Source organism: Candidatus Acidiferrales bacterium (genome assembly GCA_035515795.1).
Taxonomy (GTDB): Bacteria; Bacteroidota; Ignavibacteria; order Kryptoniales; family JAKASW01; genus JAKASW01.
Window position 1 is genome coordinate 115,343 of sequence record DATJAY010000012.1, and the last position, 210,413, is coordinate 325,755.

193 protein-coding genes and 4 tRNA genes (1 of these 197 cut by a window edge) are annotated in these 210,413 nt (G+C 47.6%); 147 read left to right on the forward strand and 50 right to left on the reverse strand.

The features are described 5' to 3' along the window. The 14 genes from metG to VLX91_06575 form a co-directional block, all read left to right on the forward strand. Positions 1-1,781 carry the 3' portion of a methionine--tRNA ligase gene (gene metG / locus VLX91_06510; GenBank protein ID HUI29851.1) on the forward strand. 292 nt of this gene lie to the left of the window's left edge, so only the last 1,781 of its 2,073 coding nucleotides appear in the window; the start codon falls outside the window, past its left edge; the stop codon is at positions 1,779-1,781. Between the two features lie 47 nt (positions 1,782-1,828). Then, positions 1,829-2,797, forward strand: coding sequence for a D-glycerate dehydrogenase (locus tag VLX91_06515; GenBank protein ID HUI29852.1), 969 nt, complete (start codon positions 1,829-1,831; stop codon positions 2,795-2,797). Between the two features lie 204 nt (positions 2,798-3,001). Beyond that, the gene (locus VLX91_06520) at positions 3,002-5,149 is read left to right on the forward strand and encodes an adenylate/guanylate cyclase domain-containing protein (protein HUI29853.1); all 2,148 of its coding nucleotides are present in this window, start codon (positions 3,002-3,004) and stop codon (positions 5,147-5,149) included. A gap of 24 nt (positions 5,150-5,173) precedes the next feature. Beyond that, positions 5,174-6,397 carry a M48 family metalloprotease gene (locus VLX91_06525; protein ID HUI29854.1) on the forward strand — a complete coding sequence of 408 codons (1,224 nt, stop codon included), beginning with the start codon at positions 5,174-5,176 and terminating at the stop codon, positions 6,395-6,397. A 78-nt stretch (positions 6,398-6,475) separates the two neighbouring features. Then, a complete protein-coding gene (locus VLX91_06530) occupies positions 6,476-7,084 on the forward strand; it encodes a hypothetical protein (GenBank protein ID HUI29855.1) in 609 nt (202 codons plus the stop codon). A gap of 132 nt (positions 7,085-7,216) precedes the next feature. After that, complete coding sequence (locus VLX91_06535) at positions 7,217-7,951, forward strand: hypothetical protein (protein HUI29856.1); 735 nt, start codon at positions 7,217-7,219, stop codon at positions 7,949-7,951. A gap of 91 nt (positions 7,952-8,042) precedes the next feature. Beyond that, positions 8,043-9,290 (forward strand): caspase family protein, encoded by a 1,248-nt coding sequence (locus VLX91_06540; GenBank protein ID HUI29857.1) that lies wholly within the window; start codon positions 8,043-8,045, stop codon positions 9,288-9,290. A gap of 108 nt (positions 9,291-9,398) precedes the next feature. Then, on the forward strand, positions 9,399-10,313 hold the full coding sequence (locus VLX91_06545) for a DUF4384 domain-containing protein (GenBank protein ID HUI29858.1): 915 nt from the start codon (positions 9,399-9,401) through the stop codon (positions 10,311-10,313). Then, positions 10,310-10,813, forward strand: coding sequence for a hypothetical protein (locus tag VLX91_06550; protein HUI29859.1), 504 nt, complete (start codon positions 10,310-10,312; stop codon positions 10,811-10,813). Before VLX91_06545 ends, VLX91_06550 begins: the two co-directional genes overlap by 4 nt. An 18-nt stretch (positions 10,814-10,831) precedes the next feature. Then, positions 10,832-12,619 (forward strand): caspase family protein, encoded by a 1,788-nt coding sequence (locus VLX91_06555; protein HUI29860.1) that lies wholly within the window; start codon positions 10,832-10,834, stop codon positions 12,617-12,619. An 86-nt stretch (positions 12,620-12,705) separates the two neighbouring features. Beyond that, positions 12,706-16,197, forward strand: coding sequence for a fibronectin type III domain-containing protein (locus tag VLX91_06560; GenBank protein ID HUI29861.1), 3,492 nt, complete (start codon positions 12,706-12,708; stop codon positions 16,195-16,197). 240 nt (positions 16,198-16,437) lie between these two features. Then, positions 16,438-17,034, forward strand: coding sequence for a penicillin-binding protein activator LpoB (gene lpoB, locus VLX91_06565; protein ID HUI29862.1), 597 nt, complete (start codon positions 16,438-16,440; stop codon positions 17,032-17,034). Between the two features lie 239 nt (positions 17,035-17,273). Then, on the forward strand, positions 17,274-18,590 hold the full coding sequence (locus VLX91_06570; protein HUI29863.1) for a hypothetical protein: 1,317 nt from the start codon (positions 17,274-17,276) through the stop codon (positions 18,588-18,590). 17 nt (positions 18,591-18,607) lie between these two features. Continuing rightward, positions 18,608-19,621: an LPP20 family lipoprotein gene (locus VLX91_06575; GenBank protein ID HUI29864.1), complete on the forward strand. Its 1,014-nt coding sequence runs from the start codon at positions 18,608-18,610 to the stop codon at positions 19,619-19,621. A gap of 31 nt (positions 19,622-19,652) precedes the next feature. On the opposite strand, the gene VLX91_06580 is transcribed toward VLX91_06575, so the two are convergent. The 3 genes from VLX91_06580 to lexA all read right to left on the reverse strand — a co-directional run bounded on the left by VLX91_06580 (position 19,653) and on the right by lexA (position 22,617). Then, on the reverse strand, positions 19,653-20,540 hold the full coding sequence (locus VLX91_06580) for an NHL repeat-containing protein (GenBank protein ID HUI29865.1): 888 nt from the start codon (positions 20,538-20,540) through the stop codon (positions 19,653-19,655). Between the two features lie 69 nt (positions 20,541-20,609). Further along, a complete protein-coding gene (locus VLX91_06585) occupies positions 20,610-21,953 on the reverse strand; it encodes a DNA polymerase IV (GenBank protein HUI29866.1) in 1,344 nt (447 codons plus the stop codon). A gap of 34 nt (positions 21,954-21,987) precedes the next feature. Further along, on the reverse strand, positions 21,988-22,617 hold the full coding sequence (gene lexA, locus VLX91_06590) for a transcriptional repressor LexA (GenBank protein HUI29867.1): 630 nt from the start codon (positions 22,615-22,617) through the stop codon (positions 21,988-21,990). Between the two features lie 195 nt (positions 22,618-22,812). Here lexA and VLX91_06595 point away from each other — a divergent pair, with 195 nt between their 5' ends. From VLX91_06595 to VLX91_06640, 10 genes are all read left to right on the forward strand, one after another. Next, complete coding sequence (locus VLX91_06595) at positions 22,813-23,562, forward strand: helix-turn-helix domain-containing protein (GenBank protein HUI29868.1); 750 nt, start codon at positions 22,813-22,815, stop codon at positions 23,560-23,562. Further along, a complete protein-coding gene (ligA, locus tag VLX91_06600) occupies positions 23,559-25,898 on the forward strand; it encodes an NAD-dependent DNA ligase LigA (protein ID HUI29869.1) in 2,340 nt (779 codons plus the stop codon). The genes VLX91_06595 and ligA overlap by 4 nt, the downstream gene beginning before the upstream one ends. Then, complete coding sequence (locus VLX91_06605) at positions 25,898-26,428, forward strand: hypothetical protein (GenBank protein ID HUI29870.1); 531 nt, start codon at positions 25,898-25,900, stop codon at positions 26,426-26,428. Before ligA ends, VLX91_06605 begins: the two co-directional genes overlap by 1 nt. Beyond that, positions 26,425-26,760 (forward strand): STAS domain-containing protein, encoded by a 336-nt coding sequence (locus VLX91_06610; GenBank protein HUI29871.1) that lies wholly within the window; start codon positions 26,425-26,427, stop codon positions 26,758-26,760. Before VLX91_06605 ends, VLX91_06610 begins: the two co-directional genes overlap by 4 nt. A 28-nt stretch (positions 26,761-26,788) precedes the next feature. Then, positions 26,789-28,264: a sodium:solute symporter gene (locus tag VLX91_06615; protein ID HUI29872.1), complete on the forward strand. Its 1,476-nt coding sequence runs from the start codon at positions 26,789-26,791 to the stop codon at positions 28,262-28,264. Continuing rightward, entirely contained in the window at positions 28,261-29,460 is a 1,200-nt protein-coding gene (locus VLX91_06620) for a PQQ-binding-like beta-propeller repeat protein (GenBank protein ID HUI29873.1), read from the forward strand. The genes VLX91_06615 and VLX91_06620 overlap by 4 nt, the downstream gene beginning before the upstream one ends. Beyond that, complete coding sequence (locus VLX91_06625) at positions 29,457-30,380, forward strand: lysophospholipid acyltransferase family protein (GenBank protein HUI29874.1); 924 nt, start codon at positions 29,457-29,459, stop codon at positions 30,378-30,380. The genes VLX91_06620 and VLX91_06625 overlap by 4 nt, the downstream gene beginning before the upstream one ends. Then, positions 30,377-31,411, forward strand: a complete 1,035-nt coding sequence (locus VLX91_06630) for a glycosyltransferase family 9 protein (protein ID HUI29875.1) — start codon at positions 30,377-30,379, stop codon at positions 31,409-31,411. Before VLX91_06625 ends, VLX91_06630 begins: the two co-directional genes overlap by 4 nt. Positions 31,412-31,472: 61 nt before the next feature. Then, positions 31,473-32,087: an L-threonylcarbamoyladenylate synthase gene (locus VLX91_06635; GenBank protein ID HUI29876.1), complete on the forward strand. Its 615-nt coding sequence runs from the start codon at positions 31,473-31,475 to the stop codon at positions 32,085-32,087. Positions 32,088-32,533: 446 nt separating this feature from the next. Beyond that, positions 32,534-32,893: a hypothetical protein gene (locus tag VLX91_06640; GenBank protein ID HUI29877.1), complete on the forward strand. Its 360-nt coding sequence runs from the start codon at positions 32,534-32,536 to the stop codon at positions 32,891-32,893. A 102-nt stretch (positions 32,894-32,995) separates the two neighbouring features. Here VLX91_06640 and VLX91_06645 read toward each other — a convergent pair whose 3' ends face one another. From VLX91_06645 to VLX91_06670, 6 genes are all read right to left on the reverse strand, one after another. Beyond that, positions 32,996-34,048, reverse strand: coding sequence for a DNA methyltransferase (locus tag VLX91_06645; protein HUI29878.1), 1,053 nt, complete (start codon positions 34,046-34,048; stop codon positions 32,996-32,998). Positions 34,049-34,097: 49 nt separating this feature from the next. Beyond that, the gene (locus VLX91_06650; GenBank protein HUI29879.1) at positions 34,098-34,496 is read right to left on the reverse strand and encodes a cobalamin B12-binding domain-containing protein; all 399 of its coding nucleotides are present in this window, start codon (positions 34,494-34,496) and stop codon (positions 34,098-34,100) included. 20 nt (positions 34,497-34,516) lie between these two features. Further along, positions 34,517-35,521 carry a lysylphosphatidylglycerol synthase transmembrane domain-containing protein gene (locus tag VLX91_06655; protein HUI29880.1) on the reverse strand — a complete coding sequence of 335 codons (1,005 nt, stop codon included), beginning with the start codon at positions 35,519-35,521 and terminating at the stop codon, positions 34,517-34,519. Further along, on the reverse strand, positions 35,499-36,092 hold the full coding sequence (locus VLX91_06660; GenBank protein HUI29881.1) for a Maf family protein: 594 nt from the start codon (positions 36,090-36,092) through the stop codon (positions 35,499-35,501). The genes VLX91_06655 and VLX91_06660 overlap by 23 nt, the downstream gene beginning before the upstream one ends. Positions 36,093-36,175: 83 nt before the next feature. Next, positions 36,176-37,510, reverse strand: coding sequence for a SpoIID/LytB domain-containing protein (locus tag VLX91_06665; protein ID HUI29882.1), 1,335 nt, complete (start codon positions 37,508-37,510; stop codon positions 36,176-36,178). Further along, positions 37,507-37,935, reverse strand: coding sequence for a hypothetical protein (locus VLX91_06670; protein HUI29883.1), 429 nt, complete (start codon positions 37,933-37,935; stop codon positions 37,507-37,509). Before VLX91_06670 ends, VLX91_06665 begins: the two co-directional genes overlap by 4 nt. A 186-nt stretch (positions 37,936-38,121) precedes the next feature. Between VLX91_06670 and VLX91_06675 the strand changes: the two genes are divergently transcribed. Then, positions 38,122-38,844: a ZIP family metal transporter gene (locus VLX91_06675; protein HUI29884.1), complete on the forward strand. Its 723-nt coding sequence runs from the start codon at positions 38,122-38,124 to the stop codon at positions 38,842-38,844. 63 nt (positions 38,845-38,907) lie between these two features. Here the strand turns inward: VLX91_06675 and queC are convergent, their stop codons facing one another. Continuing rightward, positions 38,908-39,564 carry a 7-cyano-7-deazaguanine synthase QueC gene (gene queC / locus VLX91_06680; GenBank protein HUI29885.1) on the reverse strand — a complete coding sequence of 219 codons (657 nt, stop codon included), beginning with the start codon at positions 39,562-39,564 and terminating at the stop codon, positions 38,908-38,910. A 140-nt stretch (positions 39,565-39,704) separates the two neighbouring features. Between queC and VLX91_06685 the strand changes: the two genes are divergently transcribed. Next, positions 39,705-40,802 carry a HoxN/HupN/NixA family nickel/cobalt transporter gene (locus VLX91_06685; GenBank protein ID HUI29886.1) on the forward strand — a complete coding sequence of 366 codons (1,098 nt, stop codon included), beginning with the start codon at positions 39,705-39,707 and terminating at the stop codon, positions 40,800-40,802. Positions 40,803-40,843: 41 nt separating this feature from the next. On the opposite strand, the gene arsB is transcribed toward VLX91_06685, so the two are convergent. The 5 genes from arsB to VLX91_06710 form a co-directional block, all read right to left on the reverse strand. Then, entirely contained in the window at positions 40,844-41,890 is a 1,047-nt protein-coding gene (gene arsB, locus VLX91_06690) for an ACR3 family arsenite efflux transporter (GenBank protein ID HUI29887.1), read from the reverse strand. After that, positions 41,887-42,336, reverse strand: a complete 450-nt coding sequence (locus VLX91_06695) for an arsenate reductase ArsC (protein HUI29888.1) — start codon at positions 42,334-42,336, stop codon at positions 41,887-41,889. Before VLX91_06695 ends, arsB begins: the two co-directional genes overlap by 4 nt. Before the next feature lie 13 nt (positions 42,337-42,349). Next, positions 42,350-43,075 carry an arsenite methyltransferase gene (arsM, locus tag VLX91_06700; GenBank protein HUI29889.1) on the reverse strand — a complete coding sequence of 242 codons (726 nt, stop codon included), beginning with the start codon at positions 43,073-43,075 and terminating at the stop codon, positions 42,350-42,352. Positions 43,076-43,136: 61 nt separating this feature from the next. Beyond that, entirely contained in the window at positions 43,137-43,577 is a 441-nt protein-coding gene (gene arsN2, locus VLX91_06705; protein HUI29890.1) for an arsenic resistance N-acetyltransferase ArsN2, read from the reverse strand. Beyond that, complete coding sequence (locus VLX91_06710) at positions 43,574-43,930, reverse strand: metalloregulator ArsR/SmtB family transcription factor (protein ID HUI29891.1); 357 nt, start codon at positions 43,928-43,930, stop codon at positions 43,574-43,576. Before VLX91_06710 ends, arsN2 begins: the two co-directional genes overlap by 4 nt. Before the next feature lie 105 nt (positions 43,931-44,035). Here VLX91_06710 and VLX91_06715 point away from each other — a divergent pair, with 105 nt between their 5' ends. The 11 genes from VLX91_06715 (at position 44,036) to hemL (ending at position 55,706) form a co-directional block, all read left to right on the forward strand. Next, a complete protein-coding gene (locus tag VLX91_06715) occupies positions 44,036-44,983 on the forward strand; it encodes a VIT1/CCC1 transporter family protein (protein ID HUI29892.1) in 948 nt (315 codons plus the stop codon). An 89-nt stretch (positions 44,984-45,072) separates the two neighbouring features. Next, positions 45,073-45,897, forward strand: coding sequence for a cytochrome c biogenesis protein CcsA (ccsA, locus tag VLX91_06720; protein ID HUI29893.1), 825 nt, complete (start codon positions 45,073-45,075; stop codon positions 45,895-45,897). A gap of 6 nt (positions 45,898-45,903) precedes the next feature. Beyond that, positions 45,904-47,196: a glutamyl-tRNA reductase gene (hemA, locus tag VLX91_06725; GenBank protein ID HUI29894.1), complete on the forward strand. Its 1,293-nt coding sequence runs from the start codon at positions 45,904-45,906 to the stop codon at positions 47,194-47,196. Then, complete coding sequence (hemC, locus tag VLX91_06730) at positions 47,177-48,124, forward strand: hydroxymethylbilane synthase (GenBank protein ID HUI29895.1); 948 nt, start codon at positions 47,177-47,179, stop codon at positions 48,122-48,124. The genes hemA and hemC overlap by 20 nt, the downstream gene beginning before the upstream one ends. Before the next feature lie 24 nt (positions 48,125-48,148). Continuing rightward, entirely contained in the window at positions 48,149-48,919 is a 771-nt protein-coding gene (locus VLX91_06735; protein HUI29896.1) for a uroporphyrinogen-III synthase, read from the forward strand. Then, positions 48,906-49,934, forward strand: coding sequence for a uroporphyrinogen decarboxylase (hemE, locus tag VLX91_06740; GenBank protein ID HUI29897.1), 1,029 nt, complete (start codon positions 48,906-48,908; stop codon positions 49,932-49,934). The genes VLX91_06735 and hemE overlap by 14 nt, the downstream gene beginning before the upstream one ends. Next, complete coding sequence (hemH, locus tag VLX91_06745) at positions 49,934-50,935, forward strand: ferrochelatase (GenBank protein ID HUI29898.1); 1,002 nt, start codon at positions 49,934-49,936, stop codon at positions 50,933-50,935. The genes hemE and hemH overlap by 1 nt, the downstream gene beginning before the upstream one ends. Next, positions 50,932-52,293, forward strand: coding sequence for a protoporphyrinogen oxidase (gene hemG / locus VLX91_06750; protein ID HUI29899.1), 1,362 nt, complete (start codon positions 50,932-50,934; stop codon positions 52,291-52,293). The genes hemH and hemG overlap by 4 nt, the downstream gene beginning before the upstream one ends. A 1-nt stretch (position 52,294) precedes the next feature. After that, the gene (gene hemB / locus VLX91_06755; GenBank protein HUI29900.1) at positions 52,295-53,314 is read left to right on the forward strand and encodes a porphobilinogen synthase; all 1,020 of its coding nucleotides are present in this window, start codon (positions 52,295-52,297) and stop codon (positions 53,312-53,314) included. 48 nt (positions 53,315-53,362) lie between these two features. Continuing rightward, positions 53,363-54,346 carry an NAD-dependent epimerase/dehydratase family protein gene (locus VLX91_06760; GenBank protein HUI29901.1) on the forward strand — a complete coding sequence of 328 codons (984 nt, stop codon included), beginning with the start codon at positions 53,363-53,365 and terminating at the stop codon, positions 54,344-54,346. 61 nt (positions 54,347-54,407) lie between these two features. Further along, a complete protein-coding gene (gene hemL / locus VLX91_06765; GenBank protein HUI29902.1) occupies positions 54,408-55,706 on the forward strand; it encodes a glutamate-1-semialdehyde 2,1-aminomutase in 1,299 nt (432 codons plus the stop codon). A 20-nt stretch (positions 55,707-55,726) separates the two neighbouring features. On the opposite strand, the gene VLX91_06770 is transcribed toward hemL, so the two are convergent. After that, on the reverse strand, positions 55,727-56,035 hold the full coding sequence (locus VLX91_06770) for a hypothetical protein (GenBank protein ID HUI29903.1): 309 nt from the start codon (positions 56,033-56,035) through the stop codon (positions 55,727-55,729). A gap of 246 nt (positions 56,036-56,281) precedes the next feature. On the opposite strand from VLX91_06770, the gene VLX91_06775 reads away from it, so the two are divergent. Both VLX91_06775 and VLX91_06780 read left to right on the forward strand, forming a co-directional pair. After that, the gene (locus VLX91_06775; protein HUI29904.1) at positions 56,282-57,889 is read left to right on the forward strand and encodes an ATP-binding protein; all 1,608 of its coding nucleotides are present in this window, start codon (positions 56,282-56,284) and stop codon (positions 57,887-57,889) included. A 56-nt stretch (positions 57,890-57,945) separates the two neighbouring features. Further along, entirely contained in the window at positions 57,946-59,304 is a 1,359-nt protein-coding gene (locus VLX91_06780) for a sigma-54 dependent transcriptional regulator (protein ID HUI29905.1), read from the forward strand. Positions 59,305-59,329: 25 nt separating this feature from the next. On the opposite strand, the gene VLX91_06785 is transcribed toward VLX91_06780, so the two are convergent. The 10 genes from VLX91_06785 to VLX91_06830 form a co-directional block, all read right to left on the reverse strand. Then, complete coding sequence (locus tag VLX91_06785; GenBank protein ID HUI29906.1) at positions 59,330-59,791, reverse strand: YhcH/YjgK/YiaL family protein; 462 nt, start codon at positions 59,789-59,791, stop codon at positions 59,330-59,332. A gap of 99 nt (positions 59,792-59,890) precedes the next feature. Next, positions 59,891-61,309 (reverse strand): PP2C family protein-serine/threonine phosphatase, encoded by a 1,419-nt coding sequence (locus VLX91_06790; GenBank protein ID HUI29907.1) that lies wholly within the window; start codon positions 61,307-61,309, stop codon positions 59,891-59,893. 235 nt (positions 61,310-61,544) lie between these two features. Further along, positions 61,545-62,384 (reverse strand): glycine cleavage system protein H, encoded by an 840-nt coding sequence (locus tag VLX91_06795; protein ID HUI29908.1) that lies wholly within the window; start codon positions 62,382-62,384, stop codon positions 61,545-61,547. Between the two features lie 94 nt (positions 62,385-62,478). After that, on the reverse strand, positions 62,479-63,711 hold the full coding sequence (gene nrfD / locus VLX91_06800; GenBank protein ID HUI29909.1) for an NrfD/PsrC family molybdoenzyme membrane anchor subunit: 1,233 nt from the start codon (positions 63,709-63,711) through the stop codon (positions 62,479-62,481). Continuing rightward, entirely contained in the window at positions 63,704-64,528 is an 825-nt protein-coding gene (locus VLX91_06805) for a 4Fe-4S dicluster domain-containing protein (protein ID HUI29910.1), read from the reverse strand. The genes nrfD and VLX91_06805 overlap by 8 nt, the downstream gene beginning before the upstream one ends. Continuing rightward, a complete protein-coding gene (locus VLX91_06810) occupies positions 64,492-66,609 on the reverse strand; it encodes a molybdopterin dinucleotide binding domain-containing protein (protein HUI29911.1) in 2,118 nt (705 codons plus the stop codon). Before VLX91_06810 ends, VLX91_06805 begins: the two co-directional genes overlap by 37 nt. Before the next feature lie 8 nt (positions 66,610-66,617). After that, positions 66,618-67,205, reverse strand: coding sequence for a menaquinone reductase multiheme cytochrome c subunit QrcA (gene qrcA / locus VLX91_06815; GenBank protein HUI29912.1), 588 nt, complete (start codon positions 67,203-67,205; stop codon positions 66,618-66,620). A gap of 26 nt (positions 67,206-67,231) precedes the next feature. Then, positions 67,232-68,185 (reverse strand): hypothetical protein, encoded by a 954-nt coding sequence (locus VLX91_06820; protein HUI29913.1) that lies wholly within the window; start codon positions 68,183-68,185, stop codon positions 67,232-67,234. Continuing rightward, a complete protein-coding gene (locus VLX91_06825; GenBank protein HUI29914.1) occupies positions 68,185-68,475 on the reverse strand; it encodes a hypothetical protein in 291 nt (96 codons plus the stop codon). The genes VLX91_06820 and VLX91_06825 overlap by 1 nt, the downstream gene beginning before the upstream one ends. 148 nt (positions 68,476-68,623) lie before the next feature. Then, positions 68,624-68,815, reverse strand: a complete 192-nt coding sequence (locus VLX91_06830) for a hypothetical protein (protein HUI29915.1) — start codon at positions 68,813-68,815, stop codon at positions 68,624-68,626. A gap of 13 nt (positions 68,816-68,828) precedes the next feature. Here VLX91_06830 and VLX91_06835 point away from each other — a divergent pair, with 13 nt between their 5' ends. The 23 genes from VLX91_06835 to VLX91_06945 all read left to right on the forward strand — a co-directional run bounded on the left by VLX91_06835 (position 68,829) and on the right by VLX91_06945 (position 91,452). After that, positions 68,829-69,428, forward strand: a complete 600-nt coding sequence (locus VLX91_06835) for a hypothetical protein (GenBank protein HUI29916.1) — start codon at positions 68,829-68,831, stop codon at positions 69,426-69,428. 82 nt (positions 69,429-69,510) lie between these two features. Continuing rightward, complete coding sequence (locus VLX91_06840) at positions 69,511-70,623, forward strand: aminomethyltransferase family protein (protein ID HUI29917.1); 1,113 nt, start codon at positions 69,511-69,513, stop codon at positions 70,621-70,623. A gap of 7 nt (positions 70,624-70,630) precedes the next feature. Next, positions 70,631-71,134 carry a GAF domain-containing protein gene (locus VLX91_06845; protein ID HUI29918.1) on the forward strand — a complete coding sequence of 168 codons (504 nt, stop codon included), beginning with the start codon at positions 70,631-70,633 and terminating at the stop codon, positions 71,132-71,134. Beyond that, positions 71,131-71,880 (forward strand): SDR family oxidoreductase, encoded by a 750-nt coding sequence (locus VLX91_06850; GenBank protein HUI29919.1) that lies wholly within the window; start codon positions 71,131-71,133, stop codon positions 71,878-71,880. The genes VLX91_06845 and VLX91_06850 overlap by 4 nt, the downstream gene beginning before the upstream one ends. A gap of 85 nt (positions 71,881-71,965) precedes the next feature. Further along, positions 71,966-72,802, forward strand: coding sequence for a TIGR00730 family Rossman fold protein (locus VLX91_06855; GenBank protein HUI29920.1), 837 nt, complete (start codon positions 71,966-71,968; stop codon positions 72,800-72,802). 73 nt (positions 72,803-72,875) lie between these two features. Continuing rightward, the gene (locus VLX91_06860; GenBank protein HUI29921.1) at positions 72,876-73,736 is read left to right on the forward strand and encodes a transglutaminase-like domain-containing protein; all 861 of its coding nucleotides are present in this window, start codon (positions 72,876-72,878) and stop codon (positions 73,734-73,736) included. Further along, positions 73,733-74,299: a cob(I)yrinic acid a,c-diamide adenosyltransferase gene (locus VLX91_06865; GenBank protein ID HUI29922.1), complete on the forward strand. Its 567-nt coding sequence runs from the start codon at positions 73,733-73,735 to the stop codon at positions 74,297-74,299. The genes VLX91_06860 and VLX91_06865 overlap by 4 nt, the downstream gene beginning before the upstream one ends. Then, positions 74,296-76,410, forward strand: a complete 2,115-nt coding sequence (locus tag VLX91_06870) for a BatA domain-containing protein (GenBank protein ID HUI29923.1) — start codon at positions 74,296-74,298, stop codon at positions 76,408-76,410. Before VLX91_06865 ends, VLX91_06870 begins: the two co-directional genes overlap by 4 nt. Before the next feature lie 96 nt (positions 76,411-76,506). After that, positions 76,507-77,790 (forward strand): GTPase HflX, encoded by a 1,284-nt coding sequence (hflX, locus tag VLX91_06875; GenBank protein HUI29924.1) that lies wholly within the window; start codon positions 76,507-76,509, stop codon positions 77,788-77,790. Between the two features lie 42 nt (positions 77,791-77,832). Continuing rightward, positions 77,833-78,240, forward strand: coding sequence for a hypothetical protein (locus tag VLX91_06880; protein HUI29925.1), 408 nt, complete (start codon positions 77,833-77,835; stop codon positions 78,238-78,240). Positions 78,241-78,432: 192 nt separating this feature from the next. Beyond that, positions 78,433-79,914, forward strand: a complete 1,482-nt coding sequence (locus VLX91_06885) for an aminotransferase class V-fold PLP-dependent enzyme (protein ID HUI29926.1) — start codon at positions 78,433-78,435, stop codon at positions 79,912-79,914. Between the two features lie 50 nt (positions 79,915-79,964). Continuing rightward, positions 79,965-80,594 (forward strand): carbonate dehydratase, encoded by a 630-nt coding sequence (gene can / locus VLX91_06890; protein ID HUI29927.1) that lies wholly within the window; start codon positions 79,965-79,967, stop codon positions 80,592-80,594. 80 nt (positions 80,595-80,674) lie between these two features. Continuing rightward, positions 80,675-81,589 (forward strand): carbon-nitrogen hydrolase, encoded by a 915-nt coding sequence (locus VLX91_06895; GenBank protein HUI29928.1) that lies wholly within the window; start codon positions 80,675-80,677, stop codon positions 81,587-81,589. Positions 81,590-81,686: 97 nt separating this feature from the next. Continuing rightward, positions 81,687-82,055, forward strand: coding sequence for a carboxymuconolactone decarboxylase family protein (locus VLX91_06900; protein ID HUI29929.1), 369 nt, complete (start codon positions 81,687-81,689; stop codon positions 82,053-82,055). Positions 82,056-82,141: 86 nt separating this feature from the next. Next, entirely contained in the window at positions 82,142-83,212 is a 1,071-nt protein-coding gene (locus VLX91_06905) for an agmatine deiminase family protein (GenBank protein HUI29930.1), read from the forward strand. A 280-nt stretch (positions 83,213-83,492) separates the two neighbouring features. Continuing rightward, positions 83,493-86,003, forward strand: coding sequence for a TonB-dependent receptor (locus tag VLX91_06910; protein ID HUI29931.1), 2,511 nt, complete (start codon positions 83,493-83,495; stop codon positions 86,001-86,003). A 97-nt stretch (positions 86,004-86,100) separates the two neighbouring features. After that, positions 86,101-86,274, forward strand: coding sequence for a hypothetical protein (locus VLX91_06915; protein ID HUI29932.1), 174 nt, complete (start codon positions 86,101-86,103; stop codon positions 86,272-86,274). A 76-nt stretch (positions 86,275-86,350) separates the two neighbouring features. Beyond that, complete coding sequence (locus tag VLX91_06920; GenBank protein HUI29933.1) at positions 86,351-86,845, forward strand: hemerythrin domain-containing protein; 495 nt, start codon at positions 86,351-86,353, stop codon at positions 86,843-86,845. A 670-nt stretch (positions 86,846-87,515) separates the two neighbouring features. Further along, entirely contained in the window at positions 87,516-88,703 is a 1,188-nt protein-coding gene (locus VLX91_06925; protein HUI29934.1) for a hypothetical protein, read from the forward strand. Between the two features lie 33 nt (positions 88,704-88,736). Further along, positions 88,737-89,156, forward strand: a complete 420-nt coding sequence (locus VLX91_06930) for a hypothetical protein (protein HUI29935.1) — start codon at positions 88,737-88,739, stop codon at positions 89,154-89,156. A gap of 84 nt (positions 89,157-89,240) precedes the next feature. Next, complete coding sequence (locus tag VLX91_06935) at positions 89,241-91,106, forward strand: methyl-accepting chemotaxis protein (GenBank protein ID HUI29936.1); 1,866 nt, start codon at positions 89,241-89,243, stop codon at positions 91,104-91,106. Between the two features lie 117 nt (positions 91,107-91,223). Then, positions 91,224-91,296, forward strand: a tRNA-Gln gene (locus VLX91_06940). Positions 91,297-91,379: 83 nt separating this feature from the next. Continuing rightward, positions 91,380-91,452: transfer RNA gene (locus VLX91_06945), tRNA-Glu, on the forward strand. Between the two features lie 154 nt (positions 91,453-91,606). Here the strand turns inward: VLX91_06945 and VLX91_06950 are convergent. The 3 genes from VLX91_06950 to VLX91_06960 are packed head-to-tail and all read right to left on the reverse strand — an operon-like array spanning position 91,607 to position 93,655. Then, positions 91,607-92,182 (reverse strand): TlpA disulfide reductase family protein, encoded by a 576-nt coding sequence (locus tag VLX91_06950; GenBank protein ID HUI29937.1) that lies wholly within the window; start codon positions 92,180-92,182, stop codon positions 91,607-91,609. Next, positions 92,179-93,051 (reverse strand): zf-HC2 domain-containing protein, encoded by an 873-nt coding sequence (locus VLX91_06955; protein ID HUI29938.1) that lies wholly within the window; start codon positions 93,049-93,051, stop codon positions 92,179-92,181. Before VLX91_06955 ends, VLX91_06950 begins: the two co-directional genes overlap by 4 nt. 34 nt (positions 93,052-93,085) lie before the next feature. Then, a complete protein-coding gene (locus VLX91_06960; GenBank protein ID HUI29939.1) occupies positions 93,086-93,655 on the reverse strand; it encodes a sigma-70 family RNA polymerase sigma factor in 570 nt (189 codons plus the stop codon). Between the two features lie 387 nt (positions 93,656-94,042). On the opposite strand from VLX91_06960, the gene VLX91_06965 reads away from it, so the two are divergent. From VLX91_06965 to VLX91_07035, 15 genes are all read left to right on the forward strand, one after another. Further along, a complete protein-coding gene (locus VLX91_06965) occupies positions 94,043-94,513 on the forward strand; it encodes an Hsp20/alpha crystallin family protein (protein ID HUI29940.1) in 471 nt (156 codons plus the stop codon). Positions 94,514-94,627: 114 nt separating this feature from the next. Next, a complete protein-coding gene (locus VLX91_06970; GenBank protein HUI29941.1) occupies positions 94,628-95,155 on the forward strand; it encodes a hypothetical protein in 528 nt (175 codons plus the stop codon). A gap of 10 nt (positions 95,156-95,165) precedes the next feature. Further along, a complete protein-coding gene (lon, locus tag VLX91_06975) occupies positions 95,166-97,601 on the forward strand; it encodes an endopeptidase La (GenBank protein ID HUI29942.1) in 2,436 nt (811 codons plus the stop codon). A 253-nt stretch (positions 97,602-97,854) separates the two neighbouring features. Continuing rightward, the gene (gene purF, locus VLX91_06980) at positions 97,855-99,381 is read left to right on the forward strand and encodes an amidophosphoribosyltransferase (GenBank protein HUI29943.1); all 1,527 of its coding nucleotides are present in this window, start codon (positions 97,855-97,857) and stop codon (positions 99,379-99,381) included. A gap of 31 nt (positions 99,382-99,412) precedes the next feature. After that, positions 99,413-100,048: a CDP-alcohol phosphatidyltransferase family protein gene (locus tag VLX91_06985; protein ID HUI29944.1), complete on the forward strand. Its 636-nt coding sequence runs from the start codon at positions 99,413-99,415 to the stop codon at positions 100,046-100,048. Positions 100,049-100,059: 11 nt separating this feature from the next. Continuing rightward, positions 100,060-100,980, forward strand: a complete 921-nt coding sequence (ftsY, locus tag VLX91_06990) for a signal recognition particle-docking protein FtsY (GenBank protein ID HUI29945.1) — start codon at positions 100,060-100,062, stop codon at positions 100,978-100,980. Between the two features lie 9 nt (positions 100,981-100,989). Further along, positions 100,990-102,795 carry a DNA mismatch repair endonuclease MutL gene (gene mutL, locus VLX91_06995; GenBank protein HUI29946.1) on the forward strand — a complete coding sequence of 602 codons (1,806 nt, stop codon included), beginning with the start codon at positions 100,990-100,992 and terminating at the stop codon, positions 102,793-102,795. 154 nt (positions 102,796-102,949) lie between these two features. After that, the gene (aspS, locus tag VLX91_07000; GenBank protein ID HUI29947.1) at positions 102,950-104,779 is read left to right on the forward strand and encodes an aspartate--tRNA ligase; all 1,830 of its coding nucleotides are present in this window, start codon (positions 102,950-102,952) and stop codon (positions 104,777-104,779) included. 100 nt (positions 104,780-104,879) lie between these two features. Then, positions 104,880-107,339, forward strand: coding sequence for a TIM-barrel domain-containing protein (locus tag VLX91_07005; protein ID HUI29948.1), 2,460 nt, complete (start codon positions 104,880-104,882; stop codon positions 107,337-107,339). 396 nt (positions 107,340-107,735) lie between these two features. Beyond that, on the forward strand, positions 107,736-108,233 hold the full coding sequence (locus VLX91_07010; protein ID HUI29949.1) for a DUF4402 domain-containing protein: 498 nt from the start codon (positions 107,736-107,738) through the stop codon (positions 108,231-108,233). A gap of 161 nt (positions 108,234-108,394) precedes the next feature. After that, positions 108,395-109,297, forward strand: coding sequence for a DUF4402 domain-containing protein (locus VLX91_07015; protein ID HUI29950.1), 903 nt, complete (start codon positions 108,395-108,397; stop codon positions 109,295-109,297). Between the two features lie 44 nt (positions 109,298-109,341). Further along, positions 109,342-110,163 (forward strand): hypothetical protein, encoded by an 822-nt coding sequence (locus VLX91_07020; protein ID HUI29951.1) that lies wholly within the window; start codon positions 109,342-109,344, stop codon positions 110,161-110,163. 222 nt (positions 110,164-110,385) lie between these two features. Continuing rightward, positions 110,386-113,256, forward strand: coding sequence for an SPOR domain-containing protein (locus VLX91_07025; GenBank protein HUI29952.1), 2,871 nt, complete (start codon positions 110,386-110,388; stop codon positions 113,254-113,256). Between the two features lie 151 nt (positions 113,257-113,407). Further along, on the forward strand, positions 113,408-113,767 hold the full coding sequence (locus tag VLX91_07030) for a hypothetical protein (protein ID HUI29953.1): 360 nt from the start codon (positions 113,408-113,410) through the stop codon (positions 113,765-113,767). Between the two features lie 295 nt (positions 113,768-114,062). Next, a complete protein-coding gene (locus VLX91_07035; GenBank protein HUI29954.1) occupies positions 114,063-114,536 on the forward strand; it encodes a hypothetical protein in 474 nt (157 codons plus the stop codon). A 47-nt stretch (positions 114,537-114,583) separates the two neighbouring features. Here the strand turns inward: VLX91_07035 and VLX91_07040 are convergent, their stop codons facing one another. The 6 genes from VLX91_07040 to VLX91_07065 form a co-directional block, all read right to left on the reverse strand. Beyond that, positions 114,584-115,447, reverse strand: coding sequence for a hemerythrin domain-containing protein (locus VLX91_07040; protein ID HUI29955.1), 864 nt, complete (start codon positions 115,445-115,447; stop codon positions 114,584-114,586). 19 nt (positions 115,448-115,466) lie between these two features. Continuing rightward, on the reverse strand, positions 115,467-116,138 hold the full coding sequence (locus VLX91_07045) for an SCO family protein (GenBank protein HUI29956.1): 672 nt from the start codon (positions 116,136-116,138) through the stop codon (positions 115,467-115,469). Continuing rightward, the gene (locus VLX91_07050; protein HUI29957.1) at positions 116,135-116,905 is read right to left on the reverse strand and encodes a formylglycine-generating enzyme family protein; all 771 of its coding nucleotides are present in this window, start codon (positions 116,903-116,905) and stop codon (positions 116,135-116,137) included. The genes VLX91_07045 and VLX91_07050 overlap by 4 nt, the downstream gene beginning before the upstream one ends. Next, entirely contained in the window at positions 116,905-118,380 is a 1,476-nt protein-coding gene (gene nirK, locus VLX91_07055) for a copper-containing nitrite reductase (protein ID HUI29958.1), read from the reverse strand. The genes VLX91_07050 and nirK overlap by 1 nt, the downstream gene beginning before the upstream one ends. A 293-nt stretch (positions 118,381-118,673) precedes the next feature. After that, entirely contained in the window at positions 118,674-120,242 is a 1,569-nt protein-coding gene (locus VLX91_07060) for a M28 family peptidase (GenBank protein HUI29959.1), read from the reverse strand. A 50-nt stretch (positions 120,243-120,292) separates the two neighbouring features. Further along, complete coding sequence (locus tag VLX91_07065; GenBank protein HUI29960.1) at positions 120,293-122,566, reverse strand: NADP-dependent malic enzyme; 2,274 nt, start codon at positions 122,564-122,566, stop codon at positions 120,293-120,295. A gap of 271 nt (positions 122,567-122,837) precedes the next feature. On the opposite strand from VLX91_07065, the gene lon (VLX91_07070) reads away from it, so the two are divergent. The 5 genes from lon (VLX91_07070) to VLX91_07090 all read left to right on the forward strand — a co-directional run bounded on the left by lon (VLX91_07070) (position 122,838) and on the right by VLX91_07090 (position 129,949). After that, positions 122,838-125,255 (forward strand): endopeptidase La, encoded by a 2,418-nt coding sequence (gene lon, locus VLX91_07070; GenBank protein ID HUI29961.1) that lies wholly within the window; start codon positions 122,838-122,840, stop codon positions 125,253-125,255. Continuing rightward, complete coding sequence (dnaX, locus tag VLX91_07075) at positions 125,252-126,925, forward strand: DNA polymerase III subunit gamma/tau (protein HUI29962.1); 1,674 nt, start codon at positions 125,252-125,254, stop codon at positions 126,923-126,925. Before lon (VLX91_07070) ends, dnaX begins: the two co-directional genes overlap by 4 nt. A gap of 144 nt (positions 126,926-127,069) precedes the next feature. Next, positions 127,070-128,149 (forward strand): PorV/PorQ family protein, encoded by a 1,080-nt coding sequence (locus VLX91_07080; GenBank protein HUI29963.1) that lies wholly within the window; start codon positions 127,070-127,072, stop codon positions 128,147-128,149. 136 nt (positions 128,150-128,285) lie between these two features. Next, entirely contained in the window at positions 128,286-128,834 is a 549-nt protein-coding gene (locus VLX91_07085) for a DUF1684 domain-containing protein (GenBank protein ID HUI29964.1), read from the forward strand. Between the two features lie 227 nt (positions 128,835-129,061). Beyond that, positions 129,062-129,949 carry a hypothetical protein gene (locus VLX91_07090; protein HUI29965.1) on the forward strand — a complete coding sequence of 296 codons (888 nt, stop codon included), beginning with the start codon at positions 129,062-129,064 and terminating at the stop codon, positions 129,947-129,949. A gap of 164 nt (positions 129,950-130,113) precedes the next feature. Here VLX91_07090 and VLX91_07095 read toward each other — a convergent pair whose 3' ends face one another. Next, positions 130,114-130,275, reverse strand: a complete 162-nt coding sequence (locus VLX91_07095; GenBank protein ID HUI29966.1) for a hypothetical protein — start codon at positions 130,273-130,275, stop codon at positions 130,114-130,116. 153 nt (positions 130,276-130,428) lie between these two features. On the opposite strand from VLX91_07095, the gene VLX91_07100 reads away from it, so the two are divergent. The 11 genes from VLX91_07100 (at position 130,429) to VLX91_07150 (ending at position 143,631) form a co-directional block, all read left to right on the forward strand. Then, the gene (locus VLX91_07100) at positions 130,429-132,555 is read left to right on the forward strand and encodes a SpoIIE family protein phosphatase (protein ID HUI29967.1); all 2,127 of its coding nucleotides are present in this window, start codon (positions 130,429-130,431) and stop codon (positions 132,553-132,555) included. 42 nt (positions 132,556-132,597) lie between these two features. Next, positions 132,598-132,948 (forward strand): STAS domain-containing protein, encoded by a 351-nt coding sequence (locus tag VLX91_07105; GenBank protein ID HUI29968.1) that lies wholly within the window; start codon positions 132,598-132,600, stop codon positions 132,946-132,948. 30 nt (positions 132,949-132,978) lie between these two features. Then, a complete protein-coding gene (locus VLX91_07110; protein ID HUI29969.1) occupies positions 132,979-133,434 on the forward strand; it encodes an ATP-binding protein in 456 nt (151 codons plus the stop codon). Between the two features lie 51 nt (positions 133,435-133,485). Beyond that, positions 133,486-134,742, forward strand: coding sequence for a SpoIIE family protein phosphatase (locus tag VLX91_07115; GenBank protein HUI29970.1), 1,257 nt, complete (start codon positions 133,486-133,488; stop codon positions 134,740-134,742). A 328-nt stretch (positions 134,743-135,070) separates the two neighbouring features. Next, the gene (locus VLX91_07120; GenBank protein HUI29971.1) at positions 135,071-136,393 is read left to right on the forward strand and encodes a glycosyltransferase family 9 protein; all 1,323 of its coding nucleotides are present in this window, start codon (positions 135,071-135,073) and stop codon (positions 136,391-136,393) included. Between the two features lie 158 nt (positions 136,394-136,551). Further along, positions 136,552-137,199 carry a LysE family transporter gene (locus tag VLX91_07125; protein ID HUI29972.1) on the forward strand — a complete coding sequence of 216 codons (648 nt, stop codon included), beginning with the start codon at positions 136,552-136,554 and terminating at the stop codon, positions 137,197-137,199. 262 nt (positions 137,200-137,461) lie between these two features. Further along, the gene (locus tag VLX91_07130; GenBank protein ID HUI29973.1) at positions 137,462-138,055 is read left to right on the forward strand and encodes an RNA polymerase sigma factor; all 594 of its coding nucleotides are present in this window, start codon (positions 137,462-137,464) and stop codon (positions 138,053-138,055) included. A 12-nt stretch (positions 138,056-138,067) separates the two neighbouring features. Continuing rightward, complete coding sequence (locus tag VLX91_07135; GenBank protein HUI29974.1) at positions 138,068-139,036, forward strand: HEAT repeat domain-containing protein; 969 nt, start codon at positions 138,068-138,070, stop codon at positions 139,034-139,036. Position 139,037: 1 nt separating this feature from the next. After that, entirely contained in the window at positions 139,038-140,165 is a 1,128-nt protein-coding gene (locus tag VLX91_07140) for a DUF4097 family beta strand repeat-containing protein (protein ID HUI29975.1), read from the forward strand. A 23-nt stretch (positions 140,166-140,188) separates the two neighbouring features. Further along, the gene (locus VLX91_07145; protein ID HUI29976.1) at positions 140,189-140,986 is read left to right on the forward strand and encodes a DUF4097 family beta strand repeat-containing protein; all 798 of its coding nucleotides are present in this window, start codon (positions 140,189-140,191) and stop codon (positions 140,984-140,986) included. Then, positions 140,983-143,631, forward strand: coding sequence for a DUF5916 domain-containing protein (locus tag VLX91_07150; protein ID HUI29977.1), 2,649 nt, complete (start codon positions 140,983-140,985; stop codon positions 143,629-143,631). Before VLX91_07145 ends, VLX91_07150 begins: the two co-directional genes overlap by 4 nt. Positions 143,632-143,652: 21 nt before the next feature. Here VLX91_07150 and VLX91_07155 read toward each other — a convergent pair whose 3' ends face one another. Then, positions 143,653-144,051 carry an SRPBCC family protein gene (locus VLX91_07155; GenBank protein ID HUI29978.1) on the reverse strand — a complete coding sequence of 133 codons (399 nt, stop codon included), beginning with the start codon at positions 144,049-144,051 and terminating at the stop codon, positions 143,653-143,655. 156 nt (positions 144,052-144,207) lie between these two features. On the opposite strand from VLX91_07155, the gene VLX91_07160 reads away from it, so the two are divergent. The 19 genes from VLX91_07160 (at position 144,208) to VLX91_07250 (ending at position 157,486) form a co-directional block, all read left to right on the forward strand. Then, positions 144,208-144,501: a helix-hairpin-helix domain-containing protein gene (locus VLX91_07160; protein HUI29979.1), complete on the forward strand. Its 294-nt coding sequence runs from the start codon at positions 144,208-144,210 to the stop codon at positions 144,499-144,501. A 257-nt stretch (positions 144,502-144,758) separates the two neighbouring features. Then, positions 144,759-144,830 (forward strand) — tRNA-Gln (locus VLX91_07165). A 5-nt stretch (positions 144,831-144,835) separates the two neighbouring features. Then, positions 144,836-145,090: a GIY-YIG nuclease family protein gene (locus VLX91_07170; protein HUI29980.1), complete on the forward strand. Its 255-nt coding sequence runs from the start codon at positions 144,836-144,838 to the stop codon at positions 145,088-145,090. Continuing rightward, positions 145,070-145,152: transfer RNA gene (locus VLX91_07175), tRNA-OTHER, on the forward strand. The genes VLX91_07170 and VLX91_07175 overlap by 21 nt, the downstream gene beginning before the upstream one ends. Positions 145,153-145,297: 145 nt before the next feature. Continuing rightward, on the forward strand, positions 145,298-146,221 hold the full coding sequence (locus tag VLX91_07180; GenBank protein HUI29981.1) for a ribose-phosphate pyrophosphokinase: 924 nt from the start codon (positions 145,298-145,300) through the stop codon (positions 146,219-146,221). Between the two features lie 11 nt (positions 146,222-146,232). After that, positions 146,233-146,949: a 50S ribosomal protein L25 gene (locus VLX91_07185; protein ID HUI29982.1), complete on the forward strand. Its 717-nt coding sequence runs from the start codon at positions 146,233-146,235 to the stop codon at positions 146,947-146,949. A 63-nt stretch (positions 146,950-147,012) separates the two neighbouring features. After that, positions 147,013-147,570 (forward strand): aminoacyl-tRNA hydrolase, encoded by a 558-nt coding sequence (gene pth / locus VLX91_07190; GenBank protein ID HUI29983.1) that lies wholly within the window; start codon positions 147,013-147,015, stop codon positions 147,568-147,570. 37 nt (positions 147,571-147,607) lie between these two features. After that, positions 147,608-148,006 carry a 30S ribosomal protein S6 gene (rpsF, locus tag VLX91_07195; GenBank protein HUI29984.1) on the forward strand — a complete coding sequence of 133 codons (399 nt, stop codon included), beginning with the start codon at positions 147,608-147,610 and terminating at the stop codon, positions 148,004-148,006. 85 nt (positions 148,007-148,091) lie between these two features. Next, entirely contained in the window at positions 148,092-148,604 is a 513-nt protein-coding gene (locus VLX91_07200) for a single-stranded DNA-binding protein (GenBank protein ID HUI29985.1), read from the forward strand. A 1-nt stretch (position 148,605) separates the two neighbouring features. Then, a complete protein-coding gene (rpsR, locus tag VLX91_07205; protein ID HUI29986.1) occupies positions 148,606-148,842 on the forward strand; it encodes a 30S ribosomal protein S18 in 237 nt (78 codons plus the stop codon). An 81-nt stretch (positions 148,843-148,923) separates the two neighbouring features. After that, positions 148,924-149,373, forward strand: coding sequence for a 50S ribosomal protein L9 (gene rplI, locus VLX91_07210; protein ID HUI29987.1), 450 nt, complete (start codon positions 148,924-148,926; stop codon positions 149,371-149,373). A 156-nt stretch (positions 149,374-149,529) separates the two neighbouring features. Beyond that, complete coding sequence (locus VLX91_07215) at positions 149,530-150,252, forward strand: cytochrome c biogenesis protein CcdA (protein HUI29988.1); 723 nt, start codon at positions 149,530-149,532, stop codon at positions 150,250-150,252. A 25-nt stretch (positions 150,253-150,277) separates the two neighbouring features. Then, positions 150,278-152,113: a 2-oxoacid:acceptor oxidoreductase subunit alpha gene (locus tag VLX91_07220; GenBank protein ID HUI29989.1), complete on the forward strand. Its 1,836-nt coding sequence runs from the start codon at positions 150,278-150,280 to the stop codon at positions 152,111-152,113. Beyond that, entirely contained in the window at positions 152,113-153,156 is a 1,044-nt protein-coding gene (locus VLX91_07225; GenBank protein HUI29990.1) for a 2-oxoacid:ferredoxin oxidoreductase subunit beta, read from the forward strand. Before VLX91_07220 ends, VLX91_07225 begins: the two co-directional genes overlap by 1 nt. 209 nt (positions 153,157-153,365) lie before the next feature. After that, positions 153,366-154,400, forward strand: coding sequence for a bifunctional oligoribonuclease/PAP phosphatase NrnA (locus VLX91_07230; GenBank protein HUI29991.1), 1,035 nt, complete (start codon positions 153,366-153,368; stop codon positions 154,398-154,400). Beyond that, positions 154,397-155,908, forward strand: a complete 1,512-nt coding sequence (locus tag VLX91_07235) for a leucyl aminopeptidase (protein ID HUI29992.1) — start codon at positions 154,397-154,399, stop codon at positions 155,906-155,908. Before VLX91_07230 ends, VLX91_07235 begins: the two co-directional genes overlap by 4 nt. A gap of 178 nt (positions 155,909-156,086) precedes the next feature. Then, entirely contained in the window at positions 156,087-156,419 is a 333-nt protein-coding gene (trxA, locus tag VLX91_07240) for a thioredoxin (protein HUI29993.1), read from the forward strand. Positions 156,420-156,470: 51 nt separating this feature from the next. Then, the gene (locus VLX91_07245; GenBank protein HUI29994.1) at positions 156,471-157,079 is read left to right on the forward strand and encodes a TlpA disulfide reductase family protein; all 609 of its coding nucleotides are present in this window, start codon (positions 156,471-156,473) and stop codon (positions 157,077-157,079) included. Then, positions 157,076-157,486, forward strand: coding sequence for an OsmC family protein (locus tag VLX91_07250; protein ID HUI29995.1), 411 nt, complete (start codon positions 157,076-157,078; stop codon positions 157,484-157,486). The genes VLX91_07245 and VLX91_07250 overlap by 4 nt, the downstream gene beginning before the upstream one ends. A gap of 87 nt (positions 157,487-157,573) precedes the next feature. Here the strand turns inward: VLX91_07250 and surE are convergent, their stop codons facing one another. After that, the gene (gene surE / locus VLX91_07255) at positions 157,574-158,359 is read right to left on the reverse strand and encodes a 5'/3'-nucleotidase SurE (protein HUI29996.1); all 786 of its coding nucleotides are present in this window, start codon (positions 158,357-158,359) and stop codon (positions 157,574-157,576) included. Between the two features lie 203 nt (positions 158,360-158,562). Here surE and VLX91_07260 point away from each other — a divergent pair, with 203 nt between their 5' ends. Beyond that, entirely contained in the window at positions 158,563-158,892 is a 330-nt protein-coding gene (locus tag VLX91_07260) for a hypothetical protein (GenBank protein ID HUI29997.1), read from the forward strand. Positions 158,893-159,004: 112 nt separating this feature from the next. Here VLX91_07260 and VLX91_07265 read toward each other — a convergent pair whose 3' ends face one another. Genes VLX91_07265 through VLX91_07275 form a run of 3 tightly spaced genes read right to left on the reverse strand, consistent with a single transcriptional unit; the run spans position 159,005 to position 161,905 of the window. After that, positions 159,005-159,802: a hypothetical protein gene (locus tag VLX91_07265; GenBank protein HUI29998.1), complete on the reverse strand. Its 798-nt coding sequence runs from the start codon at positions 159,800-159,802 to the stop codon at positions 159,005-159,007. Next, entirely contained in the window at positions 159,799-160,356 is a 558-nt protein-coding gene (locus VLX91_07270; GenBank protein HUI29999.1) for a hypothetical protein, read from the reverse strand. Before VLX91_07270 ends, VLX91_07265 begins: the two co-directional genes overlap by 4 nt. Beyond that, positions 160,343-161,905, reverse strand: coding sequence for a hypothetical protein (locus VLX91_07275; GenBank protein HUI30000.1), 1,563 nt, complete (start codon positions 161,903-161,905; stop codon positions 160,343-160,345). The genes VLX91_07270 and VLX91_07275 overlap by 14 nt, the downstream gene beginning before the upstream one ends. A gap of 351 nt (positions 161,906-162,256) precedes the next feature. Here VLX91_07275 and secD point away from each other — a divergent pair, with 351 nt between their 5' ends. The 5 genes from secD (at position 162,257) to VLX91_07300 (ending at position 167,657) form a co-directional block, all read left to right on the forward strand. Next, positions 162,257-164,170, forward strand: coding sequence for a protein translocase subunit SecD (gene secD / locus VLX91_07280; protein HUI30001.1), 1,914 nt, complete (start codon positions 162,257-162,259; stop codon positions 164,168-164,170). A 67-nt stretch (positions 164,171-164,237) separates the two neighbouring features. Continuing rightward, positions 164,238-165,221, forward strand: coding sequence for a protein translocase subunit SecF (gene secF, locus VLX91_07285; protein HUI30002.1), 984 nt, complete (start codon positions 164,238-164,240; stop codon positions 165,219-165,221). Continuing rightward, on the forward strand, positions 165,196-165,537 hold the full coding sequence (locus VLX91_07290) for an STAS domain-containing protein (GenBank protein HUI30003.1): 342 nt from the start codon (positions 165,196-165,198) through the stop codon (positions 165,535-165,537). The genes secF and VLX91_07290 overlap by 26 nt, the downstream gene beginning before the upstream one ends. Before the next feature lie 99 nt (positions 165,538-165,636). After that, entirely contained in the window at positions 165,637-166,905 is a 1,269-nt protein-coding gene (locus tag VLX91_07295) for an adenylosuccinate synthase (GenBank protein ID HUI30004.1), read from the forward strand. 350 nt (positions 166,906-167,255) lie between these two features. Continuing rightward, positions 167,256-167,657 (forward strand): hypothetical protein, encoded by a 402-nt coding sequence (locus VLX91_07300; protein HUI30005.1) that lies wholly within the window; start codon positions 167,256-167,258, stop codon positions 167,655-167,657. 279 nt (positions 167,658-167,936) lie between these two features. Here VLX91_07300 and VLX91_07305 read toward each other — a convergent pair whose 3' ends face one another. From VLX91_07305 to VLX91_07320, 4 genes are all read right to left on the reverse strand, one after another. After that, positions 167,937-170,336 (reverse strand): hypothetical protein, encoded by a 2,400-nt coding sequence (locus VLX91_07305; protein HUI30006.1) that lies wholly within the window; start codon positions 170,334-170,336, stop codon positions 167,937-167,939. A gap of 143 nt (positions 170,337-170,479) precedes the next feature. Then, positions 170,480-171,139 (reverse strand): hypothetical protein, encoded by a 660-nt coding sequence (locus tag VLX91_07310; protein ID HUI30007.1) that lies wholly within the window; start codon positions 171,137-171,139, stop codon positions 170,480-170,482. A 558-nt stretch (positions 171,140-171,697) separates the two neighbouring features. Next, positions 171,698-172,489, reverse strand: a complete 792-nt coding sequence (locus VLX91_07315; protein ID HUI30008.1) for a hypothetical protein — start codon at positions 172,487-172,489, stop codon at positions 171,698-171,700. Next, a complete protein-coding gene (locus VLX91_07320; protein HUI30009.1) occupies positions 172,489-174,609 on the reverse strand; it encodes a peptidylprolyl isomerase in 2,121 nt (706 codons plus the stop codon). Before VLX91_07320 ends, VLX91_07315 begins: the two co-directional genes overlap by 1 nt. A 345-nt stretch (positions 174,610-174,954) precedes the next feature. Here VLX91_07320 and VLX91_07325 point away from each other — a divergent pair, with 345 nt between their 5' ends. The 4 genes from VLX91_07325 to VLX91_07340 all read left to right on the forward strand — a co-directional run bounded on the left by VLX91_07325 (position 174,955) and on the right by VLX91_07340 (position 179,042). Continuing rightward, positions 174,955-175,200: a thioredoxin family protein gene (locus VLX91_07325; GenBank protein ID HUI30010.1), complete on the forward strand. Its 246-nt coding sequence runs from the start codon at positions 174,955-174,957 to the stop codon at positions 175,198-175,200. A gap of 168 nt (positions 175,201-175,368) precedes the next feature. After that, on the forward strand, positions 175,369-176,205 hold the full coding sequence (locus VLX91_07330) for an SDR family oxidoreductase (protein HUI30011.1): 837 nt from the start codon (positions 175,369-175,371) through the stop codon (positions 176,203-176,205). A 230-nt stretch (positions 176,206-176,435) separates the two neighbouring features. Then, complete coding sequence (locus tag VLX91_07335; GenBank protein HUI30012.1) at positions 176,436-177,578, forward strand: acyl-CoA dehydrogenase family protein; 1,143 nt, start codon at positions 176,436-176,438, stop codon at positions 177,576-177,578. Positions 177,579-177,635: 57 nt separating this feature from the next. Next, a complete protein-coding gene (locus VLX91_07340; protein HUI30013.1) occupies positions 177,636-179,042 on the forward strand; it encodes a GWxTD domain-containing protein in 1,407 nt (468 codons plus the stop codon). A 155-nt stretch (positions 179,043-179,197) separates the two neighbouring features. On the opposite strand, the gene VLX91_07345 is transcribed toward VLX91_07340, so the two are convergent. Further along, a complete protein-coding gene (locus VLX91_07345; GenBank protein HUI30014.1) occupies positions 179,198-179,884 on the reverse strand; it encodes a DUF1573 domain-containing protein in 687 nt (228 codons plus the stop codon). A gap of 184 nt (positions 179,885-180,068) precedes the next feature. Between VLX91_07345 and VLX91_07350 the strand changes: the two genes are divergently transcribed. The 15 genes from VLX91_07350 to VLX91_07420 all read left to right on the forward strand — a co-directional run bounded on the left by VLX91_07350 (position 180,069) and on the right by VLX91_07420 (position 199,493). After that, entirely contained in the window at positions 180,069-181,139 is a 1,071-nt protein-coding gene (locus VLX91_07350) for a PA0069 family radical SAM protein (GenBank protein ID HUI30015.1), read from the forward strand. 219 nt (positions 181,140-181,358) lie between these two features. After that, complete coding sequence (locus VLX91_07355) at positions 181,359-182,390, forward strand: hypothetical protein (protein ID HUI30016.1); 1,032 nt, start codon at positions 181,359-181,361, stop codon at positions 182,388-182,390. A 136-nt stretch (positions 182,391-182,526) separates the two neighbouring features. Then, complete coding sequence (locus VLX91_07360; protein HUI30017.1) at positions 182,527-183,396, forward strand: sugar phosphate nucleotidyltransferase; 870 nt, start codon at positions 182,527-182,529, stop codon at positions 183,394-183,396. Next, positions 183,393-186,710: a UTP--glucose-1-phosphate uridylyltransferase gene (locus VLX91_07365; protein HUI30018.1), complete on the forward strand. Its 3,318-nt coding sequence runs from the start codon at positions 183,393-183,395 to the stop codon at positions 186,708-186,710. The genes VLX91_07360 and VLX91_07365 overlap by 4 nt, the downstream gene beginning before the upstream one ends. 301 nt (positions 186,711-187,011) lie before the next feature. Then, entirely contained in the window at positions 187,012-190,152 is a 3,141-nt protein-coding gene (locus VLX91_07370; GenBank protein HUI30019.1) for a M4 family metallopeptidase, read from the forward strand. A gap of 223 nt (positions 190,153-190,375) precedes the next feature. After that, entirely contained in the window at positions 190,376-190,909 is a 534-nt protein-coding gene (locus tag VLX91_07375) for a DivIVA domain-containing protein (protein HUI30020.1), read from the forward strand. 20 nt (positions 190,910-190,929) lie between these two features. Next, the gene (locus VLX91_07380; GenBank protein ID HUI30021.1) at positions 190,930-191,751 is read left to right on the forward strand and encodes a purine-nucleoside phosphorylase; all 822 of its coding nucleotides are present in this window, start codon (positions 190,930-190,932) and stop codon (positions 191,749-191,751) included. Between the two features lie 44 nt (positions 191,752-191,795). After that, a complete protein-coding gene (locus VLX91_07385; protein ID HUI30022.1) occupies positions 191,796-192,035 on the forward strand; it encodes a DUF2905 domain-containing protein in 240 nt (79 codons plus the stop codon). Positions 192,036-192,040: 5 nt separating this feature from the next. Further along, on the forward strand, positions 192,041-195,226 hold the full coding sequence (gene ileS, locus VLX91_07390; protein HUI30023.1) for an isoleucine--tRNA ligase: 3,186 nt from the start codon (positions 192,041-192,043) through the stop codon (positions 195,224-195,226). Between the two features lie 33 nt (positions 195,227-195,259). Then, positions 195,260-195,772, forward strand: coding sequence for a TraR/DksA family transcriptional regulator (locus tag VLX91_07395; protein HUI30024.1), 513 nt, complete (start codon positions 195,260-195,262; stop codon positions 195,770-195,772). Between the two features lie 59 nt (positions 195,773-195,831). Beyond that, positions 195,832-196,485 carry a signal peptidase II gene (gene lspA, locus VLX91_07400; protein ID HUI30025.1) on the forward strand — a complete coding sequence of 218 codons (654 nt, stop codon included), beginning with the start codon at positions 195,832-195,834 and terminating at the stop codon, positions 196,483-196,485. Between the two features lie 72 nt (positions 196,486-196,557). Then, entirely contained in the window at positions 196,558-197,565 is a 1,008-nt protein-coding gene (locus VLX91_07405; protein ID HUI30026.1) for an RluA family pseudouridine synthase, read from the forward strand. A gap of 183 nt (positions 197,566-197,748) precedes the next feature. Continuing rightward, entirely contained in the window at positions 197,749-198,120 is a 372-nt protein-coding gene (locus VLX91_07410) for a VOC family protein (protein ID HUI30027.1), read from the forward strand. Positions 198,121-198,138: 18 nt separating this feature from the next. Next, complete coding sequence (locus VLX91_07415) at positions 198,139-198,615, forward strand: DUF6252 family protein (protein HUI30028.1); 477 nt, start codon at positions 198,139-198,141, stop codon at positions 198,613-198,615. Further along, positions 198,612-199,493, forward strand: a complete 882-nt coding sequence (locus tag VLX91_07420) for a MauE/DoxX family redox-associated membrane protein (protein HUI30029.1) — start codon at positions 198,612-198,614, stop codon at positions 199,491-199,493. Before VLX91_07415 ends, VLX91_07420 begins: the two co-directional genes overlap by 4 nt. 154 nt (positions 199,494-199,647) lie before the next feature. On the opposite strand, the gene VLX91_07425 is transcribed toward VLX91_07420, so the two are convergent. Both VLX91_07425 and VLX91_07430 read right to left on the reverse strand, forming a co-directional pair. Further along, positions 199,648-200,376 carry a hypothetical protein gene (locus tag VLX91_07425; protein HUI30030.1) on the reverse strand — a complete coding sequence of 243 codons (729 nt, stop codon included), beginning with the start codon at positions 200,374-200,376 and terminating at the stop codon, positions 199,648-199,650. A gap of 242 nt (positions 200,377-200,618) precedes the next feature. After that, positions 200,619-200,972 (reverse strand): hypothetical protein, encoded by a 354-nt coding sequence (locus VLX91_07430; GenBank protein HUI30031.1) that lies wholly within the window; start codon positions 200,970-200,972, stop codon positions 200,619-200,621. 327 nt (positions 200,973-201,299) lie between these two features. On the opposite strand from VLX91_07430, the gene VLX91_07435 reads away from it, so the two are divergent. Together VLX91_07435 and msrB are read left to right on the forward strand one after the other, a co-directional pair. After that, positions 201,300-201,746 carry a heme-binding protein gene (locus tag VLX91_07435; protein HUI30032.1) on the forward strand — a complete coding sequence of 149 codons (447 nt, stop codon included), beginning with the start codon at positions 201,300-201,302 and terminating at the stop codon, positions 201,744-201,746. A 146-nt stretch (positions 201,747-201,892) separates the two neighbouring features. Next, entirely contained in the window at positions 201,893-202,312 is a 420-nt protein-coding gene (gene msrB / locus VLX91_07440) for a peptide-methionine (R)-S-oxide reductase MsrB (protein HUI30033.1), read from the forward strand. Between the two features lie 41 nt (positions 202,313-202,353). On the opposite strand, the gene galK is transcribed toward msrB, so the two are convergent. Further along, positions 202,354-203,592 (reverse strand): galactokinase, encoded by a 1,239-nt coding sequence (gene galK / locus VLX91_07445; GenBank protein HUI30034.1) that lies wholly within the window; start codon positions 203,590-203,592, stop codon positions 202,354-202,356. Between the two features lie 86 nt (positions 203,593-203,678). Beyond that, on the reverse strand, positions 203,679-205,085 hold the full coding sequence (locus VLX91_07450; protein ID HUI30035.1) for a hypothetical protein: 1,407 nt from the start codon (positions 205,083-205,085) through the stop codon (positions 203,679-203,681). Positions 205,086-205,192: 107 nt separating this feature from the next. Between VLX91_07450 and VLX91_07455 the strand changes: the two genes are divergently transcribed. From VLX91_07455 to VLX91_07490, 8 genes are all read left to right on the forward strand, one after another. Next, on the forward strand, positions 205,193-205,666 hold the full coding sequence (locus VLX91_07455; GenBank protein HUI30036.1) for a response regulator: 474 nt from the start codon (positions 205,193-205,195) through the stop codon (positions 205,664-205,666). Between the two features lie 12 nt (positions 205,667-205,678). Next, positions 205,679-206,035, forward strand: a complete 357-nt coding sequence (locus VLX91_07460) for an STAS domain-containing protein (protein ID HUI30037.1) — start codon at positions 205,679-205,681, stop codon at positions 206,033-206,035. A gap of 54 nt (positions 206,036-206,089) precedes the next feature. Then, positions 206,090-206,818, forward strand: a complete 729-nt coding sequence (locus VLX91_07465) for a MotA/TolQ/ExbB proton channel family protein (GenBank protein ID HUI30038.1) — start codon at positions 206,090-206,092, stop codon at positions 206,816-206,818. A gap of 23 nt (positions 206,819-206,841) precedes the next feature. After that, positions 206,842-207,363 (forward strand): biopolymer transporter ExbD, encoded by a 522-nt coding sequence (locus VLX91_07470; GenBank protein ID HUI30039.1) that lies wholly within the window; start codon positions 206,842-206,844, stop codon positions 207,361-207,363. Then, positions 207,356-207,853 (forward strand): biopolymer transporter ExbD, encoded by a 498-nt coding sequence (locus VLX91_07475; GenBank protein ID HUI30040.1) that lies wholly within the window; start codon positions 207,356-207,358, stop codon positions 207,851-207,853. The genes VLX91_07470 and VLX91_07475 overlap by 8 nt, the downstream gene beginning before the upstream one ends. Before the next feature lie 16 nt (positions 207,854-207,869). Beyond that, a complete protein-coding gene (locus tag VLX91_07480) occupies positions 207,870-208,625 on the forward strand; it encodes an energy transducer TonB (protein ID HUI30041.1) in 756 nt (251 codons plus the stop codon). Between the two features lies 1 nt (position 208,626). Beyond that, entirely contained in the window at positions 208,627-209,349 is a 723-nt protein-coding gene (locus VLX91_07485) for a TonB family protein (GenBank protein HUI30042.1), read from the forward strand. Positions 209,350-209,601: 252 nt separating this feature from the next. Continuing rightward, a partial coding sequence (locus VLX91_07490) for a substrate-binding domain-containing protein (protein HUI30043.1) occupies positions 209,602-210,413 on the forward strand: 812 nt, incomplete at its 3' end.

Sequence of the window (210,413 nt, forward strand, 5' to 3'; positions counted from 1 at the left end):
GGACGACTCTTCCTGCACATCATCAGACAGGCCAGGAGTTCTTTCTCGAGTTTTATCGGCAGAAAATATTGGTTGAGAAAAGCGAGAAGCAGCTCTATTGCGAAAAAGATAGAATGTTTCTTGCCGATCGATATGTTGAGGGAACCTGTCCGGTCTGCGGAAATCCGGAGGCCCGAGGCGATCAGTGCGAAAAATGCGGAACGTGGCTTGAACAAACGCAGCTTATAAATCCCAAGTGTAAGATATGTGGTTCGACCCCGGTCGTTCGAGAGACCAAGCATTGGTATTTTCCGCTTGGCAGGTTTCAGAAGCGGCTTGAAGAATATGTCGATTCAAGAATCTGGAAAGACAATGTCCGCAGCTACATTGACAGCTGGCTCAAGAAGGGCCTGGAAGACCGTGCAATAACGAGAGATCTGCACTGGGGAATACCTGTGCCGTTGCAGGGCTATGAGAATAAAGTCATTTACGTTTGGTTCGAGGCAGTTCTGGGATATATCTCTGCAACAAAGGAACTTTCTCAAAAAAGGAATGAGCCCAATCTCTGGAAAAAATATTGGATGGATGATGCCACGAGGTATGTCGCATTTATAGGCAAGGACAATATCGTTTTCCATACGATAATTTTCCCCGCTTTCTTGATGGCCTGGAACGACGGGGGAAAGTCTCATTACTTACTTCCCGACACGGTACCTGCCAATGAATTTTTGAATTTCGAAGGGAAGAAATTTTCGAAAAGCCGCGGTTGGGGGATTGATCTCAAAGATTTCTTGGATGTCTTTCCCCCCGACACGTTGCGTTATGCACTTGCCCTGAATCTTCCCGAGTCTCGCGACAGCGATTTTTATTGGAAAGATTTTCAGGCGCGCGTGAACGGCGAGCTTGCCGACACGCTCGGCAACTTTGTGAATCGGACATTGCAATTTGTCCAGAGATATTATGACGGCAAAGTCCCGGCCGCGGGAAAACTTAGCAGCCTCGACAAATGGATCGTGGAACAGATGACCGAAGCGCCGAAGAAAATCGGAAAATTTCATGAAGACTTCAGGTTTCGCGATGGGGTAATCGAAACAATGTCGTTGGCCCGTTCCGCGAACAAGTTCTTCAACGATTCGGAGCCGTGGAAAACTCGCAGCGAGAATCCCGAGCAGTGTGCCACGACGATAAATATCTGTGTCCAGCTCACCCGCTCGCTCGCTGTCCTCCTGTCTCCTGTAATTCCATTCTCATCCGAGGATATCTGGAAGATGCTGAACGTTGATGCGGCGGCCGAAAATGCAAAATGGGATTCTGCAGCCGAATTGAAAATCAACACCGGCCATAAAATCGGCGGATTGAAAATACTATTCAACAAGATTGAAGACTCGGTAATCGAGGATGAAATTCGAAAGACTGCAAATGAAAGTGCGATTGACGAATCGCCTGCGGTGAAAAGTACCGTTGCTGCCATTAAGCCGCAAATTTCAATAGATGATTTCAGGAGAATAGATCTCCGCGTCGGTAAGGTCCTGATCTGTGAAAAAGTGGAGAAGTCGGATAAGCTTTTGCGCATCGAAGTGGAACTCGGCGGAGAGAAGCGGCAAATTGTTGCGGGCATTTCAAAACATTATAAACCCGAAGATTTGATCGGAAAGAACGTAATCATCGTAGCGAATCTTGCCCCTGCGAAGCTGATGGGACTCGAATCGAACGGGATGCTGCTCGCGGCGTCTTCAGAAGATGGAAGACTTTCGATTCTTACGACCATGGCGGACATTGGGAGCGGCAACATCGTAAGATAATCAGAATCTTAGAATTCAAGATTAAAAAAAGCCAGAGACGCCGGAAGATTTTAGTAACAAGACGAATCCCCGAAAATGGAATCGCGTTACTGAAGAGTCATTTTATCGTTGACGTGAATGAGCGAGAGCGTGATTTGTTGCGGGGGGAGCTTCGGCAAAAGTTGTCGGACGTCTTTGGTGTCGTGGCGGTAATGGCGAATAAGTTCGACAGGAAATTGATTTCGGAGCTTGATTCGCTTCGCGTCATTTCGAATTTCGCGGTCGGTTATGATAACGTGGATGTCGGAGCGGCCACGGAAAAAGGTATAGCGGTGACAAACACCCCGGGAGTTTTGACTGATGCGTCGGCTGATCTTGCCTTCGGCCTGCTGCTCGCAGTTTCAAGAAGAATCGCCGAAGGTGACAGGCTCGTTCGCGCCGAAAAATTCACCGGATGGACGCCGATGATGATGCTCGGCAGTGATGTTTCGGGAAAAGCGATCGGAATAATCGGGGCCGGGAGAATAGGAACTGCAGTTGCAAAACGTGCTTATGGTTTTGGTATGAAGGTTTTCTATTTTTCGCACAGAAGAAACGATGAGATCGACAAGAGCGGCGGTGAGTTTGTCGGTTTGGAAGAACTGTTAAGGCATGCAGATTTTATTTCCTTGAACGTTCCGTTGAACGAAGAGACGCGCGGATTGATCGGGAGAAAAGAAATTTCAATGATGAAGGATAATGCGATCTTGATTAACACTGCTCGCGGAGAGATCGTTGATGAAGATGCGCTGATCGTGGCTCTCAAAAAAGGTAAAGTTGCCGGAGCCGGGCTCGATGTTTATAAGAACGAGCCGAAAGTGAATCGTAAGCTTTTAAAATTGAACAACGTCGTCCTCGCTCCTCACCTCGGGAGTGCGACGTTAGAGACTCGCGCGAAGATGGCGGAGATGGCGGCACTGAACGCTATCGCTGTTCTGAAATGTGAGAAACCGCCCTCAATAGTTAACCCGGAAGTTATGCGGGGTTTTGCCGCCTGATTGCTACCCTCTAATTTAGTCCTTTTTGAAGCTTCCATTCTTCCATCATGAGTCTTGCCGCTTAGTGGTGGGAGTCACATCCTGATGTAACTTTATTACTTCGCTATTTGACTTTTCCACCCATTATGGTAAATTCTTTGAGCAAGACCGAGTGCATTTACAAGAAATCATAGTGGGACAGAACCAAGGAGGATGTTAAAATAGGTGCGTGATCTTCTAAAGAGCGAATCTAAGTTTTCGCTGTCGTTAGGTGTAGGTGCTGTTGCGGCCCTGGTAGTCTTTTTCTTCATCGCGACAAACTTAGTTTCATTGATAGACAGACCCGCCCTCGACAATATGTTTCGGCTAGCCTCCCATCCTCAACATGCCGACACTTCTGTTGTCATTGCCGCAATTGACCAAAAGAGTCTAAATTTTTTCGATAGGCAGCAGCTTGTCGGCTGGCCGTGGCCAAGGGAATTCTACGCTATCTTGGTTGATTACTTCAAGAAGGGCGGAGCCAAAGCCGTCATTTTTGACATGGATTTCTCTAACAGGTTAAACATCCAGGACACCGAATCCGACGACAGGTTTGCCAATTCTATTGAATCATCCGCCAACGTCGTGCTGGCTTCGGTCTTGATCGGCGGTGATTCAGGTGGAACGAGAACTCCTATATCTCGAATAAGTCTTACACGGCAAAGCGGGTACGGCAGGCTCGACATTCCTGATTTGACCTCGGCCGTCCTTCCTGCAGGCCGGTTTATGCAGAATTGTCGGCAGCTGGGGGTCGCCAATTACATAGTGGACGTTGACGGAGTCACGAGAAGGATCCCGCTCCTGTTTCAGTATCATGGTACGGTCCTCCCGCAGTTGGCGCTTGCCGGTTTTGCGGTCGGCGAAAATTATTCCGCGGCCGATATGAACAATTTTCTTCATGCAATTCCGACGGACAGGAACGGCGATTATTTGATAAACTGGTACGGCAAGGGAGGTCCTGACGGAGTTTTTAAATATTACTCCATCGGTGCCTTGATAGTTTCTGCCGCCCAGATTATGGAAGGAAGGCCGCCCGAAGTTTCTCCTGCGGCTTTCAAGGATAAATATGTGATTGTCGGCGGAAGCGCCGTCGGTCTGATGGATTTCAAAGCAACCCCGTTCACGATCTACGAACCCTATCCTGGAATGGAGATCCACGCGACTGTTCTCAGCAATTTTTTACAGGGAGATTTTATGCGCGAGGCACCATTATGGATCTCCTATGCTCTCGCTGCAATTTTCGCCCTTGTTATTTCTTGGGCGTTCTTCAAGATCGGAAAGATAACTCCTTCCTCTCTCGTAGTTGTCGCCTCAATTGCCGGTTATATCGTGGCTGTATTTATTGCGTTCTACAATTACAGTCTTTGGCTTCCCTTCGGTGCTCCGATCCTATCAATCATCCTCGGATTTTCTTTTTCCGGTGCAGTTAGTTACGTAACTGAAGGGAGACGCCGCAGAGAGTTGCGGAGAGTCTTCAACCGGTACATGAGCCCCCGGGTTGTGGACGAGATTCTGACACATCCAAACGAGCTGGAACTCGGCGGGAAGGAAATGGAGGCAACAGTTTTCTTTTCCGACATAAAAAATTTCACGGGTTTATCGGAAAAAATGTCTCCCAGGGAAGTGGTTGCGAACTTAAACAATTATTTTACTCTAACATGCGACATTGTTTTAGACCATGGCGGAATGTTGGATAAGTACATTGGTGATGCTATAATGGCGGTCTTCGGGGCGCCTCTTCAGTCGGACAAGCACGCTATAAATGCCTGTTTAGCCGCGATTGAGGTGCAAGATCAGCTCAAGAAGTATTATTCGCTCGACGAAAATAAAAAAGGACCGGTGTTTGAGACTCGAATTGGACTGAACAGCGGCAAAATGGTTATCGGCAACATCGGTTCCTTGAAACGATTGGATTACACCGCGATCGGTGACAACGTGAACCTTGCATCAAGGCTCGAAGGAGTGAATAAAGAATTTGGCACGAAGATCATCGTGAGTGAATCCACTTATGAACAGGTGAAAGATTCAATTGAAGCGAGAGAACTCGACTTGATCAAGGTAAAGGGTAAACAAATTCCCATTCGCATTTACGAACTGATTTGTGAAAAAGGGAAATTACCGGTTTCTCAGGCATATCTCATCGGGATGTTTCATGAAGCACTTTACCATTACCGATTAAGAAAGTGGAAAAAGGCATCGGAAATTTTCCGCGAAATCCTGAGAATTTCTCCCGATGACGGCCCGTCCAAGACCTACGCCGCGCGATGCAAAATGCTCGAGAAAACCGGAGTGCCTAAAGGTTGGGACAGAGTCTTTGTAATGACAACAAAATAAGATGAAAGGGAGGCATTACATTATATGAGCAAGCTGGTGATGGCATTGTGCGCATGTGCCGTCTCATTTTATCTAATGTCCACTCTTTTTGTGAAACGAGATAACGCCTATCTGAGAGAAGGAGCCGGTTCTTTCTACCCGCTTGTGACCGTATTGCAGCGCGGCGACAAACTTGAACAAATCGAGACGGACGGGAACTGGTATAAGGTTCGCACCCAAAATCAGCAGGAAGGCTGGATTGCGGCGAATTGTCTGGCTGATAAACAGCCCGAAGGCGAGGTCGTTGAGAAGATTAGCAAAAGCTGGAGTTCAGCGAAAGCATCCCAAAGCGGATTGGCGGCTGCTATAAAAGGATTTGCCAAGAAGTATGGGAAAGCTAACCCTGGAAACGTGGACGATGTTTATGAACACTTGCAGAAGAATTTTACCGGAAGCGACGTGGCACGGTTCAACATGCCTCTTGCAGACTATCATTCTCGCAACCGAGGAAGGCTCGACATTGATGATCTCGATCTTGATCAGCCTGAGTATGATCCGTCGTTCGAGGAGCAGGGGATCGGAGTCGGTATCGCCGCGCGGTTAATATCGAAAGGAATTGTAACCGATCCTGAATTGGTAAGATATGTAAATTTAATTGCCGCAGTGGTGGCCCAGAATTCCAAAGTATATGATTGGGATTTCACCGTTTTCATTTTAAATGATCCCACCATCAACGGATTCGCATGCCCTGGCGGATATGTATTTGTTACGCTCGGCGCGGTCAAGGCTTGCGAAGATGAATCGATGCTTGCCGCGATAATTGCCCACGAGATGGCACACGTGATAAGAAGACATGGTCTGCAGGAGATGACGAAACGCCTGGTCGACATAAAAGCGGACCAGGCGTACAATGAACTTGAAGAAGAGACCGGAGAATCTGATGTCGACTCGGAACTTGAATCGATGGCCGAAAGCAGTTATGATATCGTCGTACACAAGCGGCTGATGGATTACGAAACGGAGGCTGACAAAATTTCAGCTATCTTATGCGCCAATGCAGGCTACGATCCAACTGGTATTGTTAGGATGGACGCCAAAGTGGCTTCGATGGCGGACACCAACCCCGATATTTTTGGCGACGATTTTTCTCTGCAGAACAATCCGGCGGAGCGCTACAACTCCATCAAGAAGTTTGTGGATAATAAATTTACTGGGACCGATCCGGGCGCCCAGATGAAAGACAGATTTGAATCCGAGATCCGGAAATAGTCATAGAGACCATGGTGACACAGATCAAGAATTTTTTCGTAAATAAATCGTAACATTTAACAAAAAATGGAGGCAAATATGCGTTATGTTGTATCCGTATTATCGAGCTTATTGGTCGTAATTCTAATCGGCTGCGGCGGGTCGAAGTCCATGCAGTCCGCTAACACAGGAGATATTCCTGATTGGTTCACGAATGTGCCGCAGGATCCGAACTTCCTTTACGCCGCAAACACACAGGCGTCTCAAGATCTTCAACTCGCAATCGACAAGGCGGTTACCGGTGCACGGTCGGAGATCGGCAGACAGCTCGAAGTTAAGCTGGAAGGTTTGCAGAAGAAATTTTCAGAGGAGACCGGGACAGGGAGCGATGCACAGTTGCTGCAGATGTTCACTCAGGCAGAAAAGACGGTGGTTTCGACGACTCTCAACGGCAGCCGCGTGAAGTACCAGAAGCAGGTAAAGGACGGCGAACTTTGGAGATCTTATGTGCTGGTGGAGTATCCTATCGGCGCAGCGAACACAGCATTGATGGAGCAGATTAAAAACAACAATCAGATGTACACGAGATTTAGAGCTTCTGAAAGTTTCAAAGAGCTCCAGGATGAAGTTGACAAGTACGATAAGTATAAACAAGAGCAATCGCAGCCGCAGACTCAGCCGCAGCCGCAGCAGCAACAACAGCAGTAACGTTAAGGTCTGAAAGCTTAAAGTTTTCCGAAGGACAAAACTGTCATTCAAAAAGAGTCCCGCCGATGGCGGGACTCGGAATGACAAATTGCTTTTTATCATTCTTAAGTTTCTCTGAAGGTTTTCTTAATCTTGCGTAAGATTGAATTATTGCTTTTGGTTCTATTCGCGCTAATCGCAGCGAGCGTCAGCTCCAACGCTCAAGTCTATCCGCGGTGGTTTCTTGAGCCGCTCAAATTGAAAGGTACAGCGTCGGGATACACACAGAATTTCTTTCTCCAGAGTTCATCCGACTCCGCGGCATTTGTGAAAGCCTCCGAAAACCTGACGTCGCAGCATTATACTGAATTTTCCGGCGGCGAAGCCTATTGGGAAACAGAAGCAGGCGTTTACTGGATGGGAGACAATTTCGCTGAGAAGGTTGACACCTCGTATCTCAAGGATGTATTGTCACATGCTAAAAAAGTTGCGGAATATTCCAACAAGAGCATGACCTTCGTGCTCGTGTCCATGAGTGATTCGACGATCTCCGATTCGATGCGCACTATGATGAAGTGTTCCGTGAAAGAGCCTGATTGGGTCGAGGCAATACCTCAAGGCGGCGGCTACATCTATGCGGAAGGAGTTTCGCCTCAATATTTTTATGAATCGAGTTCGTGGGGAGTTGCAGAAAGGAAAGCGCGCTTTAATCTTGCACGGAATATTAAAGTGACCCTGGAAACGATGCAGAAAGTGGAAGACCGTTCAGGCCAAGAAATCAGGGACGAAGAAGTCTCCGAATCGATCTGCAACATCGAAGTCGTATATCGATGGCGGGACGCCGGGCGAGGACTTTATTACGTCCTGATGCGAATGCAGTACAAGTGAAAATGGATGATAAAATATTGGATTATTTCAGAATCGACCGTTTTGTGCCGATATTTCTAAGGGAAGATAACCAAACAAAAGGACGCATGCTTTGCAGCATAGATGTTTCGAAAGATTTGATGTTGGGTTGATTGGGCGGAGCAAGTTAAGCGGGTCATTTTTCATAACCATCGCGGTACTGTCACTTGTGCTGGTCGGGTGCAGTTCTTCAGTGGAAATCTCGAGTGATCCTCCCGGCGCCGATGTGGATATTAATGGTGAGTCGTACGGCACAACTCCTGTGGACATATCTCTCAGCGATTTTGATTTTAACGTCTATCATCTGGCTCTCACAAAATTGGGATACAGGGATAAAACGATAACGCTTCAGGGTGAAATAAAAGTCGGTCCGTTCGTAGGAGGTTTTGTCTTTTGGCCGTTCTGGCTGTGGTGTTACGGTCCGCAAGACACCTATGTCTTCAAGCTGGAGCCTAAAGGAGGAAATGTCGAACCGACGCCGAAAGAAAATGTACAGCCCGTCATGACCTCTCCCTCTGACAGTGACATCGAGAATAATGTTCCCGTGCTTGACAGGAAAAATCCCGATGCAGTTGCGGTGGTGATCGGCATATCTCATTACAAGAGCAGCGATATCCCGGAAGTTTCATACGCCGTCAAAGGAGCAAATCTTGTAAGAAATTATTTTGAGAAGACTTTCGGCGTCGACGAGCGGAAGATTATTTTTGCAGCGGACGAAAACGCTTCGCTTTCAGATTTCAGGAAAATCTTTGAAGAAAAACTGAGAGATTACATCACGCCGGGGAAGAGCGACGTTTACGTTTATTACCAGGGCCATGGTGTGCCGGATCCCGAGACGAAAGAAGCGTACTTCGTTCCTTATGACTGCGATCCATCTTATGCTAAATCGACGGGTTATTCATTGAAGGAGTTTTACGACAGACTCGCCGCGCTTCCGGCGAAGAGCGTAACCGTAATTCTAGATGCATGCTTCAGCGGGGCAAGCGCCGGCGGAACACTCGTCAAAAATATCAGCCCGCTATATATGAAAGTGAAGACTCCCGTCGTCTCGATGAATAACGGCGTCGTGTTCAGTTCGTCGACGGGAGAACAGGTCTCATGCTGGTATCCTGAGAAAAAGGAGAGTCTGTTCACATATTATTTTCTAAAAGGTTTGACAGGAAGTGCTGATTTGGACAATGATGGCACGATAACTAATGCGGAAATGCAGACGTATCTTGAACAAAATGTTCCCGTCGAGGCAAGGTACTTGAGCAATCGCGAGCAGACTCCGCAGATGATGACGAAAGACCCCGACGGACTGCTGCTGAAGTATAAATGATTTTCGCGCGCAAGCTTTCCGAAAGCTTTTCCGCGCCCTCGGTTCGTGACTCAATAACGCCGGCTCCTTTGATTTGCCGAGGTGAATTAAATATAGAGGCTAGAAAGTATGCGAGTTGAAAAATCGTCGTTGCATGCCCGTGTGGTGAACGTCGGAATTGTCGTATCCCTTTGCCTATTTCTCTTTTCCTCCAAGTGCTGGTCTCAGTCCGACAGCCTTTCGGTTGAATCGACAGGGCATTGTTACAGCTCGGAGGTAACACCCGAAGACGGGTGGCGGCGCGCGCTACAGGACGCCGAAGCAAATGCAATTAGAACGGCTCTCGGAATAACTGTGAGCGGACATACTTTTCAGATGACCTCCGAGTCCATGAAGGGAGATAAGCCTACGGATTACCTCAGTACTTTTTCGGAACTGAATACTACAACGACTTCGGGAAGGGTCATTGCGGAACACATTATGGATTCTACCCTTGGTACGGAAGGAAATCTTCCCGTTTACACCATCAAAATACAGGCCACGGTCGCGAAAGATAAAGGCGAGCCCGACCCGGGTTTTCAAGTGGAAATCCATTTGGATAAAGACGTATTCTATGATCGCGGCGGCATTGACCGTAACGACGCCGTTGATTTTTCGATTTCTGCCACCATGGATTGCTATCTGTACATTTTCGATATCATGGCAAACGATTCCGTGATGCTTCTTATGCCGAACGCTTACTTTACCGACAACTTTTACTCCGCCGCAGAAGGCGCGAAAGGCTTTCAACGGAAACTTGCAAAGCTGCCGTATGATCTACGGGTTGGATTGCCTCCGAAGAAAGACTTGACGACCGAGATGATTTATGTCGTGGCATTAAAGAAGAAAATTGATTTTCACTCATCGAGTATGACACAAGAATCATCGGGAATCTTGCCGACATACCAGAGCGCAATTCTTGATTTACAAAAATGGCTCGTAAGGATCCCGCAGGATTTGAGAACAACGGCGTCGGGGCCGTTCACGATAAAGAGGTTAAAATGAAGCGAAAAATATTTTTCATGTTTTGTGTCTGGGGCATCCCTTTCTTGCTGTCTGACGGCAACTTTGCATTTTCACAGGAGGTCACCGTCTCGAATGTCTCATTCTCGATGAGGGACAGTGACGTCGTGGTTCATTACGATCTCAATGGACCGGCAGATGGGAACTACCAGGTGAGACTGATTCTGAGAAGGGAGTCTCAGTCTTTTTTCAAAATGTTTCCCAAAGACATCGAGGGTGATGTTGGAACCGGCGCATTTTCTGGAAGGAATCGGGAGATCGTGTGGCGTCTCTATGAAGATGTCCCTCATGGACTGGATGGAGACGACTATTATTTCGAAGTAAACGCCGCACTGCAGCGAGTGGAAAAAGGTGGAGGAGCGTCATGGCTATACTATGTGGGCGGCGCGTTGGTCGCGGGAGGTGCCGTAGTCTATTTCGGTACTGATTTATTCAAAAAGTCCGGCGGGAGTCAGTTACCGACTCCGCCATTGAGACCTTAAGAGAACGGAGATGATTCAATGAATAAAATTTCCTTTATATGCCTGTTGTTCTTCACCGGCCTTGCCTATGGTCAAACGGTTAGCGGGAAGAGCCAAACGGGATCTCTAAAACCTGTTTCGCCGACTATCCCGCCCGCGGAAAACCAAGGGACCAGCGTGAACGTGAAAAACCAGATAAACGCATACAGTCCATTTCTGACCGCAGAAATTACTTTTAAAGATTCATCAGCCGATAATATCCTGGGTGCGGACGAAAGTGCTCAGGTTCTCGTGTCGCTTCGGAACATCGGGGGAAAACCTGCCGAGTCGTGCGAAGTGGAGCTTGTGCCGTCGGTGGAAAACTCCGGTATTGATGTCATAAATCCTCCGACCATCCTGCACCTTGCACCCAATGAGGAAATGTCGACGCGCGTACTTCTGAGAGGCTCTCATGCCATTTCGACGGGCAATGTCGAGTTTGTGCTGAAGGTTCTGGAGAAAGACGGATTTGACCTCGATCCCGAAAAGATTCTTGTCGTGCCCACCTTGGCATTCCAGCCGCCAAGCGTGGATCTGGTCGACTATGGTGTTCAAGATCCCAGCCGGACGGGAAAGATCCAGAAACGCGAAAACGTATCCGTGACATTGAGGCTGCAAAACAGAGGTGGCACCACGAGCCATGGTACAGTCGCTTCGCTTACCCTGGGAGACAACGTCATCTCTCTCGATTCATCAGCGGTGGAGGAGAGCGGCATCTTTCATTCGACATTTAACCTTGGTGACTTGAAACCCGGAGACTACAAGGATGTGACCACAAATTTGATCACCAACAACCGTGCAACGGATGTTCGTATAGACATTGTGGTGACCGAGAGAAGCGGAGAACACTCTACAGACACAACCCTTGAACTTCCATTCAACATTCCAACAAAGAAAACAGAAGAGATAGTAGTTGCCGCCAGGAAGGCAGAAGACGTGAATATTCCGAATGTGGCAAACTTGAAACTTGACATTGTCGACAATCTGCCCGTCGCTTCCCAGACGAAACCTGATGCCTTTGCTGTAGTTATTGGGAACAAGGATTACACCAATGCTCCCGGAGTGGAATTTGCGTTGAATGATGCAGCAATCATGAAGCGCTATCTGACTACCACCATGGGATTTCAAGCTGAGAATATCATATATCTTGAGAACGCTTCGCAATCTGACATGACCCGTGTTTTTGGAAACGAATCGAACTACAAAGGACAATTGTACGATTATGTTAGAAAAGGGAGTGAGATTTTTGTCTATTACAGCGGCCATGGCGCGCCGGATACCGACTCGAAAGAAGGATACATTGTCCCGGTTGACTGCGATCCGGCTCATGTTGCCTTAAACGGATATTCGCTTAAGCTGCTTTATTCAAATCTTGACAAAATCGATGCAGAGAAAGAGTTGAAGCACATAACGGTTGTCTTAGACGCGTGCTTTTCGGGCAGTTCGGTCAAAGGCTCTCTTCTTGCCAACGTTAGTCCCATCTATATTGCAGTGAGCAAAGATGCGATGGCTTCTCCGAATGCTACTATCGTAACAAGCGCAAGCGGGGACCAGGTGAGCGGCTGGTACAGAGACAAGCAGCAGAGTCTCTTCACTTACTTCTTCTTAAAGGGACTGCAGGGCTCGGCAGATTATGAACATAATAAAACCATCACCGCGAAAGAGCTGTATGAGTTTACCGCAGACGAAGTCAATGGTGTCCCATATTGGTCAAGACGTCTGAACAGCAAAACACAAACGCCGACATTTTATGGAAGTGATTGGGTGATTTATGAAGGCGCAAAGTAAAATGCAAGAGCTACGACCGATGCTTCTTGTCTTGACTCTGCTGAAATGAGATGTTTGATTCTATCAAATTTTTTTGGAGAATATACATGCGCAAGATTTTAATTCTGTCTATGGTGATTGTGTTGGCACAAACTTACGCCGCCGAAAGCCCTTCCCGGCACGGAAAAGGGAAAAAGGTTCTGGGATATACTATCATTGTCAAACCGTCGTCGGAGAAAAAGGCTTTTCAAAGCGTGGTCAGTGCCGAGAAGCAATATAAACCTGGAGATGCAGCCGGCCTAGTTAACCACCTTCCTCCATCAGGCGGATCGGGAAAAATTTTTAACATGCAGTCGGTTGAGTCTGGAGTAAACCTTACTCCTTATCAACCAGCGGGGTGGAGTGACAAGATAGTAATCTATAAGAACCGGACTAATATTACCGGTTCTATCCCGACCAGTCTCACCGATGCTTCCGTAATTTATCCCACGGACAGTGTCTTTGTGGCTTGGGCAATTACGAATAACGGTACAGATAACATTTCGACGGGGTTTTATACGGATGTTTATGTTGACAACGTTGAAATTTATAATGAATACCTTGCTTCGCTCAGCGGCGGTTATTACTGGGCATGGTGGGACGGCAATATTGGTAAACTAAGCCCCGGGGTGCATACGTTTGAAGTGTATGTTGATCCCACAAGCGCTATCGCAGAAACGAACGAATCTGATAACATATACACCCGGCAGTATACCATCTCTCCCGGTCTTCCGAATGCTCCGACCAATTTGAAGGCCGTTGCGGTGTCTTCGGGACAGATCGACTTAACCTGGACGGCGAGTACCGGCAGTCCAGCTTACTATAGAGTTCTTCGCTCTACGTCATCACCGTCCGCTTTCAGTTCGATTGATACTCTCCGAGATTCGTCAGCCACGGAATGTTTCAGTGTTTTCCTCAATCCCAATACAACTTATTACTACGAAGTCATTGCGGGAAACAGTACGGGTGAATCTTCGCCGAGTGCAACGGTGTCTGCAACGACACCGGGATATTCTTCCAATTGGACAATCCAAAACAAAGATAGTGTTTCATGGTGGGCTATTAAGGCGGTTGATACGAGTACGGTATGGGCGTGCGGCTACAGTGCGGTGACAGGTGCAGGTAATGCTTACATTGAGCGCTCAACGGACGGCGGCACAACCTGGGTGAATTGCAGCGGCAGCCTCGCGTCCATAAAGGCAGCAATTTCAACTATAGAAGCGACGAGTCGAACTCAGGCATGGGCTGGCGATCAATTTGGAAATATTTATTATACGAGCAACGGCGGAAGTACATGGGTGACTCAAAGCAGCGGCACTGCAAATTTCATTAACGCGATAAAATATGTATCCTCAAACACCTTGGTCGCGGTTGCAGATCCGATTAACCAGGGAGATCCCTTTTTGATTTTACGAACAACGGACAACGGTTCAACGTGGGCAGTTGTTACCGGTACACCAAGTTCACGTTCGGATGTCCACGAATTCTGCATTGCCAACTCAGTCTGTATGGTGGGAGACACCATATTCGCGGGAACACAGTATTATGGCGAAAGCGACGGCAGGGCGATTGCCTCCATCGATGGGGGAATAACCTGGTACATTCCTTCGTGGCATGGTCTGCCATGGTATTTTCAATACTCTCCCACGAGCATCTCGTTCAGAAATGGATTGACGGGAATTGTAACAGGAGATTCGGGGTTCGCAGAATATTGCAACGATGCTCCCTGGACGAGCATTAGTAAATTTGTTCCGGATTGGATTAATGCTTCGCAGGCAATTTCAGGAACTCTGACATACTGGGCCGCTGGAGAGGACGGAGTATTCCACTCTACCGACGACGGCTCGACATGGAGCATTGAAAGCGTTCCGTTCCAGAAGTCAATCGGCGCGATCGCATTCCCAACCGCGACTAAAGGTTGGGTGGCATCCGGAGAAGGAATGATTGCACGATATTCAGCTACCACTTCATCACCGTCATCTCCAGCGCTTGTTGGTCCTACGAACAGCTCAACCGGAGCGCCGACCAATCCCACACTGTCATGGAATGCTTCCGCCGGAGCAACAAGTTACAGGCTGCAGGTGTCAACGTCTGCGGCTTTTGTGCCGATTTTTTTCGACAGGTCCAACATCCTGACTACCTCGCAAAGCGTAAGCGGTTTGTCTAGGAGCACGACGTACTATTGGCGTGTCGATGCGTCTAACGTGGTCGGCCCGAGCAGCTGGTCTCCTACATGGAGCTTCACCACGTTTGCCTATCCGTCTTCCATACAGGTGTCGACGCAGTTTATGCCGCCGGGCACGCTGGACCAAACGAGCTATAGGATTTTCGGTTTGCCGGGAGATATCGATATCGCGTTGTCCGGCGTTGTTTCCGGTACGCAGGGGAAGGACTGGGATGCGTATTGGGATAATGGCGACGATCAAAACTATTATGTAGAGTACGATGGAAGCGGGAGATTTTATTTCATGCCCGGAACGGCATTCTGGATACTTAGCAAGAATCCGTTTTCCGTTTCACAATTTGCATCGACCGTGCCTCTGGATACGAGCGCCTGCTTTTCGATTACTCTCCATAGCGGTTGGAATCTCATCTCCAATCCTTTTGAAAAAAGCGTTTCATGGTCTGCAATTCAAACTCTGAACGGTGTCGCTCAGCCAATCTACTCCTTCAATGGGAGTTACAGTACGCAAGTCTCGTTCGATCCTTATGTCGGGTACTATTTCTACAACAACCAAAACCTCGTGTCGCTCAAGGTTCCTTACATAACGACGGTCCAGAACAAGAAAGAAGAACGACCGTGGAAAGTGAGTTCGGATCAGAAAAACGAGGTCAAGCTTTCCCTTTTATCGAAAAAGAACCAGCCGCTTCCGATCAGTGTCGGCTTCTATACCGAAGCGTCCGATACTCTCGACAATGTCAATATCTTTGCCCCCCCGGACAACTTTGAAGACGTGAGAATTCAAGTCGTCGATCAAAATGTCGGAGGTAATTGGAAAAAATTGTACGTGGATTTCAGGAATGAGATTGGGAAAGGACAGTCCTTCGATATCGAAGTGAAGAATCTGTCGGGGGATCCGGTAACGATGAATTCATTTGTGCATGGATTGGAAGATTACGGCGTCTATTTGGTTGACAATGGTACGCACGCGTTTTACAACCTGAAGACGAGCGACAGCATTTTAATTGGCGGAGTGTACAAGTACAAGAATTATGCTTTGTTGGTCGGTGATGGGAATTACATCGACTCGATTAGAGCCGTCAACACACCTAGGAGCTATCAGTTGTACCAGAACTATCCGAACCCGTTCAATCCGTCAACAATAATTCGATACGAAATTCCCGGAAAAGCCGAAGTCACGCTCGGGGTCTATAATGTTCTTGGTCAACTGGTGCGGACGCTTGTCAATCAGGTCCAGCAATCTGGCTATTACGAGGTGGAGTTTGATGGAACGCATCTGGCATCAGGTGTCTATTTCTGCAGGCTTACGGTAAATGGAATCGAATCACTGAATGCTGGAACCTACGACCAGATAAAGAAAATGACATTGATCAAATGAGCTTGCAACAGGTGCAGCTCAAAGGGAACATGCCAGCGGTCGGCGGGGGAATCAAAATATGAAGGTGACAAAAGATTCCTTTTCTTGTCGCGATTTCATGTTATGTGGAGGTGTGATTCTTCTCGCCTTTCGTTTCTGCTTCCATGGGAATGCCGTTTCGCTTTTTTAACGAATAAAAAGTTCAGTCGATGTAATGATAGAAAGAGTACACGAATTTACAAAAGCAAAAGGAGGACGCTTATGAAATACAAGATGTTTTTGATTCTGATTCCATTGCTTCTAATCGGATGTTCCTCATCGCGGCAGGTGTCACGCGTTTCCGCGGATACCGATGTCGACCTCAGCGGGAATTGGAACGATACAGATTCTCGGCTGGTGGCGGAGCAGATGATATCGAGTCTCACGACGAAGCCATGGCTCGATGATTTTACTTCGCAAAATTCAAAAAAGCCGGCAGTGATCGTGGGAACAGTCCGCAATCTCAGTTCCGAACATATCCAGACCGACGCTTTCATCGATGACATTGAGCGCGAGCTGGTGAACAGCGGCAAAGTTACGTTTGTCGCAAGCAAGAAAGAACGCCAGGAAGTTCGCCAAGAACGTCTCGACCAACAGACCAATGCTACGGAAGAATCGGCGAAGAAATTGGCTGCAGAAACCGGCGCTGACTACATGCTCCAAGGAAGCATCAAAGACATCGTCGACAGGGTTGAGGGAAAAGAAGTGAAGTACTACCAAGTGGACATGGTATTGGTTGATCTTCAGACGAGTGAAAAAGTCTGGATGGATACGAAAAAAATTAAGAAAGTCATCGACCGTCCCAGTTCGTCCTGGTGAGGCAGGTACAGATGAGAAGTTGCTGGCGTTTGTTTAGTGTCCGACATGCCGAAAGAGTGTGTTTTTTCAGAGAGGGAACTTTGCTTTCGCGTTCTTTTCTCAGAAGCGGGGGTCATCTCCGCGGACCAAAGAACTTTTCTGCCCACCCGCGAGGAACGAGTTCAACCCGTGAAAGGTGGATCTCCGATGTTCTCCTCGCTATCTTTCTATCCGCCTTTTTTATTTGCTCCTGCTCTTCAGTGCAGACTCAGAAGAAACAATTCGCGGAGGTCGATAAGGACGTCGCCGCGCAAAACTTCGGCGCCGCTGCAAATTCGCTTGAAAAATCGAAGGACAAATATTACGCAAAAAAAGATCGCGTCCTTTATTACTTAGATCTGGGTATGCTGTACCATTATGCATACGCTTGTCCAAGTAGTAATGAGGCGCTGAGTTCGGCAGAGGAAGGGATAGACGAGCTCTTTACGAAGAGCATTTCCAAGGGCGCTGAGTCTCTTCTCCTGAACGATAATGCTCTCGACTACAGCGGCGAGGATTACGAGAATGTTTATCTGAACATTTTCAAAGCGCTGAATTACCTCAATCAAAAGCATTTCGACGATGGCTTTGTGGAGGTCAGGCGGGCAGATAATAAACTCTCTCAGCTCGAGGACAAATATCAGAAAATTGCGGATGATTTCAACAAATCCAGCGATGCAAAGAAGAAATTCAAAGTTGCCGATGTGCATTTCTCGAGTTCGGCACTTGCAAGCTACGTCAGTCTTCTTATGTACCGCGCGGAGGGAAAATTCGACGATGCCAGGATAGATGCGCAGAAGATCGGCGATGCATGGTCGACCGAGGGCTCCGTCTATGATTTTCCTCAGCCGAATTTGGACGGCTATCTTGACGAGACTTCAAAAGCGAGGATGAATGTAATCGGTTTTGTCGGGAAATCGCCTGAACTTTTCGCGCATGTGTTCACGATTCATACCATCAAGGATGCAGTCATAATTTACCAGTCCGACGGCAAAAAGGAAGAAAAGCTGGAAGTCATACCATGGCAGGACATGAAAAGCGGTTATCATTTCAAGTTTTCTTTGCCGTACATGGAAAAGAAGGGCACCACGATCGGCAAGATAGCGATTGAAATGAACGGCGGTGAAGTCGCTTCCCTCCAGGCGATTGAGAGCATTGAGAACGTTGCTCAGGAGACGTATAAGCTGCACGAGGGAATTACTTATCTGAAGACAATCATCCGTACCGTTGTCAAGGGACTTCTAAATGAGAAGGCGAATGAGGAGCTTGACAAGAAGACGGGCGGAGGCGGCTGGGGAGAGCTGACACGTGCGGTGACAAGCACGGCCGTGGACATCAGTGAAAATGCCGATCTTCGGCTTTCAAGATACTTCCCGGCGAAAGCGTTAGTGGGCGAATGCCTTGTCGATCCCGGGACGTATCATCTTGTGGTAAAGTATTATTCTCTTGACGGCAGGCTCGTGCATTCAGATGATAAAGGTGCTGTTAATGTGAGCGCGGACTCGTTGAATTTATACGAATCATTCTTTCTAAACTAAATGAAAATGAGGCGTCTATGATTTCCATGTTCCTCCACCTTCTTTGCTTTGCGATTATATTTTTCCCGAAAGCGCAGGATCGCAAACCCGACTGGATCAACGACCCCGAGAAGAGTTATCCGAATTCTCAATACATGACAGCGGTAGGCACGGGTGATTCCCGAAAGGAAGCAGAAAATTCCGCTGCCTCCAACCTGTCAAACATTTTTGAGTCAAAAATAAAATCGGAGGAGACGATCAATGCTCGGTATCAGGAGCTGATGAAATCCTCGAATCAATCGTCCCTCGAAAGTCAGACCAACATCAACAAAAATATTTCCGTTTCTTCGGAGCAAACTCTCTTTAACGTTCGCTATCCCGAGAGCTATACTGACAATCTCGGCAAGGTATATGTCCTCGGAGTTATCGAGCGGGAACCTACGGCGGCGATCTACAAGAACAAAATGGATGACAATAATGCTCGGGTCGCGGAGTTCGTAAAAAAATACGAGGAGTTGAAAGATCCGATTAAAAAATATGCGAATATCAGCGCCGCGCTTGTTACGGCAAAGGTCAACGAAACGCTCGGACAACAGCTCCAGATAATTATGCCCGGCATGATGGTACAGTCTGATACGGCGTACTCTATCGGCCGAATTACGGAGAAGTGCACGGATGCGCAAAAGGGGATTCCGTTCGCGGTGAACATCTCTGGTGCCGAAAAGGGTGACGTGGAAGGTTTTATCGGCGACATGCTTTCCGGGCTCGGATTCACCGTGGCTGAAAAGGGCGTTCTGACAATCACGGGGAACGAAAAGGTCGAGCCGCTCGATCTAAAAAATGATCAGATGAAATTTGCACGATGGAGTTACCAGCTTTCAGTACTCGACCCGTCAGGGACAGCCATTATATCTCTCTCTGAAAACGGCAGGGAAGCTCACGTAACCTACGATGAGGCTGTTGCACGCGCAATGAGAACGATGCGCGATAAAATAAAAACTGATTTCTCAAAAAAAATAAACAGTTATTTTGACGGTCTCGTGATGAAGTAAAATTCTGGACGAATTTCAGCCAGTGTGGATTTCAAAAATCAGATCTTGCGGCAACAATATTTTTGTCCGTCAATATGTAGATTCTTCGGCCGCTGATCGAAACGTCGTCGAAATGTTTGACCTTCGCTCCCCAAATGTCGTCGGTCGAAAATTTAGAAATCAATTCTCCATCCATGTTGAAGAAGTAAAGCGTATCCGAGTCGCAGACCCCGATCTTATCGTCGCCGATTCCGATTCCCTTAGGATCATGGAGCACTCCGATTCCTATCGATTTCAGGTAAGTCCCGAAATTATCATAAACCGCAATTCTTCCTTTGTCCAAGACAAAGACATCGTCGTGAGGCCCCACGGCCACCTGACGCGGCATTGTCAATCCGCCCGGCCCGTCGCCGTAATTTCCGAAGGTTCGCTCGACGGTCGAGAAGGTATTCACTTTCATCATTCTGACATCCTCATCGTCGCAGATGAATAGATCGCCAAGCCTCGACACGGCAACACCTGAAGGATATCCGAATCGTTTTGAATCGTCGTTGGATTCATGAGTCGAAAGTGTGGCCACGTTTGCAAGCGTTCTGTCGAATCGCTGGATTCTGTGGTTGTTATAATCTGCGACATATATCTCAATCCCATTCGTTGCGCAAACATCAACTGGCTGGTCAAACTGATAGTCTCCCCACCCATACCCGCCCACTTCACCGGTTGAATCTCCCACCGAACTAAAACGCTCGAGGAGGTTTCTGCCGGTGTCCACAACATATATATTGTCTCCGGGATCTATGCTTATACCTTTCGGATCCTTGAAGTTGCCGAAGGTGAACTCTGCGACGAGGGATGGCAGCGTTTGAAAGGAAGTCAGGACAGATGCAGCCAGCGGGAATAAAAGGACAAATTTATAATGGATTGTTTTGTGAATTTTCATTCAATCAAATATTCCAATTATGATGAAATCAATCAAGACTTGATGTGAATGTTCCGCGCTGGATTTTCTCTATCTGGAAAGGGAGGTCGTGTGTAGCCGGAAACCGTTTCGGTCGCTCTCGTATTCCTGTTCCATCTTGTCGATTATGCCGAAATAGACCGAATGGTATCCGAATTTATCCCGGAGCCTGTCGACGCTCCGCAAAAGATCGGTCCGTCTGAGCTCCGACCTGCGAAACAAGTCAAGCTGGATACATTCCTTTTTGATGTTCATGACTCCGACGCCTACCAGTCGCACTTTTACTTTCCTGAGCCAGAGACTCTTGAAAAGGGCGAACGCAGCCGATGCGATTTCAAATTCAGAGTTCGTCGGCTCATCGAGAGTGTAATTTTTCTGGTAGGTCACGAATCGCCGGTTCGGATGCGGGCTTTTTATTCTACTTCCCCCGCGAAGCGAGTATCCGAGAAGCGGCGCACCGTCTGAGTATCGCATCTTCGCGAAGATGGTCGACGCCGCAAGTTTATCACGCCGTAAAGCCTTCGCGACTTTCTCCGACAAATAGAAAATCACGGATGTGATAAACTCTTCGTCGCCTGAGTCTCCGCTGAATGTCGTGCTCCGTGAAATGGATTTTGCGTCATGGTTGCCTTCAGAAACATCGGCGTCTCCGGATCCGTTAGCGGCGGCATGCAGATAATTTCCTACGATTCCGAATATTTGTCTCAGCAGGCTAACGTTCGTATCGGCGAGCTCTCGGACGGTTTTGATTCCAAGTGAGTCGAGAGCCTCCGCCGTTCTCTTCCCGATTCCCGGGAGCGCAGAAACTGAAAGAGGCGCAAGAAAATTCTTTTCTCCCCCGAGCGGCACGATGAAAAGTCCGTTTGGTGGAGAGAAGATACCGTCGTTGGATTTCCTCTCTGCTTTCTTCGAATAGTCCGTGGCAACTTTTGCGCACAATTTGTTTGAAGCGATGCCGATAGACACAGTAATCTTGAGCTCCTCCCAGATCGCACGCTTAATCGCCATTGCAAGGCTGCGCGGTTCGTAATTCCAAAAATGCAGGCAGCCGTCTGCGTCGAGAAATGCTTCATCAAGACTTACTGCCTGTAACACGGGGGAAAAGTCGTGCAATATTTCGATAAATCTCCTCGAATACTTCTCATACTCTTTATAGTTTCCTCTGACAAAGATTGCTGCAGGTGCAATGCGATAGGCCTGCGAGAGAGGCATCGCAGTCTTCACGCCAAATTCTCTTGCTTCGTAATTCGGGCAGGCAACCACTCCACGCTCATTAGGCAAACCGCCGACGATAACGGGTTTTCCCCGCAATGCCGGACACAGGGATTCTTCAACCGATGCGAAAAATGCGTCGATGTCGATGTGAAATATCGTCGGAAATTTGTCGCGGTCCATCTCTATTTCCCGCCCGTCAGTAATCAGGATTCACTTACCTCAATCTTTTTACAGTGAGCTGGTTGTCAAGAAGCCTGAGAACAGCCAGCACTTTGCCGATAATTTTCACCGAAGTTGAATCGGAGTATATCGGCTCGAAGTCGGGATTTTCCGGTTCGAGGATGATCTCGTCACCATTTTGCCTGAATCTTTTTACGGTCGCTTCTTCATCACTGATGAGCGCGGCTACGATGTCACCGGATTCCGCCGTTGTCTGCTGTCTCACCAGTACAAGATCGCCGTCGAGGATGCCGGCATTCTTCATGCTGAGTCCTTCGACCATCAGCAGGAAGCTCTCTCCTCCCTTGGCGAATGACGGATCGAGAACGATTTTTTCTTCGACATTCTCGACTGCAAGTATCGGTTTGCCCGCGGTTATCCTGCCGATGACAGGTACTTCTGTTCCCATCGGGCGGGAGGTCAACTGTATTCCGCGGCTTTTGTCGCGTACCCGCGTGATGTGTCCTTTCCGCTGAAGAGCCTGAAGATGCCTCTCGACGCCGTGGTTCCATTTCGTCCCGATATGGTTCCCGATCTCGCGAATTGTCGGAGGATACCCATTTTTCCTGAACTGGGCTTGAATGAATTTTAAAATCCGTTCCTGCCTCTTGGTCAATGCTTCCATTATGTTCTCCAAATGGTAATAGTAGACGTATTTCTACCATAATATGTCAGATGAAAATCTTAATGTCAAGAGCTGACAGAAATTTTCTGGAACACCTCTGAATTTCCGGTTCAAATATCAAGTTCAACCGTTGTTATAGTTCCTTAACTTGATTAGATTCAAAAGGTCATATCAGTCAACTAATTACGGCTTCGAATGGAAAAATTTTCCGAATATTTAAGGGCTCAAAGGGAAGAAAGAAAAATTCGGTTATCTGATGTCGCCGTACAAACAAGGATCAGTTTGAAGTTCCTTGAGGCGATTGAGGATGGGAATTTCGAAATCCTGCCGGAAACTTACATCAGGGCATTCATAAGGGATTATGCCAAAGCTATCGGCCTCGATCCCGACGAAACGGTAGGATTATTCAATCAGCATGTCGAAGCATTGAAGGCCGCGGCGGAACAGGTCGTCATTTCTGATACAGACAAAGCGAGCCCGACTCCGATTAGTCTTACCAATGCGCAGAAGATTTTCGCCGGAATAATAGGTTTAGGGATATTGATCGGGCTCTCTTATCTGGCGTTTTCTCCGAGCAAGAAGCAACCGGTTGATGTTAATGCTTATGAAAGCATGGAAGAGGTAAATCAGAAGAAATTCGATTCTGCCTATACGGCTGCGACCACGACCAAGCCGATTGTAAAAGGGGACAGCGCAAGGCTGGTTTTGAGTGCCACCGACACCGTATGGGTTAATCTCGTCATCGACGAAGGAAAAACATATGACCTATTGATGAGACCGGGAAATCGCTTCGCGTTCTGGGGGAGAAGAAAATTCAACATGACAATCGGGAATGCAGGCGGTCTGGTCTTGTCGCTCAACGGCCATGAGATTCCGCCGCTGGGAAAACCGGGAATTGTCATCCGAAACGTCACCATCCTCAAAGACGGCTCGATCAAGAAGTGAAGAGTCCCGCGATTCAAAAGGATCTAAAATCAGAGATTGAAAAACTGCGACGGCAGATCCGCGACCATGATTATCGGTACTACGTCATGGCACAGCCGTCAATCACCGACTATGAATATGACCAGCTGATGAAAGAACTGGCGGAGCTTGAGTCGCAGCATCCGGAGCTTGTCACGCCCGATTCTCCAACGCAGCGGGTCGGCGGCGAGCCGGCGAAAGAATTCAAGCGTGTAAGACATGCCCAGCCGATGTTGTCATTGGAGAAAATTGACGCATCGGATCATCCGACAAGAGATGAGGAACCTGATCGTGAGAAGCGGCATATGATGCAAGATGAAGCAACTCTTCCAAAGCTGAAGGAATTCGACACTACGATAAGGAAATATCTGAAGACCGATCGCGTCGAGTATGTTCTTGAGCCGAAAGTTGACGGAGTCTCAATCGGTGTTCACTACCGCGGCGGAAAGCTGGCTTTGGGAGTGACCCGGGGAGACGGTCAGTATGGCGACGACATTACCGCGAACCTGCGAACCGTCCGTGCGATTCCTCTCGAGTTGAAGTTGAAAGATCCACCTGCGCTGTTAGAAGTTCGCGGCGAAGCTTATATGTCCACGAAAGATTTTGAGACGCTGAACAAAAAGCTGGAATCTGAAGGAGAAAAAAGTTTTCCGAACGCGCGCAATGCGACCGCAGGTGCGCTGAAACAACTCGATCCGCAGCTTGTCGCACAGCGGCCGATCAGCGCAGTGTTTTATGGCGTCGGGGCTCGTGAAGGAATAAATTTTGAAACACATGCGGAAATGCTTGAATCCTTGAAGCAATATGGTCTTCCGACGCAGCGAAAATGGTGGCTCTGCAAAGGAGTTGACGAAGTGCTCAGGCGATATCGGGACGATGTCGTGTGCAGATATGATGAGAAATGTGACCTGCGGAGCGAGCTGCCGTATGAAATCGACGGGGTCGTCATAAAAGTAAATCGCATGACAGATTGGGAGAAAATTCCGGGGAAGAGCCGCGCCCCGGGCTATGCGATCGTTCACAAACCTATTCCGTGGATCACGCCGGCGGAAACTTTGCTCAAAGGAATCACCGTGCAAGTCGGTCGTACCGGCGTTCTAACACCGGTGGCGGAGTTGGAGCCGGTTTTCCTTCAGGGCTCGACTATTTCCCGGGCCACATTGCACAACGAGGATGAAATCAGGCGCAAAGATATCAGGATTGGAGACACTGTCGTTATTCGAAAGGCGGGCATGGTGATCCCAGAGGTAGTCGAAGTCATCAAAGGGAAAAGGCCTAAAGATGCAAAGGAATTTGACCTCTTTAGATACATCGGCGGCAAGTGTCCAGCATGCGGAGGTGCGATTGTAAAAGAAAAAGTCTCGGCAGGCGACAAGAAGGAAGTCGCATGGCGTTGCCGGAACGTTGCCGGCTGCCCGGCCCAGAAGACGCGCCGCGTCGAGTATTTCGCCTATCGAAAAGCACTTGACATCGAGTCGCTCGGCGGCACCGTAGCAGAAAAATTGGTTGAGCGAGGACTCGTGAATGAGCCTCTCGATTTGTTCGATCTAACTGTAGAACAGCTTGCTAAACTCAACTTGGGCACCGATGATGAGCCGCGCGTATTCGGCGAGAAAAATGCTGCGAAAGTGATTGAAGCGTTGAAGCGTGCGCGCACTCTGCCGCTCGACCGATGGATCCACGCGCTTGCGATACCGGATGTCGGCGAAGCGACCGCGAGGCAACTTGCTCAGGTTCACCAGTCGCTGGACGAGCTTGCTGCTTCACCGATACTGAAAGATCTCAGGGACCTCGGAGCGATGAAGACGGAGCGTGACATGGTTTCACCGAAGTCGCGCAGAAATCCGTCTAAGAATTTGACGGAACTTAAGTCGAGGCAAAAGAAATATGAGGACCTTATCCGCGGGATCTCAGAAATTGAAAATCGTCTGGCGAAATTCAAAAAGAATCTTGCGGAGGTTGGACCTGTCGCCGCTGCTTCGGTGCTTGATTTCTTTTCATCCCCGGGCGGGAAGAGAATTCTCCAGCGGCTTCACAAACTTCACATTCAGCCATCCGGTGTTCCGAAAGCAAAAGGTGAGTCAAGCTCCTTGACGGGCAAAACATTCGTTCTGACGGGCACGCTTTCTTCTCTTTCGCGCGACGAGGCGTCCGAGTTGATAAGAAGTGCCGGGGGGAGTGTCACAAGTTCTGTAAGTAAGAATACCGGCTATGTCGTCGCCGGTGAGAATCCGGGTTCCAAATTCGATAAAGCGCAGGAGCTTAAAATACGAATTTTAACGGAAAAAGAATTTTTGAAAATCATCAATAGAGATTAATGATAAATCTTAAAAACAAAATTGCTGCAAAGTACGCCTCCAGCCGGGCGAGGCACATCAGGAAAATCATAGGTTTCAACGACGCGATTAAGATGGCGCAGACCGCCGTTTTTCTAATGCCGAGACTCAACATGGAGTTTTACCTGGCGCGATCCGTTGTGGAATCTCTCCTCCGGTATTTTCGCAGGGTTGTACTTGTCGTGACAGACAACATGCGAGAGCTTGCCACTTATCGCAGCGAGGTTATCGTCGTCTCTCATGCCGATGCCAATTGGCTGAAACTTCCTTCGCGCGACCTCATCGCGCGGCTCCGTCAATACAAGTTTGACATCGCGTTTGATCTCAATTTTTCCAGTGATATTTTTATGTCCTATCTTTGCCGAAAATCCGAGGCGAAGATGTCGGTAGGTTTTGTAAAAGAGAACTGCGATTGTTTCTACGATATGCAGATCAAAACTCCGCGAAGCGGCGACATGAAAAGAGCCTACGAAGTCGTCGCGCGCATAATTAAAATGTTCAAGGAAAAATGAAAACGAAAATATTCGAGATTGAAAATCACAAAGGACGTGCCGTCTTGCGGTTGAAGTTCGATAAACTGGACACTCAAGTTTCGCCGCAGCTCAAGGCGGAGTTTCTTATCGTCTGTCAATCGCCGCTGAAGAAATTGATTGTCGATATGACCACGGTGAAATCGTGTGACTCGTCAGGGCTGAGCGCGTTGCTTGTCGCCGAAAGGCTGATGCGGGAACTCAAAGGGGAAATTCATCTTGTCATACCGAACCAGGACGTGCGAAATCTTTTCAAGATTACCCAGTTAGAAAAAGTTTTTTCAATCCATCCAACGGCCGACGCCGTCAGCTGATCCCAGCCGCGCCGGGTTAGGAATCTTCGTGGGTTTTAAGTCCATTGACTATGTAATCGTCTTTGCGTATCTCATCGGCGTCACCATCTTTGGAATATTGACCGGCGGAAAGCAAACCAGCATCAAAGACTATTTTGTGGGAGGGAGGAAAATCCCGTGGCTTGCCGTGTCGTTTGCCATAGTCGCGACGGAAACAAGCGCGATAACGTTCATCTCAATTCCCGGCCTGGCCTATCTGACAAATCTTAATTTCCTTCAGATTACAATCGGATACATCATCGGACGGATTGCTATTGCAGTTCTTTTCCTGCCGTCATATTACAGCGGTGAACTCGTTACCGCTTACGAGTTTTTGAAAAGCCGTTTCGGCGACAGGACCCGCAATTATGCCTCCGTCGTCTTCCTAGTGACGAGGACGCTTGCAACCGGCGTCCGGCTCTTCACTACGGCGATTCCTCTCGCAATCATATTCAGGGCATACGAAATGTTCTCCGGGTACTCCGATTCTTTTGTTTATGCGGTCGCAATCGTCATCATCACTGTTTTTACTTTTGCATATACCTACACCGGTGGAATCAAGGCGGTTATCTGGACAGACATCATTCAGATGTTTGTTTATATCGGGGGTGCCTCTGTGGCGTTGTACATCATGCTGTCCCATCTTCCAAGCGGCTGGGATAGCGCTATGGCGTTGGTGAAGTCGAAATTACAATTTATCAACTGGGGATTCGGCGGCGGCCTGGCCCACTTCTTCACGATCAAGTATACCTTCGTCGCGAGCGTCCTCGGCGGTGCGTTTCTCTCCATGGCCTCACACGGGACAGACCAGCTTATAGTCCAAAGGCTCCTGGCAACGGACTCTTTGAAAAATAGCAGGAAAGCGGTTATAGCAAGCGGCTTCTTCGTAGCAATTCAGTTTCTGTTTTTCTTGATAATTGGAATATCGCTTTACGCTTTTTACAATGCGTATCCGTTCAACGATGGCGACCAGATTTTTCCGAAGTTCATAGTCGAGCAGCTTCCAAGCGGACTGAGCGGAATAATTGTGGCTGGACTCTTCGCGAGCGCGATGGGATCGCTCAGCGGCTCCATAAGCTCGCTGGCATCCTCGACTCTGGTGGATCTTTACAAGCCGTACTTCGGCAAAAGCAATAGCGAAGAAGATGACCTCAGACTCTCCAGACTTTTCAGCCTCATCTGGACCATCATACTCGTCGCAACCGCTTTTATTTTCCTGAGCTCGAACGAATCGGTCATCGAGGTCGCCCTTTCCATTGCATCGGTAACTTACGGAGGACTGCTCGGTACATTTCTTCTCGGTGTATTGTTCAAGAAGCCCCGGCAGATTGACGCCATGGTCGGATTTACAGCGGGTTTGCTGATGCTCCTTTATGTTTTTTTCTTCACGCCGATTGCATGGACCTGGTACACGTTGATCGGCTCCTTAACTACGATTGTCGTAGGATTGTTTTCGTCATTGTTTGGAAGAGTGGAAGCAGTATGATTAGAGAAGCTGCAAAGGCACAGGAACACAAAGGGAAAGTTAAGTCTCCATGGCTTTGTCCTTCTGGAACGAAGTTTATACAACTATTGGCAGTATCCCTTTGCACCTTGTTGGTCATGTCCTGCGCATCTCTCAGGCTCCCCCGTGAGCTGAAGACATCGTCGGCAGGTTGGGCTATGTATGGAAGGGATGCGGTCCACAGCTCGATGACTGAAATGACTTCGACGCGCCTGGAACAAATATGGAACCATAATGTAAACGCCGGCTTTGGGAATTTCTCTCCTATTATCAAAAATGGAATCGTTTATGTCGGGACGCTCAAGGGCGAGATTTACGCACTCGATGTTGTTACCGGGAAAGAATTTGCGTCCAAAACCTTTAACGGAGCTATTTTTTCGGGGCCGGCAATTTCCGACAGCATCATGGTTGTCTGTTCGTCCCAATCGGATAAAAACATCTTTGCCTACGACATTTATTCCGGTAGCATAATTTGGTCGAAGCAGATTGCCGATGTCGAATCGTCTCCAACCATTCTCAAGAGCGAAATTTTTGTTGCGACCGTGAAAGGAGATTTTTATAAATTTGATCTGCAAACCGGCGCAGAAATTTTTCATAAAAATTTTATCGGTCCCATTAGATCATCTCCTGCAGTGGATGACAGCCTTTGCGTTTTCGGCTGCGACGATGGAAATGTTTATGGGATAAGTGCGGTTGATGGAAGGCAAATATGGAAGTATGACGTTCCGCAAGGCGGGATATGGTGTTCTGCATCTATGAACGATTCGTCGGTGTTTATAGGTACAAATGGAGGAAGGCTGCTGGCGCTGGGCAAAGATGGAAAATTGGAATTTGATTTCGCAACCGACAATAAGATCCTTTCGATGCCGATCACCGATGAGAGATGCGTCTATTTCGGCTGTGATGACGGAAATTTCTATGCCCTTAACATTCACAGCGGTGCACTTATCTGGAAGGTCCATATTGATGCTCCAATAACAAGTTCCGCTTCTCAGACGACGAACCAGGTTTTCTTTGGCGGGTTGGATAAAAATCTTTATGTTATAGAAAAGAGCGACGGCAAAGTGGCACAGGAAATAAGTCTGCCGGGACGGGTTCGCACTCAGCCTGCTATCTGGAAAAATCATTTGGTCGTCGGCGCGGAAGACTCGGATGTCTATGGCTTTGAAATCAAATGAATTTCAGTGATTATTTGCAGTTATTGCTCTTAAGAGTTATCGGAGCTTTTCTTCGGCGGTTTTCGTTGAAAAGCGTTCACAAAATGGCCGCGTCGCTTGGAAGTTTTTTTTACCGTCATATTCCGATTCGCGAAAACGTTGCGCTGACTAACTTGAAATTATGTTTCCCTGAAAAGGGAAACGATGAAATAGAATCGATACTTGAAAAATCTTATGTGAACATTACAACGGTGTTCTTTGAGTTCCTCTATTTCCCAGAGTTTACAAAGGACAGTTTGAGAAATGTCGTCGAGTTTCCGGATGAATCGCGGCGCCTGATCGAATCGGCGCTTGAACGAGGACGAGGCCTGATCTTGATGAGCGGGCACTTTTCAAATTGGGAACTCGTCGCTCTTGCGATCGGCGCATTCTCTCCGAAACATTTTTCGGTTGTCGTTCACCCGTTCCACAACAAGTCAGTCGACAAGTTTGCGAACAAATATCGCGAACTTCTCGGCAATTCGACCGTGCCGATGGAAAACTCCGTGCGTGCATCGCTTTCAACTCTTCGAGAAAACGGCATCGTGGCGCTTCTTGCAGATCAAAGTGCAGCAAAGGAGAGCACGCAGGCAAAATTTTTCGGAATCGATGTTCCGACTTTCCAAGGTCCTGCATTATTTGCTCTAAGGACACGCGCGGCCGTACAATTTGGTGTCCTTGTCAGAAAGAATGACGGGACATACCGTCTGCATCTTCATGAGATAGATTACAGTGATCTCCCTGACGACTCGGAGGCAAGCGTTGCGGAGCTGACTCAGCGTCATGTTACTGCGCTCGAAGGATTCATCAGAGAATGTCCGGAAAATTGGCTCTGGTTTCACAAGCGATTCAAACATGTGCAAATTTTCCAGGAAAAACTCCGGGAAATAGAAGAAACGTGAAAAGATTCTTGATAATCAACACTGCCTTTCTAGGAGACGTTATCCTGACATTGCCGCTCGTGCAGGTGTTGAAGCGAGCGATGCCCGGTTCACAGATTGACTTTGTTGTAATTCCGGAAACTTCAGATGTCGTCAGGAGCCATCCCGACATTTCTAATGTCATTGTGTATGACAAACATGGGAAGCAAAGATCGCTTTTATCTTTTCTTCTGTTTCGTAATCAGCTTCGGGCTGCAACCTATGACGTGGTGATTTGTCCGCATAGATCCCTGCGGAGCTGTCTTCTGGCGAGAGGAATGCGGGCAAAAATAAGAATAGGTTTCGATAATTCCGCGATGAAGATGTGCTTCACTAATTTGCTGCCATGGAGATTCGGCGTTCATGAAGTGGACCGGAATCTTTCCCTTCTTGAACCACTTTCGATCATGACCGGTGAACTGCCCGCTATCCAGCACGAACGGCCGAAGATTTTTCTGGCTGAAGAAAATGTCAGGGAGGCGGAGCAGTTCATAACCGAGCACAAAATCGGCGGCCCATTCGCCGTTCTTGCTCCCGGGACTACCTGGCAAACGAAGCGATATCCCGCGGAGATGATGGCGCGGGTGGCGAAAAAATTATCGGAGAAATTTGCGGCGGTCGTTATCATCGGCGGGCGGAGAGACGTGGAGATTCTGGAAAGCTTCCATAAGATGAGCGATAACATTATTTCAGCGATAGGAAAATTTTCAATTATGACATCTGCTGAAATTATCAGACGGTCTTCTCTTATGATTGCAAATGATTCTGCCCCGGTCCATATCGCATCCTCGTTCAATGTCCCGACGGTGGCAATCTTTGGCCCGACAGTAAAAGATTTCGGCTTTTATCCGTACCATAAAAGATCGACGGTCATTGAAGTTAGAGATTTGGGGTGTCGTCCGTGTTCCATCCACGGTGGACCACGATGTCCTATCGGGACTTTCGACTGCATGAAGAAGATTTCGCCGGATGAAATTGTCAGAAAGGCTTTAGAGATCTTGAACAATGGTTAAAGGCGAAATATGAAAAATCAACAAAGAAGGCACTTTTGCCGTATAATCTATTTCCGATGATATGAAAATCGTAAACGCAAATAAAAAACGCTCTGTCACAGAAGCTGCGCAGGCGATCCTGGATGGAGGCGTCATCGTTTATCCTACTGAAACGATATATGGGCTTGGCGCAAATGCTCTCGAGCCGAAAATCGTCGAGCGGGTTTTCACTTTGAAAGAAAGAAATAAATCGAACTCTATTCTTGTTTTGATTCCGGATAAGTCGGCGGTCGAAGAGCTCACGCTGGAGGTTGGCGAGGTCGCTGAAAAATTGATGAGCAAATTTTGGCCTGGTCCGCTGACGCTGGTTTTTAGGGCCGCACCTATCGTCTCCAAAATATTGACGGCAGGATCTGGTAAAATCGGCATACGCCTTTCGAGCGACGAGTTTTGCCGGGAGCTGCTGAATATCTGCAAGATTCCGATAACCTCCACGAGCGCGAATCTGTCGGGCGAGCCCAATCCCAATTCGATAAACATGATAAACAAAAAGGTGTTGGGAGCAGTTGATCTGATCGTTGACGCCGGGACTCTTAGTTCTCAAACTCCGTCAACAGTCGTCGATGTCACCAAAGGGAAAATCGTGCTTGTCAGGGAAGGGGCAATCGAGTACAATAAAATTTTAGAAGCGGTTTGAAGTAAGGCGTGGGTCCACCATTTACTGACGTCAATTGCCTGCGATCTTGCACGATTCCAGACGATACTTGAATTTGTCAGAGCCTGGAGTTGGTTTTTTGTGATTATATCTGTGAGTCCTGACTTCGTAAGGGAATAATGATTTGTGGCAGAGAATGGATGATCAGCAACCTTTCCAATATTTTGAAAATTGATGACCGGTGCGGCAGAGTACATCGGAACTTGCATGTTTTGACCTGCTGCTATCACTCCCTGCCCCGGGACAACATTACGATGTCTCGGTCACGCTGATGCAAATTCAAGTAATACTCATCTCAGCGAAGCATCTCCTGTCGTGAAGATTATCTGCAAATAATCATGTACAATTTGTGCTCGCTTAAGAAGCAAGTGTTTATTAACAGCAGCTTAGGTCAAAATCACCAGGATCTATAAGAAAGGGAATTTGTCGTGGATGACTCATTTGATCGCGATCCAATATGGTTCAGAGTATTTCTCAAAGCAGCCTATGTGCTCTGTTGGGGTGTCGTCGGCTTCTTTGTCGGTATATTCATCTCGGAGAATGGAAACTTTGAGCCTGTCGATAAGAACTCAGGTATCCAAGTCGTAATCTCCACAATATTCTTCGCTTTGTTTGGCGTGGTCGTTCCATGGCACGCTGTCAGGAGATTTGCAGGTTTCGTTAAGGAAAATGAAGATTCAATTCCTGCTGCGGTCAGAATACTGATTCTGGTTCTTGGTGTCGCGATGATGTTTGTGTACAAATGGATGCTGAACCGGATCTCAGGGTTTTGGTCGGTTCATTTTTAACCGCATATTGGCGCACGCCGATTCATGGCTCTGTCATTAGCGAGATATGTCAGTCCTCTCTTCTCGCCAGCCGGGACAGGTCTCCACTGTGATCTTGTCTTATTATTCCGACATTTTCTGAAATGTCAGCATCTCCGTCATCTCGGAAACCAGCGGCTTTCGCTCGAAGTAATTGTATCGCCGCGCTGACCTTTCCGGCAAAAACACTTTTCCTGCAATTTTGTAATTCGCATCGGAATATATCCGTTCCACCTCATAAGGATAATCGGCGACTCCGGTCTCACCGATCTGAGGCGCGACAATTACGGAGACTTTTCCCTTAACCTTTAGAATTCTGTGCGATTCCCTGAACACCGTTTTGAATTTCATCTTGAAATTTGAAAGAGCCACAGTCATCTCTTCATTTCCCGAGTAGAATTCGTCCGGCAAGTTTATGAAGACGTAATCAGCTGAATTAGTATCCGCAGGGATACCTGTCAAGAAAACGTTGTTCTGCTTGATCCGCTCGTCGGATGGCTTTGGATCAAACATTTTATAACTGCGATCGCCAAAATAAGAAATCTTTTCTGCCACATCGCCGAGCGTGCCATCACCGGCAAACGGATCGACGATGGATGCACCGGGATTTGTATAATGATAGATTGCATTTGCGATTACCTGTCCGGCAATTCTCCCTTTGTATCCCTGTTTACCGAAACGCGGATCAGGGACGTCGAAGCTCCACACGTTCGCGGCGCGAAGATCGAACCCGAATTTTGTTCGCCCGGCTTCGCGCTCGCTCAGAGAATCTTCCCTCACTTTCTTCCGAAGCTCGATTATGGTCCACTTATTCTGGATTGCAGCTTTCTCGTATTCCTTCCGCTTCTCGTCGCCGCTCACCTTAGTGGCGAGCTCAAAATAAAAACTCTCAGGTAATTTTCGCTTTTTCAGATCGGGATAATAAGTGAAGTACATCTGGCATTGCTTGAGAAGGATGGGCTGAAACTTGAACCCGGGATAAGACGATAATACCTTGTATAACTCTTCTTCGGACAACTTGTTCGACTTTGCATAAGGCAGAATTTTCTCGACGACGAATTTTCCTACGTCCCAGAAATTATCGACGGAGAGAGAATTTAATCTCTCAGCAAGCTTCTCCAGTGGATCGTTTTTCATTTGGACTCCTAATTAAGTTGGGATTCAGCTATCGGCGAATGGCCGATTTTTAACGATTAGTCTTCCAGCTACGAATGTAGGCCACTATGTCCAAGGTCGAGGTTCCCGGCGTGAACAATTCGCCGACGCCCATTTTTTTCAATGCCGCGATATCCTTGTCGGGAATAATTCCACCCCCGAATAGAAGAACATCGTTAAGTCCTTTTTCTTTCATGAGAGTAAGCACTTTCGGAAATATCGTCATGTGCGCGCCGCTCAGAAGGCTGATGCCGATCGCGTCTACATCTTCTTGAATGGCGGCATCGACGATCATCTCTGGTGTCTGACGCAGTCCCGTGTAAATCACTTCCATCCCTGCATCTCGCAAAGCGGCAGCCACGACTTTTGCGCCGCGGTCATGACCATCGAGCCCTGCCTTAGCGATAAGAACACGAATCTTTCGTTCCATGAGTAGCTCTTGGTTATCAGCTATTGGACGTTAGCCCTGCCATCTTTGACTGCGCTTGCATAGGAATTGTTTTCGAGTTTTTCATTAAGGGCCGCTCCATAATGCTTCAACATGTAAGATAACATACCCACGCCAATTATGACAGCAAACCACAGTGTCGCTGCACGAATAATGAAAGTAGCAGCGACAGCGGAGTTCTTCGGGATTTTTGCAAGGACCAAAAGCCCTGCTAAGGAAGTCTCTGTGGCGCCGAGTCCGCCCGGGAGAAATGATACTGCGCCCACTACAGTCGAGAAAGCGTAGATGAAACTTGCAGACAGGATCTTCAAATGAATATCGAGGCCGTCGAGGACAAATAGAAACCCCAGGCATTCTATGAACCATCCGGCGAGCCCGATCAACGACGAAATAATGAGGGCTTTTCCGCTCAACATGGCATGGGAACTTTCATAGGCGGACTCGATCGGCTTGATCCGTTTTGCGATGAACGAGATCTTCTCGGCCTTCCGGATGATTTTCATTGAAAATGACCGGCTCGCAATAATTCCGATTCCTGCGACGAAGATGAGCGCCACGACTATGATCAGCCTTTTCTCATAGCCGATACTGTATGCTCCAATTATCGAGATTATCAGAAGGTCGAGGAAATCGGTGATCCGTTCTGCGAAAACGATCGGAGCTGATTTGCTTATCGGTACCGCGCGAAGCGATTTCAAAAAGTAAGATTTGACGAGCTCGCCCATCTTACCGGGTGTGACGGACATAGAAAGAGAGGAGATGAATATCCCGAAGCTCTGTGAGCGCGGTACCTTGATTTCGAGAACCCGGAGATAGTATTCCCATCTTGCGAATCTGAAAAGATAGTTGACCGAAGCGCAGGCGGCCGCGAGAGGAATGAATTCATAATTGAAGGCCGAGAACGCAGCTTTCAGCTGGGAGAAGTCGGCGTAAAAAGAAAAAGCGACGCCGATGAGTGCTGCGATCGCGATTGAAATGAAAAGCTTACTGCGGAGTTTTTTCAGCATTTGTAAAATTTTTCAATGCGAGATAAAATTTCGGCAGCGGCAGCCCGACGACATTGTAGAAATCTCCGTTTATTTTTTCCACGAATAGAGCGCTCAGATCGTCCTGGATTCCATAAGCGCCAGCCTTGTCGAACGGCGCGCCTGAACGGACGTATTCGTCAATCTCATCGCTTTCCAGCTTTCGGAATGTTACATCGGTAACTTCACATTGCTGTACCATCTTATATCCCGGGGTCTGAAGCAATGTAAATCCGGTAAAGACCTGATGTGTCCTTCCGCTAAGAAGGTTCAGCATCCTTTCGGCATCTTCGGCATCTTTCGGCTTATTGAGCACCTGACCGCCCAGATAGACGATCGTGTCTGCCGTGGCCACAATGCCTTTCGCGATCTTCGTCGACGCAGCTCTTGCCTTTTTCTCCGAAAGGGTGATGACATATTCGCGGGGATTGTCAACAAAGTGGTTATCCTCATCGACCTCTACGTCAAGGAGCGTGAATTTTATTCCAACCATTTCGAGTATCTGTCTTCGCCTCGGCGACCTCGACGCCAGATAAATATGTGGAAGGTTCATCTTCAGTAATTTTGGATCTTAAGTAATGAATTTTGAATTGCCATATCGAATTTATAATTCAACATCTGGAATTTGAAATCTTCTTAATAGACTTTCTTCACTTCAGTGCCGGGGAAATAATGCGACAGAATTTGCAGATAGTTGTATCCCAGCCGCGACATTCCGATTGCTCCCCACTGGCACATGCCGACGCCATGGCCGATTCCTTCGCCTGTGACAGTGATTTTCCCAAGCCTTCCGCTGCCGTCTTTCGAGACAATAATTCTGAAAAGACTGCTGCTCAATAGTGTGCCATCATTATTTCGCAGAAGATATCTCGTTCTGTCTCCCCGGACATAATAAACGTTCCCGTTCTTCGTTTTGATCCTGAGCGAGTCGACTCGATACGATTCGAAGCGGTCGAGTATTTTTATGTCGGTGATGTCGCTTCTAATAATTCGGTCAACATAAGTCGGATTGGCCACTGCCAGGTTATCTCGTATCATTTTGTTGATCTGGTAATGTGAATAAGTGTTGGTCCAATAAAATTGAGGCGAATAGATGCAATACGGATCACCCGTTGCCGAGTCGATGTCCGAGACGCCCGCCAAATATGGGAGTGCAGGCTGTCCTTGCCATATGTTCTGCACGCTTTCGGTGTGTCCGCCGCACGTCGAATGGAAAAAACATCTTGCGGGCTGACCATCATATTCGACGATCATCCCGGAAGTAAGTTTGATTGCACTGTCGGCAAGCGGCTTGTACTTTTCTATTCCCGAATACACCTGTCCTCTTGTATCCGAATAAACATCGAAGTCTGCCGTATCCTGATTGTCCATCTTATAAAGAGCGAAATTCCTTGCAGCAATCGCCTGTGCCATGCAAGCCTGGAATTCGTCCGGGGTCAGCTTGTTGACGAGCTCGTTCGGAACAACGCCGCGCAAATATGTTTCAACCCGAACAAAATTTATCACGCGAAAAGTGCCGTTGTTCTCCGGTATTATTTCCACTGAGCCCGGGAAGGTTTGGAGATGGAATTTTATTCCGCTCGCAAAATTTGAGGAAACTTCTTCAGGAATTTTTACAGTCGAATCCGTCCGTGTTTTATGAGTGTCTGTTTCCGCCGGTTCCAATTTTATCGGATAAGAAAATTTAATCTCTTGATTGGGAAGCCGGACTATTGGTGTTCCGTCGTGGGAAAATGCGAATGAAATTGAAGCGTCCGTCACGGTGGCAATTTCAATTCCCTGGATGCTCAAAATGAATTTGCCGAGAACGCGAAGCCATGGATTCCATGCATTGTCGGCAAGGTTAATCCTTATGACTGGCTCACCGGATGATAGAGGAACTGGGCGAGATTGGGAAATTGAATTGGCAAGGAATACGGAAATGGATATTAAAAGAAGCCGCAGGTGGCGAGTTCTCTTCGGTAGAATCACCTAAACATTGCTTTGATGCTGCCCCAGGTGCGCTTGGCTACGCCGGAGAGTCCGGGTGAAAAATCGTAAGGCTGCGTTATCGTGGCCGAATATGAAACACTTCCGTCGTTGCCATCAGCCCTCACACGGTAAGCAAAGATGGTCGATGAGGTTGTTTTATAAAGATCTTTGTCGGTGAATTGGTAAGTATTTCCAGCACCTTGTGCAGCGATCGTGCCGTCAAGTTGATAGAATTGCTGCGAGTTGAGCTGGGAAGCCTTCTCGACTGCGAAATCCTTTATGCCATTTTCCTGAGAAGTAACCCAGGTGATTGTAATTCCATCCGTCCCCGACGACGCTCGCGGATAACCATCTGAAAAAGTAACAGAGGAAGTTGGAGAAAATGCAGCCAGCAATGCCGCGAGGGCAACTAGTAAGTATCTCATTGATAAGTAAATTTATCTTTACCCTTTATTTAAGTCAAGTCCGAACAAATGATTGTGTGAAGAAAACACATTTTCGCGGCTCAAATTGGATCGCGGGTTGCAAGCTGAAGTAAATTTCCATAAAAATTTGAACTGATTCAGCATGGGTGTTAGATTTTATCAGAAACACCTAAAAGGAATTACAAAATGACCATTCTCTTTATTGGAATTGCGACTTCTTTGTCTACGCTTTTGGGAGGACTGTTTGCGCTCAGATTTAAGGACAAACTTCACCTAATATTGGGATTCAGCGCCGGCGCGGTAATAGGCGTTGCGTTCTTCGACCTTCTTCCGGAAGCGGCAAATCTGAGAAGCATTTCAAACGATATTTCATGGGTTTCACTTATGGTCGGAGTTGGATTCCTGGTGTATTTGACGCTTGACAGAATGGTGATTCTCCTCTCGCACGGCGATGAGGAACATGGAGTTTTGCAACACCGCGGAACGTTAGGTGCTGCCGGCCTCTCCGTCCACAGCTTTCTCGATGGTGCGATCATCGGTTTTGCATTTCAAGTGTCGCCTGCGGTTGGGGGCATAGTGACAGCCGCCATTCTCACTCACGATTTCTCTGACGGTATCAACACGGTCAGCCTCATCATAAAGGATAATGGCACACGGAAGCGTGCTTCCTGGTGGTTATTTGCAGATGCTGCAGCTCCTCTTCTTGGAATTCTCTTCACTCGTTTCTTCACTCTGCCTAAAGCGGAATTAGGAAGCGTGCTGGCAATCTTCTGCGGATGTTTCATCTATATTGGAGCCAGTGAGCTTCTTCCCGAGAGTTATCATGCCCATCCTAAAATATTGACGACGATCATGACATTGGTTGGGATTTCTCTTCTCTACCTTATCATACAGATTGCAAAAATCTAAAAATGAAGCGTGAATGGTGAAGAACGATTGACAATAAACTCTCAGCCATTCATTTCCCATTTTTCACTTCTGGTAGTTGGTGGGATCCGGGATGCCTGCCAGTTGAAAAGCTTCTTTCCGTTCCACGCACGTTCCGCATTTCCCGCAGTGCGTCTTGCCGCCTTTGTAACATGAATATGTGAGTTCAAATGGGACTCCCAATTCTGTCCCGAGGATGACGATTTCTTTTTTAGACATCTTGATGAATGGGTCATTGATCTCAACCCCTAGGTATGTTCCATAACGTCCGGCTTCAGACATTGCTTTGAGAAAATCCGGACGACAGTCCGGGTAAATGGCGTGATCGCCTGAGTGCGCAGCGTAAAGGACCTTCTTAGCTTCGATCGATTCAGCATAGCCTACTGCGATCGAGAGAATGATCCCGTTCCTGAACGGGACGACCGTGCTTCGCATCGAGGAGTCCTCGTAATGCCCTTCGGGGATTTCGCCGCCGTCTTTCAGCAGACTTGATTTGAAAAATTCATTGACAAATGGGAGCTCAATGGTAGAATGTGGAATCTTAAGGAGGCGCGTGATTTTCTTTGCCGCTGCTTGCTCTTGTTGGTTGTGCTTTGAGCCGTAATCGAACGTGAGGGCGTGGACCTCATGTCTTTTTGCAGCCCAATAAAGGAGAGTCGTTGAATCGAGACCTCCTGAAAATGTAACGACGGCTTTTTCCATTGCGCTTCGATTAAATTTACAAAGATGAGCCTCACTAAGCCACGATAATTGCAAAAATGTGGATTGAATTTTCATCCCAAAATTTCAAACTTGAACTGTAATCAAAAAAAGAGAGAATTTACTCGGGGCAGATGAGATAAATGGTTGAAAATTTTCCTAAATCGGCCGGCGATCTAAGACGCCGATTGTGGGGTGACTCGGGAACTGTCCGGCGAAAAATATTTGTAATATATTTGTTGCTGGGGGCAGTCAATGTGACTGTCTGGGTGATTGCGTTTCTGACGTTTCAAGGATTCCCTCTGCTTATAGGAACATCCGTTATCGCTTACAGTTTCGGATTGAGACACGCGGTGGACGCCGACCATATTGCAGCGATAGACAATGTAACACGGAAGCTCATGCAGGAAGGGAAGCGACCCGCGGGAGTCGGCTTTTTCTTTTCGCTCGGGCACTCAACCATCGTCATTCTGGCATCGGTTGTAATTGCGTTTGCCGCTACCGCGGTTCAGAAAAATTTTCCACAGTTCCGGCAAGTTGGCGGCATCATCGGCACTTCGGTTTCTGCCGGTTTTCTATTCGCGATAGCTATTGCCAACATGTTTGTCCTCCGAGATGTTTATAAGGCTTTTAGGGAAGTGAAGAAGGGCGGGACATACGGCAACCAATCATTGAATGAGTTGTTGAGCCAAAGCGGATTTGTCGGTAGAATCTTTCGTCCGTTCTTGAAGTTGATCCGCCGGAGCTGGCACATGTACCCGCTCGGCTTTCTCTTCGGTCTCGGCTTCGACACGGCAACAGAGATTGGCGTCCTCGGAATTACTGCTGCAGAAGCAACGAAAGGATTACCGGTATGGTCCATCTTAATATTTCCTGCTCTCTTCACCGCGGGAATGTCGCTCATCGACACTACGGATGGTGTTCTTATGCTTGCTGCCTATGGGTGGGCTTACGTCAAACCATTGAGGAAACTGTTCTATAATGTGACGATAACTTTTATATCCGTGCTCGTGGCACTGTTAGTCGGAGGGATCGAAGCGTTCAGCGTCATTGGAGATAAATTCGAACTGAGAGGTTGGTTCTGGGATTTCGTCGGCAAGTTGAGCGGTGATTTTGGGACAATGGGTTATTTCATAATTGGAATATTCGTCGTAAGCTGGATTGTCTCGACGATAATCTACAGGATTCAGAAGTACGATGAAGTGAAGGTAACAGGTGAGAAAGGCGGTTCCGGGTCGTAATATCGAAGAGTCTCTTTAAGGTTTCTTCTTCACGGTCTTAATTATACGGGCCCGGTCACCATGAAATACTTCTTTTGGAATTGAAGTGAAACATTCACAAGACTGATCAGAACAGGTACCTCAACGAGCGGTCCAATCACGGCAGCGAAAGCTTCGCCAGAATTTATTCCAAAGACTGCAATTGCAACGGCTATTGCCAGTTCGAAGTTGTTGCTCGCTGCAGTGAATGATAATGTTGCAGCTTTGCTATAATCCGCACCGGCTTTTTTTGACATCCAAAATGAAACGAAGAACATTATCAGGAAATAGAGCAGGAGCGGAACCGCTATCCTGATTACATCCATCGGTATCTGGACAATTAATCTCCCTTTCAAAGAAAACATGACAAAGATCGTAAATAGCAATGCGACCAGCGTAATCGGGCTAATCTTCGGAATGAACTTATGATAATACCAATCTTTGCCTTTAGATTTCACAAGTAAATATCGAGTTGTGATTCCTGCAAGGAAGGGAATTCCCAGATAAACAATAACGCTTTCAGCGATCTGCACAATTGTCACATCCACTTTGAATGAACTCAAGCCCATCCATTTAGGAACAATTGTCAGGAACACGTAGGCATAAAACGAATAGAACAGAATTTGGAATATCGAATTGAAAGCAACGAGGCCTGCAGCATACTCAGCATTTCCATGTGCAAGATCATTCCAGACAATCACCATGGCAATGCAGCGAGCGAGTCCGATCATTATCAATCCTGCCATGTATTCGGGATAGTCGCGCAAGAAGATTGCCGCAAGGACGAACATTACGAGCGGACCGACCAACCAATTTTGCACCATCGATAGAGAAAGTATTCTGAAATTTCTAAAGACCTTTCCGAGTTCATCGTATCTCACTTTTGCCAATGGGGGGTACATCATCAGCATTAAACCTACAGCGATCGGGATATTTGTCGTACCGCTTTGAAATTTATTCCAGAAACCGATAATTAAAGGGAAAATATATCCAGCAGTGACACCAACCACCATCACAGCAAATATCCACAAAGTCAGGAATCGATCCAGGAAAGCGAGTCGAGATTTCACCTTATACTTTCAGTCCCTTTGGACAACTCTCCGAGCCATTGCCGCACTTGTTTTTCTATTTCGTCTCTGACGGCGCGGGTGCCTGCAAGCTTATCCTCGTGACTTCCGGACAGTGCCGAAGGATCTTTGAAGCTCCAATGCAACGTCTCCTTCACACCGGGGAAGATCGGACATCTCTCGGCGTTTGATTCATCGCAGACCGTAACTACGTACTGGTATTTCCTTCCTTGTTTGAAGAAATCGAAGACGCTCTTTGTTTGATTCGATGAAATGTCAATTCCGACTTCCTTCATCGCATCGACTACGATAGGATTCAACTTTCCAGGTTCGAGGCCTGCACTCTCTGCGATAAATCTGCCGTTGCCGTATTTGTTGAGAAACGCTTCAGCCATTTGGCTTCTCGCACTGTTGTGTACACAGATGAAAAGGACCTTAGTCTCGTTCATGGATATTCATCCTTTATTTAGTTCCTGTAACGGTTATGGAGTAAAGTCCCGCGCCGCCTGAAAGTTGATGCTCGCCTTTCACTTCTGAAGTCACACTGATTTCTTTAAATCCCGCTTTCTCGATGATGGCAAGATAGTCTTTCTTTTCCAGTGCACCACTGACGCATCCGGCCCAAAGAGAAGCATCGCGTCGTTCCTCCTCACTGATCTTGCCATCAGTGACAATGTCAGAGACTGTAAACTTACCGCCGGGTTTGAGAACTCTGTGTATTTCGGAAAATGCTTTTTCCTTGTGGGGCACGAGATTGATGACGCAGTTGCTGATTACCCGATCGACTGTGCCACTATCGACCGGCAGAGATTCAATCTCACCCAGGCGGAAGTCTACATTCGGGATGTTCAGTTTATTCTTGTTTTCATTCGCCTTCTTTATCATCTCTTCGGTCATATCGACGCCGATAACTTTTCCGCTTGCCCCGACATACTTTGCTGCGATGAAGCAGTCGATTCCGGCTCCGGATCCCAGATCGAGCACCGTCATCCCTTCTTTGATGTTTGCGAACGCTGTTGGGGTTCCGCAACCGAGGCCGTAATCCGCATCCGGATTATATCCTTCAATCTGAGAATAATTCACTTCGAGAGTCGACTTGTTTCCGCAGCCGCAAGAATGCCGCGGCGTTTGAACGATGCCGGCGTACCTTTCTTTCACTTCTTCTTTGATTTCAATGTCGGTTTTCATAACAGCTCCTTTTAAAAAATTCCTCTAGTGATTAGATGAAATTTGTTGGTAACTTCATGACCTATTTCAACCGAATCCTCATGCACACCGCCATCTCGGGACAGGCATATGCGAATTCTGAGGATTTCTTCATGCTTTCGTTGTCAATGGTGGAACGGTCCACAACTTCAAAACCTTTCTTCAAAAAGAAATCCTTTGCGGTTTCAGTCAGCAAGGCGACGTTTTGAACTTTTCTTTTTCTAGCTTCGTCAAGCATGAAATCGACGATCTGTGAACCCAAACCCCGACGCTGGATACCAGGCTGAACGGCAACCGAACGAAGAAGGGCATCTGAACCGTAGAACTCGAAGCCGGCAATTCCTGCAATCCGGTTGCTTTCCTCTGCCATATAAAAAGTTGTTGTATCTTTGTCTAGACTTTCGGCGGGGAGTTTGGTTGTTTGAAGGAAAGAACGAATCACTTCCTTGTCATCGCCGACGGATTTTCTGAATTGTAATTTCATGGACTCCTCTTTTTTGTCGAGCAATTGGCATCAGCGCAACCGGATCTCAGTTCGTTGAATAGCTTATCCAAATCATCTGCAAGTTCTTCGATCGCTTCTCCATTGAGGCAATAACACGATGATGGCCCTTCCACGGTTCCTTTTATCAATCCGGCATCCTTCAATTCTTTGAGATGCTGGGAAACGGTCGCCTGCGCGAGAGGCATTATTTCTACAATTTCTCCGCAAATACAGGCGTTTCGTTCCGCAAGTGTGCGAAGTATCGCTACTCTTGCAGGATGAGAGAGAGCCTTTGCCCACCTGGAAAGTCGTATCTCTTTCGTCTTGAATTCTTCGGTTTTTGTTATCGGCATCTGAAATCCTTTATCGTAAAGATACGATAAAGATAATAAGAAGTTTCATGCTTGTCAAGAGGGTGCAATTGGTTTATCGGGCCAAAATTCATAATTTTTATGACCATGGAACTTGAATTAGGAAAGCAGCTCGTTCTCGACGAACTTTTCGATCTTACTCTTTACAAGCGGCTGCGCAATACCGCTTCGGAAGATATGAAACCGATGTTCGACGAGCTCATTCCGACGGAAAGCAAACATTTCGCTTTCTGGCAGGATTTCTTTTCGACAAAGATCGAGAAGCTCAATTTCAGGAGACGACTGAAACTCGAAGCTCTCGTTTTCGTTACCAGGATATTGGGAAATCTCGGTGTGCATCTTGTCCTCGAAGCGATCGAGGTTTACGGCGTGAGAAAGTATATCAATGTCTGGAATCTGTACAAGGGGACACCGATGGGGGATGCGGTACACAAAATCTTAGAGGACGAGTTCAAACACGAAGACGAAATTGTAACCTCGTCGATTGAAAGAAGGATCCATCCCGAGCGTGTGAGGGATATTTTTCTGGGACTAAACGACGGGCTCGTTGAAATACTGGGTGCAGTTTCAGGTTTTTTCGCCGCTCTTTCGAATATTTCTGCCGTGATGGCTGCAAGCTTTGCGGTAGCAGTCGCCGGAGCAATCTCAATGGCGGCAGGTGCGTTCGGTGCGGTGAATTCCGAAAAGGAAGTTGAGATGATCGAATCGGCAAAAAAGGAATTTCTTAAAGAAGACGGGGAAGCAGACGCCGGTAATTCATCGAACGCATTTGAGTCGGCCGTCATAGTCGGCATTTCCTATTTCTTCGGTGCACTTGTCCCGATGCTTCCGATTATTCTAGGTGCGCGAAATATTTTCTGGCCGCTCGGGATCGCAATGGTGGTCATGGTCTTTATTTCAACCGTGATTGCTTTTCTATCCGGAATGAAAATGTCGAAGAGAATTGTCACTAATCTTGTGATACTTCTGATCGCTGTCGGGGTTACTTATGTCGTCGGCATTCTTGTAAGATCGATTTTCGGGATGAATATTTAGGCGGGCACGATCTCATCGGAGCTTTTGTTAAAGAGCCCGGACAGGGATCGCCTTGTGTTCGAGTTTCACCTTATCTAACTTAAACGGCCATGCTGCAATATTTTGTTGATTTTCTCAAGATTTCGCTGCCGATTCTTTATCTTTTCACCATTTTTCTCTACGGGCTGGCATTTTTCCTGGATGAGCAGTTCGGCATTCGAAACAGGACAAGATTTCTCATCGGAACTCTTGTCGTCCATTTTATATATATAATTGGCCACACACTCCTCACGGAACATCCGCCGGTCACTTCGGTTTTCGAAATCATGACGGTCGTCTCGTTTACCATAGGAGTAGCCTATGTCTATATAGAAACGAGGTCGCGGGTCAAAGACACGGGAATGTTTATACTTGCACTCGCGTTTTTATTTGAAGTTGTGTCGGCGGCATTCATGAGAGATTATGTTCAATTGAAACCGGTTCTGAAATCGAGTGTCCTCGGTTTGCACGTTGCCAGCGCGATGTTAGGTTACAGCGCGCTCGCAATTTCTGCAGTCTACGGCGGATTATATCTGATGATGTACCATGAAATCAGGTCGAGTAAGTTTGGAATCATTTACAGGAAACTTCCGGACCTGCAGACACTCGAGAAACTCAGTTACAGGTCGATATTTTTGGGATTCATTTTTCTTTCAATCGTCATCTTGATAGGGTACGTCTGGCTGCCGAAGACGATCGATGATTTTTCTTATTCCGACCCGAAATTGGTCATCACAGATTTTGTCTGGATAATTTATTTTGCCGCACTTCTCTTTCGCAGGGTGATGCGGTGGACCGGTCGCACGGTCATGATCGTGTCGATGGTGGGATTTGTGCTGACAGTCGCATCGCTGGTTGTGGTCAACGTGATGCATAGTTTTCACAATTTTAGATAGAAAATAATGTTGAAATTAACTGCGGTTTCGATAAACCATCGAACCGCAAATGTGGAAGCACGAGAAAAAATATTCTATTCTCCGGAAGAAATAAGGGGAATCTCTGAAGAAATAAAATCCGTATCCCGCGAGTCGCTCATTGTCTCGACGTGCAATCGTACAGAGCTCTATCTTCTTCCTTCTGCTGAACCTCAAACTCACGTCGACCTGTACAGGTTCGTGCGGGCAGGGAAAAGACTTGGTGATGATGAGGTTCGAGCCGATTACGAAACATTCGAGGGATTCGAAGCGATACGACATCTTTTCTCCGTCGCCAGCGGGATCGATTCACTTATGTTGGGTGACATCCAGATCCTGGGTCAAGTAAAAGAAGCGTATAACACCGGGGTCGAACTAGGCATGGTCGGGACGATCATGCACCATGCGGCTCAAGCGGCGCTCAAGGCCGGGAAGCGAGCGAAGTCGGAAACGAAAGTTTCGGAGGGAGCGATTTCCGTAAGCTACGCGGCTGTCGAACTAGCCGAGAAAATATTTGGGAATTTAAAAGGCAGGACCGCGATGTTGATCGGTGCAGGCGAGACAGCCGAGCTTGCGGCAAAAGACCTGAAGCCGAAGGATATCGGAAAACTCTACATCGCAAACCGTACTATCGAACGTGCCAAGAATCTTACCGAGGAGATCGGTATTGGTGAGGCAATTCCCCTGGATGCCATTACACAAGAATTGGCCGAATGTGATATTGTCATTTCGAGTGTCGGAGGTTCGGAATATATAATGACACGCGAGATGGTCGCAGCAGCCATGAAAGGACGTGAAGACGATCCGCTTCTCGTGATCGATATCGGCGTGCCCCGCAACGTCGATCCGGCGGCAAGAAAAATCTCCAATGTTTTCCTGAACGACATAGATTCCCTCAATCTCATCGTCGAGAAGAATATGGAGATGCGTCGCTCGGAGATCCCCGCTGTGAGGAGAATCGTAGACGAGGAACTAAACGATTTCATAAAGTGGTACAATTCTCTCGAAGTCGGCCCGACAATAAAGAGACTTCGCGATAAGATTGAGCAGATCAGGATTGAGGAAATCAAGCGTTACAAGAACAAGATGACGGGACAGGAAGCCGAAATTGTAGAAGAAATAACCCGTTCCCTTGTGAATAAAATTCTGCATGAACCATTCACGAATTTGAAAAATGCGGAGAACGGGATTTCGCTCGTCGACCGCGTGAAACTGATTAAGACTTTGTTCGGACTCGCTGAAGAAGCCCACAAGGATGAAAATGAAAACAGTTCATCCTGAGCAGAGCCGAAGCATCAAAATCGGTACCCGCGGCAGTCAGCTCGCGCTTTATCAGGCAAATCTCGTCGCGGAGTTTTTGCGTAAGAGTCATCCGCAGACTGAGATTGAAATTGTTACGATCAAGACAACGGGAGACAAAATTCTCGATTCACCGCTGTCGAAGATCGGGGATAAAGGACTTTTCACGAGAGAGATCGAGAAGGCGATTCTCGATAGCGAGATAGATTGTGCCGTACATAGTTTGAAAGATCTGCCGACGCAGTTGCCAGATGGCCTGAGGATGATTGCCTTCGGTGAACGCGAGGATGTCCGCGATGCACTCATTGCCCAGGACGGCATGAAGCTTCTCGAGCTTCCCAAAGGTTCGACGGTAGCTACGGGAAGCTTGAGACGCCGTTCGCAGCTTCTTCATTTGAGAAGCGACCTGAATCTTGTCGACATCCGCGGAAATCTGAACACCCGTCTCCGCAAGCTTGAGAGCGAAGGATTTGCAGGGATGTTCCTTGCATACGCGGGCGTCAAGAGACTTGGAATGACGGACAAGGTGACGGAGATTCTTGAACCTGAAATGTTCCTTCCTGCAGTCGGGCAGGGGATTATCGCCGTCGAAGCACGCGAGGATAATGAACATGTTCATGATTTCCTTTCCGCCTTCAACGACGCGAACTCCGAATTGTCCGCGGTAGCAGAGCGGGCATTCCTTCGACGTCTTGAGGGGGGCTGTCAGGTGCCGATTGGAGTATACACCTCCTTCGGGGAGAACAAATTGACCGGTATGGTTGCATCGCTCGACGGTGAAAATTTAATTAAAGATCACGTCGGGTTTGACAAAAATCAGCCCGAAAAATGTGGAGTGGATCTCGCCGAAAGATTGATTTCTCTAGGCGCGGACAAAATATTGGATGAAATAAGAGCGTCGTCAAACTAATCGCGGAGAAATAATTTATTTGATATGGTGAAGCCGGAAGAATTGCCGCTTTTGAACAAACGGATCGTGGTAACGCGCGCCGAGGATCAGTCCGAAGAGATCGTTGGGATGCTGAAGAAGGCAGGTGCAACAGTTATTCAAGTTCCGACGATAAAAATTGTCCCGGCTGATTTGTCCTCCGAGGATCAGTCATTCATTTCGTCGTTCTGCGAATATGATGCTATAATATTTCCCTCTGCGAACGCAGTGAGAAGTTTCTTTGCCAAAGTCAATCACAACCCGAGCTCGAAAGTCAAGCCGCACATCATCACGATCGGCAAAAAAACTGGCGAAGCAGTCAAAGAGTTTGGCATCACTCCCGACTTTATCCCGGGCAAATTTACGTCGCAAGATTTGATGAAGTCTCTGGCATATTTTAAATGGAAAGCAAAGAGGGTTTTGATACCTGTCGGAAATTTGTCCAACAATGAGCTTGCTGATTTCATGAGGTCCAACGGCGCCTTCGTGGATCAAGTGGTCGTATATAATACTCTGCCAAACAATTCAATTGAGGATAAGATAAAATCCGAGATTGGATCAGGGCAATTCGACCTGGTGGTCTTCTACAGCCCGTCGCAAGCAAAAAATTTTATCGACATATTCGGCATCGACATCTTGAAGAAAAAGCAAATCGCAACTATAGGTCCGACGACGAGAAAAGCTGTGGAGCACTACGGCCTCGAAGTCGCAATTATGCCTGATAATTCAACCACTGAAAACCTGGTCGCCAGCTTGTTAGAATATGAAAAAACTTGATAACGATTTAATCCTGAGAGTCCTTCGCGGCGAGCCGGTCGAACGAACTCCGATCTGGATCATGCGTCAGGCCGGCAGGTATTTACCGGAATATATGAGGGTTCGAGCGCACCATGATTTTCTAACCCTGTGCAAAACGCCTGAGCTTTCCGCGGAAGTGACGATTCAGCCTGTCGATATCATAGGCGTTGATGCTGCAATAATCTTCTCGGATATCCTTTTGCTTCCGGAGGCGATGGGAATGAATCTTATCGTCGAAGAGGGAAAGGGCGGGCCGCGATTCACGAACCCTATCAAAAGCAGGAATGAAATCTCAACGATTCACGATGTGGACTGTGTGAGCCAGATGAAGTTCCTTGCAGATGCAATCCAGATAACGGTTGCACGGCTTAACGGCAGAGTTCCACTCATCGGTTTCTGCGGTTCGCCCTGGACAATGCTTGCATACATGGTTGAAGGAAGAGGTGGAGAATTCGTTCACGCGCGGGCGATGCTTTACGACGACCCTTCGACGGCTCACCAGCTTCTTGAAATACTGACGAGGAATTGCATCTCATATTTGAGAATGCAGGTCGAAGCCGGTGCAAACCTGGCTCAAATCTTCGATACGTGGGCAGGAATATTGACGCCGCCGCTCTATGAGGAGTTCTCGCTTCGTTATATTCGCGAGATTGTCGATGTACTCCGGAAAGAAATTCCCATTATCGTATTTTCAAAAGGAGCAAATCTGTCTCTCGAAAAAATCGGTGCGATGGAAGCGTCGGCCGTCGGTGTCGACTGGACGATACCTATAAACGAAGCAGGAAGGAAGATCAGAGGAGTCATTCAAGGAAATCTCGACCCTGCTGTTCTGTTTTCAAGTCCTGAAGTCATTGCGACTGAGGCTGAGAAAATACTGCGAAGCGTACCCAAAGCGAAGCATATTTTTAATCTCGGCCATGGAATATTGCCGAGCACCCCGATGGACAATGTCAAGAGTCTTGTCGACTTTGTGAAATCTTGGAGAGTCGATTGATGGCAGAAAGAGTCGGTGTAGTTTTGTTCAATCTCGGTGGGCCGCTTTCCCTGGATGATGTCGAAGAATTTCTTTTCAACCTCTTCATGGATCCGTACATAATTGAGATACCTCTGAGAGGTTTCTTGCGAAGAGGATTGGTCCGGTTTATCGCGAAAAGGCGTGCAGAAAAGACCGCTTATTATTATAAAATCATGGGAGGAAAATCTCCGCAGTATGAATTGACCATGAAGCAGGCCGCCGCACTCGAAAGGGTGCTGGGCGAGAAACTTAATGCGAAAGTGTATGTAGGGATGAGATATTTCAAACCGACAATCAGGGAGACTTATGAAGCGCTCTTGAAGGACGATATCGAGAATGTAATTTTGCTCCCTCTTTATCCACATTATTCACGCACGACGACTCTGTCGAGTTTTGCTGAATGGAATAAGGCCGCGAAGAATCTGAAGGGAAGAATGAAAGTTCTTCAGATTGAAAGCTATCACGATTATCCTCTTTATATCGATGCCGTAGCTGATCGGATCAGCGAGGGTCTTTCAAGATTTCTGGGCGGCGTTCGGAAAACCGTGTATATTCTGTTCAGTGCCCATGGTGTTCCTGAAAGAATCATAAGACGGGGTGATCCGTATCAGCGCCAGATAATTGAGACTGTCGATCTCGTTTCAACAAAATTTCCGAATCCGCATTCTCTAGCTTATCAAAGCCGTGTCGGACCTATCAAGTGGCTCGGACCTCCGACTCTCGACGAAATAAAAAGACTAGCAGCGAATGAAGTCAAGAATTTATTGGTTGTCCCGATAAGTTTTGTCAGCGAGCACTCAGAGACTCTATATGAGGTGAACCATCTTTTCCGGAACGAGGCGAGGCAAGCAGGCATTGACCACTTTGAAATGATGCCTGCACTCAACGACTCCCCGAAATTCATCGAAGCTTTGTCTCGGCTTGTGGTCAACAGGGCTGGAGAATTCAACCTTCGAGAACAGAGCGTTCAGCGAAAATGAAAGTTGCAGTCGTCGGAGCGGGAATTTCGGGACTCTCTACGGCCCATTTCCTGAGAAAGGGTGGAGCCGACGTGGTGATGTTGGAAAAAAATAACTATCCGGGCGGCACAATAGGATCGAGAGTCGTGGACGGCTACTTGGTTGAAAACGGACCAAATAGCACATCCGAGACAAATCTCATCATCGACGAATTGCTGAATGATCTGGGCATCCAAGATGAAAAAGTTTATGCGGATGAAAATGCCAGATATCGCTTCATCCTGCGCAATGGAAGGCTTCATGCGCTTCCTTCAGGAATCGGCTCATTCATCACGACCAAATTGTGGACTGTCGGTGGGAAGGTCAGGCTCTTCGGCGAACCGTTTGTCGGGCGTGCGAACCATGAAGAGTCTATAGCGGATTTTGTGACCCGACGTCTGGGCGCGGAGTTCCTCGACTATGCCATCAACCCGTTCGTGGCGGGAGTTTATGCCGGCAATCCATCGGAGCTGAGTGTGCGGGCGGCGTTTCCCAAATTGTACGCTCTCGAAGAAAAGTACGGCGGCTTGCTTAAAGGAACTATCAAAGGCGCGGGGGAAAGAAGAAGACGCTCCGAGAAAGCAAAAGTGTCGGCGAAACTCTTCGCATTCAAAAGCGGAATGGGGATTTTGCCGACGACGATTGCACGTAAATTTGAGGGCGCGGTCTGTTATAACACGTCGGTGGTAGAAGCGAAATCGGAAGGCAGAAAATTCATCATACGTTTTTCGGCAGATGGGAAGACGGATTCGGGAAATTTTGATTCGGTGGTGCTTTCCACGCCTTCGTTCGCTGCTGCCGAGATTGTGAAATCATGGCTGCCTGCCCTATCGGGTGAGCTGGCTAAAATAAAATATCCGCCGGTTGCAGTCGCGGTTCTTGGCTATGGAAAGGAACAGGTAAAAACTGATTTGCGCGGATTCGGTTTTCTTGTCCCTGAAATTGAGAATAGAAAGATTCTCGGAACAATCTGGAGCTCGAGCATTTTTCCAAACCGTGCACCGGACGGCTTCGTCGAGTTCACAACGTTTGTCGGTGGATCTCGCCAGCCGAAAGTGATAAGATCATCGCCGGAAGAAATCGCGAAGATCGCTCATGAGGAAAATTCCGCATTGATGAAAATCGAAGGCATGCCGGCATTTCAGTCGGTTTCTAAATGGGAGAAAGCCATTCCGCAATACAATATCGGCCACCTTTCTATCATGGATGCCGTAAGCCATGTTGAAAGCCTCCATAAAGGATTTTATATTTGCAGTAATTATAGGGACGGCATTTCGGTGGCCGACTGTATCGCAAATGGAAAGAAGACAGCCGAAGCAATTTTGGCAGGAGTGAAATGAGATGATTACGATGGCCGAATATCAAAAGAAGACTGGATTCCCGACCGTAAGGATGCGCCGGTTGAGAATGACAGAAACAATGCGTGAAATGGTCCGCGAGACGGTGCTTCAACCTTCCGATTTTATTTATCCGATGTTCGTTATTCCCGGCAAAAAAGTCAGACACGAGATTTCTTCGATGCCGAACGTCTTCCAGCTTTCTGTCGACGAACTCGTACGCGAATGCGAGGGAGTTTTGAAATCGGGAGTGAAATCGGTGATACTCTTCGGAATTCCATCGCATAAGGATGAGTACGGCTCGGAAGCATACGACGAAAACGGAATTGTCCAGCAGGCAATTCGCGAATTGAAGAAAACACTGCCTGATCTGTTCATCATCACCGATGTCTGCTTGTGTGAGTACACATCGCATGGGCATTGCGGCATATTGAAGGAAATCGGACCGGGCCAGGTGGAGATATTGAATGACGAAACCCTCGAGCTTCTTGCGAAAGAATCGTTGACACATGTGCAGGCAGGCGCCGACATGGTCGCTCCTAGCGACATGATGGACGGAAGAGTCGAGGCGATAAGGAATTTGCTCGACGAAAACGGTTTTCCTTCCACGCCGATAATGAGCTACGCAGCGAAGTACGCTTCGGGTTTCTACGGGCCTTTCCGTGAGGCTGCAGAATCGACGCCGAAGTTTGGAGACCGCAAGAGTCACCAGATGGATCCGGCGAATACGAACGAGGCGGTTCGCGAGGTTGCGCTCGATATTAATGAAGGTGCCGACATTGTCATGGTGAAACCTGCACTGGCGTATCTTGATGTGATATATCGTGTCAAAAATGAATTCAAGATGCCAACCGCCGCTTACCAGGTCAGCGGTGAATACTCGATGATAAAAGCTGCGGCAAAAAACGGCTGGCTCGACGAGCAGAGAATCATGATAGAAACACTGACTGCCATCAAGCGGGCAGGCGCAGATTTGATACTGACCTACTACGCTGTTGATGCGGCGAAACTGTTGAAGAAATAGCCTCTTACGCCTTGCCCGGGTTTCAATCTTCCCAAGTTTTCTGACGATATGCAAAAAGTTTTCGTCACGGGTGCTAACGGGTTAATCGGCTCGAATCTTTGTCACAGGCTGACGGGGCTCGGATACGAAGTCGTTGCCTTGGTTCGTCGGGAATCGAACCTCCTTGGATTGAGAGATTTTTCCGGGAAAACCGTATATGGAAGCATTCTCGATCAAGAGAGTCTCTCGAAGTCGATGGACGGAGCGGAGTTTGTATTTCACGCGGCCGGTCTGGTTACATTTGACAACAGGCGGCGCGAAGAATTATTTCGCGTGAATGTTGAAGGGACTCGGAATGTGATGAATGCTGCCCTTAAAGTTGGCGTAAAGAAAGTGGTACATACGAGTTCGGTCGCCGCCATCGGTGTTCCTTCTGCCGGTGATATCGCAGACGAGACGGTGATTTACAACAGGGAAAAATACAATGTCGCATACAGCGACAGCAAGCATTTTGGAGAAGTCGAGGTTGAAAAGGCGATCCAACGCGGATTGAATGCCGTCATCGTGAATCCGGCGTCTATCGTAGGACAACGCGACGTTTATTCGCATTTCGGAATCCTCCTGCGAGTGTTGAAAGGAAAAAAGGTCGTCCCTTATGTGAGCGGCGGAATGTGTGTCGTTGGTATAGATGACGTTGTCGAGGGAGAGATCGCTGCTTTGAAATGCGGACGGATCGGAGAGAAGTACATTCTCGGAAGCGAAAATATTTCTTTCAAAGACCTCTTCGAGAAGATTGGAGAAGTTGTTGGCTCCGCCGAGCCGAACGTTCGACTTCCAATTTGGATGGCAAAAGCGGCCGCGTCGCTGCTCGAACTCTTATCGAGCGTGACGGGTAAACCGCCGGTTCTGACGAAAGCTCATGTTGTCAGTGCCACTCTCCCGCATTATTTCTCGTCTGAAAATGCAAAACGAGAACTCGGCTTCCAGCCGCATCCCATCATGGATGCGATTAAAAAGGCTTACGATTGGTACGTTGAAAATAATTTGATTTGATTCAAACTAGTCCCACTGAGATTTCAATTTTTTATGATGCTAATTCCAATGTGAGGTTTTGATGAAAAAATTGAATACCGCGAAAAGCGCAAAACTTTTTTCTGAGGCAAAAAAGTATTTGCCGGGCGGAGTGAACTCCCCCGTCAGAGCTTTCAAGTCCGTCGGGCGTGATCCGCTTTTCATCAGCAAAGCCAAGGGGCAATACGTTTATGATGTCGACGGAAATAAGTTCTTAGACTTTGTCGGCTCATGGGGGCCGATGATTTTAGGTCACGCCCATCCAAAGGTAGTCGCCGCGATCAAGAATGCCGCCGCAAACGGGACTAGTTTTGGGGCGCCGACGCTTTATGAAGTCGAGATGGCGAAACTCGTATGCAAGATGATGCCGTCCGTCGAAGTCGTAAGAATGGTAAACAGCGGTACCGAGGCCACGATGAGCGCTGTGAGGGTGGCGCGAGCTTTCACGAACCGCGACAAGATCATAAAGTTTGCCGGATGCTATCATGGGCACTTCGACAGCTTTCTAATCAAAGCCGGCTCGGGGGCAACAACATTCGGCATTCCTGACTCGCCGGGAGTTCCGAAAGAATTGGCTGCGGAGACTCTTGTCGCAGAGTTCAACGATATCACATCTGTCGTAAGGCTTTTCAACGACAACAGGAATGAGATCGCGGCTGTGATAGTGGAGCCGGTTGTTGGCAACATGGGTGTGGTGATCCCTGAAAACAACTTTTTGAATCAGCTCCTGGAGATAGCTCACACAAATGGCGCGCTTTTCATCCTCGATGAAGTGATGACAGGTTTTCGGCTTGCTCCAGGTGGTGCACAGGAGATTTACGGAGTCAAGCCGGACCTTACAACTTTCGGAAAAATTATCGGCGGTGGACTTCCGGTCGGAGCTTATGGTGGTCGGGAAGAAATTATGCGCATGATTTCGCCTGACGGGCCGGTCTATCAGGCAGGAACACTTTCCGGAAATCCTCTTGCGATGGCGGCGGGGATTGCCCAGCTGAAGATTTTGAACGCGCAAAAGAGTCTATACAGGAAACTAGAGAAGATGGGAAAGTTTCTTGAGGATGGAATAAACGACAATCTGAAAAAGCTCGGACTGAATTACAGGTTTAACCGGGCGGGCTCAATGTTTACTCTGTTTTTTTCAACGGAAGAAGTCCGCAATTTTTCATCTGCACTGAAGAGCGATACGAAAAAATTTGCAGGTTATTTTAACGAGATGCTGAAGCGCGGGGTTTATCTTCCACCTTCACAGTTTGAAGCGGCGTTCATTTCGGCCGCGCACACTGATAAGGATATAGAAAAGACAATTGCGGCGAACCACGAGGCACTGAAAGTAGTAGGATGAATTTTTTTCCTGAGATGGACTTACTTCGCAGGAATCTGATCTTGGTTCTGCTGAGCTCCGCTTGGAGTTGTCTGGGTTTTCTTCCGCCTGTACAGGATCCCAAACGGAACTATGATGAGATATCCGATACAAAGAAGAATCGGTACTAAGTTGAGCGGGATGAATCCGTAGACGGTATTATTGTTGGCAAGGATTACGTATGACAAGATGATCAAAAGTGCGCCGCCGACGATGATTTTGTAGTTGATGGGTTTCAGCGGCATCTCTGCAGGAGTTTTTGCCTTCCGCTGTTTATCGACTCGTTTTGTCCTCGTTATTGCTCTTGCCATCTTCAGTTCTTTCCTTTTTGTCGTATTAATATAAAATCAAAATGGGGTTTAATTCAACTGCCGCGCTCGGCCTGATTGTGAACCGAATGGGCCGTGACCTTCCGAGATGGATTGAAACTCTGAAAGTTCGTTTTTACTATAATGGAGTCGGTGCCTGAGCTTTTTACCTCCCGAGCGGTATGCAAATAATTTTGAATGCTTATTAGGATTTAAGCTAAATAGCGCCGATGAATTTTATGTGATGCAATGCTAAAGCACCTGTCCCAACAAATTATTATCTCGCTTACGATCATCGTTATGGTTGTCTCCGGTATCTCGGGATACGTGAGCCTCAGGAATCGCGAGAGAGAAATTCTACAGACGATGATCTCAGGTGTCGACCAGCTTTCAAAGGGAATTACGAGTGCTGTGTGGCACGCGATGCTCGCCGATGATCGGGCAGCCGCGTATGAAGTCATGAAAACCGTTGCTTCGAAGCAGGGGATCAGCCGAATCAGGATTTTCAACAAAGAAGGCACCGTGATGTTCTCGACAAAAGTCGAAGACGCAAGTCAAGTGGATAAAAATGCCGAGGCTTGTGTAATGTGCCACTCGCCCATGCGGCAGCCTCTCGTCAATATAGATGCTTCCTCGCGCTCACGCGTTTTCACTTTGCCGGACGGTAGCCGCCAGCTTGCGATGATCACGCCGATTTACAACGAGCCGTCTTGCAGCGACGCGGATTGCCACGCTCATCCTCGATCGACCAACGTTCTCGGCGTACTTGACGTCGCCCTCGATTTGAAACTGCTCGACCATGAACTTCAGTCGGCAAAAAACGAGGTGTATGTCGTAACGGGAATTCAAATTTTGCTGATCGGACTTTTCATCATTTTCTTCACGCGGCGATTTGTAGATAGACCAATTCGCAAGTTAATTGCCGGGACGAAAGCAGTGAGTCGGATGCAGCTCGACCACGTAGTCGAGATAAATTCGAGCCAGGAACTGGGAGAGCTCGCTCATGCGTTCAATTTGATGAGTGAGAGGCTCGACAAGGCGATGGCAGAATTGAATCAAGCCGCGCAGGATCTCGAGATAAAGGTGAAGGAGCGAACGAAGCAGCTTGAGGCGGCACACCAGAAACTTCTCCAGAGCGATCGCCTCGCTTCCCTGGGTCAACTTTCGGCCACCGTGGCACATGAAATCAATAATCCTCTTTTCGGGGTGCTGAACCTGGCTGCACTTTTGGAGAGAATCGTGAAGGAGGATGGAATTCCGTTAGAGCGAGTGCCTGAGTTCAAAAAGTATTTGGGGCAAATCATAAACGAGACGAGTCGCGTCGGGAGAATAGTTTCGGACTTGCTTGCCTTCTCGAGAAGATCAAAGCCGCAAACCGCCTATGTCGATCTGAACGCAGTGATAAGCACGACGCTCATGATTCTGAGTCACAGACTCAAGCTTGGAAACGTGGAGTTGAAGCTTCAATTGCAGGATGATCTGCCAAGGATCGAGTGCGACGGCTCCCAGATGCAGCAGGTCGTAATAAATCTTGTCATGAACGGAGCGGAGGCGTGTCAGAACAAGGGACAAGGAACAGTCGCAATCACCACTGCTCAGGAGAAGGACTTCATTGTCTTGGAGATTTCCGATGATGGCGACGGGATTCCATCCGAAATCATGTCGAAAATTTTCGACCCTTTTTTCACGACAAAGGGAGAAGGAAAAGGAGTCGGACTCGGATTGTCGGTCGTGTATGGGATCGTTGATGCGCATGGTGGAGATATTGCTGTTGACAGTAAAGTCGGAGAAGGAACGACGTTCAAGGTAACCCTGCCAATAAAGAAGACAGATGTCGCAGCAAAACAAAAAGTTTAGAAGGATACAGATGGAATGTGGACGGTGATGGCAAAAGAAGTCTCTTGGAGTCACAAATGAAGATGAAGTGGGAAATACTGGTCGTCGACGATGAAGAAATAATGAGGGAATCTCTCATGGCATGGCTTCGCGAAGACGGCTACGCGGTTGACTCTGCCGCCTCCGGGAAAATTGCCCTGGAGAAATCGAAGGAAAAAGACTACGCAATTTATTTCATAGATTTGAAAATGCCCGGCGGAATGGACGGCATCGAAACGATGATGGAGGTAAAAAAGATTCATCCGGATGCGCCGATAATCATCATTACTGCCTATGCGACGGTGGACACGGCGATCACCGCCATGAAAGAAGGCGCGCAGGAATACATCGTTAAGCCGTGTAATCCTAAAGAGATCTCGATTCTTGTCGAGCGGATCATAAAGGTGAAGAACCTGCAGCGCGAGAACATGATCCTGAGGAAGAAGCTGACGAAAGAGTACAATTTTCATGACATCATCAGCAAGAACCAAAAGATGCAGGACATCTTCCAGCTCATACGGGAAGTTGCGAGCCTGAAAAGCACTGTCCTTATCCAGGGAGAAAGCGGTACCGGCAAAGAACTAATCGCTCGCGCAATTCATTATTCTGGTGAGCGTGCGTCGAAACCATTCGTTTGCGTCTCGTGCGCGGCGCTTGCCGAGACTCTGCTCGAATCTGAATTGTTCGGACATGAGAAAGGTGCATTCACCGGTGCAGTTTCGCAGAAAAAGGGAAAATTTGAGCTGGCGGGCGGCGGCACGATCTTCCTCGATGAGATCGGAGACATTTCGCAGAAACTGCAGATGGATCTGCTGCGGGTGCTGCAGGAGAAAACCTTTTACCGTGTCGGCGGGACGGACGAGCTGAGCGTCGACGTGCGGGTGATCGCTGCCACGAACCGCAACCTCGACGAGTCGGTGAAGTCGGAAAAATTCCGCGACGATTTGTTCTATCGTCTGAACGTGATCAACATCCGCATACCTCCGCTTCGCGAGCGGCGGGAAGACATTCCGCTTCTCGTGAAGAGCTTTATCGAACGGCTGTCACACGAGCTTGGGAAAGAGATTGAGGACATTGCCGAGTCCGGTTTGAAGCTTCTCATGGATTACGATTGGGCGGGAAATGTCCGCGAATTGGAAAACGCCGTCGAGCGTGCCATGGTAACATGCAAGAACAAAGTCCTGACGGAAGAAGATTTCGGCTTCATTGAGCTCAACGGCTGGCGCAGGAAGAATTGGAGCATGCCGGACAACATGGCGCTTGACGATGTCGAAAAGCAGGTGATAGAGGCAACGATAAAGAGAACTGATGGAAACATAAAGGAAGCGGCATCGATCCTGGGAATTGACAGGTCGACGCTTTATGAGAAGATCAAGAAATATCAGATAGAGCGGTGACGACGATGTCCCGAGCGATTTCTTTCTAGTAAATTGAGGCCTTAATTACCGCTTTCTTAACGGATTCATCTTTGAGAACACGAAGACCGGGCTTGTGGGCATCCTCCGGGAAAAACAAACAAAAATAATTTTTGGGGACAAATAGCCTGCTGTGCTCCCACGAGTCGTCTTCATAAAATGTTATGTCCTTTTCCTCGTTGTATCCATCTTTGGACTTGAGAGAAGGAGCGGGTGAATAGCCCATGATCTCCTGCCCGTCCAGGACAATCTGGATATCGATATACTTCCTATGCGACTCCCATTTTTTCTCGGCATCCGCCTTAGTCAGGTATTCCTGGATGAGTATGAAAGCGGAGTCCCCTGCGATCGGGTATTTGCCGACGGCCAAAGAAAAAATATTTGTGGTGTTGAGGTAATCGCATATTTCTTTTGAGTGCGGAATGATCTGCTGATACTTATTCAAGTTTTCTAGAGAGTCGGAAATCATTTTCTATTTTCCTTGTTAAAACAATTTATGACAAAGCGAAGCGCCATTTTTTCCGCGATTAGCTGCGTGCGGCATTACCTATTTATGATTGTATAATCTCTATTTATCCGCGACCACAGCTGCTGGAGGTCCGGTGAGAACATCTGCGACAATCAAGGTCAGGTCATCATCAAGATATCGCGTTCCTGACCTGCCGGACCATTTGATAACCTGCTCCACGATTTGGCCGGCACAGCATTCCGGCGAATCATTGGAATGCGCTTTTATGACGGCCTCCATGCGGTCGTCTCCGTAGAATTCACCGTTTTTGCTTTTCGTTTCAATGATACCATCGGTATAAAGGACTAACCGATCTCCCTTCGCAAGAGTCAACTCTTCATTTTCGTACACAAAATTCTGAAACGGACCTAAGACCGTGCCCGCGCGAGTGAGCCTGATAATTTCATGGTTCGACCTTCTCTGCAAGAATGGAGGCGGATGCCCCGCGGTGGAATAACGTAGTATTTCATTCCTGAAATCAATGAATAACGAACAAGCTGTAACAAAGGAGGTTTCAATTTTTCCTTGAAGAATACGGTTTATCTCCGTCAATACATGCGCCGGGTCGGAAATGTATTGGACCTGCGATGCAAAACAAATCTTCAGCATCGAACCGATCAACGCAGCGCCGACACCATGGCCTGATACGTCGGCAATCAGTATACCAGCACCGGTTTCATCTTTTGTCTGGACGTCATAAAAATCTCCTGCGACCATGGACATCGGCACATATCTAGCTGCAATATCGATGCCTCTTGGGAAATCTATGCGTGCCGGAAGGTTTGACTCCTGGATCCTCCGGGCAATCTCAATTTCCTGCTCAATGGAGTGCAGCTTTCGTTCGTTGACAAGGAAATGATGTACTGCGACAAATCCCAATCCGACAAAGAGCACGGCGAAACCGGGCTGCTCCAGCCGAAATCCCCATGATAAAATGCCCATGCTGAGAAGCTGATCGATGAGCATAAAAAAGAGAGTGGTCAGAAATACGACTTGTAAAATCCGCAGCTCGGTATCACGCCGCCTCCGGGAAAGGAGAACATTCGCAATCCATACGGCCGCCCAGCCAACAGCAAGGGGCCGGTAGATCGCGACGTCCGTCAGCGGCCCGGGCAGAAAAAGGTCGTATGCAACGGCGGCGACGGCATAGACGATCGTTGAGCGGAATACCCAGGTCATCGAGTTGTAAATTCCGCGCCCGAATACGTTGACCAGAAAGGCCGATAACGGGATCACGAGTGCATAGGTGAGCAGCCCGTGGAAATACGGGAATGTGAAGGGAGAACCGACCAGCGATCTCATAGTGGATGTCTCGACCATCCTTCGCAACCCGTATAAAAATGTGAAGAGCCCGAAGTTCAGGAGGGTGAAGTCCCTGTTCTTCAGCCGGAAGATTGAAATCACGGACGCGAGCGCCCCGGCGGCGCAAACAAGGAGCCCGGTTGAGATATCGACAAATTCAGACTGCAGAGTATTCACTGTTTTGGCCCATGCTTGCGAGGAGATAAGTAAGTTGCATGTTTGCAGCCAGCAACTTTAGAAATGAATTTTTTCCCATCTGCAGCATGTCGTACGCAATATTGTTTCTTTATCCTTTGTCTGCAGTGCATATTTAACTCCCCAAATTATTTCCATCCTTCATGAAAAACAAACGGGATTTGCCTTCGGTTAAAACTCAGCAACACTCCGATCTGATCTTGACGGGGCGGCCTGCCTATGATTCGAGAAACATTTCCCCCAGCACCTTGTCCCAATCGGCTTCGAGATAATTTTTCGACAAGTCATTCTCCAATTCACCGCCGTCGGCGAAGATGATTCCGACTTTCTCTATTGTGAGCAACGTTTCAAGCCGTTCCACTTCGTGCATGATCCACGGACCGATCTCCGAACCTTTGAGGAGGTGTCGCAGGTCTATTCCGTTTTGCGGTTTCACTCCAATGTAGAAACCGTTTTCTCCATTTCCAGTCGATATTACTTTTCCTTCTACCGGCGACAGAACCCGAACCCTTGTGCCGCCCTTCTCGAAGAACCACCCGGTTCCGTTCACTTCGAGTTTGGTTCCGACTTTTGGGAACTCGATAATGTCCGGCGTGCCGATAATTTTGCTTGCGAAATCGTCAAGCCCGACTGTCAGTGTGCCATCATGCTCTTTTTTTACCCATGTGTGTCCGCGATGATACAGTCGGTCCGCCGGCATGTTCAGTCCCAAAATGGAGCTGTTCCTGATTTCTCTCTTGTGTCCGTTTGGAATGGCCTTTTCCAAAAGAAGCCCTGGGTGCAACTCGCAGACTCGGCAGTCAAATGCATTCGGGCAAATTCGTTTCTCCAGTTCTCCACTTATGACATGGCGGCAGACTTTCGCAGGCGCAGGTAGCTCGGAGAAGTCCTCGTACCATGATATAGACGCAAAGTCCCGGCTCCCTCCGATATTTTTTATCGCGCGTCTTGCGGCGATTATGAGCGTCGAGAATATGACGGTGACGACCGAATAAAATATTCCGAGAAAAATCAAGTTCCCGGTCTGCCATTTGAATCCGAAAACCCAAGGAAACATTTTTCAAACCTCCACAAAAAGGAAATTGACTGTCATTGCTGAGACTGCCCTTTGGCATCGCTCCTCGCAATGACGGTCCGATTCTGATAATTTTTTATTCGTAGCTCGTCTCCCTCTCTTGCGGAAATAGCTTCAGGTATCTGAACGAGAACGAGTAAGTTAAAACTCCGTATGCAATAACAAAAAGAAACGTCGCTATTTCCTGCCAGCTTGGTGTGTAGAGCATGAACTTGTCGAAAGGCAGCGTCGGCACGGCGAGAGTCTGTATCGTCATGACAAACCTGTTGAGAAGAATCCCGCAGCAGACCGAGCCTGCGTTCAGAACGAGCCAGCCGGGATTCAATTTCTTGTTCCCGAAAATAAAAACAAGTGCGGGTATCAAACCGAAAACAATTATCTCTGCAAACAAGACCCATATGCTGAACGGTTCATGAAGGTAATAGCTCATGGCTGATAGCCTGTGGGACGGAACGGTTCTGTCCATCCAATTCATGGTATCGATGCTTTTGAGTAGTACGTAGAAAATCAGAAGTGAGCCTGATATTTTTGCGAGAAGTCTGAAGACTTCGTCTTTCACGAGCCGCTTCCTGCTTAGTTTGGATACAAGCCACGTCGTCAGGATTATGAAGCTCGGCCCGGAAGCTGCCGCGGAGATTATGAAAAGGAAGAATGTCGACGGCCAAATCGCGATCCCTTCACGAAATGCAAATGGTCGCCCTTGAAGAACTCCGTATAATCCGCCGAGTGAACCCTGATGGAAGAATGAGAGAAATGTCCCGACCCCTGCAAATATTGGTATGACTTTGTGTAACTGAAATTCGAAAACCAGAAACGACGGAATTTCTCTCAGCTTTCTGTTTTTGAAGATCAGCGGAATATATTCGATCGCGAGAACGGTGAGGTAGCACGTTATGCAGAACGTTACCTCCGTCAACATCGAGTGGACATTGGGGTGCCAGAACGTAAACCATGCTCTCAGCGGCTGACCGACATCAACCATCAGGATGAGAATCGCGCCGCTGTAGCATATGAACCCGATCACCACCGCGCTGCTTATTACCGACTTGAGTTCGTGCTTCTTCAAAATGTAAAGAAGAAATCCGGTGAAGAATGCGCCTGCGCCGAGCGCGATGACCGACAGGTCGAGAAATATCCAGAGCCCGAAAGAAAAACGGTTGTCCATGTTTGTTTGATTCAAACCTTTGAGTAGCACAAGGAATATCGCATACATCCCGACGAGCAGCACGGCCGCCCAAGGTATAATCCATGCCAAGAATTTTTTGAATGGCGCTCGATCAAGACCCCGTGCGATGAGATGACTATCCATTGGCATTCTCCCTTTCCGCCGGTTCGTTTTCTGCGAACGTCGTCTTTGACTCGATAAGTCTCCTCACCCATTCTTGCTCCGAATGAAAGTAAACTTTCGGTTCTGTACCGAGGTTCTCTAGCAAACGGAAACTGTTTTTGTCTCTCGAAAACCTGGAGGCTTTGCTATCGGAATCGAGCAGATCGCCGAAAGCCATTGCCCGAGTCGGACAACACTCGACACATGCCGGAACATATTCGGCGGGGTCAATGTCTTTTTTCCCCTCAACCGCTGCTTTCGATCTGGCCGCTTGAAGGCGGTGGAAACAGAAATTGCATTTCTCGACGACGCCTCTCATGCGCGGCGAAACATCCGGGTTCAACGTTTTCTCCATCCCATTCGGCCAAGCCGGATCCCACCAGTTGAAATATCTTGCGTGATACGGACATGCCACCATGCAGTAGCGACAACCAAAGCATCTGACAGGAATCTGGCCGACTATTCCTGTGCTCTGATCCAGTTCGACCGCGTTCTGAGGGCAGACTGACACGCACGGGGTATGATGCTCGCATTGCTGGCACGAAATCGGGAAGAAGACCGACTTATTGTTGGGAAATGGAAGGCCATTGTCGACTTCGTAGACTCGCATCGGTGTGATTCCCGTCCTGTCGGTTGCAGTTGACGGAGCAGGTGGAACGTTGTTCTCGACCGCGCATGCCACCATGCACGCGCCGCAGCCGGTGCACCTGTCGACGTCGATGACCATTCCGTATTTTGCCTTGCGATAATTAATCACTTTATCTACGCCGGAAGAATTTCCGCTTTCGTAATTCGCCATGTTGAATCATTCTCTATTTTACAGATTTCTAAAATGTTCGTTTCATCTGATCCGACCGTCGCTTGGATTATGCCGGGCATGACCGCTTTGTCCAACTTTACTTTTATGTCCGTGATGCCGATTTCTGTCTTGAGTGTTGCTCTATTGCCATCGCTCAGACTAAACCTGCTTGCAGTTTCAGGATTGATTGAAGCGGTATTGCCTGATTCGCGCAGATCGGATTCTCTGTCGAGTTTTTCCATGAGTTGATGAGGCTGGGCAACGGTCGCCGCGTACGGCAGAAGAACGAGCCCCGGGCCATCTGAATTGCGGGTAGTCGCCGCCGATAACTTTTCAAATCCATGATCGTCTCCTCCAAGGAATTGGAAGCGTGTCGGGATCTCTTTTGACCTTGACATCACTTTGTCTTCGTACCAGCATCCGCCGTGTGACAAAATTTGCGTTAACTGCTCAGCGGAGGAGATGTCCGATAATCTCGCTGTCTTGCCGGATGTAGCATCGAAGACAAATCCTTTTCGTTCCCTGAAGATCTTTGTGACGCGGCTCTTCAGGAGCGTCTCAAGTTGTGGAAACTCATTATCGGTATCCCTCGCAATTCTTCTTATGACATCGAGTGGTTCCACGACTTCGTTCGGCGTCACGAGGATCGGTCTGGAAATGGAGTACGATGCCATGGAAACGGTTGGCGGCGTCGGGGAATCGCCGTAAGATTCAAGGTATGTGGGGGAGGGAATCAAATAGTCTGCATATCTTGCGATTCCGGTGAAATACGGTGAAAGACTGACGACCATCGGATCATTCGTGACGAGTTTTTGTTCAAGCATCTGCCAGGGAAAGGCACTGCCAGATTCCGCGCCGTCCAGAATCAAAACTCTGATTGAATGATCAGGCACATCGATTAGTGAAGTTTCTTCTGCAAGCTTTTCTTCAAGCGGGGCGGGTAATCCGGTTCGCGGAATCAAGCCTCCTTTTGTGTTGACGGCGCCGAGTAAAATGTTTAAATCCATGAAAGCAATCTGCTCGTCTCTACTGAAAGAAGAGCCGTCGAATACCACGAGTGAGGGTTTCCTTGAAGCCAGGTCACGCGCGATCTCGCGGATCCTTTCCGCGGGAATTCCCATCTGCCCTGAAACATTTGCCGATGAAAATTTCTTCACTAATTCGGTGAAAGAAACGCTGGAATTGTTGTCGAAGTCTTTTGAATGTGCCTTAAGTTTTTGTATGTCGCAGAGTCTTTCTTCTATCATTACATCTGCGATCGCAAGCACAAATGCGGCCTCGGTGCCGGGTTTAACCGGAACCCATTCGTCGGCAAGTTGAGCGGTCCTCGAATGAATCGATTCAACCTGAATTATCTTGACGTGATCTTTTCCGCTGCGATTTTTGACAACTCTTGAAAATTGTCCGAGCGTTCCCCATCCGTCAAGTACCGGAGCTCCGAAGCTCAGGATTGTTCGGGCGTTCTCTATATCAAATCCAAATGAAGTTTCTTTTTCACCAATGACGTTTTTAATAAGCTCTGTCGAAACGCCATGTGTCGTTGGAGGAATGACGTAGAGCCCATCGGCTAATCCCGCCAGAAATTTCCTATAAGCAAAAGATATTGTTCTTTTGGGTTGTCCATCAAGGATTGCGACGGATCCTTGTCTTGATGACGAGATCGCACCGATAATCGCGGAGATCGATTCCTCCGAGGAGACCGGGACACTATTCGTGCCGTTGCTGTTATGCAGAACTTTATACGGCTGGAGGAGCCGGGATGGGTGATATGGAAGCAGGTGTCCACCGAGTCCGATTGAACATAATCCGCCGCCGCTAATCGGGTGATCCGGAATTCCCGTCAGGCTGACCGGCTGGTTGTCGACGCATCTTGTGCGGACGCCGCACGCCATGGGGCATAAAGTGCAGGTCGTATTCCTGAAATTTATCTTCCCATTTCGTGGTACGGGGATCCACGACCAATTCTGTGACCACTTTGCGGTCTCGTCGAGAATTTTCCAGGGGATCGGAGTGATCATCAAGCCGACCGCAGAGCCTCCGACGAGTTTTATCCAGTTTCGACGTGTAATCCGCTTGCTCATTTTGAATCCTATTTATGACAATCGATGCAGCTTTCCTGCACGCCGCGTTCATGGTGACAGTTAGAACAATCGTCCATCCTCATTCCACGCGATGGAGTTGAGGGAAAGTTGAGCAGATCCTTGCCGAAGACATCGAGGCCATATCCGCTGATACGGCTGAAATATGCCGGCCGGAGTTTCCGCGTATACGCCTGTCCGAAGTGGCATGTTTGGCAATCCATTCCCGCGAGTTTCACATGAGTCGAGTGTGAGAAGAACACACTTTGCGGCTGCATGGAATAGATGATCCATGGAATCTCTCGTCCCGGCATCACGTATTCATTTACCAGCCGCGCTTCGTCTTTGGAAATTCCCATCGGCTTCGAATGACAGCTTCTGCATTTTTCTATGGTGGGAATTCCGTTGAACCGTCCATCCTTATCGAAAGTGTGGCAGCTGCCGCACTTCAATCCCACGTTGTCACCCGTGTGAGCGAAATGGCTGAATTGTATCGGTTGATTGACAGGTCTGTAGATAACGTATGGAAAAGTGATCCAGCCAAACAGAAGTATGACCGTTATCCCGGTGAGAAACATTAATTTACCATGGTCCTTCACAATCAATTCTCCTTCTTTATCCCTGTTCACCGCCGGGATGAGAAGAACTCGTTGTATAGAATTACTAATTCTTCTTTGTTCAAATTTCTGGATAGTTCGCTGCTGAATATTCCGCCGTCGGCGGCGAGCCGAGCCTCGTTTCCGGCTGCGTCAACAAGTTTTTCGCGCAGAAGCTCCGATAGTTTTGTCGCTTCATTTTTCATCCACGTCCGAGCATCACTGCCGCGAATCAATCCATGTCGTATATCGGTTTCTCCTTGCATCCTGGCCGCGACGCCCTCAAAGAGCCATCCGAACGTGTACGGATCGCTAATGATTTTATCGGGCTTCGTTCTCAGGAGCGAATTTGTTGCTTTGACATCGATGTGATTCGGAAAAACCATCGGGAGATCGGCTCCATTAACCGTTATTACTGCGCCTGCAAGATGTTTACCGGAAGTCGGAGCGAAAGCGAGTTTTTCTACTTTGCCGACGACCCTGGTGAAGAAAGGATCGACACCTATGTGGCATGTTCCTTCCTCGTCAATTTCAGCCCACATATGATTCGCGGAATAGAAATGCCAGCCGGTCGTTTGAATGCCTTCAACAGACCATGGACCGTCATCTTCTGAATTGAGATCTGGTGTGGCAGCTTGATGTAATTTCCGCAGGTCGAGATGGGAAATGTTCAAAAACGATTCGCAATAACGATGGCTGGACGTTCCGCAGCGTGAAAGATTCGGCTCACTGTACGGAATGTACTTCACGACCGATTCGCCCGAGCAGTATTGTGCCAGAGATTCCTGCAAGAATGGGCAGCGGGATTGACTGGGAGATTCCTCGTGAAGCTGTTTCATCCAGGGACAAGAAGTGTACCCGATCGATGAGCATCGCTCATCCGTTTCATTCTCTGATTTGATTGGATTCTGCGCGATCATTTTCTTGAACTCGCATGCGCCGCAGGACTTTACTTGGGCCTCGCGCAAGAAGGAACATCTCATTAGATTCGCGATTTGCGATTTTTGTTTTTTGCTTTGATCGTCTCGATGCCGTCTTCGGAAACGACAAGCATATCGTCGTCATCTTTTTTCTTACGGCCGTCTGACATGGTAACACCGAGTCCTGTAACGATGAACGCATGATCGCCTATTTTGCTTTGTTTTCTTGATTTAGCCCGTTGTCTGATCTCCCGGATTGTCGCGTAGCCGATTACCAGAACACAGGCCAGCGTTACCAAGCCGAGCACGATGTTTGTTACAGTCAGCCAGAATACCTGGTCATAATTTATCATGGTGAATCTCCTTTTGCCTTGAGTGTCAACCTCACCAGGATTCACAACCCTGATGAGCTTCCTTATTTTTTCACAAGCAATGTGCCGGGCCGTACGAATCTCATAAGTTGGATCTGTAAATCATTGTGATGTGAGAAGATAAAAATCTTCACGACCTCACGGCGAGAATCAGACTGGTTGTAACTGTGTTGGCTAAGCCTACATGTCGGTTGGCAAATCCGGCACACAAAGACGAGGCCGTCGCTTGAATTACTCGGAGTCCTGAATGATTTTGCCTGTACGCGAGAGAATTCGGAACAAACCAATCGGTCGCGTTTTTGTTCCTTGTCTGAATTTTCATAGAGGAGAGAAATATGGTCAAGAAGATTTTCCTGGCTTGTACCATGATATTCGCATATCAAAATAGCTTTTCTCAGGTGCCGGATGCTACGGTTATTGTGAATCAGAGTACACTCAATGGATTTCTGAATGCCGTTGGCCCAATCAGCGGGAAAGACCAGTACAATGTCCTTGGTGCAAAAGGTGATTACACATGGACGCTAGCGAACGCACGTATCGAGCTCATGCCCGACAAGGCACACTTCGTTGCCGATGCGACTGTGAAGACCGGTCCGTTTTCGTACGGTTCGGTCGCAAATGGCGACGTCGAGGTGAAATACAATCAGGAAACGAATAGGATTTCCGTCAGGGTATTGAATGCCGAATTTGAAGTCTACACGAAAATTTTCGGCAAGAAAATTCATATCACCAATATTGATGCGGCGAAATATTACAAGCCGGAATTTGAATTTGCGGGACCGCAGCCGGTTCAGCCGAGCGTGGCTGTCAATCTTCCGGATGGGACATCAAAAACCATTTATATTATGCCCGTTTCGCAGAACATGAAAATTGTCCGGGAACAAATCGTCGTTGCATCGCAGTTGAAATTTTCGGACCAGCCGATACAGCATTAATACTGGTTACGGCTTATCTGTCCTTCCATTGATTCGGGATTTCCAGAGTAATATATTCGTTTAGTTGGTAGAGGAGTTATAGATGTCCGAGAGTAGATGGGCAGAGCTGCATAGAAAGCTCGGCGCCACGTTGGTTCATGTTGACGGCACTGATGTGCCCGAAAAATACACGTCTGTCGAAGAAGAGTATTCAGCAGCCAGGCGGCACGGAGCATTCTTCGATATTTCCCATTTTGGTAAGTTAAGGCTCACTGGCAGGGATTCTCTTGATCTGCTCAATAGAATCTCAACAAACGATTTAAGCGGAATGCGTCCCGGGATGGGTAAGCAGACTTTCCTTGCTACCGAAAAGGGTCGGGTAGTCGATTTGTGCACGGTATATACGCAACAGGAGAGCCTTCTATTGCGAACAAGCCCCACGAATTCCGGAAATGTAAAGAGATGGATTGAAAAGTTTATCGTCTCTGAAGATGTGAAGGTGGAGGATGTCACCGGAAATTTTCCGATGATTTTCGTTACCGGCCCATCCGCTCCGGATTTCCTGAAACTGATCACCCGTTCGAGCCACAAAACACTTTTAGACCTGAGCAAGATGCCGTTATATAACTTCATCGGGACTTTCTTGGGTTCACATGAGGTTTTCTTGTCGAGAACGAGATTGGCACTTGAGGCAGGTTACGTAATTCTCGTCAATGGAGATGATATGGAATTCGTATGGAACTTGCTTCTCGACAACTCCAGGACTCACGGCGTTGTGCCGGCCGGGTTGGGAACATTCGAGATTCTCCGCATTGAAGCAGGAACTCCGCTATATCCGAGCGAACTTAATGAGAATGTGAATCCCCTGGAAGTGAATAACCTTGAAGCTGTGAGTTTCACAAAGGGCTGCTATGTCGGGCAGGAAGTTGTCGCGAGACTTCAAACTTATGACAAGGTGAGAAGGCGGCTTGTGGGTCTCATAACAACATCAAAAGTTCATGCCGGGTCAAAAGTGATTGATGCAAAGAGTTCTTCTTCCGGCGTGGAATCTGAGGTAGGATTCGTAACAAGTTCCATTAGATCTCCGGGGCTCGGTAAAGAGATTTCGCTGGCGTATGTCTCTATGCAGCAGGTCGTTCCCGGCTCAAAGTATTTCGTAAAAGTCGGAGGAAAAAACATAGAGGCCGAGTTATCGACTCTACCCTTTATGGTTTAAGATATCTATGGAAGAGATAAGAGTTTCGTCGGTTGATGACCGGGCGGCTATTTACAGGGAACTCATCCCTCAGTTGAAATCCGTCATCGAGGGCGAAGCTGATCATGTCGCAAACCTGGCGAACATTTCCGCGGCATTGAAACAGGTTTTGCCGGGTGTATCATGGGTCGGTTTCTATTTGCTGAAGAATAGTGAGCTTGTCGTGGGCCCGTTCCAGGGGAAAGTCGCATGCACTAGAATAAAAATCGGAAGGGGGGTATGCGGCAAGGCAGCAGAGCAACGGAAGAGTGTAATAGTCCCGAATGTTTATGAGTTCCCCGGTCATATTTTTTGTGACCAGGAATCAAAGAGCGAAATTGTCGTACCGATTTTGAACGGGGAGAAACTGTTCGGCGTTCTTGACCTGGACAGCTCGGAGTACAATTCGTTTGATGAAGCCGATGCTGAGGGCTTAGAACGTGTTTGCGAAATGGTATCTGAAATGTTTGTCAAAAAAAACATTCTTGAATGAGTTCTAAGTCGAAAATGCCGGGGGGAAGAAAAGTCGCTCTGATAACGGGCAGCGGACGGAGATTGGGTAGAAAATCGGCGCTGGCCCTTGCAGAAGACGGATGGGATATTATCATCAATTATTCCAAGTCGGCCAAGGAAGCCGCTGCAACGGTCAAAGACATTGCGAAGCTTGACATCGAAGCCATCTTGATCAAGGCTGATATCAGAAACTCGAAACAAGTCGATAGGATGTTTCGGCAGGCATTGGATCATTTTGGAAGGCTTGATCTTTTGGTGAATAACGCCGCAATATTTCCGCCGCGGAGGACAATTACTGATATGTCGGATGAACTGTGGAACGATGTCATTTCAACGAATCTTACCGGCCAATTCTACTGTGCCCGCGCGGCGGCGAAGATCATGGCACAGCGCGGCGGTAAAATAATCAACTTCGCTTCCCTTGGAGGCATGCAAGCATGGCAGGAGCATATTGCCTACAATGTCTCGAAAGCCGGGGTCATCATGCTGACTAAAGCATTATCGAAGGTGCTTGCTCCGAAGATAACAGTTAATGCGATTGCGCCGGGAACCATCATAATACCCGGTGAGGAATCAAAGAATATCAGACACATAGATGAAAGCAAGATTCCTCTCAAGCGGTATGGCAGAGCGGAAGACATCACCATGGCACTCCTCTATCTCGCCCACGCGGATTATGTGACCGGACAAATCCTTGTCGTCGATGGCGGACGTGCCGTACTGTGAAAACGCTTTACAGGGTAAATCGGATAGAATGAACATGAATAGGAACTAGATGCCAAGGAGAAAATCTACTACCTCTGGGATTAAAGTGTCTGAAAAGGCGTACAAGGATACTAAGTTTCTCAATAGCCCGGACGCTCGCATCGTCCGCATCATTGCCGAATATCTGGAACCCCTTGCACGATTTCGCCATCTCAGGATCAAGGATACAATCGTATTCTTCGGCTCGGCACGCAACATATCGATGAAGGAGGCAAAGAGGAGATTAATAGAAGCGCAGTCAAATCTCCAAAGGGCATTGAAGCGCAAGTCGGATTCCCGCCGACTCGTGAGACTCCGTGATGAATTGAAAAAGGCGCAAGCTGAAAGAGAAATGGCTAGGTATTATGAAGACGCGATGAAGCTGAGCGGAATGCTGACGAGGTGGTCGATCAAGTTGAGCAACGGTAATGGACAGCGATTCATAGTTTGCTCGGGCGGTGGACCCGGTATCATGCAGGCGGCGAACAAGGGAGCCATCCGTGCGGGCGGCCTTTCGATAGGGCTGAATATCAGTCTGCCGCATGAGCAGTTCCCCAATCCGTACATTTCTCCCGAACTCAATTTTGAATTTCATTATTTCTTCATGAGGAAATTCTGGTTTGTTTATATGTCAAAGGCGCTCGTCATTTTTCCCGGAGGTTTCGGGACGCTCGACGAGCTGATGGAAGTTCTGACTTTGCTTCAAACGGGAAAAATCAAGAAGAAGATGACCGTCCTGATATACGGTTCGGAATACTGGAAGAAGATATTAAACTTTAATGCGCTTGTAGAGGCTGGAGCGATAAACCGGTCCGACCTAAAATTGTTTTCATTTGCAGACGATCCTGAAACCGCCTTCAAGGTATTGACGTCAGGGCTCAAGAAAAATTATGATTTGGGATGATGAGGTGCCGCCGCAACCCAAAAGCATCGCTTTACGGCAGAGGCAGAACTCTCTCCCTCAAAAGGGATCTTGAATGACAGAGGAACTTGAGTCCAAAGTCCGAGCACTGATGAAACTGCTGGATGACGACGATCCGCAAGTCTCTGCCGCGGTTGAAAGAGAGATCATCAACAGCGGGGAAAAAATTGTACGTCTTCTTGAAAAGGAGAAAACGAATCTCGAGCCGAACATAAAGAAGAAAATCGAAAGTTTTATCTCGAGGATATACTTAGACAAGCTTCAAAGAGACTACGATTCTCTTTTGGATTTTGTGTCGCATCGAGATTTTTCTCTTGAACGTGCTTTGTTTTTAATTGCGAAGCCCCTGTACCCGGAAGTGGATTTTAATGCCATCGAAAGCCAGCTCAATGAGCTTGCAAACGAACTGAGAAAGAGAATCGCTGCAGTGGAAGATCCTTACGAAATCGTCCATCTTGTCAATGAATTCTTTCTGAATGAAATGGGATTCGCCGGCAATGCAAAAGACTATTACAATCCGGACAACAGCATCCTCCATCGCGTTCTTGAAACCCGCCGCGGGATTCCAATTTCACTCGGCGTCATTTACTTGCTTGTCGGCAGAAGGCTAAATCTGCCCGTCTTTGGCGTGGGTGCGCCTGCACATTTTTTGGTGAAATTTGTCCTTGAGGGAAAAGAAATTTTTGTGGACGTTTTCAATGGCGGCAGGGTGATGTCGAGAAAGGATGCCGAAGAATTCATAAGTGATATGGGCTTTTCTTTCGAACCGCGCTTCTTGAAAGATTCATCCGATATTGAAATGTTGGCACGGACTTGTCGTAACATGGCGCGCGCATTTGCTGCTGCGGATGAGCAGCCCAGGGCAAATGTGCTTATGGAACTCTCGATCGAGCTTGAAAGGTTAGTCGCACTTTGAAAATCTACACTAAAAAAGGTGACAAGGGCGAGACCAGCCTTTTCGGCGGCAAGCGTGTTTCCAAAGACGATCTTCGAATAGAAGCGTACGGAACCGTAGACGAATTAAATTCGGTCATCGGAACGGCGCGCTCGTTCAATGACAACAAGATATTAGATTCGATTCTCGGAGGAATCCAAAATCAGCTTTTCGTCCTCGGTGCCGATCTCGCGACGCCGTCAGATGTAAAAACCCCCGCCGCTAAGCGAATCACGGCAAGAGATTATACCTCACTAGAAGGAATCATCGACGATTTCGAATCAAAATTGAGACCTTTAAAATCGTTCATCCTTCCCGGGGGAACGAAGGGAGCATCGTTTCTCCATGGCGCGCGAACGGTCTGCCGCCGCGCCGAGAGACTGGTCGTCGCGTTGAGAAAGAAGGAAGAAGTTTCAGACAAGGCTGTTGTTTTCCTCAATCGTCTGTCCGACCTGTTGTTTGTGCTAGCGAGGTATGCTAACGAAATCTCGGGTGTAGAAGACATTCCCTGGAAACCACGCATCGATTCGGATCAAAAGGAATGACCTTCCTCAATCCATTCGTTCTCTTCGGCCTCATAGCCTCGGGAATCCCGATCCTCATACATCTTCTGCAGCTGAAGAAACTTCGAACGGTAGGATTTTCCTCGATAAAATTCCTGAAAGAAATCCAGCACGCTTCTGTTCGCCGTGTAAAATTGAGAGATTATCTCCTTTTGCTTCTTCGTTCACTTGCGATAGCGTCTCTCGTTGTTGCGTTTGCCAGACCCGCACTTAAAGGAATCGGCAGGGGTGATTCCAAAGGAGCGGCCGTGGTGATCCTGGACGATTCTCCATCGACGTCGGCAAGAAACGAATACGGCGAGATATTTTCTCAGTTGAAAAGCACGGCTTTGAATCTGATAAACAGGTTTAATGTCGGGGACAACGTGGATTTGGTTTTTATGTCCCATCTCACCCGATCACATCGCGACGACCGGATTTTTTCGTCGATCAACCCGCGGTCTCTTTTGCCGCTGATATCCAGAGCTGATCCATCGAACGTGAGAGTAGCATATGAGCCTGCAATCGAAGCGGCCGTCAACAGTCTGAGATCCTCAAACTATGCGGACAAAGAAATTTATCTGCTTGGCGATCTCCAGCGGACTGAGTTCGAAACGCAAAAGGAAAACAAAAACATCAATATTTTTTTATCTGGCAGAGGGAACACGATGCTTTTTTTCCTTCAGACGAATGAAGCCTTGGATGACAATTTATCGATCTCGAATGTAAAGCTCTCGGACCCGGTCGTGGAGGTGAACGCGTCGTCGGAAGTTGAAGCGACCGTGGCTAACAATGGGGGTGCGGAGAAAAAAGGAATCGTTGTCAGTTTATATTTGGACGGTCGCAAAGCGGCTCAAGGAATCGTGGACCTGCCCGCCGGAAGTTCGCGGAGCGTTCGGCTCGCGTTCAGCGTGCAGGACGGAGGATTCCATAAAGGAATAATTGAACTTGGAGACAATTCCATCCAGAGGGACAACAAATATTATTTTTCTTTTTATGCCATCAAAGAGTTGAACATCGTAATCGTGACTTCGAAACGAGAGAATGATTTTGTTCTCAGCGCCGTCAATTCTGTCATGGATACTTCGACGAGTATTTTTACAAGAATTGTAACTCCAGATCAATTGGCTTATACCGATTTGTCGGGTACCGATGTCATCGTGATGGAAGGATATTCGGCAAACCGGAATTTTGAAGGAAAGTTGATTCAATTTGTACGGGGAGGAGGCGGGATCTTGCTCTTTTCGCCTCGGTCGTCTCAAATCAATTTCTTCGACGAATTGCTCGGCGCGATAAATGTTGGCAGGGCGCTGAGTTTTTTCTCGAGCAGCGGCGGAAATTTTTTGAACATTGAGAGAATTGATGCCGGGGATGATTTTTTTTCCGGCTTGTTTTCCTCCAAGGAAAGTGCGGATCAAATCAAAAGTCGGATGGTAACAAGGATTTCCAACATGGCGCGCATTGATCCAAACCCATTCTCGCATGTCCTCATGAGCACTGCTTCCGGACCTTTTCTGATCGGCAGAGAAGTGGGGAGAGGCTTTGTTTTTGTTGTGGCTTCGCCCGCAGACAGTTCATCATCGAATTTCCCGATGTCGCCGTTTTTCCCGGTGGTGGTACAGCGCGCCATGTTTTATTCTGCCGCAGTCAAATACAAGCCGATTCAGATTTATGCCGGAGAGGAAGCTGACTACGCGTATTCATTAGGGGGAATCAGTAGCGCAACGTTGATTGCCCCTGACGAGGGCAAATCTGAAGTGGTCCCGAATTACGTCGGCGGCACTGCGAAGTTCCTGCTTAACGGTTTCGACGCCCCGGGGATCTATTCCTTGGCGAGCGGGTCAACTCTCTGCGAAGTCTCGGTAAATGTCGACCCGCGTGAGTCTGATCTTTCGAAAGCTTCCCGAGCCGAGGTGTCTGACTTCGCGAAACGCCTCGGTTTCGATGAGAGAAATGTATTTTTACTAAATGCAGATAAGAATTCTGCAGCTAATATTGACAGACTGTACCGGGGTCGAGACCTGTCCTCTTTCTTTGCAGGCACGGCTTTGATGTTTTTACTGCTGGAGATCTTTGTTTCGAGAATGAGAACCGTTCCGTCGGCGGGACGTTAGCGGAGCCGAGCGTCGCTACACATCATTGGATCGGCTTGATGGAACTGCTTATATTGTTTTGTGTTGTAACAAAAAAACGAGGTGTGACAAACAGAATTGATTTCGACGAATAATAATCAGGAACGAGCGCTTGTCGTCGGGGTTGAGTTTAAGTCAAGGGCCTCATTTGCAGAGAACGGCGAGCATGGGCGGGTTGAAGAATTTCTCGATGAGCTGATTCTTCTGGCGGACACAGCCGGCGCTAAAGTTGTGGGGAAAATCCGTCAGGAAAGACAGTCCCCGGACCCGGCATACTTTATCGGAAAAGGGAAGGCGGAAGAGATAAGGGCTATTTGCGAAAGCGATGATGTAAGCCTTGTCATTTTTGACGAGGATCTCTCGGGAGTTCAAATCAGAAATTTAGAGAACATAATTGATAGACGGGTTCTGGATCGAAGCGGACTTATCTTAGATATTTTCGCTTTGCGTGCGAGAACACGTGAAGCCAAATTGCAGGTCGAGATGGCACAACTTAAATACAACATGTCACGGCTTGCAGGACAATGGCAGCATTTCTCCAAACAGTACGGCGCCATCGGCACAAGAGGGCCCGGCGAGAAACAGATCGAAGTTGACAGGCGCGTGGCGAAGAAACGGATCTCAGTTTTGCGCGAGAAGTTGGAGGCTATCTCAAGCCAGCGAGAGCTGCGCCGTGCCCGGCGGAGTGATGTCCCAAAGTTTGCACTTGTCGGTTACACTAACGCAGGGAAATCCACTCTGATGAAGGCGCTTAGCGGCGCCGAGACATTTGCGGAGAACAAACTTTTCGCGACACTCGACGCATTCACGCGCAAGGCTTTTCTTTCTCCATCGATTCCGTGTCTTCTCGTCGACACGGTCGGATTTATTCGCAAGCTTCCTCCCGATTTAGTCGCATCGTTCAAATCGACGCTTGAAGAAGTTGCTTTTGCCGATTACATCATACACGTTGTCGATATTTCCGCCCCGACTTTCCGCGAGCAGATCGACATTGTCAAAGAGACTCTCTCCCAGCTCGGATGCAATACAAAACCGGCCGTGTTAGTGTTCAACAAGGTGGATCGTATTGCAGATTTTGGCGTCGTCAGGAGAGTCCTGAAGGAATATGACGGAAATTCTGTCGCGATCTCCGCGGAGCGGCACATAAACCTTAACCAGCTGAAAGATAAGATGCTCGCCTTGATGAGTTCGGATATTGTCGAGAAATCGTTTCGCATAAAACCTGCTCAGTCGGAAAAGCTGGCGAAAATATTGTCGGTAGCAGAATTCGTCCAGGAGGACGAGCGCCCCGGCAGTCTCCATTTGAAGGTGCGTATGAGAAAAAAAGATTGGGAAAAACTCAAGCGCGAAATTTATGCGTGAATACATGCGGGCTGACTTGTTCGGAAGGGACCTATTAAAGCGATGAATATTATTGATAAAACTCTTTATCACCAGATTCATCCTTTTAAATTGACGACGGACGTCATCGCCACATTTGCCGCCGTTTACTTGCTCTGGGTTCATCTAATTATCGAAGGTCTCATCGTAGCGTTTGTTCCATCGCTGATTATTTCCCTTTTCATGCTCAGGCTTATGGATTTCGAAAAACAGAAACAGTCCCGCCTGGGCAAGTATCTGAAAAAGTACATGGGGCGCGGGGCGGACACCGTGCGCTCTGTCGGCTTTGTTGCGATGCTTGTTGGTGGCGGGTTCCACTTTCCCTGGCTGATCGCGTTGGGCTTCCTGTCTGTCCTTCTCTCGTGGTTGAACGGCTTGATTTTCACAAGACAAGCACCAGGTCAGGTTACTCCACGAAAATCCGGGAAATAATTCCATTACTCGGAAATTTATTCTCATCTTAAACTCAACGTCACTTTAGCTCAATGCTGAAATTTTAGTACCTCCACGAAACCAGACCAACCAAGCCACAGTTCAAAGCAGGCGGCGCCTTTTTGCAAATATCGCCACCATTGGTTTAGTTTCTCCCCGCGACTTAAATTATTCTTGGAAGAGGAAAACCGATTGACGATAAAAAAATCAGGAAATAAGAAAATAGGAAAGTCGGAAGTCGAGAAATCTAAAAACGGAGGCAGGAAGAACATTCGAAAAAATAGTGTTCCGGTTTCGCACGTTTTTGAGAAGGATTCGCTGGCTGTTTTCCGTTCGGCCCTGGATGAATTGGAAAAAGGTTTTTTCAAACTTCCTTCGGCCACGACTTCGATTAAGAACAAGGGCGAGTTCGAGAAGACGATTCTCAAGGTGGCTGAGCGACTCGCGGATAACTACCCTTACTTTCATCCGCTGTACGCGGGTCAGATGTTGAAGCCGCCGCATCCAATCGCCCGCGTCGCATATATGCTGGCGATGTGGATCAACCCGAACAACCACGCCCTCGACGGTGGACGCGCAAGTTCTGCGATGGAAAAGGAAGCAGTCGCAGAAATTGCAAAAATGTTTGGATGGGAAGGACATGTCGGTCACCTCACCGGCGGCGGAACGATGGCAAACCTCGAAGCATTGTGGATTGCGGATCAATTAAATCCAGGCAAGAAAGTTGTCGCCTCGGAACAGGCCCACTATACCCATTCGCGGATCAGTAATACTCTTGGTCTGAAGTTCGAATCTATTCCATGCGATACTGAGGGAAGGATGGATATCAAGTCTTTGAAAAACATTTTAGAAGACGGCGACGTAAAGACTGTCGTTGTTACGATCGGCACGACTGCAACCGGGGCTGTTGATCCGCTATCTCAAATCCTCGAACTCCGCGAGCGATATGACTTCCGGATTCATGCGGACGCAGCTTACGGCGGATATTTTATTTTGGCTGATAACTTGAGTCGTGAAACAAGAGAATCTTTCGACAGGTTGTCCGAAGTTGATTCCATAGTCGTCGATCCCCACAAACACGGCCTTCAACCATACGGATGCGGGTGTGTAATATTCCGAGATCCGGCCGTAGCAAGATTCTATAAGCATGATTCGCCCTATACATATTTCACTTCAACCGAACTTCATCTTGGTGAGATAAGTCTGGAATGCTCGCGTGCCGGAGCATCGGCGGTTGCTCTTTGGGCTACTCAAGAATTCTTGCCGCTTATCAGCGGCGGTGAGTTTGCCAAGTCTCTCGGTGCCGGAAGGGAAGCAGCTCTGGAGTTGCATCGAAGGCTCGAGGCGGATCATAGATTTCTTACTACCTCTCGACCGGAGCTTGATATTATTGTGTGGGCACCAAAAGCAGAAGCTGTCAGCAAAGCTTCCGAGCGATCTAAAAATATTTTTAAGGAAGCTGCTAAACGAAATCTTCACCTTGCCCTTGCTGAACTGCCGACAAAATTTTTTGATTTGTCCTCTGCAGGGATGGAGCCAGATCGTGAATCGATAGGATGCCTTCGTTCTGTTTTGATGAAGCCCGAACATTTGGCGTGGATAGACGATATTTGGAGAATCCTGGATGAAGCGACTAATGCCATTTTGAATGATGAACGGAAGATCCAAGGATAGAATGGATATTTAAGAGACCGAAAATTTGTTGATAGGGATGATACTGTTGTATGAGAACATTAAAACATTTATTTGAAAACAATAAGAGGTGGGCTGAAAGATTGAAGGCAAATGATCCTGAATTTTTCTCCAGGCTGGCAAATCAGCAGTCGCCGAAATATCTCTGGATCGGGTGTTCGGATAGCCGCGTTCCCGCAACGGAGGTTGTGGATCTTCTTCCAGGCGAAATATTCGTACATAGAAATATCGCCAACCTTGTTGTGCACACGGATTTCAACTGTCTTTCGGTCATTCAATTTGCGGTCGAGATACTGAAGGTGAAGGACATAATTGTCTGCGGACACTACGGTTGCGGCGGAGTCAAAGCCGCGATGGAAAATTCGGAACAGGGCCTCCTGAGCAATTGGCTTCAGCATATCAGGGATTTATACATTCAACACGGGATAGAATTGGAGTCGCGGTTTGACGAGAAGCTCCGCCATAACCTTCTCTGTGAGCTCAACGTCATGGAGCAGGTTTGGAATGTCTCTCAGACAACATTTGTCCAGAACGCATGGAAAGACAAAGAGGAATTGAACGTGCATGGCTGGATATACGGTTTAAGCGACGGGATACTGAAAGATCTGGATATCACCGTTACAAACGGGGAAGAAGCGTTGCTCATCAGAAAACAAATGTAAAAAGACCGCCATGATTTTCTTAAAGATTTTTGAGCGATATTTATTATTTTATTCCTAGTATGATGGATGCACGCTCGTTGATGAAACAAAAGAATAAACATCTTAAGATTCCCAAAAAGTTTACCGTGAGCCTTTTGCAGATGGCGATCGGGAAGAACCCGGATGACAACCTGAAGAAAGCGGTTTCATGGATCGAGAAAGCAGCCAAGAACGGTGCCCAGGTTATTTGCCTGCCTGAATTGTTCAGATCGCTTTACTTTTGTCAGACGGAAGACATGACGAACTTTAACTTGGCGGAAACAATTCCCGGTTCATCCACGGAGACTATTTCGAAAGTCGCAAAGAAGAACAAAGTCGTCGTCATCGTTCCGGTTTTCGAGAAGAGAGCCATCGGTGTCTATCACAACTCCGCCGTGATCATAGACGCTGACGGCCATATCGCGGGCGTTTACAGGAAGATGCATATCCCCGACGACCCTGCGTTTTACGAAAAGTACTATTTCGCTCCGGGCGATTTAGGATTTGATTCTTTCAAAACAAAATATGGAGACATCGGTACCCTCATCTGCTGGGATCAATGGTATCCTGAAGCTGCGCGGCTCACAGCTCTCAAGGGCGCCAGCATCTTGTTTTATCCAACCGCGATCGGCTGGCATCCTCACGAGAAGGCCGAACATGGCAAGGCGCAATTTGAGTCGTGGAGGACCATTCAACGGGGACACGCGATTGCGAACGGAATTTATGTGGCGGCCGTGAATCGAGTCGGGTTGGAAAAACAAGATGAAAAGAGTGCAGGGATAGAATTCTGGGGGCAATCTTTCGTCGCCGATCCTCAAGGTGTGATAATCGCCCAGGCATCGGCCGACAAAGAAGAAATTCTTTTTGCCGAGATTAGATTGGAGAGGATCGAGTACATCAGACAGAACTGGCCGTTCCTGAGAGATAGGAGAATTGATGCTTATGGTGGAATCAAGGAGAGGTTCTCCGGCAGTTAAGCCAAGTTCAAGAGTTGGAATTCAGAAGGGGGATTTTGTTCATCGATCACTTGTTAGTTGAGGCATTAGATCCGCAAAACTTTTGGAGGAATGAGACGTGATTAGCGAGTATGACAAAGCAAAGATTGAGAGAATTATCCGGGATCGGAAGGAAGCCCATGGTAAATTTTTAGACAATCATTCGAAAGTTTTTCGGGCTTTCTTGGAGTTGGAAAAGGAGGCATTTTCTTCTGGCGAGCTTGCTAAAATGCACAAGGAGCTTATCGCGGTGGGGATATCCGTCGTTATCAACTGTGAATCGTGTATGGAGTGGCACATTCATCAAGCCATGCTCGCCGGCGCCACGGAACAACAACTTATGGAAGCCATCGAAGTGGGCATAGAAATGGGAGGAGGACCCGTGACGGTTTCATCGCGATTCGCATTGAAGGTCCTCGATTACTATTCTTCCACCGTGAATAAATAATTAGAATGAATTCTCCTCAAATGGTTTTGATTATTTCCGGCTTCGAAGGAAAGGTATTAAATCTTGGATTTTGACTTATTGATGATATGCCAATACAGAACCTGAACATTTATCCGTCCCAGCTCGCTTATCGCCTTCCCGCAGAATGGGAAAAACACGAGGCGACGTGGCTCGGATGGCCTCACAATAAATCTGACTGGCCGGGAAAATTTGCGCCGGTACCGTGGGTCTATGCTGAAATCGTAAAAAGAATTTCCCGGGGGGAGAAAGCAAGGGTAATTGTCGAATGTAAAGACCATGAAAAGCAGGCACTAGATGTCTTAAGGTCTGCAAACGTAGATCTGACCAACGTCGAAATTTTCACATTCAAAACGAACCGTGGGTGGACACGTGATTCAGGACCGCTGTTTGTGAAAAATGAGGATGGGATTGCTCAAGTCAATTTCAAGTTCAATGGCTGGGCTAAGTACCATGATTATAAAAAAGACCAAAAACTTTCCGGATTTATTTCAAAGAAGTTCGGTTTGACAAATTTCATCCCGGAATATGATGGAGCACACGTGGTACTCGAAGGAGGGGCAATCGATACGAACGGTCTCGGAACACTTGTTACGACAGAAGAGTGTTTGCTGAACGAGAAGGTTCAAGCGAGAAATCCCGGTTTTACTAAAACGGATTATGAAGAAGTTTTCAAAAATTATCTTGGAATTGTGAATGTCCTCTGGCTCGGGAAAGGAATCGCGGGCGACGACACTCACGGACATGTTGACGATCTATGCAGGTTTGTAAACGCAAACACTCTTTTGCTCGTCCGTGAAGAAAATACCAGCGACGACAATTTTGGAGATCTCCAGGAGAATAAAGAGCGACTGCAAGACTTCAAACTCGAAGACGGCTCGAAACCGGAGATTATTTTTCTGCCAATGCCTGATCCGGTAATCTTCAAAGGGCAAAGACTTCCCGCGAGTTATGCGAACTTCTATATATCTAACGCCGCAGTTCTCGTACCGACCTTTGACGATCCGCACGACAAAGAAGCGCTCGGAATTATTGGTGAGTTAATCAGTGATCGGCCCGTCATCGGCATTCACGCGCTCGATCTGGCTTGGGGATTAGGTACGCTTCATTGCTTGACTCACGAACATCCGGCAGTTTGACCGCAAGATACTCTGCGGATGACACTGGTCACATGAAGTTCATCAATTTATTTTTATTCTTAAATGTGTGGGCAGGTGGTAACCGCGTCATCTCATTCTGCTTGAAGTTGACGGAACCTCATAGAGAAAACTCCGTAGAATTAGCCATTGCCGCGTAGTCGCTGAGTGCCCGAGGGAGTTCCTCCGGAATAGAGGCTGCAAGGCCGTCTAAGATCAAGATGCAATTCCTTATCCAATTTAAGGACTAGTATCATTCAAAAATTCAAGGTATGCAAGCAACATGACAAAGAATTTGACAACAGCATTGTCCGTGTTCTTCCTTTTTGCTGCAAATGCTTTTTCACAGACTCAGCAGGCAGAATCGCCGACCGGCACAATTACGGGTTACGTTACCGATGCAAAGACCGGCCAGCCATTGGTTGGCGTGACGGTGCTGATAAATGAACTAAAAAATGTCGGGGCAGCAACCGACGAAGACGGCCGATTCAAGATATGGGCGCCCGTCGGGAGCTATTCGCTGAGAGCGAGCCTTATCGGTTATCAGGCGGTGATAAAAACCGATATCATCGTCACCACGGGCGGTGAAACTCATGTCGCAATCAAAATGTCCGAAACCGCACTGGAACTCAATCAGGTAACCGTTACTCCCGATTATTTCGATAAGGCCGCGAGTGAGAATCCTATGAGCACGGTCTCTCTCGGGTCGGAAGAAATCAGGAGATCGCCCGGCTCAGATATGGATTACCAAAGAATACTTCAAGCAATGCCTGGCGTATCCTTTTCGACCGATCAAACAAACGAACTATTGGTCAGGGGCGGCGCACCCGACGAGAACCTTACGGTCTTCGACCATATGGAGATTCAGTCGACAAACCATTATCCGAATGAATACAACTCCGGCGGACCGATAAACATGGTCAACGTCGATCTGATCCAGGATGTGCAATTTTCAACCGGTGGTTTCATTTCCAAATATGGAGACAAATCATCGTCGGTCATAAACATCACGACAAGGGAAGGGACTCGCGATAAACTTCTTACCGGAAATGCAAACCTGTCTATGGCTGGATATGGAACGGTCCTTGAGGGAAGCATAAACGGAGGCCAAGGGTCGTGGATCCTTTCGGCGAGGAACAGTTTCCTGGATCTGATCGCCGGCGCGGTCGGGCTCACGGCAGTTCCGAGATATTACGACCTGCAGTCAAAAGTAGTGTACGATCTTTCGGAGACTCACAAACTTTCTTTCTCCGGTATCTATGGCAACGACAGGATAGATATTGCGGGCGAGCCGCAAATCACTGATCTCGCGCTTGCCGGGAGCAGCGACTCCGTCGACGTATATAACGTCAACGTAAGGCAGCACCAGTATGCGGCGGGTTTGACGCTCAACAGCAAGTGGTCCGAGAAATTTGTTTCGATCATTACAATCTCAAAAAACGATTATAACAATGATAATTTGGTGACTTCCGATTTTACGCAAAGAAGATACGGCACCGACGGAAAGGTATTTGCCACGAACATTTTGACCAGCAGGAAAATATACGGCGACAACAATGATGAGGGCGAAACGACTCTGAATGCAGAATTTATTTTGAATGCGAACAAAGTAAACGAGCTTAATTTCGGCGGTGCGGCGAAATTCATTTACTTCAGGGCGATCGAGTCAGCAGATGGGGATACGGCAAGGTACAACTTCGGCGCCTTCGATACCACGGTTGTGGTCCCGGCTGCGAATATAAACTATGATTTTCGCTTTCCACAATATTACAAAGCGTACGGATATTTTAATGACAGGATAAGTCTGTTTGACGAGCGGCTCGTTTTCAATATAGGAGTGAGGTATGACTATTTTTCATACAGCGGGAACGGAAATATGAGTCCGCGCTTCTCCGCGTCCTACTCGATCGTTCCGAACGTCACTACTGTTAACCTGGCCGTGGGAAAATATTATCAGACGCCTCCGCTTCCTGATTTTGGCGACAGGTATCAATCAGGTGTGAACCGCTATCTCTCATGCAGCCTGGCGGACCATTACGTTCTGGGCATCGAGGACATATTAGCCGAGGGGCTGAAATTCGACATTGAAGGTTATTACAAGAAATATTCCGGATTACCAACCTCGGAAGATTTTATACATTTCAGCGATCAAACATTCAGATCGGAACAAATTGTGAACGTCGGCAGAGAAGACGTTTACGGCATCGACCTCCTTGTTCAACAGAAGCTGGTACAAGATATCTACGGCACGATATGTTTTTCGAGAATGTTTTCCAAATATTATGATCCGCGGTTAGGCATGGAAGGGAAGACTTTTCCGTCGTGGTATGACACTCCATACGTCCTTACCGTTATCGCAGGGAAAAGGTTTGCAAACTTGCGATCGGATTTGGATGCGATGCCTTTCTACATCAAATACCCGAGTTATGTCCTTCCATTTTCCAACGACATGGAGATGAGTGCCCGATGGCGGTATTCGAGCGGGATGCCTTATACTCCGCAGATCTATGTCGCTTCCGAGCAGCATAGAGAAGGCGGAATCACCTGGACCAGGGGATGGTGGGAGGCAACGAACGACATAAACTCCGCAAGATATCCCGATTACCACCGGCTTGACTTAGAGCTTTCGAGCAGGTTTAATTTTCGCACCTGGAATCTCGTCATTCTATTCTCCGTGCAGAATATCTATAACAGGAAGAACATTGCCTACTACCAATACAACTCTGACGGCTCAAGAGAAAACGTATACCAGTTTGCTTTGCTTCCTGTGGTTGGGATAGAAGCGGAATTCTAATTCGAAAATATTCAACGCCGAATTGCTGATGGAACTGCAATTTTCTTGATACTTTTCTCTTTCAATTCTAAATTTGTGAAAGATTAGCGAGAGTCATATGAGAATTACCGGTTTTTCGTTCCTTGGAGTTTGCGTGGTGCTCGCAATTCTTCTTCTGACTAAAGTCATAAGCATCATAACCAGCGGCGCGATCTTTGCCGTTGCATTGGTCACTTTCGGATTACTCTCGCACGGTTCTGGTAAGCAGGATCGCGGTTCTATCAATCCATGAACGTCGTGAGACTGAAGAGTCTGAGTTGCTCTTTCTTCGATGAATAGAATAATCACACCGTCTCTGTAAACTCACTATGGGAATGCTGTACGAATATCTGGCGCGTGATCATGAGAGGCTCGATGATTTGTTGGAACGCTCAGTCACAGAACAGGGGAAAATCGACATGAAAGCTTATGCGGACTTTCGTCAAGGGCTGCTTAAACATATTGGCATAGAAGAAAAGATAATCTTGCCGGCTATCGCACGGCTTCAAAACGGAAAGCAGGCAGAGGTTGCTGCTCGGCTTCGCCTGGATCATGGGGCACTCGTTGCTCTTATGGTCCCTTCTCCGACGACGCAGATCGTTGCGACAATCCGCTCGATTCTGCGAGTCCATAACGCGCTCGAGGAAAAAGAAGGCGGACTGTACCAGCTTATCGAACAGCTTGCCGGCAGTGAAGCTGATGATCTTCTCAAGAAGGTAAGAAACTATCCTGAAGTGCCAGTGAACCCATACAACGATCGGCCGGTAGTCTTCGATGCTGCCCGTCGTGCGGTCGAGAGGGCGGGTTATAAAGCCATGTTCTGACCTTGTGAAAGTTTTGAGAACTTTGCAGGGCTGGTGCAGCATCCGGCACGCCTGTGATTTGCCGGGCTGATCCGTTGGTTGCAGCGGATATTGCGTCTCCATTTCTACACATCATGTTACCATCTTGTACCATCGTGCTTCTCATGTGCGGCTTGAGGCGTCATTATATAACGGGTTCCCCGTGGACTCGTGGTACAAATTTTGCTCCTTATACTGTAATTTACTGACCTGATCCCCCGGCAAATTATGTTTGCGTCGGTGACTTCGTGTTTGGTGGTTTCGGCCGGTCTCAGGCAATATCTGCTCAAACATTCGCATGTGGTCAAGACATGAGCACTCGAGAATTTTCAATTTGATCCGATATATGTGATTAGTTGAGCCAGGTTGTTATGGCAGTAGTTGGTTGAGTGCTGAAACAGTCATTATGGTACAGGTGTGAACGGCACTCGTTCATTCTTACATGATAAACCCGGTCTGATCTTATGTTTGCCTTTTATCTTTTCTAAACGTTTATTCGCGTTGTGTTCAGAACAACGTCAAATGGTAAAGAACATATAGGTCCCTGAGTGTGGCTCATGGAAACTGCATATCACGAAAGAGTTTGCGTCAAGGTATTGACGGCTCCCAATCGATTACAACCACAAACAGACAATGAACAAGGAGAAACGCTATGAAAACCAAACGGAGCATTTTCGCTCTCATCATGCTATTGTCGTTTTCCACGGCAGCATTCTGTCAATCTGATGATCTGAGAATATTCGGGTATTTCCAAAACAATTTCATGCATGAGACTGTTGATATCAGCTATCCTCAATCTCCTGTACCAAGTTTATTCCAGTCGTTCAAACCAAATTCATTCTTGATGCAGCAGATGAATGTTTTTCTTCAGAAGGACTTTGGCACACAGGTTAGCTCATTCGTCAATTTGCAGTTCACTAATTCCTTTTCGTCAAGCGACGACATAGGTGCATTGAACATAGAGGAAGCCTGGCTGAAGTATTCACCCTCCGAGGAGCTAAGTGTGAAATTCGGCCTGCTCGTCCCGCGATTCAATAATTTCAATGAAATCAAAGATCGCACTGTTCTTCTGCCATATATTTTTAGGCCGATCGCGTACGAAACTGCCTTCAGCAATCTTTTTAATACCCAGGATTTCGTGCCGCTTCAGGCATATTTGCAGATTTATGGTTATCTTCCGATCAGTGGCGGTTTACGCGTCAACTATGCTGCCTTTATGGGCAATCTCTCAACGGATAACCTGGTGAAGAATAATGGCAGTTTCGGTCAAATAGGTAACGACACAACGAAGTTTAAAATGTTTGGCGGCAGGTTCGGTGTTGATTGTGGTAATTTGTCTCTCGGAGTTTCGGGCACTTACGATAGAGCCAATCTCTGGGCTTACGGGATTGGTTATGTCCCGCGAACACGATTCGGTGCATATCTGAATTATTCGGTTGCGGGATTCGAGCTTGAAGGTGAATATATCAAGGTGCATCATATTCTTTCGGACGCCAATAAAGCAACGCTTCTCGCAGAGTTCATGGCAGAGCTGGCACAACTGCCAACTAATCCGACCATACTTTTGACACCTCAAAGCTTTGAGAAAAAATACGAACACATAAATCTCCTGTACAACTTCACCGACAAGATATTTGCTTACACAGGGTATGATTTTCTGACAACTGATGATCAGGAGCTTTCTATGGGCGGCGTCCATGTGGTTACCGTCGGTGGCGGATATAAATTTGGCGATGATATTGTTGTCAAAGCGCAATATCTCAACTGCAAATCGAAAATAAGTAATGCCATCCCGGTAACAACAAACGCTTATCTTTTAGCAACCAGCGTATACTTTTGAATGATGCTAATTAATAAAGAATGGAGTATGAAAATGAAACTCTACAAGTTTTTCCTGGTGGCTTTGGTTGTGCTGGCTGCTGCGGGTGCCCAGGCCCAAGTCGCGGTCATCGCCAATAAATCGGTTCCCGAAGAATCCATACAGATCAGCAAGTTGAACGACATTTATTCTTTGAGGCAAAAAACATGGAGCAACGGCAGCATTATTATACCGGTGACTCTCAAATCAGATAATGAGGTGTCTAGGAAATTCTTCGATGCGTTCGGCATGTCTTCAATGGAAATGAAGAAGCTGTGGATGAGGGCACAACTTACCGGTGAAGGCCAGCCGCCCGAGGGGATGAATTCTACCGATGAAATTCTCGACAAGGTGGCATCTACGCCGGGCGCTATCGGCTATGTTGAAGCCGACAAAGTGAATGCAAAAGTCAAGGTACTCTTGACAATAGAATGATAGCATGGCTTGTACTTGCAGAACCAGCCTCTCGCGGGGCTGGCTCTGCAGTCCTTGTTCTTCAATGAGAATGGAGGTGTGAACATGAAGTTACTGGAGTCAGTTAAGAAGTCGATACGCTCACAGATTGTTGCGTCGGTGGCCCTGATACTGGCCATGATTGTTGTCTTTGTTGCTCTGTATTATCCGATAAGGCAAAGATTGGACAGCAAGAGGACAGTGGAATCGCAGGTCACGACGCTTAGCGAAATGCTTTCATTCTCGGTCGGGATGGGGTTGGGCGAAAGCAATTTCAATCTGGTTCAGATCGCATTTAAATGGGCACAGAAGGACAAAAATGTAATATATATATCCATCCAAGACGATAAGGACCTCGAGATCGTTACATATAACCCTACCAACATCAAGGTAAATTCGGTAACGATGCAGGACCCGGATCAGGTGACGGAGACCAGCAACGGCTTGATGGCATGCTCGACCGTGAAATATAAGGATGCTCCTCTCGGAAAAATTATTTTGGTTTATTCTCTGCATGAAGTAAACAACGCTATCTTGATGAACTCGGGACTGTCCGTGGTGGTAATCTTGTCAATATTTGTGGGAGGTATTTTCGCGATTCTTTGGCTTACGAAAATCATAACACGGCAGATAGATAAACTCAACAGTGCGGTGAAGCAGGTGGCTGACGGCAACCTGGAAGTGGATTTGGAGATCGAGAGTAATGATGAAATCGGGATACTGGCAGCTTCTTTCAAAAGAATGACTGAGAGTATAAAAGATGTGAACGATATGTTAAAAAGGGAAAAGGACAGTATTTCTCTGAGAGTGGAAGAGGCCATAAAAGATTCGGAAGAACAAAAGAAATATCTGTCGGAATCGGTCGCAAGAATTCTTCAGGAGATGGAAAGGTTTGCCGATGGTGACTTGACCGTCTGTCTCGACGTCGAAAATGACGACGAGATAGGGAGACTTTACAATGGATTTAACAAGGCTATAGTAAATATCAGATCGATGCTAGTCAAGGTGTCTGAGGCCGCAGCTGCAACAGCAAGCGCAAGTCATGAAATATCTTCCAGCACTGAAGAGATGGCAACGGGTGCCCAGGAGCAAAGCTCGCAAGCCTCCGAGGTAGCGAATGGGGTCGAAGAGATGACTAAGACAATACTTGAGACGACGAAAAACGCATCGATCGCCGCGGAATCAGCAAGGAATGCTGGTAGCATTGCACAGGAAGGCGGCAAAGATGTAGCTGAGTCTATCGATGGGATGAACCGGATTGCAGGTAGAGTCAAGAAATCAGCAGAGATGGTCCAAGCCTTGGGGCGAAGTAGCGACGAGATAGGCAAGATCATACAAGTAATTGATGACATAGCCAACCAGACCAATTTGCTTGCGTTGAATGCTGCCATAGAAGCTGCTAGGGCAGGAGATTACGGAAGGGGATTCGCAGTAGTCGCTGATGAAGTGAGGAATTTGGCGGAACGAACGACGAGTGCAACGAAAGAAATAACGTCCATGATCAAACAGATTCAAAGAGATACAGCTGAGGCAGTGAACTCAATGGAAAGTGGCACAAAGGAAGTAGACAAAGGAAAGGATTTGACAGATAAAGCGGGGAAATCCTTGCAGCGTATCATTACGGCCGCGCGCGAAGTCGTGGATGTAATCACACAGGTGGCGGCGGCAAGCGAAGAGCAATCAGCGTCAGCGGAACAGATCACCAAGAATATTGATGCAATAAGTAATGTGACACTGGAAAACGCGAACGTTGTTGGGCAAATTGCCCGTTCTTCGGAGGATCTCAGTAAGTTGACTTTGAACCTGCAGGATTTAGTTTCAAGATTCAGGGTTGAGGGTTCATCCGGGACACTTCCCAATGAAAAGAAAGCAGGAGACGCAAAAGGCAATTACGTCGTTCGCTCAAATGGTAAGATAGTGAAATCCAAATAAAGGGAGAGGCATACGCCTCTCCTGCATGATTGCCTGTTCCGAAAGCTCTTGGGAAATTAACCCACAAGAATTAAATTTTAGTAATGAAAGCCGCGGGCTTCGCCTAAATTCAATCATTGCCCGGTGGTGTAATTGGCAACACGTCTGACTCTGGATCAGAAAAGTCTAGGTTCGAGCCCTAGCCGGGCAGCTTTCTTCAAATTCTAGATTTTGAATTATATCGAGCAGTTTCCGAATCCAGTACTCAGAATTTACCATCTAGAATTTTCTTACGGCGCTATCGTCTAGTGGCCCAGGACGTCGCCCTCTCAAGGCGAAAACACGGGTTCAACTCCCGTTAGCGCTACTGCGCTTTGGAAAGTCCGAAATCTGAAATTCCAAGTTCTAAACGAATTTCAAATCCCAATTGTCCGACAGCAATAAAAGCATATTCAAATTTGGAATTTGGCAGTTGGATTTTATTTGGGGCCCGGGGTATGAAAGTTCGAGCTTCTTAACTTTCAGTCCAGATATTTCTTCGCTGTAGACTCAAGGAACTCTTTGTCTCTCATCCCGATCCACTTGTCGACGATCTTTCCGTTCTTGTCGACGAGAAACGAAGTCGGGATTGCGTTTACGTTGCCGTACGCATCGGCGACATCGTCGTTGTCGATGACAATTTGATAAGTGAGTCCGTTTCGGGAAGCGAAATCGGATACATCCGAAAGAAGACTACCGCCTTTGTCAACGGATACTCCGATGACGACGAGTCCTCTGGAGGCATAGGTTTTACTCAAGGACTCGATGTCAGGAAGTTCGGCTTTGCACGGCCCGCACCACGTTGCCCAAAAGTTTATCAGAACCGTTTTACCCTTCAGACCGCTCAGAGAGATCTTTTTCCCATTCGAGTCGTACCAGTAAAAGTCTGAAGCGTTTTTTCCTGAAGAGGGCGTCGCACCCGCAGAGAGAGAAACATTCCCTTTGAAATTGTTTTTACCGACATTGCTGGTGGAAGATGAGGTCTGTGGGGCCCGCTGTTTACTGCACGAGTCGAAAAGAAACAGTGTTACAAGCAAAAGAGTCAAATATCTAATCATGGCTTTGTCGTCGGGTTACCGCCATTCACGGAGAAATTTAGATATGCAACCAGTTCGTTCTTTTCAAGATTTGAAGTTGCAATACATACGTGATCGTCGCTGCTCCATGCGGCTTGGGTGTCGCCGTTTGAATCCTGCCCCCAGAACCATCCAGCAGCTTCCATCGCTTTGGTGCAATCCGATGGAAATACAATCTTCTTGGAATTGACGACGCTTTTAGCGAAGCTGCAGATGTAGATATACTCCTCGCCTATTTTATAAACTACCTGTACCATCTTGTTGCCGCCATAGTCTGAAACCATTCCGCCGACCCAGTCGGCGGTCGCCACCGAAGGGAGCTGAACAGAATAACCCGCGTTCCGATCTATGAATGATGCGACGTCGGACGATGCTACTGCAGTCACCTGTGGTGTGAATTTGCCGCTGAGGATATTCTGAAAATTCGTCTCGGCGAGCGAGAAAGCATCTTGTTGAGCGGCCTGTACTGTTTCTGTCGATCCTTTTAAGGTCGGTAGTATGACATTCGGTTTATTTGCGAAGAACAAAATGATGCCTATGACGGCTACTATGCCGACTGCGAGGAACGGCTGGAACATACCGTTGCCGAATAACTTCGAAAAAAATCCCAGCTTTCGTTCCTGCCGAGCTTCAATTGAAAATTGTGCCACGATCGCCCTTTCCAGGTCATATGGAACTTCTACGAAAGTAATCTTCCGTTTTATGTACGCCTTTGTGAGTTTTTCAAGTTCGTACTCGTCGCGACAGCTTCCGCATATTTCTATGTGATCATAAAAATTCCTAGAATCTTCCCGGAGGAGTCGGTTATCAACAGCCCCGCTCATTAACTCACGTGATTCTCTGCAATCCACTATTTCTTCTCCCTAAGCTCTTGCTCAGCATCGCTCAATCCTCAACGTCTTTGAACCCGCGTGTCAGTGCATAATCTCTCAACATGGAACGCAGCATTTTCCGGCCTCGATGGAGACGGGACCTGACCGTCCCGATCGGGATCTCGATGAAGTCTGCAATTTCTTCGTAGGTGTACCCCTCAATGTCGCAGAGGATGACCACGGTTCTGAAATCCTCCGGAAGATCTTGTAGTGCCTTGGCAATTTCGTCTTCAAATAAGTTACCGAAAATCTTTTCCTGTAAGTCATTGGTATCGACCGCTGAGTCCTTAACCGTTGCGTAAAAATCCTTAATCTCATCGTAATCAATCTTGTCCGGCTCTTTTGACTCTTTCCGATAACGGTTGATGTACGAGTTTTTCATTATTCGGAACAACCATGCCTTTGCATTCGTTCCCTGAGAGTACTTGTCAAAAAACCTGTACGCCTTCATGTAAGTTTCCTGAACGAGGTCCTTGGCATCGTCGGGGTCGCCTGTCATGCGGAGCGCGAAATTATATAACGCCACCATGTGAGGCAGCATCTCCGTCTCGAAGTTTTTTTGCTTGGGCTGTGTTTGTTCCATTATTGCAAGCTTAGAGGGCTCTCTGTAATTTTTTTAGTATAATACACATTGAAGCCTAAGGCAAGGAAGAACCATTAGAAATTTGCACCGGTTGATCGTAATCATAGCTGCGGATTCTTTTAATACCTTGATCGTCCTTTGATATGACTTTCGCTTTAGACTAAATTAAATGGAGTAAGTTTCATTTTCATTAACAATTTGACCCTTGACAATTTGTCATTGTCATAGTGAGAATTTTTCTATTTATGTCCGAATCCTTCTGCGAATTGTCCAGCGACCATCGCAGGGATAATTTGATGACCGCCTTTCTCTTGTTTTTTGCATGTCAACCGACGGCACACGACTTGAAGCGTATTCACTCCGAGAACAAAGAAAGGAGAAATGATTATGGCACTCATAAGATTTAGACCCGAAAAAGAAATTTCCACATGGTCACCATTCAGAGATTTGGTAAACATGCAGCGAGAAGTCGGCCGTTTATTTGACGGTCTCTTCAGCGACGTCGATGGGAACGGAAATTCCGTGACATCATGGTCGCCGCGCGCAGATGTGAGCGAGAATAATGAAGCTTACGTTGTGAAAGCCGAGCTTCCAGGCGTCAACAAAAATGATGTCAAGATCACTCTTCGCGAGAATGTCCTGACGATAAAGGGTGAAAAGAAGCAGGAGAACGAGGAGAAAGATCATAACTTCCATCGCATCGAGCGCTCGTATGGCAGCTTCGAACGGTCGTTCATGCTCCCCAATAGCGTGAAGGGCGACAAGATTGACGCGGCTTACAAAGACGGCGTGCTGACTATAACACTGCCCAAAGTCGAAGAAGCGAAGCCAAAGGAAATTGAAGTGAAAGTCGCTTAAAAGTAATTTTTCACCGAACCCTGCGAAGGTTGTCGGACTCCGGCTGGTCTTCCGGACGGGTCAAGTCTAAACCCCCGCAGGGTTTGTCCTTGTTGTTTTAAAAGAAAGAATATCATGGTACAAGAATCGTCGGTTCGGAAAGCCGGGAGGGGTTTTGGATTCTTAGAAAGTCTGTTTGAAGATGCCAACAGGTCAGAGTCTAAGAAGGACCTTGAGTTTCTGAGGAAGGACTATGTTGATCTTATTGCGCTTTCTGCCAGCCTGTCTTCACATTCCAAGTGGATCCCCTATCTTTTTCTGATTGAACGCATAAAGAAAACAGCAGATGAGCTAAGAGGTATTTCGGAACTCTTGCGCGGAAAGATCCTAGAGCTTGGTGGGCAAGTCCCGACGGACGCGTCCGGGATGCTGTCACCGCATGACAACAGTCTCAATGATGGCTCTGCAGCGAACTATTTGTCGCGGCAGAACGTCAAACGATTGGTGAAGGACATGGAGGTGCACTCCAGCTGCTGCGAAGCTCTCCAACGCCAAAGAAATCTTATCAGGGATGGCGGCGTCGCTAGATTGCTGACCGTGGTAATAGCAGATATGCAAAGACAAAAAGCCGAACTATTAGATGTCGTCATGAAAATATCCTAAAGGAGAAAAAATGTCCAAAGACGAAAAATCACTGCAGGGAAATGAGTTTGAGAAAGATGAGCAGATAGTCATGGAAGATCCCGGGAAATTATATAATCAGGAAATACTTCCAATAATGCCGCTGCGCAATTCCGTTTTCTTTCCGAGACAAATGATGCCGCTCTCGGTCGGCAGAAAAAGTACGATCCAATTGGTCGACGAAGCCTTCCGGGATGATCTACCGATTCTTATCGTGGCACAAAAGGACGCAAGCACCGAGCGTCCAACCCCGGATGATATTCACAAGTTCGGCACGATAGCCAGAATCCTGAAGGTTTATAATCTACCTGACGGATCGAAGAGTGTATTCGTTCAGGGATTATACCGGGCGCAAATCTTTAATCTCGTCCAGCAGGAGCCATATATGAAGGGTTTCGTGCAGAGAGTCGATGAGCAGAAAGTTGAAAGCATAGAAATCGAGGCCCTGATTGGAACAATAAAAAGCGGTTTCAAAAAGGCTGTCGATCTTGCGCCGGATCTTACGCCTGAACACCTTAGTCTCATTCTCAATACCGACGATCCAAGCCAGGTTGCGGACATGGCGATGTGGTTGATAAATATCCCGGTCAAAGAAAAGCAGGACGTTCTCGAAGAGTTGAACGTTCATGAGCGCCTGAAAAAAGCGAATCTTTACTTGAGCAAACTGGTACAACGCCTTGAGCTTGGCAACAAAATTCAGACCGAAGTCCAGGACGAGATTAACAAGAGCCAGCGCGATTACTTCCTGCGTGAGCAGATGAAAGCGATCAAACATGAGCTCGGCGAAGATGAGGACAATGTCGAAGTAAACGAATTGAAAAAACGGATCAGCGAAGGCAACTATCCGGAAGAAATCAAAAAGACCGCCGAGAAAGAGCTTGACAGACTGCAGCGGATGCATCCATCGAGTGCGGAGTACACCGTTGCCAGAACCTATCTTGACTGGCTTCTTGACCTTCCGTGGAATGTTTCGACCGAAGACAATCTTGACATAAAGGCTGCGGAGAAATCTTTGGAGAAAGACCACTATGGCCTCGACAAAGTGAAAAAGAGAATATTAGAGTACCTGGCCGTTCGAAAACTGAAAAATGATATGCGCGGACCGATTTTATGTTTTGTCGGACCTCCCGGCGTCGGAAAGACGAGCCTGGGCAGATCGATAGCGAATGCACTTGGAAGAAAATTTGTCCGGATGTCTCTCGGAGGAGTCCATGACGAGGCAGAGATTCGAGGGCATAGAAGGACATATATCGGCGCATTGCCCGGAAGGATAATACAGGGAATCAAGAAAGCCGGATCGAATAACCCGGTGTTCATGTTGGATGAGGTCGATAAGATTGGGATGGATTTTAGAGGCGACCCATCGAGCGCTCTGCTTGAAGTACTGGATCCCGAACAAAATTTTTCCTTCAGCGATCATTACATCGAGCTCCCTTTCGATCTTTCGAAGGTCATGTTTATCGCGACTGCAAACATCATGGAGCCAATTCCGCCTGCGCTCCGGGATCGAATGGAAATAATTGAGATTCCGAGTTACGTGGAAGATGAGAAGCTTCACATTGCGAAAAACTTCCTGGTGCCTAAACAGCAAAAAGAGCATGGGCTGAAGGAAAATCAAATTAAGTTCAAAGATGAAGCGATCCACCAAATTATTTCGGGCCACACCAGAGAGGCCGGCGTTAGGAACTTAGAGAGGAAAATCGCAGATATCTGCCGTGGCGTTGCAAGGGAGGTTGCCGGAGGCGCAAAGAAACAATTCGTAATTGATGCTGAAATGGTTGTGAAATTTCTAGGCCATCAGAAATTCTATCCTGAAGTTTCCGAAAGAATAAACAGACCTGGTATTGCAACGGGTTTGGCATGGACTCCCGTCGGTGGGGACATACTCTTCATCGAGGCAACTAAGATGAAAGGCAAGGGAAATTTAATTCTAACCGGCCAGCTCGGCGACGTGATGAAGGAATCGGCTCAGGCGGCCTTGAGCTTCATAGGTTCAAACGCAGATACACTCGGTATAGAACCCGACTTCAGAGAAAAGTACGATATACACGTACACGTTCCTGCCGGAGCGGTACCGAAAGACGGTCCATCGGCGGGGGTGACGATGTTGACTGCCCTCGTCTCGTTGCTGAAGGGTCGACTGGTTAGGAATGACCTCGCAATGACCGGCGAAATTACTCTGCGCGGGGCAGTCTTACCAATCGGAGGAGTGAAAGAGAAAGTAATCGCGGCAGTCCGGTCCGGTATCAAGACGATAATACTGCCGAGGAAAAACGAATTCGATCTAGAAGAGGTACCTGCCCACGTCCGCGAACAGGTGAAGTTCAAATTTGTTGACGAGATGCAGGAAGTATTGAGTACTGCGCTGCGGCCGTTGAAAAAAGAAGAAAAAACTTCTGCGAGAGCGGAACCTGCCATAGCAAACTAATCAGACAAGTCGGATTCGATCTTGCCTGAAGTAAGAAATGATTCCAGGTTAAGTAACGGCAGTCATCGGCTGCCGTTTTTTTATATGAATTTCTCAATCACCACCCGAAGGTTTGTTTTACGTCGACTACTTTCTTAATTTGAATCTGGTGAGGATTTTCAAACGAATATTTTGTGTTTAGTAATTGGCTGTTCATGATTTCTGGCCGATAATTGCCAGCGGCTAATATTTTTCTACTCGGAGTCTTTCGATAATGAATGAAGTAAGTTTAAGGATAGAAAAACCGAAAACGTTCTGTGGCATTGTCGGAGTCTATGGCGCAAAGAACGCTTCAAGTTATATTTATTACGGATTGAATGCTCTCCAGCATCGCGGTCAGGAAGCGGCAGGAATTGTTACACGTGCAAGATCCGCGGGAAAGACTTTCTTCAATGTTCATAAAAACACCGGACTCGTCGCGGATGTATTTAAAGGCGACAAGATTCTTAATGACGTTCTGAAAGGCGATGCCGGTATCGGTCACAACAGGTATTCCACCACGGGTTCTGCCGACAGCCGGAAAAATGTTCAGCCTATTGTAGTCAATTACCGGAAGGGAAATCTTGCGATCGCTCATAATGGCAACCTGACCAACAGTCACAGGCTGCGGGATGAATTGACGGAAGCCGGCACACTTTTTCAGACAACTACAGACACCGAAATAATACTCCACCTTATCGCACGCAGTCAGGAAGAAACGGTGATTGATCAGATCTATGAAGCATTGCAAACAGTACGCGGAGCGTTCTCACTGGTCATTCTCACCGATGATCAGCTTATCGTGGCGCGCGATCCCTATGGGTTCCGTCCGCTCGCACTCGGAAAGGTAGGAGATGCATTCATCGCTTCGTCGGAGACTTGTGCCTTCGATGTGATCGGCGCGGAGTATCTGCGTGATGTCGAACCGGGCGAGGTCGTCGTGATCGATGACGAATCGATTCAAACACAAAAAGTACGCTCGATTTTCTTGCCCGATTTACCGAAAGAGCCGCGTCACTGTATCTTTGAATATATTTATTTCTCGCGTCCGGACAGCAAAATTTACGGTGAGAGTGTTGATAAGGTTAGAAGAAAGATCGGCAAGGGCTTGGCCGAAGAATCTCCCGTTGAGAATGACGAGGACGAGAAGCTGGTAGTGATCAGCGTCCCGGATTCGTCGAATACCGCAACTCTCGGCTATGTTTCGCAGAGCGTGAAGATGGGAATAAAGGCAAAGTTCGAGATCGGATTGATACGAAGTCACTATATTGGCAGAACTTTTATTCAGCCGGGCCAGAATATGCGCGACTTGAAAGTGAAAATGAAATTCAATACGGTCAGAGGAGTATTGAAGGGACGAAAAGTTGTAATAGTCGATGACTCTATCGTCCGCGGCACGACGAGCAAGCAGCTTGTTAAATTGATCCGCGAAGCGGAGCCGTCTGAAGTTCACTTCAGGGTAAGCTCGCCGCCGATCATGCATCCGTGTTTCTACGGGATGGATTTTCCTTCGGAACAGGAGTTGTTTGCTAACCAGTTCGACGGGGACATCGGCCGCATGACTAAGGAGCTGAATGTCGACTCGCTTGCATACTTGTCCCTCGAAAAGCTCCTGGAGTCAGTTCCGAGGGATGCGGAAGATTCCCAAAGTGGAAAGGGGAAAAATTACTGCACGGCGTGTTTCAGCGGACAATATCCTACCGAAGTTGAATTGAATACCAAAGAAGAGTTTGAAGCAAACATTAATGAAGCGAAAGTGTAAAAGCCTGCCTTCGCTTACAGGAGACTGAATTGTGGGCTCTCTTCATCATGTCTCCGAATCGGAGACCGAAGACCGGGACCTGAAATCTGGAAGTAGCTCTCCGATCTCTGGATTGAATGTTGAGAAGCGCTGGACAATCTCGAACATTCTCAGCATGAGCCGGATTCTCCTGCTGGTCCCGATTGTCATCCTTATTCTCAAGCAGGAGAGCGGATACCGGGTCACAGTCTTGATATTGATGTTGATTGCTGCAATGACCGACTTCCTTGACGGTTTTTTTGCCCGTGCATTGGACCAGGTTACTGATTTCGGCAAACTCCTGGATCCGATTGCCGATAAAATATGTGTCATCGCTGTCGCGGCAGCTCTTGTACTCGCAGGGGACATCCCTTTATGGTACGCGGCTTTGGTTGCGCTCCGCGATGTGCTTATTGTTCTGGGGAGTTCGCGGATAATAACAAAAGCGAGAGTGGTCGTCCAATCCGTGTGGACCGGGAAGCTTACGGTAAATTTCATCGCTGCATATCTTATACTTGCCACGCTGAAAGTTGATTGGTTGTTGCAGGTAAAAAGTTTTTTCCTGTATTTGAGCACCCTTTCGATATTCGTCTCACTCGCGGTATACTTCAGAGTTTACCGCGTTCATATGGTTAAGAAATCGCCGTGAGTTCGTGAAGAATGGGACTGCTTGATAGATTCAAGAAAATAAAAGATGGGCTTGCGAGAACTCGTTCCGGTCTGGTTGGAAGAATATCAAAAGTCACTTCTCAGATAAAAAAAATCGACAACCGTGTAATCGACAGTGTCGAGGAAATCTTGCTTTCTAGCGACGTCGGATTCGATGCGACGGAAAAAATCATTACGGACATTCGAGCACGGGTGAAAACCGAGGGCTATGAAGATTCCGGGATGCTGAAAGGGATTTTGAAAGAAGAAATAGCAAAGTATCTGATTAATTCGAACGGGCACGATCAGAAAAACGCGCGGCCATATGTGCTGATGATCGTTGGCGTGAACGGCGTTGGGAAAACCACGACCGTCGGAAAGCTGGCATACAATTTCAAGAACGAGGGAAAAAAAGTTTTGATTGCGGCAGCCGACACGTTTAGAGCTGCGGCCAACGAGCAATTGAAAATTTGGGCTGACCGTGCTGGAGTTGAGATAATTCAACAAAAACCTGGCACAGATCCGGGTGCAGTAGCATACGATTCTGTGAACGCCGCGAAAGCCCGCGATCTTGACGTTGTTTTGATCGACACCGCAGGGAGACTCCATACGAAAACGAACTTGATGGAAGAATTGAAAAAGATCAGGAGGGTTATTCAGAAAGTCATTTACGACGCACCGCACGAAGTGTACCTGGTTTTGGATGCAATCACCGGACAGAATGGCCTCGTGCAAGCTCGTCAGTTTCTCGAAGCCGCCGGCGTGACGGGTATCGTATTGACAAAACTTGATGGCACGGCGAAAGGCGGAATAGTCGTCGCAATAAATCAGGAACTGAAGCTTCCCGTAAAATATATCGGGGTTGGCGAAGGGATAGACGACCTGCAGCCATTCGATAGCAAAACATTTGTGGATGCCTTGTTTGAAGGATGATGGGTTAGCATGGCCAAGATTAAAGTTCTGTCCGAGGAAATTGCGAGCAAAATTGCGGCCGGGGAAGTCGTTCAGCGGCCGGAATCCGTTGTCAAAGAGCTGATTGAAAACGCTATCGATGCCTGCGCAAAATCTATAGAGGTCGAAGTAAAAGATGCGGGGAAAAGTTTCATCAGGGTAAGCGATAACGGCACGGGAATGGTCGAGCAGGATGCGCTTCTTGCATTTCAACAGCATGCGACCAGCAAAATTGCCACCTATGGAGACCTTGAAAATATTTCGACGCTTGGTTTTCGCGGAGAGGCTCTTTACTCGATCGCCGCGGTGTCGCAGGTTGAACTCAAAACCAAAACTGAAAGTGAGGATGCCGGAACGTATCTGCGTATAGACGGCGGAAAAATGGGCAAGGCATCTAAGGTGGCGCGCGATGCCGGCACTACCGTCGTGGTCAGGAATCTGTTCTTCAACACTCCTGCGAGAAGGAATTTCTTGAAGGGGAATTCCACGGAGTTCAGGCATATCTACCAGACGCTTTCACGGTACGCGATCGCTTTTCCGGAAATCCAATTCATGCTTCAATCGGGGGACGAAGTCGTCCTGCGAGCAAAATCAAGTACTGTGAAGGAGAGGCTGGACGAAATTTTCGGAGATAAATTTACTGATTCGCTCGTAGCCTTTGATGAAGATTTCGATCATTTAAAGGTTAGGGGGTTTCTCGGGAAACCTGAATACACGAAGAGGACACGGGGCGAACAGTTTTTGTTCTTGAATAAAAGATACGTTATCAACAAAGCCGTTAATCATGCGGCCTTCTCCGCGTACGAAAACCTCATAGACAAAGGCGACTTCCCGTTCTTTGCGATCTTTATCGAGCTTCCGCCGAATGAAGTCGATGTAAACGTTCATCCGTCTAAGTTAGAAGTAAAGTTCCGGGATGAGAGGAGTATTTACGGGGCTATCCGGTCTGCAACGCGCAGCGCTCTTGTCAGAAGCGATTTGGTGCCTGAGCTTGCCGTCGGAGGAGATTCACGCAGATTTGTCCCGAAGGGAACCAGCTGGACTAGTCGTGCGACGACAGAGTCTTCTCGCGGAGGATTTGTTCCGGTCATGTTCAGTTCAAAACCATCACAGCAGCAAGTTGAAGATGGCCGCATAGCTGACGCGGTCGACCCGCTGTTTGCTTTGAAGCTTCCGCAGAACAGAACAACCGGAGATGAACGGTCTGCGGATGGAGAAATTGTGGAGAGTTCCGGAGATCTCATCTATCAACTTCACAACAAATATATCATCTCGCAGATTTCGACGGGACTTCTGGTGGTTGACCAGCATGCTGCCCACGAGAGAATTATTTATGAGCGCGCTTTGAAAAGGTTTGATGAACAAGGGCAGAATACTCAGCAGCTTCTATTCCCGATAAGTTTGAATCTAGACCCTGCGGATCTTACGATTGTCGAAGAGATCATCCCCGATTTGAACAAGATGGGATTCAGCGTAAAGGTATTCAGCGGCGGAACGGTCATTCTTGACGGCGTACCAGTCGACTTGAAGCCCGGGAGGGAGAACACAATCCTCAACGAGATCATCGAGGATTACAAACGCGACAACGATTTGAGACTGACGCCGCGCGAAAAACTGTGCAAGACGTTCGCTTGCAAGGCAGCAGTTAAAGCCGGGGATTATCTTACAACCGAAGAGATGGAATCGTTGCTGGCTCAGCTTTTCAAGGCCGAAGTGCCGTATGTCTGTCCGCACGGGAGACCCGTTCTGGTGAAAATACCGCTGTTGGAATTGGACAAGAAGTTCGGAAGAATTTAAGATACATTTCACTTCTCAGCAGCAGGCTATCGGTCCAGAATCCTTTCACATTTACGCCGGGCTATTGAAATTTTACCTTTGACTTTTGACTTTAACTTCCATCCTTTCTTATATTGAATTTCATAATTTCAGAACAAAAAGATTGAATTTGTAGATGTCTCAAACCATAGTTTCATTACGCGGCAAGAAAAGGACTCACACTTGCGGCGGGCTTAGAAAAGATAATATCGATCAAAAAGTGATATTGAACGGTTGGGTCGATCGCCGCAGGGACCTGGGCGGCATGATTTTCGTCGATTTGCGGGACCGCTACGGTAAAACGCAGATCGTCTTTGCGCCTCAGCACAATGAAGCTGTTTATCAAACTGCAAAACAATTGAGGAGTGAAGATATAATCGCAGTTGTCGGCAGGGTTGAACATCGACCCGAAGGGACGACAAATCTCGGCTTGCCGACGGGCGAGATCGAGGTTGCGGCAGACGAGCTTCTGATTTTGAACGAAGCCGAGACGCCTCCATTTCCAGTGGACAGCGAGAGCGACGCGAGTGAAGATTTGCGCTTGAAGTATCGCTACGTCGACCTGCGCCGCGAAATCATGCAGAGGAATTTACAGCTCCGTCATAAAGCTGCTCAGAACGTACGACGATATCTCGACGGCCTCGGCTTTCTCGAAATTGAAACACCGTCTCTCATGAGAAGCACGCCGGAAGGTGCGCGCGACTACCTGGTCCCGAGCCGAGTCCATCGCGGCAAATTTTATGCGCTTCCACAATCGCCGCAGACCTACAAACAAATCCTGATGGTGTCGGGGTTCGATAAATATTTCCAAATCGTAAAATGTTTTCGCGATGAAGATCTCCGTGCCGACCGCCAGCCGGAATTTACGCAGGTCGACATAGAAATGTCCTTCGTACTGGAAGAGGATATTTATGAAATGGCTGAACGCCTGATGAAAAGCCTCTTCAAGGAGGTCAAGGGGGGCGACATCGAGACCCCGTTGCCGCGCATGAGCTACGACGAGGCGATGACAAGATACGGAAGTGACAAGCCGGACTTAAGGTTCGGGCTCGAAATTGAAAATGTATCAGATACAGTGCGTGGATCGCAGTTCAAAGTTTTTGAAGCAAGTATTCAGAGCGGCAACCTTGTCTGTGGAATCAAATTGAAAGGACATCCCGATCTGAGCCGCAAACAACTGGATGAATTGATAGATCTTGCAAAGACTTGCGGCGCTGCCGGACTCGTGTACTTTAAAGTCGGTGCCGACACGCTCGATTCGCCTACGGCAAAACATTTTGCCGCCGAACAGTTGAAAAGGCTCGCGATGAAATTTTCAGCGGAACCCGGAGATCTGATTCTGCTTGTCACCCAGCCTCGCGGCAAAATATTTTCGACGCTTGGTCAGTTCCGCCTTGAGCTTGCAAAGCGATTCAATCTAATCGATGAAAATAGAAACTCATTTCTATGGGTTACCGACTTTCCTTTGTTTGAATGGTCCGATGATGAGCACAGATTTGCTGCCATGCACCATCCATTTACTTCGCCAAGGGAAGAGGATGTGGAGAAATTAGACGAAGGTCTGAAAGAATTCGCACAAAAGAAACGATGGGTTCCCGATAATTCGGCGGGAACGGCCCGCGCCCGCGCCTATGATCTTGTCTGGAACGGAAATGAAATTGCCGGCGGGAGCATTAGAATTTTTCAGCCCGAGCTACAACAGAAAATGTTTGCCTGCCTCGGAATCTCCAAAGAAGAAGCCAGGAGAAAATTCGGGTTTCTATTGGAGGCATTTAAGTATGGCGCTCCACCACACGGAGGAATTGCGTTCGGATTTGACAGGCTTGTGATGCTTCTTACGGGAAGTAAATCGATCCGCGATGTCATTGCGTTTCCAAAAACAGCAAGCGCGGTATCTCTGATGGACGATGCGCCGAGCGAAGTAAGCCGCGAGCAGTTGATCGAGCTGCACCTGAAAGTTATCTGACCATCTCCGATCACGATTTGGTCGGCTTGTGTCTTGGTTCTGATTTTCGACCCCGGGGATTTCAGTGTACATTAATTAATCCTTTGCGAGAGGAATGAAAATGTTTTATGGGCTTATTTTACTCGTTGGAATCAATTCGATGTTGAATGACAGCGGCGGAAGTGGGACCCCTATCGGCAGGCTCAGACAAGTCCAAAAGACTCCAGAATCTGTGATCGCCGTGTATGATTCAGGAAAAGCTAGGGTGGAAATTTTCAAAAGCGGGATAGTTCATCTTACTATTCAGCGGGGAGACGACTCCCGAAAATCTTTCGCGGTTATTGAGGAACCGGAAGAATTGTCGCGGTACAAAATTGATTCTGATAAAAAAGCCATTTCGGTAAGCCTGAAGGATGGTGCCGTAAAGTATTTACCTGAATCCATGAATCTCTCATATGTGCCCCAAAACAGCTCAAATCAGTTGGATCTAATCGGAATTCAATTCGAGGGTTCGGGTTTGGTTGCGACTTTTGATATCCACGGCGCGAGGAATTTTTACGGACTTGGTGAAAAAACGTTGCCGTACAACAAATATGGAACATGCGATACAATGTGGAATTCCGATTTTCCCGCTTACTCGGCGAAGCTCGATCCGTTATACGAGAGTATTCCCTTCTTGCTCAAGGCTGACACGAGCGGCGCGTACGGTCTCTTCTTCGATAATACTTTTCGATCGGTCTTTGATGTCGGTGCTTCCGATAGCGGCAAGCTCGTTTATAAATCCGCAGGTGGCGCGCTCGAACTTTATTTAATCACGGGGAAGAACTCTACGGAGATCGTTCAGAGATTCAGCGAGTTAACCGGAAAGATGGCGATGCCGCCGATCTGGGCGTTGGGCTACCAGCAATCCCGATGGAGTTACTACCCTGAAGAGAAGGTACTCGACCTTGCCCGCGGTTTTCGTAAGAGAGAAATCCCGTGCGACGTAATTTACTTGGACATAAATTACATGGACGGGTACAGATGTTTCACATGGAGTCCAAAAGATTTTCCGACGCCGAAGAACATGCTGGACACTTTGCATGATTTGGGTTTCAAAATAGTCACGATAATCGATCCCGGAATAAAGAACGAGAGCGGTTATCGCGTTCATGACAGCGGCGTGAAGGAAGATGTTTTTGTGAAAAGTCCTGATGGAAAATATTTCGCGGGGCAAGTATGGCCAGGCGACTGCGTATTCCCGGATTTCTTCAACGAAAAGACGAGGAAATGGTGGGGAAGTCAGTATGAATTTTTACTCGATTATGGAGTCGACGGGTTCTGGAACGACATGAATGAGCCGAGCGTATTCAACGGTCCGAATAAAACATTCCCGCTTGATGTGGTCCATCGACTTGACGTCGAGGATCATACTAACTCTACGGGAAAGAACGCAACAGTCACGCATGCAGAGGTGCATAATGTTTACGGCATGCAGATGGCGCGCGCGAGTCGTGAAGGTTTGGAGAAACTCGAGCCGGACGAAAGGCCGTTCGTTTTGACGAGAGCAAACTATGCCGGCGGCCAGCGTTACGCCGCGATGTGGACGGGGGACAACTTCTCGAGTTTCGCCCATCTGAAACTTGCACTGTCGATGTTTTTGAATATCGGGGTCAGCGGACAGCCGTTTGTCGGAAGCGACGTGGGCGGTTTCATCGGAAATCCGAGCGCGGAACTTTTTTCACGGTGGCTTGAACTTGGAGTGTTCACTCCTTTTTTCCGAACGCACAGCGTGTGGGATTCCAAACCGAGGGAGCCGTGGGCGTTTGATTCTGCGAGTATGGAAGTAAACCGGGGAGTAATTGAACGAAGGTACGAATTACTTCCGGAAATCTACACCGCGTTCCGTGACGCAAGCGAGAATGGTCTGCCGATCGTGAGGCCGCTGTATTTGGATTTCCCCGAAGACCAGGAAGCGTATAATATTTCTGATGAATTTTTATTCGGGGATAATCTGCTCGTTGCTCCTGTTGTCGATTCTGGAACAGCCAGCAGGGAAATTTATTTACCGGGCCGTCATTCAGGTGATGATGTGAAGTGGAGGAGTTTCTATGATGGTGAAGAGATTCAGAAGGGCTGGCAGAGTGTCGGCGCACCCCTCGGGAAGACCCCGATATTTCTGCGAGATGGTACAATACTTCTTACACAAAGTTTAATTCAATCGACAAGCCAACAAGCAGACACACTAATTCTCAAGATTTACGGAACCAATTCCGCAAAGGGGAGTTCGTATTTTGATGACGGCGAAACGATGTCGTACAAGCGCGGAGATTTTCTTGTATGGAACATTACTTACGAGTACACGAATTCGCACGGGATTTTGAATTTCGATAGGGAGGGTACTTATCAACCGCGGTATAGATTTCTATCGGTGGATGTCTCCGTGCTTCCCGAGCAACGGGGTCGCGTTCCCGCGCACAAAGCGGTAATGAAAACGAGTGACGGACGCGAGTTAGTGGGCGAGATTACCGATATTCGAAATGGTGTCGTCAGAGTGACCTTCCCGTTCACAACAGAAGTAAGGTCGATTGTCGTAGAATGAAGGACGGGGCTAATTATTATTGGTGCGATAACTTTAGAGTTTAGAAGCAGGACCCCACGAGCATTATTAAAGTGGTGTAATTTAACATCGGTGAACGGATAGATTCTTCGGATTTGCATGATTCGACAGACTTAGCTACAAAACCTTTTTTTCACCTGCAACCTTTTGTGCGTTACTTTGCCAATTCCCGGTGTTACGAATTGGTAATTTGCCCCCTGTGGGACTCTTGGAAGTGAATAATATAGTCGTTTTTGTGGCTTTTCTGTGGCACGAGGCTTGTCACTGAATAGGGTAAGTATGAAAAAGATGAATTCAAAACAGGTTTTTAACAATGCGTCCCGCGAGTCGGGGCTCACAAATATTTCTAACAAACAAACAAACCTTAGGAGGTTTACAATGAAAAAGTTAATGTTAGTTGCGGCGCTGGTTCTCGTATTCGCGGGAATGTCTTTTGCGCAGGATCATGCAAGTAGTACGGCGACAATCAACGCCAATATTCAAAAAGGATTGACCATTTCTGTGTCCAACGCGATCCTCGATTTGGGAAACCTTGTTGCGGGCACGACCCCGGCCGCCGTCAGCCCTCTTAGCGGCACGGTTCCGGCTTTCACTGTAACAGGAGATGGCGGACACGTGGTAAACGTTTCATATGATGCAACGGTTACTCTGAACGGACCGAGTAGTGCAACGATGACCTTCAATTCGGATTTCAAGGGTGATGCGTCAGGTACACAAGGGAGCGCTGGTGCAGTTGGCGCGACAGTTACTTTGAGTGGTGCTTCTCCCGCTACTGGCAACTACTATTTCTGGCTTGGCGGCAATGTCGGTTCGATTGACCCCGCTCAGGCTCCGGGAAGTTACACTGGCACTTTCCACGTTTCAGTAAATTATTAATTTAGATCGACGGTGCCTCCAGTGGTACGTCGTATCGTAAATATTGTAGGGACGCAAGAAGGCTTAGCAGTAGTGCTGAGCCTTCTTTTTTCTCGTCAAGTTTCCGCTGATGTTTTATGTCTTGATATGTTGAAACATGAAGGTTGAGTGAAATGAACCGAATGAGTTATAGGTTAGGATTTGTTTTCGGAACACTTCTCGTTGCCTATCGGGCAAGTGCGCAAAATCCTTCGATAACGTTGACCCGCAACCTGTCCTTTGGCACCAATATTACAGGCACCGCAACAATAGCGTACAACAGTGCCAACGCTGCGGTATTTGCAGTTCAGTTTCCTAACTATACTGGAGCACCTACCGCCTCATTCACATTCATTCTGCCGGCTGATTTGACGGATGGTTACGGTGATAACTTACCGATTTCCTTTGCAGCGAATTCTGCCGCGTATCACGTTAATGTAAACAGCACGACTGGAGCAACTACGTTTAACCCAAATAACGGTCTGGACGGGAATTTGGGTACCGCTGCTCACATCGATTACTTCTGGCTCGGAGGAACTATTACGCCAGGGAACAACTACACGGCGGCATCTTACATGGGCACAATAACTGTCCAGGTAACTGTCACGGTCGGCACGCAACAATACACGGCAAGTCAGATCATTAATGTTACGGCATCGCTCTCGGGTAATGTTTCACTTTCAGCAAGCGGCACGCTCAACTTCAGCCCAATCGTTGCGGGCACAACCCCACCTTCACTTGGTGCTCAGGCCGTCGGTGCCCCGACATTTACTGCAACTGGTTTTAGAAACCGGAGCACTGTGTCATTCCCCGCTACAGCGACTTTGAACGACGGTAATGGCCACACGCTGACCTTCACAGCGAGTTTATACGGTTCAAGCACGAATAATCAAGCCGGGTCACATGCGATTACCTCGGGTTCGACCTTGGGCAGCACAACCGGCGGGACCTTTTATTTCTGGCTCGGCGGTTCTCTGGGTTCGGTCCCAATAGGGCAGGTGGCCGGAACATATAGTGGTACATTTGCGATAAGGATGACTTATTGAAGAAATGTCATGCAAGTTTCCATTCATTAGATTAAATTGATAGCATGAAAAAAATCTTAACCTTCGCGATAGTTTTGCTGGTTACCTCGTTTGTCAAGGCACAAGTGATTGTTGCACCGACGATCTTATTCATGAGCGACCAGTCCAGATTCGGAACGTTTGTGGTGATGAATCGATCGAACACACCTCAGGAGATTTCCATAACATTCAAGTTTGGATTCCCTGAATCTGATTCATCCGGAAATATCAGGATGCAATACGATGACAGTTCCATGGCAGACAAGCATTCATGCCAGCCATGGATCAAAGGGTTTCCGCAGAAGTTCGTCGTTAATCCCGGCCAGCAGCAAGTTGTCAGACTGGTCGTCGCCCCGCCGCCAGGAATCCAGGATGGAGAGTATTGGACAAGGTTGGTAACAAGTTCAACTCCTCAGGCAAAGGTAATCGACACGGTAAGGACCGGAATTACAGCTAACATTACCTTTGTTCTCGAACAGGTCACAACCATTATTTACAGAAGGGGAAACGTTTCAACAAGTGTCAGTCTACCCGACATTGAAATTAAGCAGGACACAGCCTCGATAAATTTGCTTGCTCGTGTGACGAAAGGAGGGAATTCTCCTTTTTTTGGAAAAATCTCTGGCGAGGTTCAGGACAAGGCCGGGAACAAATTATACGATGAAGAAGAGGTCATCGCAGTTTATCGGGACGACATGGTTTTTAAATTTGCAGTGCCTCTTTCCAAGCTGCCGCAGGGTATGTACACTGCCGCTATCAAGCTGTCATCGGAAAGAACCGATATTTCGCAGGATGACCTTTTAAAAACCGCGGCAGTGGAAAAAACCATAAAATTTTCAGTCCAGTAGAAATTATGTTTAACTCAGAATCAATAATCATCTATTTAAATTTTTGAAAACCTTAGAGCGGGACAAAATATCTGTACAAAAGCTTCGTGGATATGGATAATTGCAGCGAGCCTTCTCATTGTCGGGAAAGCGGGGGGACAAACAAACTTCGAGCAGTCTCAATCACAGGAAATCTATCTCTCTTTCAATTATAACGGACTGGTAAACACCGTAATCACTGCGGTGTATCAGGACGATTCGATCTATATTCCTATCGGGGCAATTTTCAAAGAACTTGAAATTGATAGGACAATCAGCCTTCGAGATTCCACAATTAAAGGATTCTTTGTCAGACAAAACGATTTATATGAAATAAATTTTGCAAGACATATTGCACGCCTGAACAGGAGAACAATAAAGTTCGACAGTAGCCAAGTAATCATCGGCCATTTGGACTATTATGTTTTGCCATCCCTCCTCAACAAGATTTTTAGCTTAGACTTTTCTGTCGACATGAGTTCGTTGGCGCTTTCGCTTACGACGGAACAAGAGCTTCCGATCGTTACTGAATACCAGAGAGAAGCGCGGAGGAATTATCTCGTTACTACACCGCAGGCGTCATTCATACAGGCACCCCTTGCCTATCCCCGCCATCGTTCACTATTAAATGGAGGGGTAATGGACTATTCGCTTACAGGCTTCGCTGGAATGGGACAATCGGCTTATAACTATGATTTTACCGGCGGGGGAGAAATTCTCGGCGGAGAAGCCGAAGGTACAATCTTCGGAAATTTTTCGGACAGGACCTCCAAAATTTATTCTAGTGACATTAGCTGGAAATACGTTTTTGATTCGACCAAGTACATCACTTATGCGGGCCTGGGCAATCTCTATTCGAATGGCTTGACACAGTATGGATTCCGCGGCGTTCAGCTTTCGAACGAACCGGTTTCTATAAGGACAATTTTCGGCAAATACGTCATCGATGCAAAAACAAACCCAAATTGGGACGTGGAGCTTTATCTTAATGGTCAACTTGTCGGATATTCGAGAGCCGATGCGGACGGCAACGCGCATTTTTCGATACCTCTCGTCTACGGCACTTCATTTGTGCAGCTCAAATATTACGGACCGAGCGGAGAGGTGATTGAATCCGACCGCAGACTTCAAATACCATTCACATTCCTACCGACAGGGCAAATTACATATACGGTCGGCGGCGGCAAGCTTAACAATACGGACTATAACTTTATTTCAGGCGATGTTGCAGCGGGAATTTCCGACTGGATGACGGATAAGATTGGTTTGGACTATGTTGATGATCCGATTTTCGCAAAACCTCTCCTGTACAATTCGCTTTCGTTGAGAGTTGGCACCGAATACATGATAAGCCTTGACGCTGCGCCGTCTGCCTATTATCGCTCTACTTTTGACGCGCTCTATGCTTCACAAACGGCGTTCGATGTAGAGTATACTCGGTATCGGAATAATCTGCTTTACAATCCGAGCGAAAAGCTGCAGGACGCCCAGGCAGATGTTTTTATCCCGGTCATTTTCCCGATCGGTTCGTTTAACCTTAGAGCCGCTGCAATCGGGCAGGAATATGTAAATGGACAAAGGGCTTACAGCTATTCCTCCTACATAAGCTCGAGTGCCGGACAGTTCAACGCATCGTTGGGCTATCTTTTATCGGTTCTCAATTATGGCGGAGGGGTCATAAGAAGTTATGGATTGACTGCCAACGTTTTGTACTCGTTGATATTCCAGGAGGGAGCATTCGATTTTCTGAACGGATCACTCCTGGATCTAACCATGAGATACGGAGTTCTCAAGAATTCTCTCGACGATATAAGGTTAGAGTTTTCAAAGAATGTCCAGCAATATGTGAGAGTCTCCGCCGCAGTTGAGAGAGACTTCGTGAATAAATTCACCACGTTTAATTTACAGGTAGTAGCGGATTTACCCTTCACTCGTTCGACAAGCAACGCTCAGATTCAGAACGGCAAGTCATGGTTCAGTGAAAATGTTTCTGGCTCGATTGGTTATGACAGCCGATATCGCCATTTTGTCTTCAACGATCTCGGATGGGTTGGGCATTCAGCCGCTTCCATGAGGATGTACGTGGATAACAACAACGACGGCAAGTATGACGCAGGCGACGAGGTCATCGATGGCACAGTAACTTTGAGGCAGGCCGTGTCGTCTGAAATCTCGAGTGATGGCATTCTAAGGGAATGGAATCTTCTGCCTTATACACAGTACAGTGCAGATATAGACATTAGCTCAATCAAAAACCCTTTGTTGATTCCAAAACAAAAATCATTTTCGTTCGTCACAGATCCTAATTCCTATAAGTCCATCGATATACCGTTCTTCGCAGGAGGAATTGTCGATGGCACCGTATTGAAAATCTCCGGCGAGACCGCGACGGCGATCCCGGGTTTAACTCTCGAAATCAAATCTGTCGGTTCTGATTTCCAGAAAGCTATTTCGATTTTCGGTGACGGTAGTTTCTATTATATGGGCCTGCCCCCCGGAAAATATGAAGCCTATGTCGACTCGAGCCAGCTCTCTATGCTAGGGTTGGACGCCGATCCTGCTATTTTGAAGTTTGAGGTCAAGCCGACGAAGAATGGAGACTACGTTGAAGGTTTGAAGATTTTGTTGCATGACAAAAAGTCGCAGACCACGGGAGAACTAATTGAGAGGTTTCCTGCAGGTGAGGCGACCAAATGGATTGTTTACAAAGAAAGATCCGCGATCACCGAAGGCAAGTTTAGAATACAACTTGGCGCTTTCTCCACGCGTAAACGAGCCGAAAAATTTGCGGTGAATTTGAGACAGAGAACCGGACAGCGGTTAGACGTTTCTCTAAGAAGAAATTCAAATTTGTATGTGGTTCAGTCTGAACCTATTAGCAGAAAAGAAGATGCCGTGGATAGACTTATTAAGTTCTTGGACAGGTTCCAGTTCGAGGACGCCTTCATGACATACGAAGGAGGTGACCCGATCAAGTATCTTTACTCGATCCAAATAGCGGTAACCGTATACGCATTCAAGATTCTCAGGAGTTTATCAGCTCTTCATGGGGAATCCTTTCATATTCAAAGGTAATTATTACCGATGAACCCAAGGTAATCTTTAGCAAGAAAAAACCACCAAGCCTTGTAACTATCAATAAATCAAGTTGTTATGCAACACGATAGAGTTGTCTTGATTCCACAGATTCTTGGCATTGCCTTCGCAAGATTAAGAGCAGAAGGCAATGAAAAGAAAATTGAACATATCGCTCCTCCTCCCGGTGATCGGGTTGCTCGTGTGGACGTCAAATTCACAGGCTCAACAGGTGGCGACCGCAACTGCAAGAGTAACCCTCACGGTAATTCCCGCGGCGGGGATTAACTTTACTCAGACAAATTCCACAAAAACATCTTCCTCGGTAAACCAATCCAATGGCAGTGGAATTACTTTGCATACAACCAGCAACGTGGCCGTCATGATGAACTCTTCCAGCGGCAAAAAGATGTTGAATGACAACCACGTCGGGCAGGGAGTTACAAAAACCATTACTTCAAAAGAACTCAACGACGTTTCAAAAGTTGAAATAATATACCTCGGAAGCTAAAGCTCCGCGTATTTCTTCACCCCTACACGAAAACTCATTTCAGGAAATAATTGTAATCCCAATTTACTTTAGCGTAATACTACACGTGCCATAGCGGGCAGGACAGGTTATTCTATCGTATTTTCCATCAATTCGGCGGCATACTAGGTGCAGATTGGCCCTACAGTGGTACATACCATGACGGCGCAGTAGAATGTTTTTTGAGACGTTGGTTCATTTTTGCCAAGGCGATGCCCTTGTATGTAATCGAATCCAGCTACTAGTTATGTTACAAAATTTATTCGAGAGAGGTTAAGTGGCGAATTTTACAATAACAGCAGATTTCTACAGACTGTTTGAGACCGTGAAAATTCCGTTCGTTGTGACCGATTGCGATCTTAGCTTGGTCTATGCAAACCAGTTTGCGCACGAAGCGCTTCCGATGACACTAGAGATCGGAAAACGCCTCAACATAGAAGAGTTCTTGCAGGCTGAAGACTCGTCTGCATTCGATGCCGTTGTCGATGAGTGTAAAAAGCAGGGGGAGGGGATCGGAACTCTTAAGCAAAGGGATGTCGACAAATACTTCAAGGTGAAGGCGTATTATCTCAGAGGTCCCGATAGCGAGATAGTATTTCATTTCGACGATGTCTCTCAAGTAAGGGTTCTCGAAACGCAATTTTATGAGCATCTCGTCGATCTGTACAACCAATTGGAAACCAAGGAGCGCGAGATCTCAACCCTCAAGTCTAAGGTGCTTCAATCTAAAGAGATGAGCCGTAAGATTTGAGTCCCGCCGGAAAAACCTTCAGTCCATCTTCCTAGAATTCCTTCCAGTCAAACCGTCTGCAACTGTTCGAGGCTCCCCTTGAAAATCTTATATCTATCTTCATGCGGCAGGGTACTATTAATCAAAGGATAGAGAATGAGTTCTTCTTTCTTATTGTGAGTCGCCAGCTTGCCGATCAATTGGTTGAGTATGCCGTGAATTGTCTTCACGTCAGTCTTGTCGGCAGGAGTGGAAATGCAGGACACAATCTCGCGATGTTCTGAAATCATTACGCGCACCGGTCTCATTTGCTCTGGGGTCGCATGGTCTCCGAAAGAAGGGAACAACAAAGTTTCTTCAAGTTCGATATGCTTCAGAAGCTGTGCCCTGGTTTTTGAGTAAAGCCTTGTTGCGCTTCTTTGCTCGGGGGCCGCCCGCAGCGACGATATGTTCAAATCAATCCTTCTATGGTCGAGTTCAAATAGAGACCAAACATCCGATTTCTTTCTCTCTTTTTCCATGTGATGGACTTTTTCAATTAGAGAATCCAATTCCTGTTCTGAAAGTTTCTTTCCCAACCTGGCAATTAAAATGTTTTCCTCTTCGCTGAAATGTTTGCCTAGTAGAACCAAAAAATCATCGATCTGTGATCTCAATAATTGAACGTCGCCATGGCCGAATGTCGCTTCAATCATGTCGAGACCGTGTTTTATTTCTTTGTGTTCTCGTATCATGTCGTTTACAAATTTCAGATCGTCGTCGGCGGCGTACAGAGTGAGTTCTTCAGCTTCGGCGTGAGGCACGAGATATTCCTCACAATAGGACAGTAGAAGTGATGCGTCGGTCGGGGTCTCTTTTGCTCGGTCGGCTAGTGATTTTATTGCGCCGATAAGCTGACTGTGGTGTGTATGTAGTTTTTCGAGCGAGCTCATTTTCTTTCCTTTTTTTTGCTTAGTTTTGCTCTGAACATGACCTTACAGCGTCCACGATGTCGTCTATGGACCGATTCAAACCGAAATGCTTAAAAACGATCTCCCCTTGCTTGTTGAGAACGGTTATTTGGCTCGAATGGAAAAAATCTCCGTTGGATTTCATCTTGAATTCGACTCCGAGAACTTCTGCGAGCGAACGAATGTCGTCTTCTTTGCCGGATAGAAGCTCCCAATCTCTGCCGAGCCGTTGATTCTTGGCAAGTGTCTTTAGAGCCTGAGGCGAATCTCTCTTTGGATCGAAGGAAACGAGAACGAATCCGGCCTTCCCTTTGAGATCATCCCGCAGGCTCGATTCGATTCTTTTCATGTCGTTGATCGTCAAGGGACAGGCGTACGTGCAGTGAGAATAGAACATTGCCACGATTTCAACTTTCCCCTCTAGATCGGCTATGTTGATCGAATTGCCATCTTGATTTTCCCAAGTTGAACCGAGTTGATAGACGGAATTTCCGGTCACCGGGAGAGAATCGGCATTCTCTACACAACACATCCTATCATTTCTTCGGTCTGCCGATCGGGCAGACTGGTTGTTTTTGTATTTTGATTCGGCTTTCTTTTGAGACAGGACCGCCGATTCAAGTGAAATGGTTAAGACTGCGGCCGTCAATAAAGAGAAGAAGATTGTTTTCATTTTGTGATCCTCGAGTTTTTGTGGTAGGTCGTATTACACCTTCGTGCCGAAATGCACTTCGGTGTGCAGGCACATCTAAATCCTAGGTTGAGAAGGCAGTAGCTTGCTCTCAATGCGCCGCGAAACGAGTATCGGAGGAACGTCTGATAGTCTTTCGGATTATTTACATTCACGGAGGACCCGCCGCAACTTAGGATTGAAGGAGAGTCGACTTCTTCCGCCTGGCTTCCGTCGAGTAGGATGTCATTGAAATCTTCCGTCCACTCCCGAATATTTTGCATCGATAAAGAAGTTTCCATCCGATTAGCCATCATCCTGACGACATATTCCCATTCGTCCGTCGTAGGGAGTCTTTTGTGTGCCCATTTGCAGTAAGCCTGCGCTGCGAACCACGATACATCGGTTACAGGGTCAAGTGACCGGATATTTTTTCCTAGTTTTAAATCCGCAGCCCAATTCCTCAAATAATTTTTGTCCGCGAAGATGGGTCTAACTCTGGACTTCCTCCATTGTGGGTTTACCTTGACGAAATAGAGAAACTCGGCGTTCGTGACTTGATGCACATCAAGGCAAAAGGACTTCACATGAGCTTTGGCTTTCTCGCCGGCCTCTTTGGAAAAAGGAACATAACTGCCTCCCGGGACAAAAATCATTTTCTCGTTCGGCATTTTGAATGAAGAGGTCTGGCACATTCCCATCGTTGCGAAGAACAGAAAGGTAAGCACGATTTCCGCTGAAGATGTTTTCGACTGCAGTGGAATTCTCATCAGTTATCTCCGTTTAAAGAAATCATTTTTGCTGACCTGATCTGTTCGATTTCCTTTTGAGCTACGGGACCCATCTTATTTCCGAAGCTGCTTCGTACGAACGTCAACACTTTTGCGATTTGTTGATCATCGAGAGGTTGAGGTGGCATGACATTGTTGTATGCCTTCCCATTGACCATGATGGTTCCCGAATGGCCGTGGAGCACGAAGTCGATAGCCGTCTTCTGATTATTTTTCAGAAAGTCTGATCCTGCAAGCGGAGGGAATACGTTCGGGATCCCTTGCCCGTTTGACTGATGGCATGCTATGCAGGTTCGATCAAAAATTTGCTGTCCGGTCTCTTCCGCTGATACCTGCTGCGTGCTAACATTGGTTTGGATTTGGTCGTCAGCGGATTCGTCGCTCGTGTTATTAACGGAAGGCTGGCCGAGGTAGATTTCATCCGCCTGTTTTCCCGAATAAACGAGTTCGTTGCCTTTTCCTGTCACAACCAATTGTCCGACGGCTCCTTTGTTGAACGAGCGAAAAACCGAATGATCCACGATGCTGTATGTCCCCGGTACTTCAGTTTTGAATTCGACTATGGCCGCACCGCCCGCCGGGATCAAGGTCGTCTGGATATCATGCTCGGTTACTGTCGACCCGCCTTCACCATAAACTTTGTCGAACACTTCGCCAATGATGTGAAATGATGAGATGAGATTTGGTCCGATGTTCCCCACGAATATTCTTATGATCTGGCCGGTTTCGGCGGTCAGAGCATTTTTCCCGGTAAGAGATCCGACTGATCCGTTGAACACAACATATGATGGACGTTCATCTAGTGCTTTTTGGAGATCGAACTGCTGCAAGCCGGAGTCGCCAAACTCGCCTGTCGTGTAGAACTCGCTTTGCATTATGTAGAACTCTTTGTCAACTTGCGGAAAACCTTCTTTCGGCTGAACGAGAATCAATCCGTACATGCCGTTGGCGATGTGCATCGGTACAGGCGGAGTTGCGCAATGATATACGTACAATCCCGGATGCAGGGCTTTGAATGAAAAGACTGATGTGTGACCGGGAGGTGTGACCGATGAAGCCGCGCCGCCCCCGGGACCGATCACTGCATGCAAGTCGATGTTGTGTGCCATCATGTCGGACGGATCATTGCTGAGGTGAATTTCCACGAGATCGCCTTCGCGTACGCGAATCATCGGGCCGGGCACGGTTCCGTCGAAAGTCCAGAATTGATATTGCACGCCGTCCGCAAGTCTCCCGATTTTCTCTTTTGTGAAAAGGTGAACCACGACCTTTGATGGATGGTTACGAATTATCGGGGGTGGGACGTTCGGTGCGGACGTCAGCACTGCATCCTCCGTGCCTTCCATTTCATTCGAATAACCCGTCTCGCACCCGGAGTTGACAACGGCAAGAAGAATTATGGGTAGAAATGTCCCCAGGAAAAGAATCGTTCGGATTTCCGTTCTCACGTTCATTTTTGCATCTCCATTTCAAAGCTACACTGAAGTCAATTCATCTTTATTATTTCGGATAAAACCCTCTGAAATATAAGCATAAAAATAATCTATCTAGTTCGCAAAAAGCAGTCCCATCTAAAGTGATTCTTTTCCTCATGTGTATTTCAGACTTTTGTATCTGAAATATATTGTGTTGGAAAGCGTTTGTCAAGTCATCTATTAAGGTATCGAGGAGACCCCGGATTCCGTGATCGATTAGCTAAGACGCATGTAGTCTCAGAAGGGTGTGTCGGACGCAAAGATGGTGATCATCAGTCGACCCGAAATCTCCAATCGGCGTTTGCTGCCTTCCAGCCTGTGAGAAAGATCAGCTTGACCCTCTTCTCGAGTATAGGAAAGTCTATCTTGTCACTCGTGTCCGTCGGCTTGTGGTAGTCAGAAATATTGCCGTCGAAAAAGAAAACTACCGGGATATTTTTTTTGGCAAAATTGTAGTGATCGCTGCGGTAATAGAATTGGTTCGGATCGTTGTCGGCATCAAACGCGTAGTCCAACTTGATCCTGACTGACTCACTGTCCGCAGAGACCAACAGTGAATCTAATTCAGTGTTCAGCCGCTTGCTCCCGATCACGAAGACGTAATTGCTATCACGGTTTATGTAGGAAGTGTCGATCCGGCCGTCCATGTCGGTATTCAAATCAGCCACGATGTTTCCCATCTGCACGGTGGGATGTGAAGTAAAGTATTCTGAACCCAGGAGACCTTTTTCTTCTCCGGAAACCGCCAGAAAAATTATACTCCGCTTCGGTCTTATCTTCGATCTTGAGTATGTCTTCGCAATGCCGAGCACGGTGCTCGCACCAGAAGCGTTGTCGTCTGCTCCATGGTAGATAACTCCTTCGGCCGTCCTTCCGAGATGATCATAGTGGGCCGAATAAACCACATACTCTTTCTTGAGAGAGCTATCTGCGCCCTGTAAAATTCCAATCACGTTCTCGGACTCGCGGGTTTCGCAAGCGAGATTTATCTTCACGGTCGCGTTGCCGAGTTGCGTGGAAGCTGGAATTTTTGATGAGTCTATTTTTTTAGCCAGACTGTCTATGTTAGATCCTTGAATCTTCAGGAGCTCATCTGCGATTTCCGCTTTTATATAGACGGATTGCATAAGTGTTCTGGTTCTGACTTCTCTTTTCCCGTTGCTCAAAGACATCGCGTTATTGCCGAACATCGATATGAAATTTTGGCGAATTTTTTCAAACTCGTCCTCCTTCGCTGCAAAGAGCACCGCCGCCGCGCCATGTTTCATCGCGTTGCTGCGTTTATACAATTCCGTCTTTACCAAGACATCGGCAGTATCGGCGAAAGGCGGATTTCCGCTCAGAAGCATGACAATCTTTCCTTCTACATCTATCCCTTTATAATCCGAATAAGAATCATCCTCAAAGCCATATCCCGCAAATACGACAGGTGCGGTTATTGTGGTGTCGCCTGCGCCGAGAGGCATCACGACAAAATCCTTTTCGTTGTGAAAATATTTTCCGCCCGCCTCGATGAAAGACGAATTGCTGACATAATGAACATCGACGGAGAAATGCTGGAGATATGTGCCGGTGTCACCGAGCGGTTTCAATGCGAGTTTTTTGAACTCCTTCGCAATAAAATCTGCCGCCTTCTTCTGTCCCGATTCGGTCGTTTCCCTCCCTTCGAGTGAGTCGGAGGCGAGGTAATCCAGCGCATAACGAACGTATGAGATGTCGAAATACTGCAACGCTGCCCCGCCTGCTGTTTCATAGTCAATCGTCGATCTGGAACTGACGGAACTACAGTTTCCAATGAAACCCTTGTGGAAAGGACCGTCCGAAGAAATTCTTGGGGACATCTGCGCAGAAGCAATCGATACACAAAGGACCAAAGAGAAACGAAGCAGGATCATCTGGATACCTTTTCTTTCCGTTTGTCGAGAGCTTCGACTGCACACACGGCCGCGATATTGACTATCGATTCGACATCGCAACCTTGTTGAAGAACATGGATCGGCTTTTTCATTCCCATCAAGATCGGGCCGAGCAGAGCGGCACCGCCGATCTTTCCCATGAGTTTGTATGCGATGTTTCCTGCATCCAGGTCGGGAAAAATGAGTGTATTTGCTCCGCTTTTCAAGTTCGAGAACGGATAGCTTTCCTGTATGACTTCCGGAGAGAGTGCAATGTCCGGCTGGATCTCGCCGTCAATTGTCAGGTCCGGCTCCAGCCTGTGTACTATCTCCACTGCTTTCTGAACTTTGATAGATTGTGGAAGCCTCGTGCTCCCGAAAGTGCTGAATGAAAGCATGGCGATTCTCGGGGCGATATTAAATCTTTTTACGACTTCGGCGGTCATAATTGCGATCTCCGCAAGTTCCTCCGCATCAGGATCGATATTGACTGTCGTATCGGCGAAGAAGAAAGCGTCCCGCTTTGTCATTATGATGTAAAGCCCCGCCACTCTATTTCTTCCCTCAGCCATTCCGATAACTTGCAGTGCAGGTTTTATAGTGCTCGGATATGTTTGTGTCAGCCCGGATACGAGTCCATCGGCATCGCCCATGTGTACCATCATCGCGCCGAGATAATTTGCCCTCTCGATATATCTTGCTGCACGCGTGCGCGTGAAACCCTTGCGCTGCCTCATCCTGAAGAGTTCGTCTATATATTGTTCATGTTTGTCGAAGTATTCAGGATCGATTATTTCTATTCCTTCCATGTCTATTTTCATCTCATGAGCTTTAGTCTCGATACGGGATTTTCGGCCGAGGAGCACCGGCTTTGCGATCTCCTCGTCAAGGATCATCTGTGCCGCATGAAGTATCTTCGGCTCCTCGCCTTCCGGAAACACTATTCGCATTCCGCTGTGCTGCGATTTCACAATCGCCGTTCTCACAACGCTTCTCGTTATGCCCATCCTTTCTTCAAGCTGAAAGACATACTTCTCCCAGTCGTCGATTTGCAGCCTTGCTACTCCGGTTTCGATGGCCGCCTTAGCGACTGCGGGAGCGACCCATGTTATCACTCTCGGATCAAAAGGCTTGGGTATGATATAGTTTCTGCCGAACTCCAGCTCGACTCCGCCGTAAGCTCTTTTCACTGAATCGGGAACCGGCTCCTTTGCAAGGCTCGCAAGTGCTTTCACCGCTGCGATTTTCATCTCCTCATTGATGGTACGGGCGCGAACGTCGAGTGCACCCCGGAAGATAAAAGGAAAGCCGAGCACGTTGTTTACCTGGTTCGGGTAGTCGCTGCGGCCCGTTGCCATAATCAAATCGCGCCGGCAGTCGGTGGCTTCTTCATAGGTAATTTCCGGGTCGGGATTTGCCATCGCAAAGACTACGGGTTCCTTCGCCATCGAACAAACCATTTCCTTCGTCACCACATTAGCGACTGAGAGTCCCACGAAAACATCAGCACCGCGAATCGCTTCCGCTAGGGTTCGCAGTTTCGTATCCTGTGCAAACTGTTCTTTGTAAGGATTCATGTCGATCGGCCTCCCCTTGTAGATAAGGCCTTTGGAATCGCACATGAAGATGTTTTTTGGGTTCGCACCTAATTTGATATAAAGTTTCGTGCATGCAATTGCCGCTGCACCCGCTCCGTTCACCGTGATCCTCACTTTCGAGATATCTTTTCCGACGATTTCCAGTGCGTTGAGCAAGGCAGCTGAGCTGATGATAGCAGTGCCATGCTGGTCATCATGGAACACCGGAATATTCATCATCTCTTTGAGTTTTTCTTCCACGTAGAAACAATCCGGCGCCTTTATATCCTCGAGATTTATTCCACCGAAAGTCGGTTCCAGCGCTTTTGCAACCGCGACGATTTCTTCCGGAGTCTTTGAGTTAATTTCTATGTCGAAGACGTCGATATCTGCGAACCTTTTGAACAAAACTCCTTTGCCTTCCATCACCGGTTTTCCGGCGAGAGGACCGATATTCCCGAGTCCAAGTACTGCGGTTCCATTTGAAAGAACAGCGACTAAATTCGACTTGGAAGTATATTCGTAAACCGAATCCGGGTCTTTGTCGATCACCCTGCAGACTTCTGCGACTCCCGGTGTGTATGCCAGCGATAGATCACGTTGTGTTACACATGGTTTTGTCGGCACGACTTCGACTTTTCCTTTTCTTCCGATTGAGTGGTATTGAAGAGCGTCTTCGACTCTGATTTTCATCATAACCTCCGATTTTTTTCACAGCCCGTCCATGTAGCGGATCGGCCAATTTTTTGTCTGCTGGAAAGTTAGTCAGCGGGGATTGAAAGTTCAAAGCAACTTCAAGGCACAAGATGGCAGATGCTCGGACAAAGTTTTTTGTTCTACGCTTTTGTCTCTGTCGCCATCCCAATCTTGTTTAACCATTCAGACTCTGCTATATTTTCTTTGTGGAATTACGCCCGGAGATCCGCGTCTGGCGGACAAATATCGTTTACCAACGGAGATAGTTTTGAACGAACTCAAGGAAATAGATAAAGTCGAAGAAATAAAAAAGATTGAAGACATCCCGACGCGGCTCCCAGTTCTTCCTCTTAGGGATTCTTTAGTGCTTCCGTATATGCTGTTCCCGATTCTCGTAGGACGGGAACTATCTGTGGAAGCTGTCGAGCAAGCTTCCAAGAAGCATAAATATATTTTGCTGATCGTGCAAAAGGACAATACGCTGGAAGATCCGGCGATCGACGATCTCTATCGTGTCGGAACCGTCGCTAGAATATTGCAGGTTCTCAAACTCCCCAATGGTTTGCTTAAAGTCCTTGTCGACGGAGTCGCGCAAGGGTTCGTAAAAAAATTCTTTGATGAGAATTTGATTCTTCATGCGGATTATTCGATCAACTTGTACCAGGCAAAAAAAGACGTCGAACTTGATGCCTACGTTAAACACGCTACGCAGTTATTCAAGGACTACGTTCACAACAGCCGCGACATCCCTCCTGAAACGGTGATGTCTCTAGATAACATGGAGCAGCCCGACCGCAAGTTCTATTACATCCTCGCAAATTTGGATCTTCCTGTCCCGGAAAAAATGGACCTTTTCGAATTGAAGAACCTTCGCGATCAATATGAAGATGTGATAAAGATAATGACGGAGGAAATAAATATTCTGAAGATCGAGCAGGAAATCGACGACAAAGTGCAGGACAGCATACAGAAAAACCAGCGGAAATACTGGCTGCAGGAGCAAGTAAGGATAATGCAGGACGAACTTGGCGACGAAACGCCGACAGGGGAAATAGCGGCATTAAAGGAAAAAATAGAGAAGGCCAAGATGCCCGATTTAGCGAAGGCGAGAGCCGTGGATGAGCTTGACAAACTGAAGAGGACACAGCCGTTTTCTCCTGAGGCAACCGTTATAAGAAATTATCTTGACTGGCTAATCGATGTGCCATGGCACGAGAAGACACACGACAATCTCGATGTTGAACACGCCAAGAAAATTCTTGACGAGGATCATTACGGATTGGAAAAACCGAAGGAGCGATTACTCGAGCAGATCGCGGTTTTGAATCTTGTGAAAGAGATGCGCTCCCAAATACTCTGCTTCGTCGGTCCTCCCGGCGTCGGAAAAACGTCGCTTGCGAAGTCGATCGCGCGCGCACTGGGAAGAAAATTCGTTCGCCTATCGCTTGGCGGGATCAGAGATGAGGCGGAAATTCGAGGTCATCGCAGAACTTATGTCGGTTCTCTGCCTGGACGAATCCTGCAGGCGATGAAGCGTGCAGGCGTCGTCAACCCGGTCATGCTTCTGGACGAAGTTGACAAGATGTCATCGGATTTTCACGGCGACCCGTCTGCCGCACTCCTTGAAGCGCTTGACCCCGAGCAAAACCACTCCTTCCAGGACCATTACCTCGAAGTCGATTACGATCTCTCTAAGGTTTTGTTCATCACTACAGCGAATATTCATGATAACATACCCGTCCCGCTTGAAGACAGGATGGAAGTCATTGACCTGCCCGGCTATTTGGATTATGATAAAATAGAAATAGCAAAATCTCACATCGTTCCCCGGCAGTTGAAAGCACACGGCATCGACGAGAAGTTTGCAGAATTCGAAGACGCGGCATTGATGAGGGTTATCCGCGAATACACATGGGAAGCCGGCGTGAGGAATCTCGAGCGATCCATCGCCGGGATTTGCAGGAAAATCGCGAAAGAGATTGTGGCGCAGAAAAATGGGAAGGCGAGTGAGCGTCAAAGATCAGGTTCCCGGGCACAGAGTATCCGGCCTGTCCTAATTGACGAGAAAAAGGTGGAGGAATTTCTCGGAGTTCCGAAATTCCATTCGAAGCAAATCTCTGCGAAGAGCCGTATGGGGGTGGCGGTCGGACTTGCGTGGACAAGCGGGGGAGGCGATATTCTGAATATTGAAGCTGTATTGATTGATGGACCCGACAGAGTACAATTGACGGGACGGCTGGGCAGTGTCATGCAGGAGTCTGCAAAGGCGGCTCTGACTTATGTCCGTGCAAATGCGGCTCGTCTCGGTATCCGAAAGAATTTTGACAAAGGAAAGGAAATTCATATACATGTCCCTGAGGGTGCAACTCCCAAAGATGGTCCATCAGCCGGCCTGACGATGGCAATTGCACTGATCTCCGCTGCAGGCAAGAAACTGGTACACATGGATGTCGCAATGACCGGAGAGATAAATCTCAACGGTGAGGTTCTGCAAATCGGTGGTCTGACGGAGAAGCTTCTCGCGGCCAAACGATACGGTGTCAAGAAGGTTTTGATTCCGAAAGAAAATGTGAAGGATCTGGCCGAAGTGCCGGAGAAATTGAAAGAAGGAATTACGATCGTTCCTGTCGAGAGAATCGAAGATGCGTTGAAACATGTCTTCGTCAATGGTAAAATAAATAAATGAATTATCTGGTAACTGCCCGTAAATGGCGGCCCATGCGGTTCGACGAAGTAACCGCTCAGGAGCATGTAACCGTCACCATGAGGAACGCGATAGTGCGGAATCGCATTGCCCATGCCTATCTGTTCAGCGGACCGAGCGGGGTCGGGAAGACGACCACCGCTCGCATCTTTGCCAAAGCGATAAACTGTCCCAATGTGAAAGACGGCGAGCCCTGCAACGAATGCGACGTCTGTAAAGAAATCACCGAAGGAAGAAGTCTCGATGTGATTGAAATTGACGGAGCTTCCAACCGCGGCATCGATGAGATAAGAGACTTGAGGGAATCCGTCAGGTATTCGCCCTCCCGATTGAAATACAAAATCTACATCATAGATGAAGTGCATATGTTGACCAAGGAGGCGTTTAACGCATTGCTGAAGACGCTTGAAGAGCCTCCTCCCTATGCAATTTTCGTCCTTGCGACTACGGAACCGCACAAAGTTATCCCCACAATTCTTACACGCTGTCAGCGATTCGATTTCAAGAGAATCGAAATAGAAAAGATAATCGGGCGGCTTCGTTTTATTGCAAAGGAGGAAAAAGTCTCCGTCGATGAAGAATCTTTCGTCACGATCGCAAAGAAGGGCGACGGGTCGATGCGCGATGCGCTGAGCATATTTGATCAGGTTGCTGCATTTTGCGGAAACGATATCAAGCATGAAGTGGTCGTAAGCGCTTTAAGTCTTGTAGATACCGAGCTCTTTTTTAGTTTGACAGATCTGATTAAGAAAAACGATTCGAAAGGTGCCGTCGAACTTGCGGCTCAAGTCATTTCCCGCGGATATGATCCGGTAGATTTTCTCGAAGGGTTGTCGGAACATCTTCGCAACCTTCTCATCGCGTCTACGGCCGGTAAGGGCGATCTAATTGAGGCGTCCGAAGATCATCGTAAAAGATATTTGGATGCTGCGTCTAAATTTGACGGGCTTGACTTGTTGAGACTTCTGAAAGTCACAAGTGAGGCGTTACAGCAGATAAAATATGTCTCGCAGCCGCGAATAAAGCTTGAGCTGACGCTGCTGCAGCTTGTTAACATGGAACGATCCGTCAAATTAAGCGAGCTTCTCCAACAGGTTGAAGAAATAAAAAAAAACTTGTCCCGGCGGGATCAGATAGGAAATAATGTAAGATCTTTTTCCGAACCTCCAGCTGCTGTCGGCGGGATAAATTACAGCAGGAAACAGGAGCCGGTCGCCAAGAATTTTGTTTTGAGAGAGCCGCGTTCAATCCCGGTGACCGGAGTCCGTAACCACGAACCGGGAATCCAGAGACCGGACAACCATGGTGCGCCCAGCGGCACTACCGTTTCTTTTCAAGAGATCACCGCCAGGTGGGAAGAACTATTGCAAGTCGTGAGGAAGGAAAGGATCGGAGTTTGGTCACAATTGATAAATTTGAAGCCGATCGGAATTAGAAGCGGCTGGCTGATGCTCGGCGCCCCTAACGAAGTTGTAATCGGAATGACCAAACCGTACAGGAATTATATACAGGACACAATACAAAAGAACTTTGGAATGCGGGTCGCCATTGATTTTACAATAGTCTCAAACGAACAACCCGTCGAATCAGACGAAGACGATCCGTTAATAAAATATCTGAAGGATGAATTCGGTGCCGAGCCTGTTGAGTGAAAAATTTAGGATAGCTCATCGTAATAATTGACACATTTTTTAGGCTGTTGAATAATATCAGCGGAGAAATGCGAAATCCACTCGAATGGATTTGTTGTGAGAGCTGATGAATTCGAAAAAACGACAAAACAGGAGTCTAATATGATGAGCCCTAGAAAAAATGGGAACGGAGAATCACCCGCTCCTGATTTTTCACTTTTCGTTTCCCTTCTCGCTCTTGTTCTAATTTGTTTTTGTGCCCAAGAAATCAAAGCACAGGGGGAAGGGATCACGCTTGCAAAATATGCCAATGATTTCCTTGAAATCGGTGTGGGAGGAAGGGCGCTCGGCATGGGAAGCGCGTACACCGCCGTTGCGAACGATGTAACGTCGGGCTACTGGAATCCTGCGGGCTTATCAAAAGTGGAGTTTCCGGAAATAATCTTGATGCACGACCAGCGCTATGGCGACATCGTTAACTATAATTACGGCGCCGGAGCTATCAAACTCTCAAATGACGAGACGGTGGGGTTAAGTGTCGTGGTGCTGAGCGTAAGCGGAGTCCCGAACACGCAATCGGCGGGGCTTGATCTCAATAATCAGCCGATTCCTCCGCAGTTCGCTAATATCGACAGCATGGTCAGGCTGGATAATACAAAAGTAACTTTTTTCGGTGAAACGGACTTCGCCTTGGTGGGAAGTTACGCGAAACGTTCAAGCGATAATTTTGCCTATGGCGGGAGTGTAAAATTGATTCGTCGCAGCATCAGCTCGACTTCCGGAACGGGAATCGGCTTCGATGTAGGCGTGCTCTACAGCCCATTCACAAATTTAAACCTCGGTGCAAATTTACAGAATGCTACGACGACAGTCGTGGCATGGACCACGGGGACGACGGAGGTTATGACTCCTACGCTTGCGACGGGAGCGGCTTATGGTCTTACGATGGGTTCATTCGTCGTAACACCCGCAGCTGATCTTCTTTTCAATATCGACAACATGCGGTCCGCTTCCATGGTGCATCTCGGTCCGCTCAGCGCCGATGCTCGCGTCGGTGCTGAGGCGAGCTACAAGAATGTCATCGCCATTCGGGCCGGATACAACGAGGTGAAACAATTTACAGTCGGGGCCGGGATCCATCTTCCGAAGCTCGAGATCGATTATGCTTTCGCAAAATTTTCCTCTTCGGACGCTCTTCCACCGACAAACCGCATTTCATTGAAGCTCGTGCTGGAAAATAATTAATGAAACGGCACAGTGGTTGCGCGGGAAGAACGAGTAGTCGCTAATCTTTTTGTTTGTGTCAGCCACGTCAGACCGCATCGTTAGCATTCTGATTGTCACTCTTCTTTTTATTTTCTGCTCTCGAAATGTCGAACACGTGAAGTTCAGTCCATCCGAGGCGAGAGATTACGTGCAGGAATTAGATGCTTCAAGATTGCAGAAGGACACCTTTTTGAAGTCCAGCCCTTCTTCACCTCTGACCCCCGAGCAACGTACCGCTTTTCGACATCTTAAATACTATGCACCGAATCTTGATTTGGTTTTTCAGACGAGACTCGCCGACACCGGACACGAAACGCGGGCTGATATTCCAGCGACCGGTGGCGAGCTAAGACCCGCGCTGAGAGTCGGCGAATTCGAATTCGAAACGGCCGGAAGTAAATTTGTTCTTCACGTTTATAAGATGATCGGAGAAGATTCGGAAGAGCTTTTTCTGCCGTTCACCGATGAAACATGCGGCAGAACTTCTTATGCTGGCGGCAGGTATTTAGACCTCAAAGAGAACGAATCGGGAATCTACAGACTCGACTTCAATTATGCCTACAATCCTTATTGTGCCTACAGCCATAACTTCAGCTGCCCGATCGTGCCGCGAGAAAATTATCTTGATGTCCCTATAGAGGCTGGTGAAGAGATGTTCAAATAGCTCCTCGCATCTTATTTCTTTTTAGGTGAGAGACGGGTGAAGCTCGATTCTGCATGAGGAGCTGTCGTGTTGACTCCGTCATAAAGTGCACGGATATTTTCTACTTTTCCAGTTGACATAACCCTGATCATCTCTTATTTTTATACATAATTAACCGGCCATGTCAGGAAACTGTCGGCACATAAACTAATTCCGAAATAGATCAATAACTAATGGAGGGCAAGAAAATGAAAACGTTCTGGCTAATTACGTTTATTCTTTCTATTACAGTCGCAACAGCTTGTGCGCAAGACATTATTGTTCTTAAGAGCGGGGTCGAGATCAAATCGAAGGTGATCGAAATAACTCCGACCGAAATCAAGTATAAGAGATTTGACAACCTTGATGGGCCGACTATAGTGATTGCGAAAACGGATGTAACGGTGATTAAGTATAAAAATGGAACTAAGGATGTGATAAGCCCGGCCAATTCCACGAACAACGTCCAAAATGAGGGCAGCGGGACCGGGGGAGCAACAAACTCCAGCAGCAATACTGTCAGCAGCACAGGCAGCCATCAAGGCGGCGGGGTTGCGGGTTCAATTTCCGGAGGAACCAGTTTATACTTTATGCCGCTTGGGTTTCTCGAGTTTGGTCCGGTGTTCGGCGCAGACTTTGCGTCAGACCCAAACTTGACGATCGGTGGTCATCTGCGGATTCCATCTCTAGGGTTGTTAACATATGCTGTCACCACTAACGATGATGGGGACGCGGCTGACAAGATGAGCGGATTGGGAATCGGTGCAGATATAAAATATTATTCGGAATCTGTAAGAAACGGTTTCTACTTCGGCGGGCTCTTGGAATATTTGTGGGGAACAGCGACATATTATCAAGGAGGTTTTGACGAGTACAGAAACAGTACCACTTTCATGGTGATGGCCTGTAATTGTGGTTACAAGTTTGGACTCTCACGGAGTGTCTATATAAATCTCGGCGGAACGTTGGGAGCTGCTGTTCCTGTAGCCCATGACCAAACCGTTCATCCTAACGATCCAACCAACCTAAACAATTGGAATGACCCTAACACAACAATATTCGGGATGCTTGATTTGACATTCGGAATAAACCTGTGATCGGATGAAAGACAAATCGGCGAGGAGTCTGACAAATATTCTTCGCTGATTCTCCAACGTGTTGACAGCTTGCTGCTTTAGCGGACATCTGCCGTTGACAGATCGGAGGCGGTTTCATCCGCCTCCGATCTTTTTTGAGCTTGGCAGAATTCACAATACGTACTTCACCGGCTGAATCCGGTTAATGCGGCTGGAATGCTTTTGATTCCGGGATATTGTATAACCATTTCCGGCTGCGCACTTCTTAAACCTTTCGCAATACTCCCTTCGTTTATGTCACCAACGGATACCATCATAGTATTCAGATAAATAAACTTCGACCTCATTCGCCGATGGCATTTTAGAAATCTTTTGTAACAAAACATCGCAGAATGCGAAGAATAGGAAAGGAACCTCATTGCACACGACAAGAGAGAGACATTGGAATAACTTGATGAAGTATATGCAAAAAATGGTAAGCAAGTATTAGATTTAGTAACATGCGAATAAATTTCAGGAATAGTCTATATCTTATTTCTGCCGGAGCAATCGCGGTCGTTCTGCTCATCTACGACTGGATTCGAATTACGATCAGTCTGGAAGATCCGGTTTTGAACACCCTTCGTGATCTATTCTCGATTATCGCATTCGTATTTCTTTATGCGGTGGTAAACTCGTGGAGAGACAAGAAGCAGCTCAAGCCGCTCGAGTCTCTGCGCAGGCTTGTGGCTTACGGATTCTTTTCCGCCGCTATAATTTCCACCTGGGGAATAATCCTGGAGAACAAGGGAAATGTTTCGGGCAAATTTGTGCCTCAGAACATTATGCAGCTTCTTGCGACCACAGCATTCGCGTTCGGGATATGTACTTTCGTGATGATCCTCTTGATCTACATGGCGGGAATCATATACATAAAGCCGGATAAAAAAGTAAGACGCAGATTCGAATTCTTCATAGGATTTGCGATTGCTTCTGCGGTTCTCAGCGCATTCAAAGCTTCAACTTTTATGGGCACCCTTGCTGAGATTGCTTTCGTAATTGCAATTGTTATTTCAGTCTTCCATATCGTCAGCATGAACTGGATCGTGTTCCTGTCACGCAAGGAAAAGTACAAATCACTAGCCCATTCTTTCTTCCTGATAGTTTTGTTCGGCTACTCATTTGCCTCTATCGGTCCGGCTGATCTGGCCGGAGGAGTGCTGCAGTTTTTTAGCGTTCCCATGCAGGAGTTTTCAAAAACCGTTTTTCTATTCCTGACTATTTATTTTTCGTTGGCGTTTATCGTGACCACGTTCCACATCCCGACGTCAGGCGTTTTTGAGAAAAAGAAACGTGAGCTTGACTCTTATCAAAACCTTAGCAAGGTGATCACAAACGTGATGGATACCTCCGAGGTTCTCAACAATACGGTGTCGGTTGTCGGAACCGTTACCCAGGCCAACAAGGTGTGGATTGAGCTCATATCGGAAAATAAGAACTCCGGACTGGCCGATTTGAATGGTGAGGTCCAAGATGGTACGAAGAAGTCCGAGAAAGATGGTCATCGCGATTCGAGGGATAGTTTCAATATCAGTGCGACATACCGGACGAGTCAATACGAGCTCTCCGCCTTTGATTTTGACAAAGTCCGTGACGTCGTCTGCACAGCGAACAGAATAATAATTCAGGATGCCGACGATTTTGCAAAGTACGAACTGAAGGATTTTCCAGCGAAGTCGCTCATGGCGGTACCTCTGGCTGCCCACGATGAATCCGTGGGAATTCTCTACGTTACTAATGACATGCCATATGCATTTGACGAGGAGGAGATTTCTACGGTAAGCGCATTCGCGGACACGGCAGCTGTCGCGATACAGAATTCTCTTCTATTCACTAAGTCAATTGAAAATGAACGGCTCCAGCACGAAATGCGCATCGCCCACGAGATGCAGCTGAAACTCCTCCCGACTCGTTTCCCGAGCACCGAGAAATTCGAGACCGATTTTCTCGCATTCCCCGCATTCGAAGTCGGAGGAGATTACATAGACTTTCTCGAGATTGACGACCGCAGATTTGCATTCACCGTCGGCGATGTTTCCGGAAAAGGAACATCCGCGGCATTTTATATGGCTTATTTGAAAGGAGTGTTTCAATCACGTTCTGCTTCGGCAAAATCGCCTGCCGAATTTATGGTGGCTGCGAATGAAGCGGTAGAAAACACGCTTCAGAAAAATTCCTTCATAACTTTAATCTATGGCATGCTCGACTCACAGACCGGCGAGGTCACTCTGGCGCGCGCGGGACATACGCCTGCAGTGTTGATAACCGGCGGCAGCATCGAACTTATCAAATCATCGGGCTCGGCGCTTGGAATTGAGCGGCCGGATGATTTTCAAAAGCATATCGAAGAAGAAAAGATTAGTCTCAGATCTGGAGATACGCTGGTCTTTTACACAGACGGCGTCACCGATCAGAGAGATCCGGACGGGAATGAATTTGGCGAAGAAAGGTTTTATGATTTATTGAAAACACTCAGCGCCGGAACTGCGACGGAAATAAAGGGAGGCATTATCCGCGCTTTGGCAGAATTTTCACAGGGCACAGATGCAGTTGACGATACAACTGTATTAATCTTGAAGTGGAAATGAGTATTAGAAAGCAGAAATATTTCAGCAAAGTTGGAGGAAGTAATGAACGAATTTAAAGTGCTGACTAAAGATTCAGGCAATGCGGTTGTCATGGAGCTTCATGGGTTTCTTGACGCTCATACCGCGCCTGAGCTTGAAAAAAGTTTTACAGAACTCATCGGCGAAGGAAAATTTAACATCGTGGTGAACTTTGACAGCTTGAATTATATATCAAGTGCCGGTCTTGGAGTTTTCATGGCGTATATCGACGAGATACGCAGCAAACACGGAGATATCAAGCTGACCAACATGCAGCAGAAAGTCTATCATGTGTTCGACCTCCTCGGGTTTCCATTCCTTTATGAAATTTACAAGGATCAGGATGAAGCGTTGAAGAAATTTTCTGCTCAATGACATTGACGAGAAATAATTTCGTGAGATATTTTGAAAAAATTAGATAAAATAGAGGACTCGAGAATATTCAAGAGCACAACGACTGCTCTCTCGGATGTCCGTGAGTTTGTCAACCAGCACGCGATCGATTTCGGTTTCGGTGACAAGGAGATTTCCGAAATAACGCTTGCCGTCGATGAGGCGTGCACGAACGTGATCAAACACGCGTATAAGGGAAACCCCGAAGCGAAATTTGAAGTCAGGATATTGGGAAGCGGAACTGAATTCGAAATTGTCGTTCGCGATTGGGGAACGGGCTTCAACCCGGAGAAAGTCCCTGTCCCGAACATAAGAGACAGAATGAAAAAGCACAAAGCAGGCGGACTGGGAATTTTTCTGATGCGAAAGCTGATGGATACGGTAGAATACCACGTCGAAGATTCGGCTCACGGAAATAGTGATGCCGTAAATGAAGTCCGGCTTGTGCGGTATTTGAGGAAGGAATAATCATAAATTAGTCCAGGGTTCTAAATCTTGAGTTTTCACGGAGGCATTCTTTTGAGCAACGATCAGGTCATTGAGTTGACTTCGCTAATTGAGACTGCGAAAATTCTGAATTCCTCCTTGGACTACAAGTTTATTTTAAACCACATCATGCTTGCTTCAATGGGGAAGCTTGTTGTCTCAAAGAGCGCCGCGTTTGTTAATCTCTTCTCTTCAACAGCGAGCGACAGGAATCTGCTGAAACTGTCAAAGGGTATAGTGCTGGAGAAGGATATCCTTGCGAAGCTGTTGGAACTTGGCTTTGAAGGATCGGTTGGAGCGGCCCAGGAGGATGGGAGTCGTGATCCGCTTGATTCGTCTCCGAGCGCGCATGAGGATCTTCGGAAAATGTTGGCCGCGGCAGGAGTCGGCAGAGTTTTTCCAATTCGGAGTTCGCATCATCTCTTCGGGTATTTGCTTATCGGCAAAAAGCTGCTGGGCGGTGAATTTACACCTGCAGAGGTAGAATTCGTTTCGACTCTGTGTAATATCGCGACCATGGCCATAGACAACGCGCGATTGTTTGAAGAATCGTTGGCAAAGCAGCGGCTCGAAGAGGAACTGAATCTCGCGCGTACTATCCAAGAAAAACTCCTTCCGAAAGAAATGCCTGAGTTCCCCGGCTGCACCGTAAGCGCGTTTCACGTCCCGACAAAGCAGGTGGGTGGTGATTATTTCGATGTGATACGTCTCAGCGATCGTTTGCTGTGCGTCGCAATAGCGGACGTATCGGGCAAGGGATTCCCAGCCGCGCTACTCATGGCGAACCTGCAGTCCGCCTTCCGTGCCTTAGTAACCTCAGGACTGCAGATTGCCGAGGTTTGTGAGAAGCTTAACCAAATCGTTTATGGAAATACCGAATCCGATAAGTTCATAACATTTTTTGCCGCGATTTACGATTCCAAGAATAGAGTATTGCGGTATGTTAACGCGGGTCATAACTATCCGTTTGTGATAAAATCTGACCGCAAAGTCAATAGGCTCGACAAAGGCGGCATTATGCTCGGGGTAATGGAAGACATCACATATGAAACAGGTGAAGAAAAAGTGGGAAGCGGAGATTTGGTCTATCTATTTACAGATGGGGTGTGTGAGGCGATGAATTCCAGGGAGGAACAATTTACGGAAGAAAAATTGGAAGAGATATTGGTTATTAATTCATCGAGCGTACCCGCGGACATCTTGAAAGTGGTTCGGAATAAAGTTGCATCTTTTGTCGGTGATGCACCTCAGAGTGATGACATCACTCAGGTTTGTGTGAAATTTCTTTAGAGATTCTCTTTCCCGAAGGGAGCCATCTCAAACTAATCATCAACGTCTGTTTGCCGACGAATCCTTCGCTTAGCTATGCTTGAATCCGTATAAGAGAAGGCGTGGGGCTTGTTTCCCTAAGCGGGAACTCAGGAACGGGCAAAAACATTATGAGGGCGGTAAACCAGAACGGATTTGATGCGTCAAACCCAGAGCACGTCCAGTTGAGTGGTTCTTTCTAAAATCTTCGGCAATCTCTGCAAGCCACTTTGGTAGCCAGATCTAGACATGATCTCGGCCTTGCAGAGAATCCCCCGGAAAAAAACGCTCCTGGAGGAGAGGGTAGTCCTTGGATAGAGAAACAAAGTTCAGAACTTTTTTTAAACTTTCAAGCGTTGTCACCGACATTTTCCCAAATGCGGGCGGCCGGTTCCTCGATGCAGCATTCAAGACCCTTCTCGGAAACAGAGTCATTCTGAACCTTGCCGCTTGGTCAACAAAAAATGTCGTCAAAAAAAACAATGGATTTAATTCCTTTCTTTTTGTCGCCGATCTGAATATCGGCGATGCCGTTATCGGGTCGAGCGCAGTTGCGGCTATGCGGGAGATTTTTCCGGAGGCAGAAATAGATTTTGTTATAAAAAAATCCACAATAGATTTTGTCCGAGGCAATCCGGACATTTCAAATCTTTATCCGATTTATGAAGGGGCACCTTTCCCGACTGAAGAGGACACGGCCAGCCTCACCAGACTCGCTCTCGGCAAGAATTACGATTTGATAGTTAACTTCAGCCCCATGATTGACGAAAAGATTTTTGGCGGAAAGAATGTCGTCAATTATGCTATGATGGCTGCCCAGCTTGTTCGGAATGAAAGATTCCGCGAAAGTATTAATAACGTCTCATATCAGGCATATAATTTCATAAGAAACGCCTTCGGTGACTTTTTGCCTTTGACGAACGGGAGGGAGTTTGAAGGCGCCCGTATTTATCTTTCGGAGGATGCCATAGAAGAGGCTGAAGAATTTTTGCTTCTTCAAGACATTTCGGAAGATCGGCCGATTTTATTTTTCAACCCGGATGCGTCTGCGCGTTTTACAAGAATTCCGTTCGATACCCAGCGGAGTCTACTAAAAAAATTATCGATTCTCCAGTGTTCCATCTTACTCGGCAGCGGTCATGTTGAGAAGCATATTGAGCACGAGCTGATGTATTCGCTCCCGCCCGAAGTCCGACGGAACATTTTCATTGTCCCCTCATTCATGAGCATCGATGTCTATGCTGCGCTCATGGATTATTCCGATATATTTGTTACAGGGGACACGGGTCCGCTCCATCTTGCGGCTGCGCGTAAATTTGCGCGAAGGTACCGCAAACCCCTGAGAAACAAAACTGCAGTCTTCTCAATATTTGGCGGCACACCGCCGCGCATTTACGGCTACGATTCCAGGACGCCGGGGTTCTTTCCCGCGAACCAGGATGCTCCATCGAGAACTTTTGTTGCAGGGAGCCCGTGCAGAAATATTACCTGCATCAACAAATCCGCGAAGACATGCAGGGAGGTGCGGTGTTTTGATTACCTCAATACGGACGAGATTGTTTCCGAAGCCGCCCGCCATCTCCAATCGGTTGTACCCTCGCGCCGGGAGAAAGTCCTGGTCCACTCAAAGTAAACTCTCAAAGAAGTCGTTCGGATCCAACTCGAAGTCCGAAGATTACGGTTCAAACTTCTCGGGAATTGGCGAAGTTCTAAGGGCCGTGTTTTATTTCCACTTTCAATATTTGTTTTCGATACCGCAGATACTTTATCTTACCATCAGCCCGAACCTGAATGAATACTTTCTTATTTCTATTTCTGACATATGTCTTGGGATTCTTGACTGCGATACCGATTGGTGCGACCCAGATAGAGATTGCGAAACGCGCACTCAACAATCATCTGCGTTCCGCATACATGGTGGCAACGGGTTCTGTGAGCTCGGATTTGATGTATGGCGCGATCGCCCTTTTTGGAGTTGCGCCGTTCTTGGAGAACAAGATTGTCGTGGCTATCTTCGGATTGGCCGCGACAGTAATTCTTTGGCTCCTTGCTTTTTTTACATTTAGAGACAGCAGGAGCACGAACATGCTTGAATTGGCGCATGCAACCCTGAAGAGTAATCGGATAGCTTTCGTTACGGGATTTTCGCTGGCAGTGACGAATCCTATGATGATTGTATGGTGGCTCATCGGCGCAAAGATCATAAAGGATGTCGGACTGGTTTCCAGATTCGATGTAGACGCGTCATTAATGTTTTTGATAGCAGGCGCATTTGGACTCGCCTCATATTTGTTCACGCTCACAAATATCCTTCATTGGGCGAAGAATTTTATTTCAAATGAGGTGATGAAGAAAGTCGATTACGCATTGGGGGTTGTGCTTGTCCTCTTATCGTTTTACTTCCTCGTGACCTCGCTTCATACCCTCCTGAATCGCTAGATTCGATTAGATTTCAAACGCCAATTCCCGGACGAGGGAAGAATTCCGATGGAATTTCTCCGGAAAAGATCCATTTTGAAACACATCTCTTTTTTGCACTTCGAGCTCCGGCCTACTGTACACAAGAGACTTTTATAATCGTACTTCCAGAAAGGATTCTTTGAAAAAAATTCAAGATTCCCATTTTTTACCCCCAACTATTTAGAGCTATCTTTGGTCGAAACATATGAACGAACAAATACGAAGAAAATAAGAGGAGAACTTGTCCGCCGAATCAGTGCGTGAGAAGGTGACTGATAGAGAGCTTGTCATCCTGGCCCAAAACGGAGATGTAGACGCTTTTGAGAAGCTCGTGGAGAGATATGATAGGCGCATATTGTCGCTCGCGTTTTCGTTCACCCGGAACTCAGATGACGCCAAAGATATTTATCAAGAGACGCTGATCCGTGCGTACAATTCGATAAGGAAATTTCAAATGAAGAGCGAGTTTTCGACATGGCTTTATAGAATTGCCAGCAACGTTTGCATAAGCTTCAGGTACGGTCAGAAAAAAAGAATGGATATGTTCAAACAGAACTCTTATGACAGTAGAGATGGAACAGACGATGTTCTGATCCAGGCAAATTCCAATTCCGTCGAAGGAGAGTTTATGAGGTCCGAACTTGCCAAGCAAATCGAGAAAGCTCTCGATAAACTTTCCCCGACACAGAGATTTATTTTTACAATGAAACACTACGAGGGTTACTTACTGAGGGAGATCGCATCCCTTGCGCACTGCAGCGAAGGAAATGTAAAAAGACATTTATATGAAGCGGTCCGACGCCTGCAGAAAGAACTCATAGGAGCCCTCGAGTAGGAGAATGAAGCAATGAGACATAAGAAATATGAAAGTCTTATCGTCATGGATTTTTATAAAGAGATTTTGCCGGAAGAAAAGGCAAAGCTGGAAAGACATATGTCGTTGTGCGTGAAGTGCGGCGAGTTCAGGAAGAATCTTACGGACACCGTACCTCAGCGAAGGCAGACTGATGATGCGTTCCTCGACAGAACTCTTCCTGATGCGAGGAGTGAATTTCGTCGTGCTCTTCATGAAGACAAAAAATTAACAGTACACAGGTATCGGTTTCTTTCATACGAAAAGAGTTCCATGCCGGTTCCATTATATGCCGTGGTTGTGGTTGCTTTCGTGATGCTGGCAATTGGCACAGCGGCAAGTTTTCTATTTCTTAATCGCTCAGGGAAAAATGCGGTGTCAGTAATTTCCGAGCTTACGTCGGATAATAGAAACAATGTTACGATAGACAATATCAATTTTCTCCCTACCGATCAGAGATCCGGCGAGGTGCAATTCTCTTTTGACTTTGTCAAGCGTTATGAGATGAAAGGCTCGCTGGATGACCAGGGCATCCAGAAGGTACTTTCGTACGCGCTTATTAATTCGGATAATGCCGGCGTGAGAATAAAGACGGCAGGGATGCTTAATGTTGCGGCATCGGGCGGGACTGACAAGGAAATTGAAAACGCTCTTCTGAAGGCAACGAGGACCGACGAGAATACCGGGGTGCGCAGGGAAGCACTTCTTTCGCTGGAGCAATTGCCGTTCGATAATGAAATAAAGGATGTCCTTCTTTCCGTTCTTCAAAATGACAAGAACCCCGGCATGCGTGTCCTGGCGATCAACTATTTGTCTGAGAAGGAAATTTCTACGGCTGCGACGAAGATTAACGAGATCGATCCGAAAATCCTTAATGTGCTGAAGGAAAAATCTTTATCAGACCAAAATCAATATGTAAGAGTAAAAGCAGCAGGTATGCTGAAGGAATTTAGGGAACTTTAAAATGAAAAAGATTATTTGCAGTTCTATTTTTGCGGTTCTTGTTTTTGCAGGAGTCGTCGCAGGAAAAGAGCCGTCCGATTTACAGAAGAACTTTTCCGTCTCGGAAGGTGGAAAATTGGTAGTTTCAATTAATGGTGGTGACATTCAGGTCAAAGTGTGGGACAAGTTACAAGTTCAGATGACGGCGCAGGACATCGGCGATGACGCTGATCTCATCGAGACCAGTCAGGATGGCAACACCATCAATGTCCGAACGCGCGGAGGGTGGTGGAGCGGCAGTCGTGATTTGAGATTTATCTTTTATGTGCCAACAAATTTCAATCTGAATCTTTCCACATCCGGCGGAGACTTGGAACTCGGCGGAGAGCTTACCGGAGATGTCGAATTATCAACTTCAGGAGGAGACGTCACAATCGAAGACGTGAACGGCACGGTCGCGGGAAAAACGTCAGGTGGCGACATGGTCGCTCACAATTTGGAGAAAGATGCCACGCTTTCCACTTCCGGCGGAGACATCCGTGTGGACCATGCGGGAAATAATCTTGACATTTCCACTTCCGGCGGCGACATAACAATTGGAACGGTGGCGAAGAATCTTGACGCTTCTACTGCGGGAGGAGATATCGATATATCGAAGGTCGGTGGCGAGCTCCATGCCTCCACCTCGAGTGGTAATTTGACGATCGGAAAGGTAGGCGGAAGCGTCAGCGTTTCAACTTCCGGCGGGGATATCTCGCTGACTTCTGGAAACGGCCGCATCACGGCGAACACTTCCGGTGGAGACATCGAGATCAAAACGGCAACGGGGTCGGTTGATATATCGTCGTCCGGGGGAACAATTACGGTTGGTCTTGTCCCTAAAGGCGATGAAGAGAGCAAAGTGGAATCGAGTTGCGGCGACGTGTATTTGTACATTCCTTCTGATGTGAAAGCAAATATCAAAGCAGAAGTATTCGGAGGGGAAGACAGTGAAATATTTAATGGATTGACCGGCGCCTCCTTCAAGATGTCAACCGGTTACGGCAAAAAAGAGGCGGACTTCGTCATCAACGGCGGCGGCCAGCCAATATACCTGCGCACTTCGAGTGGAAACATTTACGTCAAAGATTTGAATTCATTCTCTAAATAACCAAAACAAGGAGGAGCAGCCATATGAAAGCCACAAAATTTCTCACCGTAGTTTTTATTTGTCTCGCAGCACGTTCAAGCCAGGCGATGGTCCGCGGAAGTGAGGTCGTCGAGGAGTTCCATCAATCATACGCGCTCTCAGATGGCGGCTCAGTACGGCTGAACAATATTAACGGCGGGGTGGAAATAAAAGTCTGGGATAAGCGTGAAGTCGAAGTCGATGCCGAAAAGCGTGCAGACGACAAAGACATGATGGAACAGTTGCAGATCGTTGTCAATGCTTCTCAAGACCTTGTAGACATAGACACCAAATACCCTGACGATAACAATACTCACAATGACCATGGACCGTGGGTGGAGTATACGATCACCGTACCGAGGGATGCCAACCTCGACAGAATAAAGATCATCAATGGCGACATAGAGATCTCAGGAGTCGGTGGAAAGATGAACGCGTCAACGATAAACGGAATTGTCCGAGCGTCGGATGTCAAGAATGATTGCATACTGGAAACAGTCAATGGAACAATTGATGCTGATTTTGCCTCATTGAAGTCCCGATGCGATCTGAGAATAAAATCTGTGAATGGGTCGATCGCAGTTAATTTACCTGCAGATCTGAACGCGAGAATAAAAGCAAAGACGGTCAGCGGGCATATTTCAAATGATTTTGGCATTGTCTTATCACGCGATAGTGATGATCATTCCTTCGTTAAGATCGGGGATTCGATTGATGGGAAGATAGGTAATGGTGATGGATATGTTAATGCTGAGACTGTAAACGGAAGCATAAAGATTTTGAAATCAGGGGAAGGCAAGTGAAGCATCTGCTTCTTTTGCTAACCGCAGCAAATGTCCATATCCTGTTTATCAATTCGAATCTACTTGCAGATCGGAGAGACTCGACGTCTGTTGAAGCTGTTCGGTGCGATTCGGAAATAAAAATAGATGGCATCCTTTCGGAACAGGTTTGGCATCGCGATGGGTTTGCACGATTTAAGGAGCGGGATCCGAACGAAGGGACAAAACCGAGCAAGCGAACTGAAGTCTGGATAGCGTACGACGACGAAGCAATTTACGTCGCTGCGAGAATGTATGATACCGCTCCCGATTCTATTGTCGCGCGCCTGGCACGAAGAGACACTAAGGTTTCTTCTGATTATTTCGTATTCTACGTAGATTCGTATCATGATCATCGGTCAGGGTTTTATTTTGCAATCAACGCTGCCGGCACAATTGGCGACGGCGTGCTTTACAATGATGATTGGAGCGACGGAACGTGGGACGGAGTCTGGGAGGGAAAAGCTCACGTCGATTCTCTCGGATGGACTGCCGAGATGAGAATCCCGTTCTCTCAATTGAGATTCGAACATGACACTTCTTACATCTGGGGGGTTGACTTTGAGAGGTTCATCGGACGGAATAATGAAGATGACTATGCGGTCTACACCCCGAAAAACTCCAGCGGATTTGCCTCTCGATTTATTGATTTAATCGGGATACGGGATATCAACGCACATCGTCCGGTAGAGTTGCTTCCGTATTTTATTACTAAGGCCGAGTATTTGAATGTTGGATCCAGCGATCCGTTCAACGACGGTTCGCGATATACTCCCGGTATCGGCGGAGATTTCAAAATCGGCATAGGAAATAATCTAACGCTTGATGGAACAATAAATCCGGATTTTGGCCAGGTCGAAGTCGATCCGGCGGTTGTGAACCTGAGCGATATCCAGACTTACTACGATGAGAAAAGACCATTCTTCATCGAGGGGGCGGATATTTTCAATAACTTCGGTCAAGGAGGGGCAAATAATTTTTGGGGCTTTAATTTTAGCAATCCTCAATTTTTCTACAGCCGGAGGATTGGGCGACCGCCGGAAGGAAGCGTTCCGTCAGCTGACTTTGTTGATGAGCCCGCCGGTACCCCGATAATCGGCGCGGCCAAACTTACGGGGCGGATCGGTGACGGATGGACCGTCGGAATGGTAGACGCCGTGACGGCGTCTCAAAACGCGCGTGTAGATTCGTCCGGTAATATTTTTTCCGTCCCCGTAGAGCCTCTGACTTACTATGGAGTAGCGAGGATTCGCAAGGAAATGAATGCAGGCAACCAGGGCATTGGATTCATTTCTACGCTGTCCGAACGTAGCTTCAGGGACAGCACTTTGAGAGATCAACTAAATGGCAGCGAGGCGGTATTCGCTGCGGATGGCTGGACATTTTTGGATCGTGATAAGGAATGGGTTTTGACCGGATGGACAGGAATGAGCGAGGTTAAGGGTGACAGGAACAGAATGATTTCATTGCAGGAGAGTGAGCCTCATTACTTGCAGCGGCCGGATGCGGGCTATCTTCATTTTGACAGCAACGCAACTTCATTGACAGGCTACGCGGGAAGAGTCTGGCTAAACAAGCAGAAGGGAAATGTTTACGTAAACGCAGCTCTCGGATTTATCGATCCGAGGTTCGATGTCAATGACCTCGGTTTCATGTGGCGCGGAGACGTAGTGAACGGCCACACGGTGGTCGGCTATCAATGGACCGAGCCTGGAACGTTCGCTCGTTATGCGGGCCTCTACTTTGCGTTGTTCAGGAGCTATGATTTCGGAGGAAAAGTCACTTGGAGCGGCTATTTCACACAAGGCAACATTACATTCTTGAACTACTATTCGGTCTTCGGCTTCTTTGCTTATAATCCACAGAGCATGAGTGATTATTCGACTCGCGGTGGCCCCAGAGTGTTGAACCTGCCCGGCTGGGAAACTGATATCCAACTAAGCTCTGATGATAGAAAAATTTGGATTGTGAACGCAGAAGTACATCCGTTAAACTACCGGACCGGTGACCATGATGTCACATATAGCACTACCGTTCAATGGAGACCGCAGCCCGACGTTTCATTCAGCCTTGGACCGTCATTTGAGCAATCGAATTGGGATGCGCAGTGGGTTGGGAACTTCGTCGATCAGTCTGCGGTGAGTACTTATGGGACCCGATATGTTTTCGCAACATTGAAACAAAAAACGCTGTCGGCAACCATCCGACTCGACTGGACATTCACGCCCCAGCTAAGTCTCCAGCTCTATGCGCAACCGCTTATATCGGCCGGAGATTACCATAACTATAAGGAACTTGCGAGACCGGGTTCTTATGATTTCAATTTTTACGGGAGAGACGGAAGCACGATTGCTGAGGTCGCTGGTACATATCAGGTTGACCCCGGTGGACAAGGCAACTCATTTACCTTTTCCGACCCGAATTTTAACTACAAGTCTTTGCGCGGCGATGCCATATTGAGATGGGAATACACGCCAGGTTCGACGCTGTATCTTGTCTGGACACAAAATAGAACCGACTCTCAGTTGCCGGGTTTCATGGAAATAGACCGCGACCTGAGACGCCTCATGTCTGCACGTCCCGATAACATTTTCCTTCTAAAGTTTACGTACTGGTTCAATATGTAGTTCGTCCTCGTTAAACTCGACCTACTTTTTCGCCCCGAAATATTCCTTCATAGGTTTGAAATAGAATTTCTTCCATCCATCTTTGTACGAATCGGCTTGACCGTCGGGAATGTTGCTGTGTGTGAGTGTAAGTTTTGTACCACCATCTACACGCTCCAGGGTTACCTCTAATCTGGAGTCTTCACCGTCGGCAGGGAATTCCGTCGTCCGCCAGGCTTGAACAATTTTTTTGTTCGGCTGAAGTTCTAAGTTTGTCCCTTTTATGTAATCACCGAAAGCGGTGAAACGACCGCCGACTTTTGGATCCACCCGCGCTCTTTCGCCTGTAAACGCCGCGTGTTCTTTGCCGCTCAGCCATGCGCTGTAAATTCTCTTTGCGGTGGCGGGTAAAGTTGTCGAAATCTTAAATGACTGCGCCATTCTATCTTCTCCTCCTGTGTGTTTTGCTTTCCAAGAAAATAAAATAAAAGTCGCCCTGTTGCAATTGGATACTCGACAGTTATCAGGTTTGTTTTTCGAATGATTGAAGATATATTCATTGGGTATTGGCTAATGTGAGATATTACGAGGTTAATCATGAGGATCGCCGACAAATCGATGAAAGATCTTCTACAAATTCCGGGAGTTGGAAAATCGATCGCACAGGATTTTCTTTCAATCGGGATCAAATCGATGCAAGACTTGAAGGGGAAAAATCCTGAAACACTCTATAGATTGGTCAATGAAAAAAAGGGGATTGTGCAGGATCGTTGTCTCCTTTACGTTTTCAGGTGTGCTGTTTATTATGCTTCAACCGCAAAATCCATCCAGCACCCGGATCGGCTGAAGTGGTGGAATTGGACAGATGCGAAAACGTCCCGTGAGAATTGAAATGCGCATGTAGCCGGGTGTTGTGTCGGGAACCTCCTTCTATCTTTGATTTTTCCTTCCCGATGGCTATATTTTATGCCACGACGCTTTAAAGAGCTTGTGCTTGGCAAATCCCAAGCGTCGCAATCTTTGTTGGATTGAAGAATTGGGGCGTAGCCAAGTGGTAAGGCATCCCGATTCGACTGTGTGGAATCGGGACACTCGTAGGTTCGGACGCCAATAATGATACGCCTCAGGTTATTTAAGAGTCCCCAGATTGGGGCGTAGCCAAGTGGTAAGGCAGCGGCCTTTGGAGCCGCCACTCGTAGGTTCGAATCCTGCCGCCCCAGCAAAGATGAGCTTCTATGTGTATGTGTTGTCGAGCCTGACGGCAAAGCGATTCTACGTTGGTCAGACCAAAGACCTTACAGACAGGCTCAGGAGACACAACCGGGGAAGAGTGAAGTCGACGAAGGCATTTAGGCCGTGGTCGGTAGTCTATTTTGAAAAGTATGAGACGCGTGGAAAAGCAATGAGACGTGAGCGAGAGCTCAAGGGTCTCAAAGGGACTGCAAGATTTTTGGAAGTTGCTGGCGCAGCCAAATGGTAAGGCATCCCGATCCCACTTGTGGAATCGGGACACTCGCAGGTTCGAATCCTGCAGCCCCAGCAACGATTGACAAATTAGTTAACAAATCTGAGAAGTTTATCTGAACTGCAAGGCGTTCCGACAGATTTTACTTTGTCGGAGATCCGAATTCTCCACTGCTGAGAATCCTTGCTGTATGAAAGAAAATCATTACCCATAATGGATGGCATGAAAATATTTTCCGGCCGTAGCAATATTCCGCTTGCGGAAAAAATTGCTCATGAGATCGGCGAGCCTCTCGGAGAAAGAGAGATCGTTAATTTTAGCGACGGTGAAATCTGGGTGAAGTACTCGGACAACATCCGGGGCTCGGATGTGTTCATCATACAGAGTACCTTCCCGCCTGCCGAGAATCTGATGGAACTTCTTATTATGATAGATGCCGCCAAACGCGCTTCCGCATCGAGAGTCACGGCGGTAATTCCGTATTTTGGATATGCGCGTCAGGATAGAAAGGATCAGCCGCGAGTCGCCATATCGTCGAAACTGATAGCCAATCTGCTGACCCAAGCCGGTGCATCGCGCATATTGACCATGGATTTGCACGCGGCTCAGATCCAGGGATTCTTCGACATACCGGTCGATCATTTGTACTCGTCTGCCGTTTTTGTGAAATACATCAAGGACTTAAAAATACCGAACCTGGTTGTTGTATCCCCCGATGTTGGCGGGATAAAATTTGCGCGGGCTTATGCAACGCGGCTCGAAGCAGATCTCGTGTTGATTGACAAGCGCAGGCCGAAGGCGAACGTCGCCGAAGTCGTAAATATTATAGGCGACGTGAAGGGCAAGAATGTGCTTATCGTTGATGATCTTATCGATACCGGTGGGACTTTTGTTGCGGGAGTCAATGCTCTGAAATCGGCGGGCGTCACGGACGTTTATGGTGCCTGCACACATCCCGTCATGAGCGGGAACGCTTTTGAAAAAATAAGCAGGAGTCCGATTAAGAAACTCATAGTAAGCGACACCGTGCCGCTAAATCATACGTCTGAAAAAATCGAGGTTAGATCTGTGGCGAGGCTTTTTGCGGAAGCGATCAGACGAACTTATCAGAACGAATCAATTAGTTCATTATTCGAAATCAAGTAGTAGAGGAAGCGATGGAAGAAGTTGTTTTGAATGTTGAGAAAAGGACTTTGCTGGGTAAGAAATCGAAAAGGCTTTTTGTTGAGAAAAAGATTCCCGGGGTATTTTATCTCGGAGCAGAGAATATAGTGGTACAGGCTGACGAAGCGCCGGTCCGCGGCCTTGCGACCTCGCGTACGACTCATCTCATCAAAGTAAAATTCCAGGATGGTACAGAACGCCGCGCCATCCTGAACGATGTACAGTTTGATCCAGTTGCCGGCAAGATCCTGCATTTTGATCTCCACGGAATCAAAGAAGGACAGAAAATAACTGTGCAGGTTCCCGTCCAGCTTGTAGGAACACCTAAGGGGGTCAAGGACGGAGGAATAATCCAGCACTCGATTCATAGGATCAAGATTCAATGTGATCCGGAAAATGTTCCCGAACATGTCGAGATCAATATCGATGAACTTGGAATTGCAGATTCTATTCATATAAAAGATCTCAAATTGGATGGGGTGAAAATTCTCGACAATCCTGAATCTGCGATCGTGACGGTGGTTCCGCCTCCGACCATCAAAGAGGAGACTCCGGAAACTGCGGCTGTAGCTACTGAGGAGCCGACAGAGCCCGAGGTGATCGGTAAGACGAAGAAGGCTGAGGAAGGTGAAGAGGAACCGGAGGAGACCGAGAAAGCAAAAGAGAAGGAAAAACCCAAGGATAAGGAAAAGGAGAAGGAAAAGAAGTAGAGAAGCAAGGTCGTTGCTTTTGTACTTTCCGAAACGCCAAGGTTTTGATTGGTGAGCCAAAAGATGATTGTAGGTCTGGGAAACGTAGGTCGGGAATATGAAGGAACACGCCATAACGTCGGCTTCATGGTTGTCGACGAGGTTTCTGCAAAATCGAGAAAAAGTTTTGCGCCGGGGAAGGGGGAATATTATTTTTCTGAAATCCGGTACGCTGGTGAAGAAGTCATTCTAGTGAAACCCACGACTTTCATGAACAACAGCGGTATCGCCGTTAAGGATGCCATGGACAGGTTTGGCACGAGGCTCGAAGACTTGTTGGTTGTTTATGACGATTTCAATATACCGCTTACGAAGCTCCGTATGAAAAAGGGCGGCAGCGATGGCGGCCACAACGGAGTTTACTCTGTCATATATCATTTAAACGATGACGGTTTCCCGCGTTTGAGATGCGGCATAGGGAGCGATAAAGTTGTGCCGGGAAGAGACATGGTGGATTTTGTTCTTTCGAAATTTGATGCGGTTGAAGTTCCTGAGGTAAGGAAAATGGTGATGGATGCTGCGGATGCGGTATTCGCCTTCATTGATGAAGGGATTGAAATTGCTATGAACAGATTTAATTAGATGCTATCGTCTAACAAGGAGGTGAAGTAAACTGAATATCGTTCAACGTGAATACGAAACAACGTTTATCATAAATTCCAATCTCGAAGATAATCAGGTCGAGACGGTAATAACACGTTATCAAGAATTCATATCAAAGAACGGTGGCGAAGTGACGAACGCGGACCGCTGGGGAAGAAGGCGCCTTGCGTATCCAATTAAGAAAAGGAATGCCGGCTTCTACATACAGCTGCTGCACAAGTCACCGACCGATATGGTTCCCAAGCTGGAGCAGGTGTTCAAGCTTGATGAAGATGTCATTCGACATCTTACCGTTGTAGTTGACAAGAACATGTTGAAAGCGCGTGCAGGTGTAAAAAAACGCCGGCGGCAGCGCGTTTCCAAAACCGAGCAGGCAGATATACCGACTGCTATGGCTGAAAAAGATCACAACTAGAAACAGTGGTTGGTGGTAGGCCCTTAGCCGTGAGCTGAGAGCGGACTTCCAATTGCGGCCTTATAATTTTTATGATGGAGGATTTATGGCTGATCTAAAGATGCCCGAAATGAATAGCGTCATAATTGCCGGAAATCTTACTAGAGATCCTGTCTTTCGCGAAACGACGAACGGAACTCCGGTTGTGAATTTTACAGTCGCTTCCAATAGAAAATTCCGCGACAGCGGGAACCAATGGCAGGAAGATGTCTGCTACGTCGGGGTTGTTGCGTGGAACAAGCTTGCCGACAGCTGTCGCGACAAATTAAAGAAGGGTAATGCCGTTTTGGTTGATGGAGAACTGCAAAGCCGGAATTGGAAAACTGACGACGGGCATCATCGTTCGATCGTAGAGATCAAAGCAAGAAGGATACAGTTCCTGAACAAACAAGGTCATTTCAACGATGTTTCCCCTGAGCAGGTTGCAGACGAAGAGCCATCATCGTTCACGGATGATTCTTTCGATCATTTCTTGTCGAGTGAGGAATCTGAATTGCTTAAAAATAACGGAATACAGGCGCAGGACATCGCGTCTCAACAAAAATCAGTGAGTAAATGAATTGGTACCAGTCAAAGAAATAAAGAAGAGAAAAATCTGCAGGTTCTGTGAGAACGGAGACGTTTATGTCGATTACAAGGACGACAAACGTCTAATAAAGTTTACCTCCGAGCAGGGGAAAATTATTCCCCGGCGCGTGACAGGAACCTGCGCGAAACACCAGCGGCAGCTTGCTCTCGCGATTAAACGCGCGCGCCATCTTGCCATGTTGCCTTACGTTTCGGACATAATTAGATAGTAACCTGTTATCAGTCATCGGAGGTTGGTGGGATGTCTATCACTCTGAGAACTGAAAACTGTAAATTTTTTTGGAGTCGATATGAAAGTAATACTGAGAAAAAATTATGAAGGTCTCGGTGAAATAGGAAAAGTGATCGATGTGCGTGACGGCTATGCGAGGAATTTCTTAATTCCACAGAAAGTTGCATATCCCTTCGCACCGGGTTACTTGAAGATGATCGAGAACGAAAAGAAAGCATACGAGGCGAAGCTGAACCGCGAAGTACATGATGCGAAGACGCTGGCCGAGAAACTGAACGGCGTCGAAATATCGCTCGAGGTCCAGGCCGGTGAAGAGGACAAATTATTCGGATCGGTTACTTCGCAGATGATTGTGGACAAACTTGCGGAAAAGGGATTCGAGGTCGATCGGAGACGCGTCGAGCTGGCCGAGCCGATTAAGTCGATCGGGGAGTACAAAGTGCCTTTGAAACTTCATCAACAAGTGACCACTGAGATAAAGGTTTCAGTGAAGAAACAGGCGGAATAAATAGTCTTTTGCGGATTGAACCTTTGTTCCGCACCAAACATCTCATTAAGCGATGCTAGTTTGCTCTTCACGAGTTCGGTTTGATCCGGTTATCTCGAGCCGCAAGATTTACCTAAACAGCCTTGAGTTTCTTTCTAACCTAACGGGGAATGGAAATTGGAGAACGTAAATATCCTCACTGCTTTTCTGTTCGGGATAATCTCCTTCATATCTCCGTGTGTCCTGCCGATCGTGCCGGGGTATCTGTCATTCATCAGTGGTTATAGTTTTGACGAGATGGTCACGCGCTCGGAATTGTTCAAGAAAGTGACTCTTAATTCTGTGTTTTTTGTGCTAGGATTTTCCGTTGTCTTTGTGGCCCTTGGAGCTTCCGCGACGGCTATCGGGCAGTTGCTTGTTCAGAAATTAAATTTGTTTTCCAAGATAGCAGGCGCAATAATCATTGTGTTCGGCCTTCATATGATCGGATTGTTCAGAATAAAATTTTTAAATTACGAGAAGAGGTTTCATACGGCAAAAAAAATCGGTCTTCTCGGTTCGTTTGTTGCCGGACTTGCATTTGCCTTTGGATGGACACCGTGTATCGGGCCGGTTCTCGCTGCGATACTGGCGATCGCGGCTCAGCAAGACACCATCGGCAAAGGAGTGATACTCCTTTCTGCTTATTCGCTTGGACTGGGCGTGCCTTTCTTGGCGACGAGCCTGAGCATAAATGCATTTCTCAGATTCTTCAGGAGATTCAGCAAGTACATCAGATGGGTTGAAGTGACAGGTGGAATTTTGTTAGTATTGGTTGGAATTTTGATAATGACGAACAATTTGACCGTGCTCTCAGGTTATTTTGCAAAGTGGTTCCCATTTCTCAATGAGCTGTCATGAACGCTATTATAAAGAGGTAATTTGAATGAGTAAGAAGACTAAGATACTGGATGCTGTTGTGATCCGATTCGCTGGTGATTCGGGAGACGGGATGCAGTTGACGGGTACGCAATTTACAAACACGACGGCGCTTGCCGGAAACGATTTGAGCACTCTTCCGGATTATCCTGCCGAGATTAGGGCGCCTGCCGGAACATTGTTCGGAGTTTCGAGTTTCCAGCTTCATTTTTCAAGCGAAGATATTCTTACACCCGGCGATCATCCGGATGTCCTCGTTGCGATGAATCCTGCGGCGCTGAAAGTTCACCTGAAAGATTTGAAGAACGGCGGATTGATACTCGCCAATACGGATTCCTTTGACGACAAAAATCTTGAGCTTGCAGGATATAAATCAAATCCATTGACGGATGGTTCGCTTGTAGATTATCAAGTGATCGATGTCCCGATAACAAAGTTGACGTTAAACACTTTGCAGGGGATCGGATTGACTCAGAAAGAGATGGTGCGCTGCAAAAATTTCTTCGCCCTCGGGCTGATGTACTGGATGTATTCACGCGCGACGGAAGCGACGGAAGAATGGATTCGAGAAAAATTCGGCAGCGAGCCGAAAATCGCGGAGGCCAATCTTAAAGCATTGAAAGCAGGTTACTATTACGGCGACACGACGGAGGCGTTTGCTTCCCGGTTCGAAGTGAAGCCCGCACAACTGAAACCCGGTCTGTACAGGAATATTACCGGCAATGAAGCGACCGCTCTCGGATTTGTGGCCGCTGCGAGTAAAGCCGGTGTGCCACTTTATTATGCGAGTTACCCGATTACTCCCGCGAGCGACATTTTGCACAACTTATCGATGTACAAGAATTTCGGGGTGAAGACCTTCCAGGCTGAAGATGAAATTGCGGCTGCAGGGGCAGCTCTCGGTGCGTCTTATGCCGGCAACCTGGCGGTGACTGGAACAAGCGGTCCGGGCGCGGCATTGAAATCAGAAACTATCAGTCTCGGGATCATGCTCGAGCTTCCTCTGGTTATCGTCGATGTGCAGCGCGGAGGACCCTCAACCGGTTTGCCCACAAAGACAGAGCAGGCAGATTTAATGTTTGTGACTTACGGACGCCATGGTGAGGCTCCCGCTCCCGTGCTCGCAGCCGCGACTCCCGCGGATTGTTTTAATATGGCTTATGAAGCTGCTAGAATTGCAGTCAAATATATGACGCCGGTGTACTTGCTTACGGATGGCTATCTCGCGAACGGCAGCGAACCGTGGCTCGTTCCGGATGCTAAGGACCTTCCCGAAATCTCGGTACATTTCAGGTCCGATCCTGAAAATTTCCATCCTTATTCGAGGAACGAAAATAATGTCAGACCGTGGGCAATTCCCGGTGTGCCGGGCCTTGAGCACAGAATTGGCGGTCTGGAAAAACAAAATATATCCGGCAATGTCAGCTACGACCCGGATAACCATGATTTCATGGTACACTTGAGAGCCGAGAAGGTGAAGGGCATCGAGAAAGACATTCCCATGCAGGAAGTTTACGGCGAAGAGAGCGGCGATCTTCTCGCAGTGAGCTGGGGCGGCACCTTCGGCGCAGTTCGGTCAAGCGTCGAAAGACTGCGTAAGCTGCACTATAAGGTGTCCCATGTTCATCTTCGATATCTGAATCCATTTCCCAGAAACCTGGGAAACATTCTGAAAAATTTTAAAAATGTTTTTGTGCCCGAGATTAATCTGGGCCAGCTTTCGAAACTCTTGAGGAGCGAATTTCTCATTCCGGTTGTTCAGTTTAATAAGGTGAGAGGGTTACCTCTTCGATCCAATGAATTAGATAAAGCAATCAAAGATGTTTTAGGAGGTGCTAAATAATGGCTATAACTGGTGGAAATGGTGAAGTCCAGGCGAAGAAATATACGGCGAAAGATTTCGCTTCAGATCAGGATGTAAGGTGGTGTCCCGGATGTGGTGACTACTCTATTCTGGCGCAGATGCAGAGAATTCTTCCCGAGCTCGACGTCTCGAAAGAAAAACACGTATTTGTGTCAGGCATCGGCTGCTCGAGCAGGTTTCCGTATTACATGGAAGCCTACGGTGTTCATGGAATACATGGACGTGCTCCAGCAATTGCAACCGGAGTGAAAACCGCGAATCCGGATCTTACCGTCTGGGTCGCGACCGGTGACGGCGACGCGCTTTCGATCGGTGGAAATCATTTCATACACGCATTACGGCGAAATGTTGGCTTGAAGATACTTCTGTTCAATAACAGGATTTACGGCTTGACGAAAGGTCAATACTCACCGACCTCTGAGCTCGGCAAGAAAACAAAGTCGACGCCTTACGGGACGGTAGATTATCCGTTCAACCCTGTTCAGCTTGCGCTTGGCGCCGCCGGGACTTTCGTGGCGCGCTCGATGGACCGCGATCCCAAGCATCTTCAGCAGATTCTTCTTCGTGCAGCGAGACATCATGGAACAGCTTTCCTGGAAATTTACCAGAACTGCAACGTCTTTAATGACGGAGCATTCGAGATCCTTACCGAGAAAGAAACGAAAGCGGACAATGTCGTCTACCTAGAAAACGGTAAGCCGTTGATCTTCGGAAAGGAAAACGACAAAGGAATTAGGTTGAACGTTTTCACGCCGGAAGTCGTATCTTTGAAAGACGGCAAATGGAGTGTGAACGACATTCTGGTTTACAACGAATCTTCGCTTGACCTTGCAGTGCTCCTCGCGACTTTCAGCGAGAGACCGGGTCTCCCGACACCTGTCGGAGTTTTTTACCAGGTCGAGCGGAAGAGCTACGAAGAATTGATGATCGAGCAAATAGAAGCAGTTACAAAAAAGAGAGGTGCCGGAGATCTTGACAAACTCTTAAAGTCCGGTAATACCTGGGTCGTTTCTGCAAACTAGTCTTTTGGGGGAATCGCGTGATTCCCCTTTCTTATTTGTGATATCTGTTAAGTGATTCAAAATCCTAAGCTCCGATAGATGAATTCCAAACGATTGCCGGTGCCGAAATCCCGCCGGTTTTGTTTTGGACACGGGATTTGCGATTCAGTATTTCTTCAATCTTGAAATCTGAGATTAGGAGCTCCTTATTAGTGCATGATGGAGGATAAATGATCCACTCACCGGTCCTTGCCGTGAAAGAAATTGCGAACATTTTCAGGATGCTGGTCGATGACAACGTCAAGTTTGTTCTGACCACTCATGTTAACCCGGACGCCGACGGACTTGGATCGGAACTTGCCTTGCATCGATTCTTGAAAAAATTAAGAAAGTCATCTGCAATATTAAATCACAGTGAGACGCCGGCAAACCATGCTTTCATGGACTACGATAACGAAATTAAGAAATTTGATCCCGAAAAGGACGGCAAACTCGTTCTCGGCGCAGATGTATTGGTTGCCGTTGACATGAACAATCCTTCCCGATTGCGAAGCATGGAGAAATCTTTTCTTGAAAGCAAAGCAAGGAAAGTGATCATCGATCATCATCTCGAAGCACAGGATTTTGTGGACTACCAGCTCATAGATTTGGATTCTCCTGCGACGGCAGAAATTGTTTATAAATGCCTGATGGCTTATGATCCTAACCTTTTGGATAAAGGAATTGCCGAAGCTTTATATGCTGCGATAATGACGGACACTGGTTCATTTCGTTTTCCACGGACGGATGGAGATATTCATCGCGTCACGGCCCATCTTCTCGATGTCGGTGTCGACCCGAACTACATCTATAACAATTTATACGAGCAGAATTCGATTGGCAGGACTAGACTTCTCGGTGAAGTTCTCCAGAACGTTCAATTGGCTTACGAAGGAAAAGTGGCATACTTCTCGATCACCCAAGAGCAGCTGAAAAAGAATCGCGTTGTTCCGGATGAGACGGAACAATTTGCTAACTACGCAGGCGCAATTTCCGGGGTCGTGGTCTCAATTTTTTTCATGGAGCTGCCGGATGGAATCAAGATCAGCTTCAGGTCCAAGGGTGATGTTTCCGTGAACGAGCTCGCAAAACTTTACGGGGGAGGAGGGCACAAGAATGCGGCGGGCGCGAGGCTGTTCGGCGCGCATCTCGATGAAATAATACCGAGAGTTTTGAAAGACGCATCAAGAATCCTGCCATCGAAAAATATTTCGGAGGAGAAATGAAATTCGAGTTTCTGGAGAAAAAAGCTACCGCCGTAAAATCGGATGCCCTCATCCTTTTGCTCACCAAGGACGATTTAGCTGCCGGAAAAGAGGGAAAGGTGCACTATGGTAAAGTGGATCATCTCTTCGGTGATCATAAAAAACAAATTGAGGCGGCTTTGAAGGCCGGCGGCTTTGAAGGCGACAAGGAGCAGGAGCTTTCAGTGTATTCTGTCGGAGCTCATCGCATCGTTTTCCTGATCGGCCTGGGAGAGAAATCTCAACTGACAAATGAAAAAATCAGGCGTACGGCCGCTGCCGGCATAAAAGGGGCAAGACATGCAAAGGCAAAGTCGGCAGTCATTTCAACTCTCGATTCGACCGTTGAACAGCTGAGCGATTACGAAACTGTCCATGCGATTGTTGAAGGGATCAAACTTGGCTATTACAGATTTGACAAGTATTTAACTCAGAGGAAGGAAAAATCTGAAGTCGAAGGAGTTACCGTGGCCCTCGAAAATGTGAGCTCGGCGATCGGAAAGAAAGCGGCGCGTGATGCCGAGATTCTTTGCGACGCCGTTTGTCTGACGCGCGACCTGTCGAATGCGCCTGCGAACGAAGTTTATCCTGAAGTGCTTGCCGAAGTTGCATCGGACATGGCGAAGAAATATCATCTTCAGGCGAGAATTCTCGATGAAAAGCAGATTCGGAAACTGAAAATGGGCGGACTGCTCGCGGTCAATTCCGGGAGTGCGAGGCCACCTCGATTTATTACGATGGAATATAAAGGCAATCCGAAGAGCAGAGATTGGTACGCAATCGTCGGAAAGGGGATTACCTTCGACAGTGGCGGAATTTCGATCAAGCCATCGTCCAATATGGGTGAGATGAAGATGGATATGGCAGGCGCTGCAGCTGTCATAGGGACCATGCAGGCGGTTGCTGCCCTAAAAATCCCTGTCAACATTGCCGGGATTGCACCGTGCACCGAAAATCTCCCCAGCGGCTCTGCCTATAAACCGGGCGACGTCGTGACCACGATGTCGGGAATTACGATTGAGGTTGATAATACCGACGCCGAGGGCAGAATTATCTTGTCCGATGGACTTTATTACGCCCAGCGATATCGACCCAAAGCGATAATTGATCTTGCGACTCTGACCGGCGCGTGTGTTGTCGCGCTCGGTCAGCATGCGACGGGGATGTTCGGAACCGGCGACGAGGTAATGGCACAGCTGAAAGAGGCGGGCGAGAAAACTTATGAGCGCGTGTGGCAAATGCCCATCTTTGAAGAATATGAGAAGCAAATAAAAAGTGACATTGCGGATGTAAAGAACGTCGGCGGACGCTGGGCAGGAGCGATTACCGCCGCACTGTTTCTGAAGAAGTTTGTGGGGGATTATCCGTGGGTTCATCTCGATATCGCCGGGACTGCGATGCTTGAAGAGGTGACAGATTATGCGCCGAAAGGCGGATCTGGTGTCGGCGTCAGACTCCTGACGCAGTTCTTTAAGCAAATCGCTTCGTAGAAAAAGTCTCAGAGGTCAAGGTTAGTGCGTGTTGTTCAGATGGACGGTTTGCCGTCGAATTCCACTCTGCTTGCATTCAAAACTAAATCTTCCGTCGTTATGTTATAATGGTGAAACTCTTTATGATTCTCTGCATCAAATTAAGCGAAAGTAGAATTTCTATTGAAAGGATAAAGAAATGTCAAATATTATTGAAGCATCAACCGCAAGTTTCAAAACTGAAGTTTTAGATTCGACGACGCCGGTGTTGGTTGACTTCTGGGCCCCGTGGTGCGGACCATGCAGGATGGTTGCACCTCTTGTGGAGGAGATCGCGAAGGAATACGGCGACAAATTGAAAGTATTCAAAGTTAACACAGATGAGAACATGGATATCGCCATAAAGTACAACATTGTGAGTATTCCGACGCTCGGATTCTTCCGAGGAGGAGAGATGGTCGACAGGATAATTGGGGCAGTGCCCAAGAAAGTGATCGTCGAAAAAATATCGAAAACCCTGGATATGAATTAGATATTCATGTGGCAGAAAAGATGAAGGCATATATAATTAAGGTGATGCGAGATGGAACACAAAGTAAAGCGAGGAGGATTTCTGGAAGAGCATTTCCATTTGATTGTAATAGGTGTAATAGCACTCGTAGCAGGCGCTGTGTATTTAGGAGAGTCGAGCAGCAGTAATTCTGCATCGGCCACAAATCTTCCGAAGCAATCTGCGACCGTAGGTACGAACAGGGAAATTGCTCCGGATTTCACGCTGACCTCGATTGACGGGAAAACAATCAAGCTGTCTGATTACCGCGGAAAAGTTGTTATCCTAGATTTTTGGGCGACATGGTGTGCGCCATGCAAAGCGGAGATCCCGGATTTCATCAAGCTTTCTTCTCAGTATAAAAGCCATGATTTCCAGATGCTCGGAGTGTCTTTGGATGAAGGTGGATTGAAGGAGGTCGCACCGTTCATGAAGCAACTCGGGATGAATTATCCGGTTGTCCTGGGCACTGAAGAAGTCGTGTCGGCATATGGGGGCATTAGAGGAATACCGACAACGTTCGTGATCGATAAGAATGGTTTTGTTCGGGCGGTGTTTGAAGGCTACCGCGATGCCACTGTGTTTGAGAATTTGGTCAAACAACTTTTGTTCGAATCGATGTCTTCGGAAGATCGAAAATGAAGATACAGCTAAAGCAGGTTGAAGGGAATACGTTCCTGGCCAAAGGCGAGTCGAATCACTGGACCACGATAGACACTTCTCTAAAAGACGGTGGTGCAGGTGCCGCATCGGGTCCGATGGAGATGATTCTGATGGCGCTTGCGGGCTGCACCGCGATGGACGTCGTCTCCATATTGCAGAAGAAGCGCGCGGGGATGACGCGGCTCGAAATAAATGTCGCGGGTGAACGCGCCGACGATTTTCCCAAGGTGTTCAAGAAGATTCACATCACTTACATAATTCATGGGAAAGTCAGGAAGGAAGATGCCGAGCATGCGGTTTCTTTATCGCAGGAAAAATATTGTTCCGTTGCCGGTATGCTGAAGAAAGCTGTCGAGCTCACCTACAACATACAACTTGACGACTGATTTTGTTTTCCGCGGATAAAAGTTCTATCAAACTCTTCCCAGGAACTCAGCACGACATTTCAGAGCCTTCCTAGAGACTGTCGTCTCCTAAAATCTCAGCTTAAATTTTCCGTTCCATTCTTTTTGCATTTTCTCCAGGAACTTGTGATGCGTCAGATCGAAGTGTATCGGGGTAACGGAAACAAATCCCGATCTCAGTGCAACCTGATCGACATTCTCATCGTGATCAAGTATCCGCATATCGCCTGCAAGCCAGTAATAATCCCTGTTCTTTGGATCTTTCCGCAAGTAGAACTTGTCGTCCCATCTTGAACGGCCTTGTCGAGTAAATTTTATTCCCTTAATTCTTTTTGCTGGGATCGACGGTACATTTATGTTCAGGATTGTATCCTTTGGGATGCCGTGTTTCAGAATATACTTTGCAATTGCCGAGGCAACCTTTGCGGCAGGCTCAAAGTCAGGTTTTTGCGTGTACTCAATCGAAACCGCTATCGACGGAATGCCCAGAATTGTTCCCTCGGTGGCCGCGCTGACGGTTCCCGAGTAAATAACGTTCACGGCGGTGTTGAGGCCGTCATTTATTCCGGAGATGATAAGATCCGGTTTCGGTTTGATGAGTGACCGGATTGCCAGTTTGATACAATCCGCCGGTGTTCCATCCACCGCATATCCGAACAGCTTTCCATCACGTCTAAATTCATGAGCGCGCAAAGGTGTTCGAACAGTTATCGCGTGCCCGACTGCGCTTTGTTGAATGCTCGGCGCCACGACTGCGACATCTGCGAATTGCTTGAGTCGCTTGGCGAGGACGTAGAGTCCCGGGGCGTCGATTCCGTCGTCGTTCGATATCAGGATTTGTGGTTTTTTTCCCATGCTAAAATTTAACTCGAAAAGTTGTTATATACACTTGTTCGATGGCCCTGTTCGGGGAGGAGTAGATCTTGCCTTGGCTGCGACTTCCAAGTAAAGTTGCGGGCTGTGATGGTTTGGAATTGGATTGCAAATTTGTTAACGTTAGCGTAGGATTCCCGTTAAGGAAAGCGTGGAATTGAACTTTTAATAATAGAGGAGCAGTAATGAATATTTACGTAGGTAACATTTCGAGGGACCTGAGCGAGGATGAATTGCGAGAAGCGTTCGCAGCGTTTGGACAGGTTTCAACAGTGAACATCATTAAGGACAAATTCACCGGAGAGTATCGCGGTTTTGGATTCGTTGAGATGCCGGTGAAGGAGGAAGCATCCGCTGCCATAAATGGCCTTAACGGAAAAGAACTGAAGGGAAAAGCCTTGAACGTGAACGAAGCTCGTCCACGCACCGATGACCGGAAAGGCGGCGGCGGCCGAAGGGGTGGTGGACCGAAGCGCGGTGGTTTCGGTGGCGGCGGAGGCCGTCGAAGGTTCTAAATTATTCATGACAGACAGCTGCAGACATGGGCTGTCTGTCACCTCTTATCTTTCGGAGTAGGGGCCAGCATCCTAGTATTTTAATCGAAGCCGTCGGCAAGAGGGATGATCATTAGTCGATACCGAAGTGTAATAGCTCTAAAGACATCTCTGCGATGAAAAGGACCTTTCTTTTTGTTCCGTATTCCCAGTAAGGAAAAGAATTGGTCAAAACGTCGGCGGTCGTGAAGAGCAGTGTGCCGCCTGCGCGCAGCGTGAGCAGGTGTTTGACTAGAGTCAACCTGAGACCAACCCCGGCTGCTTGACTAAAATATTTTGCGGCTCGAAAACCTTCCCCGAATGGCCGTGGATTGTAGTAAACGTATGGCGTCAATCCATGAAAGTCTCTTGGAGAATGAATGGCAATAACGAAGCTGATCGTAGCGTAATGTGTCGGGTCGTACCCGTCGATTGCTAAGGCGGCCGCTGCCCATATTCCTATATTACATCCCAATTCGTATCTGACTGAAAAAGACCTTCCCGAAGGGTACGAATCTCCGATCTGAGGTATCTTTGCTATTCCGAATGCGGAGTACAGAAAGCCTTCCCGGGGCTTTTTATTTTTCGAAATAAGAATACCGCCAAGACGGTCCCGCAGTGAGACAAGCGGGCCCATATGACTTTCATTGAATTCATAGATCCCATTTTCTAAAAAACATATCTTCGCGGTGACATTGCTGTCTTGGTCGATAGAGAAGACTGCCCACTGGAAACTTTCGATGTCTTCGAAAAGCCCGAAAAATTTTCTTTGATTCCCGTCAAGCGTGTCGCCGACAAGAGGTATTAGTGTGACGCTCACAATTCTGTTATGAGATCTGGAGTCGGTGCTCATCAAAGCAATGATCAGGAAACATGTCTTCAGTGTTTTCATAGCTCAAGTTTCTTCAGCTTCAACCTGTATAAGTCCAACCCCCGCGGAATGCCTTGAGGAAAACGGGAATACTTTTTGTTCTCACTCCACCAGTCCAGATCGGGCTTGGTTTGATTAAATTTCCCTGAATAGGATTCGGAAATAGTTGCGGGAATTCCGGTCAGAAGCCATAGTGGAGCAGTAAGGATAAAGAAAAAACCGTGTGATATGGTCGAGAGTGTTCCCAAAGCTGTCCATCCGCCGACTATTCCCGACTTGTTTGAGTGAAACTCTAGAGCGGCGTGACTAATTTTACCGCAGGGAACGACAACCGGTTTGGTTTCGGTGAGCACATAAACAGAACTGTCCTGGAAGGCAATAAACTCGCCGGCCACCGTAGAGTCCTTAGCTTTGGTAGAGAGGTCCAATGTAATCCAACCGCCATATACTTCCCATTGAGTCTCGGTATCGTCCGGCAAATAGCCGCTCGGTGCTTTCGTTACCGCACATCCTGATATTGCGAAAACGGCAAAGAGAGAAAACAATTTTGCTGTCAAGAATTTAATGTTGGACATATTTGCTCCTCCAAAAGTCTTTCTCCATTTGAGGTTCTATCCTCTTGAACTGTGGTGCAAGGACTTTTAAGTATTGGCTGGGATTTGCAAACATCATCATGGTCATATTTGGATTTTCTTCTGCGATCCATTCTTTTCTAATCCACTCTAGGTAGTACCCTTTCGATTCAATAAAAACCTCGTAGTTCTCATAGTCGTCAGGCAACTTGTAAATTATGGAATATCTATCGCCGGGCATCGTAACCAGAGGTGTTGCTTCACCTGCTAAACTCATCCTTGCTTTCTCATCTATCATGGTGTCTCCCCGAACCACCACGGATGGTTGTACCTTTAACGGTTCGACCTTCTTGCTTAAGTGCACAAGCGCAGCATAATCAAGTCGCCACATGCCGCGCGTCATCCTGAGCTTGATCTTCATCGTTGAAGATGCTGGCTGAGGAAGCTGGATAAGCTCAACATTTGTCGCGATGGGACCTATCTCTGAAAATTCCCCCGATCTCTGCCAGTTCCCATTTTTGTCCTGCGTCATCACCTCGATTGTGCTAACAGGGGCCCAGAACAATCGCTTCAGCATGTTTGCGTAGGTTCCAGTTTCTAGTTGCACAGCGGCAGCCCATTGCCCTGCTGAACTTCCCATGTAGGCGAGCGCTTGATAGAATAGATATGTAGTCAAAAGAGTCTGCCGGTAACCCAGTGCAAGGCCCAAGTTGCCTTTCGGAACTGAGTCGAATGTGAGTTCTATTTCTTCCTTCGATGCGAGGTTATTTGAGTCAGCGGTGCTAAATCTTTCTACGTCGTCGGCTGCTGAAAGTTTGTCGAGGCAGCTGCCCTCAGGTGCGATTGCGGAAATGGGTTTGATGATCGTGTCAGCTTCGAAAAATTCGCCGGAAGGTGTTACGAACACTCGTTTCCCCATCGAGCGGTGAGCAATCAGGAGGTGGGCGTACCTGATGACATGCGTTTCCATCGCTTCGTTCGTGAGAATCACCTCAAAATTCTTGTTCGTTGGTTTTGCTAAATAAAGTGCATCGATGTCATTTTCCTCCCAGGCAGGGAGCACGCTTGCCGAGAAACCTTCGGCCTGAACTCTCATTCTTTTTCCATCCCAGGCGTAGAAGGTTGGACAGGAACCGAAGCATGCCTTGGGATTGGCAGCACAATAGATGGTCATGGCTACCGATATTCCGGTAACGATAGCCATTGCCGCGATTGCGGGTGATGAATTAACTGTGTTGGTCTCAAATACAGCAATGCTATCGAAAGGGATGCTGAAGCTGCTGTCCGGCATCGGATTCCTGTTAAGATCATAGTGTTTCCCGATGCCGGTCATCATTTTCGAATCGTCTTCCTTCTCCCATTTCGTCAAAACATAAACATCACCGTTCATCATGTGTACCTTTAAATATGGAGATGACGAATTGCCCGGTGCGGCAAATGTTGCGGCGTAATCTTGGCGGGTTACGATATCGCTCGATGTGCATCCCCAGATCGCCGAGAACATCATCAAGACGAGCACAATGAACACGGATTTAGATTTCGTGAGGTTCATCGATAAATCTCCTTGCTGAATATATCTGCTGACATTTGAACTCTTGTCAAAAATCTGTCACACTTCTGTCAAGAATTTCTTTGCATACTTTGCGGAAGCACTAACGGCACAAATCCGGTATTGATCTCATCGATCTACCTGGTCGTAATTTACGTGAATTAAGACCTGGATTCCAATCGGTTGCGAGTGTACTTACAACCACATGCGTAAATTGATTTTCACTCTGTCGGTTGATATATTGATTTCGGTTTTGTCGGTTAATTCACGTCGTGTGAAACCGAACTTCTCCCGAAACGATTACATCCGTGTTATGTTCGGGATTTTAAAATTTCAAATGCCGGAGGAATTTTTTTGCGTAAAAATCGCTTTAAGATAATCTTGATTGTTGCCGCAATTGCGCTTGCACTTTACTATCTTTACCCCACTTACCAGAGCGCATCTTATCAGAAAAAACTGACGCAGCTTTCCGGTCAGGTCAAATACGCGGATTACCTTGGGTCTCATCCTCTACCGCAAATGCCGGATTCGGTGAAGCGTCTGTATCTCGACAGCCTGAAATCTTCTTTTTCAGCCGACAGCCTTCAGTATTATGATGCCAACGCCAACAGCATTGTAGACGCCAAACTAAAGAGAATAAAACTCGGTCTCGACTTACAGGGCGGCATGCACATAGTTCTCGAAGTGAACATCGTGAAGATGCTTGAGGACATGGCGAAGAATAAGGACCAGACGTTCGACCAGATCATGCAGCAGGTTGCAGCCCAGGCGAAGCAGACCGAGGCATCGCCGCTCGATCTGTTAAAGCAGCAGTTTGACCAGCGCGGTATCCGGCTCAGCCGGTATTACGGAGATATCCGAGATGACAACAGCAAAGTTATGTCCTATCTTAGTGACCAGACAAAGACCGCCGTTGACCGCGCCATGGAGATAGTCAGGAACCGCGTTGACCAGTATGGTGTGTCGGAGCCTTCGATACAGAAGCAAGGGAGCACAAGATTTATCGTCGAGCTTCCAGGCGTGAGCAACGAGTCGGAAGTGAGGCAGCTGCTTCAGGGCACGGCGCTGCTTGAATTCAAACTCCTCAAGCCGCCTGACGTCGTCATAAAAGTATATCAGGCTATCGACAATATCCTTGCGGGTAAGACCGACACTCTTTCGGCCTCATCTGATACGGCGGCTTCAGACTCGAACATGACTGCGGAACAATTTGCGCGCAAACATCCGTTCTTTGCACTCGTACGAATTAATTCACAGAGCGGCGATGCTTACGTTGCGGAAAACGACCGCGATAGGCTTATGCGGACGCTTAACCGCGAAGATGTTGCACGGGTTATTCCGACCGATTTCCAATTTCTGTTCAGTGCAAAGCCGCAGATTGTCGCACAGGGTCAAAAGTTTTATGAGCTTTTTGTCGTGAAGAAAGATGCCGAGTTGACCGGCGGAGTTGTCACAGATGCTCAGGCACGGATCGATCCGACCAGCAGCCAGCCGATCGTCGAAATGAAAATGAGTTCTGATGGTGCGCGCGACTGGGCGCGAATCACAGGGGCGAACATTAATAAGCGCATAGCCATCGTTCTTGATAATGCAGTTTATTCTGCGCCTGTGGTGCGAAATAGAATCACGGGAGGAAATTCGCAGATCGAAGGGATGGCAAATGTTGAAGAAGCGAATTTGCTTGCGATCGTACTTCGTGCCGGCGCTCTTCCTGCTCCTGTGGATATCGTCGAGGAAAGGAACGTCGGTCCTTCGCTCGGTGAAGACTCAATTAAGAACGGCGTTACTTCGGGTGTAATCGGACTCGGAGTTATCGTCCTATTTATGATTTTCTACTATCGCACCGGCGGTTCTGCAGCTGACTTCGCGCTTCTTCTAAATATCCTGTTTATTCTCGGGGTCCTCGCCGCTTTCCATGCGACGTTGACACTCCCCGGTATCGCCGGAATGATCCTGACAATTGCAGTTGCCGTCGATGCCAATGTGTTAATATACGAGCGCATTCGAGAAGAACTCACGACCGGCAAGACCCTGAGAGCGGCAATAGATCAAGGGTACTCGAAGGCGTATTCTGCAATTTTCGATGCGAACATAATTTCATTTTTTACCGGTGCGATACTATATCAGTTCGGAACCGGACCGGTTCAAGGATTCGCGCTGACGTTAATGATCGGTATAGTCGCAAGTCTTTTCAGTGCAATCATTATCACGCGAGTCATTTTCGATTTGATGGTGGAGCGCGGCGCGACTCACATAAACTTTGGATGAACAGAAATTTTAAATTGCGAAGTTTCAACTCAAAATTTAAGATTCGAAATTTAAAATTGGAGATTTGATGCGTTTTTTCCCTAGAACAAGTGTTGACTTCATTGGAAAGCGGTACATTTGGTACACCGTATCGGCGACTCTGATACTCCTCGGTCTGATTACGATTGCCATCCGCGGGTTGAACTACGGCATTGATTTCAAAGGCGGGACGGAATTGACTCTCAGTTTCAGCCCGGCTCCCGATATCGGGGCTGTGCGCTCATCGCTTGACAAGATCGGTTTCGGTGACGCCGAGATCAAAACTTTCGGAGCGGACAACCAGCTTTTGATTCGTGTGAAAGCGACTGATCAAGGGGATCCTACGGATAAGATAAAAAGTCAATTGGAGAGTTCTTTGCCGAACACGCAGATTCAGTTCCTTCAGGGAAACAATATCGGACCGAAGATAGGTCAGGAGCTGAGACGCGACGCAGTGATGGCAATTTTCTATGTACTGATAGCGATTCTCATATATGTTTCATTCCGTTTCCAATTTATTTATGCTCTGGGCGCCGTGCTTGCTTTGTTCCATGACGTCCTGATTACACTCGGCGCGGTTGCGATTTTCGGCTGGCTTGTGCCATGGCTCAATCTTGAGGTCAACCAGACGATCGTCGCGGCATTTCTCACGCTCGTCGGCTACTCGATGAACGACACGGTCGTTATTTTCGACAGGATCAGGGAAAATTTAAAAATATACAAAGGGGAAAACTTAATCCGCGTGATGAACCGGAGCATAAACGATACGTTGAGCCGCACTATTATTACCTCGAGCACCGCCTTCGCGGTACTCCTCGTCCTGCTTATTTTCGGCGGAGAAGTGACAAGAGGTTTTGCGTTCTCGATGTTGATCGGAGTGGTTACGGGAACGTATTCTTCAATTTACGTTGCGTCTGCCATTGTGGTTGACTATAATGTTTATGTTAAAAAGGTTGACCTGCGTTTGACTGAAACACAGTCGCCTGTATTAGAAATCGAGAAGCGATATGAAGTTGCGGCAAAAAGAGCTTAAGAACGGCGTCGTCCTGTTTGAAGTCGAAGGAAACATCGTGGGCGGACCAGATGCCATGGTGTTGAGCGACGAAGTTCGCAAATTAGTCGACGGTGGGATCAAGAATTTTATCGTCGACATGAAGTCCGTCGAGCATATAAACAGCAGCGGGCTCGGAATATTGATAGCAAGCCTGAATACTGTTCGCCAGGCAGGCGGCGATATGAAGATCGCAAACGCCGGTTCGCGCGTTCTCGATCTTTTCAAGATCACGAAGCTCAATCAGATTTTCAATTCTTACAAGTCCGTTGATGAAGCGGCGAAAGAGCTCACCTGAAAGTAATTCTCAATTATGGACTCTGATTTTTAGCTTTGCATGGGGTGTGCAAGATTCATAATTCGACATTTATGATTTGACATTTAAAATTTCTGGATCATGTCCGTTAAGATTATTGTTGGTGCTCAGTGGGGCGACGAAGGCAAAGGAAAAATCGTCGATCTCCTGAGTGAAAATGTAGACATAGTGGCACGGTATCAGGGCGGCGCAAATGCCGGGCACACCGTGGTCGTAGAAGGAAAGACGTACATCCTCCACCTGATCCCGTCTGGAATTCTGCATCCGAACGTCGTCTGCGTAATTGGAAACGGCGTCGTGCTCGATCCGCAAGCGTTCTTAGATGAGGTTGCGTTTCTTGAGTCACACAACATAAGCGTTCGCGGAAGACTTTTTATTTCTCACAACGCTCATTTGATCATGCCGTACCATAAGCTGATCGACTCGCTGAAGGAGCAGGGGACGTCAAAGATCGGAACTACCGGACGAGGGATCGGACCGGCTTACATTGATAAGTTCGCGCGCGTCGGAGTCAAAATAGTCGATCTGCTCCACCGCGACGTGCTTGAAAAGAAGATCAGGGCAAACATAGAGGACAAGAACCAGCTATTGAGCAAGATTTATCACTCGTCGGAGATGGACGTAGAAGAGATCGTGGAGATTTATCTTCATTACGATGAACAACTGGACGAGTTCATAAAAGACACATCGCTTTATTTGAACCAGGAGCTAAAAGCAGGGAAGAAAGTCCTCGCTGAAGGCGCACAGGGCGCGATGCTCGACGTCGACTTTGGAACATATCCTTACGTTACTTCGTCGAATCCGACAAGCGGCGGCGCTTGTACAGGCCTCGGTATCCCGCCGACCATGGTAGATTCTATAACAGGCATTGCAAAGGCTTACACGACGAGGGTCGGGAATGGTCCGTTCCCGACGGAACAGGAGAATGAGGTCGGTGAAAGATTGCGAAGGATAGGCGGCGAATACGGCGCAACCACCGGCAGACCGCGCCGCTGCGGCTGGCTCGATCTTTTCAGCTTGAAATATTCCGTGATGGTAAACGGTATCGGAGAAATTGCGCTCACCAAGCTGGATGTCCTGGATGAATTTGAGGAGATAAAAGTCTGCGTCGGCTATAACTATGAAGGGAAATCGCTTAAGACTTTTCCGCTTGACCTTTGTACCATTGAGGATATTGAACCGGTATTTGAAACGTTGCCGGGCTGGAAGGGAAAAATTTCAGACGCAAAGAAACTTGCAGACCTCCCGAAAAATTGCAGATCCTATATCGACTTTATCGAAAACTATCTCGGCACCAAGCTGAGTTTGGTTTCAGTCGGTGCAATGAGAGACCAGACGATAACGCGGTAAGACCGCCTGTCTCTCGGTGTGATCCGGGAAAAAAGAGAATTTATTTAAGGCAGAAGATTACGGCGTGAAGCGTTAGAGGGTGAGGGACCCGTTTCTTATATAGGATTTTGTGCTCGATGAGGAGGACAGAATCTCCAAGTTCGACCTGCTGCTTTCCCAAATAGAAAATCGACTTAGCCTGAAGTGGTGGAGGCATTTAAAATCTTCGCAGGATTGATCATGCGAGATGGATCGCTTTGATCCGGCCGTTAATTTTCGAGAACCGATGATCCGATCGGTTAAGTTTAATGGAGTTGTAAGATTTGGCCTTTCCTTTATTGAGAAACAAAATCGAGATTCGGAGGAATACAATGAAATTGCTAATTGTGTTATTCCCTCTCATGTTCCTGAACATCAGTTGCGACAAAGACACTCCAGTCAAACCTGTAAATCATAACCCAATAATATTGTCCGTGACAGTATTTCCTGATGTAATAGGTATATCAGATTCTGCAATTGTTGTTTGCAACGCGATGGACCCCGACGGTGATACTTTGGTTTATGACTGGTACACGGATGGAAGATTGAGATTTAAGAACAACCCCCCTTGGCAGTGTTGTGTCCTAGCTAATACTTATGAAAATTACCAAATCCTTTTTCCAGTCCAATCTCAAAATTTTCCGCCAATTGATACTGTTTGGCTCCAAGTTGAGGCTAGGGACAGAAAGGGCGGCGGAAGTGTTGCGCAGACAGTACAATTTGTGGTGAAGTGACAAAAATTTGAATTGGGGGGAACCGGGATTTTATGAAGACGATCTCGCAAGAAGTGTCGAAAAGTTTTTTTATGAAACCAAATTAAGTTGAGAGGCATTCTCTCTGGAGACGAGGCAGCCCCGCCTCATCTCCTTCTATAGTTCACATTTCCCCAAAAACTACCAGCGCTAAGTTATCTCCGTCCTTATTCACTCTTCCGAGTTCTATCTGGGAAAAAAAGAATTTCCCGACCGCCGCAAGTTTTCCCGGTCGAAGAAATTCACATAGGGCGGATTCTCTTACGGGCTATAGCTTAGCTGAAATACAACGGGTATAAAGCCTCTTGTCTTTCCTGCGCTGCTGCTGAAACTTAAATCCGCTCCGATCCCTGTTCCCACAGCGCCCTGGAAGTGGTTGAAAGGTCTCACTTCACCAACAAGAACACAGGCAAGCGCAAATCTTTGTTTGGCCAGGATGTTCGCGAGGTCTGCAAAGTATGCTCCCCATCCGATGGACCAATAAGATATCTGCGGATTGTCGCTGGCTCTGTGATCCCAAACCATGTTGCCGCCTAAGGCGAACGGCGATACTCTGAGCGAGTCTTCAAAAATGAACGATGCCTGCTGGAACGGGATGGAAGCTTCATATCTTATTTTCCATGGGCCGCCTTTGTATCTCACTTTCACATCGTAAAGTCCTGTGTCTGCAGATACAACCGGTGAATATTTCCCTAGGTTGTGCCTCACGATAATCTCCATCGAATACCATTCGCCGATCTGAATATTTTTTAAATCGAGACGCTGGTCGTCTCCTTGTTCGGGAGCGACATCTTCATAGATAGGCGAAGTCTCCTGCAATATTCTGTCGCTGTCGTTTGTTACTCGTACCATGACTATCAAATGCTGCATCCCAAGGCGAAGATTCGAACTGTTAAAAGTCAGGAAAGGGATTTTGCTTCCCTTCTCTTTGCCGTAATCCACTTCGATGCTCTTCAGCCCATTGGCGCTGTCAAGTGGAATTGTCTGTCCGCTCGACAAATGAAGCGTTATGAAACCCTTGCTGTCAAAGGGCTTTGCCGGCGAGCTGTAGTCCTTCACATAAACGGACCCGAGTTGTATCGGTGAAGTCCTGTCTCCATTTCGCAGTAAAATGTAATACAACTTATGGGGCGAGATAGTCGCAGGTATTCTGACAGGTACGTCTACCTCGAACTCGCCATTGGAAGAGGAAACGATTTTTCCGCAGTTGATTTTGTAAAGTTCCTCGAAGTATAACGAATCCAAAAACTGCAGGCACTCGTTATCAGAAGACAGATTGTCGATCGTCATCCTCACATCATACGTTTGTGATCGACCACTTGCATACAGAGTGTCCGCTCCGAAGAGACCGGCCAAACTGGCCACCGAATCGACCCAGATAAATTTGTTTACGACGGGATCCTTTTTCACTTTCATTATGCCGACAACGCCGAGAGGAGAGTTCTGCGCGTCACATAATGACCAGCTTCCATTATCGCATTCTTTGATAAATGAATCGAACTCCAGTTCCGGGGGCTGCTCGATGTAAGTGACGTTTCTGATTGTATCGCCGCTTGACTTGGAGATGAGAACGTAAGGCTCTTCCGGATCCAGGGTGCCGATCCGAGATGTGAGCGGCCATTTACGAATCTCATCGCCGTCGAAGCAACTGAACGACTTCAAATATTCCGGCGTGCCGGCATTTCTTACACGAAAGTAAGAGCTGATTTTTCCTTCATCGATTAAATCCTCATTCTTCGTACGAATCCACATGTCAGCATCGGCATTTATCAACCTGTTCAACTCATCAAGCAGGATCTCTACTCTCAATCTCTTGTTTACAGGGTCCGTTGCCCTGATCTTGAATCCATAAATGTCAAGCGGGGAGTTTCCATCCCCGGTAAAATATATTTTGTCGATGTTCTGCGGATTCTTGGCGGCGGCTGTTACTATAGTATCGCTCTTAATAACATATCTTTTCGTCAGATCTGTCGGTCTGGTGATCTGAGGCTCATTGATCGATTTCATTTCGAACGCGAATATGCTTTTTCTCCCGTCGAAATTTGTGAGAGTTATTTCTTTCTTCCCCGGCAGAGTAGACATTTTTGTTGCTATTACCAGAACCATTTCTTGTCTTGAAGTTGAGACAAACCTTAGTGTCCTCATGCTGGGATCTTCTATTTGCGGCAGCGGTGCTCTAGAGGTTGTATCTAATGGAGAAACCGGATAGAAGCCGTCTCCGACAACTTTCAGTTCTAATGTATCAGCCTCGGAATTGTCAAATTGAATGGGGCCCGATTGATTACTCCCATTGGTTGCTTCTAGTATAGCGGCGACTTGAGGGAGGGGCGTGACACATGTCAAGGATAATGTTCCGGACAGCGCAGATATTTTTCCCAAATTTAGGCTGTCCCTGTTAGCCAGAATGAAATTGAGTCGCCCCCAAAGGCTGTCGGGGATGGGCTCTGTGGTGAATAGTATTGTAGAAGAATCTACCCGATTTATGGAAATGGCCACCTTAACTAATCGTTGGTTATGCTGGACTATGAGAGTATCTGTTGCCTTATCATATGGGGTAACGGTCTGCAGTTTGAACGTGTCTGCCCGGCCCAATGTTAACGTCTGTCCCGCGCACATTCTGGAAAAGAAAACTGCCGCAATTAAAAAGAAAAGCTTTCTCATCTTCAACCTCCCTGAATAATTTTTCTTGTAACGAAGTAGTTAACCGATGCGGCCATGATGCCCGCCGATCATTGCTTGACGATGTATGGTAAGCGGTAAATACTATTGCCCGTTGAATGTCCAGAAGATTACTCCGGTACGGCTCACTGATTCGCCGGCGCTTTCGTCAGGTGGATGTCGGTTATGGGATGAATTTCCCAAAGCGTCGCAGCGTGCATCCCTTTCTTGCCTCTTGGTGGATCGCCTACGTGAGAATCATCATAGAACAACTGCCCCGTGACGGTGACGTATGCCGCGTCTTTCAGAATCGTCCCTGACTGACTCGGTTCAGCTTTATTCAATAGATTCTTTTTTATGAAGTTCCTGACATTAGTGAACAGCTTCTTCAAGTTCGGTGCCTTCTTTATATACCGGGGATACGGGACCTCGACGATCAGGCAATGGTCGCCTGCGGTATCGCTGTTGCTTATCTGGATGTGGTAATCTCCGTCCGTTTCGAATGCAACGAGATGGAGCCACCCGGAAACGCTGACCATGTCTCCCTCACGGAGGTTGAGAGAATTTGAGAACGATGGGATAAAGGCATCCTGGTATCGTGGATCGTTCTTCGTAACTCCGTTTGGACCGGGCAATGCAATGAGGTTGTCAAACGAAACGTCTTTCGGTGTCTCATACAGCCTGTGGACACTGATTTTAATTGGCCACCTCTCCACACCAGGCGCCATATTCTTGGGCTTCTGTGCGTTAAGAGGGACAGTGCAGAGAAAAAACATGATTACGAAAAGGCGGGCGATGTTCTTCATAGGTTACAGATCCTCCTTTTGGCTTGAACTAAATTAATTTGTGAAATGATTCCATTATTAATCACTCATCTCGACCACAGATGCCCAGGGCTCGAACGCTGAGCGTGTCCTTGACTTATCTGTGGAACCGCCTGATAGGTCGCACCGATGTTATGGACAAGCGGCTCAGAGCAAAGACTCTCTCAGATTTCTATTTCGTGCGGAATCATGCAATATCTGACGCCGACAGGTCCGACATCCGCCTCCACCGCCGCTGCAACATTGGCGTCAAGGGCTGTGCCGGACTTTTTACGTGCAGATTCTTTTGATTTGCGTGGTCTCTACACCAATTGAGCAACATGATTCCCAATGAAGTGGGCAACTTACTTCCCATCCAATGTGACCGTCCGTGCCAAGAGCAACACAACCCTTTTTGCTTTTTAAATATCAGGACATGATTCGGCATGATCAGATGAAGGAGCAACTGCGAGTTTGGTTTATTTCCAAGCACAGGGCCGCATTCCTTTTTTGTTTTATCGCGCGCGTCTCTGTGTTTTTTTGGTCGCCAACGACCGCCGATCACAGTTCCCAGAACACCCCCAGTGTGAAGTCTGTTCCATCTATATTTACTTTTCCGTATTGGGTGTTGGGCAAAGGAATCTCCAGACCGTCATAAGTTGTGGATGGTGAGCCGAATGACGAAACATTGTTGAATTCGGGAGATCTGAATTTCATCTCAGCGCGGATTCCAAATTGGTCGGCAAACTTGAACGTGACTCCCGCGGCGACTTGAATTCCTCCTGTAACCACCGTTGGAGTGTTTGCCACGGCATTTCCGATCTGCAGGTTTCGTCTCCCGAAATATAAAGCCGGTCCGCCTCCCAGGTAAATGTTCCACCGATCTCCCAGAATAGGGACATTAAAATAACCGTTCAGCTCAGCGACCCAGAGCGAAAAACCGTCATTTACCGGAACACCGACGTATTGCCCTGTCTGATTGTATCCGTAGATATCATAGATTGTCTGTTTTTCTGTCAGATATTCCATCGCCAGTCCGACGACGTTCGAACGGTTCAGCACAATTCTTACATCCGCACCTGGTGAAGGAAAGCCTCCGAATGAATTATAGAAACTGCTGATAGTGGGGTCGGCGTCTCGTGAGGCGGGGTAAACCCGGGCGGAGGTTGTATAGTCGACGAAACCATCAACCTGTATTTTGGGTGCTTCGAGATAGGCATCAGATTGAGCCCGTGTTTCTAATATGCCGGAAAAGAAAACTACTAATCCTATCGAGAGCGAACTTCGCACACCTGAACGTGTAAACAACTCTCTGACTTTTTGCAGAAAAGCGCTTCGGTGTGCGGCCGCCATTATTCCTGCCTAAATATCTTTGCTCGGTTGTCTTCGATGGAAGCGTTTGTCTTGAGCTGCTGCAGCCAATCGGTCACAACTCTTTGTTTCTCCTGCTGCATCAGATTCTGCATTATCGAAATTCGCTGTATCTTATATGCGGTCGTATCGAAGCCGGTCGAACTTAGAAGTTGAATCACGTACACGCCGCTTGTCCCTTTGAATGGTTGAGAGGTCTGTCCAACGCGGAGATTTTCGGCAGTGGCGACAAAATCGTAATCCCTGCCTATGTTAGGCACGAAACCTGCCAGGCCAAACTCACCTGTGGTACCATATCGCAGCCGTGAATCGAATTGTTGAAGACGATTCAAGCTGTCGTTCCCGGAGAGTTTCTGCCGCAGCTGATTTGCATACGCGTCGGCCATATCGAATTGTTTCTGCTTTACTATCATGGATCTAATCTGGTCCCGGACCTGTTCGAGCGGAGTGACGCTGGCATCTTTTATCTCGCCGATCATGAAGACGGCGTAACCTTGGCTGAGTGTAATTACGTCGCTGATGTTCCCGAGTGAGCCATCAAATGTCCATTTCATGACATCTGCGTTGGCGCCGATAGTCGGAATAAATTGGCCTTTCGGAAACGGAGGAGTCTGCCTGATGTTTACGTTCATCGTGGCGGCTGCTTTGTCGAACCCGTCTTGCTTCGCGATATAAACAAAATCTTCGGCGTGCTGTTTCAAATCGTCCTTGGTCTGCTGCGATACTTTGACGGCCATTTTGATATCGGCAATTTTGATTTCGCGTGAGTCCATGCCGAGAACTTTTATGATGTGCAGGCCGAATTGAGTTTTAACCGGGCCTACGATCTGTCCGACTCCTGCTTTGTAACATGCCTCCTCAAAAGGCTTGACCATCATCCCCTTTCCGAACCATCCCAAGTCGCCTCCGTGTTGAGCCGATCCGGGATCCTGTGAATATTGAGTTGCCAAGGACGCGAAGTTTGCACCCGATTTTGCGCGCTTCGAAATGTCTTGAGCCTGCTTGTAAGCTGCCGTTGAATCGGGCCCGGACGGAACGCGGATCAGGATGTGTGCAGCGTGAATGTATTGATCTTTGCCGTTTTGTTCGTCAATAATCTTCACCAAGTGATAGCCGTCGGAAGTGGAAATAGGGCCAATGATATCTTCTCTCTTTGCCGCGAATGCCGCTTCTTCGATCTGAGGATCGATCTGCCCGTGACTCACAAACTTATCGTCATACGGCGTCTCGGAGTATTCTTTGACAAGCTCGAGAAAGTCCGCGCCGTTCTTTGTAAGAGAAGACACGCGATCCATCTCGGTTTTAACTTCTGCGCTGTCCGCCGCCGAAGCTCCTATCGGGAATATTACCGATCTGAGTCTTCTCGTCGACTGGGTTCTGTAATCATCTTGATGCGAGGAATAGTAATCTTTTATCTCGGCATCGGTTACTTTGATGCTGGAATCGGGATAGAGCAGCGATGGGGGAAAAAGTACGTAAGCTGCATTCAGTTTTTCATTTGTCATCGCAAATTGCATGCGCAATGCACTTTCAGGAATTCTTATCGCACTGAATAGACGGCTCGTTATTTTTTCCTCGAGACGCTGATCTTTCAGGTATTCCTGAACGTTCTTCCAAAACTGTTGGACTTCCGGTCTGTCCGATGAGAGTGCTGCTTGAAGAATCTGTCGGTTGAATTGCCCGGTCGAGTCTTCGAAATTCCGCCTGACCATATCGGGTAAGGATTCGGGATTGTTTGTAACCCAATCTACTATTTCTTGATCCGTCACGATGATGCCTAACTTAGCAGCCGCCTGTTCTACGAGGATTTGATTGACGAGGCTCTCCCAGACCTGGTCACGGAGCTTTTCGATGGCAGCATCGTCAGGATCCTGTTTTTCGCTCGCCTTGTATTGGTCAATCGTGCTTTGTAGTGTCTTTTCAAATTGAGAATAACCTATTTCTTCTCCATTCACCACGCCTACCGCGGTACTTGTGTACATTCCGCGTCCGCGGTTCGTTATTCCCATGCCCCACTCAAAAACTATCATGGCGATGAAAAGTATTGCAAGTCCGATCAGAATAGCGGGCATGTTGTCCCGCATTTTTGTCATTATTGGCATCTTGATTCCTTAAAAATTGAGAAGAAAATATAACCGTGCTATGCCTGAAAATCAATTTCCCCTTTTGGTCACAGCACGCGACATCGGCGGCAAGAATTGCCGGTGAAGTATTGAATTCTTAATGAAATGCCGTTAGATTTTATTGAAGCAAGATGCGAAGCGCTGAGCAGGGAGATTCGTAGGCGTTTGTCAGGCTCACGCGTGTCAGACTCCATCGTCAGTCAGCGATCCCAATGCACACGGACGATGAAATGATGAGAATACTCCCAGACTCAATGAAAAAGAGAATGCGTTCTCTCGGTTGGCTGATTCAAATAAAATCTTAAAATCGAAAGCGGGTGTAGGATGCTTATCAAAGTTCTCGGAGCAGGATGCCCAAACTGCAAAACTCTCGAACTCCGTGCGAAGCAGGCGGCAGAAGAATTGAAAATGCCGCTGGAAATCCGCGAGGTACAGGACATCGAGGAGATTTCCCACTATGGTCTAAATAAAACACCGGGCCTAGTAATAAACGGAAAGGTAGTGCTCTCCGGATATGTTCCAATGATCGAAGAGTTGAAAGATCTCTTTGCGCAGAGTGGTGAGCAATGAGAATCTGAAGTTTGTATCCCGGGGCGTTTGCGTCTTAATGGGATCCGGTAATTCAGGCTAAGCCGTCGCTTCTTAAAGATTTAGAAATTCTCCGGCCATCATTTTGACTTTCAGTATCTACCTTCTATCTTATATGCCGAGTTATTTTCAGAAGGAGAAAGAAAGTAAATGAAGCAGGAATTGCGATTCAAGCCGAACGACTGGGCATTAGTTCTCGGCGCATCGAGCGGCTTCGGCGCTGCGACTGCCGTGGAACTCGCAAAACACGGCATGAATATTTTTGGCGTGCATTTGGACCGGGCTGCAACTATGCCCGTCGTACAACAGATAATCAAAGACATCAAACACCACGGAAGCCAGGTCGTGTTCTTCAACATAAACGCTGCAGATACTATCAAACAAAGCGAAGTCCTCGATGAAATCGCCGAGCAATTTTCGAAAGAGCCCGGATCGTCTGTAAAAGTCCTACTCCACTCGCTTGCATTCGGCACCCTGAAACATTTCATTGGAAAGAAAGAAGAGGAGATTATCAGCAAGGCACAAATGGAGATGACGCTTGATGTTATGGCACACTGCCTTGTATACTGGACACAGGGATTAATGCTGCGCAACTTGATGAGAAAAGGGAGCAAAATTTTTGCTATGACCAGCTCGGGTGGCCATACCGCAATTCCATATTACGGAGCAGTATCCGCTGCCAAAGCTTGTCTTGAATCTCATATACGACAGCTTTCTGTCGAGCTTGGGCCTCACGGCATCACGGCAAACGCAATCATGGCTGGTGTGACCGACACGCCTGCGTTAAGAAAAATTCCGGGAAACATCGAAATGCTGCACGTGGCGCGGGCAAAAAATCCCGGCGGCAGACTGACCACTCCCGAAGATGTTGCGAAAGCTATCGCCTTGCTTTCCGACGACTGCGCATATTGGATCTCCGGAAATGTTATCGGTGTAGACGGCGGCGAAGATATCGTGAGCTACGTCGGACAAAAACCGGGATCGTAATTTTCTGTGAGTTTTGATCCTAGCTGTACCAAATGCTAAAGCACGATAATGTTTCGGGTCATTAACCACGACATGTGAGCGCCCTTTGCTGTCTCCCGTCAAACTTGCTTAATTCGCATTTCGGGACTGCGCAAAGCGTTGACCGCACATCTTTCAAGTAATAGCGAGCGGGAAATGTCGGAGCTATTTAACAAAATTATTAATCTAATTTTTCTATAAATGGAGGCTGCATGCTTGATTTTGAATTTACCGAAGAACAGAAAATGTTGCGGGAAACGGTTCGTGACTTTGTAAACTCTGAACTAAAGCCGCGAGCCCAGGAAATAGATCGGAACGAAAAAATTCCCGATGACATCATAAATAAACTGCGCGAACTCGGGTTCCTCGGCGTTGCCTTTCCTGCCGAATACGGCGGGAGCGGCTTCGGAGAACTCGGTTATTGTTTAATGCAGGAAGAGATCGCCCGCGGCTGTCTTTCGACGGCAACTTTCGTCGGTGCACACCAATCCATCGGATCGAACGCAATCTATATCGGAGGCAGCGAGGAATTAAAAAAGAAATATCTTGTTCCTCTCGCCGAAGGGAGAATGATAGGAGCATTTGCCTTGACGGAAGTGCTTGCAGGTTCCGATTCCTTTAATCTTCGTACCCGCGCGACGTTTGACGGTAAAGATTGGATACTAAACGGCGAGAAAATGTGGATAACGAACGGCTCAATTGCCGATGTCGTCTCTCTCTTCGCGCGAACTGAACGAGGCATAACCGGGTTTGTCGTGGAAACAAAGTGGCCGGGATACCATGCCGGCCCCCCGGAAAAAAAGATGGGGATACGCGGAAGCGTAACGGCGCCGATCACCCTCGAAAACGTCCGGGTCCCTGCTGAAAATATTATAGGACAGGATGGCCGCGGCTTTCTGGTCGCGATGAAGACTCTCGACGCGGGACGTCTTGGTCTCGGCGCTGCCTGCTTAGGGGCTTCGAAAGAATTGCTTGAGCTTTCGACGAAATATTCAAAAGAGAGAAAACAATTCGACTCCGCTATAGCAAACTTCGAAGCGGTACAATGGATGCTCGCGGACATGGCCACCCACATCTACTGCATGGAATCAATTGTCTACCGCACTGCCGCCGCTTATGAGGAAGGGAAATCGATTTCTCGCCAGTCCGCAATGGTAAAATTATTTTGCTCGGAGTCGCTCGATTTTGTCGTCGATTGCGCATTGCAGATACACGGCGGGATGGGATATTCACGCGAAATGCCGATTGAACGATTCTACCGCGATTCCCGCATCAATCGGATTTTCGAAGGCACGAATGAAATTCAGAGAATGGTCATCGCGAAAGACGTCATCAAGAGAAACGGCCTGATGTGAAGCCGGCGAAAAATATCATGACCTTTATTTAGGTCAGGATTAATTTTATATTAAATAATGAAATCCATTTTCCGTCTACGAGAGTTCGCCGTTTGCCTTTCTGTATTCGTTTTCTTTTTGCAGTCCGCCGATGCACAGAAGCTGAGAGTTAATTTCGACTTTGCAACCTTCAGATATGATTCCACGAAGACCTATGCCGAGGTTTATTATGGTTTCAACGGCAACGCACTGCGGTTTGTGCGGGTTGTGAATAAGGATTCCTCCAGGACATTTGCGGATTCACTTCTTTTCGATGTTTCGGTTTGTACGACAAAACCTGATTCCGTTGCATCACGTCAGATATGGGAAGTCCCGGTAATCATTCCTGACACGACTCAAGAATACATCCGCAAAAACCTCGTGGGCAAAATAGATTTCGCGGTTTCACCGGGCAATTACAGGCTGATCGTGAAATGTGATGACTTGAATGATTCTCTCAAGGGCGACAGCGTCGCGACGGATTTTCCGGTGCCGGATTACAATGTCGATAAGCTGGAGACGAGCGAGATTGAGCTGTGCTCGACAATTACGCAGGGTAAAAGCAGCAGTATCTTCTATAAAAATACGTATGATGTGATTCCGAATCCGTCGATAATATTCGGACTGGGAATGCCGATCATTTATTTTTATCTCGAAGTATATAACATTCCTACCGGAAAAGGGGACAGCTTGTTCACGGCCGGCTATGAAATTCGCGACAGCTTCGGACAGGTCCGCAAAAATTCTTTCAGGACCAGGAAGAAATTCGGTGCGTCGAGTGTGGAAGTAGGAACCGTGAACGGATCTAACCTTAAGACGGGAGCATATACATTTACTTACACCGTGAGCGACTCCGCGGCCAACTTAGTTGCCTCATCGTCGAAAAAATTTTTTGTCTACAATCCGAATCTGGGAGCACCGGAAGCGCCCGATTCGGGCGTCGCGAGCAAAATCATTTTGTCGAGCGTGTATGCGACAATGGGAGAAGAGCAGCTTGACAAAGAGTTTGGCGAGGCGAAATACATCGCATCATCATCCGAAAAAAGTCAGTATGGAGAGATCACCGGCCTCGAAGGGAAGAGGCAATTCCTGTACGAATTTTGGAAAAGAAAGAATTCGGAAGAGAATTCGAACGGCAAGGATGAGAGAACGGAGTACCTTCAGCGGGTTGCCTATGCCGACGACCATTTTAGAGCCGGCATGAGAGAAGGATGGCAGACCGACAGAGGCAGGGTTTATATAATGTACGGGAATCCCGACGAGATCGACAGACATCCCAATGAAACCGATTCCAAACCTTACGAGATATGGTATTTTAACTCGGTTGAGGGGGGGGTAAGTTTCGACTTTGTCGACAGGACAGGATTCGGGGATTACCAGCTCGTCAATTCTACGGAACGGAACGAGATCCACGACGACAACTGGCAGCAGTACCTCACGCAATAACTTTTGTGAAAATCGTGGGAGGAGTTCGGTTCGTCGCCGTGCTTTCCTGAGTGAGGGCGCCAGAATCAGTGCGGAGGGGATTAGACTTTCCTTGATAGGTATTATAAAGCTGGTTGTAAATTCATCAATCTAGCGATCTCCCGCTCAAATATTTTCTATTTTCCGTTGATTCCTGCAAAATACTTCACAGGCACCGTGGGCTGATGCTTGCTTGTTGTCTTGATTATTATTTCACCGGGAATGGTGCCTCCCTTTTTGGCGAGAAGGTATAATTCAATACGTGCGATTGCCCCTGGTTTTATAGTCGAATTGTCGAAATGAAAAGATAACTCGTCCCTGTCGGTTTCGACGCCGGTAATCTTCACGGTCTCATCTGATACATTAGTTAAGGTTAACGACATGGTGTCCGCCTGTCCCACTACCGCATTCCGGAACAATATGAAATCAGGTTTGGCCTGAAGCACATAAGCAATGTTCATCTTCAATCGAAGAGTCATCATATGGTTTGCAGGGTCATTGCTCACGACGTAAATATCTTTTGAAACCTCGCCGCTGTATTCCGATGGATTGAAGTCGACTTTTATTTCGGATTTTTGTCCGGGTTTGACGGTGCTATCCGAAAGAAATGCCACGGTGCAGCCGCAGCCCGGCCTCACGCCGTTGATGTGGAGCACCTTGTCTCCGTCGTTTTTAATTTCAAAGGTGTGGAAGATGTGGCTGCCGGTTTTATAAACAGTTCCGAGATCGATCGTGCTGTTACCCGCAACGGAAATCCTGGGCTGGCCGTACACTTCGGCCGCAAGAAAAACCGTCAACAGCAGAACAGACAATTTTCTGGTCATATATTTCCTTCTTTAACTTGCCTTGGAAAATAAACTGTAATTTGGAAAATTAAGTCAGAGCAAACTGCAGATGAGCATACTTAAATTTAATTAAGGCAGTCGAACCTTACAAAGAGCAAGGAACTCTTTGCTGTTTCCGAACGGTTAGTGTCTCCGAAGGTTCGCTTCGGAAGAAGAGAGGAAGATGGCAACTCAAAAAATATCCGGACGCTCGTCGGGCTTCAATCCGCAAAACAGGTTTGAGGAAGTCGTTCTGGTGCCGACTGATGATGATAGCAGATTCTTTCCCGATGAAGATCAGACGGAGAGGAAGGTCGAGACAAAATTTTTCGTCGACACGTCGAAAACCGCCCTTGCAAAGAATGACAGCCCCGATGTCGGTTTCACGTACAGCATAAATCCATACCGCGGCTGTGAGCACGGGTGCATCTATTGTTATGCACGCCCATCGCACGAATTCTTGGGATTTTCTTCCGGACTCGACTTCGAGACGAAGATAATGGTAAAGCAGAACGCGGCAGAGCTTCTCCGGGAAGCATTCATGAAGAAGAGTTGGGAACCGCAGGTTGTGGCGATGTCGGGGGACACGGACTGCTACCAGCCGGTGGAGCGAAAACTAAAAATAACTCGCAGATGTCTCGAGGTGTTTTTAGAATTCAGGAATCCGGTCGGGATCGTCACGAAAAATTTTCTTATAACTCGCGATCTGGATATTCTAATTGAGCTGGCGAAGCTCGAACTCGTCAGCGTGGCTATTTCAATCACAAGCCTCAATCAGGATCTGACAAAAAAGATGGAGCCGCGGACTTCCTCGCCGGCAAAGAAGCTGGAGGCGATAGAGATTCTAGCAAAGAATTCGATCCCCGTCGGCGTGCTTATAGCGCCGGTTGTCCCCGGTTTGACGGATGAAGAAATTCCATCGATCCTTCGTGAAGTGTCGTCAAGGGGCGGAACTTTCGCCGGATTGCAGATGCTGCGGCTGCCATATGCCGTGAAAGATTTATTTGTCGATTGGATACGCAGAGAATTTCCCGATCGGGAGAACAGGATCATCGGCAGGATAAAGCAGGTGCGGAGAGGCAAGATGAACAGCAGCGAGTTCAAGGAGCGCATGAGAGGAACGGGCGAGACTGCGAGAGCGATTCACCAACTTTTTTACGCAAGCTGCAAAAAGTATAGTATCGGCAATGGCAAGTTCCATCTCGCTACGGATAAGTTCAGAAGGCCGGATGGGGTGCAGATAGAAATGTTCTGACAACGGCTGCTTGCTCCGATCATTAGCTAGCCAACGGATTTCTTGGGAGAATGTTGATTTGTTGGGGGAGAGGAGGCAAATTTAAGAGTCTTCTAAATCTATTTTCTAATTTCCACTTTACGTATGGAGGATCGGACCTCCGACAGATAGGTTTCACATATGTCACTTCGACCCGACAAGACATCGCAGAAAGTACTTGTTTCGACCACTAGTCGATTAGTGGGCGAGTACGAAAAAGGTGACTTCTTGCTAACCCACGCATGGCCTGGCTTCTATGACAAATCCGCTTTTGTTCGCTGGACTGAAGGCCCCGCCTCGCGCAGCGCGTATGTGTTTGCCTTCAGAACAGAGCCGGCCGAAGGTGATCGCAACGATCTCCCAAATTACTCGCCAATCGGCAATGCGGTGGCCTCATATCTCAGCGTACTTTACGGGAAGCGCTTCGACAACCATGGCCTAACCGAGGAGTCTGGCTTCTTTCACATACCAGACCTTTCTCAATTTGAGAGTCTATGCAACCCAACGTTGCCTCACAATTCCTATGCGCCCCGTGCAGACTATCCGATTCCACTAAACCTGGTCGAGTTTGCACGAATTGAACCAATCTTGCTTCGTGACTCGCTTGCCCCTAATTTTGTCCAAACCTTTCAAGGCGCAGCGAAGTTCTATCTCCAGGCATTGCAAAATTCTGAACGTGAGCCAGAGGTTGCCTATTTACATCTTATTACTGCTGGCGAAATACTTTCAAACTTCAACGAGTTCGACAAGGGTACATTGCTCGATGAGCAGATTAAAACTGACCTTCAAATCATCCGGGAGCAGCTCCCCAATGGAACGGCAATGGCTAGTCGAATCACGGCCAAGATACTACTTATCAAGAAACGGTTTGTTCAAACAATCACAAGTCTTGTTGACCCAGCTTTCTTCGATCGCTCTGAATCGAAAGAGCAATTTGGGAGATTCAAGTCTGCATCTTTCGAGGAGACGGTTGGTGCCGCATACGACCTGCGTAGCAAGTATGTGCACACCGGCATTCCGTTTGGCATTTGGGTCTCGTTCAACATGGGAGGGAGAAATCCTGAAATTCATCTCGGCCAACCCGTTGTCAGCGATAAGTCGTTTCAGAAGATTCTAATGGATGCACCGACATTAATCGGCTTGGAGCGAATAATTCGCTATTGTCTGTTGCGTTTTGCAGAAGCAAATGGTGGATATATCAACGCAGTGAGCAATAGTGCCAAAAGTTCCTAAACTTCCCAACAAACAGCTTCATCTTCGCCTTATTTGAAATGCTAACCAATGGTTCCGTATATTTATTTGTTTCGCGAACGATAAAGAAGATGTGTTTGATAGCTCCAACAAATATTTGCGACCCAAGGGAACAATCATGAAAATCACCAAAGCAGTCGTTACAGCGGCGGGCAAAGGACAAAGGAATCTGCCTCTCCAAACATTAATCGATCGTGATGGTCAGCAGAAATCAGTTCTCAGTATTATCATAAGCGAAGTCGCTCAATCCGGCGTTGAAGAGATATGTATGGTTATTCATCCGGATGACGAGGGTGCTTACCGGACTGTCGCTGGAGATCATGCCGGTCGAATAACGTTCGTATACCAGGATGAATCTCGAGGATACGGCCACGCCGTCTGGTGTGCAAGGGAATTCACTAGGGGGGAACCGTTCCTCCATCTCATCGGGGATCATCTGTATGTAAGCAGAATGCAGGAGGGATGTACGCATCGAGTAGTTAAGATTGCGGAAACCGAATCGTGTGCAGTATCGGCGGTGCAAGCCACTCGCGAAGGACTTCTGCGGAACTTCGGAGCAGTCGGCGCCAAGCGGATTCTGGGAAGAAATGATATTTATTCGATTGAAACTGTAATTGAGAAACCGACTCCCACTGAAGCTGAACAAAAGCTTCTCGTGCCGGGTCTTCGCGCAGGCTATTACCTCTGCTTCTTTGGAATTCATGTCCTGACTCCAACAGTTATGGAGATTCTCGATCAACAACTTCATGATTCAAAGGATGGCAGACTCGCCACGATATCGGGGGCACTGCACCGGCTTTCTCAGAAAGAAAAATATCTCGCTCTCGAAATGAATGACCAGCGATACAACATCGGAGTCAAGTACGGATTGTTCAATGCCCAGCTTGCTCTTGCTTTTAGCGGGAAAGATCGTGATGATGTAATCGCTATGCTTATGGAAATGCTGCTGCTGCGTGAATCTCGCGACGCCGAAATGGACAAACGATGAGTGAACTCGTTGCCCTGATTGCGAGCAAAGATCCTGATATACGCGATCAATCTCTCGACTTTTTTTGTCGCTCAGCTTCACTTGAGCAGCTTCTTGATGAATGCTCCGAGCTTGAGGAGTTTCGGCATTCAAGTCCCAATCTATATGAGCAAGTCCGGTCGCTCTTTTTCCTTTATGCAATCCATCGATTCCACATTCCGAAGAAAAAGGGAATTGCTGCGCGAGGACTCATTCCGTACCGGGGCTACGAGGATCTCCTGAATCGCCGGTTTGAAGAAGCGATTCGATCCTTCCTTCGTGTTCAGGAAGAGAGAGGATGTCAGGACGGTATCTCAAGTGCACTCGCCGTCGCGTATCGAAGTCTCGGTTTCCAGACGCTTGCAGACCAGGTTCGGGCGAGCGTGCGCTCTGTTCGAGGAAACCAGTGGATGTTCCGAACCGGGCATTTATCCGATCATCCACTGCATGTTATACCAACCCTGCTTCAGAAGGTGAACGGGCTATATCCCATTCTTCATGAGCAGACTCCAGTGCGGATGGATCTATCTCACAGCGGCTGGAGCGATATTTTCTTCTTGGGCATGGATTTTCCTGAGGGCGCGCGCGTCCTCAACATCTCTATCGATCTTGCTGTACAAGATCAATCAAGTCCTCCTCGTCCGCCTGTCGAAGTCTTTTTCAGAACTATTGATGCCCCCGTGATTCGTCTCGTCAGCACGGACCTGGGCGCGTCTACGGAAATTGTGTCTTTTGCGCAGCTCTTTGATTTTGCTGCCGACTATCTTGGTCTGCTGAAGGCGGCCGTGATCGCATCTGGAATTGTTCCTCCCGGCATGGAGGGTCTAAGCCAGACGTTCTCTGATCTTCTATCGAAAGTTGTGGGGCCGGGCTTGGGAATTGAAATTGTGAGTCAGGTGAACGGTATCCCAAAAGGTTCACGGCTTGCGGTGTCCACCACGTTACTTGCTTCCATAATCGCTGTTTGTATGCGGGCAACCGGGCAGACTTCGTCACTCACGGGTTCCCTGATTGAGTTGGAGCGCCGCACTGTTGCCGCGCGCGCGATTCTCGGTGAATGGCTCGGTGGATCAGGTGGCGGCTGGCAAGATTCCGGCGGGGTATGGTCCGGCATTAAACTCATTCAAGGAGTGCAGAGCGGAGAAGAAGATATCGAGTTTGGCGTCAGCCGCGGTTGCCTCTTGCCACACTATGTAATTCTAGGTCAAGATGATGTTTCTCTGCGCACGCGCCGACAACTTCAGGAAAGTCTCCTGCTTGTCCATGGCGGCATGGCACAAGATGTCGGACCAATCCTGGAAATGGTGACAGAGCGATATCTGCTTCGGTCGAAGGTCGAATGGGATGCCCGCAAGAAGGCACATTCACTGTTCGATGAGATCGTCGCCCAACTGAAGAAGGGAGACGTTCAATCTCTAGGTGGTTCCACGCAGGAAAATTTCTTTGGGCCCATCCAAACGATCATCCCATGGGCAACGAACCTCTACACCGAATCAGTTATCGCACAAGTTCAGGCAGAATTTGGAAAGGACTTTTGGGGGTTCTTGATGTTGGGCGGAATGTCCGGCGGCGGCATGGGGTTTTTCTTCCATCCGAGACGAAAACGCCAGGCACAGAAACGATTGCAGGAAATCATGAACTTGCAGAAGAAGCGCTTCGAGCATGGAATCCCGTTCGCAATGGAACCCGTGGTATATGATTTCGCCATTAACGAAAAAGGATCATCAGCGGAACTGCTCGTCGATGAGAACGCCTTGATGCCTCGGCGTTATTACACACTTATGGTACCTCTGCTGCTGCGCAAAGACACCAGGACGATCACAGCCGACGAACGATCTGAACTGGAGCATTTCTCTTCCGCATGTAAGACAAACCCATCTCTTGATGGCACCCTGGAGCAGATACTCTCTCGCATTTTGCCGGAAAGCAATGTGCAAGATTCCCAAGATCAGACATTGGAGAATCTGCTGGAGCACCATGGATTTGATCGCGTTCAGCATGAGCAAATCAAAGCTGACCTGCGCGTCGGGCGTATCGGACTTGCTCAGAACAGACTGCCTGTGAGTACCACTATTATAGATGTCGGCGAGGAGGATGTGTTCGATGTTACGAAGGGAATCGCATCTCAATATTATGGGACCGGATCCGATGCCATCGCATCTGGGATGGTTGCCGTACTGACTCTCGCCGCAGGGGCCGGGAGCCGCTGGACAAAAGGGGCCGGAACAGTCAAGGCGCTCAATCCGTTCTGCCGTATCAGCGGCGCGCACCGTACATTCATCGAGGCGCATCTTGCAAAAAGCAGAAAGACGATGAAGGATTTCGGAGCGGCTGTCCCTCATATGATATCTACAGGATATCTGACCCATGATGCGATAAAGGAATATCTGGAGCAGGAAAATTATTACGGCTATGTCGAGAACGCGTATCTGTCGCCGGGGAGTAATGTCGGATTGCGTTTGATTCCCACAGTGCGTGATCTCCGGTTTGCCTGGCTGGAGATGCCGCAGCAGCTACTGGATGAGCAAGCTCAGAAGGTTCTCGAAAGTTTTCATAAGTCTCTGATGGATTGGGCTGAGCGAAACGGCGAAGCGACCGATTATACCGACAATGTACCGCTGCAGTGCCTCAATCCTGCGGGACATTGGTATGAAATCCCCAATCTCCTTCGCAATGGAGTCCTCTCAGACATCGTGAAGAAGCAGCCTCACATTAAGTTCATTATGGTTCATAATATCGATACAATGGGTGCTAACATCGATCCGGGTATCTTAGGGTGGCACATCGAAAGCAAAGCAGGGATGACCGTCGAGGTGATAACGCGCCGACTGGAAGATCGAGGGGGCGGATTAGCAAAAACCAACGGTCGTCTCCGATTGATTGAGGGACTCGCAATGCCGCGTGAGGAAGATGAGTTCAATCTCTCCTATTATAATTCGGCCACGTACTGGATTGATATAGATCAGCTGCTCGGAATATTCGGACTTGATCGTAGCAATCTGGACAACCACGAAAAGGTGAAGGAGGCTGTCCGAACAGTCGCGTCGCGGATGCCTACATACATCACTCTGAAGAGTGTCAAGAAGCGATGGGGCAAGGGACAGGAAGATGTCTTCCCGACACTTCAGTATGAAAAATTGTGGGGCGACATGACGATTCTTCCCGAATTGAGCTGCTCATATATAGTTGTGCCTCGCGAACGCGGCCAGCAATTGAAGGAACCGGCCCAAATGGACGGGTGGCTGAGAGACGGATCTGCAGAGTATCTGCAAACGCTTTGCGAGTGGGAAAGTTAATTTATTTGGAGAGAGTAGGCAGATTCAGGAGTGTGTAGTGTTCATTATGAGTTCCTACAGAAAGCCGGATGTGGTCGATTGAGAAAACCTGGGGCAAAATAAGATTACGGCCCTCTCCAGACAGCTTCCTCAGGACGAGAGGGGACTCCGGACTTAACCTGCATCACAGTAACAAAGTTCGGAATTAATTATATTAATGGTGAGTGCTGGCAAGTCTGACCATTCCATGGTCGGGAGCCGACAGTGTGCAATTAACCATTTTTCAGATTTAACGTTTCAAAAAACAATGAAAGGGCGTCATATGTTTTCAAGAAGCCGTCTTGTGGTTTATTTCATCACTTTTCTTTCGCTTCTGTCTATAGCATATCCGCAGATGAAGCAGAGGAAAGGCGTCCAGCTTCCGGCTCAAACTCAAACGCAATCACTGAGTCAATCGGTTGACAAATCTGCTTCGAATGCCGGGCAGAATTTCTTAAGTTTCCTCAGGAAGAACGGCATTGCGCCTGCTACGGTGAATCAAACAAAAGGAGCGTCTCCAAACCAAACTCAAAGTGTAAATCAAGGCAATGGCGGAACTTCAAAACTCCAGGTCCCGAGCACGATGCCTGCAGTCATAAGATGGAACAGCAGGTTTGGCACACCGCGCCTGATCGAATTCCACACGTCTGGAAGCTCAAGCAAGACCGCTTCAAACTTTTCCCCCGATAAGGGCGTGTCGGTTGCAGAGCAGTTCCTTTTGAACAACAAATCGCTTCTGAAAATTGTCGATCCCGAATCCGAATTCAAAATGGTAAACAGTACGACCGACAAAAACGGATTTACTCACGTCAGGTTTCAACAGCAATTTAAAGGGATGGAAGTGTGGGCAAAAGACGTGTATGTCCACATAGACGGCAGCGGTCAGGTCAGCTCTTTCAACGGTGAATATGCCCCTACTCCGGCAATTTCGGATACTGCCGGACCTGTTGTTTCCTCCGCCGCAGTCAGCTCGGCTCAAATGGATTTACAGTCGAAAGGAGTTGACTCTTCTGTCCCGGAATTTATGAAAAATAACTTCGGGTACTCCGGACCTGCAGCAACAAAGGTGATATGGTACGGTAATATGCCCGTTGCTCATCTTGCGTGGTTTGTCGAAATCAGGAGCGGCATCGACCATGATTGGTATTATTTCATCGATGCGGTTGACGGCAAAATCTTAAGGTCGTACGACAACGTTGACCATGATGGTTCAGTCAGCAGCTCGGGGACCGATCTCAACGGAGCGAGTCGTTCATTTCATACGTACCAGGTTGGCAGCACCTATTACATGATTGATGCGACACAGCCGATGTACGATGCTGCCGATTCTAAGATTCCCGATAATCCTGTAGGCGCGCTGCAGGTGCTCAACCTTAACTATTCCGATGCCTCGTCGAGCTCGACGATTTACTACGTAACGTCATCGAACAACCAATGGACCGATGCAAGCTCTGTCTCCGCACTCTACAATGCATCCGTTACATATAATTTTTACAGGACTGTTTTCAACAGAAATTCTATAAACGACAGCGGCATGACCATCTATTCTATAATCCATGTTACGGAAAATAGTCAGCCGATGGATAACGCCTTCTGGAACGGTTACTTCATGTGTTACGGCGATGGCAATACGGATTTTAAACCTCTTGCAGGCGGACTCGATGTAGCTGCGCATGAGATGACACACGGAGTTACGCAACATTCGGCTAATCTGGAGTACGTCGATCAATCGGGAGCACTCAACGAGTCGATGTCTGATGCATTCGCAAAGGTGGTCGACACAACAAACTGGACGATCGGTGCAAGCGTAGTAAAAAATTTAACAGACTTCCCGACCGGAGCTTTGCGTGATCTGTCCAACCCTCACAACGGAGGAACATCCGAGTTTGATCCGTGCTGGCAGCCGGCAACTCTGGCTGAGTATGTCAGCACAACTCAGGACAACGGCGGAGTACATGTCAACAGCGGCATTCCCAATCATGCGTTCTATCTGGTTGCTAAGAATATCGGAAGGACGGAAGCACGACAAATCTGGTACAAAGCCCTGACTTCATATCTCACACGGTCATCGCAGTTTGTCGATGCAAGAATTGCGACGGTGAGCGCTGCAGGCGAATTATTCGGGCAGTCGAGTTCTGAAGTAACTGCGGTGAAGAGTGCGTGGACCTCGGTCGGAGTGAGCGATAGCGTTGGGACATCCCAGCCGCCGGCTTCAATGGTCGTCGGCCCCAGCTATGTATTGCTGACCAACACCAGTTCGAGTGATCCAAACTCTCTCTATATGGCAAAATCGGAGGCGGTTTCGAACTCCGATTTCTTCCCCTTGAGTCAGACCACGGTTGCGAACAGACCTGCGGTATCCGATACCGGTCAGATCGTCTTATTTGTCGACGGCAACAACAGGCTGAAAGCTCTTTATACTAATCCGCAAAATCCCGATGAACAGTATATTGATACAAATGAAGTATGGTGGAGCGTAGCGATAGGTCCCGGACTCAGCAGCATTGCATTGACGTCGATTTATATTGATACCACGATCTATTATTTCGATCTCGCCAACAGCACTTCGGTTAAGTTTAAAGTTGTGACTCAGTCTTACGATGGTCCTAACACGAAAACAGCGTTATACGCCGATGCCTTATCATTTGACCCGACAGGAAATTATCTGTTGTTCGATGCTTACAATCAGATCATCGGATCGCAGGGAGATACCATCAGTTATTGGAACATCGGGCTCATAAACGTAAGCACCAGCTCCATCTCGACCGTGTTTCCTCCTCAATCGCAAGGAACGAATCTCGGCGACCCTGTCTTTTCAAAAACCACGACCAATCGTTTTGCTTTTGACTATTGGGATGAGGGAACAGGTCAGGATTATGTGATGGCAGCTGATCTCAGCACTGGAGATATAGGCACCGTTGCCGGTCCTCAGGACGTCCTCGGATATCCCTCTTACTCGCCGGATGACGACTCGGTTGCCTACAGTACCACAATGGTTGTTCAATCGGCGGAGCATTATTCAATAAATGAAATGCCCCTTCTCAGCGACAAGATTGACGGAGATGGGAGTCCTTTCGGTCTTGCAACTGACGCGATGTATCCTGTGTGGTTTGCGATCGGGCAGCGTGTGACTGCCGAGCACGACAGGCCTTCGACACCTCTGAAGTTTGAGCTCGGACAAAATTATCCGAATCCATTTAATCCGAGCACAGTCATCGGTTACCAGCTGGCGGCGGTTGGCCATGTTACCTTGAGTGTGTATGACATCCTCGGAAGGAAAGTAATGACGTTGGTCGACGGGGTCGAGACTCCGGGAAATCACGAGGTGAGGTTTGACGGTTCGTCTCTCGCCAGCGGAGTGTATTTCTACAGGCTCACTACCGACAATTTCAGTGCGACAAAAAAACTCGTGCTGATGAAGTAGGGATTCAAGATAGAGACCTTGTCAAGGTTTTGGCGTGAGCGTTCAACTCAGGCTCACGATGAAGACTCGATTTAACAGCCAGCGCTGCCTTGACAAGGTCTTCTTTCTCAGTCTGTTGTTTTTAAGTTCTCCGTTTTTGTTCCTTCCCCGGTGCGTCTTAATACTTTGATTTTCCTCCATCTATCGGTTATATTTTGCGCTTAGAAATGGAACAAGCATCGCGATGAAATTAACTCCAATCCAAATTCGCAAGGCTGAATTTGCCAAGAAAATGCGCGGATTAGATTCCGAAGAGGTGGAAGCTTTCCTTGAAACCATTGCATCCGACTTCGAAGAATTACTCAAGGAAAACATGGAACTCCGCGCCCAGAAGTCGGTCTTAACTGATGAACTTCAAAACTATAAGAAGATGGAGGACTCGCTTCGTTCTCTAGTTACACAAGCTGAGAGGGCGGCATCCGAGTCCAGCGAGTCGCTGAGAAGAACGTCAAAGATCGTGGAGCATGAGGCTGAGGTCAAAGCCCAGCAAATATTGAACGAGGCAACCCAGGAGATGGTTCGCGCAAAAGCGAAACTCGCCGAAGTGAGAAATCTCCGAGAGACAATCGTGAAAACAATCCGGACGATACTCACCGCGCAGCTTGACATGTTGAACTCGCTTGAAAATGAACTTCTGAAACAGGAGCCTACCGCAGAGATTCTCGACATCAAGTCGATTGTTGCATCCATCGACAAGCTAGGGGAAGAAAATAAGTGAAAAGTTCGGACAATGAGAAAATGGGCGAACTCAAAAGAAAGATCATAGAGTCCGTCGGGTTTATCAACAAGCATGTGAAGGTTGAACCGACGGTAGGAATAATTCTCGGGACCGGACTCGGCGCCCTCGCGGACGAGATTGATAAAAAAACGATAATTGACTACGGAGACATTCCGCACTTTCCTCTTTCGACTGTTGAATCACATCATGGCAAGTTGATTCTCGGACGCATCGGCGGTAAAAATGTGGTTGCGATGCAGGGGCGCTTTCATTTTTATGAGGGCTACACCATGGAGCAGATAACTCTGCCGGTCCGTGTAATGAAATTCCTTGGTGCAAAGACTTTGATTGTCTCGAATGCAGCGGGCGGACTCAATCCGAATTTTCGCAGAGGCGACCTCATGGTCATCGTGGACCACATAAATTTGCTCGGACAAAATCCACTTATCGGCCCGAACGACGATTCTATCGGCCCGCGTTTCCCTGATATGAGCGAGCCGTATTCAAAAGAGTTGATAAGTATTGCGATGCAGGCTGCGCTCGACAACAAGATCAGAGTCGAGCGGGGAGTGTTCGTCGCTATGACGGGTCCAAGTTTGGAGACGAGAGCGGAGTATAGGTTTCTTAGACAGATTGGCGCCGACGCAGTCGGCATGTCGACGGTTCCTGAGGATATCGTTGCCGTTCACATGGGAATGAAGGTCTGCGGATTTTCCGTCATAACCGACGAGTGTTTTCCTGATTCGCTTGCGCCGGCTGATGTGAACGATATTATCCGAGTTGCGAAGGAAACGGAGCCGAAGTTGACGAAGTTGATGAAGACAGTGGTTGAGAGAATCTGATTGGATGGAATATTGGGATCATGGATCGACGGATGGTTTGGTGAATGGACGGATTTCAAAGTATCGGAAAATCGCTTGTCATTATCGGAGGAATTGTTGTCCTTGTCGGACTTTTCCTTATCATGGCAGAAAAAGTTAATGTTCCGTTCCTCGGAAAACTGCCGGGCGACATCTATATAAAGCGGAAGAATTTCCAGTTTTATTTCCCGATTGTCACGTGCATCGTTCTAAGTCTGCTATTGTCATTTATTTTTTATTTGATTTCGTATTTTTCTAAGAGATAAACGAATTGATTAAGTTCAAAGAAGTCAGCGACAAAATAAAATATTCTGATCTTGAAAGAGAGATTCTTGAGTTCTGGAGAAACAATAAAATTTTTGAAAAAAGTGTCGCCGAGCGCGAGGGGAAACCGGGATTCACTTTTTATGAAGGACCGCCGACCGCAAACGGCCGTCCAGGAATTCACCATGTACTTGCTCGAACTCTGAAGGATCTGGTCTGCCGTTACAAGACTATGCGGGGGTACCAGGTTCATCGCAAAGCGGGCTGGGACACTCACGGTCTGCCGGTGGAGATCGAAGTTGAGAAAAAACTAGGTATAAAGCACAAGGACGAGATTGTCAGCTACGGGGTTGAGAAGTTCAACGAGCTCTGTAGAAAATCGGTCTTCGAGTACAAAGACGATTGGGAAAAGATGACCGAGCAGATCGGATACTGGGTCGATCTCAACGATGCCTATATAACGTGCGACAACAATTACATCGAGTCCGTATGGTGGGCGCTGAAGAAATTCTTCGACGCTGGCATGATATACAAAGGACATAAGATCCAGCCGTATTGCCCGCGCTGCGAGACGCCTCTCTCATCACATGAAGTTGCATTGGGATACGAAGACGTGAAAGACCCGTCGGTCTATGTCAAAATGAAATTGCGTGATGCTGAGAACACGTTTTTCCTCGTATGGACAACCACGCCGTGGACGCTCATATCCAATGTGGCACTCGCCGTTGGAAGCGACATAGATTATGTGAAAGTCGAGCACAAGGGTGAAATCTTGATTCTTGCAAGAGCAAGGTTGTCGGTACTCGACGGCGATTACTCTATCATCGAGGAGATGAAGGGAAGCAAGCTCATCGGGAAAGAGTACGAGAGAATCTTTGATTATATCCCCGTCAACAAGAAAGGATTTTACGTAATCCACGGCGATTTTGTCAGCACGGAGGACGGTTCCGGAATAGTTCACATTGCGCCGGCGTTCGGCGAGGACGATTACAACGCCGGGCGGGAGCATGACCTTCCAGTCCTCCAGCCGGTCGACAGGAGCGGAAACTTCACAAAGGATGTTACGGATTTCGCGGGCAAGTTCGTGAAAGATGCCGATCTTGAGATCATTGCCAATCTTAAGCGGCGGAATATTCTTTACAAGAAAGAGACCATCACGCACAGCTACCCGCATTGCTGGAGATGCAAGACCCCGCTCTTGTATTACGCTCGCGCATCATGGTACATCGCCACGACGAAGTTTGCGGCGAAGATGGTGGATCTGAACAAGCAGATAAACTGGGTGCCGCCGGAAGTCGGGATCGGAAGGTTCGGCAACTGGCTTGAAGAAAACAAGGACTGGGCTTTATCGCGCGATCGGTTCTGGGGAACACCGCTGAATATCTGGGTTTGTCAGAATGAAAAATGCGGACACCTGCAATCCGTCGGGAGCGTGGAAGAGCTAAAGAAGGCGGATCGCTATAATCTCGCGGTTGCCCTCGCATTGAAGAACGACGAGTTGGATTTGCATAAGCCTTTTGTCGACGCGATCGTCTTGACCTGCGAGAAGTGCGGAGGTGAAATGAAACGGACTCCGGAACTCATAGATGTATGGTTCGATTCCGGCTCGATGCCGTTCGCGCAGTACCATTATCCGTTTGATAATGAAGATTGGCTCGAGAAGCATTTCCCTGCGGATTATATTTCGGAAGGCATCGACCAGACACGAGGGTGGTTTTACTCGATGCACGCGATTGCAACTTTTCTTTTCGACAGCCCCGCCTATAAGTCCGTCATCAGCCACGAGTTGATCCTGGATAAAGACGGACAGAAGATGTCGAAATCGAAAGGCAACGTCGTCGATCCGTTCAAAGTAGTTGAAGATTACGGCGCCGATACCGTAAGATGGTACTTGATTGCTTCCAGCCCGCCGCACAAACCGAAACTTTTCGACGAAAGCGGGCTCGTCGAGGTTCAAAGAAAATTTTTCAGCACGCTTCTGAATACTTATGCGTTCTTCACCCTGTATGCGAACATCGACGGCTTTACTTATTCCGAACCGAGAATCCCTGTGAGTGAGCGGCTCGAAATTGACCGCTGGATAGTCTCAGTGATGAATTCGCTCGTGAAAGATTATTCAACCAGCATGGATGCTTACGACGTCATGAAGGCAGCAAGGGCGGTTTCGGATTTTACTATAGATCAGCTTTCAAATTGGTATGTTCGCAGGAGCCGCAGAAGATTCTGGAAAGGCGATATGGCGAAAGACAAACTTTCGGCATATCAGACGTTATATGAATGTCTGGTCACGGTCGTAAAATCGATGTCGCCTTTTGCTCCGTTCCTTTCGGAAGAGCTTTATAGAAACTTAAACGGAGTTACAAGCCTGGAGCCGCACGAATCAGTTCATCTCTCTCGTTTCCCCGAAGTGAATGAGAGTGAGATCGATTCTCAGTTAGAAGAACGTATGGCACTTGCGCAGAAAATAGTTTATCTTGCGAGGGCAATGCGAGCGAAATCAAACATCAGAGTTCGACAGCCGCTTAAAAGAATCATCGTACCGGTTTCTTCCAATCATGTTCGTGAAACCATTTCGCAGGTCGAGAGCGTTATTCTCGACGAGATCAACGTCAAATCGATCATGTACGTAGACGACGATTCGGAGTTTATCAGCAAGGGAGCTAAGCCTAATTTCAAATCAATCGGTCCGAAGTTCGGCAAGGATGTTAAGGTTGTTGCCGAGCTGATAAAATCCATGAACTCTAAGGATATCAGGGCTTTGGAGAAAGCCGGTTCGATAGATTTACATGTCGACAGCAAAGCGTTCCATGTTGTACGAGAAGACGTTGAAATATTCAGTCAGGAACTTTCCGGATTGCTGGTGGAGTCGGACGGAGGCTTGACGGTTGCACTGGACACAGAGCTTGATGAAGGTCTCAAGCGCGAAGGAATTGCACGGGAGTTCGTGAATCGGATTCAGAATCTAAGAAAAGATGCGGGGTTTGAGGTGACAGATAGGATATCCGTGAACGTAGATTGCCCGGCCGAATTCACTGATGCCGTCGAAAAATTATCCGATTATATAAAGTCGGAGACACTTGCCGTCGATCTTTCAACTGAGTTCCAGGAAGGCGAGTACTCCGAGGATGTTGAAATAGAGAAACAGAAGTTTAAAATTTCATTGAGCAGGGTAAAAAATGCCGCGAATCATTAACATTGAATCGGGGCGAGTAAAGGAGAACTAGATATGGCAAAGAAAAAGGCGGCTAAGGGAGCGCGAGCGGTGAAGGCGAAAGCAAGTAAAAAGGCCGTCGCAAGGAAGAAAAAAGTTCGTCCGGTGAAAGCTGTGGCTTCCCGTTTTGTCGCGGTAAAAAAGGCTATCCCCAAGAAGGGTTTCACGAAGGATGAGCTTGAGCATTTTCGGGGAATCATTCTTGAGAAAAGAAAGCAGATTATTGAAGAGCTTGAATTAATGAATGAAACTCTGAATGACAATTCAGGGGGTGATTACTTTGAGGAGAATTCTCCGTATTCTCTCCACATGGAACAGGGGACGGACACGATGGAGAAAGAGAAAAATTATTTGCTTGCGGCGAGACAGAGAAAGTTCCTCGAATATTTGGACGACGCAATAAAAAGAATTGACCGAAGAGTATACGGATTCTGCCAGGACTGCGGGAAGTTGATCGACAAGGCACGCCTCGAGGCGGTTCCTCATGCGCAGCTTTGTATTTCATGTAAGATGAAGAGAGGCCAGTGACTGCCTTGCCCAAAGCGGCTTCTTCGGAGCATCGTACCACATATACATTTCATTAAAGAATGGAGCACCATAATTTGAAGGTACTTTACGTTTCACTTTCGGTTGTGATTGCAGATCAAATCACGAAACTTCTTGTAAGAGGTGTACAGATCCCTTTTCTCGGAATAAACATCACAGGCATGCCGCTCTATTCGAGCAAATCGATAATTGGGGACTTTCTCAGGTTCACCTACATAGAAAATCCGGGTATGGCGTTCGGAATCGATTTCGGTTGGAAATCCTTCTTCGCAATTTTTTCGATCGTCGCCAGCATAGCGATATTTTTTTACTTGTACAAGGTTCGACAGGAAAGCAAGATCGTGCGGTTTTCTCTCGCGATGATTCTCGGCGGTGCCGTCGGAAATTTGATAGACCGCGTTTTTTACGGTCCTCTATTTGACGGAACGTCGCTGTTCCACGGCCGCGTCATCGACTTCATAGATTTCGACTTTTTCAACGTAAGCGTTTTTGGATATAATTTTTCCCGATTTCCGGTTTTCAATATTGCGGATGCATCGGTCACTATCGGAGTGATAATGCTTCTCATATTCCACAAGCGGACCATCGAAGAATCAGACACAGTCATGGTAAATGACCAGCAGGCCGAAGGCGCGCCGTCGGGAGAAAACTCAGTTGGACAAACCGGTGAGACTACGGGCTCAGCAAAGGGCTGAACGACGGATCGAACGCGGTACCTGGATCTCAGGAAATCGGATCTTCTATATAGTACATATCCCGAAGGGATCATGCCGTTGGCAATTCGGAAAGTTGAATTCATCGTCGCCCCCGGGCAGAAGAAAGAGCGGATAGACAAATTCCTCTCCGCCCAGCTTGAAGGCTCAAGCCGCGCAAAAGTACAAAAGTATATTGACGATAGCCGCGTCCTTGTAAATGGAGAACCCGTCCGCGCCAGCTATAAGATATTACCCAATGACGCGATCGTCGTAAACATTCCCACCTCGGCTCCTCTTGGCAGAGTCACGCCTGAAGAGATTCCACTCGAAGTGGTGTACGAAGATGAATATCTGGTCGTCGTCAATAAGGCTGCGGGAATGGTCACGCATCCGGGCCACGGTAATTGGAGCGGCACACTCGCGAACGCGCTCTTGTTTCATTGTAGCAGGCTTTCAACTTTGAACGACCCTGCGATGAGGCCTGGGATAGTCCATCGCCTCGATAAAGATACGAGCGGGCTGATCGTAGCTGCTAAAGACGACGCTACTCACGCCTCGCTCGCAAGACAATTCGCTGACAGGACGATCGAAAGAGAATACTGGGCGCTGGTCTGGGGAAAACTCTCCAGCAAACGCGGCCTCATCGAGAGCATGATCGCGCGGAGCAAAAGTGACAGGAAAAAATTTGCGGTTGTGGAAGATGAAGATGATGCCAATGGAAAATTCGCCGCGACGGAATATGAAGTGCTCAAGGAGTTCAAATTCCTTACCCTCGTCAGGCTGAAGCTCAGGACGGGCCGCACGCATCAGATCCGTGTCCACTTTTCTCACATCGGTCACTCTGTTTTCGGAGACCCGACATATCATGGCCGCCGGATCAACTACGGTCCAAATGGATCTTCCCGGGACGAGTTGACGCCACGGCACAGGCAGGAAGTTTCTAACCTTCTCAAGATTATGGACCGGCAGGCGCTTCACGCGAAAACTCTCGGATTCGTTCATCCTGCAACGAAGCAATTCATGCACTTCGACTCCGATTTGCCGGAAGATTTTAAAGAAGTACTCGAACAAATCAGCTGATACCTCCCATCTGAAATCATCGCGACCTCCTTTTTATTGCAAAAACTTTTTGGATTGCATTTGCACTTGACGGCTTTGTAAAATAAATTGGAGACCGAAAGTAAAGGGGGCGTTAACATGGTACAGATGACAAGGTTGATGTCCAAATTGACCTGACAGCCCCATCTAAAAAGGAGGAGGCTGATGAAACTTGTTCTTCATGAAATCGAGCTCAGCGCTGACGATGTCGAAGCCGGCGAAAAGTTTTATAATGAACTGCTTGACCTTCGGATCAGACAAGATCAGAAAGATCTTAAGGTCTTTGACTCGGGCGCACAAGGATTGAATTTCGATATCTCTATTCATAAAACAGGTAAGACATCCGTATCATTTCTCACAGACGACCTCGATGCTGTAACGGAAAAGCTTAAATCGCATGGCGTGCAGTTCGATTGTCCTTGCGCGACCCATCCCGGCATGAAATCCATGATTCTCACCGACCCGGATGCACATTGTGTAGTCATCAATACACCTACCGATTCTTCACCCGATTGGCTCAAGAAAATAGTCGGTTGACTAATAAGGAGCAAAACAATGCAAGCACTTAAGAAACTCTATCCGATTCCGATCATTGCTTTACTATTTCTTTTCCCCGGATGCAGCCGAACTACGTTCGATGCCGATGTCGATGGTGTTCCGATGAACGCTTCTGCCGCTGGGGCACGATATGATGGCGGTCGGCTTGATATCGGTTACAGGCGATACGAGCCGGATACAGCTGGAATTTTAATTGAAATTAATGCTAAAGGGCCAGGGACATTTGTATTTAATGACGACGATCCTAAGACGGGAAACGGCGCGGCCTATTTCCCCTGTGCACACTCGGATAATTCCAATGACACTGTTTTTGCTACGAATAGTCATGCGACAGGCACCGTGACGATTAGTGGTTTAGACATAGAGGAGAAGACTGTGTCGGGATCATTTCAGTTCCAGGCGTCTCAGATTGCCCCGCATGGCTCGAAGGTTGTCAATATCAAAGGCTCATTTGAAAATGTGCCGCTGGAATGACATTGAAAATAAAATTCCAGCATATCGCGGCATTATTGGTCGGCTGTTACTTCATCGTCTCCTGTGCAGGGAAGATTCTTGGTATCGAACAATTCGTGGAAACTTTCCAGAGCTACGGTCTGCCGTCGTTCCTCACACCAGTCGCAGTTGCAATTCCGCCGTTGGAGTTAATTCTCGGCTTTCTTATTATCCTTCCCGCGACGAGGAAGATCGCGAGCGGCATCGTGTTCCTTCTCCTCATAATTTTCACCGGTGCTTTCTCTTATGCTCATTTCTTCAGAGGAGTGGAGCAATGCGGCTGCTACGGCAGGTTTGCCTTCCTCGACAAAAACTTTTCGCAGCTTCTCGCCGTCAACGGTGCACTCATGATTCTTTCGGCGATTCTCTTCGCGATGTCGACAAAGAAACCACTTCTTCACCGCGGAAAGATTTTGGTGGTTGCTGTCACCGTCGCTTCCGTCGCTGGTGTCGTCTCGGCGGAACTTGTCGGACGCGGAGGAACAGACGAAAGATCTGTATATGCTCAGATCATCACGACCGGCAATGACTCCACATATGCGTTGTTCTTTTACGAGATGGACTGTCCGCATTGCTGGAACGCACTCGGAAATGTCGAAGGGCTGCAGAGCAGTAAGGTGGTCGACAGAGTTATCGGTTGCACCTTCGGCACGGATTCAAGTTTAACGAATTTCGAACGCACCTTCCATCCGAACTTCGTCACACATTTGATTCCGGTGGAAAATTTTTTTGAATTGGTTCGTTCTGTTCCGTCAATCGAATTTGTTAAGAATGATTCCATTATCTACAGCGATGAAGGCGATATAAGGTTACCTTTATGGTACGCCCAGCATGTGTTCAAGGAGAGGGCAGGATATTGACGGGTCCTTTGCGAAGCAGCCGCGTCGTGCAGGCAAAATGTGTGAATGCGCTTGCATCCGAGAATTAGAGTCGCGGGTTATTAAAAAAATTTCTTTCGCTGATTATGCAGACTTCGTGTGCACTCAGATGAGCGAAGCACGAAAGTTTTTGAAGTCACATAGTCCGCGAAACGTCGCTCTGAATGTGGGAAACGGGATCATGAGAGATCGAGCCATTGCCCGATTTCTTGTCTTTGAACAGCGTGTGACCCTTCACCAGCCATGAAACACCGAATGAAATAAGAGCGATCGATTCGAGTATAAGAACCGGGTATGCTTTCGAAAGAAATGTGTGTGTTAGGAATGCAATGTAAATGACCATGCATACAACCGATGACAGCATTATGATACCGCACACGGTGTACACCACATTGCGCATTCTCTTCTCCCGGCTCGGGTGGCCACTATGTTTCGTAAAAAGGAATATCGAATTGAAAGCCAGCAGCAGCAGGAACAAAATCGAAAATCCCAGATGGAGATACTGCGAGATGTCGTCTGGAATAAGAAATATTCCGACCCGAACAATTTTCCCGGAAAAAGTCGAAGCAGGAAACGCGACAATTCCCAACGCAAGCACTCCACTCGTATTTGTTATGATGTTATCAATTGTCTCATATCCCTTATACGAAATAAGGAACAGCGATACGCCGCACAAAAGCCCGACGAAGAAATCGCGTACGTTCGTATAATAATAGCCACTGAGAGATCCCATTATGACGAGTCTGCCGTGAATGGAACTTCCTAGGACGACGATGAAAGGGAGCGCTATCCCGAGGAGACCGATCATGCGGCGCATCGTCAAATAGGAGACAATAAGACTTCTATTTCCACCTGTCTGTTTCATGGCGACGGTTATTGTCTAAATCGTTTTTGGGTCATTATATTTGACTCTTAAGAAAGCAACGTCGAATATTCAATTTTGTTCATTTGATCCATATTGCAGCTCTAATTTACGAATTTCGTTATCATAGTTTTGATCCAAAGAAAATTTCCCTTCATGAGATATTCCTCTGATGGTCCATCATCATTATTAAAACCTCATGGCATGGTGATGCGCGACTAATAACACTCACGGTTGTGCTTCGACTAACTGGTTTCCCCTTCGCCACACTGGACGAACATACCCCCGTCTGCGAGTGAGGATACTATGTCGTTGGCGAGCGATCCGATCCTCCACTTTTCGACCTCATCTAATTGAACCGTCTCGACCGTCTCATTCTCATTTAGAATGTTGACGCAGTCTGTGAGAAGCCCTTCTGCGATGAGTGTGAAATCATTTTCTTCCCGGCGGGCGATCATGGAATAGAGCGTGAAACCGACGTCTTCATTTTCGCAAAAAGTGGCTTCGATGTCCCTTTCGTTATATGCCCGGAAGGTTACTCGGTATTCGCCGTCTCCAATCATGACGATACTTTGAACAATTCCCCGGTAGTTTTCCATTTGCTTATCCCTTCAGTTGTTCATCACTAAAAGTCTTAAGCCGGTAGAATCAAACCGGCGGCACCTGTTAGATAAGGAGCCCGGTCCTGCGGCCGGCGGTTCGTGATGCTCCAATAAAGACCCGGCAATCTTATTTCGGAAGAACCATGACATATCTTTAGGCATTCCGCCCCGGCCAATCCCTGCTCCTTGTCGGACAAAACAGATTACGTCGACCAAGAAGCCATTGAAAAGGGAAGGGAAATTACGTTACCTTGAGTTTTAACTGTTCTAAATCTCACCGCCGAATTAGAACGTGCATAATCACAAAGAAATCAGGAGAAAACTATGTCGCAAGAGAAATTACAGACTGCAATTGGCAAAATCATAAATGAGATATCGGGGTTCATTCCAGAGTATATGAGTAATCCATCGGATAAATCTATCTCCAATGGAAATGTTGCCGTATGTGTCATTGACAAGGATGGAAATGTCTGCGGAAGGATGTTCGGGCCCGACAAGAATAGGTCGAGACAATCATTTAAGATTGCATGGACAAAAGCAAGTCAGGTTTGGATCACCGGAATGAGGACGGGGGAATACGAAAGGAAAGTGTTTAATGGAGAGGTTGACGAATATAAATTTGGGATCCAGAGACCGGATTTCATCGGATGGGATGGCGGACAACCCATCACATTGAAGGACGGGACAAATCTCTCGGTGGGTTTCAGCGGATTTCGTGGCGCGAGCGATCTTGAGATTGTGCAGAAATCTGTCGCGAAGACAAAGTTGTAAAGAAGACATAAATGCTCGTTCAGAGTATAGTGATCCGCATAGTTTGTTCTCAAGTCGATCCCGTAATGCAATGACAATTGAATTTTTCCAACGTCTTTGTTGTTTTGAAGATGGAAGCTTTAATGGTTTCAAGAAAAGGAGAGAAAATGTCTGATCAAAAATTGAGTATGGATGAAAAGATTGCAAAGGATGATAAAGAATGGAAGGAAGATCTGTCCCCTGAGGTGTACCACATTACGCGCGAAAAGGGAACCGAGCGAGCGTTCACCGGCAAGTATTGGGACTTTCATGGAAAGGGAATGTATAACTGCGCCTGCTGCGAAAACGAACTTTTCGATTCTGAGACTAAGTTCGATTCGGGATCCGGCTGGCCGAGCTTCTACAGACCCATCTCAGGTGAAATGATCGAAGAAGAGAAGGACATGAGCTTCGGAATGATCAGGACGGAAGTCAAGTGCGGTAAGTGCGGTGCACATCTTGGCCATGTTTTTGAGGACGGCCCGAAACCGACAGGACTTCGTTATTGTATTAATTCCGCTTCATTAAAATTTAAAGAGAGTGCCTAATCACTGAGAGGTGATAACCGAACGCTGACAGTTGAGAGTGGTCAGGATTTCTCCACTCTCGACCCGTAGCCGGTTCTTGCGATGAATACTGTCCCGTTTTCGTACCCCCTTCTTTTGTACTCGAAGGCGATTTTTTTTGTCAATTCATCTTCATTTCTCGAATCTACAAGACAGATCGCGCTTCCGCCGAAGCCCGCGCCGGTCATCCTTGACCCGTAAACCCCTTCAAGCGGCTCGGCTATGTCCACGAAGGCGTTTAATTCCGGTCCGCTGACTTGAAAGTTGTTGCAAAGACTCATATGCGATTCCAGCATCATGTCTCCGACAAATTCCTTGTCGCCATTTGTCAGCGCAGCACCAGTTTTTACTGCCCTGTCATTCTCACTCACAACATGGAGTGCCCGCAGGTACAGGGTCCGATCCACTTCACCGTCGACATTCTTCAGCTCGTCGATTGTAACATCTCTAAGCGATGTGATACTTCTATCGAGGACCTTCGACAACTCAGCAACTGCTTCCTGGCATTGTTGCCGCCGCTTATTATATTCCGTTGTGGCGAGTGCCCTCTTCACGCCTGTCACACAAACGAGTATTGAGCAGTCTTCCGGCATGGTAATATACTGGTGTTCAAGCGTTTTCGTGTCGATCAGAAGGGCCGACCCCTCACGCGCGAATTTTGCAACAAACGGATCCATGATCCCCGATTGAACCCCGACAAATTCATTTTCAATTCGCTGGGCAAGAACGGCCACGTCTATGTCCTTCAGAACAATTCCGGATAGATAGGCGATTGCTTCTATTACCGAAACGACATAGGCAGCTGAGGAGCTGAGCCCGCTACCGCGGGGAACTGTGCTTCCGACCGCGAAATTTATTCCTTCAACTGGTCTTTCCGCGTTGAGTATCGTGCAGGCGCCCTTGATATAGTTTACCCAGAAGTTCGTTTGTTCGAATTTTCCAGACAAGATTTCAAAAGAGGTTTTCTTGCCGAGCTCTTTTGAGAAAGCGATGAAAAGATTTCCGTTGCGTTTTCCCGCCGCAGTGTACGTCCGGCGATCAATAGCGATCGGCAGCACGTAGCCTTCGTTATAGTCAGTGTGTTCACCCATTAGGTTTATTCGGCCAGGAGCACTTGTGACGACATCAGGCATCTTACCGAATTCCTCGCGATAAAGTCTGACTAAGTCCTTCTTGATGTCGCCTTCCAAGACCACCTCTTCCTTTGAATTAACGGCGGGTCGCTGGTGATGTCTGACTCTCAACTTAGAGTGATCGCTCAAATCGATTAGTTCCTTCTGACTTGCAATTTACAGATCCGTCCCTCCTGCCTTGCTAGGCCCTCTCCGGTGGACACTCTTAGAAGATACTACGTCTCTGTCTCAATAGCCTCCTCAACTCTTACAAATCGATCTTTCTTAAATTTAACAACTGCTGCAACATTTTCAAGTGAACCAATAAGATTTGTCCCGTGAATGTGTCGAACCTTCGCATCCTGGCGTGCCGCCTCCTCGACAATATGATAAACCACGTCAGGGACCTCGACGAGTTCCTCCCCGCAAGAAACGCACATTCCGATTTGTTCCAAGGGCATTTCAGAGAAGTGCGGCATTCCGCATCCCGGACACACAGTGCCAGGTTTCGAAAAGTCATTGGCGACGACCACTTCTTGAAGGCTGTAACTTTGGGCGGCTTCTATGACCCCCTTTAAACCTTTTACAGCGTAACCTGTTCTCTCAAGCTCTGTCATTATCTTACGCAGCAATTTGTTCTCTTCTTTTAGATCGAATTCACTCTCAATGGTTATTGCTTTTGAAAGAACCTCCTCCTCTTTAGCATGAATATCGACGTCTGAAATACCGATTATGTTTTCACGAAGTCTCGGATGCAGAAGCCGCGCGAGATGATCACCCAGTGGCTTCCTTGCACCGATAATCAGCTTATCAAAGTGATGCATGAAAAAATGAGTTTTCAATAGTTCTGCCACGAATGATAGATGAAGGTGAGTTGCTCCCTCTTTTTTTTGAGCCAATCTCTTCTCGCGTTTCATGAAAGTCTCGAGTAATGGTTTCTTAGGATTTTTCGCCTCGGTTGAGAAATCAAGATGCTCGAGAATTTCGCCGATGTAAATTTCAAAGAGCCTCGTGTGTCTTGAATCAGTTAGAACCACCCCGATCCGAAAATGCTCTTCAAGCAGGGCGAGAAGAGGGCGTACATAGAAACTTGTATCGATCACCAATCTTGATTTCACCGGCATCGGTAGCCAATACATCCGATAAAATTTCTCTCTGGAATTAGCGAAGATTGCTGCAGATTTATACTTCATGGCCGAACTGCCCAGCGAGATGGATTTACGAATCTGCTCGAGATTTTCCTCGGCGGCCTGTAGATATTTTCGATTGATGTTGAGACTATTAAGTTCTTTGCGTGCATTCTTTATGAGATCCTTGGTTTCAATATCACGCATGTCCCTGTTGTGCAAGTCCGTATTTAAATACAAGGAAACAGCAACCCCGTCTTCGGCAGCATAGTTCAACAAAGCTTTCACTTCGTCGTGAGTAATCATACCATCCTCCCTCGATAGTCTTGTTCCAATGTAAGATGGGGTTAAGCTAAAGTCAAGAAAAACTATCTGCGGGTCATTCGAGGGACGTGCATTGATTGATCCCTCCGTGGCGGATGGATCGATTTGATGATAACCCGTTTGAAGGAAGCTCACGATCACGTAGGCGCCGGCCATCAGAAGTTGGGTGCCGAAAGTCTTTCTGTCTTGCAAAGTCGAAACTTGTCTTGCATTTTGCACGCCGAAATCTGCGAGGCTCCTCGGATGTATAGTTAGCGTGATTCAATTTAAGCGTAAATTGGCATTTTTGTTGCGCGATCATGAATTTCTCTCGCGGCATTGTAGTTGTGTATTTGCTTAACGTGAGCGCATCGAAAAAAACGAAATCACAGATTGCTTGGAAGATTTTGATTGCGGTGCAAGACCTCAGGATGGCTGATCTGATTCATGAATATCTTTTGAGAAGCGGTCACAAAGCCATTTGTGAATCGAACCTTGATACCGTTCTTCAGACATTGAGCGGTGCGCACATTAATCTTTTGATTGTTGATGGAGAAATGCCTGAGAAAGTGTTGAGAAATTTTGTGGAAGCAGTTGCCCGAGTGAAACCTGGATTGCCGGTAATTGCTGTGGGAATGTCCGAGCATGAGACACAGAGCAGGACGCTCTCTGCCTTTGTGAGTGCTTTTATTGAGAAACCATTTAGTATCGCTGATATTTCAAACACCATTAAAGAAGTACAGGCGCAGTTCCCTGTGGGTTCGTTCGGGAATGCGTCCCTAAAACTAAACTAAAACGAGGGCAAGATGGCATTAAAGGTATCGAAACTGGCTGACGGCGAAGTTGCCGTAGTCGAACCCAAAGGGGAACTTATAGGCGGAGACGAGACGGATGAGCTTCGTTCCGAGATCGCAAAATTATCTGCTGAGGGTAATAAGAAACTTGTAGTCGATCTCGGCAAAACAACTTATCTAAACAGCACCGCTATCGGCGTTTTGATCTGGGCGCACACCCACTATGCGAAGACCGGCGGTGAAGTGAAATTGGCTAGCTTAAACAAAAATATAAAAAACATTTTCGTAGTAACGAAATTAACGATGGTCTTCGATGTCCGCGACACGCAGATCGATGCCGTCGCGAGCTTTTCGAAAGGCAAGAAATAGTCTTATGGTAAACTCATTCTTAAACAAAAACCTTCAAAAGGAGGCTTAACTGAAATGAAACAAGGATTATTCGCAACTATCCTCATCATCGTTGCATTTGTGGTTGCTTGGGCAATTTTCACGTACACATTGCCGGACTACATACGAGCTGGCGGTCCGCTTGTGGTGCTTTTGATCATGCTTACGATCATGGTGTTCACATATATCTTCGAGCGTATCTTCTCATTGAGAAAAGCACAAGGAAGGGGAGCGCTCACGAACTTTCTCAAAGCTGTGGAAGACCATTTGAACCACGGCGACATCCGATCCGCTATCGAGATTTGCAACAAGCAGCGCGGATCAATGGCTAATGTCATTCGCAACGGACTGGAGAGATACCAGGAGCTTCTAAAGGATAGCCATGTCTCTGCGGAAAAATATATGACGGAAGTTCAGCGGGCTATCGAAGAAGCGACAATGCTTGAAACTCCACTTCTCGAAAAGAACCTTATCGTGCTTTCGACCATTTCATCGATCGCGACCATGGTCGGTCTTCTCGGAACAGTCATCGGGATGATTCGCGCATTCCGCGCGCTCGCCCATACCGGGGCCCCTGACGCAATCCAGCTTTCGGTCGGTATTTCTGAAGCTCTGATCAATACAGCCGGCGGACTCATAGCAGCTATCACGGGAATTGTCGCCTACAATTTCTTTGTTAATAAGGTGGATAGCTTTACTTATATGATCGACGAAGCGACTTCGAGCATTATCGCTATTTTGAACTCACGTAAGTTTGACAAATAGCATAATCCCTAAGGAGCTACCAAATGCCAAGAATTAAGAAACATCGTCTAGGAATCAGGATCGATATGACGCCGATGGTCGATGTCGCAACACTGCTGGTGCTGTTCTTCATGTTGACGGCATCGTTCAAGCCGCCTGAGGCTGTGAGCATAACACTCCCAACTTCGGATAAGGGTCCGCCTGTGCCTGGAAGTGGAGTCATGACGATCTCGGTGGACAAAGGCGGACAAATCTGGATGGGTTTTGATCAACAGCAGATAATGAAACTGCTCTTTGAAAAGGCGTATCCGAATGGAATCCCTGACAAAGAAGGAAAGTTGATTCCTGTTTGGCTCATGCCGGCCGTGCCCGTACAGGAAAAGGATTTAGCTAGCCTTGTCGTTGAAGCTCGTCTTCAAAATATTAGATTGATAACGGTGATCAAGGCAGATAAAGACACCGATTACGGACCGGTGATGGACGTGATGAACGATCTTCAGAAAGCGCAGGTTACAAGATTCAATCTGCAGACCGAGCTAAAAGAAAGCGGAGGGCAAAATGGCTGATGTCCAAACTGCCGAGCCTCATGGAAAGAAGAAAGGCAAGCATAAGAAAAAGAGAAGAGTAGCAGTCCGCATCGACATGACGCCGATGGTCGACGTGATGTTCCTTCTTCTGACATTCTACATGTTGGAGACGGCTTTCAGCCGACCGCAAGCCATGGAGATTAACATCCCACCCGGAGACAGTAAAGTCGAAGTCGCTGCTTCGAACTTGATGACAGTTAGGATTATTGCCGACGGATCAATATACTGGAACATCGGGACAGATGATGCGAAGAAAGTCGAGTGGAAAGATTTCCGTAATCTGATTATCCAAAGCAATAAGGCAAATACTCGACTCATAACTCTGATAAAGGTCGACCGCAAAGCAAAGTATCAAGACATGGTCAATGTTATTGATGAATTGAACGTTGATAACGTCACGAGATTTAGCTTAGCTCCCATGACTGATGATGATAGAAGAGCACTCGCCAAAATTGGCGTGCAAGTTTGAAAGGAGGTTGACTAAAATGGCAAAGAAGAAAAAAATCGTGGCACCTGAAGACGAAATGATCCAATACGGTGCGCCGATGCTCAAGATGTTGGCGAAGAGGTATACCGGTTGGGGATTGACGCTCGCAATTGCGTTCCACCTTGTTGGGATTGGAGCATACTGGGGCCAGGAATGGCTCAGCGAGGACAATGACAACGTACCGACAGTGCGTCTTTTGTCTTACACTGAATTGGGACCGCCTCCTTCGATTACCAACCAGGAAGCGTTGGCTCAAGTTGCCGTCCAGTCTCAAATGGTCAAGCCGACCGTCGGTGTTCCTGTCCCCGTCCCCGACGCTCAGGTTTCGCCCGAGCAGACTATTGCAACCCAGCAGGAATTAAGCAAGATTGCGGGCCCTGTTACTCAGGGAAATACCGGTGGAGATTCAGTCGGAGTTTCCATGGGAGATTTCAAAGTCAGCGAGGACGAAGGGCCGCCACCTGATTTCGTCCCTGTTGAAAAGCAACCGCAAGTCATAAACCAAGTCACCCCCAAATATCCCGAACTTGCTCAACGAGCAGGTATCGAAGGGAGAGTTTGGGTAAAGATTTGGGTTGACAAAGATGGAAAGCCGCACAAAGCCATCGTGGTGAAGAGCGATGCTGAGATCTTCAATCAACCTGCGATGGATGCGGCAATGGCAACGAGGTTCACTCCGGCCATCATGAACAAAGGTCCTGTTGCTGTTTGGGTCGTAATCCCCTATACATTCAAGCTGAACCAAGCACACTGAAATGATGAAGTCGGTCGATAGCACTATTCGATACACTGAGCCAGCCCTCAAAAGGCTGGCTCAGAGATACGCCGGTATCGGATTAGCTGTCGCCTTGGTTGTTCATTTCAGTGCAGTTGGTGCATATTGGACATTGGAATATTTCAATCGTTCCCACGAGCAGGTTATGGACATTCCTATCGGGCCAATTATTTTTGCTCCGCCTCCTTCGATCACTCACCAGCAGCCTGTAGCTCCGGTTGTCGTTTTGGGTACAAAGCCAGACGTTGGTATCCCCGTGCCGGTTCCAGATGCATCTGTTTCAATTGATAAGACGATTCCACCTCAGAGGGAAATGAACGGTGAACATCCCGGCATTCCTAGTCCTGATAAGGGGAACGGTATTTACACTGGACCCCTCACGGTCCCCGACAGCGATGTACCACCTCCTGAGATCTTTAAACCGTTGGAGCGATTCCCTGAAGTAATAAGACAGGTGACTCCAAAATATCCGGAGCTTGCTGTGCGAATAGGAATCGAAGGAAGAGTTATTGTAAAGTTGTGGGTTGATAAGGAAGGCATGCCGCATCAAGCGAGTGTTTTGAAAAGCGACGCGGAAATATTGAATCAATCTGCAATTGATGCCGCGATGGCAACGAGGTTCACTCCAGGCATCATGAACAAGGGCCCTGTTGCTGTTTGGGTCGTGATTCCTTATGCATTCAAGTTGAACCAAGTACGCTGAAATTGACGAGGTCGGGAAATCTCTTCCCGACCTGTATAATAGATGACTTAAATCCAAGGGATCCTTTGCATAAAGCACTTAAATATTTTGCTTATTCCATGTCCGCCATCTTTTTTTTCGGCGGATTTTTTGTTATTTTTGGAACATTCGTTCCCGAGTATGTTCCGAAGCAATTCAGGATAACTCTGGGGATTGTATTAGTGCTTTGGGCAATCTATCGATTCATCATTACCCGAACTAAATCTAAGCAGTATGAAGAGGAATAGAATCCTTCTGGTCATTATAACGGGGCTGTTTTTTGCTGCTTCCTCATGCAATATGAAGAAGGGCCCTGCTCCGTCTCCGACCGAAGGCAGCATGGATGTGTATTGTGCGGAATCGGTGTCGCCTTCGGTTACTCAGATCGCGGATGATTTTAACTCGCTCTATTCGAAGGCGCACATTACGGTCCATGATGTGCCATCACGCACCGCGATCGTCAAGCTGTTGAACAATGAGACTAAATTGATTGCAACTTCCCGGCGATTCAACGAGGATGAACTTGATGTGATGAAAAAGTATAATATCGAAGTCGATTCGATGATAGTTGCTTATGACGCAGTCGTTGTTATAGTGAACCATGATAATCCCATCGATGCAATAAACACAGATCAGCTCAGGAGTATATTTACCGGGAAGATAACCTCCTGGGAAAAATTGGAGAAAGGATTTCGGGGGAGGATAATCCCCGCGCTCTCGAGTCCTAATTCCGGGGTCGTTGAATTTTTCAAGAACAGAGTCTTGAGAAGCGAGAAGTTTGCCGAAGCTTACCCCTGCACGACCATGGCGCACGTTTATACCTTCGTCAGAGACAATAACGATGCTATCGGTTTCATCAGCGCCGATTGGCAGAATGCAGGACCAAGATTATTGCCGGGTAAGAACCCCGCTCCTAAGTGGGTTCAGGTTGCCGAAGTGGATTCGAGCGCGATCAGTTACATCGATCCCAATACTCTCGGGACCTATTATTACCCTTACCAGGCACACATCGGCAGACGCTACTATCCTCTGACGCATCCCGTTTA

Coding starts and splice junctions, on each gene's coding strand:
- VLX91_07015 (HUI29950.1), top strand. CDS start 108,395: ATGAGTTATAGGTTAGGATTTGTTTTCGGAACACTTCTCGTTGCCTAT.
- VLX91_06760 (HUI29901.1), top strand. CDS start 53,363: ATGCAAAAAGTTTTCGTCACGGGTGCTAACGGGTTAATCGGCTCGAAT.
- VLX91_07235 (HUI29992.1), top strand. CDS start 154,397: ATGAAATTCGAGTTTCTGGAGAAAAAAGCTACCGCCGTAAAATCGGAT.
- VLX91_07160 (HUI29979.1), top strand. CDS start 144,208: ATGAGGATCGCCGACAAATCGATGAAAGATCTTCTACAAATTCCGGGA.
- VLX91_06895 (HUI29928.1), top strand. CDS start 80,675: ATGAAACAAAAGAATAAACATCTTAAGATTCCCAAAAAGTTTACCGTG.
- VLX91_07065 (HUI29960.1), bottom strand. CDS start 122,566: ATGAAAATCAGAGTCGAAGACGCTCTTCAATACCACTCAATCGGAAGA.
- VLX91_06835 (HUI29916.1), top strand. CDS start 68,829: ATGGTCAAGAAGATTTTCCTGGCTTGTACCATGATATTCGCATATCAA.
- VLX91_06880 (HUI29925.1), top strand. CDS start 77,833: ATGAATATTATTGATAAAACTCTTTATCACCAGATTCATCCTTTTAAA.
- VLX91_07040 (HUI29955.1), bottom strand. CDS start 115,447: ATGAGCTCGCTCGAAAAACTACATACACACCACAGTCAGCTTATCGGC.
- VLX91_07395 (HUI30024.1), top strand. CDS start 195,260: ATGGCAAAGAAAAAGGCGGCTAAGGGAGCGCGAGCGGTGAAGGCGAAA.
- VLX91_07270 (HUI29999.1), bottom strand. CDS start 160,356: ATGTCCAACATTAAATTCTTGACAGCAAAATTGTTTTCTCTCTTTGCC.
- VLX91_06575 (HUI29864.1), top strand. CDS start 18,608: ATGATTTCCATGTTCCTCCACCTTCTTTGCTTTGCGATTATATTTTTC.
- VLX91_07170 (HUI29980.1), top strand. CDS start 144,836: ATGAGCTTCTATGTGTATGTGTTGTCGAGCCTGACGGCAAAGCGATTC.
- nirK (HUI29958.1), bottom strand. CDS start 118,380: ATGAACGTGAGAACGGAAATCCGAACGATTCTTTTCCTGGGGACATTT.
- VLX91_06585 (HUI29866.1), bottom strand. CDS start 21,953: ATGGACCGCGACAAATTTCCGACGATATTTCACATCGACATCGACGCA.
- VLX91_06560 (HUI29861.1), top strand. CDS start 12,706: ATGCGCAAGATTTTAATTCTGTCTATGGTGATTGTGTTGGCACAAACT.
- VLX91_07155 (HUI29978.1), bottom strand. CDS start 144,051: ATGGCGCAGTCATTTAAGATTTCGACAACTTTACCCGCCACCGCAAAG.
- VLX91_06550 (HUI29859.1), top strand. CDS start 10,310: ATGAAGCGAAAAATATTTTTCATGTTTTGTGTCTGGGGCATCCCTTTC.
- VLX91_06850 (HUI29919.1), top strand. CDS start 71,131: ATGAGTTCTAAGTCGAAAATGCCGGGGGGAAGAAAAGTCGCTCTGATA.
- VLX91_07470 (HUI30039.1), top strand. CDS start 206,842: ATGCCAAGAATTAAGAAACATCGTCTAGGAATCAGGATCGATATGACG.
- VLX91_06965 (HUI29940.1), top strand. CDS start 94,043: ATGGCACTCATAAGATTTAGACCCGAAAAAGAAATTTCCACATGGTCA.
- VLX91_06670 (HUI29883.1), bottom strand. CDS start 37,935: ATGAGATACTTACTAGTTGCCCTCGCGGCATTGCTGGCTGCATTTTCT.
- hemC (HUI29895.1), top strand. CDS start 47,177: ATGAAAACAGTTCATCCTGAGCAGAGCCGAAGCATCAAAATCGGTACC.
- VLX91_07080 (HUI29963.1), top strand. CDS start 127,070: ATGAGCCCTAGAAAAAATGGGAACGGAGAATCACCCGCTCCTGATTTT.
- arsN2 (HUI29890.1), bottom strand. CDS start 43,577: ATGAAATTACAATTCAGAAAATCCGTCGGCGATGACAAGGAAGTGATT.
- msrB (HUI30033.1), top strand. CDS start 201,893: ATGTCTGATCAAAAATTGAGTATGGATGAAAAGATTGCAAAGGATGAT.
- VLX91_07225 (HUI29990.1), top strand. CDS start 152,113: ATGGCTATAACTGGTGGAAATGGTGAAGTCCAGGCGAAGAAATATACG.
- VLX91_06595 (HUI29868.1), top strand. CDS start 22,813: ATGGAAAAATTTTCCGAATATTTAAGGGCTCAAAGGGAAGAAAGAAAA.
- VLX91_06920 (HUI29933.1), top strand. CDS start 86,351: ATGGGAATGCTGTACGAATATCTGGCGCGTGATCATGAGAGGCTCGAT.
- VLX91_06655 (HUI29880.1), bottom strand. CDS start 35,521: ATGCTGAAAAAACTCCGCAGTAAGCTTTTCATTTCAATCGCGATCGCA.
- VLX91_06580 (HUI29865.1), bottom strand. CDS start 20,540: ATGAAAATTCACAAAACAATCCATTATAAATTTGTCCTTTTATTCCCG.
- VLX91_07380 (HUI30021.1), top strand. CDS start 190,930: ATGGGCGAACTCAAAAGAAAGATCATAGAGTCCGTCGGGTTTATCAAC.
- VLX91_06545 (HUI29858.1), top strand. CDS start 9,399: ATGCGAGTTGAAAAATCGTCGTTGCATGCCCGTGTGGTGAACGTCGGA.
- VLX91_06710 (HUI29891.1), bottom strand. CDS start 43,930: ATGCCGATAACAAAAACCGAAGAATTCAAGACGAAAGAGATACGACTT.
- mutL (HUI29946.1), top strand. CDS start 100,990: ATGGCCAAGATTAAAGTTCTGTCCGAGGAAATTGCGAGCAAAATTGCG.
- VLX91_06525 (HUI29854.1), top strand. CDS start 5,174: ATGAGCAAGCTGGTGATGGCATTGTGCGCATGTGCCGTCTCATTTTAT.
- purF (HUI29943.1), top strand. CDS start 97,855: ATGAATGAAGTAAGTTTAAGGATAGAAAAACCGAAAACGTTCTGTGGC.
- VLX91_06860 (HUI29921.1), top strand. CDS start 72,876: ATGACAGAGGAACTTGAGTCCAAAGTCCGAGCACTGATGAAACTGCTG.
- VLX91_07050 (HUI29957.1), bottom strand. CDS start 116,905: ATGAGAATTCCACTGCAGTCGAAAACATCTTCAGCGGAAATCGTGCTT.
- VLX91_07475 (HUI30040.1), top strand. CDS start 207,356: ATGGCTGATGTCCAAACTGCCGAGCCTCATGGAAAGAAGAAAGGCAAG.
- VLX91_07100 (HUI29967.1), top strand. CDS start 130,429: ATGCGAATAAATTTCAGGAATAGTCTATATCTTATTTCTGCCGGAGCA.
- secF (HUI30002.1), top strand. CDS start 164,238: ATGCGTTTTTTCCCTAGAACAAGTGTTGACTTCATTGGAAAGCGGTAC.
- VLX91_06660 (HUI29881.1), bottom strand. CDS start 36,092: ATGAACCTTCCACATATTTATCTGGCGTCGAGGTCGCCGAGGCGAAGA.
- VLX91_07405 (HUI30026.1), top strand. CDS start 196,558: ATGCCGTTGGCAATTCGGAAAGTTGAATTCATCGTCGCCCCCGGGCAG.
- VLX91_06650 (HUI29879.1), bottom strand. CDS start 34,496: ATGGAACGAAAGATTCGTGTTCTTATCGCTAAGGCAGGGCTCGATGGT.
- VLX91_07330 (HUI30011.1), top strand. CDS start 175,369: ATGAAGCAGGAATTGCGATTCAAGCCGAACGACTGGGCATTAGTTCTC.
- lspA (HUI30025.1), top strand. CDS start 195,832: ATGGAGCACCATAATTTGAAGGTACTTTACGTTTCACTTTCGGTTGTG.
- VLX91_07045 (HUI29956.1), bottom strand. CDS start 116,138: ATGAAAACAATCTTCTTCTCTTTATTGACGGCCGCAGTCTTAACCATT.
- VLX91_06805 (HUI29910.1), bottom strand. CDS start 64,528: ATGGCGAATTACGAAAGCGGAAATTCTTCCGGCGTAGATAAAGTGATT.
- VLX91_07300 (HUI30005.1), top strand. CDS start 167,256: ATGAAATTGCTAATTGTGTTATTCCCTCTCATGTTCCTGAACATCAGT.
- VLX91_06795 (HUI29908.1), bottom strand. CDS start 62,384: ATGTTTCCTTGGGTTTTCGGATTCAAATGGCAGACCGGGAACTTGATT.
- VLX91_07375 (HUI30020.1), top strand. CDS start 190,376: ATGAAATTAACTCCAATCCAAATTCGCAAGGCTGAATTTGCCAAGAAA.
- dnaX (HUI29962.1), top strand. CDS start 125,252: ATGAATTATCTGGTAACTGCCCGTAAATGGCGGCCCATGCGGTTCGAC.
- hemA (HUI29894.1), top strand. CDS start 45,904: ATGTTGAAATTAACTGCGGTTTCGATAAACCATCGAACCGCAAATGTG.
- VLX91_06830 (HUI29915.1), bottom strand. CDS start 68,815: ATGAAAATTCAGACAAGGAACAAAAACGCGACCGATTGGTTTGTTCCG.
- VLX91_06735 (HUI29896.1), top strand. CDS start 48,149: ATGGTGAAGCCGGAAGAATTGCCGCTTTTGAACAAACGGATCGTGGTA.
- VLX91_06605 (HUI29870.1), top strand. CDS start 25,898: ATGATAAATCTTAAAAACAAAATTGCTGCAAAGTACGCCTCCAGCCGG.
- VLX91_07095 (HUI29966.1), bottom strand. CDS start 130,275: ATGAGGTCGAAGTTTATTTATCTGAATACTATGATGGTATCCGTTGGT.
- hemG (HUI29899.1), top strand. CDS start 50,932: ATGAAAGTTGCAGTCGTCGGAGCGGGAATTTCGGGACTCTCTACGGCC.
- nrfD (HUI29909.1), bottom strand. CDS start 63,711: ATGGATAGTCATCTCATCGCACGGGGTCTTGATCGAGCGCCATTCAAA.
- VLX91_07465 (HUI30038.1), top strand. CDS start 206,090: ATGAAACAAGGATTATTCGCAACTATCCTCATCATCGTTGCATTTGTG.
- VLX91_06810 (HUI29911.1), bottom strand. CDS start 66,609: ATGAGCAAGCGGATTACACGTCGAAACTGGATAAAACTCGTCGGAGGC.
- VLX91_07310 (HUI30007.1), bottom strand. CDS start 171,139: ATGAAGAACATCGCCCGCCTTTTCGTAATCATGTTTTTTCTCTGCACT.
- VLX91_07340 (HUI30013.1), top strand. CDS start 177,636: ATGAAATCCATTTTCCGTCTACGAGAGTTCGCCGTTTGCCTTTCTGTA.
- VLX91_06770 (HUI29903.1), bottom strand. CDS start 56,035: ATGGCAAGAGCAATAACGAGGACAAAACGAGTCGATAAACAGCGGAAG.
- VLX91_07010 (HUI29949.1), top strand. CDS start 107,736: ATGAAAAAGTTAATGTTAGTTGCGGCGCTGGTTCTCGTATTCGCGGGA.
- VLX91_06910 (HUI29931.1), top strand. CDS start 83,493: ATGACAAAGAATTTGACAACAGCATTGTCCGTGTTCTTCCTTTTTGCT.
- VLX91_06930 (HUI29935.1), top strand. CDS start 88,737: ATGAAACTCTACAAGTTTTTCCTGGTGGCTTTGGTTGTGCTGGCTGCT.
- VLX91_06905 (HUI29930.1), top strand. CDS start 82,142: ATGCCAATACAGAACCTGAACATTTATCCGTCCCAGCTCGCTTATCGC.
- VLX91_07295 (HUI30004.1), top strand. CDS start 165,637: ATGTCCGTTAAGATTATTGTTGGTGCTCAGTGGGGCGACGAAGGCAAA.
- VLX91_06645 (HUI29878.1), bottom strand. CDS start 34,048: ATGAAAAACGATCCACTGGAGAAGCTTGCTGAGAGATTAAATTCTCTC.
- VLX91_07090 (HUI29965.1), top strand. CDS start 129,062: ATGAAAACGTTCTGGCTAATTACGTTTATTCTTTCTATTACAGTCGCA.
- trxA (HUI29993.1), top strand. CDS start 156,087: ATGTCAAATATTATTGAAGCATCAACCGCAAGTTTCAAAACTGAAGTT.
- VLX91_06950 (HUI29937.1), bottom strand. CDS start 92,182: ATGATTAGATATTTGACTCTTTTGCTTGTAACACTGTTTCTTTTCGAC.
- VLX91_06695 (HUI29888.1), bottom strand. CDS start 42,336: ATGAACGAGACTAAGGTCCTTTTCATCTGTGTACACAACAGTGCGAGA.
- VLX91_07200 (HUI29985.1), top strand. CDS start 148,092: ATGGCTGATCTAAAGATGCCCGAAATGAATAGCGTCATAATTGCCGGA.
- VLX91_07060 (HUI29959.1), bottom strand. CDS start 120,242: ATGTCCCCAAGAATTTCTTCGGACGGTCCTTTCCACAAGGGTTTCATT.
- VLX91_07185 (HUI29982.1), top strand. CDS start 146,233: ATGGAAGAAGTTGTTTTGAATGTTGAGAAAAGGACTTTGCTGGGTAAG.
- VLX91_06775 (HUI29904.1), top strand. CDS start 56,282: ATGCTAAAGCACCTGTCCCAACAAATTATTATCTCGCTTACGATCATC.
- VLX91_06825 (HUI29914.1), bottom strand. CDS start 68,475: ATGATAAATTATGACCAGGTATTCTGGCTGACTGTAACAAACATCGTG.
- VLX91_07145 (HUI29976.1), top strand. CDS start 140,189: ATGAAAGCCACAAAATTTCTCACCGTAGTTTTTATTTGTCTCGCAGCA.
- VLX91_06970 (HUI29941.1), top strand. CDS start 94,628: ATGGTACAAGAATCGTCGGTTCGGAAAGCCGGGAGGGGTTTTGGATTC.
- VLX91_07435 (HUI30032.1), top strand. CDS start 201,300: ATGTCGCAAGAGAAATTACAGACTGCAATTGGCAAAATCATAAATGAG.
- lpoB (HUI29862.1), top strand. CDS start 16,438: ATGAAATACAAGATGTTTTTGATTCTGATTCCATTGCTTCTAATCGGA.
- VLX91_06845 (HUI29918.1), top strand. CDS start 70,631: ATGGAAGAGATAAGAGTTTCGTCGGTTGATGACCGGGCGGCTATTTAC.
- VLX91_06960 (HUI29939.1), bottom strand. CDS start 93,655: ATGGAACAAACACAGCCCAAGCAAAAAAACTTCGAGACGGAGATGCTG.
- hemL (HUI29902.1), top strand. CDS start 54,408: ATGAAAAAATTGAATACCGCGAAAAGCGCAAAACTTTTTTCTGAGGCA.
- VLX91_07245 (HUI29994.1), top strand. CDS start 156,471: ATGGAACACAAAGTAAAGCGAGGAGGATTTCTGGAAGAGCATTTCCAT.
- VLX91_06610 (HUI29871.1), top strand. CDS start 26,425: ATGAAAACGAAAATATTCGAGATTGAAAATCACAAAGGACGTGCCGTC.
- VLX91_07485 (HUI30042.1), top strand. CDS start 208,627: ATGATGAAGTCGGTCGATAGCACTATTCGATACACTGAGCCAGCCCTC.
- VLX91_07320 (HUI30009.1), bottom strand. CDS start 174,609: ATGCCAATAATGACAAAAATGCGGGACAACATGCCCGCTATTCTGATC.
- lexA (HUI29867.1), bottom strand. CDS start 22,617: ATGGAAGCATTGACCAAGAGGCAGGAACGGATTTTAAAATTCATTCAA.
- VLX91_06620 (HUI29873.1), top strand. CDS start 28,261: ATGATTAGAGAAGCTGCAAAGGCACAGGAACACAAAGGGAAAGTTAAG.
- VLX91_06555 (HUI29860.1), top strand. CDS start 10,832: ATGAATAAAATTTCCTTTATATGCCTGTTGTTCTTCACCGGCCTTGCC.
- VLX91_07360 (HUI30017.1), top strand. CDS start 182,527: ATGAAAATCACCAAAGCAGTCGTTACAGCGGCGGGCAAAGGACAAAGG.
- can (HUI29927.1), top strand. CDS start 79,965: ATGAGAACATTAAAACATTTATTTGAAAACAATAAGAGGTGGGCTGAA.
- VLX91_07125 (HUI29972.1), top strand. CDS start 136,552: ATGAATACTTTCTTATTTCTATTTCTGACATATGTCTTGGGATTCTTG.
- VLX91_06675 (HUI29884.1), top strand. CDS start 38,122: ATGACCATTCTCTTTATTGGAATTGCGACTTCTTTGTCTACGCTTTTG.
- aspS (HUI29947.1), top strand. CDS start 102,950: ATGTCTCAAACCATAGTTTCATTACGCGGCAAGAAAAGGACTCACACT.
- VLX91_07220 (HUI29989.1), top strand. CDS start 150,278: ATGAGTAAGAAGACTAAGATACTGGATGCTGTTGTGATCCGATTCGCT.
- ftsY (HUI29945.1), top strand. CDS start 100,060: ATGGGACTGCTTGATAGATTCAAGAAAATAAAAGATGGGCTTGCGAGA.
- rplI (HUI29987.1), top strand. CDS start 148,924: ATGAAAGTAATACTGAGAAAAAATTATGAAGGTCTCGGTGAAATAGGA.
- VLX91_07135 (HUI29974.1), top strand. CDS start 138,068: ATGAGACATAAGAAATATGAAAGTCTTATCGTCATGGATTTTTATAAA.
- VLX91_07345 (HUI30014.1), bottom strand. CDS start 179,884: ATGACCAGAAAATTGTCTGTTCTGCTGTTGACGGTTTTTCTTGCGGCC.
- surE (HUI29996.1), bottom strand. CDS start 158,359: ATGGGAAAAAAACCACAAATCCTGATATCGAACGACGACGGAATCGAC.
- VLX91_06840 (HUI29917.1), top strand. CDS start 69,511: ATGTCCGAGAGTAGATGGGCAGAGCTGCATAGAAAGCTCGGCGCCACG.
- VLX91_07140 (HUI29975.1), top strand. CDS start 139,038: ATGAAAAAGATTATTTGCAGTTCTATTTTTGCGGTTCTTGTTTTTGCA.
- VLX91_06530 (HUI29855.1), top strand. CDS start 6,476: ATGCGTTATGTTGTATCCGTATTATCGAGCTTATTGGTCGTAATTCTA.
- VLX91_07250 (HUI29995.1), top strand. CDS start 157,076: ATGAAGATACAGCTAAAGCAGGTTGAAGGGAATACGTTCCTGGCCAAA.
- VLX91_07480 (HUI30041.1), top strand. CDS start 207,870: ATGGCAAAGAAGAAAAAAATCGTGGCACCTGAAGACGAAATGATCCAA.
- VLX91_07350 (HUI30015.1), top strand. CDS start 180,069: ATGGCAACTCAAAAAATATCCGGACGCTCGTCGGGCTTCAATCCGCAA.
- VLX91_06915 (HUI29932.1), top strand. CDS start 86,101: ATGAGAATTACCGGTTTTTCGTTCCTTGGAGTTTGCGTGGTGCTCGCA.
- ccsA (HUI29893.1), top strand. CDS start 45,073: ATGCTGCAATATTTTGTTGATTTTCTCAAGATTTCGCTGCCGATTCTT.
- queC (HUI29885.1), bottom strand. CDS start 39,564: ATGGAAAAAGCCGTCGTTACATTTTCAGGAGGTCTCGATTCAACGACT.
- VLX91_07410 (HUI30027.1), top strand. CDS start 197,749: ATGAAACTTGTTCTTCATGAAATCGAGCTCAGCGCTGACGATGTCGAA.
- VLX91_07430 (HUI30031.1), bottom strand. CDS start 200,972: ATGGAAAACTACCGGGGAATTGTTCAAAGTATCGTCATGATTGGAGAC.
- VLX91_07105 (HUI29968.1), top strand. CDS start 132,598: ATGAACGAATTTAAAGTGCTGACTAAAGATTCAGGCAATGCGGTTGTC.
- VLX91_07385 (HUI30022.1), top strand. CDS start 191,796: ATGGACGGATTTCAAAGTATCGGAAAATCGCTTGTCATTATCGGAGGA.
- VLX91_07260 (HUI29997.1), top strand. CDS start 158,563: ATGAATATTTACGTAGGTAACATTTCGAGGGACCTGAGCGAGGATGAA.
- hemE (HUI29897.1), top strand. CDS start 48,906: ATGAAAAAACTTGATAACGATTTAATCCTGAGAGTCCTTCGCGGCGAG.
- VLX91_06870 (HUI29923.1), top strand. CDS start 74,296: ATGACCTTCCTCAATCCATTCGTTCTCTTCGGCCTCATAGCCTCGGGA.
- arsM (HUI29889.1), bottom strand. CDS start 43,075: ATGAAAACCGACATTGAAATCAAAGAAGAAGTGAAAGAAAGGTACGCC.
- VLX91_06820 (HUI29913.1), bottom strand. CDS start 68,185: ATGAGATGTTCCTTCTTGCGCGAGGCCCAAGTAAAGTCCTGCGGCGCA.
- VLX91_07315 (HUI30008.1), bottom strand. CDS start 172,489: ATGGCGGCCGCACACCGAAGCGCTTTTCTGCAAAAAGTCAGAGAGTTG.
- VLX91_07370 (HUI30019.1), top strand. CDS start 187,012: ATGTTTTCAAGAAGCCGTCTTGTGGTTTATTTCATCACTTTTCTTTCG.
- VLX91_06925 (HUI29934.1), top strand. CDS start 87,516: ATGAAAACCAAACGGAGCATTTTCGCTCTCATCATGCTATTGTCGTTT.
- VLX91_07290 (HUI30003.1), top strand. CDS start 165,196: ATGAAGTTGCGGCAAAAAGAGCTTAAGAACGGCGTCGTCCTGTTTGAA.
- VLX91_07460 (HUI30037.1), top strand. CDS start 205,679: ATGGCATTAAAGGTATCGAAACTGGCTGACGGCGAAGTTGCCGTAGTC.
- VLX91_07020 (HUI29951.1), top strand. CDS start 109,342: ATGAAAAAAATCTTAACCTTCGCGATAGTTTTGCTGGTTACCTCGTTT.
- lon (HUI29942.1), top strand. CDS start 95,166: ATGTCCAAAGACGAAAAATCACTGCAGGGAAATGAGTTTGAGAAAGAT.
- VLX91_07365 (HUI30018.1), top strand. CDS start 183,393: ATGAGTGAACTCGTTGCCCTGATTGCGAGCAAAGATCCTGATATACGC.
- VLX91_07325 (HUI30010.1), top strand. CDS start 174,955: ATGCTTATCAAAGTTCTCGGAGCAGGATGCCCAAACTGCAAAACTCTC.
- VLX91_07230 (HUI29991.1), top strand. CDS start 153,366: ATGATCCACTCACCGGTCCTTGCCGTGAAAGAAATTGCGAACATTTTC.
- hemH (HUI29898.1), top strand. CDS start 49,934: ATGGCAGAAAGAGTCGGTGTAGTTTTGTTCAATCTCGGTGGGCCGCTT.
- VLX91_06715 (HUI29892.1), top strand. CDS start 44,036: ATGGAACTTGAATTAGGAAAGCAGCTCGTTCTCGACGAACTTTTCGAT.
- pth (HUI29983.1), top strand. CDS start 147,013: ATGATTGTAGGTCTGGGAAACGTAGGTCGGGAATATGAAGGAACACGC.
- VLX91_06685 (HUI29886.1), top strand. CDS start 39,705: ATGGTTGAAAATTTTCCTAAATCGGCCGGCGATCTAAGACGCCGATTG.
- VLX91_06625 (HUI29874.1), top strand. CDS start 29,457: ATGAATTTCAGTGATTATTTGCAGTTATTGCTCTTAAGAGTTATCGGA.
- VLX91_07455 (HUI30036.1), top strand. CDS start 205,193: ATGAATTTCTCTCGCGGCATTGTAGTTGTGTATTTGCTTAACGTGAGC.
- VLX91_07335 (HUI30012.1), top strand. CDS start 176,436: ATGCTTGATTTTGAATTTACCGAAGAACAGAAAATGTTGCGGGAAACG.
- VLX91_06635 (HUI29876.1), top strand. CDS start 31,473: ATGAAAATCGTAAACGCAAATAAAAAACGCTCTGTCACAGAAGCTGCG.
- hemB (HUI29900.1), top strand. CDS start 52,295: ATGATTACGATGGCCGAATATCAAAAGAAGACTGGATTCCCGACCGTA.
- VLX91_06935 (HUI29936.1), top strand. CDS start 89,241: ATGAAGTTACTGGAGTCAGTTAAGAAGTCGATACGCTCACAGATTGTT.
- VLX91_06785 (HUI29906.1), bottom strand. CDS start 59,791: ATGATTTCCGACTCTCTAGAAAACTTGAATAAGTATCAGCAGATCATT.
- VLX91_07180 (HUI29981.1), top strand. CDS start 145,298: ATGAAAATATTTTCCGGCCGTAGCAATATTCCGCTTGCGGAAAAAATT.
- VLX91_07420 (HUI30029.1), top strand. CDS start 198,612: ATGACATTGAAAATAAAATTCCAGCATATCGCGGCATTATTGGTCGGC.
- VLX91_07275 (HUI30000.1), bottom strand. CDS start 161,905: ATGAACCTCACGAAATCTAAATCCGTGTTCATTGTGCTCGTCTTGATG.
- VLX91_07005 (HUI29948.1), top strand. CDS start 104,880: ATGTTTTATGGGCTTATTTTACTCGTTGGAATCAATTCGATGTTGAAT.
- VLX91_07265 (HUI29998.1), bottom strand. CDS start 159,802: ATGAAAACACTGAAGACATGTTTCCTGATCATTGCTTTGATGAGCACC.
- VLX91_07305 (HUI30006.1), bottom strand. CDS start 170,336: ATGAGAAAGCTTTTCTTTTTAATTGCGGCAGTTTTCTTTTCCAGAATG.
- VLX91_07415 (HUI30028.1), top strand. CDS start 198,139: ATGCAAGCACTTAAGAAACTCTATCCGATTCCGATCATTGCTTTACTA.
- VLX91_07030 (HUI29953.1), top strand. CDS start 113,408: ATGAAAAGAAAATTGAACATATCGCTCCTCCTCCCGGTGATCGGGTTG.
- VLX91_06780 (HUI29905.1), top strand. CDS start 57,946: ATGAAGATGAAGTGGGAAATACTGGTCGTCGACGATGAAGAAATAATG.
- VLX91_07425 (HUI30030.1), bottom strand. CDS start 200,376: ATGAAACAGACAGGTGGAAATAGAAGTCTTATTGTCTCCTATTTGACG.